Genomic DNA, 215,893 nt, shown 5'->3' with positions numbered 1-215,893 from the left:
CATCTTCCTCCAGCCGCGCGATCGCCTCATCCGCCAGAGCGCGCAGCACATCGGCGTCGGGTCCCGAGAAGCGCGCGGCGATGCGCGCCTCGGCGCCCGGGCCGAAGACCAGGCGCTGCACGCGCACCTGCGCGTCGGGATGGGTGGCGGCGATGCGACGCGCCAGGTCGCCCTCCATGCGCGTGATGGCCTCCAGGCTCTCGGCGCGGATGATGAACTGGCCATAGCCCGGATTTGTCCGCTGCCCCTGGTAGGTGAGCATGAAGCGCGAGGCCCCCTGCCCCACGAAGCGCGCGACGGAGACCACGCCCTCCGTCTCCAGGATCATGCGGTCAATCGGCGCCATGGCCGCGTCGGTGGCGCGGATGTCGGTGCCCTGGGGCAGCTGGAAATCCACCAGGAAGATGGGCGTGTTGGAATCCGGGAAGAAGCCCTGGCGCACCATGCCGAAGGCCCAGAGCGAGGCGCCCGTCAGCGCCACCAGCACCGCCATGGTCAGCCAGCGCAGGCGCAGCGTCGTCACCAGCAGGCCGCGATAGGCACGATAGGTGCGGCCGGCATAGGGGTCCGTCGCGTCCTCCTTGCCTGCCTTCAGCAGGTAGTGGCCGAAGAGCGGCGTCACGGTCACGGCCAGCAGCCAGCTCAACAGCAGCGACATGGCGATGACGGCGAAGAGGGAGAACAGGAATTCTCCTGTCTGGTCCGGCGAAAGCCCGATGCCGGCGAAGGCCAGGATGCCGATGACGGTGGCGCCCAGCAGCGGCAGCTGCGTGCGGCCGGCGGCCTCGGCCGCCGCCTCGCGCGCCGGGCGGCCACGCTGCATGTTGATCAGCATGCCCTCGGCCACCACCACGGCGTTGTCCACCAGCATGCCCATGGCGATGATGAGGGCGCCCAGCGAGATGCGCTCCATCTCGAGGCCCATGATCCGCATGCCGAAGACCGTGCCCGCCACGGTCAGGAACAGGGTGCCGCCCACCACCAGCCCGACCCGCCAGCCCATGAAGAGGCAGAGCACCCCCACCACGATGGCGACCGAGACGGCCAGGTTCAGGATGCAGTCGTTGATCGCCTCGTCCACCACCTCGTGCTGCTGGTAGATCGGGTGCAGCTCGACATCGAGCGGGATGTAGGGCGCCATCGCCTCCAGCCGCGCGGCCACCGCCTGCCCCACATCCACGATGTTCGTGTCCGCGATGGCCGAGACGCCCAGGGTGAAGGCGGGCTGGCCGTTGAAGGCCACGATGCGGGGCGGGTGGCGCACCGGCTGGCGCGAGACGGTGGCAAGGTCCAGCAGCGCGATCTGCTCGGTGGTGCCGGCGCGCCCGATGCGGATGCGCTGCAAGGCCGCCACCGTGTCCAGGCTGGGGCGAAGGGCGAGGCGCAGGTCGCGCTCGCCCACCTGCGTCCGGCCCGCGGGGGCGACGGCATTCTCGTTCTGGATCGCCTGCACCACCGCTTCGAGCGGGATGCCGAGCCGCGCCAGGCGCTCCTGCGTCACCTCGACCAGGATCTCCTCGGCCACCAGCCCGGCCACCTCGACATCGGCGACGCCTGGCACCGTCAGCAATTCGCGCCGCATCAGCCGCGCGATCTCGCGCTGCTCGCCCTCGTTGAAGCCCGGCGCGGTGACCGCGTAGTAGAGGCCGAACACGTCCCCGAAATCATCATTCACCGAAGGCCGCCCCGCGCCCGAGGGCAGTTCCGCCTGGGCATCGGACACGCGGCTGCGCAGCTCGTTCCATGCCTGGGCGATGGCGGAGGAGGGCAGTGTAGAGCGCAGCTCCACATCAATCTCCGACACGCCCGGCCGCGACCGGGAGCGGACGATGTCGAGCTGCGGCATCTGCTGGATGGCGGATTCCAGTACCTCCGTCACCTCGCGTTCCACCTCCTCGGCGGTGGCGCCGGGATATTGCGTGACGACGACGGCGATGCGGATGGTGAAGGCGGGGTCCTCCAGCCGGCCGATGGTGGAAATGCCCCACCAGCCGCCCAGCAGGCAGGCCAGCACCAGCATCCAGGTGTGGATGGGGTTCTCGATGGCGCGGCGCGCGATGTCCATTCGCATGGGCTATGGCGCGTCCATGGGGCGGACGCGCATGCCCTCGCGCAGCCGCGCGGCGCCGGCGGCCACAATCACCTGACCGGTCTGCAGCCCCTCGGCCACCACCACGCGCTCACCCAGCACGGCGCCCAGCGCCACCTCCTGGCGGCGCACTTCGCCACCCTCCGGCTCCACCAGCCAGACATGCGGCGGCGTGCCGGGGACGATGGCAGCGATGGGCACCGTCAGTTCCGCGGCGGGGGCCGCGCGCCCGGTGTAGCGGGCGCGGACCGCGACGGTCATGCCCGGCAGCACCGCCACACCGTCCGGGTGCGGCATGCCGAAGCTGACCTGGTAGGTCTGCGCCACGGCATCGGGCTGGGTGCGGTGTTCGCGATAGGTCAGCGGAAAGCGCAAATCGGGGCGCGAGGGCAGGACGGCTTCCACCTGCAGCAGATCCTCCTGGCCCACCACGGCCACGAGGTCCTCCGGCACGGAGATGGCCACGCGCAGTTCCGTCACGTCCTGGACGCGCAGCACCGCCGTGCCGGCCGCCACCACGGTGAAGGGGTCCACCAGCCGCTGCGTCACCAGCGCGTCGAAGGGCGCGTGCAGGGTGGCGTGTTCGAGGTTGCGGCGTGCCTGGCGCAGGGCCACGTCGCGCAGGTTGAACTGGGCCTCGGCCTCGTCGATCACCGCACGCGCCACCGTGCCGGGGGAGAGGCCGCGGTTGCGCTGCCAGGTGCGCTCGGCGAGGCTGCGCTGCACCTCCGCCTCCTGCACCGCGAGGCGCAGGTCCTCGGGGTCGAGCGCGGCCAGCAGGCTGCCGCGCGGCAGGCGCTGGCCCTCGCGCACCGGCATCTCCGTGATCCGGCCGCCCACCTGGAAGGCCAGTTCCACCGTCCGCACCGCGCCCACGCGGCCCACGAATGAGCGCGTGCGGATACCGGCGGTGGGCTCCAGCCTTTCGAGCTTCACGGTCCGCACCGGCTCGGCCGCGGGCGCCGCCTCCTCGGCGTCGTCGCAGGCGGAAAGCGGCAGCAGCGCGCCGCCCAGCAGCAGCCCGCGGCGGGGTAGGACGAGGCGCCGGGTCATGCGCGGTCTCCCGGCACGGCGGCGCCAAGGGCCTTGTGCAACCCGACCACGGCCAGCGCCTCGGCCTCGCGCGCGCCGGTCAATTCGATGCGGACCTGCAGCAGGTCCTGCTCGGCCTGGAGCCGGTCGAGGAAGCCGACAAGCCCCTGGGCGTAGAGGCGCTCGGCGCCGCGCAGGGCGCGTAGCGCGGCCGCCTCCGCCGCCTCCAGCCTTTCGGTGCGGGCGCGCTGGGCGGTGAGGTTGGTCAGCATGCCCTCCACCTCCTCCACCGCGCCCAGCACGGCCTGGCGGTAGGCCAGCGTGGCCTCGGCCAGGGCGGCGCCCCGCGCCTCGATGTTGGCGCGCCGCACCCCCCAGTCGAAGAGCGGCATGGAGAGCGAAGGCCCGCCGGCCAGGAAGGTCAGCGGCCCGGCGGGGTTGAGGAAGGAGGCCCCGACCGCCGTCGCCGTCACCTGGAGCCCCCCGGTCAGCGTCAGGCGTGGCCACATCTCGGAACGGGCCACGCCCAGCTCGGCGGCGGCACGCAGCACGGCCAGCTCAGCGGCGCGCACATCGGGGCGCGCGCGCAGCAAATCCGCCGGCACGCCGGCCTCGACCAGGCCCCGCGCGGCGGGCTGGCGTGGCTCGGCGGTGCCGGGGTCCAGTGCCGGGTCGGGCTGCGGGTCGGCGGCCAGGGTGGCGAGGCGCCGCGCGGCCCGCGTGGCCGCCGCCCGCGCCTGGGGAATCTGCGCCTCCACCTGCCGCAGGGAGCTGGTGGAGCGGTCCACGTCGAGGTCGCTGGCCAGGCCCGCCCCACGGCGTTCGGTCGTCAGCCGGACCAGGCTGCGCTGGGCGCGGGCGGAAGCCTCCAGCAGCCAGGCGCGGCGCTGGGCGGCGCGGAGTTCAAGGTAGGTCTGCGCCACCTCGGCGGCGAGGGAGAGGCGGGCGGCCTCGGCCTGCTGTTCGGCGATGGCGGCGGCGGCGCGGGCCGCCTGGGTGGTGGCCGTGGCCCGGCCGAAGAGGCTGACCTCCCAGCTCGCATCCAGCCCGCCGCCCCAGGTGACGGTGCCGCGCGGCTGGGACAGGCCCGCGCCCAGATCGCCGCCGAGGCTGGGCAACTCGCCCGCGATGCGTCGCTCGCCCCGAACCTGCGCGCCAAGGCCGAGGCCGGGAAGGAACTGCGCCTCGGCGGGCACGAGCTGGGCGCGCGCCTGCGCCACGCGCTGCGCCGCCTGGGCGAGGTCCAGATTGTCCGAGAGCGCGCGCGCCACGGCGCGGTCCAGCAAGGGGTCGTCAAAGCGCGCCCACCAGGCGGCGGGGTCCACGCGGGGGCCGGGGCGGGTGGCCTCGACCTCGCCCACCCATGCCACCGGCAGGGGGCGGGCGGGGGCCAGGGAGGGAAGCTGGGGCATGGCGCAGGCGCTGACGGAAAGCCCGAGGCAGGCCACCGCGAGCCGCACGGAACGCGGGCGGGCAGGGCCGCGCGGCGGGGTCAGGGAGGGGTGCAACATGCGGGCCTTCGCTGTGCGCGCCCCCAGGGGATACCGGGGCGCCAGAAATTAGAATGATCATTCTAATTAACGATGGGGCGCCAAAACAGCAAGGCCCGCCACCGGAACGGTGACGGGCCTGCAAGGTTGTCGGAATTGCTAAGCTTCAGTTGGCCGGTGACGTGCCCGGCATCTCGCCCAGGTCGAACCACATGCCCGCGAAGGCGATCAGCCCCTCGCGCGCCGGGCCAGGCAGCAGGTGTTCATCCGGCCCGTGCTGCTGGCAGCCGCCATAGCTGTGCGGCACCCAGACCAGCGGCACGCCCAGATGGTCCACGAAGACATCCCCCGGCAGCCCGCCCGAGGAGTTCGGGATGATCTGCACGCGCTTGCCCAGCGACCGCTCCATGCTCTCCGCGGCCCAGCGCACCCAGGGGTGGTTGGGCGGCGTGCGGGAGGCGCGCATGCCCACCCCGGCATTCTCGATCTTCACCTCGGGGAAGCCCGCCGCGTCGAGATGGCGGCGGATGGCGGCCTCGAAGCTGTGCGGGTCGGTGTCCACGGTGTAGCGGATGTGCAGGGCGGCGCGCGCATCGGGCGCCACGGCATTGACCGGGTTCTCCGGCCGGCCGCTGACCATGGCCAGCACGATCAGGCTGTTCCAGCCATAGATCTTCTCGGCCGCCGTCAGGCCGGGCTCGCCCCAGTTGGCGTCAATGGTGGCGGCATCGCCGCCGGCCTCCACCTCGCAACCGTCGAGCACACCCTTCACCTCGGCCGGCACGCCGTTCCGGGGCAGCAGGTCGCGCACCAGGATCTTGCCGTGCCGGTCCACCATGCTGCCGATGGCGTGGGCCAGCACCACCGCGGGGTCGGTGGTCAGCCCGCCCCAATGGCCCGAATGCACGCCGCCCGCGCGCAGCTTCAAGGCGAGGTCGAAGCGGAAGATGCCGCGCGTGCCGGTCGCGATGGTCGGCACAGCCGGCGCCACGCGGGGCCCGTCGCTCGCGATCAGCGCATCGGCCGTCAGTTCCGCCGCATGCGCCGCCACGAATTCGCGCAGGCCGGCCGAGCCGCGCTCCTCCGCCATTTCCAGCACCAGCTTCACGTTGAAGCCGAGGCGGCCGGCGCGCGCCGCCAGCACCGCCTCCAGCGCCAGCAGGTTGATGAGGTGCTGGCCCTTGTTGTCGGCCGTGCCGCGGCCATACCAGCGGCCCTCGCGCTCGGTCAGGCGCCAGGGGGCGAGACCCTCGCTCCATTGCTCGTCGAGGCCGCGCACCGTGTCGCCATGCCCGTAGAGCAGGATGGTGGGCCGCGCCGCATCCTCGATGCGGGTCGCGATCATGATGGGGCCGAAGCCCTCCTGCGGGTTGGGATGGATGGCGCAGGTGAAGCCCATCCCCTCCAGCCAGGGCTGGATGCCCTGCTCCAGGTAGCGCGTCAGATGCGCCTCGAAGCCCGGCTCCTGCGCCGTGGAGGGAATTTCCACCAGGGCGCCGAGGCGCGCCTTCAGCGTCCCGTCATCGAACAGGGCGGCGGCGCGGGCCAGGGCCTCGCGGCGGCGATCGGGGGCGGTGTCCATGACGTATTCCTCGTGTTCAGCGGGGGGCTTCGGCGCGCCACCGCAGGAAGGGGGTGATGTCCGGCCGGCGATCCGGCACGCGGCTTTGCCCCAGGATGTCGAGCCCCGCGGCCGGCGCCCCCGTGGGGACAGGCAGTTCCAGCCGCAGCGCCAGCCCATCTTCGGCCAGGCCGAAATGGCCGCCAACCCCCAGATGGAGCCCGGCATCTCCGCGCAGCTCGCCATCCGTGATCCAGGCCGTGCCCTGGTCCACCCGCATGCGCAGCAGCCCGCGCTCGACCGGCGTGGTGCCGCCGCCCAGCGCCCGGCGCAGCGCGGCCTCGGCGGCGGCGACATCCTCCCAGCCCAGCGCCGCGACCGCGACGGGGGCGTCGAAGCCGCCCACCACGCCGTCGCGCAGCGTGATCTCGGCCGAGCCGGACAGGCTTCGCAGGGCGGCCGCGGAATCCATGCCCTCGGCGGCCAGGCGGAAGCTGCCGGCGAGCCGACCGGCGGTCACGTCCAGTGGCCGCCCGAAGACGGGGCCGCCCAGCGACAAGCCTTCGAACCCGCCATCGAGCCGCAGGCGGCGGGTGTCGCCGGCGGGTTCGATGCGGGCTTCCAGCTGCGCCTCGCCGGCCAGCAGGGTGGCGCGGCCATCGCCCAGGCGCAGGCCGGTCGCGTCCCCGCGCAGCGCGGCGGAGGCCTCGGTCAGCACGGGAAGCCCCGGCACCGCCACCTGCTCGGCCGTCAGGTCCAGCGCGAGGTCGAGCGCGCCGGCCGCGCCGAACCGCCAGCGCTCCGGCGCCGGCAGCGGCAGCCGTTCGAAGGCCAGGCGCCCCGTGACGGCGGCGCGGCCTTCGCGGCCGGGGGCGATGCCAAGCTGCCCACGCGCCCGCGCCCCGCCCGCCACGAATTCCAGGTTCTCGACATTCCATTGACCGGGCCGGTGGCCCAGGGCGGCAACGACAGAAAGCGACCCCTCGCCCAGCCAATCGAGCGCCGCGCCATCGGTGAACCGCCCCAGCAGCCGCGCGGCCCCGGGGTGGCGCAAGGTGAAGCTGCCCTGGCCAGTGCGGGCGCCGAAGTCGAGCGTGGTCTGCCATTCCAGCCGGGCCTCGGCCAGCTCGGCCTCGGCACGCAGGGCCAGCGCCTCCAGCGGCCCAGCCCCCGAGGCACGCAGCCGCAAGGGCTGCGCCGACAGCCCAGGGTGGTCGAGCCCCAGCAGCGCCAGCACCGGGCCGGCCGCGCCCTCGGCCTCCAGCGACATCTCATGGAGCCGCGCATCGTCCAGCGCACCCGTCAGGGTGAAGTCGAGGCCCAGATGCCGCGCCGTCATCCGCCGGAGCAGAAGGCGCCCGCCTTCCGCCGCGCCGTCCAGCGCCAGGCGCTCGAACACCGCATCGCCCAGGGCCAGCCGCCCGAAGCCCAGGCGCAGCTGCACATCGGTGCCGCGGCCGGCGGCGCGCAGGGCCTCCATCACCGCCGGCAGGGCCGGCCCGGATTCCAGCGCGTCGAAATCGAGGCCGAGCGCAAGGCGTGGCCGCGCGCCGGCGCGCCACACGAAGCCGCCCGTGACCGTGGCCGCCCCCCAGCGCGCCCGCAACTCCGAGACGGAATATTGCGGCCCCTCCACCGCGAGGCGGAAGCGGCCCTCCGCGCTGCCCGCCCCAGGATGGAGGGCGGAAGGCCAGCCGATGGCGCCGGCCAACGCCCCCGCCTGCTCCGAGCGGAAGGACAGGGCAAGGTCCAGCATCGGCCCCTGCCCGGCCCCGGCCAGCCGCACCTCGGTCCCGCCCGGCAATTCGGCCGCGACATCCGAGAGCGCCAGCCGCTCCCCCTCCAGCCGCGCGGAGGCGCGCAGCCTTCGCAGCGGCAGCGGGCCGAGGCGCGACTGCTCGGCCGCGATGTCCAGCACGACGGGGATGGCCGGCGGCGTGGTGCCGCGCAGCGCGGCGAGCCAGGGCTCCACATCGAGGCTGGGCGCCGCCAGCGCCGCGCGGAACTCCGAACCGGGCCCGAGGGTGAGGGTGGCGGAACCGCGCACCCGCTGCTCCCCGAATTGCAGCGACATGTTGCGGGCCACGATGCGCTCGACCCCCGCCTCCAGCTCGGCCGTGGCGCGGAAGGCGCCGGGGGGCGCGGGCAGGAGGGCGGCGAGGCGCGGCCCCTCGGCCTCCAGCCGGCCTTCGAAGCCGCCCTCGGCCAGCAGGGCGCCGCGGGCGCGCAGGCTGGCCCCCTGAACCTCGCCCAGGAAATCGAGCGCCGCCACCCCGTCATCGGAGGCGGGGCGCAGCAGGGCCTGGAAGCGCATGGGGCGGCCACGCCAGGCGAGGCTGCCCTCGGCCGTCATCGCCTCATGGGGCGCGCCGGCGCGGAGCCGGGCGGTGACGCCCTCGACCACGGCGCCGCCCAGGATGACCTGGCTGTCCTCGATCTCAGCGTCGAAGCCGGCGGGAAAGGCAGGCTGGAAGACCCCCGGCAACGAGGTCAATGGCCAGGGCAGGTGGATGACGGCCCCCAGCAGCGCCATCTCCCGCACCTCGATGCGGCCGAGCAGCAAGGCCGGCAACGCGAGGCGCAGGCGGATGCCCCGCGCCGTCATGCGGATGTCGTCCTCCTCCCAGCCGATCAGCAGCCCCTGCGCCTCCATCCGCGGCTGGGGCAGCAGTTCGACCGAGATGGGCCCGGTGATGGCGACGGCGCGGCCCAGCCGTTCGGAAGCGATGGCGGCCAGTGTGCCGCGGTGGCGGTCCCAGTCCAGCGTGCGCGGGATGGCATAGATGGCGACCGCGCCCAGCGCGGCCGCGAGGGCGAGGATCAGCGCGAGGAGGCGCGCGCCCCTCACCTGCCCCAGCCGCCGCCGCCTGGCGTTTCCAGCACCAGCACGTCATCCACGCCGAGATCGGCCTTGCCGGCATTGCCGGGGATGGGCGTGGTGGTGCCGTCCGCGCGCTCCACCCATTGCCGGCCGGGCGCGCCATCGGCGCCGCCATGCAGCCCATGGGGCGCGATATTGCGGCGCGAGGCGACCACCACCGCCTGCATGGGCCGCAGGAAGCGGATGCGCCGGCGCGAGCCGTCGCCGCCGTGCCACTGCCCCGCGCCGCCCGAGCCGCGCCGGATGGAGAATTCCTCCAGCCGCACCGGGTAGCGCATCTCCAGGATCTCGGGGTCGGTCATGCGGGTGTTGGTCATGTGGGTCTGCACCGCGCTGGCGCCGTCAAAGCCAGGGCCCGCGCCCACCCCGCCGCAGACCGTCTCGTAATACTGGTATTGCGCGTCGCCGAAGAGGAGGTTGTTCATTGTGGCCTGCGCGCTGGCGCAGGCGTCGAGTGCGGCCAGCAGCGCGTTGCAGGTCATCTGGCTGACCTCGGTGTTGCCGGCCACCACGGCGCGGCCGGGCTCGGGGCTGAGGAAGCTGGCCGGCGGCACGATGATCTCGAGCGGCTTCAGGCAGCCATCATTGAGCGGGATGTCCTCGCCCACCAGGGTGCGGAAGCAGTAGAGCACTACGGCGCGGCAGACGGCGGGCGGCGCGTTGAAATTGTCCGGCCGCTGCGGGCCCGTGCCGGTGAAGTCAATGATGGCGCGACGATTGGCCTGGTCCACGCGGACCTCCACCACCAGCGGCGTGCCGTCATCGGTGCGCGTCTCGAAGCGGCCATCCTTCAGCTTCGCCAGCACGCGGCGGACGCTCTCCTCCGCATTGTCCATCACGTGGCGCATATAGGCGCGCACCGTCTCCAGGCCGAAATTGGCCACGGCGGCGCGGAGTTCCTGCACGCCGGTCTCGTTCGCCGCCACCTGCGCCTTGATGTCGGCGATGTTCACCTCCGGCGCGCGGGCGGGGTAGCGGGCGCCTTCCAGCAGGGCGCGGAACTCGGCCTCGCGGAAGCGGCCCTGCTCCACCAGCAGGAAGTCGTCAATGACGACGCCCTCCTCCTCCAGCGTGGCGGAGCCGGGGGGCGTGGAGCCCGGCGTCAGGCCGCCGATATCGGCGTGGTGACCACGGCTGCCCACGAAGAACAGGATCTCCGTGCCGGCTTCGTCGAAGACCGGCGTGATGACCGTCACGTCCGGCAGGTGCGTGCCGCCATTGTAGGGGTTGTTCAGCGCGACCACGTCGCCCGGGCGCAGCGTCTTGCCGCGCGAGGCGATCACGGTGCGGACACTCTCGCCCATGGCGCCCAGGTGCACGGGCACGTGGGGCGCATTGGCCACCAGCGCGCCGGTCGCGTCGAAGATGGCGCAGGAGAAATCCAGCCTCTCCTTGATGTTCACGCTCTGGCTGGTGTTCTGCAGCACCGTGCCGGTCTGCTCGGCGATGGCCATGAAGAGGTTGTTGAACAGCTCCAGCATCACCGGATCGGGGCGCGAGGCATCGGCCTCCCGCGCCGCCACCCGCGCCTCCACGCGGTGCAGCACCAGGTGGTTGAGCGGCGTGACGCGCGCCTCCCAGCCGGGTTCGACCACCGTGGTCGCGATGGCCTCGCGGATCAGAGCGGGGCCGCGGATGGCATCGCCCGCGCGCAGGGCATCGCGATCATGCACCGGCGCGTCGTGGTGCGCGCCCGCCATGAAGACCCGCACGCGGTCGAGAAGCGGGATAGCCTCCCCGGCCGGACGGGGGGCGAGCGGCGTCTCGGCCACCGCGTCGCCAGGCAGCGTCACCTCGACCACGGCGGCTTCGATGACCACGGGGCGTTCGGGGGTGGCGAAGCCGAAGCGGGCGCGGTGGGCGGCGGTGAAGCGCTCCAGCAATTCGGCGGCGTCGCCCATGGGGACGGGCAGGAAGCTGTCGGTACCGGCATAGCGCAGATGGACGCGGTGCTGGGCCGTGAGGGCCGTGGCGTCAGCCCCCTGGCGCGCCAGTTCCTCGCGGCCCGCCTCCTCCAGCGCCGCGAGGCGCTCGCGCAGCGGCGCGATGGCGGCCTCCTCCAACGGGGCCTCGATGGCGGCCTCGCGGATCACGGACTGGTCCGCCAGCCCCATGCCATAGGCGCTCAACACCCCCGCGAAGGGGTGCAGGAACACGGTCTCCATGCCGAGTTCATCGGCCACCAGGCAGGCATGCTGCCCGCCCGCGCCGCCGAAGCAGGCGAGCGTGAAGCGCGTCACGTCATGGCCGCGCTGGAGTGAGACCTGCCGGATGGCATGCGCCATGTTGGCGACGGCGATGCGGAGGAAACCCTCCGCCACCTCCTCCGGCGATTGGCCGATGCGGGCGGCAAGCTCGGCGAACTTCGCACGCACCGTCCCGGCATCCAGGGGCTGGTCGCCATCGGGGCCGAAGATGGCCGGGAAATGCGCGGGCTGGATCTTGCCCGTCATGACGTTGGCGTCGGTCACGGTCAGCGGGCCGCCGCGGCGATAGGCGGCGGGGCCTGGCACGGCGCCCGCGCTGTCCGGCCCCACGCGGAAGCGCGCGCCGTCATAATGCAGGATGGAGCCGCCGCCGGCCGCCACCGTGTTGATGGCCATCATGGGCGCGCGCATCCGCACGCCGGCCACCACGGTTTCGAAGGCGCGCTCATACTGGCCGGCATAGAGCGCCACATCGGTGCTGGTGCCGCCCATGTCGAAGCCGATGATGCGCTCGAACCCCGCCATGGCCGCCGTGCGCGCCGCGCCCACGATGCCGCCCGCGGGCCCGGAGAGGATGGCGTCCTTGCCCTGGAAGGCGCCGGCTTCCGCGAGCCCGCCGGAGGATTGCATGAAGAAGAGCCTGGGGCCGGCCCCAAGCTCTTCCGCCACCTGCGCCACATACCGCCGCAGGATCGGCGAGAGATAGGCGTCCACCACCGCCGTATCCCCGCGCGGCACGATGCGCGGCAGCGGGCTCGCCTGATGCGAGAGGCTGATCTGGGTGAAGCCCTCTTCCGACGCGATCTCACCGAGGCGGGTTTCATGCGCCGGGTGCGCCCAGGCGTGCATCAGCACGATGGCGACGGCGCGTATGCCCTCCGCATGGGCGGCGCGCAGCGCCGCGCGGGCGACGCCCTCGTCCAGCTTCGTGATCTCGGTGCCGTCCACCGCCACACGGCCCGGGATTTCGGCCACGCGCGCGTGCAGCAGCTCGGGCAGCTTCACATGCAGGTCGAAGAGCCGCGGCCGCGCCTGGTTGCCGATGCGCGCCATGTCGGCGAAGCCCTGGTTCACCAGCAGCAGCACGGCCTCGCCCTTGCGCTCCAGCAGGGCGTTGGTGGCCACCGTGGTGCCCATCTTCACCGCCTCGACGGCGCCCTCGGGCAGGGGGGCGCCGGGGGCCACGCCCAGGATCTGTCGGATGCCCGCCACGGCGGCATCCCGGTAGCGTTCAGGGTTTTCGGACAGCAGCTTGGCGGTGGAGAGCGTCCCGTCCGGGTGCCGGGCCACGATGTCGGTGAAGGTGCCGCCCCGATCCACCCAGAATTGCCAGCGCCCAGCCGCCATTCACCCGCCCCCTGCCTGCCTTTCCGGTTTGAAGGCAGCGGGCGCGGCGCGCAAGGGGGAAGCGCGCCGCGATCACATCCGGTTCAGCTGCTCATGCGGATGCCGGTCAGCTCGGCCATGTCGCGCCAGCGCTGCACCTCGCTCAGATGGAAGGCGGTGAACTCCAGCGGCGTCAGCGGCGCGCTGTTCAGCCCTGCCCGAACCGCGCGCTCGGCCACCGAGGGTTCACCCAGGGCGGCGATGAAGGCGGCGCCCAGCTGGGCCACCCGGGCCTCGGCCGTGCCGCGCGGCGCGAAGAGGCCGAACCAGGCATCCACCGCCATGAAGGGCACGCCGGCTTCCTCGGTCGTGGGCACGTTCGGGAATTCCGGCAGGCGCATCGGCGCGCCGATGGAGAGCGCCCGCACCCGGCCATCCCGCACGAAGGTCACGATCTGCGGCCAGGTCGAGACGAAGAAATCCACCACGCCCGCGATGGTGTCCGTCACCGCCGGCGCGCCGCCGCGATAGGGCACATGCGTCGCCTCCATCTGCATCCGCCGCACGAAGGTCTCGGCGATGACATGGCTCGCGCTGCCCGCCTGGGAGGAGGCGTAGTTCACCCGCCCGCCATTGCGGCCCATCGCCACCAGCCCCGCCATGTCCTGCGCGCGGGAATTGGCGGGCACCACGGTGGCATGGTGGACGGTGGCGAGCCGCGCCACGGGCACGAAGCTTTCCACGACGTGATAGGGCAGGCTGGGCGCCATCCACTGGTTGGAGGCATGGGTCTGGTTGTGGCCCAGCACCAGGGTGTTGCCATCCGGGGCCGCGCGGGCCGCCGCCTCGGTGCCGATGATGCCGCCCGCGCCACCGCGGTTGTCCACCACCACGGGCTGGTTCAGCAATTGCCCCGCGCGCTCCCCCACGACGCGGGCGAGGATGTCGGTGGAGCCGCCGGCCGGGGCGGGCACGATGAGGCGCAGCGGCGCCCCTTGGGCGCGCGCCAGGCGCGGGGCCGCCAAGGCGGCCATGGTGGCGCCAAGGCTGGCGCGGCGGGTCAGCATGGAAAAACCTCCCTCGGGGGTCCGGCCGGGTTCAGCCCGGCAGGGTGTTGATGAAGTCGAGCAGCAGTCGCGTCGTGGCTTCGGGCTGTTCCTGCTGCACCCAATGGCCGGCACCGTCCACCAGGTGCACGCCGCGCATGTCGGTGCAGGCGGTGCCGTTCATCCGCGCCAGCGCGCCGGGCGATTGGTGGATGCCCCAATCCGAGGCGCCGGCGATGAACAGGCTGGGCACGTCAATGGTGCGGCCGGTGAAGGCCTCCATGTCCGCGTCGAACCGCCTGGAGGTGCGGATGCGGTACCAGTTCAGCCCGCCCTGGAAGCCGGTGCGGGCGTATTCCCCGGCGTAGAAGGCCACGTCCTCCTCGGTCAGCCAGGGGCTGTGGTGCGGGGGCGTGTGGGGGGCCACCGTCTGCGCCATGTCCTCGTGCAGGTTCATGACGTAGTAGGTCGGCAGCTTCGCCAGTTCCGCCGCACTCCAGGCCGTGAGGGGAACGGGTATGTTCTCCGCCCAGTCGGCGCTCTTGTGGTGGTAGTAGCCGCGGATGAAGGCGGGCAGGCCTTGCGGCGCGCCCGTCATGTCGCCGTTGGCCTCGGGCGTCGAGTAATACCAGTGGTAATGCTTGCGCCCGATGGCCGCGAGCTCGGCCACGATGTCCTGCGCGGGCGGCGGGGTGCCGTCGCGCAGGGCCGGCGGGCCGCTGAAGGGCGCGCTCATCAGTGCCACGGCCGGGAAGATGTCGGGCCGCACCAGCGTGGCATGTGCCGCGACGGGCGAGCCGAAGTCATGCCCCACCAGGGCATGCACGCGCTTGTGGCCCAGCGCGTGGACCAGCCCCACCACGTCGCGCGTCAAGTTCATCTGGCGGAACTGCGCGAGGTCCCCGTCATAGCGCGTGTCGGCGCCCGTGGTGCGGCCATAGCCACGCAGGTCGGGGGCCACCACATGGAAGCCCGAAGCCGCCAGCGGCCGCATCACATGGCGCCAGGAATAGGCCAGTTCCGGGAAGCCGTGCAGCAGCAACAGCAGCGGGCGGCCCGGCGTCTCATGGCCCGCTTCCAGCACATGCATGGCCAGGCCGTTCACATGCTGCACCATGCGGCTCTGGATGCCATGCGGCAGCGGGATGGGCGAAAGGGTCATGGTCGGCGCTCCAGCAGGACGAGGCCATCCACCTTCGGCGTTCCCCCCCAGTCGAAAATCTCATGCGCGATGCAGGGCATGTCCAGACGGTCCGCCACATGGCGCACCACGTCCACGCTGCCGAAATTCCGCCAGCGGTCGTTCTGCTGATAGTAGCCGCCCGGGTTCTGCATGTTGTTGGACACGTGCAGCAAGGCGAGGCCGCCCGGCACCAGCACGCGGTGCATCTCGCGCAGGTAGTCGATCACGTCCAGCAGCTCGAAATGCACCATGGCGTCATAGCAGTAGAGCGAGGTGTGGGCGCCCGTGTCGCAATCCGCCAGATCGTGCCCGTTGTTGACCACGTAGCGCACCCGCGCATCGCCGGCGAAGCGCTGGCGGCAATGCGCGATGTTGCTCTCGTTCACGTCCACCAGCGTAATCTCGCCCACGCGGTCCAGGCATTGCGCCGCGTGGCGGCCATGGCCGCAGGCCAGCTCGATGGTGCGCGAGAGATCCAGCCGATTGAAGTATTTCAGCACGGGCTTATCGGGAGACCAGAAGAAGCCCAGCCAATTCTCCGCCTGGGCGTAATAGCGCGCGCCGTCCCAATCGCGGTTGATGCGCGCGCGAATGCTGTCCTGCCGCTTCACGCCGCCTCCAGCGATTCGCTGAGTTCCAGCCATTCCTCCTCCAGCGCCGCCACCTCCTTGGCGATGGCGGCGCGGCGGGCGGTGGCGCGGGCGATCAGGTCAGGCTTGTTGCGGTCATAGAGGCGCGGGTCGGCCAGCGCGTCGTCAATGACGCGCGCCTCGGCGTTCAGCTTCTCCATGGCGGCCTCGACCTCGCGCAGGCGCTGGCGCAGGGGGGCCAGGTTCTGGCGCTGCTCGGCGCGGCCGCGGCGTTCGTCGCGGCGGACGGGGGGCGCCTCGCTGGGCTTGGCGCCGCCACGGGCGCGCTGCGCCAGATGCGCCCGGTAGTCGTCCAGGTCGCCCTCGAAGGGCGTGACCGCGCCATCGGCCACCAGCCAGAGACGGTCCGCCACCAACTCCACCAGGTGCGGGTCGTGGCTGATGAGCAGCACCGCACCCTGGTAGTCGGCCAGCGCGCGCACCAGGGCTTCCCGCGCATCGATGTCGAGGTGGTTGGTCGGTTCGTCGAGGATGAGCATGTGCGGCGCCTCGCGCGTCGTCAGCGCCAGCAGCAGCCGGGCCTTCTCGCCGCCGGAAAGGGCCGTCACGCGGGTCTCCGCGCGGTCGGCATCCAGCCCGAAGCGCGCGAGCTGGGACCGGCATTGCGCTGGGGTGGCGCGCGGCAAGGCCTCCTGCATATGGGAGAGCGGCGTGCCGTCCGGGTTCAGCTCATCGGCCTGGTGCTGGGCGAAATAGCCCACGCGGATGCGCCGGTCCCGGTGCATCTCCCCGCCCATGAGGCCGAGACGCCCGGCCAGCAGCTTGGCCAGGGTGGACTTGCCGTTGCCGTTCGCGCCCAGCAGCGCGATGCGGTCCTCCTGGTCGATGCGGATGTCGAGGCCGCGCAGCACCGCGCGCTCGCCATAGCCCACCACGCCGCGCGCCACGCTGAGGATGGGGGGCGAAAGCTGCTCCGGTTCGGGGAAGGCGAAATGGGTTTCGCTGTCCTCCACGATGGCCTTGATGGGCGGCAGGCGTTCCAGCGCCTTGAGGCGGGATTGCGCCTGGCGCGCCTTGGTGGCCTGGGCGCGGAAGCGGTTCACGAAGGCCTGCATATGCGCCCGCTGCGCCGCGATGCGGGCATTCTGCGCCGCCTGCTGGGCCGCGCGCTCGGTGCGGATGCGCACGAAGCTCTCGAAATTGCCGGGGTAGAGGGTGATCCGGCGCTGATCCAGGTGCGCGATGGAATCCACGCAGCGATCCAGCATGCCGCGGTCATGGCTGATGACGATGGCGGCACCCGAGAAGCGCTGCAGCCAGCCTTCCAGCCAGAGCGCCGCCTCCAGGTCCAGGTGGTTGGTCGGCTCGTCCAGCAGCAGCAGGTCGGGCTCGAGGAAGAGGGCGCGGGCCAGGCTCACGCGCATCCGCCAGCCGCCCGAGAACTCCGAGGAGGGCCGCGCCTGCGCCGCCGCGTCGAAGCCCAGCCCCGCCAGGATGGTAGCCGCACGCGACGGCGCGCTGTCGGCCTGGATGGCGATGAGGCGTTCCTGGATCTCGGCCGCGCGAATGGGCTCGGGGCCGGCCTCGGCCTCGGCCAGCAGGGCGGCGCGCTCGGTGTCGGCGGAGAGGACAATGTCCAGCAGGCTCTCCGTCCCCGCCGGCGCCTCCTGCGCCACATGGCCCATGCGCGCGCGCGCGGCGAGGCGGATCTCCCCGCCATCCAGCCCCACCTCGCCCAGGATGGCACGGATCAGGGTGGACTTGCCGGCGCCGTTGCGGCCCACCAGGCCGATCTTGCGGCCGGTGTCCACTTGCAGCGAGGCGCCCTCCAGCAGCGGGCGGCCGGCCATGCGCAGGGTCAGGTCGCGGAGGGTCAGGACGGTCATGCGCGTGGTTATAGCGCGGGGCGACACCCGCCGTCAGCGCGTCCGCGCGGGGAATCAAGGGCCGAGGGCTTGCGCCCGGGGCGGTGGACGCCTATCCGCCCGGCCAGCGCCACATCCCAACGGCAGGAATATCCCCATGGCCATCGAACGCACCTTCAGCATCCTCAAGCCCGACGCCACGCGGCGCAACCTCACCGGCAAGATCAACGCCGTGTTCGAGGAGAACGGCCTGCGCATCGTGGCGCAGAAGCGCATCCACATGACCGAGACGCAGGCCAAGAAGTTCTACGAAGTCCACGCCGCCCGCCCCTTCTATGGCGAGCTGGTGTCCTTCATGACCTCGGGCCCCGTGGTGGTGCAGGTGCTGGAAGGCGAGAACGCCGTGGCCAAGAACCGCGAGCTGATGGGCGCCACCAACCCGGCCAACGCCGCCGAGGGCACCATCCGCAAGATGTTCGCCGAGAGCATCGAGGCCAACAGCGTGCACGGCAGCGACAGCGCCGAGAACGCGGCCATCGAGATCGCCTATTTCTTCGCCGGCAGCGAAATCGTCGGCTGAACGATGTCGGGGGGGGGGCGGGCGACCGCCCCCCTTTACGCCGCGGGGCTCAGCCCCAGATCAGGTAGATCAGCACCAGGAGCACCGCGGTCGCGCCCACGGCCCAGGGAATGGACGCCATGAAGGCGTCGTAGAGGCCCTGGCGCTCGGACATGATGTCCTCGGCCTTCACTTCGACGAACTCGATATCGTGGTGCTGCTCGGCCATCTCAGGGCTCTCCTCAATCCTTGGCGCGATGTGTAGGAAGCGGCGCGTATCCGGGCAAGGGGTTCACCAGCGCGCCCGTCGCGGTCCGCAGCGTTCCCACCACGCGCCCGCCCTCCAGCCGCACCCGCCCTGAAGCCAGCCAGGCCAGCGCCGCCGGGTAGAGGCGGTGCTCCTCGGTCAGGACCCGCGCGGCCAGGGCCGCCTCCGTGTCGTCGGGCAGGACGGGCACCGCGGCCTGGGCGATGATGGGGCCCTCATCCACCCCGGGCGTGACCAGATGCACGGTGCAACCATGCAGCCGGACACCCGCGGCCAGCGCGCGGGCATGGGTGTCCAGCCCCGGGAAGGCGGGCAGGAGCGAGGGGTGGATATTCACCATCCGCCCTTCCCAGGCGCGGACGAAGCCCTCGGTCAGCACCCGCATGAAGCCCGCCAGCGCGACCAGGGTGATGCCATGCGCGGCCAGCTCGGCCTGCAGCGCGGCCTCGAACGCCTCGCGGGTCCGGCCGCGGCTCTCGACCACCGCCGTGGGCACGCCCCGCCCGGCGGCATGGGCGAGACCCGCCGCATCGGCGCGGTTGGACAGGACCAGGGCGATCTCGGCTGGGTAGTCGGGCTGGGCGGCCGCCTCCAACAGCGCCGCCATGTTCGACCCGCGGCCCGAAATCAGGACCGCGACCTTGGGCCGCGTCATGAAAACAGGCGGCCCCGCATCACCACCTCGGCCTCCTCGCCGCCGCCGGCCTCGATCGTGCCGATGCGCTGGGCGGTCTCGCCGGCCGCGTTGAGCCGGGCCACCGCCTCCTCCGCATGTTCAGCCGCGACCACGGCCACCATGCCGATCCCGCAGTTGAACACGCGCAGCATCTCGGCCTCGGCCACGCCGCCGGCGCGGGCCAGCCAGGGGAAGACGGGGGGCGGCGTCCAGGCGCCGGCCTCCACCACGGCATGCACGCCCTCGGGCAGCACACGCGGCAGATTGCCCGGCAGGCCCCCGCCCGTGATGTGGGCGGCGGCCTTCAGCATGCCCGCCCGGTGCAGCGCCAGCAGCGGCTTCACATAGATGCGGGTGGGGGCCAGCAGCGCCTCGGCCAGCGTCTTGCCGGGGGCGAAGGGCGCCTCGGCCTCCAGCCGCGCGCCGCTCGCCTCCAGGATGCGCCGGACCAGCGAGAAGCCGTTGGAATGCACGCCCGAGCTGGACAGGCCGACCAGCACATCGCCCGGCCCCACCCCGCGCGGCAGCAGGGCGCCGCGCTCGGCCGCGCCCACGGCGAAGCCGGCCAGGTCATAGTCGCCGCCATGATACATGCCGGGCATCTCGGCCGTTTCGCCGCCCACCAGAGCGCAGCCGGCCTGGCGGCAGCCCTCGGCGATGCCTGAGACGACCTCGGCCGCGTGCGCCACATCCAGCTTGCCGGTGGCGAAATAGTCCAGGAAGAACAGCGGCTCGGCGCCCTGCACCACCAGGTCGTTCACGCACATGGCGACGAGGTCCACCCCCACCTCGCCATGCCGCCCGGCCTCGATGGCGAGCCGCAGCTTGGTGCCCACGCCATCGGTGGCGCTGACCAGCACGGGGTCGATGAAGCCCGCGGCCTTCAGGTCGAACAGCGCGCCGAAGCCGCCCAGGCCCCCCATGGTTCCCGCACGGTCGGTGGAACGCGCGAGGGGTTTGATGCGTTCCACCAACGCGTCGCCGGCTTCGATATCCACGCCGGCCTGCGCATAGGTCAGCCCATTGGGGGTCGGGTCTTTGTCGTGCGAACTGTTCAGGGTCGCCTCCGATGGGCTAAGTCAAACGGTGCGATGCACCCCGGTCAGGAGGACAGCCGCCTTGGATGCAGGATACAGGACGACCGCGCGGGCCGCGACCACGCCCGCCCGGCTGATGGCGGCGCTGCGGCGCGGCCTGCTCGGCCTCATGCTCACGGCCGTCTTTTGCCTCCCCCTGGCGGCGCAGGACAACCCCCTGGTGCAACGTGGCGTGCCGGCCGAGGCCAGCGCGGCCAATGCGGTCGCGGCGCGGGAGCTGGCGCATGCCTCCGCCACCCGCATCGCCTTCCAGCGCATGGCCGAGGCGCTGGGCGAATCGCGCTCGGCGCCCCCGGCCTCGCAGCTGGACTCCATGGTGGCCGCCATCATCATCGAGGAGGAGCGCACCACGGCCACCCGCTATATCGGCCGCGTGACGGTGCAGTTCTCGCCGGGGGCCGTCAGCGCCGCGCTTGGCCGGTCCGTGGGCGGCGGCATGGCCGGTGGCCCCGCGCCCGGGACAGGCGGCCTCGCGCTCAATGTCCCGATGGCCGCGACCTCCACCATCGAGGCCGAGGCCGTGCTGGGTTCGCTCCCCGCCTGGCTCGAACTGCGGCGGCGCATGATGCAGTCCGGCAGCGTGGTCAGCGTCGAGGTGCTGGCCATGAACATGGACAGCGCGCGGGTGCGCCTCGGGCTGCGGAGCCTGCCGGCCGAGGCCGCTTCCAGCCTCTCGGCCATGGGCCTTTTCGTGGACAGCGCCGGGCCGGTCTGGCAGGTGGGCCTTGGCGGCAGGTGAGCCCGGACCCGGCACACCGCCACCCGGCGCGCCCGCGCCGGGCCCCTCGCCCGCGCATGACCTGCTGACCCTTCCTAATATCATCACCTTCGCGCGGCTGCTGGCCGTGCCGGCCACCATCTGGCTGATCCTGCAGAAGCGGCTGGACCTGGCCTTCCTCGTCTTCGTCGCGGCCGGGCTGTCCGACGCGCTGGATGGCTGGCTGGCGCGGGTGATGAACGCGCGCTCGCAGATCGGCGCGCTGCTCGACCCGGTGGCGGACAAGGCGCTGCTGGTCTCGGTCTATGTGACGCTGGCGGCCATCCAGGTGCTGCCCGACTGGCTGGCCATCCTGGTCGTGTTCCGCGACGTGCTGATTGTGGGCGGGCTGCTGCTGCTCTGGATGGTGGGGCAGCGCCCTGTCATCCAGCCCATCCTCGTCTCGAAGGTGAACACCGCGCTGCAGATCGGGCTCGCCGCGCTGGCGCTGTTCACGGCGGGCTTGGGCCCCGCCATGCCGCTGGCGCTGGAGACGCTGGTCTGGCTGGTGGCGGCAACCACCCTGGCCTCCGGCATCGCCTATGTGGCGGGGGCCGCGCGGCGCCTGAAGGGCCTCGACTGATGCCGCCCGACATGGTGGCGCGCCTGCCCTCCCTGCCCGCCCCGCCTCCTGGGCGCGGACGCGTGCCCCCCACGGGCCCGAGCCGCCGTCAGCGCCTGGCGCTGCTGGTGGGAGTGGGTATCGCGCTGCTGCTCGGGCTCTGGATGTTCTCGGCCATCCTGACGCCCTTCGTGCTGGCCGCCTGCATCGCCTATTTCCTCGACCCGCTGGCCAGCCGCATGGCGCGCCTGGGCATGCCGCGCTGGCTTTCGGCCATCCTGCTGGTCACGATGCTGCTGCTGCTGGGGCTGCTGGCGGTGCTGCTGCTCTACCCGCTGATCCTGGCGCAGATCGGTGTGCTGCTGACGCGGCTGCCCGGCTACATCGCCACCATCAACGCGGCCCTGCGCGACTTCCTGCTGGCGCTGGAGGAAGCCGCCGGGCCCGAGATGGTGGATGCGCGGCTGCGCGAACTCATCATCAGCCAGGCGGGGACCATGGTGGGCTGGCTCGGCACCTCGGCCACACGGCTGCTGGGCCAGGGCATGGCGCTGTTCCACGTCTTCACCCTGGCGGTGGTGACCCCCGTGGTCAGCTTCTACCTGCTGCGCGACTGGCCGGGCATCATGGGCCGGCTGGAGCGCTGGCTGCCCCGGCGCTCCGCCCCCACCGTGCTGCAACTGGCGCGCGACGTGGACCGGGTGCTCTCCGCCTGGCTGCGCGGACAGCTGCTGTGCTGCCTGGCGCTGGGGGCCTTCTACGCCATCACCCTCTCGGCCGTGGGGCTGGAGCTGGGGCTGATGGTGGGCCTGGTGTCCGGGCTGCTCTCCTTCATTCCCTATGTGGGGTCGCTGACGGGATTCGCGCTGTCGGTGCTGCTCGCCATCGGGCAATGGGGCGACTGGAATGGCGTGATCCTGGTGGTGGGCATCTTCGTGCTGGGCCAGGTGCTGGAAGGCTATGTCATCTACCCACGCCTGCTGGGCGACCGCGTGGAGCTGCACGCCGTCTGGGTCATCTTCGCCCTCTTCGCCGGCGGCGTGGCCTTCGGCTTCCTCGGTGTGCTGCTGGCCGTGCCCATCGCGGCGGCGGTGGGCGTGCTGGCGCGCTACTGGCTGCGCCGCTACCTGGACAGCCCCGTCTATCTCGACCCGCCGCGGCCGGGGGATGGGCCGTGATCCAGCTCGCCCTGCCCCTGGAACTCGCCCCCTCCTTCGCCGCGGCCGACTTCATCGCCGACGCCAGCAACGAGGAGGCGCTGCGCTGGCTGTCCGAGCCTGACCGCTGGCCGCATGGGCGCCTGCTGCTGGCCGGCCCCCCCGGCACGGGCAAGACGCACCTGCTGCACATGATGGCGGCGGCCCACGGCTGGGAGCTGCGCGAAGGGCCCGCCCTGCGCGGCCTGCCCGAGGCCCCCACCCGCGGCATCGCGCTGGATATGGCCGATGCCCCGGGCGAGGAGGCGGCGTTGTTCCACCTGATCAACGCCTGCGCCGAGGCCGGCCTGCCGCTGCTGATGGCCGGGCGTGCCGCCCCCTCCCGCTGGACGGTGGCGCTGCCGGATCTGCGCTCCCGCCTCGCCGCCACGGCGGTGGCCATGACCAACGAGCCCTCCGACGCGCTTCTGGACGCGCTCTTCGCCAAGCACCTGGCGGACCGGCAGCTGTCGCTGGACCCGGGCCTGGGCGCGCGGCTGCGGCTGCACCTGCCGCGCAGCGCGGCCGCGATGGCCGAAGCCGTGGCCCGGCTGGATCGTGCCACGCTCGGCACCCATGCGCGGCCCACCCTTCGGTCCGCCCTGGCCGCCCTGGCGCCCCTGCTCGATCATGATGGTTTCGAGACAGCGGCGCCGGACCTCCTGCGCGAACACGCCAGGTTGCTGTAGCGTGCCCGCCATGCCCAGCGCCGTGACCCTGCCCCAGATCGCCCCGCCCGCCCCCGAACCCGCGCAGGAGCCCGGCCGCTTCTTCAACCGCGAGCTGTCCTGGCTCGACTTCAACACCCGCGTGCTGGAGGAGGCGGCGAACCCCCAGCACCCGCTGCTGGAGCGGCTGCGCTTCGTGGCCATCTCGGGCTCCAACCTGGACGAATTCTATTCGGTGCGCGTGGCCGGGCTGGTGGGGCAGGAGCGCGAGAACGTCACCACCCTCTCGCCGGACGGGCTCTCGCCCACGCAGCAATTGCAGGCCATCCACCAGCGGGCGCTGAAGCTGATCGAGGGGCAGCAGACGGCCTGGACCACGCTGCACAAGCAGCTGCGCGCCGCCGGCGTGACGCTGCTGGACGCCGATGCGCTGGGCGAGCCGGACATCGCCTGGCTGGAGGCCTTCTTCCAGGACCGCGTCTTCCCCGTGCTGACGCCGCTGGCGGTGGACCCGGCACACCCCTTCCCCTTCATCTCCAACCTCGCGCTCTGCATGGTGCTGAAGCTGGTGCGCGAGGAGGATGGCGGAACCATGCGCGCGCTGATCCCGCTGCCGCCGCAGGTGGACCGCTTCATCCGCCTGCCCCCCGGCGAGGAGGGCATCCGCTTCGCCCTGCTGGAGGATGTGGTGGCGCTGAACCTGCACCACCTCTTCCCTGGCTTCATCGTGGCCGAGCGCGGGCTGTTCCGCCTGATCCGCGACACCGATGTGGAGTTCGAGGAGGAGGCCGAGGACCTCGTCCGCTCCTACGAGACGGCGCTGAAGCGGCGCCGCCGCGGCCGCGCCATCCGCCTGGCCGTGGATGCGCGCATGCCGTCCGACATGATCGAGTTCGTGGCGGAAGAGCTGGACGCCTCGCCCGACGGCATCTTCACGGTGAACGGCCTGCTCGGTGTGGCGGACCTTTCGCAGATGATCGTGGATGACCGGCCGGACCTGCTGTTCACGCCCTACACGCCCCGCTTCCCCGAGCGCATCCTGGATTTCGGCGGCGACTGCTTCGCGGCGATCCGCGCCAAGGACATCGTGGTCCACCACCCCTATGAGAGCTTCGACGTGGTGGTGCAGTTCCTGCGGCAGGCGGCGCGGGACCCCTCGGTGGTGTCCATCAAGCAGACGCTCTACCGCACCAGCCGCGACAGCCCCATCGCCCGCGCCCTGATCGAGGCCGCCGAGGCCGGCAAGTCCGTCACCGCCATGGTGGAGCTGAAGGCGCGTTTCGACGAGGAGCGCAACATCTCCATCGCGCGCGAACTGGAAGCGGCCGGCGTGCAGGTCGTCTTCGGCTTCGTGGAGCTGAAGACCCACGCGAAGGTCTCACTCGTGGTGCGGCGCGAGGGCGGCGGGCTTCGCAGCTACGCCCATTTCGGCACGGGCAACTACCACCCCATCACGGCGCGCATCTACACCGACCTCAGCTACTTCACGGCCGAGCCCACGCTGACGCGCGACGCCGCCAAGCTGTTCAACTACATGACCGGCTACGCCCGCCCCGAGGACATGGAAAAGCTGGCCTTCGCGCCGCTGACCATCCGCCCCACCCTCATGGGCCTGATCGAGCAGGAGGTCGCCTTCGCGCGCGAAGGCAAGCCGGCCACCATCTGGCTCAAGATGAACAGCCTGGTGGACCGGGACCTCATTGACGCGCTCTATCGCGCCTCGATGGCCGGGGTGCATGTGGAATGCGTGGTGCGTGGCATCTGTTGCCTGCGTCCGGGCGTTCCTGGCCTGTCGGACAACATCCGGGTGAAGTCCATCGTGGGCCGTTTTCTCGAGCACAGCCGCGTCTATGCCTTCGGCAACGGGCACCGCATGCCCTCGCGCCGCGCGCGGGTCTATATCTCCAGCGCCGACTGGATGGCGCGCAACATGGACTGGCGCGTCGAGACCATGGTGCCGGTCGAGAACGCCACCGTCCACGCCCAGGTGCTGGACCAGATCATGGTGGTGAACCTGCGCGACGCCGCGCAAAGCTGGGACCTGGAGCCCGACGGCACCTGGCGCCGCCGCGCGCCGGACCCGCGGCAATTCTCGGCGCACGAATACTTCATGACCAACCCCTCGCTCTCCGGCCGCGGCAGCGCGCTGTCACGGCCCGTGCGCTCGGCCACCTCCCGCCGCGCCCGCCAAGACCGATTGCATCAGGACTGACTGTATGGATTCGAACATCACCACCCGCATCCGCACCGGCGTGGTGGACCTGGGTTCCAACTCGGTGCGGCTGGTGGTCTATGAGGGGCTCGGCCGCAACCCGCATGTCATCTTCAACGAGAAGGCGGTGCTGGGGCTGGGCCGCGGTCTGCACACCACCGGCGAACTGAACGAGGCCGCCGCCAGCCAGGCCCTGACCGTGCTCGGCCGCTACCACGCCCTGGCGCGCGGCATGGGCGCCGAGCCGCTGGAGGTGATGGCCACCGCCGCCGTGCGCGACGCCAGCAACGGCGCGCAATTCCTGGAGGCGATGGCCCGCGTCATGCCCGGCGCGCGGCTCAACGTCCTGACCGGCGAGGAGGAGGCGCGGCTTTCGGCCGAGGGCCTGCTGCTGGGCGTGCCCATGGCCGATGGGGTGCTGGGCGACCTGGGCGGCGGTTCGCTCGAACTGGTGCGGCTTTCGCAGGGGCGCATCACCGACACGGCCTCCCTGCCCATCGGCACCATCCGCCTGGGCGAGCGGGCGGAGGGCGATGCGACCCGCGCCCGCGCCATCGCGGAGGCCGAATTGAAATCCGTGCCCTGGCTGGGCGCCACGCCGCTGAAGGATTTGTTCCTGGTGGGCGGCACCTTCCGGGCGCTGGCGCGCATCCACATCGTGCAGACGGGCTATCCCCTCAACATCGTCCACCACTACGCCATCCGGCGGGAGGAGGCGCGGGACCTCGCCGGCGTCATCATGAACGCCCCGCGCAAGTCACTGGAGCGGATGCCCGCCGCCCCCACCAAGCGCCTGGCCGACCTGCCCTTCGCCGCGGTGGTGATGCGCCGGCTGCTGCGCGCCTCGGGCGCCGCCCGCGTGGTGTTCTCGGCCAATGGGCTGCGCGAGGGCTGGTATGCCCAGCGCCTGCCCCCCCGCGAACGCGAGGAGGACCCCCTGCTGGCCGCCGCGCGGGAGATCGCGCAGCGCAATGGCCGCGACATGGGGCTGCCGCCCGCCCTGCTGCGCTGGCTGGAACCCCTGGCCGAGGAGGCCGAGGCCGACAGCGCCCTGCGGGCCGCCGCCTGCTGGATCAGCGACAGCGGCAGCCGCGACCACCCCGAATACCGCGCCGAACAGGCCTTCCTGCGCCTGCTGCGGCTGCACGGGGTGGGGCTGGACCACCACGCCCGCGCCTATCTCGCGCTGGTGGCGGCGCTGCGCTACGAGGCCGACCCGCTGGCGCCCTTCCTGGCCCCGGCGCGGCTGCTGCTCTCGGCCGCCACCACGCGGCGGGCCGAGACACTGGGGGCCGCGTTGCGGCTGGGCTTCACGCTCTCGGGCGGCGTGCCCTCGCTGCTGGAGGCCACGCGGCTGGAGCGGCGCGGCCAGCGGCTGGTGCTGCGCCTCGCGCAGGGCGCCGGCGTCTTCGCGGGGGAGAGCGTATTGCGCCGTCTGGACGCGCTGGCGGTGGCGCTGGGGCTGGAGGCGTCGCTGGAGGTGGAGTGACGCCTACCCCGCCCGGAACAAGGTCAACAGCGCCGACAGCGTGACCACCGACAGCACCGTCGAGATCAGCACCGCCGCCCCCGAGCCATCCGCGCCTGAGGCGTAGCGCCGGGCCATCAGGAAGGCGTTGGCGCCGGTGGGCAGGGCGGCGGTGACCACGGCGACCGAGGTTTCGAACCCGCTCACCCCCAGCAGGCGGCAAAAACCCCAGACCAGCAGCGGCAGGGCGGCCAGCTTCAGCACCACCATGGCCCCCGTCTGCGCCCAGAGCCCCGCGGCGGCGAAGCCCGTCAGGCTCGCGCCCAGGCAGAACAGCGCGAGTGGCGAGGTCGCAGCCCCCAGCATCTCGAGCGTGGTGCGCGCCGCCGCCGGCACGGGCAAGCCCAGGCTGCTCCAGAGCAAAGCCAGCAGCACCGCCATCACCACCGGGTTGCGCGCCACCCCCATAAGCGTGTTCCGCAGGAGGGCGAGCGGCCGCGCGCCGCTGTTCTGCGCGATTTCCGCCACCACTGTCGCCGTCCCGAGCAGCAGCATGGCGTGCAGCGCCAGGATGGTCAGGAGAACCGACAGACCCGCCTGGCCGAAGGCCGCGGCCACCAGCGGGATGCCCATCATCACCGTGTTGCCGAAGGTGACGTTCAACCCCAGCGTCCCCGCGGCGGCGAGGGGGATTCCCGCGCGCCGCGCACCCCAGAGGGTGGCGGCATAGAGCACGCCGCAGCCCAGGAAGAAGGCCAGCGCGGCCAAGCCACCCCCCTGGTGCCCCGCCGTGCCGGCGGCGAAGAGGAGCGCGGGCGCGGCCAGGCTGAAGGCGAAGGCATTCATGCCGGCAAAGCCCGCCTCATTGATCCAGCGGCGGCGGGCGGCCAGGTAGCCCATCAGGATGATGGAGAAGATGGGCGCCACCACCTCCAGCACCACCAGGGCCGCCTCATGCACCGAGCAGGGTCTCCATGAAGGCGACCATCCCCGGCAGCCGCGCGCGCTCGGTGCGGGCGGCGTGCAGGATGGCGCGCACGTCACTCACCGTGCGGTCGAAATCCTCATTGACCAGGATGTGGTCGAATTCGTGCCAGTGCGCCATCTCATGCCGCGCGGCCTCCATGCGGCGGGCGATCTCCTCCGGCGTGTCCTGGGCGCGGGCGTTCAGGCGCCGTTCCAGCTCGGCCAGCGAGGGCGGGAGCAGGAAGACCCCCACCACATCCTGCGGCAGCTTCGCACGGAGCTGGCGGTGGCCCTGCCACTCGATGTCGAACAGCACATCACGCCCCGCCGCCAGCGCCGCCTCGACCGGCGCGCGCGGCGTGCCATAGGCGCGGCCCAGGAAGCGGGCATGTTCCAGCAGCTCGCCGGCTTCGGCCATGGCGTCGAATTGCTCGGGACTGCGGAAGAAGTAGTGGACCCCCTCCTGCTCGCCGGGACGGGGGGCGCGGGTGGTGGCGCTGATGGAGAGTTCCAGCTCCGGTTCGGTCGCCAGCAGGGCGCGGGAGACGCTGGTCTTACCCGCGCCGGGGGCGGCCGCCAGCACGAGGCAAACGCCGCGCCGGCTGGGTTTGGGGGCTTCACTCGACATTCGCCGCCTGCTCCCGCAGCCGCTCGATGGCCGCCTTGAGGTCAAGACCCGTGCGCGTCAACGCGACACTGGCCGATTTGCTGCACAGGGTGTTGGCCTCGCGCACGAACTCCTGCACGAGGAAATCCAGCTTGCGGCCCGCCCCCTCGCCCGCCGCCACCAGGGCGCGGGCGGCGGCGATATGGGCGGCCAGGCGATCCAGTTCTTCCCGCACATCGGATTTCGTGGCGAGCAGCGCGACTTCCTGCGCCAGCCGCTCCTCCGGAATGCGGGCGCGGGCCTTGTCGTCGAGCAGGGCGGCGAGGCTTTCCAGCCAGCGGTCGCGCTGCTGGGCGGGCTGGGTCGCGGCTTCGGCGGCTGCGGCGGCGCAGAGGGCCTCGATCTCGTCCAGCAGCGCGGCGAGGATGGCGGCGAGCCGCGCGCCCTCCGCGCCGCGCGCGGCGACGAGGCCATCCAGCGCCCGCTCGAACCCCACGAGCAGGGCCGCCCGACGGCTGGATTCCGCGGCCTCGTCGGGTTCGGCGGTCTCGGTGCGCATGACGCCCGGCAGGGCGAGCAGCGCCTCGGCGCGCGGGGGCGGCGCGCCCAGGCGCTGGGCCAGTTCCTGTGCCAGCCGCACCGCCTGGTCGAGCGCCACGGGGTCGGGCGCGAGGGCGGGGCGCAGCTCGGCGCGCAGCGACAGCCCCACCTGCACGTTGCCCCGCTTCAACCGCCGCGCCGCCGCCTCGCGCAAGGCGGGCTCCAGCGCATCCAGGCCATTCGGCAGGCGCAGCCGCAGGTCGAGGCCGCGCCCATTCACGCTTTTCAGCTCCCAGGCATAGGCGGCGCCGTCCGGCAGGGTTCCGGCTTCCCGCGCGAAGCCCGTCATGCTTTGCAGGGATGTTGTCATGTCGCGGCTTGTCCCGCGCCGCGCCCCGGGAGTCCAGCGATGCCCTTCGACCATGTGCTGATCACCGGTGCTTCCTCCGGGCTGGGGGCGGCGCTGGCGCGCGCCGTCTCGCGGCCGGGTGCCACGCTGCACCTGGGCGCCCGCCGCGCCGACGTGCTGGAGGCCGTGGCGGAATCCTGCCGCGCCCTGGGCGCCGAGGTCCATACGCGCTGCGTGGATGTGCGCGACGGCGCGGCCATGGACGACTGGATCCTGGGGGCGGGGCGGCTTGACCTCGTCATCGCCAATGCGGGCGTCAGCGCCGGCACGGGTCACGCGACCGAGGCCGCGACCGCCGCGCGCGACATCTTCGAGACGAATATCCTGGGGGCCATGAACACCACCCTGCCCGCCCTGCAGGTGATGGCGGAGCAGGCGCCCGGCGCGGATGGCTGGCGCGGCCATGTGGCGGTGGTGGCCTCGCTGGCCGCCTTCGTGGCTGGCCCCTCGGCGCCCGCCTACAGCGCCAGCAAGGCCACGGTGCAGCGCTGGACCGAGGCGCGCGACGCCACCGAGCGCGCGCGGGGCATCCGGCTGCACGCGGTCTGCCCGGGCTTCGTCCGCACCGCGATGACCGAGCGCAACGCCTTTCCCATGCCCTGGCTCATGACGGCCGAGCAGGCGGCCGCCCGCACGCTGAAGGGGATTGAGCGGGGGAAGCTGCGAATCGTCTATCCGCGCCGCCTGTATCTCATCTCGCGGATCGTGGGCGCCTTGCCGCCGGGGCTCAGGAACCGGCTGATGTCGCTGGTGCCGCCGAAGGCGATCTGAGCCAGTCCAGCGCCCCCTGCCCCGCCGCCTGGCCGGTGGCGAAGCAGCCTTGCAGCAGGTAGCCGCCGGTGGGCGCCTCCCAATCCAGCATTTCGCCGGCGCAGAAGATGCCGGGGCGGTCGCGCAGCATGAGACGCGGGTCAAGCTGCTCCCAGCGCAGCCCGCCCGCCGTCGAGATCGCGCGGGCCAGGCCCATGGGCGCCTCCAACCTGACGGGCAGCGCCTTCAACAGGCCCGCGACGTCCTCGCGCGGGGCGCCGGCGCGCAACGCCTCCTGCACCAGCCCGGCGGCGACGGGAGCGAGCCCCGCGCGGCGTAGCCGGTTGGCCAGGGATTGCGCGCCGCCGCCCAGCCGGGCGCGCAGCGCGGCGAGGTCAAGGTCAGGCCGGAGGTCGAGCATGACGGTGACGGGCACCGCCCCGCGCAGGGCGGCCGCCGCGGCGTAGATGATCCCGCCCTCGATGCCGCGCGCGGAGATCATGGCCTCGCCGCGCCAGGATTGATCGCCGAGCCGCAGCACCACGCGCTTCAGCGGCGCGCCGGCGAAGCGCGTGGCGAAGGGGACGGACCAGCCGACATGGAAGCCCATGTTGGCGGGCTCCAGCGGCGCGACGGCCTCTTCGGGGAAAGCCTGGGCCCAGGCGCCGTCGCTGCCGAGTTGCGGCCAGGAGGCGCCGCCACATGCCAGGATGGCGGCATCGGGCGTGACCCCGCCCTGGTCGAAGCGCAGTGTGCGGCCCGGGCCGAAACCCTGCCAGCGCCAGCCGGCGCGGAAGGTGACGCCCAGCGCCTCCAGCCGCCGCAGCCAAGCCCGCAGCAGCGGCGAGGCCTTCATCGCCACCGGGAAGACGCGGCCGGAACTGCCGGTGAAGACGGGCTGGCCCAGCGCCTCGCACCAAGCAATGAGCGCCTGGGGAGGGAAGGCTTCGATGAAGGGCCGCATCGGTGCCGGGTAGCGAGCGAGGAAGCGGTCCAGCGGCTCGCTGTGGGTCAGGTTCAGCCCGCCCCGGCCGGCCAGCAGGAATTTGCGCCCCGGCCGGGCCATGGCGTCATGGACGGTGACACGCGCGCCGCCCTGCGCCAGCACCTCCGCGGCCGCGAGGCCCGCGGGGCCGGCGCCCACCACGGCGACGGAGGGAGAGGAGGTCATCAGGCGGGGCACATGAAAAAGGCGAGGGATGACCCCTCGCCCCTTTCGTTCCAGGCTGCGGGAGTGGCTTTACGCCGCCTCCTGCGCCTCTTCCTTCTCGGCCACGGGGCCGCTGTCCTGGCCCTTGGCGGCGGGGTCGCGATCCACCAGCTCGATCACGGCCATGGGGGCGGCGTCACCATAGCGGAAGCCGGCCTTCAGCACGCGGGTGTAGCCACCCTGGCGCGCCTTGTAACGCTCCGCGATGGTAGTGAAGAGCTTGTCCACCACCTTCTCATCCATGATCACCGCATAGGCCTGGCGGCGGGCGTGCAGGTCGCCGCGCTTGCCCAGCGTGATGATGCGCTCCACGTAGGGGCGCAGCTCCTTCGCCTTGGGCAGCGTGGTCTTGATCTGCTCGTGCTTGATCAGGCTCGTCGCCATGTTGCGGAACATGGCGGCGCGGTGCGTCGAGGTGACGCCCAGCTTCCGATTGGCCATACCGTGACGCATCACACCACTCCATCAGCGCCCATCGGGGCGAACAGTTCGTATCACACCAGCGGCCCAGCCGGGCCACCACTTATTGACTATCCGGCTACAGGGTGGCCGGCGCCGCCCAACTGCCCTCCCCGCCCACGCACCGGTGGCGCGGCGGAAGCCCAGCGCGCGAAGCGCGCGCCGGCGTCTAAGGCAATCAGAACGGCTCTTCGACCTTCTTCGCCAGATCCTCGACGTTCTCGGGCGGCCAGCCGGTGATGGGCATGCCGAGCGCGAGGCCCATCGAGGCCAGCACTTCCTTGATTTCGTTCAGCGACTTGCGGCCGAAGTTCGGCGTGCGGAGCATTTCCTGCTCGGTCTTCTGAACGAGATCACCGATGTAGACGATGTTGTCGTTCTTCAGGCAGTTCGCGCTGCGGACCGACAGTTCCAGCTCATCCACCTTGCGGAGCAGGTTGCGGTTGAAGGGCAGGTCGTCATGCACCTCCTCGCGCGCCTTCTCGCGGGGCTCCTCGAAGGTGACGAAGAGGGCCAGCTGGTCCTGCAGGATGCGGGCGGCGAGGGCCACCGCATCCTCGGGCACCAGCGTGCCATTCGTCTCCACCGAGATCACCAGGCGGTCATAGTCGGTCACCTGGCCCACGCGGGTGGGCTCCACCCGGTAGGACACCTTGCGGACCGGCGAGTAGATGGCATCCACCGGGATCATCCCGATGGGCGCATCCTCGGCGCGGTTCATGGCGGCGGGGACATAGCCGCGGCCGGTGCCGACCATCAGCTCCATGGAGAGCTTGGCGCCATCGTCCAGCGTGCAGATGACCAGTTCCGGGTTCGCGATCTCGATGTCACCCGTCGTCTGGATCTGGCCCGCAGTGACCTCGCCAGGACCCGTCGCCGTGAGCATCAGGCGCCTGGTGCCCTCGCCCTGGTAGCGGATGGCGAGCTGCTTGAGATTGAGGATGATGTCCGTCACATCCTCGCGCGCGCCGGTGAGGCTGCTGAATTCATGCAGCACACCGTCGATCTTCACGCCCGTGACGGCCGCCCCCTGCAGCGAGGACAGCAGCACGCGGCGCAGCGCGTTGCCGAGCGTCATGCCGAAGCCGCGCTCCAGCGGCTCCGCCACCAGGGTGGCCTGGCGGAGATCGGCAGAGCCGGACTCGACGAGGAGCTTTTCCGGCTTGATCAGCGATTGCCAGTTGCGTTCGAGCAAAGGGGCAGGCTCCTTGGCGTCAGACCCGCCGACGCTTGCGCGGGCGGCAGCCATTGTGCGGGATGGGCGTCACGTCGCGGATGGCGGTGACGTGGAAGCCCACGGATTGCAGGGCGCGCAGCGCCGACTCGCGGCCCGAGCCAGGGCCCGACACCTCGACCTCGACGGTCTCCATGCCGTGCTCGCGCGCCTTCATGCCGGCATCCTCGGCGGCCATCTGGGCGGCGTAGGGCGTGCTCTTGCGGCTGCCCTTGAAGCCCTTGGACCCGGAGGAGGACCACGCGATGGCGTTGCCCTGCGCGTCCGTGATGGTCACGATGGTGTTGTTGAAGGTGGCAAGCACATGCGCCACGCCGGAGCTGATGTTCTTGCGCTCCTTCTTGCGGGGGCGCGAGCTGGGCTGACGAGCCATCTTACTTGGTCACCTTCTTCTTGCCGGCCACGGGCACGGCCTTGCCCTTGCGGGTGCGGGCATTGGTGTGCGTGCGCTGGCCGCGCACCGGCAGGCCACGGCGGTGCCGCAGGCCGCGATAGCAGGCCATGTCCATGAGGCGCTTGATGTTCATGGCGTTCTCGCGGCGGAGGTCACCCTCCACGCGGAAGTCGCGGTCGATCACCTCGCGCAGCTTCATGATCTCGTCATCGGTGAGCTGGTTCACGCGGCGCTCATCCGGAATGCCGACGGTCGCGCAGATCTGCTTCGCGTTCTGCGGGCCGATGCCATAAATGTAGCGCAGCGAGATCACCACGCGCTTGTTCGGGGGAATGTTCACGCCAGCGATGCGCGCCACGTTGCAGCTCCTGCAGCCCCGTCGGGGACCGTCCCTTGATGCGCCCGCCCCGTGGGAGATGACCCAAGGGAGAGCAATTCCTTCGTCCACAAATGCCGAGCGCGGCCGAAGGCTGCCGAACACGACACGCCCCGCCCGCAAGAGCGGAGGCAATAGAGCGAGCCCTGTGCGCCGTCAAGCGCCCGGGGCGAGAATCTTCGACAGCGCCGCCGTCACATCGGCCATCTCGGCCATGCCGTCCACGCTGCTCAGCTTGCCCTGCGCCGCGTAGTAGGGCAGCAGCGGGGCGGTTTGCTTGTGATAGGCGGCGAGCCTGGCGCCCACCGTCTCCGCGCGGTCGTCCGCGCGGCGCGTGAATTCCGTACCGCCACAGACGTCGCAGACGCCGGCCACCTTCGGCTGCTTGAAGCTGTCGTGGTAGCCTTCGCCGCAGGAGGCACAGGTGAACCGACCGGAGATGCGCTCGACAAGCGCAGCGTCATCCACCCGCAGCTCGATCACATGGTCGAGCGTCAGGCCATTCTCCCGCAGCACCTCGTCCAGCGCACCGGCCTGGGGCACGGTGCGCGGGAAGCCGTCCAGGATGAACCCCTTCTGGGCGTCCGGACGCTGCACCCGGGCCACGATCATGGCCGTGATGAGCTTGTCGGGCACCAGTTCGCCGCGCTCCATGATCTCCTTGGCCTGGCGGCCGATCTCGGAGCCCGCCTTCACCTCGGCACGCAGCATGTCACCCGTCGAGATCTGGACGACGCCGAAGCGTTCCTCCAGCCGCTTGGCCTGGGTGCCCTTGCCGGCCCCAGGGGGGCCCAGGAGAATCAGGTTCATCACGTCCTCCTCACCGCGGCCTCGGGCCGCGTCCGCCCAGCCGGGCCTTCTTGATCAGGCCCTCATATTGATGGGCGAAGAGATGAGATTGAACCTGCGCGACCGTGTCCATCGTCACCGTCACGATGATGAGCAGCGAGGTGCCACCAAAGTAGAAAGGCACGCCATAATTTGAGATCAGTATCTCGGGGATCAGGCAGACAATGACCAGGTAGATGGCGCCCACCACCGTCAACCGCGTCAGCGTGCGATCCAGATAGTCGGCCGTGTGCTGGCCTGGCCGGATACCGGGCACGAAGCCACCATATTTTTTCAGGTTGTCGGCCGTCTCGGTCGGGTTGAACACCACCGCGGTATAGAAGAAGGCAAAGAACACGATCAGCGCCATGTAGAGGCCCATATACATGGGCTGCCCATGGGCCAGCAGGTTCGTGATCCAGTTCAGCCAGCCCTCGGCCCCGGGCTCGGCGCTGAAGCCGGCCACGGTGGCGGGCAGCAGCAGCAGCGAAGAGGCGAAGATGGGCGGGATGACGCCCGCGGTGTTCAGCTTCAGGGGCAAGTGGGTCGCCTCGCCACCGAACATGCGGTTGCCCACCTGGCGCTTCGGATACTGCACCGGGATGCGCCGCTGGGCGCGCTCCACATAGACCACGCCGAAGATGACCGCGAGCGCCGCCAGCAGGAAGAAGATGATGAAGAAGGTGGAGAGTGCACCCGTCCGCCCCAGTTCCAGCGTGGAGATCAACGCCGAGGGGAGGTTGGCCACGATACCGGCGAAGATGATGAGGCTGATGCCATTGCCCACGCCCCGGGCCGTGATCTGCTCACCCAGCCACATCAGGAACATGGTCCCGCCCGTGAGGGTGATGACGCAGGAGATGCGGAAGAACATCCCGGGATCGGCCACCGCCGGGCCGGATGCGCCCCGCATGGCCTCCAGCCCCACCGAGATCCCGTAGGCCTGGATGATGGCGATGAAAAGCGTCAGGTAGCGCGTGTACTGGTTGAGCTTCTTTCGCCCCGCCTCGCCTTCCTTCTTGAGCTGCTCCCAGGAAGGAATGGCCGCCGTCATCAGCTGCACGATGATCGAGGCGGAAATATAGGGCATGATGTTCAGGGCGAACACGGTCATGCGCCCCAGCGCACCGCCCGAGAACATGTCGAACATGCCCAGGATGCCACCGCCATGCTGGCGCAGCATCTCGCCCATGACGGCCGCGTCCACACCCGGCACCGGCACATAGGTGCCGATTCGGTAGACGATCAGCGCGCCCAGCGTGAACCAGATGCGTTTCTTGAGTTCCGTCGCCTTGGCCAGCACACCGAAGTTGAGGCTGGAGGCAAGCTGATCGGTGGCCGAAGCCATGCGTGACATCCCCCGCTGGTCAGACCGGACGCCGGGCGCACATGGCCCGGGCGTCCGCCCATATCAATCGCGCCGCCCCCGCGCGGATCACGCGTGGCGCCGCGCCGCCGATCACTCGGCCGCGGCAGCTTCGGGGAGAATCACCTTGCCGCCCGCCGCTTCCATGGCGGCCAGCGCCGTGGCCGAGGCGCCGGAGACGCTGATCTCGACCGCACGGGTGATCTCGCCGCGACCCAGCAGGCGCACGCCCGCATACTTGCCGCTGCGCGCCACAATGCCGGCTTCGCGCAGCATGTCCTCGGTGATCACGCCCGAACCAGGCAGCTTGCCGGCCTCGATCGCCGCGTCCAGCACGCCGATGTTCAAGGGCGCATAATCCTTGCGGAAGATGTTCTTGAAGCCGCGCTTGGGCATACGCCGGTAGATCGGGAGCTGACCGCCCTCGAACCCGTTCAGCGACACGCCCGTACGCGCCTTCTGGCCCTTCACGCCGCGGCCGCCGGTCTTGCCCTTGCCGGACCCGATCCCGCGCCCGATGCGCTTGAACTTGGGCCGCGCGCCCTCGTTGTCGCGCAATTCGTTGAGCTTCATGACACTCTCCAATGACCGGCCGGGTGGGCCTCCGCGCCCTCGCGCCCCGGCCGCCGTTCGGATGATATACCCTGGGGAGGGCTGACCGTGGTCAGCCTTCCACCTTCACCAGATGCGCGACCTTGCGGATCATGCCGCGCACCGCGGGCGTGTCCTCCAGCTCGCGCGAGCGGTTGATCTTGTTCAGGCCGAGACCCTTCAGCGTGTCCTGCTGGCCGGGCTTGCGCCCATTGCCGGACGCGACCTGGGTCACGCGCACCGTCTTCTTCGCATCAGACATTGGCCGCCTCCTGGACCTCGGCGCCATCCTTGCGGGGGCCCAGCAGGTCCGACACCTTCTTGCCGCGGCGCGTCGCCACGCTGCGCGGGCTGGTCGCCCGGGTCAGCGCCGCGAAGGTCGCCTTCACCATGTTGTGCGGGTTCGTCGTGCCGGTGCACTTCGCCACCACGTCGCCCATGCCCAGCGTCTCGAAGACGGCGCGCATGGGGCCACCCGCGATGATGCCCGTGCCGGCCGGGGCCGCGCGCAGGATCACGCGGCCGGCGCCGAACTCGCCGATCACGTCATGGTGCAGGGTGCGGCCCTCGCGCATCGGCACGCGGACCATGCCGCGCTTCGCACGCTCGGTCGCCTTGCGGATGGCCTCGGGCACCTCGCGCGCCTTGCCGGAACCCCAGCCCACACGGCCCTTCTGGTCACCCACGACCACCAGGGCGGCGAAGCTGAAGCGACGACCGCCCTTCACCACCTTGGCGACGCGGTTGATGGTGACCAGCTTCTCCTGCAGCTCGTCGCCCTGCTCGCGCTCGGGCTGGTTGCGGTTCTGGTCGCGGTCGCGGCCACGGCCGCGCCCCCGGTTCTCGCCTTCGCCGCCGCTTCGCGGTTCACGTGCCATATGCTCTCTCCCCGCGCGTCAGAAGGACAGACCGCCCTCACGGGCGGCGTCCGCCAGCGCTTTCACGCGGCCATGATACAGATAAGGGCCGCGGTCGAAGACCACGGCGGAAACGCCGGCCGCGAGCGCACGCTCGGCCACCAGCTTGCCGACCGTCACCGCCGCGTCCTTGTCCGCGCCGGTCTTGAGGCTGTCGCGCAGCGTCTTCTCGAGCGAGGAGGCGGCCGCAACCGTGCGGCCCGCCGCGTCGTCGATCACCTGCGCGTAAATGTGCCGGCCGGAGCGGAAGACGGACAGGCGCGCACGCCCGCCGCCCTTGACCTTGAGCTGGTAGCGGAGCCGCGCGCGGCGCCGTTCCTGCAGAGCAAGCTTCTTGGGCATTACTTCTTCTTCCCCTCCTTCCGGAGGATGGTCTCGTTGTCGTACTTGATGCCCTTGCCCTTGTAGGGCTCGGGACCACGATAGCCGCGGATTTCCGCCGCCACCTGGCCGACCTTCTGCTTGTCGATCCCTTCCACCTTCACGGCGGTCGGACGCTCGCAAGTGATCTTGATGCCGGCCGGGGCGGGATAGCGGATTTCGTGGCTGTAGCCCAGGTTCAGCACCAGGTCATTGCCCTGCATCGCGGCCTTGTAGCCGGTGCCGGTGATCTCCATGGACTTGGTGTAGCCCACGGACACGCCCTTCACCATGCCCTCGACCAAGCTGCGCGTCGTGCCCCAGAGGGTGCGCGCGCGCCGGTCCTCGCCGCGGGGGGAGACGGCCACCTGATCGGGGCCGATCTCCACATCCACGAACTCGGTCAGCTCGAGCGAGAGTTCGCCCAGCTTGCCCTTGGCCTTCAGCGTCCGGCCGGCCAGCGTCACCTGGACGCCGGCGGGAACGGGAACGGGATATTTACCAACGCGAGACATGCCGCACCCCCATCAGAACACGCGGCAGAGGACTTCGCCGCCGACATTGGCGGCGCGGGCCTCGGTGTCGCTCATCACGCCGCGGGGCGTGGACAGGATCTGGATGCCGAGGCCGTTGTAGAACTTCGGCAGCTCCTTGATCTTCGAATAGACGCGCCGGCCGGGCTTCGAGACGCGGCTGATCTCCTTGATGGCGGGCTCGCCCTCAGAATACTTCAGCTCGATCTCGATCTGGCGGATGCCGGGGCGCAGCTCTTCCACGCGCCAGGCGCGGATATAGCCTTCGCGCTTCAGCACGTCGAGCACATCGGTCTTCAGCCGGCTGGCCGGCGCCAGGCACTTGGTCTGGCGCGCGCCATGCGCGTTGCGAATGCGGGTGAGCAGGTCGCCCAACGGGTCGGACATGGACATGGGCCGCTCCTTACCAGCTGGCCTTGACCACACCGGGGAGCTGGCCCTTGTTGGCCAGATCCCGCAGCTGGTTGCGGCAGAGCTTGAACTTCCGATAATTGCCGCGCGGACGCCCGGTCACCTCGCAGCGCAGGCGGATGCGCACCTTGGCCGCGTTGCGCGGCATCTGCGCGAGGCGCAGCGTCGCGTCGAAGCGGTCCTCGATGGGCGCGTCACGGTCCATCACGATAGCCTTCAGGGCGGCGCGCTTCTTGGCGTGCTGCCCCGCGAGCTTCTCGCGGCGCTTGTTCTTCTCGACGGAAGAGGTCTTGGCCATAGGGTCTGTGGTCCTTTGGAACCTGCGGGCTTTCGCCCGCGGTTTTCCCGGTTGATCAGTTGGTGAAGGGGAGGTCGAAAGCCTTCAGCAGAGCTTTGGCTTCCTTGTCCGTCTTCGCCGTCGTGACGAACACGATGTCCATGCCGCGCACCGCGTCCACCTTGTCGTAGTTGATTTCGGGGAACACGATCTGCTCCTTCAGGCCCAGGGCATAATTGCCGCGGCCGTCGAAGCCCTTGTTGCCCGGCAGCCCGCGGAAGTCACGCACGCGCGGCAGCGCGATGGTGACCAGGCGGTCCAGGAACTCGTACATGCGGGCCTTGCGCAGCGTGACCTTGCAGCCGATCGCCTGGCCTTCGCGGATCTTGAAGCCCGCGATCGCCTTCTTCGCATGGGTGCGAACCGGCTTCTGGCCCGAGATCAGCGTGAGGTCGGCCACCGCCGCGTCCAGCTTCTTCTGGTCCGCCGCGGCCTCGCCCACGCCCATGTTGATCACGATCTTCTCGAGCTTGGGCACCTGCATCGGGTTCTCGTAGGAGAACTCCTTCTGCATGGCCGGGCGCACGACATCGGCATAAAGCTTCTGCAGCCGCGCCATCTCGGGCGGAATCGCGACCGCGGGCCCGGGGGCCGCCGGCACCATGTCGCCACGGCGCGAGGAGCCCTCGGCCGCATCGGGCTTCTTGCCCTGGGCCGGCGCCTTGCCGCCCGCCTTGTTCTTCGTCCCGCTCATGCGTCGAGCACCTCACCAGAGCCCTTGGCGACGCGCACCTTCTTCCCATCCTCCAGGATGCGAAAGCCGACGCGCGTGGGCTTGTCCGTCTTCGGGTCAATCAGCGCCAGGTTGGAGAGCTGGATCGGCGCCTCCTTGGAGACGATGCCGCCAGTCTCACCCACCCGGGTCTGCTTGGTATGCTTCTTCACCAGGTTCACGCCCTGCACCAGCGCGCGGCCCTCGGTCGGCGTCACGCGCAGCACTTCGCCGCGCTTGCCCTTGTCGCGCCCGGTCAGCACCTGCACCCGGTCGCCCTTCTTGATCTTCGCGGCCATGGTTACAACACCTCCGGCGCCAGCGAGATGATCTTCATGAACTTGCGCGCACGCAGTTCACGCACCACCGGCCCAAAGATGCGCGTGCCGATCGGCTCGCCCGCCTTGTTGATCAGCACGGCCGCGTTGCGGTCGAAGCGGATCGCGGAGCCATCGGGGCGGCGCACCGGGTAGGCCGTGCGCACGATGACCGCGCGCTCGACAGAACCCTTCTTCACCTTGCCGCGGGGAATGGCTTCCTGCACGGCGACCACGATGATGTCGCCCACCGAGGCGGTGCGGCGCTTGGAGCCGCCCAGCACCTTGATGCACTGCACCCGACGCGCGCCCGAGTTGTCGGCGACGTCCAGGTTGCTCTCGACGGAGATCATGCCTGCGCTCCCTCAGCCACGGCTTCGCCGTTGCGGGCCACGACCGTCCAGCTCTTGCGCTTGGACAGCGGAGGGCATTCCTGGATGGACACCAGGTCGCCTTCCTTGCACAGGTTTTCCTCGTCATGCGCCGCATACTTCTTCGAGCGGCGGATGAACTTCTTGTAGAGCGGATGCATCACGCGACGCTCGACCAAGACGGTGATCGTCTTGTCCATCTTGTCGCTGACGACCCGGCCCGTGAGGACTCGCTTCGGCATTGCCGTGGTCTCCTCTTAAGCCTTGTTGGAGGAAGCCGCGCGCGAACGCTCGGCCATGATGGTCTTCACGCGCGCGATGTCGCGGCGGACGGCCTTGATGCGGCCCAGCGCCTCGAGCTGGCCAGTGGCCCGCTGGAAGCGCAGGTTGAACTGCTCCTTGCGGAGGTCCAGCAGCATCCCGTTCAGCTCGTCGCCGGACTTCGCGCGGATATCCACGATCTTCGTCATCGCCCTCAGGCCTCCGCCGCCGCGCCGAGGCGCGTCACCATCTTGGTCCGGATGGGCAGCTTCGCCGCGCCGAGGTCGAGCGCTTCGCGCGCCACCTCGGCGGGCACGCCGTCGATCTCGAACATGATGCGGCCGGGCTTCACCCGGGCCACCCAGTATTCGGGCGCGCCCTTGCCCGAGCCCATGCGGACTTCCGCGGGCTTGGTCGAGACGGGCACGTCCGGGAAGATGCGGATCCACACGCGGCCCTGGCGCTTCATGGCACGCGTGATCGCGCGGCGGGCCGCTTCGATCTGGCGGGCCGTCACACGCTCGGGCTCCAGCGCCTTCAGGCCGTAGCCGCCGAAGGTCAGGGTGAAGCCGCCCTTGGCATCGCCCTTGATCCGGCCCTTGTGGGCCTTCCGGAATTTGGTTCGCTTAGGCTGCAGCATTGCTCACAATCCTTACCGCTGCGGCGCTTGTTCTTGCGCCCGGCGGTCCTGCGCCATCGGGTCATGGGCCATGATCTCGCCCTTGAAGATCCAGACCTTCACACCGCAGGTGCCATAGGTCGTCTTCGCGGTCGCGATCCCGTAGTCGATGTCCGCGCGCAGCGTGTGCAGGGGCACGCGGCCCTCGCGGTACCACTCCATGCGCGCGATCTCGGCGCCGCCCAGACGGCCGGAGCAGTTGATCCGGATGCCCAGCGCGCCCAGGCGCATGGCGGATTGCACGGCGCGCTTCATGGCGCGGCGGAAGGCCACGCGACGCTCGAGCTGCTGCGCGATGCTCTCGGCCACCAGGGTGGCGTCCAGCTCGGGCTTGCGGATCTCGAGGATGTTCAGCGACACCTCGGCGCCGGCACGCACGCTCAGTTCCTTGCGGAGCTGATCGATGTCCGCGCCCTTCTTGCCGATGACCACGCCAGGCCGCGCGGCATGGATGGTCACGCGCGGCTTCTTCGCCGGGCGCTCCACCACCACCTTCGACACGCCGGCGGACTTCAGGCGGTCCTTCAGCGTCTCGCGCAGCTTGATGTCGTCATGCAGCAGGCGCGCATAGTCGCGGCCGGCGAACCAGCGGCTGTCCCAGGTGCGGTTGATACCGAGCCGGAGGCCGATCGGATTGACTTTATGACCCATATTACGCGGCCTCCGCTTCGCTCTTCGCCTTCGTGACCTGCTGCTCCGCCACCACGATCTTGAGGTGGCTGAACCACTTCTCGATGCGGGAGGACTTGCCGCGGCCACGGGCGTGGAAGCGCTTCATGACGATGGCCCGACCCACCTCGGCGTGGCTCACGACCAGGCGGTCCACGTCGAGCTGGTGGTTGTTCTCGGCATTGGCGATGGCGCTCTCGAGCGTCTTCTTCACCGTCTGCGCGATGCGGCGCTTGCTGAAGGTCAGCGTCGCGACGGCGTCCTGCGCCTTCGCGCCACGGATCATCGCGGCCACTTCGTTCAGCTTGCGCGGGCTCACGCGGATGTTCCGCGTGACCGCCTGCGCCTCGGAATCCGTGAGACCACGGGGATGTTGGGGCTTGCTCATCGGCTCAGTTCCGCTTCGCCTTCTTGTCGGCCGAGTGGCCGCCGAAGGTCCGCGTCGGCGAGAATTCGCCGAGCTTGTGCCCCACCATGTTCTCCGTCACCTGCACCGGCAGGAACTTCCGGCCATTGTAGACCCCAAAGGTGAGGCCCACGAATTGCGGCAGGATCGTGCTGCGGCGCGACCAGGTCTTGATGACCTCGTTGCGCGTCGAAGCACGGGCCGCATCGGCCTTCGCCAGGAGGTACCCGTCCACGAACGGGCCTTTCCAAACGCTGCGCGGCATCGGTTCAGCCCTTCGTCGCGTTGCGGCGGCGCACGATATTGCGATCCGTCCGCTTGTTGTTGCGGGTCTTGGCACCCTTGGTGGGCTTGCCCCAGGGCGTGACCGGATGACGGCCGCCCGAGGTGCGGCCCTCGCCACCACCATGCGGGTGGTCGACCGGGTTCATGGTCACACCGCGGTTGTGCGGCTTGCGGCCCAGCCAGCGCGAACGGCCGGCCTTGCCCAGGTGCTGGTTGCTATTGTCCGGGTTGGACACGGCGCCGATGCTCGCGATGCACTCGCTGCGCACGGTCCGCACTTCGCCCGACATCAGCTTGATCTGCGCCAGGCCCGCATCCTTGCCCACGAGCTGGGCGAAGGTGCCGGCGGAACGCGCGATCTTGGCACCGGCGCCCGGCTTGATCTCGATGTTGTGGATCACGGTGCCCACGGGGATCGAGGCCAGCGGCATGGCGTTGCCCGGCTTGATGTCCGCGCGCTCGGCCGCGATCACGGCGTCGCCCACCTTCAGGCGCTGCGGCGCGATGATGTAGGCGAGCTCGCCATCCTCATACTTCAGCAGCGCGATGAAGGCCGTGCGGTTCGGATCATACTCGATCCGCTCCACCACCGCGGGCACGCCGAACTTGGCGCGGCGCTTGAAGTCCACCACGCGGTAGGACTGCTTGTGTCCGCCGCCCCGGAACCGGACGGTGATGTGGCCGTGGTTGTTGCGGCCGCCGGAATGCGACTTGCCCTCGGTCAAGCCCTTCACGGGCTTGCCCTTCCACAGGCTGCTGCGGTCGATCAGGACCGTGCCGCGAAGGCTCGGCGTGACCGGGTTGAAGTTCTTCAGCGCCATGGCGTTACGAAAGCCCCGTCGTGAGGTCGATGCTCTGGCCTTCGGCCAGGCGCACCACCGCCTTCTTCCAGTCCGAGCGCTGGCCAGGACGGCCCTTGAAGCGCTTGGTCTTGCCCTTCATCACGAGGGTGTTCACCGCCACCACGCTGACACCGAACAGGCCTTCGACGGCCTGCTTGATCTCGGGCTTGGAGGCATCGATCGCCACGCGGAAGACGTACTGGCCCTGCTCGCTCAGCCCCGTCGCCTTCTCGGTGACGAGAGGAGAGAGGATGGCCTGGTACATCCGCTCGCCCGAAATCTTGGGCGCAGCCTTGGGCTTGCTGATGGACGCGCTCATGCCAGCCGCTCCTTCAGGGCTTCGACGCCGGCGCGGGTGACCACGAGCACGTCGTGCTTCAGGATGTCGTACACATTCGCGCCCGCCGTCGGCAGCGCGTCCATGCCCGGAATGTTGCGCAGCGTGCGCGCGAAGATCTCGTCCACCTGCGCGTCCACCACCAGGGCCGAGCTCCAGCCCAGCGCCTTCACGCGCTTGGCCATGACGCTCGTCTTGGCATCGGCCTCGCCCGTCGCGGCGTCGAGGACGACGAGCTTGCCGTCCTTCGCCTTCTGGCTCAGCGCCGAGATGAGGCCCAGGCGCCGCACCTTCTTGTTCAGCGAATAGCCATGGTCACGGACCACCGGCCCGTGCACCACGCCACCCGTGCGGAACTGCGGCGCGCGCAGCGAGCCCTGGCGGGCGCTGCCCGTGCCCTTCTGGCGGTAGGGCTTCTTGGTGGTCCCGGAGACCTCGCCCATGCCCTTCGCCTTGTGCGTGCCGGCCCGGCGCTTCGCGAGCTGCCAGTGCACGACGCGCGCCATGATGTCCGCGCGGGGCGCGGCGCCGAACAGCTCTTCCGGCAGCTCGGTGGAGCCGGCCGGCGCGTTGTCCAGCGTGATGACGTTGACCTGCATTGTCCTCGATCCTCAGACCGTCGCCGCGGGGAAAGGCGCGTCGGCGGGGCGCGCGCGCTTCACCGCGTCGCGCACCATGACGTAGCTGCCAGCGGAACCAGGCACCGCGCCCTTCACCAGCAGCAGGCCCCGCTCCAGGTCATGCCCGGCGATCTCGAGGTTCTGGGTGGTGATGCGCTCGACACCGAGATGGCCGGCCATCTTCTTGTTCTTGAAGGTCTTGCCCGGATCCTGGCGGTTGCCGGTGGAGCCGTGCGAGCGGTGGCTGATGGACACGCCGTGCGAGGCCTCGAGGCCCGCGAAGTTCCAGCGCTTCATCGCGCCCGCGAACCCCTTGCCCTTCGAGGTGCCCGTCACGTCCACCTTCTGGCCGGGCACGAAATGCGCGGCGGACAGCACGGTGCCGGCGGGCAGCATCGCCTCGGGCGCCACGCGGAATTCGACGACCTTCATCGGCGCCTCGACGCCCGCCTTGGCGAAATGGCCGCGGTTGGGCTTCGACACGTTCTTGGGCTTGGCAGTGCCGAGGCCGACCTGCACGGCGGTGTAGCCGTCCGTCTCCTCGGTCCGCTGCGCCACGACGCGCACGGCATCCACATGCAGCACCGTCACCGGCGTGCTCGATCCGTCTTCGTTGAACAGACGGGTCATGCCGAGCTTGCGCGCGAGCAGACCAGTCCGGGTCTGGGTGGCCATGACCGGATCCTCAGATCTTGATCTCGACGTCCACGCCGGAGGCGAGGTCGAGCTTCATCAGCGCGTCCACGGTCTGCGGAGTGGGGTCGACGATGTCGAGAAGGCGACGATGCGTGCGGATTTCGAACTGCTCGCGGCTCTTCTTGTCCACGTGGGGCGAGCGGTTCACCGTGAAACGCTCGATCTGCGTCGGCAGCGGGATCGGACCCCGCACGCGCGCGCCCGTCCGCTTCGCGGTGTTCACGATCTCCCGCGTGCTGCCATCCAGCACGCGGTGATCGAACGCCTTGAGGCGGATGCGGATGTTCTGGCTGTCCATGGAAGTGACGCCTGCCTTACTTCGAAATGCTGGCGACGACGCCCGCACCCACGGTGCGGCCACCCTCGCGGATCGCGAAACGAAGCCCCTCATCCATCGCGATCGGCGCGATCAGCTCCACGTCCATCGAGACGTTGTCGCCGGGCATCACCATCTCGACGCCCTCGGGCAGCTGCACCACGCCCGTCACGTCCGTCGTGCGGAAGTAGAACTGCGGACGATAGTTCGTGAAGAACGGCGTGTGGCGGCCGCCCTCCTCCTTCGTCAGGATGTACGCCTCCGCCTTGAACTTCGAGTGCGGCTTGATCGAACCGGGCGCCGCCAGAACCTGCCCGCGCTCCACATCCTCGCGCTTCGTGCCGCGCAGCAGCGCGCCGATGTTGTCGCCCGCCTGGCCCTGGTCCAGCAGCTTGCGGAACATCTCAACGCCCGTGACGACCGTCTTCACCGTGTCCTTCAGGCCCACGATCTCGACTTCCTCACCGACCTTGATCACGCCACGCTCCACGCGGCCCGTCACCACCGTGCCGCGACCCGAGATCGAGAACACGTCCTCGACCGGCATCAGGAACGGACGGTCAATCGCGCGCTCCGGCTGCGGAATGTAGCTGTCCACCGCCGCCATCAGCTCCAGCACCGCCTGCTCGCCGATCTCAGGCTGCTTGTCCTCCAGCGCGCACAGCGCAGAGCCCTTGATGATGGGGATGTCGTCGCCAGGGAACTGGTAGGAGGACAGCAGCTCGCGCACCTCCATCTCCACCAGCTCGACCAGGTCGGGGTCCGCCATGTCCATCTTGTTCAGGAACACCACCAGCGCGGGAACGCCCACCTGGCGCGCCAGCAGGATGTGCTCGCGCGTCTGCGGCATCGGGCCATCCGCCGCCGACACCACCAGGATCGCGCCGTCCATCTGCGCGGCACCCGTGATCATGTTCTTCACGTAGTCCGCGTGGCCAGGGCAGTCCACATGCGCGTAGTGGCGGTTCTGCGTCTCGTATTCCACATGCGCCGTCGAGATCGTGATCCCGCGCGCACGCTCCTCAGGCGCCTTGTCGATCTGGTCGTACGCCGTGAACGTCGCACCACCCGTCTTCGCCAGCGTCTTCGTGATAGCCGCCGTCAACGACGTCTTGCCATGGTCCACATGGCCGATCGTCCCAATGTTGCAGTGCGGCTTGTTCCGCTCAAACTTCGCCTTGGCCATCGTCGTGCATCCAATCCGAAAGGGGTCTCAAGGGCGCCTTTGGCGCCAATTACCAGCGGTAGTGGCTGAAGGCCTTGTTGGCCTCGGCCATGCGGTGCGTGTCTTCGCGCTTCTTCACGGCGGTGCCGCGGTTGTTCACCGCATCCATCAGCTCGCCGAAAAGGCGCTCTTCCATCGTGCTCTCGCCCCGCTTGCGCGCGGCGTCGATCAGCCAACGGATGGCCAGCGCCTGGCGCCGCTCGGGACGGACCTCGACGGGCACCTGGTAGGTGGCGCCGCCGACGCGGCGCGAACGCACCTCGACAGCCGGCTTCACATTGTCCAGCGCCTCGTGGAACAGCCGCAGCGGGTCGCTGTTGGGGCCGCCCTTGCGCTTCAGCGTGTCCATGGCGGCATACACGATGCCCTCGGCCACGCTCTTCTTGCCGTCATACATCAGCACGTTCATGAAACGGCTGAGGACGACATCGCCGAACTTCGGGTCCGGCAGGACTTCGCGCTTCTCTGCGCTGTGACGACGCGACATCTCTCAGACCCTCACTTCGGCCGCTTGGCGCCGTAGAGCGAACGCCGCTTGCGCCGCTTCGGCAGGCCCTGCGTATCCAGAACACCGCGCAGGATGTGGTAGCGCACGCCCGGAAGGTCCTTCACGCGCCCGCCACGGATCAGCACCACCGAGTGCTCCTGCAGGTTGTGGCCTTCACCGGGGATGTAGCTCACCACCTCGAAACCATTGGTCAGGCGCACCTTCGCGACCTTACGAAGCGCCGAGTTCGGCTTCTTCGGCGTGGTCGTGTAGACGCGCGTGCAGACGCCGCGCTTCTGCGGGCAACCCTGCAGGGCCGGAACCTTGTTCTGGCTCCTCCGCGGCTCGCGCCCCTGCGCGATGAGCTGGTTGATCGTCGGCATGACGCCCCTTCGTAACCTTAATCGTTTCCCAGGTCGCGCACCAAACGACACGCGGCCCGGCGGGCGCGCTTGCGCTCCGACCGGGCCACCGCGTCAACTCCGGGCCTAGGCCCTCCGAAAAGGGCGGCGTCCGAAGCAAGGCGTTTGAACCAACACACCCAAAGGAAGCCGAAACCACCCTCAAGCAAGGCGGGTGTGATACGCACCCACCCCGGCGGAGTCAAGTGAACCCCGCCGGTAAAACCCGGGGCGAAGGTCGTTAACCCCCGCCCCTGGGACAGAGCCCTATTCCGCCGCCGCGGGGCGGCCGTCGGGCTCCGGCAGGGCGGGCGCCGCCGCCGGCAGGCGCCCACTGTCACGCTGCGCCGCGATGGCTCGCAGGCGGTTCATCACCGAGCCCGTGCCCGCGGGGATCAGGCGCCCCACGATCACGTTCTCCTTGAGGCCGCCCAGGTTATCCACCTTGCCGGCCGTGGCCGCTTCGGTGAGCACGCGGGTCGTCTCCTGGAAGGAGGCGGCCGAGATGAAGCTCTGCGTCTGCAGGCTGGCCTTGGTGATGCCCTGCAGCACGGGCTCGGCCCGCGCGGGGCGTTCGCCGAGTCGCAGCCGCTTCTCGTTCTCCGCGTCGAACTCGAAGCGGTCCACCTGCTCGCCGATCAGGAAGGTGGTCTCGCCGGGCTCCAGGATTTCGACCTTCTGCAGCATCTGGCGAACGATCACCTCGATGTGCTTGTCGTTGATCTTCACGCCCTGCAGGCGATAGACGTCCTGGATCTCGTTCACGAGGTAGTTGGCCAGCGCCTCCACGCCCAGCACGCGCAGGATGTCGTGCGGCACGCGGGGCCCGTCCACCAGCGGGTCGCCGGCCTTCACATAGTCGCCTTCCTGCACCGAGACGTGCTTGCCCTTCGGCACCAGGTACTCGCGCTCGATCGGCGGCTCGTCGCCCAGCGGCTCGCTCTTCACGATGATGCGGCGCTTGGCCTTGTAGTCCTTGCCGAACTCCACCCGCCCGTCGATGTCGCTGATGATGGCGGCATCCTTCGGACGGCGGGCTTCGAACAATTCGGCCACGCGAGGCAGACCACCCGTGATGTCGCGCGTCTTGGACGATTCGCGCGGCATGCGGGCCACCACGTCACCGGCCTCCACCGTGGCCCCATTGTCCACGCTGAGCACGGTGTCGGGGCTGAGGAAGTAGCGCGCCTCCGCCCCGTTGGGCAGCTTCAGCACCTCGCCGCGCTCGTCCTTCATGACGATTCGGGGCCGCAGGTCCACGCCCTTCGCCGCGGACTTGTAGTCCACCACGACCTTCGAGCTGAGGCCCGTCACCTCGTCCTGCCGCTCGACCAGGGTGATGCCCTCGATCAGGTCGGCGTATTCGACGCGGCCCGCGCGCTCGGTCAGGATGGGCAGCGTGAACGGGTCCCATTCGGCCAGCTTCTGGCCGCGGGTCACCACATCGCCATCCTGGATGAGCAGCTTGGCACCGTAGGGGATGCGGAAGCGCGCGCGCTCGCGGCCATTCGCATCCATCAGCAGCACCTCGCAATTGCGGCTCATCACGATCGGCGCGCCGGTCGAGTTGGTCACCAGGCTGAGGTTCAGCAGCTTCGCCGTGGCCTCCGTTGTGGCCTCCACCGCCGACTGCTCGGCGCCACGCTGCGCCGCACCGCCGATGTGGAAGGTGCGCATGGTCAGCTGCGTGCCCGGTTCGCCGATGGACTGCGCGGCGATGACGCCCACCGCCTCGCCCATGTTCACCGGCGTGCCGCGCGCCAGGTCGCGGCCATAGCACTTGCCGCAGACGCCCTGCTTCGATTCGCAGGTCAGCACCGAGCGGATCATCACCGCCTCGACACCCGCCTGCTCCACGCGCTCAGCCGCGGCTTCCTCGATCAGCGCGTTGCGCGGAACGATGACCTCGCCCGTCGCGGGGTCGAGGATGTCTTCCTGCGCCGTGCGACCCAGGATTCGCTCGCTGATGGAGGAGACGACGTCACCGCCATCCATCACCGCGCGCACGTTCAGGCCGCGCTCCGTCCCGCAATCATCTTCCATGATGATGCAGTCCTGCGCGACATCCACGAGACGGCGCGTCAGATAGCCCGAGTTCGCGGTCTTCAGCGCCGTGTCGGCCAGGCCCTTGCGGGCACCGTGGGTGGAGTTGAAGTACTCCAGCACGGTCAGGCCTTCCTTGAAGTTCGAGATGATCGGCTGCTCGATGATCTCGCCCGACGGCTTGGCCATCAGGCCGCGCATGCCGGCCAGCTGGCGCATCTGCGCCGGCGAACCACGCGCACCGGAATGCGACATCATCCAGACGGAGTTGGTCGGGCGGCCGATCTCCTGCTTCTGAATCTCCTTCATCATCGCGCCCGCCACCGCATCGGTGCAGCGCGACCAGGCGTCCACCACCTTGTTGTAGCGCTCGCCCGAGGTGATGAGGCCGTCGAGGTACTGCTGCTCGAACTCCTTCACCTCGGCCTTGGTGGTCGCGATGAGCCCTTCCTTTTCGGCCGGGATCATCATGTCGTTCTTGCCGAAGGAGATGCCGGCCTTCGCCGCGTGACGGAAGCCGAGGCCCATCAGGCGGTCGGCGAAGATCACGCTCTCCTTCTGGCCGCAATGACGGTACACCGCGTCAATCACGTCGGAGATGGTCTTCTTCGTCAGCAGCCGGTTCAGCAGGCTGAACGGCAGCGCCGGGTGCTTGGGCAGCAGCGCAGCCATCAGCATGCGGCCCGCCGTGGTCACCACGCGCTCCATCACCAGCTGGCCATCCGCGTTCATCGTCTCGCGACGGGTGCGGATCTTCTGGTGCAACGTGATGGCACCCACCGAAAGCGCATGCTCGATCTCGGCCAGCTCACCCAGCAGCGGCGCGTCCTTCTCCTCGGTGGCGAGGAATTCGGGGGTCTCCAGGCTGAGGTAGTAGATACCGAGCACGATGTCCTGGCTCGGGACGATGATGGGCTTGCCGTTCGCAGGGCTGAGGATGTTGTTGGTGGACATCATCAGCACGCGCGCCTCGAGCTGCGCTTCCAGCGACAGCGGCACGTGCACCGCCATCTGGTCGCCGTCGAAGTCGGCGTTGAAGGCGGTGCAGACCAGCGGGTGCAGCTGGATGGCCTTGCCCTCGACCAGCACCGGCTCGAAGGCCTGGATGCCCAGGCGGTGCAGGGTGGGGGCGCGGTTCAGCAGCACCGGGTGCTCGCGGATCACCTCTTCCAGGATGTCCCACACTTCGGGACGCTCCTTTTCCACCATCCGCTTGGCCTGCTTGATGGTGGAGGCGTGGCCGTACTTCTCGAGCTTCGAGTAGATGAAGGGCTTGAACAGCTCCAGCGCCATCTTCTTCGGCAGGCCGCACTGGTGCAGCTTCAGCTCAGGGCCGACGACGATGACCGACCGGCCCGAATAGTCCACGCGCTTGCCCAGCAGGTTCTGCCGGAAGCGGCCCTGCTTGCCCTTCAGCATGTCGGAGAGCGACTTCAGCGGGCGCTTGTTCGTGCCCGTGATGGCGCGGCCGCGGCGACCATTGTCGAACAGCGCGTCCACCGCCTCCTGCAGCATGCGCTTCTCGTTGCGCACGATGATGTCGGGCGCGCGCAGCTCGATCAGACGCTTGAGGCGGTTGTTGCGGTTGATGACGCGACGATACAGGTCGTTCAGGTCGGAGGTCGCGAAGCGGCCACCATCCAGCGGCACCAGCGGACGCAGCTCGGGCGGGATCACCGGCACCACGTCCAGGATCATCCACTCCGGACGCGCGCCGGATTCGCTGAAGGCCTCAATCAGCTTCAGGCGCTTCACCAGCTTCTTGCGCTTGGCCTCGCTGGTGGTCTCCTTCAGCTCCGCGCGCAGGCGCGTGCCTTCCTTGCCCATGTCGAGGCCGGCCAGGATCTCCTTCACCGCCTCGGCGCCGATGCCGACGCGGAAGGCGTCCTCACCGAACTCCTCCTGCTTCTGGTAGAGCTGGTCCTCGTTCACGAGCGAGTGCAGCTTCAGGTCCGTCAGGCCCGGCTCCAACACCACATAGCTCTCGAAGTAGAGGACCTTCTCCAGCTCCTTCAGCGACATGTCCACCATCAGCCCGACGCGGCTGGGCAGGGACTTCAGGAACCAGATGTGGGCCACGGGCGCCGACAGCTCGATATGGCCCATGCGCTCGCGCCGGACCTTGGCGAGCGTCACTTCCACGCCGCACTTCTCGCAGACGATGCCGCGGAACTTCATCCGCTTGTACTTGCCGCACAGGCACTCGTAGTCCTTGATCGGCCCGAAGATGCGGGCGCAGAACAGCCCGTCCCGCTCCGGCTTGAAGGTGCGGTAGTTGATCGTCTCGGGCTTCTTGATCTCGCCATAGGACCAGGAGCGGATCTGCTCCGGCGAGGCCATGGAGATCTTGATCTGGTCGAAGGTCATTGCCTGGCCGGTCTGGCCCAGGATCTTCATCAGCTCGTTCATGCCGCCTCGCTCTTTGCCCGGCGCGCGCGCGGGGCCTTGAAGGGGGTGTGGCGGGGCGCGTCAGGGCGCCCCGCAAAGTGCGAAATCAGGGGCCGCGGTTCTCGAGGTCCACGTTCAGGCCGAGCGACTTCAACTCCTTCACCAGGACGTTGAAGCTCTCGGGGATGCCGGCCTCGAAGCTGTCCTGGTCGCGGACGATCGCCTCATAGACCTTGGTGCGGCCGGACACGTCGTCCGACTTCACCGTCAGCATCTCCTGCAGCGTGTAGGCGGCGCCATAGGCTTCCAGCGCCCAGACCTCCATCTCACCGAAGCGCTGGCCACCGAACTGGGCCTTGCCGCCCAGCGGCTGCTGGGTGACGAGGCTGTAGGGGCCGATGGAACGCGCGTGGATCTTGTCATCCACCAAGTGGTGCAGCTTCAGCATGTAGATGTAGCCGACCGTGACCTTGCGCTCGAAGCGCTCGCCCGAGCGGCCATCGTGCAGCCAGACTTGGCCCGAGGTGTCGAGGCCCGCGCGCTCCAGCATGCCCTCGATGTCGCCCATGCGCGCGCCGTCGAAGACGGGCGTCGCGATGGGGATGCCCTTCTTCAGGTTGTCGCACAGCTCGATCAGCTGGTCCTCGTCCATGGGGGCGATGTCACGCTCGAACACCTCCTCGCCATAGACCTCGCGCAGCTTCGCGTGCAGTTCGTCGCGCACGGCGGAGGAGCGGCGGAAATCTTCCACCAGCTCACCCACCTGGCGGCCGAGATTGGCGCAGGCCCAGCCCAGATGCGTCTCCAGGATCTGACCGACATTCATGCGCGAGGGCACGCCAAGCGGGTTCAGCACCAGGTCCACGCTCGTCCCGTCTTCCAGGAAGGGCATGTCCTCGATGGGCACCACGCGGGAGACAACGCCCTTGTTGCCGTGGCGGCCGGCCATCTTGTCACCGGGCTGCAGCTTGCGCTTCACGGCCACGAAGACCTTGACCATCTTCATCACGCCGGGCGGCAGTTCGTCGCCGCGCTGCAGCTTCTCGACCTTGCTGTCGAAGCGCTTCTGCAGCCGCTCCACCGCCGCGTCGAACTCGCGCTTCAGCGCCTCGATCTCGGCCATGGCGGCATCGTCCGCCACCGCGATCTGGCGCCAGGTCGCCTTCGCGAACTGCTCCAGCACCTCGTCGGTGATGACGGTGCCGGCCTTGACGCCCTTGAAGCCGCCGCTGGCCTTGCGGTTCAGCAGCCGCTCGCGCAGACGGCCGTAGAAGCTGCGCTCCTGGATGGCCTTCTCGTCGTCGCGGTCCTTGGCCAGGCGCTCGATCTCGGCGCGCTCGATCGCCATGGCGCGCTCATCCTTGTCCACGCCGCGGCGGCTGAACACGCGCACATCCACGATGGTGCCGGACACGCCGGGCGGCAGGCGCAGCGAGGTGTCGCGCACGTCGCTCGCCTTCTCGCCGAAGATGGCGCGGAGCAGCTTCTCCTCCGGCGTCATCGGGCTTTCGCCCTTCGGCGTGACCTTGCCGACGAGAATGTCACCAGGGTGCACCTCGGCGCCGACATAGACGATGCCCGCCTCGTCGAGGTTCCGCAGCGCTTCCTCACCGACATTCGGGATGTCGCGGCTGATCTCCTCCTGGCCCAGCTTCGTGTCACGCGCCATCACCTCGAATTCCTCGATGTGGATGGAGGTGAACACGTCATCGCGCGCGATGCGCTCGCTGATGAGGATGCTGTCCTCGAAGTTGTAGCCGTTCCAGGGCATGAAGGCGCAGAGCACGTTGCGGCCCAGCGCCAGCTCGCCCAGTTCCGTGGACGGACCGTCGGCGATGATCTCGCCCGCGCTCACCTTGTCGCCCACCTTCACCAGCGGGCGCTGGTTGATGCAGGTGCTCTGGTTGGAGCGCTGGAACTTCCGCAGGCGATAGATGTCCACGCCCACCGTCTGCCCGTCATTGCCGGTTGCGCGCACCACGATGCGCGCGCCGTCGATCTGGTCCACCACGCCGTCGCGCCGGGCGGAGATGGCGGCACCCGAATCCCGGGCCACCGCGGCTTCCATGCCCGTGCCCACCAGCGGCGCGTCGCTCTTGATGAGCGGCACGGCCTGGCGCTGCATGTTGGAGCCCATCAGCGCGCGGTTGGCGTCGTCGTTCTCCAGGAACGGGATCAGCGCGGCCGCGACCGAGACAAGCTGCTTGGGCGAGACGTCGATCGCCGTCACCTCCTCGGGCTTCACCAGACGGAAGTCACCGCCCTGGCGCACGCTCACCAGTTCGGAGCGGAACTCGCCCGTCTCGGCATCCACCTCGGCATCGGCCTGGGCAACGACCAGCTTCTCCTCCTCCATGGCGGAGAGGTAGCGCGGGTCGCCCACGATCTTGCCTTCCTTCACGAGGCGATAGGGCGTCTCGATGAAGCCGTACTTGTTCACCCGCGCGAAGGTGGCGAGGGAGTTGATCAGGCCGATGTTCGGCCCTTCCGGCGTCTCGATGGGGCAGATGCGGCCGTAATGCGTCGGGTGAACGTCACGCACCTCGAAGCCCGCGCGCTCACGCGTCAGACCGCCCGGGCCGAGCGCCGAAAGGCGGCGCTTGTGCGTCACCTCGGAGAGCGGGTTGGTCTGGTCCATGAACTGGGACAGCTGCGAGGAACCGAAGAACTCCCGCACCGCCGCCGCCGCCGGCTTCGCATTGATCAGGTCATGCGGCATCACGGTGTCGATATCCACCGACCCCATGCGCTCCTTGATCGCGCGGTCCATGCGCAGCAGGCCGACGCGGTACTGGTTCTCCATGAGCTCGCCCACCGAGCGCACGCGCCGGTTGCCGAGGTTGTCGATGTCGTCGATGGAGCCGCGGCCATCCTTCAGGTCCATCAGCACGCGCATGGTGCTGACGATGTCCTGCTTGCGCAGCGTACGCAGGTAGTCGGGCGCCTCCTCCAGCGAGAAACCCAGCCGCATGTTCATCTTCACGCGGCCCACCGCCGAGAGGTCATAGCGGTCGGCGTCGAAGAAGAGGCCCTTGAACAGCGTCTCCGCGGTTTCCGGCGTCGGCGGCTCGCCCGGGCGCATGACCCGGTAGATGTCCATCAGCGCCTCTTCGCGGTTGCTGTTCTTGTCCACCACAAGGGTGTTTCGCATCCAGGGCCCGACCGACTGGTCGATCGCCAGCGTGGGCAGGCGGTCCAGCCCGGCATCCTCGATGGCGGCGAGCTTGGCCTCGGTCAGCTCCTCGCCGGCCTCGGCCCAGATTTCGCCCGTCTCGTAGTTGACGAGGTCCTCGGCCATGAAGCGGCCCAGCAGGTCGGCGCGGCCGACCAGAACCTCGGTGGTCCCGGCTTCCGCGATCTTGCGGGCGGCGCGGGGCGTCATCTTGGTGTCCTTCTCGGCCACCACGGCGCCGGTGCGCGCATCCACCAGCGGCTCCAGCAGCTTGATGCCCTTGAAGCTGTCCGGATCGAAGGCGCGCGACCAGCCCTTGGGCGAGCGGGTGAACACCACCTGGCCATAAAAGGCGGACAAGATTTCCTCGGCGTCCATGCCGCGGATTTCGGCCGGGTCCATCTCCAGCCCCTGGGCGGCGCGGTCCACGCGCTTCGCCTCGGTGGCGGCGCTGTCCAGCGCCATCAGCAGGGTGGAGGCCGGCAGCTTGCGCTTGCGGTCGATGCGGACGTAGCAGATGTCCTTGGCGTCGAACTCGAAGTCGAGCCAGGAACCGCGATAGGGAATGACGCGCGCGGCGAACAGGTACTTGCCGCTGCTGTGCGTCTTGCCGCGGTCATGGTCGAAGAACACGCCAGGCGAGCGGTGCATCTGGCTGACGATGACGCGCTCGGTGCCATTGATGATGAAGGTGCCGTTGTCCGTCATGAGCGGCATGTCGCCCATGTAGACGTCCTGCTCCTTGATGTCGCGGACGGAACGCGCGCCGGTGTCCTCGTCCAGGTCCCAGACGATCAGGCGCAGCTTCACCTTCAGCGGCGCGGCGAAGGTCAGGCCGCGCTGGATGCATTCCTCGACGTCGTACTTCGGCTCCTCCAGCTCGTACTGGACGAATTCCAGACGGCCACGGCCCGCGAAGTCATTGATGGGGAAGACGGACTTGAACACCTCCTGCAGGCCGGTATTGGTCCGGCTGTCAGGATGCGTCTCCATCTGCAGGAAATTGGCGTAGGAGGCGCGCTGCACGTCAATCAGGTTCGGCATCGGCGCGATCTCGGGTAGCCGCCCGAAGCTCTTGCGGATCCGCTTGCGTGCCGTGAACGACTTGCTGATGGCGTTCATGCCTGTTCCGCTTTCCTATCAAGGCTTGATGCGCGGACCCATCGCCCGGCATCGGTAGTTTGGGCTCCAGCGGGCACCCTGCCCCCCGGAACAGCCAGAGGGGCGGCAATCAGACCCTGATTGCCACCCGCCCCAACCTGGTAGAAACCGTGGCGCCGAAGGTGGCGCCGCGGGATTACTTGACTTCGACCTTGGCGCCGTTTTCTTCCAGCACCTTCTTGATCTTGTCCGCCTCTTCCTTCGACACGTTTTCCTTCACGGTCTTCGGAGCGCCTTCGACCAGGTCCTTGGCTTCCTTCAGGCCCAGGCCGGTGATGGTGCGGATTTCCTTGATCACGTTGATCTTCTTGTCGCCACCGGAGGCAAGGATCACGGTGAACTCGGTCTGCGCCTCAGCGGCGGGCGCGGCGGCGCCACCGGCGGCCGGAGCGGCGGCAACCGCCACCGGCGCGGCGGCGGAGACGCCCCACTTCTCTTCCAGCATCTTGGAGAGCTCGGCGGCCTCCAGGACGGTCAGGGCGGACAGCTCATCAACGAGCTTAGCGAGATCGGCCATATGCGTATTCCTTCGATTTAATAGCTTGACTGTGGCTTGACAACCCCACCGCGCCACGCGGCAGGGCCAGAGTGTTCGGTGGCAGCCTCGGCCCCCTGTGCGGGGAGAGGACGCGCGACCCGGTGCCGGGGCGAAGCCCGGCCAGGGTCACGCGGCGTCCTTCTCCGCATAGGCCTTCAGCACCCGCGCCATCTGCCCGCCAGGTGCTTGCAGCACCCCGGCGATCCGCGTGGCCGGGGTCTGGATCAGACCCACAAGCCCCGCGCGCAGCGTCTCCAGCGACGGCAGCTCGGCCAGCGCCTTGACCCCTTCCGGGGCCAGGTTCTGGGTGCCGAGTGCGCCGCCCAGGATCACGAACTTGTCGTTCGTCTTGGCGAACTCCACGGCGGTCTTCGCCACCGCCACAGGGTCCGTCGACCACGCAAGCGCGGTCGGACCCTTCAGCAGCGGCGCGATGCCCTGGAAGCGGGTGCCGTCGAGGGCGCGAGTGGCCAGCCGGTTCTTCGCGACCTTGTACGTCGCGCCCGCGGCCCGCATCTTCCGGCGCAGATCATCCACCGCCGCGACCGTCAGACCCTTGTTCTGGGCGACGAGGACGAAGGAGGTCTCACCGAAGACGCCGACCAGGGACTCGACGAACGCGCGCTTTTCCGTGCGGTCCAATTCACGTCTCCGTCGGTGGCCGGAACCTTTTGGAAGGGCGCCGGCCGGTTCACACGGGGGTGGCGGGACCATTCCCCCCACCCCGTTCGCCTGTCGTTGCCGGAAAGCCAAGCCATCATCGCCCAGGCGCTCGCGCCCAGGGATGGCATCTCGGTTCCCCGTCTCATGCGGGCGGGGCGGACCCCTTCAAGCTGCCCGTTGCCGGGCGGCACCTGCAATCTCCGACAGGATCGGCGGGGGCGAACCCCCGCCTGCGCGGCCAGGCCCCGGAGGGCCGGGCCGAATTCCGTTCAGCCCGCGCCGATGGTGGACACGTCCACCTTCACGCCCGGACCCATGGTGGAGGACACGGCCACCTTCTTCACATAGGTGCCCTTGGCGCCCGTGGGGCGCGACTTCTGGATGGCGTCCACGAAGGCGCGGGCGTTGTCCAGCAGCTTGTCGGCGTCGAAGCTCGCCTTGCCGATGCCGGCGTGGACAATGCCAGCCTTCTCCGCGCGGAACTCCACCTGGCCAGCCTTGGCGGCGGTCACGGCACCCTTTACGTCCATGGTGACGGTGCCGAGCTTCGGGTTGGGCATCAGGCCGCGCGGGCCCAGCACCTTACCGAGGCGACCGACGAGCGCCATCATATCCGGCGTCGCGATGCAGCGGTCGAAGTCGATCTTGCCTTCCTGCACGGCGGCGGCGAGGTCATCGGCGCCCACCACGTCGGCGCCGGCGGCCAGCGCCTCCTCGGCCTTCGGGCCGCGGGCGAAGACGCCCACGCGGACCGACTTGCCGGTGCCATTGGGCAGGCCCACCACGCCGCGGACCATCTGGTCGGCATGGCGCGGGTCAATGCCGAGGTTCATCGAGATCTCGATGCTCTCGTCGAACTTGGCCTTCGCATTGGCCTTGGCCAGGGCGATGGCTTCCTCGAGCGGGTAGAGCTTGGCGCCATCCACCTGGGCGGACAGGGCCTTCATGCGCTTGGTCATCTTGGCCATGGCTCAGCCCTCCACCACGGTCATGCCCATGGAACGGGCGGAACCGGCCAGCATGCGAACCGCGGCTTCCTCGTCCACGCAGTTCATGTCCTTCATCTTGACCTTGGCGATCTCGAGCAGCTGCGACTTCGTCACGCGGCCCACCATCGCGCCCTTGCCGGGGGTAGTGCTGCCCTTCTCGATCTTCGCCGCCTTCAGCAGGAAGTAGGTGTTGGGCGGGGTCTTCGTGATGAAGGAGAAGGTGCGGTCCGTGTACGCGGTGATGACGACGGGCGTCGGCGTGCCCGGCTCCATCTGCTGCGTCGCCGCGTTGAATTCCTTCACGAACTGCATGATGTTCAGCCCGCGCTGACCCAGCGCCGGGCCCACCGGCGGCGACGGGTTCGCCTTGCCGGCCGGGATCTGCAGCTTGATGTAGCCTGCGATCTTCTTTGCCATGAACCTGTTCAGTCCTCTCGCGTTGTGAGAGACCCGCGGTGCCAGCGGCCCCCCGCCAAGTGGGGCGAGGACAACCTCCCGCGTTTCTCCACCCCGGCGGCGTGGCCTCCGGGGTTGAAGCGGGGCGCGTAGCGCGGAATCCCAAGGGTGTCCATCCCCGCCCGGGGCACGGAATGCGTGCCCCTCGTCCAGCGCATGGGTCGCATCCCGCCCCCCTGCCCTGGACGCGGCCCGCGACCCGGCCCCATCCTGCGGCGGTGAGTAGCATCGCCCCCCCGTCCCGCATTCTCGTCGGCATCCTTTTCATGGTCACCGCGGGGTTGCTGTTTCCCGTCATGGGGGGCTTCGCGAAGCTGCTGGGGCAGGACTATTCCTCCCTGCAGATCTCCTGGGCGCGGGCCTTCGGGCATATCCTGTTCCTCTCCGCCCTCTTCATGCCGCGCATGGGGTTGGCGCTGTTCCGCACCAAGCGGCCGGGGCTGCAGTTGGCGCGGTCCTCCATGCTGTTCACGTCCAACCTTTGCTTCTTCTATGCCATCGCGTTCATTCCGCTGGCCAAGGCGGCCGCCATCTCGCTGGCGGCACCACTGATCGTGGCGCTGCTGGCCTGGCCCATCCTGAAGGAGCGAACCACTTGGGGCCGCGTCATCGCGCTGCTGATCGGCTTCGTCGGCGTGCTGGTGGTGATCCGGCCCGGAACGGCGCTGTTCCACTGGGCCTCGCTCTTCATCCTGACCAGCGCCACCGCCTATGGCGTCTACCAGATCCTGACGCGGCTGATCGCGAGTTCGGACTCGCCTGAGACCTCCGCCCTCTATTCCGCCTTCGTGGGCGGCTTCGGCATGCTGGTGGTGCTGCCGTTCGTCTGGCTGACGCCCGCGAGCCTGTTGGATGTGGGGCTGTTCATCGGGGTGGGGGTGCTGGGGGCGCTCGGCCACTACTGCGTGGCGCGGGCCTTCGGCTATGCGCCGGCCAACATCATCTCGCCCTTCCAGTATTTCCAGCTGCTGGGATCGGTGGCGGTGGGCTGGCTGCTGTTCACCGAGTTCCCGGACAGCATGACCTGGCTGGGGGCGGCCATCATCTGCGGGGCGGGGCTGTATATCGGCTGGAGCCAGACGCGGCGGCGGCCCGCGTAAAGCGGGCGCCGCCGAAGACGGCGCCCGGCAAGGGGTGTCGGAGAGGCCTAAAGCTTCTCGACCTGCCCGTATTCCAGTTCCACCGGGGTGGAGCGGCCGAAGATGGACACGCTGACCTTCACCCGGCCCTTCTCCTCGTCCACCTCTTCCACCGTGCCGTTGAAGCTGGTGAAGGGGCCGTCGGAGACGCGCACCTGCTCGCCCACCTCGAACAGCACCGCGGGGCGGCGGGGCTTCTCGGCCCCCTCCTGCACGGCGTTGACGATGCGCATCGCCTCGGCCTCGGTGATGGGCTGGGGCTTGTTGCGCGCGCCGAGGAAGCCCGTGACCTTGGGCGTGTCGCGCACCAGGTGCCAGGTGTCGTCGGTCATTTCCATCTTCACCAGGACATAGCCCGGGAAGAACTTGCGCTCGGCGTCCACCTTCTGGCCGCGGCGCACCTCGGTCACCTGCTCGGTCGGCACCAGGATGTCGTCGATCCGGTCCGCCAGGCCGGATTTGGCCGCCTGCGCGCGAATCTGCTCGGCGATCTTCTTTTCGAAGCCCGAATAGACATGCACCACATACCAACGCTTGTCGGCCATCGGCCTGAACCCCGCTTGCGCTGTCACAGACCGAACACCCAGCCCATCAGGAGCTGGATGATCTGGTCCACGATCAGGAAAAATACCGCCGCGAGCGCCGACAGGGCCAGCACCAGGCCGGTGGTGATGAGCGTCTCCTTGCGTGTCGGCCAGGTGACCTTGGAGGTCTCCTGCCGCACTTCCCGGACGAATTGGACGGGGTCGGGTCTGGCCAAGGTGCTGTGTCCTGAAACGTCGCCGCAATATGCGGCCTCTGAAAGCATGACGGCGGCCGTTGTGCAACGTGCCGCCGCCAAGCCTGTCAAATCTGGCAGGGGTGGAGGGTCTCGAACCCCCAACCTCCGGTTTTGGAGACCGGCGCTCTAGCCAATTGAGCTACACCCCTCCGCGGCAACCGCGCCGGGGGTTATCCCCCCTGCGCGGCCGCGCCGCAAGCGGGCCTTACTTCGAAATGCTGGCGACGACGCCCGCACCCACGGTGCGGCCACCCTCGCGGATCGCGAAACGAAGCCCCTCATCCATCGCGATCGGCGCGATCAGCTCCACGTCCATCGAGACGTTGTCGCCGGGCATCACCATCTCGACGCCCTCGGGCAGCTGCACCACGCCCGTCACGTCCGTCGTGCGGAAGTAGAACTGCGGACGATAGTTCGTGAAGAACGGCGTGTGGCGGCCGCCCTCCTCCTTCGTCAGGATGTACGCCTCCGCCTTGAACTTCGAGTGCGGCTTGATCGAACCGGGCGCCGCCAGAACCTGCCCGCGCTCCACATCCTCGCGCTTCGTGCCGCGCAGCAGCGCGCCGATGTTGTCGCCCGCCTGGCCCTGGTCCAGCAGCTTGCGGAACATCTCAACGCCCGTGACGACCGTCTTCACCGTGTCCTTCAGGCCCACGATCTCGACTTCCTCACCGACCTTGATCACGCCACGCTCCACGCGGCCCGTCACCACCGTGCCGCGACCCGAGATCGAGAACACGTCCTCGACCGGCATCAGGAACGGACGGTCAATCGCGCGCTCCGGCTGCGGAATGTAGCTGTCCACCGCCGCCATCAGCTCCAGCACCGCCTGCTCGCCGATCTCAGGCTGCTTGTCCTCCAGCGCGCACAGCGCAGAGCCCTTGATGATGGGGATGTCGTCGCCAGGGAACTGGTAGGAGGACAGCAGCTCGCGCACCTCCATCTCCACCAGCTCGACCAGGTCGGGGTCCGCCATGTCCATCTTGTTCAGGAACACCACCAGCGCGGGAACGCCCACCTGGCGCGCCAGCAGGATGTGCTCGCGCGTCTGCGGCATCGGGCCATCCGCCGCCGACACCACCAGGATCGCGCCGTCCATCTGCGCGGCACCCGTGATCATGTTCTTCACGTAGTCCGCGTGGCCAGGGCAGTCCACATGCGCGTAGTGGCGGTTCTGCGTCTCGTATTCCACATGCGCCGTCGAGATCGTGATCCCGCGCGCACGCTCCTCAGGCGCCTTGTCGATCTGGTCGTACGCCGTGAACGTCGCACCACCCGTCTTCGCCAGCGTCTTCGTGATAGCCGCCGTCAACGACGTCTTGCCATGGTCCACATGGCCGATCGTCCCAATGTTGCAGTGCGGCTTGTTCCGCTCAAACTTCGCCTTGGCCATCTGTGGTCCCGCTCCGCGAATGATCGTTCCTGAAACCGCATCCGCGCGAGCGCGACCCAGCGGGAGCACCACCCTGGAGCGGGTGAGGGGAATCGAACCCCCGTAGCCAGCTTGGAAGGCTGGTGCTCTACCATTGAGCTACACCCGCGCCGAGGCGGACGCCTGCATCACGCCAGGAGCGCCACCCCATATCGGGACGGCACCCGCTGCTCGCGCCGGGAATATGGAGGGGGCTGGATTCGAACCAGCGTAGGCGCAAGCCAACGGATTTACAGTCCGTCCCCTTTAGCCACTCGGGCACCCCTCCGCACGCGGGCGAGAGCGGACGCCTTCAAGCGGTTTCGCCGCCCCCTGTCAATGCGGGCTGCCGCGCCGTCAACGCGCCAAGGCGATGGGCGAGACCGTTCTCCTCCAGGAAGGCACGGTAGATGGAGAAATTGCGCGCATAGGCCGCCTCGAAGGGCGCGAAATCCGCGCCCTCCAGCATCGCCTCCAGATCCATGGCGCCGGCGAGCTGCATCTCGATCGCGGGGAGATCGAAGACATCCGCCATCTCGCGCGTGCGGGTGTCATAGACGATGGGAATGGCGGGTATGCCCTGCTGCAGGGCCATCACGTTTCCGTGCAGGCGCAGCCCCAGCACCACATCCACATGGGCGGCCAAGTCCTCGGCCCAGCTCTCGATGTCGATATGGGCCGCCATGTGCCGCCCGAGCAGCTGCGCCACCTGCGCGTCACCCGAGAGGCCATACAGGCCCAGCACCTCCCGCAGCCGCCCGGCACGCAGCGTGGGCGCGCCAAGGGCCAGCAACATCTCCTCCCGCTCGCCCTGCGCGTAGAGACGGCTGCCGGGACGCCGCGCCACCTCCGCCAGCAGGCGCCGCTGCGCAATCTGGGAGAGGCCGTGGCTCGGCGTGTACTCGCCCTGCAGATGCCGGTTCAGCGTCAGGCCCAGGCGCCCGGTCCGGGCCTGCACGGGACGGATGGGGCGTGTGGGCGCGCCGGAGCGGTAGAAGCTCGGGCAGCCGATGATGCGCGTGTTGCGGATGCCGAGCGCCGCCAGCACCTCGGCCGAGTACACGCCCCGCACACCGAGGCTCTCGGATTTCTCCGCCACCAGGCGCCAGAAGGCCACCGAGCCCTCCGGCAGGCTCAGGCGGCGGTAGGAGGCGGCCTGCGCGCCCACCCCCAGCGCCACCACTGGCCCGGTCAGGTGCCGCAGCAGGGGCACCACATGGCCGAAGTCCAACCCCTCCATGAGGTAGTTGGAGCCGCGGATGATCGTGATGTCCGGCTGTTCCTGTGGCCAGTGCTTCCGCTCGCCGGCGGCGGCGAAGCCCAGCTGCGTGACCTTGGTCGCGTCAAGGTGCCGCAGTGTCGCGTCATAGACCAGCAAGTCGCCGGTGTTGATGCCGCGCGCGCCGAAGAAGGCCTCGGGGTCGGGAATGCGAAGTTCCGCCCCCGCCAGGCCGGTCCGCACGGAGGCACCGGCATTGAGGACGAAGACATGCATCCAGGGGGACCCCCTCGGGCAGCAATGGTGCGGTCAAGAAGATTCGAACTTCCACGGGGTTGCCCCCACTAGCACCTCAAGCTAGCGCGTCTACCATTCCGCCATGACCGCGACGCGGTGGGGGCTGTAGCGCATGATCCCGCCCGGTTCAACTGACCCGATGACGAATCTCTCCTGGACCATCTCCGAGGGGCTGACCCCCTACCCTGATGCGCTGGCCGCCATGGAGGCCCGCGTGGCCGCCATCCGCGCCGGAACCGCACCGGAATGCGTCTGGCTGGTCGAGCACCCGCCCAGCTACACCGCCGGCACCAGCGCCAAGCCCGAGGAGCTGGTGGAGACCCGTTTCCCGGCTTTCGCGGCCGGCCGCGGTGGGCAATGGACCTACCACGGACCTGGCCAGCGCACCGCCTATGTCATGCTGGACCTGACGCAGGCGCATGGCACGGTGAAGCCGCGCGACGTGCGCGCCTATGTGCATGGCCTAGAGGAATGGATGATCCGCGCGCTGGACCGCTTCAACATCCGCGGCGAGCGGCGCGAGGGCCGGGTGGGCATCTGGGTGGTGAAGCCGGGCGGTGTGGAATGCAAGATCGGCGCGATCGGCGTGCGGGTCACCCGCTGGGTGTCGTGGCACGGCATCGCGCTGAACCTGGAGCCGGACCTCAGCCATTTCGGCGGCATCATCCCCTGCGGCATCCGCGAGCATGGGGTGACCAGCCTGCATGACCTCGGCGTGCTGGCCAGCATGGAGGAGCTGGACAGCGCGCTGAAATCCGCCTGGGGAGAGGTGTTCGGCGAGCCCGAGAGCGCTCAGTAGCCCAGCTTCGGGTCCACCGCCTGGGACAGCGGCTCGCCCGCCAGCAGGCGGCGCGCATTCTCGGCGAAAAGGGCCGCCACCACCTTGTCGCGCTCCGGGTGCAGCCCGCCGATATGGGGCAGCACCACGCAGTTGGGGGTGGTCCAGAAGGGGTGGCTCTGGGGCAATGGCTCCTCGCGGAACACGTCCAGCACCGCGCCCGCGATCACGCCGTCCTTCAGGGCCTGGACAAGTTCCTCGTCCACGATGGCGGAACCGCGGCCGAAATTGATCAGCCAAGCGTCGCGCTTCATCCGCCCGATTCGCGCGGCGTTCATCAGGTTGTCGGTCTCGGGCGTGGCGGGCAGCAGCAGCAGCACGAAGTCCGACTGCGCCAGCACCGCGTCGGTCTCGTCCGGGCCGAACACCTGCTCCACATGCGGCACGGCGCCGGGGCTGCGGCGGGTGCCGATGACGCGCATCTCCAGCGCGGCCGCCTTGCGCGCCAGCTCCACGCCGATGGCACCCAGGCCCAATATACCCAGCGTCTTTCCCGCCAGGGTGGCCGCCACACGCCGTGTCCAGCGCGATTCCCGCTGGTCCATGGCGGCGGCGTGATAGGGCTTCGTGATGTGGAAAAGCGCGCCCAGGATGTTCTCGGGCATCTGCACGCGGTGGGTCCCGCGCGCGCAGCACAGCGTGACGTCGGAACGGAGGTCCGCCCGGCCGATCCAGTTCTCCACGCCGGCCGTCAGCGCCTGCACCCAGCGCAGCTTGGGCATCTGCGCCAACAGGCCCGGCGGGGCGCCCCAGGCCAGCAGCCCCTCGGCCTCGGCCAGCAGGGCAGCGTCAGGCGTCTCGGCCCGTTTCAGCTCCTGGATGCGGAAACGCCCCGCCACGCCGGCCTCTTCCAAGGCGCGGCGATACGGGGCGGTGTTGTCGTGCCAGAGAAGCAGAAGCGGGGCCATGACGTCTCCTGGGTTTTGCCCAGGCTAGCGCCATCAGCCCCGTGCGGTCACCTCAGGGTCCGCGCGCGAGAAAACCGCGCTGCTGCGGCGCGCCCGGGCGGCGACGCCCCTCGCTGCCCGCAGGCTTCACGAAGCTGCGCGGGGCGGAGCTGCGCTCCTCCCGGTGGTCGCCGCGCGGCGCGGGCTTGGCCGGGCGCTGCGGCCCGGGCCGGCCGCGCTGCGGGCGGGCGGGGGTGGCGCGGTCATCCAGCGGGCGCGAACGGTCGGTGCGGATGTCCGAGGTCTCGATCTTCTGGCGCGTGGTGCGCTCGATCGCGCGCAGCAGTCCGATCTCGTCCGGGGCCACCAGCGCGATGGCCTGGCCCGAGGCGCCGGCACGCGCGGTGCGGCCGATGCGGTGGACATAGGTCTCGGGCACTTCCGGCAGCTCGTGCTGGATGACATGCGTCACGTCCGGCACATCAATGCCGCGCGCCGCGATGTCGGTCGCCACCAGGATGGGCGCGCGGCCGGACTTGAACTCGGCCAGGGCGCGCTCACGCTGGGACTGGCCCTTGTTGCCATGGATGGCGTTGGCGCTGAGCCCGTCCTGCTCCAGCGACTTCACGATCTTGTCGGCGCCATGCTTGGTGCGGGCGAAGACCAGCACGCGGCCCACGCCATCCTCCTTGAGCAGCTTGGCGAGCGTCGCGCGCTTCTGCCCGCCTTCCAGGATGATGCAGCGCTGGTTCACGCGCTCGGCCGTGGTGGCGACGGGCGTCACCTCGATCCGCACGGGTTCACGCAGCATGTCGGCCGCGAGCTTCGCGATGTCGGGCGGCATGGTGGCCGAGAAGAACAGCGTGGTGCGGTCCGTCGGCACCGCGCGGACCACCTGCCGGATGGCGGGCAGGAAGCCGCGGTCCAGCATCTGGTCGGCCTCGTCCAGCACCAGGATCTGGGTGTGATCCAGGCGCGCGGCGCGGCTGTTCATGTGGTCCAGCAGGCGGCCGGGGGTGGCCACCACCACGTCCACGCCGCGGGCCAGCGCCCGCTGCTGCGGTGCATGGCCCACGCCGCCGAAGATGGTGGCGACGGAGAAGCCCATGTGCTTGCCATAGGCCTTGAAGCTGTCGGCGATCTGGCTGGCCAGCTCGCGCGTCGGGCTCAGCACCAGCACGCGACAGCCGCCCTTGGGCGGGCGGCCGGGCGTCTCGGCCAGGCGGTGCAGGATGGGCAGGGCGAAGGCGGCGGTCTTCCCGGTGCCGGTCTGGGCGATGCCCAGCACGTCACGGCCCGACAGCACGGTCGGGATGGCCTTGGTCTGGATGGGGGTGGGGGCGGTGTAACCGGCCTCTTCCAGCGCGCGCAGCAGCAGCGGGTTGAGGTTCATTTCAGCGAAAGTGGTCATGATAAATCCAGCAGCGCGGCGCCGCGTCACGGGCCGCGAAGTTCAGGGTGGACACCCCGCGTGGCTGGGCTGATCCGGGAGAGAGCATCGGGAATCCGGCAGTTCGGCTGCCTGGTGCGCCACGATAAGGGCCGTGGCACGGCGCCGCTCACGCGGCCGGATCCGGGCGGGGTGCTTCCCCGCTGACGCCGGACACATGATGCATCGCAGCAAAAAAAGCAAGGGGTCTCGAGGTTAAAGTGTCGGAAGGCGTTGGAATCCTGGCTCGCCGGGGGGTTCGGCGAAGCTCTCCTCGATGGCGGTCACACGCGCCAGCGGCGGCCCCAGCCGGCAGGCCGAGACCACCGCCTGCACCGCCGGCGTCTCGCCCGCCAGCAAGGCCTCGACCGTGCCGTCGGCACGGTTGCGGACCCAGCCGGATAGCCCGTGCCGCTCCGCCTCCGCCAGCAGCCAGTCGCGGAAGCCCACCCCCTGCACGCGGCCCGTGATGCGCAGCCGCAGGGCGGTCACGGCGCCAGTTCCAGCAGCCGCACGGCGAGGCGCAGGTCGGTCGCCACCTTCTCCCGCCGTTCCTCGGCCATCCAGTCGAGGCCCCATTGCTCCTCCTGGAACAGCTCATCCAGGATGGAAAGGCGATGCGCCTCCTCCACGGCCAGGGCGCCGCGCTGCACGGCCAGGCCCAGCACCAGGCTGCCCAGCGCCGGCACCAGCACGCCCAGGGCGGACAGCCGCAGCGCGTCAAGCCGCGCCACCGCGCGGGCCAGGGCGGCCAGGGCCACGGGTTCCTGCGCCACGGGCATCAGCCCATCCGTCACCGCCAGCCGCGCGCCCAGCACCTCGGCCGACCAGTCGAGCCAGGGTTGCCAGCCCGCATGCTGGCGGGCGGCCAGCACCGGATCCTCGGCGCGGTAGCAGAGCAGGTCGGTCTCGCCATACTTGGCGATGGCCAGCATGGTGGCCTCCGGCGCGGGCGCGATGCGCTCCGCCGCGGTGCCGATGAGGCGCGAGAGCGGCACGTCCTCCCAGCTCATCTCGCCATCGCGGGCGCCGCCGGCGGCCTGCCATTCGGCGGCCAGCGCCTCGGCCAGCGCGCGGGTCTGCACGGCCAGCGTCCCGCCACCCGGCAGACGCACCGGCTTGCCGTCGAGATGCACGGCGAAACCCTCCGCCGCGGGCACGACCGAGGCATGGTCCCAGAAACGCTTCATGCGCTCATCCTAGCGTCTGATCCGCGGAGGCGGAATCGCCGGAGCGGTGAATCAGTCGCTGAAACAAAGCGAGGCCGTGATCCATCCAGGTGGATCACGGCCTAACGCCGCAGGAAACCGCGCAAAAGCTCGTTCACCGCCGGGGGCGCACCCGGGATGGCGCCCTCGGCCGGCGCGGTCTCGGTGGTGGCGGGCGTGGGGTTGGCGGGCACCGGCCCATCCCGCCCGCCACGCGCGATGCGCAGCGTGGTGGCGCAATCGGGCAGCGAGGGCATGCCGCCACCGCCCAGGGCGCCGGCGATGAGGCCCGCCCCCTCCAGCCGGGGCGCCATCAGCCGCCCGGTCAGCGGCACAGGGGCACGGACGCGCAGCCCGGCCACGCGCAGGTCAGTCAGCAGGCGCATGGCCAGCACCTCGTCGGAGAGACGAATCGTCCCCTCCCCCGCCACGCGCCCCGCCGCGCCGTCAAGGAACAGCGTCGTCACCCGCGCCAGCCCCTGCTCCACATCGGTGCGGAAGGCGAGGCAGGCCAGCGGCGCGCCGGGGGCCAGCAGCGGCGTGAGCTGCTGCAAGGTCTGGCCCAGCCCGCCGCCCAGCCGGGCGTCAATGACGGCCACGCCCAGATGCCCCGTCAGCGTTGCCGCCAGGGCGCGCAGCTCGGCCCCCTGCCCGCGCAGATCCATCTCGAGATCGGCCCGCCCGCCCGTGGGCGCCTGGGTGCCGATGGAAGCGAGCAGCGCCGCGAGGTCGAGTCCCTGCCCGCCCCCGGACACCTGCACCAGCGGCACCTGCCCGCGCGCATCGGCCGCCACCCTCAGCGTGAGCCGCCCGCCGGGCACATTCGCGGCGAAGGGGTTCAGCCGCGCCTCGCCCGCCGCGTTCACGAAGCGGCCCTCGACGGCGGTGGCGGCCAGGCCGGGCTGCACCAGCTCGGCCAGGGTGAAGCGCAGGTCGGCGTCGAAACCCCGCAGGAAGGCGAGGTCGAGCGGCGTGGCCGGGATCAGCCGCGCCGGCTCCGCCGGGGTGGGGGCCGGCGCGGCGGGCGCGGGCACACCCGCACCCGCCGGGGCGGCCGGCAGCCGCAATGCCCCCAGGTCGAGCCGCCGCGATTGGACCTGCCCCCGCATGCGCGGCCGGTCGGCCCAGCCCAACTGTAGCGAGCCTGCCAGGTCACCCGCCGAGGATTCGGCGGTGAACTGGCTGATGGACACGCCCTCCTGCCCGCGCACCGTCAGGTCCGCCCGGAGCGCGAGGCCGGTCACCGGCGGCAGCGGCCGACCCGCCAGCGGCGACAGGGCGGCGAGCTCCGGCACATCCGCCTCCAACCGCAGCGCCTGGGGCCAATTGCCGGCCACCGTCATCACCGCCTGGCCGGAGGCCACTCGCGCCGTGACCTCGGCGGGGCCACCAGCCATGAGGGCGGCGGGCGGGGCACGCAGCGCGACCTCCAGCGGCGCGCCGCGCCAAGCGAGGCGGGCATTGCCTTCCAGCGGCGCGTCCGGCGCGGGCAGGCGCAGCTCCAGCGCGGCGAGGGTGACGCCCATGACCTCGCCCCCCGTGGCGCGGAGCTCGAGGTTGCTGAAGCGGGGCGGCCCCTCCCCCAGCCCGCCCTCGGCGCGCAGGGAGACACCGGTCAGCGCCGGCAGCGGCTGCCCGACCAGCGGCGAGAGGGCGGCCAGGGCCGGAACTTCTCCCGCAATACGCCCCTGAACCACGGCACCACGGCGCTGGCCTTCGACGGAAAGCCGCGCCCCGGCGGCGGTGAGGTTCAGCGCGAAGGGGGCCTCGCCCGCGCCCATCCAGGCCTGGGGCGGGGCCACCTCCCCTTCCAGGACCAGCGGCGTGGCCCGCCATTCACCGCGCGCGGCCAGGGCCAGCGGCGCGCCGGCCGAGGGGCTGGTGAGGGTCGCCTCGGCCAGGGTGAAGGTCTCGCCGCCATGGGTCACCCGCCAATCCGCGAGGCGGGCGGCGCGCAGGTCGAGCGTCATGGGCTCCCGTGCTTCGCCGGGCGCCGGCGCGGGCACGGCGGCCTCGGGCGCGGCGGCACGCGCCCAGGCATTGGCATCCAGGCGCAGCACGCCGCCCGTCAGTTCCAGCCGGTCCACTTCCACATGGCCACGGCTCAGCGGCAGGATGGCGAGGCGCAGCGTGGCATCCTCGATGGACAGGATGGGCGCGCCATCGGCCCCCGTGGCCGTGATGCGGCTGGCGCCCAGGCTGGGCGTCAGGGCCGGGCGCAGCGTCAGCGGCCCCTCGATGCGGACCGGATGGCCCAGCGCCTGGCTCGCCGCGCGTTCGGCGCGCGGGCGGAAGGCATCGGCGTCGAAGAACAGCATGAAGCCCGCCACCGCCAGCAGCGGCAGCGCGACGACCACGGCCAGCAGGCCGATCAGAAATTTCTTCATGCGAGGCGCCGGGGGGGCTTGGGGGCGGGGTTGTCGAAGCCCAGGAAGCGCATGGTTTCCTCCATGTGCGGCGGGGGCGCGGCCATGGCCTCGAGCACCCCGCCATCAGGGTGCGGCACCCGCAAGGCGCGGGCGTGCAGGTGCAAACTGCCTGACAGCCCCTCGAGATGCGCGGCCGCACCGCCATATTTTCCATCGCCCAGGATGGGCGTGCTGAGGGCGGTGGCGCAGTGGACGCGCAGCTGGTGGGTGCGGCCGGTGTGCGGCTTCATCTCCAGCAGGGCGGCGCGGCGCTTGGCCACGTCCAGCAGGCGGTATTCGGTGGTGGAGCGAACCACGTCCGGGCCCCGCGCGCCCGGGGGGGCGGCCACCACGCGCTCCCGCCCGCCACCGCCTTCCTTCATCAGCGGCATCTCGATCGTGCCGGCGTGGTGCAGGGGTTCGCCGACCACCACGGCCCAGTAAGTCTTCTCCACATCGCGGCCGCGGAAGGCCTTGGCGAGGAAGGCCGCCGCCTGGACCGTCCGGGCCAGCAGCAGCACGCCCGAGGTGTCACGGTCCAGCCGGTGCACCAGGCGCGGGCGCTCGCCGTCGAAGGCCAGCGCGTCCAGCATGCCGTCCAGATGCTTCGTGATGCCGGGCCCGCCCTGCACGGCCAGGCCCGGCGGCTTGTCCAGCACGATCACGCTGGCGTCCCGATACAGCACGCGCGCCTGGAGTTCGCGCGCGGCGGCCTCCGGGATGGGGCGCGGCTCGGCCTTCGGCGCGGGCGTGTCGGGCATGGGGGGCAGGCGCACCTCCTGCCCGGCGGCGAGGCGCGTATTGGCCTCGGCGCGCTTGCCATCCACCCGGATCTGCCCGGTGCGGAGCATCTTTTGCAGCGCGCCCTGGGTAAGGGCCGGGTAGCGGCGGCGGAGCCAGCGGTCGAGGCGGGTGTCCGCCTCGGCGGGCGGGACGGTCAGGGTGGCGAAGGACATGGGGTGGGGTTTAGCGTCTGATCGCCTTCGGCGGTATCGCCGAAGGCGTGAATCAGCCGCGCGCCAGGGCGAAAGCCCTTTCCCCCGCCGCCATCACTCCCGCACGAACTCCCACTTGAACCCGCGCTCGGCGCCCTTCAGCCGCCCCACCGTCGGGTGCGCGAAATGGATGGGCAGCATCAGCGTGGGCGTGTCCGCGACCTCCTCGAAGACCCGCCGGCGCGAGGCCTCGGCCTGCTTCGGGTCCCAGCAGAAAATGGTGGACAGCGAGGGGTCCGTGCACTGCAACTGGTGGTGCATCATGTCGCCCGCGATGATGGCGCGCTGTCCCCGGCTCTCGATCTTCACGCAGCAATGGCAGGGGGTGTGGCCGGGCGTCAGGATCAGGCTGAGGCAGTCATCCAGCGTGTAGCTCTCATCCACCAGCAGCGCCTGGCCGGCCTCGACGATGGGCAGGCAGTTCATGCGCCACACGCCGCCCGCGCCGCCGGCCTTCTCGACGCCCTGGGCGTCCAGCGCCTCCCAGGCGGCATATTCGCCCTTGTGGAAGATGTATTTGGCGTTGGGGAAGGTCGGCACCCAGCGGCCATCCACCAGCTTGGTGTTCCAGCCGCTGTGGTCAATGTGCAGGTGCGTGCAGAAGACGTAGTCCACATCCTCGGGCGTCAGGCCCTCGGCGGTCAGCGCGTCCATCCAGGGCTGCTTGGGGAAGTCCATGGGCGGCGGGTAGCCCTTGTGCTCACCGGTGCAGGTGTCCACCAGGATCACATGCTTCGGCGTGCGGACCACGAAGGTCTGGTAGGTGATGACCATCTTGCCGCTGGCGCGGTCGAAGACCTCGGGCTCCAGCCCCGCCATGTTGTCGGCCTGGGCCTCGGCGTTCCAGCCCAGGAAGAATTCCTGCGGGGTGCGCCAGGGGCCGTCTCGCTCGATCAGGCTCGTGATGGTCACATCGCCCAGTTGCAGCCGCTTCATGGCGTCATTCCCCCGTTGTTTCAGGGGGTAGCTTGGCCTGCCTCTTCGCCGCGCGCCAGCCATGCGCGTGCCAGCGCGTCGAAGGCGGAAACGGGCAGTTCCTCCGCCCGGCGCTCGGGCGCGATGCCGCAGGCAGCCAGCAGCGCCTCCGCCTGGCCGAGCGGCTTGAGGGCGCCGCGCAGCATCTTGCGCCGCTGCCCGAAGGCGGCGGCGGTGATGCGCTCCATGGCGCGGAAGAGTTCCGGCGGTGGCTGCTCGGCATGGGGTGTCAGCACCACCACGGCCGAATGCACCTTGGGCGGCGGGCGGAAGGCACCCGGCGGCAGGCGCAGCCCAATGGCGCAGGACGCCACCCATTGCGACAGCACCGCGAGCCGCCCGTAATGCTCCGTCCCCGGGGCGGCGGTGATGCGGAAGGCCACCTCCTCCTGGAACATCAGCGTCAGGCGCTCCCAGGCGGCGGCCTCGCGCAGCCAGCCGATCAGCAGGGGCGTGCCGACATTGTAGGGCAGGTTCGCCACCACCTGGCGGGGGGCGGGGAGCTCCGTGGCGCCATGGAAGTGCCGCGCGTCCTGCCGCAGCACGGTCAGCCGGCCCGGATGCGCGGCCTCCACCTCGGCCAGGGCGGCCAGCGCGCGCTCATCCAGTTCCACGGCGGTGAGATGCGCCAGCGGATGCGCCAGCAGCGCGCGGGTCAGCCCGCCCGGCCCTGGCCCCACCTCCAGCACGTGCCGGCCGGCCAGGTCGCCGGGCAGCAGGGCAATGCGGCGGCACACGGCCTCATCCAGCAGGAAATGCTGGCCCAGCGCCTTCCGCGCATCGAGGCCGAAACGGCGAACGACCTCGCCAAGCGGGGTCAGCGCCCCCGCGGCGTCAGACGCGCTGGTCAATGATGGCGCGGCGCCGCAGCTCCCGCTGCAATTGCCGCGCGACCAGCTCCACGCGGTCGCGCAGGATGGTCTGGCGCGCGATCTCGGGGGTGAACTGCTCCTCCTCCTGCCGCTCGCGGCCGCAGACCATCAGCAGCAGGATGCCATCGGGGGCGATCAGGGGCTCGCTGAAACGGCCGATGGGCAGGGAGGCCAGCACCTGGCGCAGGGGCGGCGGGTTCACGCCTTCGAGGCGAATGGCGCCCGGGTCCAGCGGACGGTCGCTGGTGCGGGGCAACGCCTCGGCCGCCGTGCAGCCGCGGGTCGCGCCCTGCAGGCGCTGCGCGCGCTCCAGGGTGGCGCGCTGCTGGTCGGTGGGGTTGTTCGGGTCCAGCCGCTCGGTGAAGGGCAGGAAGATCTGTCGCAGCGACACCATGGTCGAGACCTGGGCCGCCTGCCCCGCCTCGCGCCGGGCCCGCAGCGTCACGATCTGGAAGCCGCCGGCCACGCGCACCGGATTGCTGATGGCGCCGGGGGGCATCTGGGTGACGATCTCGGCCACCTCGGGGTCCAGCCGCTCGGGCACCACCCAGCCCAGGTCGCCGCCCTGCAGGGCCGATTGCGCCTGGCTGAACTGCGTGGCGACAACCGGAAAGGGAGAGCCGCGGCGGAGCTGGTTGATGATCTCCTGCACGAAGCGCTGGGTCTCGGCCTCGACATCCGGGTTTTCGACCGGGATGAAGATCTCGGCGACCAGGTATTCGGGCGTCCCGGCGCGGGCGCGGCGGGCGGCGATGGCCTCGGCCACCTCGGCGTCGGAAACCTGGGCCTGGTCGCCCAGGCCCTGGCGCAGCAGGCGCCCCCACCCGATCTGCACGCGGATCTGGTCGTAGAGCACGCGCGGCTGCACGCCCATGCGCTGAAGCTGTGCGACCAGCGCGCCCGCGGGAAGGTTGTTGCGGCGCTCGATGTCGGTGATGGATTCCAGGATGTCCTGGTCGCTGACCGGGATGCCGCGGCGCTGCACCTCCTGCATGCGCAGGCGCTCATCAATCAGCAGGCGGAGCATCTGCGGCTCCAGCCGGCTGATGGCCTCCTGCCCACCGGCCATGCCGATGTTGAGCGCGAAGAGGCGCGCGCGCGAGGCGACCTCCATCTGCGTCACCACATCGCCGTTCACCACGGCCAGGATGCGGTTCATGTTGCCGGGCGCGGCCTGGGCGGCAGGCGCGCGCTGGGCGGCGGCGGGGCTGGCCACCACCCCCAGGGCCAGGGCGGCACCCAGGCCGAGGGCGGCCATCCGGGCGGGGCCCCAGCGGAGGAGATTGGGGCGGGGTGTCGGTGTGCGGCGCATGTCGGCTGCCGTCATAGAGCGGTTTCGCCTCCGGTGGAAAGCACCGCGCGCCCCGGTCACAGCGCGCGCAGGCTGAAGTCACCCACGGTCTTGAAGGCGATGCGGAACAGCAGCGCGGTGTTGCCGCGATACGGGTCGTTGGTGATGGGGTTGAAGCCCAAGCGGCGCTGGAACTGCGCCTGGATGATGCAGCATTCATCCTCATAGCCCGCGGTGCCCAGAAGCCAGGCGGGGCGCTCGGTCCGCAGGTCGAGCTGCATGGAACCGCTGGCCCGCCACACGCCGCCCGCGCGGGTGCGGTACTCCGCGCCAAGCCCCATGCCCACCTCCCGCCGCCCGGGGTCGTCCGCGAAGAAGGCCTGGCGCGGCTGGTCGAGGTAGCTGGCGGTCAGGACCACATTGTCCAGCACCCCGATGCGGCCGAGCGAGGTGGCCAGCACCGCGTCGCTGGCGCGGTGGTTGCCGGAACGGCCGTCGAGGCGCGTCCGCCCCATCACCTCGAACCAGGGCACGGGGGCGAAGGCGGCCCGGCCCACCCAGTCGGATTCGCGGCGCTCCAGCCCGGAATTGGCGGGGAAGATGTTGCTGTCCTGGAAGCGGAAGGAACGGCCGGCGAGGCCCTCCACCCGGCCGCCATTGGGGAAGAGCCAGGAGGCGCGCAACGCCGCATCCACGCGCGTGCCCCCCTCCTGCCGGTCCCGGCCGGTGAAGCGGTTCAGCTGGAAGAGGTTAGCGTCGGTGAATTCGAAATCCACGCTGTCCTCATTGGGAAAGCGCAGCTGCCGCCCGGTGGCGGGGCCGGTGACGACCTGCACCCGCGGCTCCAGCAGCTGCTGGCCCCAGATGCCGACGGGACGCACCAGCGGCATGCGCCAATCAAGCGCCAGGCGGAGGTTCGCGTCGCCACGCGTGCCATTGGCGTCGGGCAGCAGGCCCGGGGCGTTCTGCTGGCCATCGGCGTGGTAGGCGCGCAGGTCGGTCTGGGCGCGGATGGTCCAGATATCGCCCTGCGGCCCGAGCATCGGGCGCTCCCAGGCCAGGCGGCTGGCCAGGCGCTGGGTGGCGCTGCCCACCGGCCGCGTGAGCGAGAGCGCGCCCATGTCGAACGTGAGGTGCCCGCCCAGCACCGTCTGGCGCGGTGCGTATTCATAGAAGGCGTTGGGCGCCACCACCGGCAGCAGGCGCGTATCCTCCAGCGTCCGCAGGCCCTGGTAGGCGCGGGCATCGATGCGCGCGTAGTGCTCCGTGCGCCAGAACCCCTCGGCATAGACCTGGCTGACCAGCACCCGCTGCAGCCCCAGGCGATAGGTGCGGAGATAACCTTCGCTGCTGGCGCGGTTGATGTCGAAGCCCACGCGCCAGTTCTCGGTCAGGTGGAAGCGCCCCCGGGCCGCGACATGGCCCGCCACCTGCTCATCCTGTGTCTGACCGAAGTCGCTCAGCCGCCGCAGCGTGTCGCGCCGCAGGTAGCCGATGGAACCCTGGAGGTTCACCTCGCCATTGTTGAAGCGGCGGCGATAGGTCAGGTCGAGGTTGGGCAGGACCTCGCTGCCCTGGGTCAGGGTGGCGGTGAGGTCCTGCTGCCCGTCAATCGCCCAGAAATAGGGCACGGAGGCGAAGGCGCCCAGGAAACGGGTGTAGCCGAAGGCGGGAAAGAGAAAGCCCGAGGAGCGCGGCGTCTGCGGGTCCGGATGCGAGAAGAAGGGCGTGTAGAGCACCGGTACGCCGCCCACCTCCACCACCGCGTCGCGGTAGGAGATGCGCTCGGTGCGCCGGTCCTGCGTGGCGAGGCGGGCCCGCAGCTGCCACAGCGGCGGGCGCGTCGGGTCCGTCTCGCAGAGGTTGCAGGCGGAATAGACCACCCGCGCCAGATCCGTGACCTCGCCGCCGCTGCGCCGCGCGCCCGTCGCGGCCACCCGGGCATTCTGGACCAGCCGCGCGCGGATCTCGCGCAGCACGCCGTCGCGGAACTGGTCGGCCAGCTCGGCTTCCTCGGCGTAGAAGACCTGCCCATCGGCCTCCAGCAGCTGGACATTGCCGCGCAGGATGGTCACGCCGGTGTTGCGGTCATGGATGAAGGTGTCGGCGCGGACGAAACGCTCGCCCTGCCAGGCCTCGACGCGGCCGCGCGCGGTGACGACGCCGGTCTGCTGGTTGAACTCCACCTCGTCGGCGGTGAACACGACGGGCGCGTCCTGGTCCACCCGCAGGCCGGGAATGCCGGCAGTGGGTGCCTGGGTGACGGCCGCGGGCGTGGTGGCCGCGGGCGGCGATGCGCCTTGCTGCGCCTGGCCCGTGGTGGCCAGCATGGCGAAGAGCGCGAGCGCCAGCGTCCCCCCTGCCCGGCGCAGCGCCTGGCGCCAGGCGCCACGGGCCCGCCGCCGGTCCCGGCGGGAGGCGAAGCGCGGCAGATGGCTGCTCACCCGCGGTGGTTGTGCCATGTCAGCCTTCCTCCAGGTGCAGAAGCAGCGCCAGCGCCAACAGAAGGCCGGTCGCGGTGGGGGCCCAGGCGGCCAGCCAGACGGGCAGCGACCCCGCCTCGCCGAATTCCCCGGTCACGCGGTCAAGGACATAAAGGGCGAAACCCGCCGCGACCCCGGTCGCGATCGCGGCCGCCGCCCCGCCCTGGCGCGAATGCCGCATGGAGAAGCCGGCGGCCAGCAGCGCCATGGCCACCGCCAGGAAGGGCGTGCTCAGCATCGAATGCAGCTGCAGCCGGTGCCGCAGCGCCGAGAAGCCCGATTGCTCCAGCAGCTCAATAAAGCCCGGCAGCGCCCAGAAGGAGAGCGTGTCGGGCGAGGCCACGCTGTCCTCGATGCGGTCCGGCGTCAGGATGGTGGGCAGGGTGATGCTCGGGTGCTGGCTGGGCAGGGGGCGTCCCGTCTGGAACATGGTGACGTCTTCCAGCAGCCAGTTTCCGCCCGTCAGGCGTGCCCTTGGCGCCTCCAGGCGCTGCAAGGGCTGATCCTGGCGGGAAAGGCGCCAGACGGTCACCTCGGTCATCACAAAATCGGCCCGGTCGGTGCCGAGCAGCCGGGCGGGCCGGCCGGTCAGGATGGCGAGGCCCCCGGGCTCGATCCCCGCATCGGCCTGCCGCAGCCACAGTCGGCCGCCGGCGAGCGCGGTCACCCCGCCGCCCGCCCGCAGGAAGGACGCATCCAGCCGCTCCGCCCGCGCCAGCATGGCCGAGGAGAGCGGCGAGATGGCGGTGATGGCCGTGATGCCGGTCAGCAGCGCGACGGCCGTGGGCCCGGCCAGGAAGGCGAAGGCCGAGATGCCAGCGGCCCGTGCCACGATCAGTTCCGAACCGCGGGCCAGCCGCCAGAAGGCCAGCATGCCCCCGAGCAGGATGGCGAAGGGCAGCAACTGCATGGCGATGAAGGGCATGCGAAGGGCGGCGATGGTGGCCACGATGCCGAAATTGGCCTCGGGCCGCCCGGCCGCGCGGCGCAGCAGCTCCACAAAGTCGAACAGCGAGACCAGCAGCGTCAGCGCCACCAGCAGGATCAGCGCCGAACCCAGGAAGCGCCGCGCGATATAAAGGGTGAAGGTGATGGCCGGCGTCATGCCACGCCCCCGTTCAGCGCGCCCATGAACGCAGCCTCCCGCCCAGGCCCGGCAACCCCGCGATGATCCAGACCGAGACCAGCCCGGGGACGATGGCATGCAGCCAGACCAGCGGAAGTAGCGAATTCTGCCGCGCCGCCGCGCTGCCCAGCGTCAACCCCAGCGCCAGCAGCGCCACCATCACCCCGCATCCCACGAAAAGCCGGAACCCGCCGCCGAAACGCCGGAACTCCCCCGTCAGCGCCACGGCCAGTGCCAGCAGCGCGAGGCCGATGGCCGTCAGCGGGTTGGCCAGGCGCTGGTGCGCCTCGGCGCGGTAGCGGCGGCGGTCGCGGTCGGACACGTCGTCATCGGGGTCCAGCAATTCCATCAGGCTGCGTTCATGGGCGTTGCGGAAACGGTCGCCCTCCACGCGGCTGGTGCGGGCGAGGTCGAGGCTGTTCTCGGCGAAGGAGAGGGTGGTCAGGCGCGGGCGGGTGACGCCATCGGCACCCCGGACCATCTCCACCTGCTGGCGCTGCCCGTTGATGAGGGTGACGCGCGGCCCCTGGGGGGTGGAGGTCAGCCGCCCCGTCTCCGCGATGATGGTGACGGGCACCCCCTGCTCGCGCGTGTCGTGCACGAGGATGCCGAAGAGATTGTTGGCCCCGTCCCGGGCGCGGGCATAGACCATCAGCTCCCCGCCCAGCTGGCTGAACACGCCATCCTGGAGCAGCAGCCCGGCCATCTGGTTGCGGATTTCGAACTGCCATTCCCGGAAGGCGTGCTGGGCGAGCGGCGTGAGCCAGAGATTCAGCAAATAGCACAGCAGCATGGCCCCCGTGGCCACCGCCATGGCGGGCCGGGAGAGCTGCCAGTTGGACAGGCCGGCGGCGCGCATCACCACCAGCTCGCGGTCGCCCGCCAGGCGCACATAGGTGAAAAGCACCACCACGAAGGTGGTGATGGGCAGGATCAGCCCGAAGAAGCCCGGCAGCAGCAGGCCCGTCAGTTCCAGGAAGACCCAGAAGGACAGGCCGCGATCCAGCACCAACTCGATGAATCGCAATGACTGCGTGAGCCACACCAGCGCGGCGAGGCCCACGGTCACGGCGAACAGGGTCAGCGCCAGTTGGCGGACGATGTAGCGGTCAATGCGCCTCATGCCCGGATGGTCTACCAGCGGACGGCGCCGCGGTCATCCGCCGGGAAGGACCTTCCCCGGATTCATGAGGCCCCGGGGGTCGAGCGCCGCCTTGATGGCGCGCATGGCGGCGAGTTCCGCCCCGCCCCGCCATTCCTCCATCATGTCGGTCTTGAGCCGGCCCACCCCGTGCTCGGCCGAGAAACTGCCGCCCAGGTCGCGCACGATGGCGTTCACGCAGTCCATGATGTCATGCGAACGGTCCAGGAAGGCCGCGGGGTCCATGCCCTCGGGCTGGACCAGGTTCATGTGGATGTTGCCATCGCCCAGATGCCCGAAGGGCACGGGGCGGCTGCCTGGGATCATCTCGCGCAGGGCGTCGGAACAGCGGCGGATCATCTCCGGCACCTTCGAGACGGGCACGGAGACATCATTCTTCACATTGGCGCCGGTGCGCTTCTGGGCCTCGGGGTGCTCCTCGCGCAGGCGCCAGAGGCTGGCGCGCTGGGCCTCGGATTCGGCGAGGATGGCGTCCTCGATCTCGCCCTCGATGAGGGCCGCCTCCAGCACCTGCTCCGCCAGGGCCCGCAGCCCCGCCCCTTCCCGGCTGGCCGTCAGGTCCACCAGCACATAGTGGTTCACGGGGTTGGACAGCGGCAGGGCCGTGCCCTCGATGGTCTTGAACACCATCTCCATGCCCGTGCCCGACATGTATTCGAAGGCCCGCACCGCGCCCTCATCGGCCGCGCGGAAGCGGCGGAAGAGGGAGAGGGCCGCATCCTCGCTCGGCACGGCGCAGAGGGCGGTCACGGTCTCGCGCGGGGCCGGAAACAGCCGCAGCACGGCGGCCGTGATGATGCCCAGCGTGCCCTCGGCGCCCACGAAGAGGTGGCGCAGCGCGTAGCCGGTGTTGTCCTTCCTCAGGCGCCGCAGGCCATGGATGATGCCGCCATCGGGCAGCACCACCTCCAGCCCCAGCATCAATTCCCGCGCATTGCCGTAGCGGACCGTGGTGTTGCCGCCCGCATTGGTGGAGAGCAGCCCGCCGATCATGGCCGAACCCTCCGCCCCCAGGCTGAGCGGAAACAGGCAGCCATGCTCCGCCGCCACCTCCTGCGCGCGGGTCAGGACCAGCCCGGCCTCGACCGTCATGGTCATGTCGAGCGCGTCCACCTCCCGCACCCGGTTCATCCGGGCGAGGCTGAGAATGACCTGCCCCGGCCGCGATTCCGGGGTGGCGCCGCCCACCATGGAGGTGTTGCCGCCCTGCGGAATGATGGCGATGCCATGCTTCGCGCAGAGCGCCACGCAGGCCGAGACCTCTTCCGTGCTGGCCGGACGCAGCAGCGCCATGGCTTCGCCGGTGTAGAGGCCGCGCCAGTCGGACAGGTAGGGGGCGAGGTCCTCCGGCGCCGTCAGCAGGCCGGCGGGGCCCAGAATGGCGCGCAGCGCGTCGAGCGGGGGCAGGGCGTGCAGGTCGTCGGGCATGGTGTCAGCGCGCCGGGGCCAGTTCGGCCGAGCGGTCCCAGAGGTTCGGCACCACCGCATTGGTGTAGCCCGAGATGAAGGGCTTCTGCGCGCTGGTCTCGGCGTCGAAGGTGTGGCGGGCGATGGCGCCGATGTTGCCGCCATAGACATGGATGGAGATGGAGGCGCGGTCGGTCAGCGCGTTGGTCACCCAATGCGCGTCATCCTCGCCGCTGCCCACGCCGACCACCTCGCCCGGGGCGAGATGGTCCACCTGGCCCGCCCGCATGGGCCGGCCGGGCTCGGGGTGCATGGTGGTGCTGACCTCAGCGCCGCGCAGCATGCCGACGAGCCCCCAGACCTTGTGGTTGTGGATGGGCGTGCGCTGGCCAATGCCCCAGACGAAGCTGACCACGGAAAAGCGCTCCAGCGGGTCGCAATGCAGCAGGTACTGGCGGTAGGTGGGGCCGGGCTCGGCCAGGGCCTCGGGCAGCCAGTCATCCTGGGCAATCAGGCCCTTGAGCAGGGCGCCGCCCTCCTCCAGCCATTCGGCCTCGGAGGGCGAGCGGTCGGCCAGCCGGGTCATGGACTGGATGAAGTCTCGCAGGCGGGAGATATCGGGCATGGGCGTCAGCCCTCCGTGAGCGCGCGCTTGGCCACGGTCGCCAGGTAGTTGGCGACGGTGGGGATGATGGCGTCGTTGAAGTCATAGGCGGGGTGGTGCAGCTCCCGGCCATTGTCGGCCGGGCCATTGCCGATCCAGACGAAGGCGCCGGGCACCTCCTTCAGGAACCAGGCGAAATCCTCGCCGGTCATGGCGGGGGCCATGTCGCGGCGGATGGCGGTGACGCTGGCGGCGGCCGCGGCGGCCGTCTCGGCCTCGGCCGCGTGGTTGATGGTGACGGGCACGCCGCGTCGGAACATCACCTCGCAGGACAGGCCATAGGTGGCGGCGATGCCCTGGCCGATCTCGCGCATGCGGGCCTCGATCAGGTCGCCCACCGCCTCGTCCAGCCAGCGGGCGGTGCCGCGGATCAGGGCGCGGGCGGGCACCTGGTTGGTGGCGGTGCCGCCCTCGGCCACGGTGATGCTGACCACGCCGGACTTCACCGGGTCCACCGCGCGCGAGACGATGGATTGCAAGGCCACGATGGCATGCCCCATGCCCAGCACCGGGTCACGCGTCATGTGCGGCAGCGCCGCATGGCCGGCATGGCCGTCGAAGACCAGCTCGAACCGCGCGCCGGCGGCCATGACGGGCCCCGGATGGATGGCGACGGTGCCCGCCTCCAGCCCCGGCCAGTTGTGCCAGCCGAAGATGCGCTCCATCGGGAAGCGCCGGAACAGCCCGTCCTGGATCATGGAGCGCGCGCCCCCGCCCCCTTCCTCGGCCGGCTGGAAGACGAGGCGGATGGTGCCGCTCCAGCCCGTGTCCTGGTGCAGCAGGGCCGCGGTGGCGAGCAGCGAGGCCGTGTGGCCGTCATGGCCGCAGGCATGCATCACACCGGGCTTGCGGCTGCGCCAGGGCAGCGTCTCGTCCAGTTCCTGGATGGGCAGGGCGTCCATGTCCGCCCGCAGCCCGACCGAGCGGTTGCCGCCGGCCCGGCGCAGGGTGGCGACCACGCCATGCCCGCCCACCCCCGTCTCGATCTCCGCCACGCCGATGGCGCGGAGCTGTTCCACGACGAAGGCGGCGGTCTCGCCCTCGTCGAGCGTCAGCCCCGGATTGGCGTGGAGATGCCGCCGCCAGGCCGTGGCGGCTTCGTGCAGGGAACCGTTCATGACACAAAGCTTAGAGCAGATCGCCGGCTGCTGAAATCGGCCCTGGCGGCAAAGGCGGCGGCCAGCGCGACCCATACCATTTTTGAGGCAGGCTTGCTGAAACGGCATTCTCTCTCGCCGGCTTCGATGTTATCTTAAAAGGATTACCGACCCTGGGTTGAAAAATGGCGCGCCTCGACGCCCATGGATGTCCGGATCGGGGAGTTTCGGGACGGTCTTGCCCCTCCGGACGGGCACGCCGCCGGATAGCAGTCAGGACGAGGCACAGGCGGGAATGAAGTTCGCGGACATCGGACAGCAGTTGCGGGCCTACCGCATGGAATCCGGCATGCGCGCCGAGGAGATCGCGGCGCGCCTCGGTGTCTCCCGTGCGGCGCTCTATCGCTATGAGAAGGGCGAGGTCATCAAGCTGGAGACCATCCGCCGGCTGGCGGAACTGCTGAAGGTCTCGCCCCTGTCGCTGCTCGGCATCGGCATCGAGTATTTCGCCCGTCCCGGCGCCTTCCAGGAGCGGCTGCGCGGCCTGGAGGAACAGGCTGACCAGATGTTGCTGGTGGGCGAGGCCTACAGCCTCCCCATCACGGGCGAGGCCTTCGACGGCGCGCTGGCCGAGGCCTGGACCCAGGCCATCGCCGCCGGCGCGGACCGCCTGGTGCAGATCGCGGCGGTGGAGCAGTCACTGGCCACGCTGGCGGCCCGCAAGCGGGCCTATGCCCAGAAGCGGCCCAACCTGACGGCGGTGCTGAGCGAATCGGCGCTGCTGCGCTTCCTGGAAGAGGGCGTGGCCCCCGGCCTGCAGGTGCCCGAGGCGACGCGCACCCGCTGCCGCGAGGCCGCCCGGCATGAGGCCGAGAACCTCGCCCGCCTGATGGAGAACGTGCCCATCGGCCTGCAGATCGGCCTGGCCACCGGGCCCCAGCCCAGCGGGTCCTTCATGGTGTTGCGCGGCCGGGACCGCGCCCATGTCGTCACGGCGCCCATCGCCGCCGATACCCCGCCCGCGGCCATCCCCGGCGTGGCCGGCATCACCGCGGCGGAGGAGGGCGTGGCCGTGCACCAGCGCGTGGCGGAGGCCATGTGGCGCGACGCCATGAAGGGGGCCGCGGCCGCGGAGCGCGTGCGGGAATTGCTGGCGCGCAGCCGAGCCTAGCGCGGGATGCGTTGAGGTGGAATCACCGAAGACGTTGAATCCCGCTCTCAAGGAAGGCTGGAGCAGGCTGCGTGAACGCATGTGAACGCAGCATGCTCTAGGCTTCCCTACCCCTCCAGATGCCGGCGCGGCCACCACCGCGCCGCCAGCCCCTCCACGGGGCCGAACACCAGCGACACCGCCCAGAGCGCGGCCGCCGCCAGCACGATGGCCGGCCCGCTGGGCACGTCGGCGTGGAAGGAGAGCAGCAGCCCCGAGAGGGTCGCGGCCAGCGCCACCGCGACCGAAACCAGCACCATGGCCCCCACGCCCCGCGCCCAGTGCCGGGCCGCGATGGCGGGCAGCATCATCAGCCCCACCGCCATCAGCGTGCCCACCGCGTGGAAGGCCGCGACCAGGCTGACCACCACCAGCGCCATCAGCCCCAGATGCCAGGCACTTCCGCGCACGCCCACCGCGCGGGCGAAAGAGGGGTCGAAGCATTCCAGCACCAGCGGCCGCCAGGCCACGGCCAGGAAGAGCAAGGTGGCGGAGGCCGCGCCCCCCATCATCAGCAGCGCCAGGTCATCCACCCCCAGCACCGAGCCGAAGAGGATATGCGTGAGTTCCACCGAGGAACCGCGCCAGGAAATCATCACCACCCCCACCGCCAGCGCGGCCAGGTAGAGCGCGGCCAGCGCCGCATCCTCCCGTCCGCCCGTCGCGCGGGAGATGGCACCCGCCCCGATGGCGATGCCCAGGCCCGCCACCAGCCCCCCCACCGCCATGGCCGGCACCGACAGCCCCGCCACCAGGAAGCCCAGCGCCACGCCCGGCAGGATTCCATGGGCCAGCACATCGCCCGTCAGGCTCATCCGCCGCAGCATGAGGAAGACGCCGAGCGGCGGGGCCGAGAGCGAGAGGGCCAAGCACCCCACCAGCGCGCGCCGCAGGAAGCCGAATTCGACGAAGGGGCCGACGAGGCCCTCCCAAATAGGGCCCTCCCCGATCATGGACTCAGGCGGCGCGGACGCAGGGGGCGGCGTCATCCGCCCAGGCCTCGGCCATCATCCGCGCGCGCAGGCGGTTCTGCGCGGAGAGAACTTCGTCGGTCGGGCCGCAGGCCACCACCTCCCGCGCCAGGAGCAGGGTGGTGGGGAATTCACGGCGGACGAGGTCGAGGTCGTGCAGTACGGCCAGGATGCTGCGGCCCTCGCCGTGCCAGCGGCGCACCACCTCCAGCAGGTCGGCCGCGGTGCGGGCGTCCAGCGCGTTGAAGGGTTCGTCCAGCAGGATCACGGGCGCGTCCTGCAACAGCAGCCGCGCGAAGAGCACGCGCTGGAACTGCCCGGCCGAAAGGCTGCCCACCGGCCGCTTCTCGAAGCCCGACAGCCCCACGGCCGCCAGCGCATCGGACACACGGCCGGGGTTGGCGATGGCGCGGAAGACCCCGGCCTCGTTCCACAGGCCCAGCAGCACGGCATCGCGGCAGGAGAGCGGGAAGCTGCGGTCCAGCGCCGAGGCCTGGGGCAGCAGGGCCACCTGGCCCGCGCCCTCGATGCCGCCCTCGGCCGGGGCGTGCAGCCCGGCGACCGCGTGCAGCAAAGAGGATTTCCCTGCGCCGTTGGGCCCGACCAGCGCCATCTTCTGCCCCGGGGTGAGCCGGAAGCTGACATGGTGCACGGCCGGGTGGCGGCCATGCGTCACCGTGAGGTTCCGCACCGCCAGTTCCTGGACGGCCCTCATGTCCGCATCGCCCAGAAGATCGCCGCCCACAGCAGGGCCAGCAGCGCACCCACCCAGATCAGGCGGGGGGCGATGCCGGTGGCGAGGTCGAGCGGGTTGGGGGGCAAGCGCATCACGTTATCTCATAACAGCGTGGGGCCCCGTCGCCAATGCGCCCCGCGCCGGACTATCCTGCGCCCATGGCATCCCCTGACGATGAACTGCGCCGCGCCCTTGCCCGGCATCGGGCTTTCGCGACCCTGCTGCTGGTCCTGATGGCCGTGCTGATGGTGCTGGCCTACCAGTTCCCGGCCGGCTTCTGGCCGGATCTGCTGGCGGCCTCGGCCAAGGCCGGCGTGGTGGGGGGGCTGGCCGACTGGTTCGCCGTGACGGCGCTGTTCCGCCGTCCCATGGGGCTGCCCATTCCGCACACCGCCATCATCCCGCGCCAGAAGGACAGGCTGGGGCGGTCGCTCGGCGGCTTCGTGGCGAACCACGTCTTCACCGAGGCGGAGGTGAAGCGGCTGATCGGCCAGCTGGACCTGGCGGGCATTGTCGGCGCCTTCCTGGCCAACCCGGCCCATACCCGCCCCGCAGCCCAGGCCCTGGCCGAGGCCCTGCCCCGGCTTCTGGACACGCTGGAAGACGGCCGCGCGCGACGGCTGCTCATGCGGCTGGTGCCGCGCGTGGCGGGCGGCCCGGGCGGGGCCGCGCTGGTGGCCCGCGCGCTGCGGGCGCTGATCGCGGGCGGGCAGCACCAGGCGGTGTTCGACCTGGCGCTGGGCCAGATGAAGGTGCTGCTGGAAGCCAAGCATGACGACCTGCGCGAGGCCATCAAGCGCCGCGTGCGCGACCAGGGCGGCGCCGTGGTGGGCTGGGCCGCCGGCGCCTATGTGGCCGACCGCGTGTTGGCCGCCGTGAACGCCGAACTCCAGCGCATCGAGCCCGGCGATTCCGACCTCCGCGCAGCTTTCGAGGCCTGGCTGGAGGCCGAGATCACGCGCCTGGAAACCGAGCCCGAGCGCGCCGCTGCCCTGGGCGCCGCCATCCGCCGCGGCCTCGCGCACCCGACCGTCACGGAATGGCTGGCCGATGTCTGGCGCCGCCTGCGCGAGGCGCTGGTGGCCGATGCCCGCAACCCCAGCGGCCGGACGGTGGCGCTGATCGAGGCCTCCTTCGCCAATGCCGGAAATTTCCTGGCCGAAGACGCGGTGGCGCGCGCCCGGCTGAATGCCGCCATCGAAACCACCTTCGCGAGCCTTGTGCCCACCGCCCAGGACCGGCTGGCCGCCTTCATCGCCCAGGTCGTGGCCGGCTGGGACAGCCGCGAGGTCAGCGACAAGATCGAACTGCGCGTGGGCAAGGACCTGCAATACATTCGCATCAATGGCACGCTGGTGGGCTTCCTGGTGGGCGCCGCCCTCTACCTGCTGATCCACTGGCTGAACGAGGGGAGGGTCGCGCATTGAACACGCCGCTGAACTCATTCGATGAATTGTCGCCCGGCCAGCGCTTTGACTATGGCAGCTTCCGCCTGAGCGAGGCCGAGATCATCGCCTATGCGCGCGACTTCGACCCGCAGCCCTTCCACATGGACCCGGAAGCGGCGCGCGCGGCACCGCTGTTCGGCGGACTGGTGGCGTCCGGCCTGCACACCATGGGCATGTGCTTCGGCATGATCATGCGCAGCGGCATCTGGACGCGGATCAGCCTCGGCGGCTCGGGCATTGATACCAAGTGGCCCGCGCCGCTCCGCCCCGATGAGGAAGTGGCGGTAGCGTCCGTGGTGGAGAGCGTGAAGCCATCACGCTCGCGCCCCGAGATGGGCGTGGCCATGGTCCGGCACCTCGGCACCCGCGTGGCGGATGGCGTGGTGGTCATTGACATGCTGGCCACGCATTTCCTGAAGCGCTGAAACGCGGAAAGGGCCGGAGGTTTCCCCCCGGCCCCTTCCTATTCAGGCGTTGCCTGCTGGTGTCAGCCGGCGGCCTTCATGATCTCGTCCGCCACGTTGCGCGGCACGGGGTCGTAGTGGTGGAACTGCATGGAGAAGGACGCACGGCCCTTCGTCATGCCACGCAGGTTGGAGATGTAGCCGAACATCTCCTTCAGCGGCACATGCGCGCGCACGATGACCGAGGTGCCGGCCATGTCCTGCGACTGGATCACGCCGCGGCGGCGGTTCAGGTCGCCCACCACGTCGCCCACATGGTCCTGCGGGGTGGTGACCTCCACGTCCATGATCGGCTCCAGGATCACCGGGCCGGCCTTCTTCATGCCCTCGCGGAAGCAGGCCTTGGCGGCGATCTCGAAGGCCAGTGCCGACGAGTCCACGTCATGGTACTTGCCGTCCGAGAGGGTGAACTTGAAGTCCACCGTCGGGAAGCCGGCGAGCACGCCCGTGTCGGCCTGCACCTTGATGCCCTTGTCCACGGCCGGGATGTATTCCTTCGGCACCGCGCCGCCGACCACGGCGTTGACGAACTCGATGCCCGTGTTCCGCTCCAGCGGCTCGAAGGTGATCTTCACCTCGGCGTACTGGCCCGAACCGCCCGACTGCTTCTTGTGGGTGTAGACCTCGGTGTGCGGCTTGGTGATGGTCTCGCGATAGGCCACCTGCGGCGCACCGATGTCGCACTCCACGCCGTATTCGCGGCGCAGGCGGTCCACGATGATCTCGAGGTGCAGCTCGCCCATGCCGGAGAGGATGGTCTGGCCCGTCTCCTGGTCGGTCTTGAGGCGCAGGCTCGGGTCCTCGCCGGCCAGCTTCTGCAGGCCGAGCGTCATCTTCTCGACCGCTTCCTTCGTCTTGGGCTCAACCGAGATGTCGATCACGGGCACGGGGAAGGCCATGCGCTCCAGCACCACCGGGTCCTCGGCGGAGGCCAGGGTGTCACCGGTGCCGGTGTCCTTCAGACCCACGAAGGCCGCGATGTCGCCGGCGATCACTTCCTTGATTTCCTCGCGCTTGTCGGCGTGCATCTGGAACATGCGGCCGATGCGCTCGCGGTGGCCCTTGGTCGTGTTCATGACCATGTCGCCCTGGCGCAACACGCCCGAATAGACGCGCACGAAGGTCAGGTTGCCGTACTTGTCGTTGATGATCTTGAAGGCGAGGCCGGCGAAGGGGCCGTCTTCCTTCACAGGGATGATGCGGCGCTCGGCCGTCTCGTCCTGGCCTTCCTCGGGGGCGACCTTGATGCCCTCGACGTCCACCGGGCTTGGCAGGTAGTCGATCACGGCGTCGAGCAGGGGCTGCACGCCCTTGTTCTTGAAGGCAGAGCCGCACAGCACGGGGCGGAATTCGCCGCTCACGGTGCCGCGCTTGATGCAGCGCTTCAGCGTCTCGACCGACACGTCGCCCTTGTCGAAGTACTCTTCCATCGCCGTCTCATCGATGCCGACGGCGGTGTCGAGCAGCTTCTGGCGGTACTCGGCCACCTTGTCGGCCATGTCGGCGGGGATCGGGGCCTCGTGGTACTTGGCGCCGAGCTCGTCGCCTTCCCAGATCAGCGCCTTCATCTCGACGAGGTCCACCACGCCCTTCAGCGTGTCCTCGATGCCGATGGGCAGCTGCAGCGCGACCCAGTTGATGCCGAGCTTCTCGGTCAGCGTCGCGGCGGCCTTGTAGAAATCGGCGCCGGTGCGGTCGAGCTTGTTGATGAAGATGATGCGCGGCACGTTGTAGCGGTCCGCCAGGCGCCAGTTCGTCTCGGACTGCGGCTGCACGCCGGCCACGCCCTCGATGATGAAGATGGCGCCGTCGAGCACGCGCAGCGAACGGTTCACCTCGATGTTGAAATCGATGTGGCCGGGGGTGTCGATGATGTTGATGCGGTGGTCATTCCACACCGCCGTCACGGCCGCCGAGGTGATCGTGATGCCGCGCTCACGCTCCTGCGCCATGTAGTCGGTGGTGGTGTTGCCGTCATGGACCTCACCGATCTTGTGGCTCTTTCCCGTGTAGTACAGGATGCGCTCGGTCGTGGTCGTCTTGCCGGCGTCAATATGCGCCGTGATCCCGATGTTCCGGATCTTTTCGAGAGCGGTGTGTGCCACTGCGGGCCTCCATGCGGCAAAAGCAGGACAACGCCCGTCGAGGGGCGCCGCCTGCTCTTCTGAATCGTGGGCAGAGATCTATACGAGGCGGGACATGCACCTTCCCGCCGTTTTTTGCAACCCTTGCCGGCTACAGGGCGAGGCGCAGGATGGCGGCGACATCCCCCGCGCCCGTCACTGGCCGGGGATTGGTCGCAATGGGCGGGTCGCCGAGCCAGCGCCCGGCCAGGTCCGGGATATCGGCCTCCGTGATGCCAACCTCACCCAGCGTCACCGGCAGCCCCAGGCCCCGGATGAAGCCGCGCAGCGCCGCATGGCAGGGCCCGCCGCCGAACAGCGCCGCCAGTTCCGCCTGGCGCACGCCATTCACCGCCTCGTTCCACTGCATCACGGCCGGCAGCATGAGGCAGGAGGTGACGCCATGCGGCACGCCGCGCGCCCCGCCCAGGATGTAGCCGATGCCGTGGCTCGCCCCCACGGGCACCCCGGCCCAGCCGCCCATCACCGACATCCAGGCCGCCTGCTGGCAAAGGGCGCGCGCCGCGCGGTCGTTCGGATCACGCGCCACGGCGGGCAACCCCTGGGCCAGCATCCGCAATGCCTGCCACGAGACGGCGTCCGAGAAGGGCTGCGGCGCGGACGAACACCAGCGCTCCGCCCCATGGTCCACCGCGCGGATGCCGGAGGAGAGGAAGAGCTCCGCCGGCGTCTCCATCACCGCCTCGGGGTCCAGGATGACGCTGCGCGGCACCATCCAGGCCTCCAGCAGCCGGTATTTCCGGCCCGCCACCGTGTCGGTGACGCCCGCATGGGGGGCGAACTCGGCCGCCGAGAGCGTGGTGGGCACGGCCACGATGCGCGGGCTGGGGGGTGCGCCCTCCCAGGCGCCGGGATGGGCGGCGCGGCCAGCGGCCGCCCCGGTCACATCGGCCACGGCGCGAAAGCCGCGCCACACCCCCTGGCAGGCCACCTTGCTGCCATCCACCACCGAACCGCCGCCGACGGCCACCACCAGGTCGGCCTCGGTCTCGACCAGCAGGGCGGTCAGCGCCAGCACATCCTCGATGGCGCTGTGGGCGCGCATCCGGGCGAAGGTCCCGGCCAGCGCAGGGCCAATGGCGCGGCGGGCCTCGGCCACGATGCGGCTCTCGGCCAGGGAGCGCGTGGTGACCAGCACGACCCGCCGCGCGCCCGCGATCTCGGGGGGAAGCGCCTCCGCGACGGGGCTGCCATGACGCACGCGTTCCTGCGCGGGCCAGCGATGGATGCCAGGCGTCATGCCGCTCAATCCACCCGCGCGCCAGCGGCGCGGACCACATCGGCCCAGAAGGGGATCTCCTCGGCGATGAAGGCGTCGAAGGCGGCGGGCGATTCCGAGGGCAGGCCCTGCAGCCCCTCGCGCGCCAGGCGTTCCCGCACGCCGGGGTCGGCGGTGATGCGCCGCGCGGCCTCGAAGACGCGCTGGCGAATGGGCTCGGGCAGGCCCGCCGGCGCCCAGAGCCCCCACCAGCCGCCGATGTTCAGCCCGGGCAGCCCAGCCGTGCCGGTGCCGGGAATGCCCTCGATGACGGGCGAGGCCTCGCGCGTGGTCAGCGACAGCGCCCGCAGCTGCCCGCCGCGCACAGGCGGCAAGGCCACGGGCGGCGTGCCGATCAGCAGCTCAACATCGCCCGAGAGCACGGCCTGGAGCGAGGGGGCGCCGCCGCGGAAGGGCACGTGCGTCAGCTCGATGCCCGCGGTCCGCGCCAGCATGACACCCGCCAAGTGCGAAGGCGTGCCATTGCCGGGCGTCGCGTAGTTCCACCGCCCAGGCTCGGCCCGCACGCGTTCGATGAGCTGCGCAAGCGTCGTGATGCCGAGCTGCGGGCGCACCGCCAGGATGGTCGGCAGGTCCGTCAGCCGCGTGATGGCGGTGAAGTCCCGCACCGGATGGAAGGGGATGCGCGCATACAGGGCCGGGTTCACCGCATGGCTGAAATTGCCCCCCAGCAGCAGGGTGTGGCCATCGGGCTCGGCCCGCGCCACGGCTTCCGAGGCGATGTTGGAACCCGCACCCGGCCGATTGTCCACCACCACGGCCTGGCCCAGCGCCTCGCGCAGCGGCTCGCTCAAGGTGCGGGCGATGAAGTCGCCCGAGCCGCCGGGCGGGAAGCCCACCACGAGGCGAACGGGCCGCGTGGGGGACCAGGATTGGGCGCGGGCCAGGTTCGGGGCGGCAAGCAGCACGGCGCCGGCAGCGCCGAGGGCGCGGCGGGAGATGGGCATGGGCGTTCCTCCGAGGGGCGTCTTGGCCGGGGCGGTGCCGCCCCGGCATGGGAAGCTTCGGCCAGGGGCCCTGCCCGCGCAACCCGCGCGAGGAATGGGATGCGGCGGCATGTCCCGCCGCATCGCCCGTCAGGAGAGGCTTACTTCAGCCCCTTGCAGAAGCGCTGAATGCGCGTGCAGGCCTCGACCAGCGTCGCGTCATCGGTGGCGTAGCTGATGCGGAAATGGCCGGGGAACATGAAGGCCGAACCGTGCACGGCGGCCACCCCTTCCTCCTCCAGCAGCGCCTCGACGAAATCGGCATCGGTCTCGAGCTTGCGCCCACCGGCCGAGGTCTTGCCCAGGCAGCCATGCAGCGAGGGGAAGACGTAGAAGGCACCCTCGGGCTTGGCGCAACGCAGGCCGGGGGCCTGGTTCAGCATGTCCACCACCAGGTTGCGGCGGCGCTGGAACACCTCGCCCATCGCGGCGACACTCTCCTGCGGGCCGTCGAGCGCCTCGATGGCCGCGGCCTGGCTGACGCTGCTGGTGTTCGACGTGCTCTGCCCCTGCAGCTTGTCCATGGCCTTGATGAGCGCGACCGGCGCGCCCGCGAAGCCGATGCGCCAGCCCGTCATGGCATAGCCCTTGGAGCAGCCATTCATGGTGATGGTGCGGTCGCGCAGGCGGGGTTCCACCTGCACGATGGTGGCGGGCTTGAAGCCGTCGAAGGCGAGCTTCTCGTAGATGTCGTCGGTGAAGATCCACACATCGGGGTGGCGCAGCAGCACGTCGGTGAGCTTCTTCAGCTCCTCCGCGCTGTAGGCCGCGCCCGTGGGGTTGCAGGGGTTGTTGATGATCAGCCACTTGGTCTTGGGCGTGATCGCCGCTTCCAGCTGCTCGGCCGACATCTTGAAGCCCGAGTTCTGCCCGCAGGGCACGAAGACGGGCGTGCCCTCGGCCAGCGCCACGATGTCCGGATAGCTCACCCAGCAGGGGGTAGGGATGATGGCCTCGTCGCCCGGGTTGATGGTGGCCAGCAGCGCGTTGAAGATCACCTGCTTGCCGCCGGTGGTGACGATGATCTCCTCCGGCGCGTAGTCGATCCCGCTGTCGCGCTTGAACTTGCGCGCCACCGCCTGCCGCAGCGCCATGGTGCCGGCCACGTCGGTGTATTTCGTCTCGCCGCGCTCGATGGCCGCGATGGCCGCGTCCTTGATGTTGCGAGGCGTGTCGAAATCGGGCTCGCCCACCGAGAGGCTGATCACATCCTTGCCGGCCGCCTTCAGCGCGCGGGCCTTGCCGGTGATGGTGATGGTCTGAGAGGGCGAGATGCGGTCGAGCCGATCGGCGGTGAGGTTCATGTCCGTCCAGGTCCTGGCGTGGAGCTGATTCACGCCTTTGGCGTGCCCGCCAAAGCCGATCAGGCTCCAGGACGCGGACCCTATTCCCGTGACGGAGGGGTTTCAACCCGCGCCCGCCACCTTGCTGCCAAGGCATAGACGAGCAGCAATGTCGCCGCCGCCCCCAGCAGCAGGGTGGCCAGCGCATTGGCCTCGGGCGTCAGCCCCAGCCGCAGCGCGGAGAAGAGATAGACCGGCAGGGTGGTGGCACCAGGGCCGGAGACGAAGCTCGCCAGCACCACGTCATCCAGCGAGAGGGTGAAGGCCAGCCCCCAGCCCGCCAGCAGCGAGGGCATGATCAGCGGCAGGGTGATGGTGCGGAACACGATGAAGGGCGAGGCGCCGAGGTCCGCCGCAGCCTCCTCCAGCCGCGGGTCCAGCGCGGCCAGCCGCGCCTGCACCAGCACCGCCACGAAGGCCATGCCCAGCGCCGAATGCGCGAGCCACACGGTCATGGCCCCGCGCTGCGCCGGCCAGCCCGTCAGCCCCTGCAGCCCCACGATGAGCAGCAGGAAGGAAAGGCCCATCACCACCTCGGGCAGCACCAGCGGCGCACCCGCCAGGGCACCGAACAGCGGGCGCCCACGGAATGGCCCATGCCGCGCCAGCACCCAGCCGAGCACCAGGCCCAGCAGCGTGGCGAGCGTGGCGGCGGCGGCCGCGATCCGCAGGGACAGCCAGGCGGCCTCCAGCAGCCGCTCGTTGGCCGCCAGGGCATGGAACCAGCGGAAGGAAAAGCCGCCCCAGATGTAGGGCGTGCGACCATCCGAAAAGGCGTAGGCCACCATCAGCGCGATGGGCGCCCAGAGGAAGAACAGCCCCGCATAGAGCGCCCAGCGCCTCATCGCGCGGCCAGCCGCTGGAAGGCGGCCACGGGCAGCAGCAGCAGGGCCAGCAGCGCGGTGGCCAGCGCGGCCGCCGCCGGCCAGTCGAGGGTCTGGAAAAACTCCTGCCAGATGGCGCGGCCCACCAGCAGCGCCTCCGGCCCGCCCAGCAATTCGGGGATCACCACCTCGCCGGCGGCGGGGATGAACACCAGCAGGAAGGCCGCGGCCAGGGCGGGTGCGGCCAGCGGCAGGGTGATGGTGAAAAGCACCCGCCACCGCCCGGCGCCGAGGTCGGCCGCCGCCTCCTCCAGCGTCAGGTCCCGCCGGGCGAGGCTGGCATAGAGGGGCAGCACGGCGAAGGGCAGATAGGCATGGACCATGCCGAGGATCATCGCGCCCTCGGTGTGGAGCATCCGCAACGGCGTCTCGATCAGCCCGGCCTGCATCAGCATGGTGTTCACCCAGCCGGAATCCCGCAGCAGCCCCACCCAGGCCGAGACCCTAAGCAGGAAGCCCGTCCAGAAGGGCAGCAGCACCAGGGCCAGCCAGATGAATTGCCGCGCGGGCGGCGCGGCCGCGATGCCCAGCGCCATGCCGAAACCCAGCACCAGGCACAGCGCGCCCGTGATGAAGGCGAGCCGCAGCGATTGCCACAGCGCGTCACGGTAGAAAGAGTCGGACAGCACCAGCCCCCAGGCCTCCAGGCTGCCCTGCCAGCCCCCGGCTCCCCAGGGCGGAATGACGGGCGGCACGCCGGAGGTGGCGGTGCCGAAGCCCATGGCCAGCACGATCAGCAGGGGCGCGGCCACCAGCACCCCCAGCGCCAGCCAGCCCGCCGCGCGCATCATGCGGAGAGCGGCGCCAGGGCGGACGCCTCCCAGCCCAGCGCCACGCGCTGGCCAGGTTCGGGCGCGGCCTGGCCGGCCACCAGCACCACGCGCAGCGAGAGCCCGCCTGGCGCGCGCGCCAGCAGCAGCGTGTCGGCGCCGCGGAAGGCGACCTCCTCCACCACGGCCTCGGTGCCGTTGCGGGCGGGGGCAGTGGGACGCAGGGCGATGCGCTCGGGCCGCAGCGCATAGGCGGGCGCGCGTGTCGCGGCGTCGAGCGGCACGGGGCCCCCCGCCTCCAGGATGTTCGCGGCGCCGAGGAAGCGCGCCACCGCCCGCGTGGCCGGGCGTTCATACAGCGCGCGCGGCGTGTCGAACTGCGCGATGCGCCCGGCCTCCAGCAGCGCCACGCGGTCGGCCAGGGCCAGTGCCTCGGCCTGGTCATGGGTCACCATCACGAAGCTGGCGCCGGTGCGGCGTTGCAGCGCGCGCAGTTCCAGCCCCGTACGCTCCCGCAGCCCGGCGTCCAGCGCGGCCAGGGGTTCGTCCAGCAGCACCAAGGCGGGGCGACGGGCCAGGGCGCGGGCCAGCGCCACGCGCTGCTGCTGCCCGCCCGAGAGCTGGGACGGCCGGCGGCGCTGCAGCCCCTCCAGCCGCAGCAGCGCCACCAGTTCGGCCACGCGCGCGGCGATCTCGCGCGCCCCCATGCCGGCGCGGCGCAGCCCGTAGGCGATGTTCGTCGCCACATCCATGTGCGGGAACAGCGCATAGGACTGGAACATCATCGCGACATCGCGCGCCTGCGGCGGCAGGGCGGTGATGTCCTTGCCCTCCAGGTGGATGCGCCCCGCATCGGGCCGGTCGAAGCCCGCGACCAGCCGCAGCAGCGTGGACTTGCCGGAACCCGAACCGCCCAGCAGCGCCACGAACTCGCCCGCCCCTACGTCAAGGCTGAGCGCATCCAGCGCCACCGCCGCGCCGAAGCGGCGGGTCACGTCCTCCAGGCGCAGCAGGGCGTCAGCGCCCGGCGCGGAAGCGCGCCCAGACGCGGGCGCGGGCGCGCTCGCCCGCCGCGGCCGGGGTGCCAGCCACGAAGCTGTCGGCCAATGTCGCGGCATCCGGATAGACGGAGCGGTCCTCGCGGATCTCGGCCGCCAGCAGGGGCAGGCTGCCTGGCACCGCGTTGGGGTAGCCCACTTGGGTGGTGATGGCGGCCATCACGTCCGGCTGCAGCAGGAAGTTGATGAAGGCGTGGGCGGCGTCCGGGTTGGGCGCGTCGGCCGGAATGGCCATCACGTCGAACCAGAGCTGCGCGCCCTGGCGGGGGGCGACATAGGTGATGGTGTGGCCACGATTGGCCTCCGCCGCGCGGCCCGCAGCCTGGATCACGTCGCCCGAGAAGGCGAAGGCCAGGCAGATCTCACCCGCCGCCAGCGCCTCCAGCAGGGCGGGCGGCGAGGGGATCGAGCGCAGATAGGGCCGGATGGCGAGAAGTGCGCGCTGCGCGGCCTCCAGCTCGGCCGGCACCACGCTGTCGGGGCTGAAGCCCAGGTGGCGCAGCACGCTGGGCAGCACGTCGGTCGCGCTGTCCATCACGGCAATGCCGCAAGGGGCGAGGCGCCGCGCATGCCGCGGGTCCAGCAGCAGGGACAGGCTGTCCAGCGGCGCGTCGGGGGCCAGCGCCCGGATGCGCTCCGCGTTCATGCCAAGCCCGACGCTGCCCCAGAGGTAGATCAGCCCATGGCGGTTGCCAGGGTCCACATTCGCCACGCGGGCCATCAGCGCCGGGTCGAGGTTCGCCGCATTGGGGATGCGCGCCATGTCGAGCGGCCGCAACGCGCCCGCGCGCAGCAGGCGGGCGAAGGTGGGTTCGGCGGTGGGGACGATGACGTCATAGCCGGAGCGGCCCGCGGACAACTTTCCTTCCAACGCTTCCAGCGTGTCGAAGACGTCGTAGCGGACGCGGATGCCCGTCTCGGCGGTGAAACGCTCGATCACGGCGGGGTCGATGTAGTCGGTCCAGTTGTAGACGTTCACCACCTGCTGCTGGGCGGGGGCCTGCGCGCCGGGAAGCGCGGCGAGGGCCAGGGCGGCGACGGCGGCAAGGAGGATGCGGCGCATGGACCATGTCTCCGGCGGTGGCAGCCTCGCTCATGCAACAAGGGATGGGCGGCGTCCATACCTGAATATATTCCTTGACTGCGGCAGGAATTCATTCTATTTCGGCCAGGCCAAGGGGCGAACTGCGCCCGCATGGCATCCCCCATTCCCCGCCCGACGCCCCAGCACCGCGCCCCCCGCGCGGGAGGAGATGCACGCCCATGCCCTTCGCGCCCACCGCCCTCACCCCCGTCTTCCAGTCGCAGAGCTTCAGCCTGTGGCACTACCGCAGCACCGACACGCGCGACCAGATCACGACCGTGGGCTACTTCGCCCCGGCCCGCACGCAGCTGCGCGTGGGCGACGTGATCATCGCCCAGGCCTCGGACGCGCTCTCCATCCTGCCGGTCCGCAGCAACGCCACCATCGGCACGGGCGTGAACCTCGACGGGGCGATCGCGCCCATCGCGCTGACGCGCACCGTCGCCAAGTCCTTCCAGTTCGTGCAGCAGGCGAGCGCGGTGGTCACCACCATCATCCTGGCACCCCTGCTGGCGGGGCTGATCGCGGGCACCTCCATTCCCGTGTCGGCGCAGGTGCTGGGCCCCATCAGCCAGGTGGTCGTCTCGATCCGCGACGCCCAGGGGCAGCTCGTGCCGCCCGCGCAGATCGTGGACGTCTCGCAGGGCTACGTCACCACCACCCTGCCCACGCCGCCCGTCGGCACCGGCTATCGGCTGCGTGTGGAGGACGCGGGCGACAGCGGCGTGGCCGCCATCTCCTCCAGCTTCAACATCCTGCCCGACCTGCGGCTGATCCTCACCGAGGCCGGCGTGAAGCTGCTCCAGGAGGACGGATCGGCCATCGCCCAGGGCTGAGCCACCGCCTCCGCCCTCCCCCCAGCGCCCCAGCCCGGACGGAGCCCCATGCCCGACCTCAAGATCAGTGAGCTGCCCGCAGCCACGACACTCAGCGACGCGGACATCACCGCGCTCGTCCAGCCCAGCCCCAACACCACCCGCCGCGTCAGCATGGCGCAGCTTCGCCGACAACTGCTGACCGACCGCGGCGTGGACGTGCGCGACTTCGGCGCGGTGGGCAACGGCGTCGCGAACGACGCGCCGGCCATCCAGGCCGCCATCAACGCGCTCGGCAGCGCGGGCGGCGTGGTGAACCTCGGCGCCCGCACCTATCGCCTCGCCTCCGCCATCGTCGTGAACAACGGCGCCATCCGCCTGGTGGGCCAGGGCTTCAATGAGGGCGGCAGCCCCGGCGCGGGCACCTGGCTCACGGTGGACCAGACGAACTTCACGCCCTTCACCTTCAGCGCGACCGCCGCGCGCGGCTCGGCCGTCATGAACCTCGCCGTGCGCCAGACGCACAGCGCGACGCAGGACGCTTCCTGGGCCCCCACCGCCTATGACTGGTTCTTCCGCGTGGAAAACTGCCTGGGCGGCGTGGACTTCGACAACATCCTGCTCTCGGGCATCAACCGCGGCATCTTCATCCGCAATTCCGGCCGCGCCGACCTCAGGCGCATCCGGGGCCAGGTCTTCACCGCCGGCATCGAGATCGACGAATCCTTCGACACCGCGCGGCTGATGAATATCCATTTCTGGCCCTTCTGGTCGGCGAACACCAACGTGGTGCGCTGGCAGCAGGTCAATGGCGACGCGATGATCTTCCGCCGCGTGGATGGTATCTTCGTGGACCAGTCCTTCGTCCTCGGCTACCGGACGATGTTCCGCTTCTCCAGCTCCGCCGCGGGTTTCACGCAGAAATTCTCGATCGGCCAGGCCTATGCGGACTTCGTGCGCCACGGCGTGCTGGTCGAGGCCGCCGGCACCGACGGCCAGATCGACAGCATGACCGTGCAGTGCGAGCTGTTCAACGCGAGCGGCGCGCCGCTGCCCGGTTCGGTCGGCATCATGATCAATGCCAATTCGAGCCGCATCCAGGTCGCGAACCTGCGGGTGGATGACGCGGAGGACAACGCGATCCGGCTGGAGCAGCACTCCAACCGCCTCGACATCGGCGCGCTGCGCGTCGTGAACTTCAACCTGCGCGCCAATGGCGCCTCCGCCATCCACCTGGTGAACGCCACGACCGGCGTGCCCAACCGCGTGAACCTCGGCAGCAACCCGCTGCTGGAGACGGCCGTAATGGGCCCGCTGTTCAACGCCGGCAGCAATGGCTCGGTGGGCGTGCTCGGCCCCGCGGGCGAGGCCGCGCGGCCGGGCCTCTCGGTGGGCGAGGCCGGCACGGGCCTCGCGCGGCCCGCGGCCGGCGTGCTCTCGGCCAGCGCGGCCGGGACGGAGGTGCTGCGGGCCACGGCCGGCTCCGTGACGCTGGGTGCCGCGCCAGGCACGCATGGCCTGGAGGTGAGCACACCCGCCGGCAGCCTCAACCGCATCCAGGCGCTGGGCGGCGTCACAGGCACCCCTGGCCGCGTCGGCTGGCAGGCGGCGGGCGCGGATGCGAACATCGACGCGGTGGTCGGCCAGCCGCGCGGCGCCGGGGCGCTGCTGGCGCAGTTCCCGGATGCGGCAGCCACGGGCGGCGCGGCGCGCGGCGCGGGCGCGGTGGACCTCCAGCTCAGCCGCAACGCGGCATCGCAGGTGGCGTCCGGGCAGAACAGCATCATCGTGGGCGGCGACCGCAACACGGCGAGCGGCACGCGCGCCGCGATCCTGGGCGGCTTCAACAACGCCGCGGTCGGCGTCAACAGCATCGTGGCCGGCGGCGCCAACAACAGCGCGAGCGGCAGCGGCGCCTGGGTGCCGGGCGGTGACAGCGCCAGCACCCGCAACCAGCAGATGGGGGCCTGGGCCTTCGGCGCCTTCGCCAGCGCGGGGGACGCCCAGGCCGGCGAACGCGTCCTGCGCCGCCAGACCACCGACGCCACGCCGCTGCGGCTGAGTTCCAGCGGCGCGGACCCGGCGGGCGCCACCAACCTCAACATCCCCTCGAACAGCGGCATCGCCGCGCGCCTCCTGGTGGTGGCGCAGCAGACCGGGGGCAGCGCCGGCACGGTCGGCGATTCCGCGTGCTGGGAGGTGACGGTGATGCTGCGCCGCCTCGTGGGGGTGGCCACCACCACCTACCTCGGCGGGACGGTGATGACGTCAGGCCCGGCCCTGGCCGCGGCCACGGCCGGCAGCGCGCTGGCGCCGAGCCTCGCCAGCGCCGGCGCCACCGCCTGGCGCCTCACCCTGGACGCCGACACGGTGCTGGGTGGCCTCGCCGTCACCGCCACCGGCGAGGCGAACAAGACCATCCGCTGGGTGGCACGGATCCTGAGCACCGAGGTCGCGGCCTGACGGCCCACCGCCAGCCTTCCCCCCCACAGGAGATTCCCATGGCCCTGATCATTCCGCTCGAGCTGCCCCAGACAGGCGTCACCGCCACCTACTGGCGCATCACCCATGTCCAGGTGGACTGCAACGCCCGCATCATCCAGGCCCAGCTGCACGGCTACCTCGACGAGGCGGCGCGTCGCGCGGGCCGTGCGCCGCTGCATCACATCCCCTACCGCTTCGCCGCCGGGGACCTGCCCGACCCCTTCACGGTCTCGGTGGCCGACATCTACCGCGCCGTCCGCGAGGCGCCCGAGGGTGAGGACGCCGCCGGCGCCCCCCTGCCCTCGCGGTTCCGCGACGCCGCCGACGCCTGACCCCGCGCCCCGACCATCCGAAAGAGGATACGAAGAGAATGAGCTCCCTGACCGACCACGGCCGCAACATCCTCGCCCGCGCCCTCTGCGGCCGCCTGCCCGTCCTGCCCAACCAGGTGTTCCTGGCGCTGGGCAGCGGCGGCAGCGTGGCCGCCGGCCTGGCGGGTGAGCCGGTGGGCAATGGCTATGCCCGCCAGCGCGTCACCTTCACCGGCACCGGCAACCAGCAGAATGCCGAGCTGGTGCGCTTCACCTTCACCGGCGCGGCCGGCACCTTCACCCATGTGGGGCTGTTCGACGCCTCCTCGGGCGGCAATGCGCTGACCTGGTCACCGCTGGCGCAGAGCGTGACGGTGGGTGGGCCGGGCACGGTCACCATCAACCCGGGCGGCCTGACCATGACCGGCACCTGACCCCATGGAAGGGGGCGCCGCCCGGCTTTTCCGGGGCCGGCCGGCGCCTCAGCCATGCCAATTTCCGTTGACAGCCCGCGCATTCGTCCAGGTTGAAACTCAGGTAAGCTTTGGCTTATGCTCCCCCGTGGTGAGGGAGGCTGTGTTTCGTGAATCCATTGGACTCAGCGCGCTGGCCGGGAAGCGACCCTCGCACCCAGGACCCCTGCCTCGGCTGCGCCGGCAAGCGGTTCGGCATTTGCCATCCGCTTGACGCCTCGGCGCTGGATGAGATCTCCCACGACAGCGACCGTCACTGCCTTCCCGCCAAGAGCGTGCTGTTCCGCGAGGGCGACGCCGCCGCGCGCGCCTTCAGCGTGCTGGAAGGCACAGTGAAGCTCAGCCGTCTGCTGCCCGACGGGCGTCAGCAGGTGGTGGGCTTCCGCTTCCGCGGCGACCTGGTGGGCTACACCGCCGGCCCCACCTATCCCTTCGACGCGGAGCTGCTGACCCCTGGCCAGTTCTGCCGCATCGAACGCGGGCGGCTCGACACGCTGCTGCGCCGCTACCCGCTGATGGAACGCCGTGTGCTCGACCTGTGCCTGGGCGAGCTGGCGGCCACCCAGGAACATCTGGTCACGTTGGCGCGCCGTTCGGCGGAATCGCGCGTGGCGGCCTTCCTGCTGGGGCTGTCGGACGCGCATCGGCGCCGCGGCCTCGCCCAGCCCGAGCTGCCCATGCCCATGACCCGGGGCGACATCGGCGATTTCCTCGGCCTGACACTCGAGACTGTCAGCCGCACTTTCACCGCCTTCAAGCGCTCCGGCTGGATCGCCGAGCCGGGCGGGCAGAAGCTCCGCATCCTGGACATGGGCATGCTGCAGTCGCTGGCGGCGGGGGAAATGGCGGACATCTGACGCCGCCCCTTTCCTTGGTGTCCTTCCGTTGACCCCCATCCCTTGACCCCCATCCCTTGACCCTCTGGCCCCGCCCGCGCGAAGAACCGCGCGCGGGGGGCATGCCAGCATGGCCAGCCGCCATGATGCGACGATTGGGCGGAGGACAGGCTTTCATGCACGACCCATCGGCGGGCCAAGGCGCCAGGGCCACGCGGCCATGAACGGGCTCAAGCCCGTGCTGGCGCGACTGGCCGAAGGTGCGCGCCTCGCGGAATCCGAGGCCGAGGCCGCCTTCGGCGTCATCATGGCCGGCGAGGCCACGCCCGCGCAGATCGCGGGCATGCTCATGGCCATGCGCGTGCGCGGCGAGACGGTGGCGGAACTGACCGGCGCCGTGCGCGCCATGCGCGCCCACATGATCCCCGTCGAGGTCCCGCCGGATGCCATGGACGTGGTGGGCACGGGCGGCGATGCCTCGGGCAGCCTGAACATCTCCACCGCCAGCGCCATCGTGGTTGCCGGTTGCGGCGTGCCGGTGGCCAAGCATGGCAACCGGGCGCTCTCCTCCAAATCGGGCGCGGCGGATGCGCTGGCGGCACTGGGCGTGAACCTGGACGTGCCGCTGCCGCGCCTGCCCGCCGTGCTGGCCCAGGCCGGCATCTGCTTCCTGCTGGCCCCCCGCCACCATGCGGCACTTCGTCATGCCGGCGGCGCGCGGGCGGAGCTGGGCACGCGCACCATCTTCAACCTGCTGGGGCCGCTCGCCAATCCGGGCCGGGTGAAGCGCCAGATGACGGGCGCCTTCAGCACCACCTGGCTGCGCCCCATGGCCGAGGCGCTGGCGCGGCTGGGCACCGAGCGCGCCTGGGTGGTGCATGGCCAAGGTCTGGACGAGATCGCGCTCTCCGGCCCCACCCAGGTGGTCGAGCTGGACCAGGGCCATTTCCGCGAATTCACCGTGAGCCCGGCCGATGCCGGCCTGGACGAGGCGCCCCCCGAGGCCCTGCGCGGCGGCGACCCGTCCGAGAACGCGGCCGCACTCCGCGCCGTGCTGGAAGGCGCCCCCGGCGCCTATCGCGACGTGGTGCGCCTCAATGCGGGTGCGGCCCTTGTCGTGGCGGGCCGGGCGGCCGATCTGCGGGAGGGGGCGGCCATGGCCGCCGCCTGCCTGGACGAAGGCCGCGCGCGTGCGACACTGGACCGCCTCATCCGCGCCACCGCCCCCACGGAACCCGAACTGGCCTGAGCATCATGGACACGCATTCCACGCCCGACGTCCTCATCCGCATCCTGGCCGACAAGGCGGAGGAGGTGGCCGCGCGCATGGCCGACACCCCCATGGCCGAGATGGAACGCGCCGCCCGCCACGCGGAGCCCCCGCGCGACTTCGTGGGCGCGCTGTGCAGCGCGGTGGCCGAGGGCCGCACCGGGCTGATCGCGGAGATCAAGCGCGCCTCGCCCTCGGGCGGGCTGATCCGCGACCCCTTCGAGCCCGCCGAACTGGCGAAGGCCTATGCCGCGGGCGGTGCCTCCTGCCTGTCCGTCCTGACGGATGGGCCGCATTTCCAGGGCAGCCCCGCCCATCTCAAGGCCGCCCGCGCCGCCTGCACCCTGCCGGTGCTGCGGAAGGACTTCATGATCCATCCCTTCCAGGTGCATGAGGCGCGCGCCATGGGCGCGGATGCCATCCTGCTCATCATGGCGGCCCTTACCGACGAGATGGCCGTGGAGCTGGAGGCCATCGCCCATTCGCTGGACATGGCCGTACTGGTCGAGGTGCATGACGCGCCGGAGCTGGAACGCGCGCTGGGCCTGCGCACACGCCTGATCGGGGTGAACAACCGCAACCTGCGGACCCTGGTGACCGACCTCGGCACCAGCGAGACGCTGATTCCGATGATCCCGCCCGACCGCATTCCCGTGGCGGAATCCGGCATCCGCACCGCCGCCGATGTGAAGCGCATGGCGGCCGCCGGCGCCAACTGCATCCTGGTGGGCGAGCACCTCATGCGCCAGCCCGACGTCACGGCCGCCACGCGCGCCCTGATCGGCCCCTGAGGGAGCGCGCATGAGCGGCCTCACCCATTTCGACGCGGCGGGCCAGGCCGCCATGGTGGATGTCTCGGCCAAGGCCGAGACGGCGCGGGTGGCGCGCGCCCGGGCCCGCATCGTGATGCGGCCGGAGACCCTGGCGCTGATCCAGGATGGCCGCGCCGGCAAGGGCGATGTGCTGGGGGTGGCGCGCGTGGCCGGCATCATGGCCGCCAAGCGCACCCATGAGCTGATCCCGCTCTGCCACCCGCTGCTGATCAGCAAGGTCGCGGTAGAATTCGACATCCAGCCGCCGGATGCCATCGAGGTGGAGGCCATGGTCTCCCTTACCGGCCGCACCGGCGTCGAGATGGAGGCACTGACGGCCGCCTCCATCGCGGCGCTGACCATCTACGACATGGTCAAGGCGGTGGATCGCGGCATGCGCATCGAGGCGCTGCGCGTGGTCCACAAGGAGGGCGGCAAGTCCGGCACCTTCTCGGAACCCCCCGCATGATTTCGGTGGCCGAGGCAAGGGCACGCATCCTGGCGGGTGTGACCCCCGTCGCGGCCGAGACGGTGGCGCTGACCGATTCCTGGGGCCGCGTGCTGGCCGCGCCCGTCCCCTCGCGCGTGACCCAGCCGCCGGCCGATCTCTCGGCCATGGATGGCTATGCCGTGCGCGCCGCCGAGGCCAATGCCGGCCAGGCGCTGCGGGTGGTGGGCCAGGCCCCCGCCGGCCAGCCCTACGACGCCGTGCTGAACCCTGGCGAGGCCGTCCGCATCTTCACCGGCGCCTACATTCCTGAGGGCGCGGACGGCATCCTGCTGCAAGAGGATGCGCGCGCCGAGGCAGGCGAGGTCACCGCCACCGACCATGTCACCCCCGGCCGCTGGGTGCGCCTGCGCGGCCTCGACTTCGCCGAGGGCGACACGCTGCTCCCTGCGGGCCACCGACTGACGGCGCGCGATGTCGGGCTGGCGGCGGCCGGCAACCATGCCTTCCTGACCGTCCGCCGCCGCCCGCGCATCGGCATCCTCGCCACCGGCGACGAGATCATGCTGCCCGGCGAGCCGCCGCGCCCGGCCAGCATCTATTCCTCCAACAGCTTCGCCATCGCCGCCATGGTGCGGGCGGCGGGCGGCGAGCCCTCCATCCTGCCCGTCGCACCCGATGACCGCGCGGCCATCGCTTCCCTGGTGGAAAGTGCCGCGGGCCTCGATGTGCTGGTCACCAGCGGCGGCGCCAGCGTGGGCGAGCACGACCTGGTGCGCGAGGTGCTGGAGGGCGCGGGCTTCTCGCTCGACTTCTGGCGGATCGCCATGCGGCCGGGCAAGCCGCTGTTTCATGGGCGGCGCGCGGGCGGGCCGGCGGTGCTGGGGCTGCCGGGCAACCCGGTCTCGGCCTTCGTCTGCGGGGTGCTCTTCCTGCTGCCGCTGCTGGCCGCGCTGCAAGGGCGCGTGGGCTTCGCCCTGCCCGTGCAGCGCTACCGCCTGGGCGTGGAACTGCCGGAGAACGACCAGCGCGAGGACTACCTGCGCGCCGAACTGCGCCCCGGCGCCGATGGCGCGCCCGAGGCCCACCCCGCCGCGCGCCAGGACAGTTCCATGCTGCGGGTGCTGGCCGGCGCGCAGGCGCTCGTCATCCGCGCGCCCCATGCCCCCGCCCTGGCGCGGGGTGCCGAGGTGGAGGCGATCCCGCTCGACGCGCTCGGGCTGTGAGGTGGGCGCTGGCGCTGGCCCTGCTGCTGGCCGCCACCCCCGCCGAGGCCCAGCGCCGCCAGCCGAGTGCCGCCGCGCTGGAAGCCGCGCGCGCCTTCCTCTGCCCCAATGGCGGCACGCCCCAGCGCGGCGGCCGCTGCCGCCCCGGCCAGGATGCCCGCGGTTGGGACCGCGGCCTGCCCGCGCCCACCCGCGCCCAGCAACCCTGCCCGCCCGGCACGCGCCCGCAGACGGCGCGCGCCCAGACCGATGTCACCCGCTGCGTGCCGGAGTGAGCCACTCCCGCAGGGCCTGACCCGCGGCCTCCGGAACTTCCATGGTGGGCAGGTGGCCGGAGCCCGCGAAACGCACCAGCCTGGCCCCCGGGATCATCGCCGCCATCTCGTCATGCAGTTCAGGCGGCGTCAGCGCATCCTCCGCGCCGCAGGCGACTAGGGTGGGCACCTGAATGCTCGCCAGGTCCGGCCGTGAATCCGGCCGATGCATGATGGCATTCTGCTGGCGCAGGAAGGCCTCGCTGCCCACGCGCTCGGCCATGTCCATCACCTCCTGCGCGAGCGGGGTGCCCTGGCGGGAGGGGTGGATCAGCATCGGCAGCAGGCGCGGCGTCACCCCCCGGAACTGCCCCTGCCGGCTGAGGCTGAGAAGACCACGCCGGCGTTCCGTCTGCTCGGGCGTGTCCGGGCGGGCGGAGGTATCGAGCAGCGCCAGCTGCGTCACGCGCGCCGGCGCCTGGCGCAAGATCTCCAGCGCCACATAGCCGCCCATGGAGAGCCCCGCGACGGCGAAGCGTGGCGCGTCGTTCACCAGCGCCAGCGCATCCCGCGCCATGCCGGCCAGGGTGTCGGAGCGGGTGAGGTCCGCGATGCGCGGTTCCACCATGTCCGCGAGGGGGGGCAGCGCGTCGCGCCATAGCCGCGCATCGCAGAGCAATCCGGGCAGGAGAAGCAGGGGAAGGGCCATGGAAGGGGCATAAATCCGTGGCCCGGCACACGCAATCCACGGGTTTGCGGTTGCGTTCCGCCCCATCCGGGCGCATATGCACGGCGTTGCAGCAGAGGGCGGTTCCCGCCCGGACCGCGGCGCGCGCCCGCCCCTTGGCCGGATAACCCGACGCTCGGGGGTGCGCCGCGCGGTTTACGTGGCGCAGGATGCCAGAGACTTGAACGAACCGACCCCGCGCGCGGCCGACACGGCCGCCGAGACGGACCAGAACAACGCCCCGACCCAGGACGCCGTGACGGCCGTGGAGGCGCAAGCCGCCCCCGAGCCCGAAGCGCCGGCGCCCCAGGACAGCGCGCCCATGGAGGTTGCGGCCGAAGCCGCCCCGCCTGAGCCCGCACCGCCCGAGGCGGCCCCCGCCGAGGTTACCCCAACCGAGGTTGCCCCTGCGGAGCCGGCCATGGCCGAAGCCCCGCCCGCGCTGGCCCCGCTGCTCACCACCGCGGGCGAGCAGGCCGTGGCCGAGGAGGCGTCCGCCCCCGAGGAACCCACCGCCCCACGCACGACCTTCGCGGATATCGGCCTGTCGGAATCCATCCTCCGGGCCGTCAGTGAGGCCGGCTACATCCACCCCACGCCCATCCAGGAACAGGCCATCCCCATCGTCCTGATGGGCCGTGACGTGCTGGGCTGCGCCCAGACGGGCACCGGCAAGACGGCCAGCTTCACCCTGCCGATGATGGACATCCTCGCCGGCAGCCGGGCCAAGGCGCGCATGCCGCGCAGCTTGATCCTGGAGCCCACGCGCGAACTGGCACTCCAGGTGGCCGAGCAGTTCGTCAAATACGGCAAGTACCTGAACCTGAACCATGCGCTGCTGATCGGCGGCGAGAGCATGAACGACCAGCGCGACGTGCTCGACAAGGGCGTGGACGTGCTGATCGCGACCCCCGGCCGCCTGCTGGACCTGTTCGACCGCGGCCGCATCCTGATGGCCGACTGCAAGCTGCTGGTCATCGACGAGGCCGACCGCATGCTGGACATGGGGTTCATCCCCGATGTCGAGCGCATCGTGCAGATCATCCCGCGCCTCCGTCAGACGCTGTTCTTCTCCGCCACCATGGCGCCCGAGATCCGGCGCCTCGCCGATGCCTTCCTCTCCAACCCGAAGGAGATCACGGTCAGCCGGCCCGCCACGGTCGCGACCACGATCACCACGGGCATCGTCTATGTGCAGCCGCGCGACAAGCGCGAGGCGCTGCGCCGGCTGATCCGGCGCGAGCAGGTGCAGAACGCGCTGATCTTCTGCAACCGCAAGATCGACGTGGACATCCTCTACAAATCGCTGAAGCGGCACGGCTTCTCGGTCGGCGCCCTGCATGGCGACATGGACCAGTCCGCCCGCTTCGCCACACTCTCCGCCTTCAAGGCCAATGAGATCCGGCTGCTGGTCTGTTCGGACGTGGCGGCGCGTGGCCTCGACATCGGCGGGCTGTCGCATGTGTTCAACTTCGACGTGCCCTTCCACTCCGAGGACTATGTCCATCGCATCGGCCGCACCGGCCGCGCGGGGCGCGAGGGCCATGCCTACAGCATCGCCACCGCCGATGACGCCAAGCTCGTCGCCGCGATCGAGAAGCTGACGGGCGCGCCCATTCCGCGCCTGGAGGTCGAGGGCCTCGACCCCGTCACCGATGAGGAACTGGCCGAGGCGGCGACGCGCAAGCGCGGCCGGCCGGGGTCGTCCTCGTCCTCTTCGCGCTCCGACAGCCGGGGTGGCGACCGTGGCCGTGGTTCCCGCGACCGTGGCCCCCGGCGCGACTCCGCCCCCCGCCCCGCGCGCGAGGAAGCCCCGGCGCGCGACGAAGGCGCCCGCCCGCCCCGCCGCGCGGAAGGCGATCGCGGGCGGCGTGACGACAGCCCCCGCCCGCCGCGCGAGGAAGCGCCCCGGATGCGCGACGAGCGCCCCCGCCGCGACGACCGCGGCGACCGTGGGCGTGACCGCGACGACATGGGCCCCGCCGTGCGTGGCTTCGGCGACAGCGTTCCGGCGTTCATGCTCATCCCCATCCCGCGCCCCAAGCGCGAGACGGCCGAGCGCGACGCCGACGCCGCCGCCTGAGCGAGGCGCGCGGCTTCAGCCGATCCTGGCGGTCACCGCCGCCAGCACCGCGCGCAGCCGCGCCACCACGGCCTGCATGGTGGGCGGCACCGTCTCCGGGCCGCCGCTCCAGTTGAGCGCGAAGCCGAAGCTGACCGCCACGCCGCGCACGCGCATCTGGGCGCCGATCGCCAGCGCGTTCTCGTCATTCCAGATGATGCTGCCGCCCTTGCCATAGCTGGCCGTATGCGGCGGCACCACCATGGGCAGGATCGTGGCCATGGCGGAGATCCGCTGGAATTCGTCCAAGCTTTCCTGCCGCGCGAAGAGCCCACCCGACAGCACGAGACGATACCAGGCGGCCAGCGCCTCCGGCGAGGCGATCATGCTTTCGTGCTCCTTCATCACGGGGCGGGGCGGTTGCGGCAAGGGCCCCGCCATGGCGGCCTGCACGCCCGCCCAGCCCAGATCCTCGCCCGGCGCCGCGCCCGCGAGATACGAGACCATGCGCCGCGTGGAGCTTGCCACCCGCACATCGCGCAGCCCCGCGCGCGCGATCACGTCGCGCACCGCGTCCACGCCCACGCGCTTCATGGCCATGTCGGTCGCGGTGTTGTCGCTGTGGCTGATCATCGCCTCCAGCACGAAGCGCGCCGCCATGGTGCCGCGCAGCCCTTCCAGGATGGCGCTGCTGGGGGACCGCACCGCGTCCTCGACCTCCCATTGTTCCGTGAGGCTCGCCTCGCCCCGCTCCACGGCCAGCAGGTAGGCCGCGAGGATGAAGCTCTTGGTGGCGCTGCCGACGAAGAGGGGCCGCGCCTCCTCATGCGCCAGGTGCCAGGCTCCGGCGGGCGCATCCACCGTCACCCGCAGGCCCAGCTTGCCCCCAAGCGGCCGCGCGAGCCCTATCAGCGCCTCCAGCGCCGCGCGCGGGGCCGCATCCGTCTCCTGGGCGCGTGCTGCGATGGGCATCAGGGCGGGCGCGGCCAGCCAGGCGCGACGGCGTGGGAGTTGCGGCATACGGCGTTCCTCCTGCTTTGGCATCACCTTGGCGGCAAAGCCTTCCCCACGCAAAGCGCGGAATATGCCCCCATGCGTCGCTTCACCCTGCACAAGCGCGCCCCGGGCGTGGTAAGCCCTGGGCACCGCGCGGGCCATCCATCGCCCGGCCGCTGAAGGAAGAAGCCATGAACGTCGTCACCTCGCCCGGCAAGAGCAAGACCGCCCCCTTCACCTGGGAGGACGCCTTCCTCCTCGAGGAGCAGCTGACGGAAGACGAGCGCATGATCCGCGACGCGGCGCGCGCCTTCTGCCAGGACCGGCTGATGCCCGGCGTGCTGATGGCCAACCGGCACGAGACCTTCGACCGCTCCATCATGAACGCCTTCGGCGAGCAGGGCTTCCTCGGCGCGACGCTGGAGGGCTATGGCTGCGCCGGCGTCTCCTACGTCGCCTATGGCCTGATGGCGCGCGAGGTCGAGCGCGTGGACAGCGGCTATCGCAGCGCCTTCTCCGTGCAGTCCTCGCTCGTGATGTTTCCCATCCACGCCTATGGCAGCGAGGCGCAGAAGCAGAAGTTCCTGCCCAAGCTGCGCACCGGCGAATGGGTGGGCTGCTTCGGCCTGACCGAGCCGGACGCGGGCTCCGACCCCAACTCCATGCGGACGCGCGCGAAGCGCGTGGATGGCGGCTGGCTGGTCTCGGGCTCCAAGACCTGGATCACCAACTCGCCCATCTCCGATGTCTGCCTGGTCTGGGCCAAGGATGACGAGGGCACGCTGGGCGGCTTCCTGCTGGAACGCGGCATGAAGGGCCTGACCACGCCCAAGATCGAGGGCAAGTTCTCGCTGCGCCCCAGCATCACCGGCATGATCATGATGGACGAGGTCTTCGTCCCCGATGAGAACCGCCTGCCGCTGGCCCGTTCCTTCGCCGCGCCCTTCTCCTGCCTCAACCGCGCACGCTATGGCATCGCCTGGGGCGTGCTGGGGGCCGCCGAATTCTGCATGCACGCCGCGCGCGACTACACGCTGAACCGCAAGATGTTCGGCCGCCCGCTGGCCCAGACGCAGTTGATCCAGAAGAAGCTGGCGGACATGGAGACCGAGATCACCCTCGGCCTGCAGGCCTGCCTGCGCGTCGGCCGCCTCTTCGACGAGGGCAAGGCGGCGCCGGAGATGATCAGCCTGATCAAGCGCAACAATTGCGGCAAGGCGCTCGACATCGCGCGCATGTCCCGCGACATGCATGGCGGCAACGGGATCGTGGACGAGTACCACGTGATCCGCCACGTCATGAACCTGGAGACGGTGAACACCTATGAGGGCACGCATGACGTGCACGCCCTCATCCTCGGGCGCGCCATCACGGGGCTGAACGCCTTCGGCTGATCTGATCCCCATCACGTCGCTTCGCGCCGTGCCGGGGGCCCCTCACCACCCCAACACGTCGCTGCGCGCCGTGCCGGGGGCCCCTTACCACCCCAACACGTCGCTGCGCGCCGTGCCGGGGGCCCCGGCTTGGCGCTTTGTCCTGGTGGCGGGGTTCCGCCTGGCGAGGCAAAGCCTCGCCAGGGCACCGGGTGGGGCGGATGAGATCGCGGGCGTCCCTTGCGCCCGCCGCTTCGACCTGCCCTTTGGGCTTTTTCGCCCGGAGGGCGCCGTGACCGAGCTTTCCATCACCACCATGGGCGCCCAGGGCGACGGCATCGCGCCGCTGCCCACCGGTGGCCATGCCTTCATTCCCTACACCCTGCCCGGCGAAAGGGTGGAGGCGCATCTCGGCGCGGCGCGGCAGGGAGTGGTGCCGGGGTCGGCTCTCTCCATCCTGGACGCCAGTCCGGAGCGCGTCGCGGCCCCCTGCTCCCATTTCGGTCGCTGCGGCAGCTGCGCCCTGCAGCATTGGGCCGATGCGCCCTATGCGGCCTGGAAGCGCGGACGCCTCGTCGCCGCGCTGGAATCCGCGGGCTTTGCCACGCCCCTGGTGCATGACCTCGCCCGCACGCCCCCGGGCGCCCGCCGCCGCGCCGATCTGGGGTTGGAGCGGCTAGCGGATGGCCGCGTCACCATCGGCTTCCACGCCCGTGGCAGCCATGACCTGATCCCGCTGGCCGAATGCCCCGTGCTGCAACCCGCCCTGGTGGCATTGCTGCCACAACTGGCGGAGACGCTGCGCAGCCTCTCGGCCCTGAAGCGGCTGGGGGCCGTGGTGGTGAACATGCTGGACAGCGGGCCGGACCTGCTGCTGCGCACCGACGGGCCGCTCACCATGCCCGACCGGCAGCGCCTGGCCGCCTTCGCCGCCACGCACCGCATTCCGCGTATCGCCTGGTCCACCAAGGGCGCGAACGAGGTGGCGGCGCAGCATGATCCGGTGCGGCACCACCTCTCGGGCGTGGCCGTCGCGCCCCCGGCCGGGGCCTTCCTGCAGGCCAGCCGCGAGGGCGAGGCCGCCATCATCGCCGCCGTCCTGGCCGGGCTGCCGGCCAAGCTGTCCAAGCGGGCGCGGCTGCTGGATCTCTATGCCGGCATCGGCACGCTCTCTCTGCCGCTGGCCGCGCATGGGGTGGTGCAGGCCTATGAGGGCGATGGCGCGGCCGTCACGACGCTGGCCGGCGCGCATCCGCGCATCACCGCCACCCGGCGCGACCTGGCGCGGCAGCCCCTGTTGCCGGCCGAGCTGAAATCCTATGCCGTGGTGGTGCTGGACCCGCCCTTCAACGGCGCGCCCGAGCAGGTGGCGCAGATCGCGCGCAGCGCGGTGCCGCATGTGATCTACGTCTCCTGCAACCCCGCGGCACTGGCGCGCGACGCGGCGACCCTGCGCAGCGCGGGCTTCGCGCTGCGCGAGGCGACGCCGGTGGACCAGTTCCTCTGGTCGCCGCACCTCGAGAGTGTGGCCGTCTTCGCGCGGTAGCTTGCCAGGGACCGCCGGCGGCGGGATGTTGCGCCCATGCCCCGCATCCTCACGCTCGCCGGCGCGCAGACCGGCCCCATCCAGCGCGCCGACAGCCGGCGCCATACGCTGGACCGCCTCATCGCCCTGCTGGAGGACGCCGCCCGGCAGGGCGCGCAAATGGTCGTCTTCCCGGAACTGGCGCTGACCACCTTCTTCCCGCGCTGGTTCATCCCGAACACGCAGGAGCTCGACACCTGGTTCGAGCGCGCCATGCCCAACCCCAACTGCCAGGCGCTGTTCGACCGCGCGCGCGAACTGCGGGTGGGCTTCTACCTGGGTTACGCAGAGCTGACCGAGGACGGCCACCGCTTCAACACCGCCATCACCGTCGGCCCGGATGGCGAGATCCTGGGCAAGTACCGCAAGGTGCATCTGCCTGGCAGCGTGGAACCGCGCGAGGGCAGCCGCTTCCAGCAGCTGGAGAAGCGCTATTTCGAATACGGCGACATGGGCTTCCCCGCCTTCCGCGGCCCGGCCGAGTGGCACCGCCCCGTCATGGGCATGCTGATCTGCAATGACCGCCGCTGGCCCGAGGCGTGGCGCTGCTATGGCCTCCAGGGCGTGGAGCTGATGGTGATGGGCTACAACTCCGCGGCCTATGACCCTAATGGCGGCAGCACCGAGAATGAGGACATCCGCACCTTCCACTCGACCCTGGCCGCGCAGTCCAACGCCTACATGAACGCGACCTGGGCCGTGAGTGTGGCGAAGGCCGGCAATGAGGATGGCTCGGGGCTGATCGGCGGCTCGGTCATCGTGAACCCGGACGGTGTGGTGGTGGCCCAGGCGAAGACCCTGGGCGACGAGGTCGTCATGGCCGAATGCGACCTCGACGCCTGCCTCCAGGGCAAGGAGAAGATGTTCAACTTCGCCGCCCATCGCCGCCCGGAGCACTACAGGCGCATCGTCGAGCAGGTTGGCGCCGAACCCCCGGCCTGAAACGGCCCTCGGCGCCGCGTGGGTCAATCCCGCGCGACGCCGAATTCCAGGTCCCGGTGGACCCAGACACTGAGCAACAATCCGAAGCCCAGCATGGTGGTCATCATGGCACTCCCGCCATGGCTGATCAGCGGCAGCGGCACACCGCCCACCGGAATGCCGCCCGTCACCATGGCCACGTTCACGAAGACGTAGAGGAACCAGTTGGCGCCCAGCCCCAGCGCCAGCAGCCGGCCGAACTGGTGCTTGCAGCGCAGCGCCACCAGCAGGCAGAAGGCCACCACCCCCAACAGCAGGGCCAGCGTCACCAGGGCGCCCACCAGGCCGAATTCCTCGGCGATCATGGTGAAGATGAAGTCCGTTTCCTTCTCGGGCAGGAAGTTCAGGTGGCCCTGCGTGCCTTGCAGAAAGCCCTTGCCCCAGATGCCGCCCGAGCCCAGCGCGATCTTGGATTGGATGATGTTGTAACCCGCCCCCAGCGGGTCGCTCTCCGGGTCGAGGAAGGTGGTGATGCGCGCGCGCTGGTAGTCGCGCAGGTTGGCGTAGAGGATGGGTGCGGCGGCCGCCATCAGCCCCAACACGCCGGCGAATTTCCACCACCGCACGCCCGCCGCCCAGAACATCACGCCGCCCAGCGCCAGCACGATCAGCGAGGTGCCGAGGTTGGGCTGCTTGAAGATCAGCCCCACCGGGACCAGCACCAGCAGCAAGGGCGGCAGCAGGAAGAAGGGGTTGCCCATGCGCTCCCAGCTCGCCCGGTGGAAATAGGCGGCCAGCATCAGCACCAGCATGATCTTCATCAGCTCGGAGGGCTGCAATTGCAGCGGGCCGATCGCGATCCAGCGCTGCGCGCCGCCGCCCACCTGGCCGTGCAGCGCCACCAGCACCAGCAGCCCCAGCGCCGCCGCATAGCCAAGCCAGGCCAGCCGCGCGAAGAGCCGGACATCCACCAGCGCCAGGCACAGCACCATCACCAGGCAGAAGCCGAAGCGCAGCCCGTGACGGTTGGCGTAGAGGTCCGGGTTGCCGCCGCCCGCCGAATACAGCGCCACATACCCCACCCCCGCCACGGCACAGAGCAGCAGGACGAAGAGCCAGGGGATTTGCCAAAGCTTCTGGAACACGCCCACGCCCCGGTCGCGCGTCAGAAGCCGGCGCTCGAGCAGCGCGCTCATGGCTCGCGCCTCTGAGCCACGCGGGGCGGGATGGGCTGGCGGAAGCGGTTGAAGGTTTCGACCAGCACGTCGCGCGCCAGGGGGGCCGCGGTGCCGGAGCCCGAGGTGCCGTGCTCCACCACCACGCTCACGGCATAGCGCGGGTTGTCATGCGGCGCGTAGCCGACGAAGAGCGCGTGCGGGCGCCATTCGCGCGGCACGTTCTGCACGTTGAAGCCACGCTCCCGCTGCTCGCGCGTGACGCGACGGACCTGGGTGGTGCCGGTCTTGCCCGACATCTGGCCGAAGCCCTGCATGTTGCGCGAGGCATAGGCGGTGCCGCCCTGTTCGTTCATCACGGACCACATGGCGTCGCGCATCAGGCGCAGGTTGCGCTCCTGGATGCCAAGGCTGGGCCAGTCCTCCGGACGCCGGCCCGGGATGGGCCGCCCGCCCACGGCGCGGGTCAGGTGCGGCTGGATGGCGCGGCCGGAAGCGAGCCGCGCCGTCATCACGGCCAGCGACAGCGGCGTCAATTGATAAAAGCCCTGGCCGATGCCGTGCACCACCGTGTCGCCCACGGACCAGGCGCGGCCGCGCGCCTCCTGCCAGGCGCGGCTGGGCACGACGCCCGGGCGTGCGCCCGGCAGCTCGATGTCGAGGTCCACCCCCATGCCGAACCGCCGCGCCATGGCGGCGATGCGGTCCATGCCGATGCGCCGCGCGATCTCATAATAGTAGACGTCGCAGGAGACCTTCAGCGAGGTCCGCAAATCCACGCCGCCATGCCCGTTGCGGTTCCAGCAGTGGAAGCGGTTGTTGCCGAAGTCGAGATGGCCCGGGCAATGGATGCGCTCGCCCGGCGTCACCAGCCGCGCCTCGAGGGCCGCCAGCGCCACCATCATCTTGAAGGTGGAGCCCGGCGCGTAGAGCCCGTTCGTGGTCTTGTTGATCAGCGGCGTGGAACGGCCCGACGTCCATTGCCGCCACTGGGAAGCCGAGACGCCGGAGTTGAAGATGTTGGGGTCGAAGGAGGGCTGGCTTGCCATGGCCAGCACCTCGCCATTGGTGGCGTCCAGCACGACGACCGAGGTGCCCTCCTCGATCTTGCCGCGCACGGCCTTCTGGAGCTCGACGTCAATGGTCAGCTCCACGTCGGAACCGGGCACGCCCTCGCGCCGGTCCATCTCGCGGATGATGCGGCCGACGGCGTTGACCTCGAGCTGCACGGCGCCGGCGCGGCCGCGCAGGGTGGTGTCATGGAAGCGCTCCACGCCCGCGCGGCCCACGCGGATGCCGGGCAGTTGCAGCAGCGGGTCGCCGTCCAGGTCGGCCTCGCTGGGGGGAGCCACGTAGCCCACCACATGGGCCAGGTGCTCGGCCTCGGGGTAGATGCGGGTGGTGCCGACATCAATCAGGATGCCGGGCAGGTCGGGCGCGTTCACCTCGATGCGCGCCATCTCCTCCCATTCCAGGAATTCGCGCACCATCACGGGCACGAAGCGGCGGCGGCGGCGCACGTCGCGGGTGATGCGCGCCCGATCGGCCTCGGTCAGCGGGACGATGCGGCTGAAGGTTTCGAGCGTCGCGGCGACGTCGGTGGTGTGCTCGGCCACCAGAAGGGCACGCCAATTCAGCCGGTTACCGGCCACCACCTCGCCGTTGCGGTCAAAGATGCGGCCGCGGGGCGGCGAGAGCAGCCGGGCGGAGCGTCGGTTTTCCTCGGCCAGGGTGGCGAAGCGCTCGCCCTGGTCCACCTGCAGCGTGTGCAGCCGCCAGCCCAGGAAGCCGAAGGCGCCGAGCTGCGCGCCCCCCAGCAGCAGGGCGCGGCGGGTGAAGACGGTGCGGCGCAGTTCCTCCTCGCGCTTCACGCCGCGCATGGAGAAGTTGGCGATGCCGCCCTTCTCGCGCCGTCGCAGGATGCGGGGCCACTTCATCGCAGCGCATCCTCCGCCCGCTGCATGGCCATGTGCATGCGCGACAGCACGAAGGCCAGCGCCGGATAGCCGCCCGCCATGATGCCGAGGAGCGTCAGCCCCGGCACGAAGGGCGGCCTTTGCCAGCCCAGCAGCGCCTGGAACAGCCAGCCCAGCAGCACCGCGCCCGCCGCCACGGCGCAGAAGGCGAGCCAGCCCCACAGGAAGGAGGCCCGCGCCAGCCAGGTGCGCCCGCGCAGCGCCACCCCATGCATCAGCAGCAGGATCAGCCCGCCGCTGCCCAGCGGGGTGAAGCCCAGCAGGTCCTGCAACAGGCCCAGCGCGAAGACGATGGGCGGCGGCATGGCGCCGGGGCGGAACACCGTCCAGAAGAAGACGCTGGGCACGGCCACCGCCACCACGAGGCCCGGCACCCCCACCGGCACCGCCGCCATCACAAGCAGGAACACGGTGAAGGCCGCGGGAAACACCGCCCGCGCGCCGGCATCGAGCTGCCGCATAAGCCCCATGGGTGGCGCGGGGCGCCCCTTCCTGGCCATGGGCCTCAGCGCCGACCGCGCGGCTCGGGCCGGGCCACGGCCTCAGGGGGGAGGATGCCGGCCAGGCCGAAATCGAAGAGGCGCAGCACGTCCAGCCGTTCGAGCTGGGCGAAGAGCTCCACCTCCGCCGCCCCGCCCTCGGTGCGGCGCACCACGCCGACCGGAAGGCCCGCCGGGAAGGCGCCGGCCTCGGCCGAGGTCACCACCCGGTCACCATCGCGGGGCTGGACGCCCTCGGGCCAGTGCTGCAGGCGCGGGCGGGCGGTGTTGCCGCCCACCATCATGGCGCGTGCGCGGGAGCCCTCGATGATGACCGGCACACGGCTGTTGATGTCGGTGGCCAACAGCACCCGGGCGGAGCGGGAGCCCACCTCGGTCACGCGGCCCACGAAGCCGCGCTCGTCCAGCGCCACCTGGCCCTTGCGGATGTCATGCTGCGGGCCGGTGGCCAGCAGCACGGCGCGGGCATAGGTCCCGCCGCCATCGGCCACCACGCGGGCGGTGCGGAATTGCGGCGTAGGGTCGGGAATCCAGGAAAGCTGGCGGCGCAGCAGGGCATTCTCGGCCTCCAGCGCCAGGGCCGCGGCCTGCCAGCGGCGCAGCCGGTCATTTTCCTCGGTGAGGCGGGCGTTCTCGCTGCGGAGATACCAGAGTGACTGGACCTCCTCGATGCCCTGGCGCACCGCCGTCACGGGCTCCTGCACCGCGGCCCAGATGGGGGTCAGGGCATCGGCCAGCACCATGCGGGCGCGTTCCACCAGCAGCGCGTCCGCGCGGCCGAGCAGCATGGTGCCGAAGGCGACGGCGATCAGCACCGGCAGGGAGAGCCGGGCCAAGGCCTGCCGCAAAGGGATGCTCAGACGGATCAAGTCCCCCCCGGGTTCCGCGAGTCACTCCACCTCAATACATCGAACTCAGCACCTGGCGAAGCCGCTTCAGCTCCTCCAGGGCGCGGCCCGTCCCGAGCGCCACGCAGGAGAGCGGCTCCTCTGCCACCACGACGGGCAGGCCTGTCGCGTCGCGCAGCACTTCGTCCAGGCGATAGAGCAGCGCGCCACCCCCGGTGAGCACGATGCCCTTGTCCACGATATCGGCGGCGAGTTCGGGCGGCGTGTTCTCCAGCGCGACCTTCACCGCGTCCACGATCTGGGTCACCGGCTCGTTCAGCGCGTAGGCGATCTCGCGCTGGGTCACGACCACCTCGCGCGGGACGCCGTTCATCAGGTCGCGGCCCTTCACCTCGGTCATGGGGCCGTCCTCGCCGTCCAGGGGCGGGGCGGCGGCGCCGATCTCCATCTTGATCCGCTCGGCCGAGCTTTCGCCCACCAGCAGGTTGAAGGTGCGGCGGATGTAGCTGATGACGGCCTCATCCATCTTGTCGCCGCCCACACGGACGCTGCGGGCATAGACGATGCCGCCGAGCGAGATGACCGCCACCTCCGTCGTGCCGCCGCCGATGTCCACCACCATGGAGCCCGAAGGCTCGGTCACCGGCAGGCCGGCGCCGATGGCCGCCGCCATGGGTTCCTCGATCAGCAGCACCTTGCGGGCACCGGCGCTCTCGGCGCTTTCCTGGATGGCGCGGCGCTCGACGGCGGTGGAGCCGGAGGGCACGCAGACGATGATCATGGGCGAGGTGAAGCTGCGCCGGTTGTGCACCTTGCGGATGAAATGCTTGATCATTTCCTCCGCCACCTCGAAATCGGCGATGACGCCGTCGCGGAGTGGGCGGATGGCCGCGATGTTCCCCGGGGTGCGGCCCAGCATCTGCTTGGCCTCCTCGCCCACGGCCAGCACCTGCTTGCGGCCGCGATGGTCGGAGATGGCCACCACCGAAGGTTCATTCAGCACGATGCCCCGGCCCTTCACGTAGACGAGCGTATTGGCCGTGCCGAGGTCGATGGCCATGTCGGCGGAGAGGAAGCCGAACAGGCGTGCAAACATGGGGTGCGACCTTCCTGGGGGAAACCGGGGGGGAGGCGCGATGCCTAGCGGCTTGGCCCCGGCAGGGCAAGACGGGCCCAAGAGGCAGGGTGCGCCCGCACCGTCAAGGCCGCGCCCGCAATCCCATCCGCCCCCCGGTGCCCTTGCGAGGCTTTGCCTCGCAAGGCGGAGCCAAGCTGGCAGGACGGGCGCCGAACCGCCCCTCCCGGCACGACGCGAAGCGACGTGCCGGGGAATGTCGGGGCCCCCGCGAAAGCGCCGGAGGCGATTTCGTGGGGAGCGGGCTACGCCCGCAAAACCGCCGGCGGCTCCGTCCGCTCCCGCTTCACCAGCAGCTTGTTCAGCGCATGCACATAGGCGCGCGCGGAGGCGACGATGGTGCAGGTGTCCGCCCCCTGCCCGTCCACCAGCTTGCCCTTTTCCTCAAAGCGCACGGTCACGCGCGCCTGGGCATCGGTGCCGCCGGTGACGGACTGCACCGCATAGAGCTTCAGGTTGACCTCATGCGGGTAGGCCTGCCGCAGCGCGTTGAAGGTGGCGTCCACCGCCCCGTCGCCGATGGCCATGCCGTCGCGCCGCTCGCCATCCACCTCGAGCGTGATGGTGGCCATGGGCTTGGTGCCCATGCCGGTGGAAACATTGAGGCCCGTCAGGCGGATGGTCTCGTTGGTGCGGCCCACCTCGTCATCCACCAGGGCGGCGATGTCCTCGTCGTAGACGACCTTCTTGCGGTCGGCCAAGTCCTTGAATCGCTTGAAGGCGTCGTTGAGCTGGTTGTCACCGATCTCATAGCCCAGGGACTTCAGCCGGTCGCGGAAGGCGGCGCGGCCGGAATGCTTGCCGAGCACCAGGGAGTTGGTGGTCCAGCCCACCGAATCGGGCGTCATGATCTCGTAGGTCGAGGCATCCTTCAGCACGCCATCCTGGTGGATGCCGCTCTCATGCGCGAAGGCATTGCGGCCCACGATGGCCTTGTTGGGCTGCACGTCGAAGCCCGTGGTGGCGGCCAGCAGCTTGGAGACCTTCAGCAGCTTGGTGGTCGTGATGTTGTTGGTGGTGGGAATGGCGTCATGCCGCGTGCGCAGCGCCATCACCGCCTCCTCCAGGGAGGCATTGCCGGCACGCTCGCCGATGCCGTTGATGGTGCATTCCACCTGCCGCGCGCCGGCGCGGATGGCGGCCAGCGTGTTGGCAACGGCCAGGCCCAGGTCGTTGTGGTTGTGGGTGGAGAAGATCACCCCATCCGCGCCGGGAACCTTCTCTCGCAACATGTTGAAGATGTGGAACATGTCCTCCGGCACGGCGTAGCCCACCGTGTCGGGGATATTGATAGTGGTCGCACCCGCCTTGATGGCGGCCTCCACGCAGCGGCACAGGAAGTCATGCTCGGTGCGGGTGCCGTCCTCGGCGGACCATTCCACGTCATCCGTGTGCTGACGGGCGAGCGAGACGCTGGCCGTGACCAGTTCCAGCACCGCCTCGGGCTCCATTCGCAGCTTCACCCGCATGTGCAGGGGCGATGTGGAGACGAAGGTGTGGATGCGGCGCCGCGCGGCGGGCTTGATGGCCTCGGCCGCGCGCAGGATGTCGGCCGAGGAAGTGCGGGCCAGGCCACAGACCACCGGGCCATCCTTGGCGAAACGCTTGGCGATGGCCTCCACGCTTTCGAAATCGCCGATGGAGGCGATGGGGAAGCCCGCTTCCATGACGTCCACGCCCAGATCGGCCAGGGCCTCGGCCATGCGCAGCTTCTCGTCCAGGTTCATGGAGAAGCCGGGCGATTGCTCGCCATCGCGCAGCGTCGTGTCGAAGATGATGATGCGGTCTTCGGCCAGGGTGCCAAAGGAGGGGTGGTTGATGGCCATGTGACGTCTCGCTTCGTTTCGTTCCGACATGCGGCATCTTCGCCGCCGGGGCTACCCCCTGAGCGACACCGGCACGCAGCCGGGCATCACGCTCAGGGGCGCGTAAGTCGAAGGAGAAGGAGCGAAAGGGCGCGCGACGAAGCGCCGGCCTGGGGCCGGATGGAAGGCTTCGCGAAGGGCGTCGCACCGCGCATGTCTCAAGGCTAGCCCGGGCCGGCGCAGGAAATCAAGCGCCGCGTCTTTCGCCGCGATGGCAACACCGGACGCTGGCTTGCCAGGCGCCAAGCCCAGGCTCGGTCAGTTCGGGATGCGAAGCGGTCCCTCAGCCCGCGACGCTGTTGGTCGTCACGTCGCGCACGCCATAGCTCTTGACGACGAAGCCCACCGCACCCGGCGTCAGCTTGTAGGAGATGTAGGCGAACCGCCACATGCCGCCCTCCCGGTAGGCGAAGGTGGTCGCCTGCTTGTCATCGCTGCGGTAGTGCTCCGGCTCGAACAGCCGGCCGCGACGTCCGATGATGGGCGCCGCGGCGATGCGCTGGGCCCTGGTGTTGGCGTCCTGGGAACCCTGGCCCACCGCGTTGGAATGCGTGACGATGCAGGCCGAACCCGGGCCGCGCTGTGAGCCGATGCCGAGCGTGCACCCATTCATGTTGGCGGTGAAGGCCAGTCCCGCCCCGGTGCCCAGCACGGTGCGGGGCGCCCCGCCCGCCTCGAATTCGATAAGGTAGGCGGGGAAGACCACGCTGTCGTCCGGGACCGCCATGCGGAGGATGAGGTAGGGGATGTCGCGCAGGATGGTATCCGACCCGTAGCTCTCCTGGCGGAAGGCCCGCATGTAGCGGCAGTCATCGAAGGTCAGCAGATCAGGGTGCCCCCGCAGGCTGGGGGTGGAGCAGCTCTGCGACACCATGCAGGCGATGCCGTCCATGAAGCCGCGCGGGTCTCGGATCAGGCGGTCACGGTCGTCGGCGGTGAAGGGCATGGGCCTCTCCTGGCGAGAGTGTGCTGGCTCCGCCTATTACAACCCCAGGCTGCCGATGCCGCGCAAAGGAAATCACCCGGCCGGCGGGTGCGTGGCCCACCAGTGGCGCGCGATGTCCTCGCGGCGCGCGACCCAGACATCGCCGCAGGCCACAACGTGATCGAGAAAGCGCGCCAGCGCCGCGGCGCGGCCCGGCCGCCCCACCAGGCGGCAATGCAGCCCCACGCTCATCATCCGCCCGCCCTCGGCGCGCAGCATGTCGCAGGCATCGCGCAGGTGGCGCTCGAACCCGTCCGGGTCGCCGAAGCCGGGGGGGACGGCGAACTTCATGTCGTTGTTGTCCAACGTGTAGGGCAGGACGAGGTGCGGCTTGCCCGCCACCTGCACGTAATGCGGCAGGTCGTCGTCATAGGCGTCGCTGTCGTAGAGGAAGCCGCCATGCTCGGCCACCAGGCGGCGCGTGTTGGGCGACATGCGGCCCGTGTACCAGCCCACGGGGCGACGGCCGGTCAGACGCTCGATCGTCTCGACGCAGCGGGCGATGTCGGCGCGTTCCTCGGCCTCGGGCATGTTGTGGTAGTCGATCCAGCGATAGGCGTGGCTGGCCACCTCATGGCCCTGGTCCGCGAAGGCGCGGGCGGCGGTGGGGTTGAGCTCCAGGGCGCGGCCCACGCCATAGACGGTCAGCTTCAAGCCGCGCGCGGCGAAGAGCCGCAGGATGCGCCAGACGCCGGCGCGCGCGCCGTAGTCGAACTGGCTCTCCACGCTTCGGTTGCGGGCGCCCATGGTCGGCGCCCCACCCGGGACTTCGTGCAAGTAGGCCTCGCTGCCGGCATCGCCGTTCAGCACCGTGTTCTCGCCCCCCTCCTCGTAGTTCAGCACGAAGGAGAGGGCGAGGCGCGCACCTCCCGGCCATTTCGGGTCGGGCGGATTCGGGCCATAGCCCAGGAAGTCGCGCGGGGAGCCGGTGCCGTCGTCGAGGATCTGCGTCATGGCGCCAAGGATTTCCGGCAGCCATGGGCGCGGTCAAGCGGAATGGGCGCCGTGACAGCGCCCCCCGAAGCCGGCAAGACTGCGCGCCACCCTGTCCAGGAGAGATTCGATGGCCCATCTGAGGTTCGCCGGCACCGCCGCCCTGCTCGGCCTGCTGGTCGCCTGCGCCGAGCCGTCCAGCAACACGCGCTTCCCCGCGCCCACGCTGTCGGGCCAGGCCGCGCCCGCCGCGGCGGCCCCCCCCGCGGCTAGCTTGGCCCCTACGCCCGCCGCGACGCCGGCGCCCAACGCGCCGCATGGCAGCGAACGCGCCTTCGTCGTCTTCTTCGAGGAATGGTCCGCGGCGCTCTCCGAACCCGCGCAGGCGGGGCTGAACCGGGTGGCCCAGATGGCCCTGGCCGAGCCGCGCGTGGGCGTGCTGGTGCTGGGCTACACCGGCCCGCGCGGCAGCGAGGAAGCGAACGCCCTGCTGGCCCGGCTGCGCGCCCGCCAGGTGGCGGATGCGCTGATCGAGAAGGGCATCGCCTCCTCGCGCATCCGCATCCTCTCGCGCGGGCCCACCCCGGGCTTCGAGAGCCTGGAGAGCCGGCGCGTGGAGGTGCGGATCGACGACGGGCGGCGGTAAGCGGCCGGATTTTTTGCGCGGCCGATTCACGCCGCCGGCTGACGCCGGCGACGATCGGACGCGGTCAGTACCCCGCCGAGAAATCCACGAGGTTGATCAGCGGGCGCCCCTCACGCGCGCGCTGCAAATTCTCCACCACCTGCGGCGCGGCGCTGGAGGGGATGGTGATGCTGGCCGCGTGCGGCCAGACCAGCACCTTGGGGTGGGCCCAGAAGCGGTGATCGGCCGGCAGGGGCTCGGGTTCGAAGACGTCCAGCGCGGCGCCGGCGATGTGGCCGGAATCCAGCGCGGCCAGCAAGTCATCGGCCACCACATGCCCGCCGCGCGCGGCGTTGATGACGAAGGCGCCGCGCGGGAGCAGGCCCAGCGTACGCGCGTTGATCACGCCGCGCGTGTCCGGCGTCAGCGGCAGCAGGCAGACCAGGATGTCGGTCTTGGCCAGCATGGCGTCTAGGCCCGCCGCGCCATGGAAGGTTTCCACGCCGTCCAGGCTGCGAGGGTTGCGCGTCCAGCCCATCACAGGGAATTCGAGCAGGCGCAGCAGGCGCGCCGACGCCCCGCCCAGCTCGCCCAGGCCCAGGATGCCCACGCGGCGCTTGTGCGTGTCGGGCGCGGGCAGCTCGTTCCACACGCGGGCGGCCTGCTGTTCGCGGTATTCGAGGTCCTGCCGGTGGAAGCGCAGCACGTTCAGCAGCACCCACTCGGCCATGCCCTGGGTAAGGCGCGCATCCTTCAGCCGCGCCACGGGAACACCCGGCGGCGGGCCGGGCGGGCGCAGCAGGTGGTCCACGCCCGCGCCCATGGAGACGATGAGCTTCAGGTTCGGATAGCGGCGCAGCTCCGCCATGTCGTGCTGCGTCCAGCACACCGCGGCCTCGATGCCGGCGGGGTCGCCCACATCGGGGAAGAGGCGGATGTCGAGGCTGGGGTCCACGGCCAGCAGCGCGTCGCGCCAATCCTCCATGGTCGCGGCTTTGGTGGAGAGCAGGATGGCCATTCAGGACCCCTCATGGAAAGAGCGCACATAACCCCGCCAGTCGTCACGCTTGCGGGCGAGGCGCTCTGTGCCATCGGGCATGCGCGCGAACAAGGTGATGGTGCCGCGCGCCCATTGCGCGTCGAAGTTGCGTGGGTCCGCCAGGACATGCGCGGTGGTGCGGTCCATCACCGCGTCGCGGATGGTGGGCCGCACGCGGAACCACCACCAGGCGCAGCCTGCCAGCAGCAGCGCGCCGCCCAGCCAGCGATGGATCACCACCGCCGCCGCGAAGGAGGTCAGCAGGATGGCCGCCGCCGGCAGGATGTTTTCCGAATGCGAATACACGGGTGTGCCGGGCGTGTTCATCTTGCGGATGAGCACGCCGAGCGTGATCTTCTTCTCGTCGAGAAGCCGGCGGAGTTCCTGGAGTTCCCGCCCCTCCCAGGGGTGCGGGTCAGCCGCGGACATCGGCGGTGGCCTCGGCGCGGAGTTCGAAGGCGGCGGCCATCAGCGCGCGGGTGTAGGGCTGCTGCGGGTTTTGGGTCAGCGCCTCGGCCTCGCCCGTCTCCACGATCTTGCCATTGCGCATCACGATGATGCGATGCGCCATGGCGCGCACCACGCGCAAATCATGGCTGATGAACAGGTAGGCCAGGCGGTGCTTCGCCTGCAGCCCGCGCAGCAGGTCCACCACCTGCGCCTGCACGCTGACGTCGAGCGCGCTGGTCGGTTCGTCCAGCACCAGCAGGCGCGGCTTCAGCACCAGCGCGCGCGCGATGGCAATGCGCTGGCGCTGGCCGCCGCTGAATTCGTGCGGGTAGCGTTCGGCGCTGGCGGGGTCGAGGCCCACCTCCTCCAGCGCCGCGGCGACGCGCGAGGCACGCTCGGCCGCCGTCATGCCGGGTTCATGGACGGACAACCCCTCGCCCACGATCTCGGCGGCACTCATGCGCGGCGAGAGCGAGCCATAGGGGTCCTGGAAGACGATCTGCATGCGCGCGCGCAGTGACCGCAGCTCCCCGCGCGAGAGGTGCTGGATCTCCTGCCCCTGGAAACGGATCACGCCCTGGCTTGCTTCCAGCCGCAGCAGCGCGAGGCCAAGCGTGGTCTTGCCCGAACCGCTCTCGCCCACCAGGCCCAGCGTCTCGCCCTCGCGCACGGCCACGTCCACGCCGTCCACCGCCTTCACATGCGCGACGGTGCGGCGGAGCAGGCCGCGCCTGATGGGGAAATGCACGCGAATATCGTCGCCGCGCAGCACCTCCGTCGCGTCGGGGGAAACGGGGGCAGGGCGGCCCTTCGGCTCGGTCGCCAGCAGCATCCGGGTGTAGGGGTGCTGCGGGTTGGCGAAGACCTCGGCCACGGCGCCTTGCTCCACCACCCGGCCATCCTTCATGACCACCACGCGGTCCGCGTGGCGCTTCACGATGGTGAGGTCATGCGTGATGAGCAGCAGCGCCATCCGCATCTCGCGCTTCAGCTGCGCGAGGAGTTCCAGGATCTGCGCCTGGATGGTGACGTCGAGCGCGGTGGTGGGTTCGTCGGCGATCAGCAACCGCGGATCGTTGGCCAGCGCCGCCGCGATCATCACGCGCTGGCGCTGCCCGCCCGAGAGCTGGTGCGGATAGGCGGCTAGGCGTTCCTCCACCTGCGGCAGCCCGGCGCGCTGGAGCTTCGCGATGATTTCCGCGCGCAGGGCGTCGCCGCGCAGGGGGCGGTGGAGCGTGATGGCCTCGCTCACTTGCCGGCCGATGCTGTGCAGCGGGTTGAGCGAGGTCATGGGCTCCTGGAAGACCATGCCGGCCACGCCGCCGCGCAGCCGCTGCATCTCGCTCTCGGTGGCTGTTGTGACCTCGGTGCCATCCAGCGTGATGCGGCCCTCGGGGTTGGAGCCCGTGGCGGCCAGCAGGCGCAGGATGGAGAGCGCCGTGACGGACTTGCCGCTGCCGGACTCGCCGACGATGGCCAGCGTCTCGCCCGCATGCAGGGTGAAGGAGACGCCCTCCACCACCCGCTTGCCGCGAAAGGCGACGGAGAGGTTCTCGACGGAGAGGAGAGGGGCTTCAGCCACCGGACACGCCTTCCAAGAATCCGGCCGCAAGGCGGTCGGCGCCGCCCGACCGACTTTGCGGCTGGCGCGGCAGTCGCGCGACGAAAGCCCAGCGCGCGGAGCGCGCGCCCGGCGCCGGGTCCCATCGCGGCACGCCGCAATGGGTGCCCGTCTGAGCGCAAGCAAACATCATCTTCCACCACCCGGCAGCTTGCGCGGATCGAAGGCGTCGCGCACCGCCTCGCCGATGAAGATCAGCAGCGTCAGCACGCCGCCCAGCACGAAGAAGCCCGTGAAGGCGAGCCATGGCGCCTGCAGATTGTTCTTCCCCTGCTGCAGCAATTCGCCCAGCGAGGGCGAGCCGGGCGGCAGGCCGAAGCCCAGGAAGTCCAGGCTCGCCAGCACCGTGACGCTGCCGGAGAGGATGAAGGGGAGGAAGGTCAGCGTCGCCACCATCGCATTGGGCAGGATGTGCTGGAACATCAGCCGCCCGTCGGAAACCCCCAGCGCCCGGGCCGCCCGCACATAGTCGAGGTTGCGGCCGCGCAGGAATTCCGCGCGCACCACGCCCACCAGCCCCATCCAGGAAAACAGCAGCAGGAAGATCAGCAGCGACCAGAAGGATGGCTCGATCACCGCGGCCAGGATGATGAGCAGGAACAATTGCGGCATGCCCGACCAGATCTCGATGAAGCGCTGGAAGAGCAGGTCCGTCCAGCCGCCGTAATAGCCCTGCACCGCGCCGGCCGCGATGCCGATGATGGAGGCCGCGATGGTCAGCGTGAAGCCGAACAGCACCGAAATGCGGAAGCCGTAGATCACCCGCGCCATCACGTCCCGCGCCTGGTCGTCGGTGCCGAGCCAGTTGGACGCGCTGGGCGGCGAGGGCGCCGGCGTGGGCAGGTTCCGCACCAGCGTCGCGTGGCTGTAGGGGATCGGCGGCCAGATCACCCAGCCGCCACGCTCGCGGATTTCGTCGGTCAGCACCGGGTCCTGCCAGTCGGCCGCGGTGGGGAAGCCGTCGGGGATGATGTCGCTCTCGGCGTATTCGACCAGGACGGGGAAGAAGTTGTTGCCCTCCATCCGCACGAAGAGCGGACGATCATTGGCAATGACCTCGGCGAAGAGCGTCACGATGAAGAGGATGCCGAAGATCCACAGCGAGATCATGCCGCGCCGGTTCGCGCGGAAATTGGCCAGGCGGCGACGGGTGATGGGCGTCATGCGGCAGGGGTGAGGCGGAAGGAGAGTGCCACGCGCGGCGCCGAAGCCAGCCCCGCCTGCATGGCGGCCGCATTGGCGAAGCGGCTGGGAAGGCGGCGGGCCTCGGTGGTCAGCGTGATCTCGGTGGGCTTGAGGGGCCAGGGGTCGAGCGTGGCGGTGAAGGGGCCGGTGCGGGTCATCTGCACGCCCGCGCAGTCGAAGCGTTCCTGCCCCCAGCAGAGGCCCAGCGCCACCGCATCGGCGAAGGCCACCTTCTGTTGCTGCGGCCGCACCTGTTCCTCGGTGACGCCCAGCTCCGCCATGATCTGCGCGGCCCAGGCCGGCGTGCGGGCCACATAGCCCTCCATGGCCGCGAGGCCGGCGGGCGTGGGCGCCATGCGGTTGTGCAGGATGTTCATGCCGTAGATGTGCCGCCCGTGCAGCAGCACCAGCAGCCCCACCCAGCCGCCCCAGTTGGCGAGTGCGGCGCGCACGCCCGCCTCCCACATCGGCACATGCTCGTCGCCCGCCAGGGCGTTGAACTGGCGCGGCAGGCCGGTCGCCTCGTCGAATTCGGGCGCGGCCTCCCAGGGCATCCAGGGGCAGTCATGCTGGGCGGCGGCCAGGCACACCGCCTCGAAGGGCTCGGGCGGTTCGGCCAGCGCCCGCGCCAACTGTCCGGAGAGCAGCGCATGGGCGGGCTGCGGCGTGGCGATCACGCTGCCATCGGGCTGGGTCCAGAGGATCACGCGCTATCTCCTTGCCTCGAAGTCGATGCGCGGGTCCACCAGGGTGTAGGTGAAATCGCTCACGATCTGCAGGATCAGCCCCAGCAGGGTGAAGATGTAGAGGGTGCCGAACATCACGGGATAATCCCGCCGCAGCGCCGCCTCGAAGCCCAGCAGCCCGAGCCCGTCCAGCGAGAAGATGATCTCCACCAGCAGCGCCCCCGTGAACAGGATGCCGATGAAGGCCGCGGGGAAGCCCGCGATGATGATGAGCATGGCGTTGCGGAACACATGCCCGTAGAGCACGCGGCTTTCCTCCGCCCCCTTGGCGCGCGCGGTCAGCACGTATTGCTTGTTGATCTCCTCCAGGAAGGAGTTCTTGGTCAGCATGGTCAGCCCCGCGAAGCCGCCGATCACCAGCGTCAGCGTGGGCAGGAAGATGTGCCAGCCATAGTCGAGCGCCCGCTGCCAGAAGGGCCAGTCGCCGGCGCCCGGCGAGGCCAGGCCACGCAGTGGGAACCACTGGAAGAAGCTGCCGCCCGCGAAGAGCACCACCAGCATGACGGCAAACAGGAAGCCCGGGATGGCATAGCCCACCAGCACCACGCCCGAGGTCCAGAGGTCGAAGCGCGTCCCGTCGCGCACCGCCTTTCGGATGCCGAGCGGGATGGACACCAGGTAGATGATGAGCGTGGACCACAGGCCGAGCGAGATGGAGACCGGCAGCTTCTCGATCACCAGATCCCACACCGCGCGGTCCTGGAAGAGCGACCGCCCGAGATCGAAGCGCAGGTATCCCGCCAGCATGTTGAAGAAGCGCTCATGCGCCGGCTTGTCGAAGCCGAAGGCGCGCTCGATCTCGGCGACCACCGCGGGGTCGAGGCCGCGGGCGCCGCGATAGGTGCCGACCGGGCCGCCCTCGCCGCCGCCGCCCGTGCCGAAGGCGCTGGGCTGGGCGGTGCGGACCTCGCCGCCGCCCTCGCCCGTCAGCCGGCCAAGCGTCTGCCCCTCGCCGCGCAGCTCGGCCAGCATCTGCTCCACGGGGCCGCCCGGCGCGAACTGCACCACGGCGAAGTTGATGAGGATGATGCCGAACAGCGTCGGCACCACCAGCAACAGGCGGCGAAGGAGATAGGCGCCCAACTCAGCCCCGCCGCGCGGCGGTGAGGGCTGCGTCGCGCGCCGGGTCGATCCACCAGCTGTCGAAGCCGAGGCCGTAGCGCGGGTTGCGCTCCGGCCGGCCGAAGCGGTCCCAGAAGGCCACCCAGAAGCGGCGGTTGTGCCATTGCGGAATGACGAAGTGGTGGTGCAGCAGCACGCGGTCCAGCGCGCGGGTGCGGTGGATCAGTTCCTCGCGGTCGGGTGCGTTGATCAGCAGCTCGACCAGCTCGTCCACCACGGGGTCGCAGATGCCGGCCACGTTCTGGCTGCCATTCTCGCGCGCCTTCTCGCAGGTCCAGTAGTCGCGCTGCTCATTGCCGGGGCTGAGGCTCTGGCCCATCACGTCCACGGTCATGTCGAAGTCGAAGGCGTCGGTGCGGACCTGGTATTGCGCGGGGTCCACGGTGCGGACCCGCGCCTCGATGCCCAGGCGTTGCAACCACTGCACATAGGGAAGAGCGATGCGTTCGAAGGTGGCGCCGTTCAGCAGGATCTCGAAGCTGAAGGGCTGGCCCTGGGGGTTCACCATGCGGCGGTTCCGCACCTCCCACCCGGCCTCGCGCATCAGGGTCAGCGCGCGGCGCAGCCCCTCGCGGTTGTTGCCGCTGCCATCGGTGACGGGCAAGCGGAACTCCGTGGTGAAGACGCTCTCGGGCACGCGGCCGCGGTAGCGTTCCAGGATTTCCAGCTCCCGCCCCTCGGGCAGGCCGGAGGAGGCGAGTTCGGAATTGGAGAAGAAGCTGGTGGTGCGCGCGTAGAGCCCGTTGAAGATGTTGGCGTTCAGCCATTCATAGTCGAAGACGGTCATCAGTGCCTCGCGCACCCGCGCATCCTGGAAGAGCGGGCGGCGGAGGTTCATCACGAAGGCCTGCATGCCCGTGGGCAGCTCGTGCCGGATTTCATCGCGGATCACGAGGCCGCGGCGCATGGCCGGGAAGTCATAGCCCGTGGCCCAGTTGCGGGCGATGTTCTCGGTGCGGAAATCGATCTGCCCGGCCTTGAACGCCTCGAAGGCCACGGTGGCGTCGCGGAAGTATTCATAGCGCATCACGTCGAAATTCTCGGTGCCGCGCTTGGTGTTGAGGTTGGCGGACCACGCATCGGGCACGCGCGCATAGGTGATGCTGCGGCCGGAATCAAAGCTTTCCACCCGATAGCTGCCGGAGCCCAGCGGCGCCTCCTGCAAGGGCCGCGCGAAGTCCCGCCCCTCCCAGAAATGCTTCGGCAGCACGTAGAGCTGGCCCAGAATGAGCGCCAGCTCCCGGTTCTCATTGCTGCGGAAGCGGAAGGTAACGCGGCGCGGGCTTTCGGCCACCGCCTCCGCCACATCGCCCCAATAGGAGCGGAAGAAGGGGCGGCCCTGGGCGCGCAGCGTCTGGAAGCTGAACACGACGTCCTCGGCCGTGATGGGGCGGCCGTCATGCCAACGCGCGCCCTCGCGCAGCTCGAAGGAGACGCCCATGCGGTCGGCCGGGATTTCGATGGTCTCGGCCAGGTGCGCGTACTCGGTGCTGGCCTCGTCCGAGGAGGTGGCCAGGAGCTGGTCGTAGAGGTTGATCAGCCCCACCGCCGGCGTGCCGCGCAGGATGAAGGGGTTCAGGCTGTCGAAGCTGCCCAGCGCCGTCAGCGTCACCTGCCCGCCCTTGGGCGCGTCCGGGTTCACCCAGGGCCAATGCGGGAAATCCGCCGGCAGGGCGGGCTCCCCCAGCAGCGAGAGGGCATGGGTGCGGATGGGCCCCTGCTGGGCCATCGCCCGCCCGGAGAAGGCGACGAGGCCAAAGCCGGCGGCGAAGAGGTCACGGCGCTTCATGCCCACAGGATGGGGGCGCGGGCCGCGCAGAACAACCGCCCGTTCGCACCCCGGATACCGGTGCCTTCCGATCTGCGGTAAACCGGCGCCATGCTGGCACTCACCATGGGCGAACCGGCCGGGATCGGCCCCGAGATCACCGCCCGCGCCTGGGCGGCGCTGCGGGAGGGCGGGCCGGAATTCTTCTTCCTGGGCGATGCGGAGCTGATCCAGGGCGTGCCCGTGGCGCGGGTGGACGGTCCCGAATCGGCGCGCGCCGCCTTCCGCCAGGCGCTGCCCGTGCTGCACCGGCCCCTGCCCGTCCCCGCCACGCCGGGCCACCCGCAGGCCGCGACCGCGCCCGCCGTGCTGGCCGCGATCGAGGAGGCGGTGGCGCTGGCCCGCGCCGGCAGCGTCGGCGGCGTGGTCACCAACCCCATTCAGAAATCGGTGCTGACGGCGGCCGGCTTCCCACATCCCGGCCACACCGAATTCCTGGGCGAATTGGCCGGCACCGGCGTGCCCCCCGTCATGATGCTGGCCTGCCCGGAACTGCGCGTGGTGCCGGTGACGGTGCACGAGCCCCTCGCGCGGGCCATCGCGCGCCTCACGCCCGAACTCATCGTGGAACACGCCCGCATCGCCCATGCCGGGCTGCGGCGGGATTTCGGGATCGCATCCCCGCGCCTCGCCGTGGCGGGGCTCAACCCCCATGCGGGCGAGGCCGGCACACTCGGCCATGAGGACGAGGCCATCGTGGCGCCGGCCGTGGCCATGCTGCGCGCCGAGGGCATCGAGGCCACCGGCCCCCACCCGCCCGACACCCTGTTCACCGCCAAGTCCCGCCCCCTCTATGACGCGGCGATCTGCCTCTACCACGACCAGGCACTGATACCGATCAAGACGCTGGACATGGATGGAGGGGTGAATGTGACGCTCGGGCTTTCCATCATCCGCACCAGCCCGGACCATGGCACGGCGCTCGACATCGCGGGGCGCGGCATCGCCAGCCCGGACAGCCTGGTCGCCGCCCTTCGCCTCGCTTCGCAGCTCGCCCACCACCGCAGGACGCATCCCGCATGAGGCTTTCCGTCAATATCGACCATGTGGCCACGCTGCGGAACGCGCGCGGCGGGCACCTCCCCTGCCCGGTCGCCGCCGCGCAGCTCTGCGTGGCCGCCGGCGCCGATGGCATCACCTTTCACATGCGCGAGGACCGGCGCCACATCCGCGACGGAGATGTCCGACGCCTGCACGCCGAAGTCACCACGCGGCTGAACTTCGAGATGGCCGCGACGCCTGAGATGGTCGCGCTGGCCGAGGAGTTGGCCGCCACCGGCCAGGGCCTGGCCGCCTGCTGCTTCGTGCCCGAGAAGCGCGAGGAGCTGACCACCGAGGGCGGGCTCGACGTCACCCGCGCCGGCCCCTTCCTGGGCGAGGCCATCACGCGCCTGGCCGCGCGGGGGGTGGAGGTGTCGCTCTTCGTGGAGCCCGACCCGGTGCAGGTCGAGGCCGCGCGCCGCCTCGGTGCCCAGGCGGTGGAGTTGCACACCGGAACCTATGCCGATGCCGCCCCCGAGGCCCGCCCGGCCCTGGCCGCGCGGCTGGCGGAAGGCGCGCGCGCCGCGGCCTCGCTCGGGCTGCATTGCCATGCGGGGCATGGGCTCTCCTTCGAGACGATCAGCCCCATCGCCGCCATCCCCGAGATCAGCGAGGTCTCGATCGGGCACTTCCTCATCGGCGCGGCGGTATTCGAGGGGCTGCCATCGGCCATCGCGCGCATGCGCGGGCTGATGCGGGCCGCCCGGAGAGCCTGACCCGCATCGCACGCAAGCCGCCTCGCAAAATGCGAGGCCTCGCGCTTGGCAAGCCAGAAAGCTCTGGCGTGACGCTGAGGAACCGGCTTCTCCCCGCCGCGGCCCCGGCCCCGGCGGCCTGCGCTTAAGCCCCTATTAACATTCAGATGTCTTATTCCACCCCGCAGGCCGGCGGTTGGAATGCTTCTGCTGGCACAGGCCTTGCTGATCTGACGGGCAGATCGAAGCGATCCCTGGAGACCGAAAATGGCCAATCCGAACAGCGACCTCGCCACCACCTATGTCCGTAAGAACCAGGAGGCGCCCCTGTCGCTCCGCAGCTATATCCTGCAGGGCGCCGTGTGGCTGACGGTGATGCTCGGCCTGTTCTTCACCGCCGGGCTGCGTTTCTGAAACGCTGTCGTAAATTCCTGGGGGCGCCAAGGGCCCAAGGCCCATGGCGCCTTGACCGGACCTTCAGGCCTTGCGGGTGAGGGTCGGGATTTCCTCGCGCAGGCGGAAGCGCAGCGCGGACCAGATGTGATCGAGGGCCACCTGCGTCACCGGCAGCAGCCCGGCCTGGGTCAGCGGCTCCCAGCCATGGTCACGGTCGAGGTCGGAACGCACCGGCCCCGTCTTCTTGGGATAGGCGAACCACAGACGCCCGCCCACCCCGTAGAGGTCCAGCGCCCGCGCCGCGACCCGTGCCAGCGTGGCACGGTCGCTCGCGAAGGCGAGGATCAACTCGGGCTCGGACGCATTCGTGGCCGGCAGGCCGTGCTTGAAGCCGGCGGGCGGGTCAATGACGGCGCAGACCATCCCGGGCTTGAATCCGAGCTTCCGAGGGATCGGAGCTTCTAGGGCAGTGTCAATCAACGTCACCCCGGCGGCCAGGCCACCGGCCCCAATAAAAAACGTCGCGCGGATGATGGCCGGAGTTCCGGACGACCCTGGACCCAGGGTGCGATGACGGAATCACGCGGCCTCTCGACCTCCGAAGGCGCACGCGCCGCCGCGGGGGTCGCCGCCACTTCATGCCGGCTGGGCGGGTGGGTCGCGGGGAAGCCGGGGCCAGAGCCCTCTCTCCACCCTTTCTCCCCCCAAGGGCCTTCCAGGCCCGCCGCCCACTGCCGCGCCAAGCACAGGCGGATGGGCCAGCCAAACCGAAGGCCATCGAGCGCCGATGGCAAACAAGTGACAGCCGTTGGGACATAGCCCCGTATGGGTGTCCGGATCAATTCTGGAACTGCACGACTGCCACCCGCTCCACGCAGGTGACGGTTGCGCCACACGACGGGGAGACGGCGCAGGGCGACCGAGCTGGGCGCGATACAAACCATGTCCGATTCTGACGTTACGTCGAATCGCCCGGACGGCGGAAATCCAAGCCTCGCACGCCCGCCCTTAACCGTTGCTTATTCGTATCTTCCGCGTTGGAGGGGTCCAGTTGGATTGACGCCGCAACGCCTGGACGCCTACAAGACCGGCCGAGGACGCAAAGCTGGAGCGAAGGCGATGACGCCGCGCAAGAACACAGGCCGCATCCCTGCGATGTCGGCCCTCAACCGGGAATTGGCGGCATGAAGGACCCCCGCGAGGCCGGCATGGTCGGCCGGCGCACCGACGGCACGCTCATCCGCCGTCCGCTGTCGCCGCATCTGCAAGCCTACGACATGATGCAGATGACGAGCGCGCTTTCCATCATGCACCGCATCACGGGCACGGCCTGGTCGGTCGGCACGGTGCTGCTGGTGTGGTGGCTGCTGGCCGCCGCCGCCGGCCCCGAGGCCTTCGCCCGGGTGCAGTGGTTCCTCTCTTCCATCCTGGGGCTGCTGGTGCTGTTCGGCCTGACGGTCGCGGCCTGGTACCACACGCTGGCCGGCATCCGGCACCTGGCCTGGGATGCGGGGCATGGCTTCGAGCTGGCCCAGGCCTATCGCAGCGGGCGGCTGGTGCTGGTCGGCACCGCCGTGCTGACGGTGCTGACCTGGGTTCTCGTCTTCGTGGTTTGGGGTTGAAGATGGCCGTCAAGGATAGCGTGACCCAGAGCGCGCTTCGCACCCCCCTCGGCCGCGTGCGTGGCCTGGGCTCGGCCAGGGGCGGGACGCATCACTGGTGGATGCAGCGCGTCACCTCCATCGCCCTGCTGCCGCTGACCATCTGGTTCGTGTTCAGCGCGGTGGGGCTGGCCGGCGCCGGCTATGCCGAGACGCGCGCCTTCATCGGCGCGCCGCTCAACGCCGTGCTGCTGCTGGCGCTGATCGGCCTGACCTTCCACCACATGGCCGCGGGCCTTCAGGTGGTGGTCGAGGACTACATGCGCGGCGAATTCGCGCGGATGGCCACCATCCTCGCCATCAAGGGCATGGCGGTGCTGATGGCGCTGGCCTCGGCGCTGGCGGTGCTGCGGATCGCCCTCGGCTCGTAGCGTCCGCGTAACGGAATTGGCGACCCCTTCCGGGCCGCCCAAAACAGGTTGGGGCGGCGGCGCGGCGTCTCGCGCCCCGCAAAGGATGGATCGGGAACGATGAACGCGATCAGCAAGCCGTCTTCTGGGGCCTATCGTGTGGTGGACCACACCTATGACGTGGTGGTGGTCGGCGCCGGCGGCGCGGGGTTGCGCGCCACCTTCGGCATGGGCGCGGCGGGCCTCAAGACGGCCTGCATCACCAAGGTCTTCCCGACGCGCAGCCACACCGTGGCCGCGCAGGGCGGCGTCGGCGCCGCGCTGGGCAACATGGGCGAGGATGACTGGCGCTGGCACATGTACGACACCGTGAAGGGGTCGGACTGGCTGGGTGACCAGGACGCCATCGAGTACATGTGCCGCGAGGCCGTGCCCGCCATCATCGAACTCGAACACTATGGCGTGCCCTTCAGCCGCACCGAGGATGGCCGCATCTACCAGCGCCCCTTCGGCGGCCACATGAAGGATTACGGCAAGGAGCCCGCGATGCGCGCCTGCGCCGCGGCCGACCGCACGGGCCATGCCATCCTGCACACGCTCTACCAGCAGTCGCTCAAGCATGGCTGCGAGTTCTTCGTGGAGTACTTCGCCCTCGACCTCATCATGGATGATGAGGGCGTGTGCCGCGGCGTGATCGCCTGGAACCTCGAAGACGGCTCCATGCACCGCTTCCGGGCGCAGAAGGTGGTGCTGGCGACCGGCGGCTATGGTCGCGCCTGGTTCTCCTGCACCTCCGCCCATACCTGCACCGGTGATGGCGGCGGCATGGTGCTGCGCGCCGGCCTGCCCCTGCAGGACCAGGAATTCGTGCAGTTCCACCCGACCGGCATCTATGGCGCGGGCTGCCTCGTCACCGAGGGCGCGCGCGGCGAGGGCGGCTACCTCACCAACTCGGAGGGCGAGCGCTTCATGGAGCGCTACGCGCCGACCGCGAAGGACCTCGCCTCGCGCGACGTCGTCTCGCGCGCCATGTCCATGGAAATCCGCGAGGGGCGCGGCTGTGGCCCGATGAAGGACCACATCATGCTCCACCTGGAGCATCTGGGCGCCGACATCCTGCATGAGCGCCTGCCCGGCATTTCCGAGACGGCGCGCATCTTCGCCGGCGTGGACGTGACGAAGGAGCCCATCCCGATGCTCCCGACCGTCCACTACAACATGGGCGGCATTCCCACGAACATCCACACCGAGGTGCTGCGCCCCACCCGCGAGGACGAGGATGCCATCGTCCCCGGCCTGATGGCGGTGGGCGAGGCCGCCTGCGTCTCGGTGCATGGCGCGAACCGCCTGGGCACCAACTCGCTGCTCGACCTCGTGGTGTTCGGCCGCGCCGCCGCCCACCGCGCCGCCGAGACGGTGAAGCCCGGCGCCAGCCAGCCGCCCCTGCCGCCCCGCGCCGGCGAGGCGAGCCTCGACCGCTTCGACCGCATCCGCAACGCCAAGGGCAACACCGGCACGGCCGAGATCCGGCTCGAGATGCAGCGTACCATGCAGGCCCATGCGGCCGTCTTCCGCACCTCGGAACTGCTGAGCGAGGGCGTGGACAAGATGAAGAAGGTGCATGGCGGCCTGTCCGACCTGCGCGTCAGCGACCGCAGCCTGGTGTGGAACACCGACCTGGTCGAGGCGCTGGAGCTGGACAACCTGGTGGGCAACGCGATGACCACCATCGTCTCCGCCGAGGCCCGCAAGGAAAGCCGCGGCGCCCACGCCCAGGAAGATTTCCCGGACCGCGACGACGACAACTGGATGAAGCACACCCTCGCCTCGATGAACGAGAAGGGCGAGGTGAGCCTCGACTACCGCGGCGTGAAGATGCGTACCCTCACCAACGAGGTGCAGGTGTTCCCCCCCAAGGCCCGGGTCTACTAAGGACCCCTGATCATGGCCACCTTCACCCTGCCCAAGAACTCGACCATCCAGGGGGGCAAGACCTTCAAGGCCGAGCCTGGCGCGACCAACGTCAAGGCCTTCAAGATCTACCGCTGGGATCCGGATGACGGGGCGAAACCCCGCACCGACACCTATGAGCTCGATCTCGACAAGTGCGGGCCGATGGTCCTGGACGCGCTCATCAAGATCAAGAACGAGGTGGACAGCACGCTGACCTTCCGGCGTTCCTGCCGCGAAGGCATCTGCGGCTCCTGCTCGATGAACATCGACGGGCTGAACACGCTGGCCTGCCTCAAGCCCATTGACGAGGTGAAGGGGGATGTCCGCATCACCCCCCTGCCCCACCTCCCGGTGGTCAAGGACCTGGTGCCGGACCTGACGCAGCTCTACGCGCAGTATCGCAGCGTCGAGCCCTGGCTGAAGGCCGCGACCCCGCCCCCGCCGGATGAGGAGCGCCGCCAGTCCAAGGAGGAGCGCGCCAAGATGGATGGGATGTGGGAGTGCATCCTGTGCTTCTGCTGCTCCACCGCCTGCCCCTCCTACTGGTGGAATGGCGACCGCTTCCTCGGGCCCGCCATCCTGCTCGCCGCCTATCGCTGGATCAGCGACAGCCGCGACGAAGCCACGGGTGAGCGCCTGGACAACCTGGAAGACCCGTTCCGCCTCTACCGCTGCCACACCATCATGAACTGCACCCGGACCTGCCCGAAGGGGCTGAACCCGGCCGAGGCGATCGGCAAGATCAAGCAGTTGATGGTGGAGCGCCAGGGCTGACGGCTTCATCTGCCGGTCGGGTTCGCGCCCCGGGCTGATACCAGCCCTCCGCGATCCGACCGGATGGCCTTGCCCGACTCCGCGGCAAAGCCACATTCAGGAGGAATGGTGCACCTCCTGAAGCTCTCGGTCGGCGTGCGGGACGTGGCGCATCTGCGCGCCATCCAGGCCCTGCGCGCCACCGCCGCCCCACCGCTGCGCCACCAGACGCGCATGGCGCCCAAGCGCCGCGGCGAGCTCCTCGACGGCGGCAGCATCTATTGGGTCATCGGCGGTTATATCCAGGTGCGGCAGCGCCTTCTCGACATCATCGAGGACCGGTGGGATGATGGGACGGCCTGCGCCGGACTGGTGCTGCATCCGGAGCTTGTGCCGGTCGCCGCGCGACCCATGAAGCCCTTCCAGGGCTGGCGCTACCTGGACGCCGAGGCGGCGCCGGAGGACATCACCGAAGCCGGAGCCATCAGCGACGAACTGCCGCCCGCGCTGAAGGCGGCGCTGCGTGAGGCCTGCCTGATCTGAATCGGCTGTAACCCGCACCGCGCCCGGCGCGTTGCCCCCCGGACAGGCCGGGAGGGGCGCATGCGAGATGCTGGCTGAGTTTCCAATCGAGGATGTCATCCTCCAGTTCGCCGTGGTCATCACCGCGGCGCTGATCGTCCAGCTGATCTTCGAGCGGACGCGGGTGCCGGGGCTGATCGGGCTGATCCTCCTTGGCATGGCCATCGGCCCGGGCGGCGCGGGGGTGCTGCCCGAGGGGCCGGTGGTGGAGCTCTTCGGCTCCATCGGCCTGCTCTACATCATGTTCCTGGCCGGGGTGGAGATGGACCTCGACCTGGTGCGGGAGCGGAAGCGGGAGGCACTGGGGTTCGGCATCTTCGCCTTCGTCCTGTCCTTCGTGCCCGCCTTCGCCGTGGGCCTGGCCTTCGGGCTGGGGCTGCCCGGGGCGCTGCTGCTGGGCGCGGCGCTGGCGTCGCACACCCTCGTCGCCTACCCCATGATCAGCCGGATGGGGCTGGTGGGGCGCCGGCCCATCGTGGCCGCCACGGGGGGCACCCTGCTGACGGACACGCTCTCCCTTCTGGTGCTGGTCGCCGTCCTCCGCATCGCCGGTGGGGAGGGTGGCTGGTCCTCGCTTGTCCCGGTGCTGGCGCTGGCCGGCCTGTCGGCCGCGGCGCTGCTGGTGGTGCCGCGCCTGGCCCGGCTGGTGCTGTCGGCGGAGGGGCACACGCCGGCGGAGAAGGCGCTGTTCCTGCTCGCGGTCCTGCTGCTGCTGGCGGTGGCGGCCGAGGCGATCGGCACCGAGGACATCCTGGGCGCCTTCCTCGCCGGCCTCTGCCTGAACCGGGCCCTGCACCGGCGGGAAGAACTGAAGGAAAACCTCGAATTCGTGGGGCGCATGCTCTTCGTCCCCTTCTTCTTCGTGGAGACGGGCATGCGGCTGCGGCTGGACGCATTGGAATCCGCGACGACCTGGCTCTTCGCCCTGGCGCTGGTCGCGGTGATCGTGCTGTCGAAATCCCTGGCGGCCGCGATCTCGGCGCGGCTGTTCGGCTACTCGCGGACCGAAGGCCTGGCCATGGCTAGCCTCTCCTTTCCGCAGGCGGCCGCCACCCTCGCCGTGGTGGTCATCGGGATGGAAATGGACATGATCGACGCCGTCACCGCCGACGCCATCATCATCGTGATCTTCCTGACCTGCCTGGCAGGCCCGCTGCTGACCCGCTACGCGGCGCGCAAGATGGCGGGGTGAGAGCGGCGGGCCGCCCTCCCCCCCTCACATCACGCCGGGACGGGCAGCTTCATCCGCTCGGCGATCTGCACAGCGTTCAGCGCCGCGCCCTTCAGCAGCTGGTCGCCGCACAGGAACAGGTCGAGGCCCCGGTCGCCGAACACGTCATTGGCGCGGATTCGGCCGGCCTCCACGTCATCGGCGCCGGTGGCGGTCAGCGGCATGGGGTAAAGCTTGGCCCCCACATCATCCATCAGCCGCACGCCGGGCGCGCGGGCCAGCACGGCACGGGCGGCCTCGGGCGTCACGGGCCGCTCGGTCTCGATGGTGACCGCCTCGGCGTGGACGCGCATGGTCGGGATGCGGACGGCGGTGCAGGAGATCAGCAGCTCCGGCATGGCCATGATCTTCCGGCTTTCCCAGGCCACCTTCATCTCCTCCCGCGTGTAGCCATTGGGCTGGAAGGTGTCGATGTGCGGGATGACGTTGAAGGCCAGCGGGTGGGCGAAGACCTCCGCCTGGGCGGGCTGCCCGTCCACCAGCACGCGGCGGGTTTCACGCTCCAGCTCCACCATGCCCTCCGCGCCCGCGCCGGATGCGGCCTGGTAGGTGGAGACGATGACCCGCTTCAGGCCGAAGGCCTGCCGCAGCGGCTCCAGCGCCACCACCAGGATGGCCGTTGTGCAGTTGGGGTTGGCGATCAGGCGGTGATCGCCGATGGCATGGCCGTTCACCTCCGGCACCACCAGCGGCACATCGGCTTCGAGGCGCAGCGCGGAGGAATTGTCCACCACGGCCACACCCTCGGCCGCCAGGGCACGCGCATGCGCCTTGGCGAAATCGCCGGAAACGGCCAGCAGCGCCAGATCCAGCTTGCGGGCGCGCTCCATCGAGAATTCCTCGATGGTCACGTCACCGAAGGGCGTTTTCTGCGTGGTGCCGGCGCTGCGCGCCGAGGCGAAGAGGCTGAGCTGCGTCACCGGAAAGCGGCGACGGGCCAGCACATCCACCAATTCCTTGCCGACGGCGCCGGTCGCGCCAATCACACCCACACGCATTGGTCAGGCTCCCTTCGAGGCCTGACCCGTTACCGCGCGAACCCAGCCCCAACAAGGCCGGATTCGCGAAAGCAGCCCCGCGCCGTCAGAATTCCCGGCGGGGCGGCCGGCGGTCGCGGGGGGGCGGCGCCGGGGCGGCGAGTTCAGCCTCCAGCTCCTTGATCTTCGCCTTCACGCTGTCCCGCAGGGCGGGGGTGGCGTGGGGCTTCATGCCGGCCAGCACCTCGCGCAGCTCACGCAGCTGCTTCTCCTTCTCGGGGCGCGAGCGGGAGATGGGGCGATTGTCGCTGAGCTGGCCTTCGCGCGAGCGCATGGTCAGACGCCCAGCATCAGGCGGCGCGGGTCCTCGATGGCCTCCTTCACGCGGACCAGGAAGCTCACCGCCTCCTTCCCGTCCACGATCCGGTGGTCATAGGACAGGGCCAGGTACATCATGGGCCGCACCTCGACCTTCCCGCCGACCACCATGGGCCGGTCCTGGATCTTGTGCATGCCCAGGATGCCGGACTGCGGCGGGTTCAGGATGGGCGTGGACATCAGCGAGCCATAGATGCCGCCATTGGTGATGGTGAAGCTGCCGCCCGCCATCTCCTCCAGCTTGAGCTGGCCGTCGCGCACGCGCTTGCCGAAATCCGCGATGGTCTTCTCGATCTTGGCGAAGTCCATCTCATCGGCGTTGCGCAGCACGGGGACCACGAGGCCCGAGGGCCCGCCCACCGCGATGCCCATATGCACGAAGTTCTTGTAGATGACCTCGTCGCCCTCGATCTCGGCGTTGACGGCCGGGAATTCCTTCAGCGCGGCCACGCAGGCCTTCACGAAGAAGGACATGAAGCCGAGCTTCACGCCGTGACGCTTCTCGAAATTGTCCTTGTACTCGGCGCGCAGGCCCATCACCGCGCCCATGTCCACCTCGTTGAAGGTGGTCAGCATGGCGGCGGTGTTCTGCGCCTCCTTCAGGCGACGGGCGATGGTGGCGCGCAGGCGCGTCATCTTCACCCGCTCCTCGCCGCCTTCCAGCTTGCGGGCGGGCTTCGCCGCAGCGGCGGCGGGCGCGCTGGCGCCGGCCGGGCGGCTCAGGAAGTCGAGCACATCGCCCTTGGCGATGCGGCCGTCCTTCGCGGAACCCTGGCCGATCTGCGCCTGCGTCACGTTGTTCTCGGCCATCAGCTTGGCGGCCGCGGGGAGCGGCGCATGGCCGCCCGGGGCGGTCCCGTGCGCCTCGGCCTGCTTGACCGAACCACCGCCCGTGCCGACGGGCTTGGCGGCCGCGGTCGGCGCGGCGGCAGGGGCCGCGGCGGGCTTGGCCGCGGCACCGGTGCCGACGGCGATGGAACCCAGCACGGCGCCGGGCTCGACCTCGGCGCCCTCCTGGGCGGTGATGGCCTCCAGCACGCCGGCGGCGGGGGCGTTCACCTCCACCGTGACCTTGTCGGTCTCCAGTTCCACCAGCGGCTCATCCGCCGCCACGGCCTCTCCGGCCTGCTTCATCCAGCGCGCCACGGTGGCCGTGCTCACGCTTTCGCCCAGGGTGGGCACAACGATGTCCGTCGCCATTGGTCTCTGCCTTCTTTGCCCCTGATGTAGGGCATCGGGGGGCCGGGTGTCATCCGGCCCCTTGCTTCACTGTGTCGAAAAGCGCGGTGTCAGACCGCCAATGCCGTGCGAACGAGCGTCTCCTGCTCGGCCGCGTGCACCTTCGCCAGGCCGGTGGCCGGGCTCGCCGCCCCGGTCCGGCCCACGAAGCGGGGGCGCTTCGCGGCGATGTCGAGCCCGGCCAGCACGCCCTCGATGCGGCGGTCCACGAAGGACCAGGCGCCCATGTTCTCGGGCTCCTCCTGGCACCACACCACCTCGGCATTGCGATAGGCGCCGATGGCGGAGGCCAGGCTGCGCTCCGGGAAGGGATAGACCTGCTCCAGCCGCACCAGGGCCACGTCGTCGCGGCCCTGTTCGCGCCGGGCTTCCAGCAGGTCGTAGTAGACCTTGCCGGTGCAGAGCACGACGCGCTTCACCTTCTCCTCGGGCGCGATCGCCTCGGTCTCGGGAATGACGTAGCGGAAGGCGCTGCCGGGGCCGAACTCGGCCAGGCTGCTGACGGCCAGCTTGTGGCGCAGGAGCGACTTCGGCGTCATCACCACCAGCGGCTTGCGGTAGTTGGCCTTGAGCTGGCGCCGCAGCGCGTGGAAGTAGTTGGCGGGCGTGGTGAAGTTGCACACCCGCATGTTCCGCTCGGCGCAGAGCTGGAGGTAACGCTCCAGGCGGGCCGAGGAGTGTTCCGGCCCCTGCCCCTCATAGCCATGCGGCAGCAGCATCACGAGGCCCGACATGCGCAGCCACTTCGTCTCACCGGACGCGATGAACTGGTCAATGATGACCTGCGCGCCATTGGCGAAATCGCCGAACTGGGCCTCCCAGAGAACCAGCGTGCGCGGGTCCGCCAGCGAATAGCCATAGTCGAAGCCCAGCACGCCCGCCTCGGACAGCAGGGAGTTGAAGGCCTCGAACTTGGGCTGCCCCTCGCGGATATGGTTCAGCGGCGCGTATTCCTGCTGGTTCGCCTGGTCCACCAGCACGCAATGGCGGTGGCTGAAGGTGCCGCGCTGCACATCCTCGCCCGAGAGGCGGACGCGGTGGCCCTCCAGCAGCAGGGTGCCGAAGGCCAGCGCCTCGCCGGTCGCCCAGTCGAGGCCCTCGCCGCTCTCGATGGCCTGCTTCTTGGCTTCGAGCTGGCGGGCGATCTTGGGGTTGAGGTTGAAGTCCCCCGGCACGCGGCAGAGCGCGCCGCCCACCTCGCGCAGCATGTCGAGGCCCACGGAGGTCTCGTGCAGCTGCTCGGTCTCGGCACCCGACGCCACCGGCTTGAGGCCGGCCCAGTGGCCCTCCAGCCAATCCGCCTTGTTGGGCTTGAAGCTGGCGGCGGCTTCGAAGGCCTTCTCCAGCTCGGCGTTGAAGGCGTCCTGGATGGACTTCGCCTCCTCGGCCGGGACGCTGCCTTCGGTCGCCAGGCGCTCGGCATAGAGCGTCCGCGTCGTCTTCATCTCGCGGATGCGCTTGTACATGCTGGGCTGCGTGAAGGCGGGCTCGTCGCTCTCATTGTGGCCGTGGCGGCGGTAGCAGACGATGTCGAGCACGATGTCCGACTGGAAGCGCATGCGGAATTCGGCGCACATCTGCGCGCACCACACCACGGCCTCCGGGTCATCCCCATTCACATGCAGGATGGGCGCCTGGATCGCCTTGGCCACGTCGGTGCAGTAGAGGCCCGAATAGGCATGGGCCGGCACGGTGGTGAAGCCGATCTGGTTGTTGGTCACGATATGGACCGTGCCGCCTGTGCGGTAGCCGATGAGCTGGCTCATCGCCAGCGTCTCATACACGAGGCCCTGGCCCGCGAAGGCCGCGTCACCATGCAGCAGGATGCCCATGACCGAGGTGCGGGTCTTCACATCGCCCGCCATGTCCTGCCGCGCCCGCACCTTGCCGGCGACGACGGGGTTCACGGCTTCCAGATGCGACGGGTTGGGCTGGAGCGAGAGATGCACCATCCGCCCGTTGATCTCGATGTCGGTCGAGGTACCGAGGTGGTACTTCACGTCGCCCGAGCCCTGCACGTCATCGGGCTTGAAGCTAGAGCCTTTGAACTCGGCGAAGACCTGCGTGTAGGGCTTCTTCACCACGTTCACGAGCATGTTCAGCCGGCCGCGATGCGCCATGCCGATGGCGATCTCGTTGCAGCCCTGGCCCGCCGCGGTCTCGATCACGGCCTGCACGGCGGGGATGGTGCTCTCGCCGCCCTCCAGGCCGAAGCGCTTGGTGCCGACATACTTCTTGGCGCAGAAGGCCTCGAAGCCCTCGGCCTCGGTCAGCTGCTTCAGGATCTTGCGCTTCGCGGCCGCGTCGAAGCCCTTCACCCAGGGCGCGCCCTCGACGCGCTGCTGGATCCAGGACTTCTGGTCCGGATCCTGGATGTGCATGAACTCGACGCCGATGGGGCCGCAATAGGTGGCCCGCACCCGCTCCATGATTTCGCGGATGGTCGCCGTTTCAAGGCCCAGCACGCGGTCAATGAAGATGCGCCGGTCCAGGTCGGCGTCGGTGAAGCCCCAGAAGGCGGGCGAGAGTTCGGGGTGGGCGGGCGGCGTCTGCAGGCCCAGCGGGTCGAGCTTGGCTTCCAGATGCCCGCGCACCCGGTAGGAGCGGATGAGCATCAGCGCGCGGATGCTGTCCAGCACGGCGCGGCGCGTCTCTTCGGGGTCCGTCGCGCGGGCGGCGGGGGCGGCGCCCTTCTTCGCGGGTGCCGCCTCTTCGGCCGGCGCGAAGCCGCCACGCGGCCGCGGGGCCCAGGAGGCGCCCTGCGCGTCGCCCAGCACCGCCCGCGCGTCATCATTCAGCGTGGCGAAGAGCTCGGCGAAGGAGGGGTCCACGCTGGCGGGGTTCTCGACCCAGCGGGCATAGAGATCAGCGAGGAAGGCGGCATTCGCCCCATTCATCGCGCTGGCGAGGATGTCCACACCGGCCATTCTTGTTTCACGAACGCACCTTCCGGCGGTCCGCCCTTCCTGAATTTCTGCGGCTGCGCCGCTGGAAACTCATCCTGCGGCGCGTGGTGTTAACATACCGATGATGGCGCCATTGCGGCACCCCCCCTCGACAGGCCAGATGGCGGAAAACCGCCATGCTGCGCCGCAAAACATGGCAGGCGTGGCGCCCCTTGCCCGCCCGCGCTATGCTCGGTTGATGGACGACACGGATGACGCGCTGGAACGCCGCCTCCTGGCCGCGGCGGTGGCCGAGGCCGAGGCGGCGCCGATCAGCGCCGATACCCCGCAGGCCGCACTCCGCGCGCGGCTGATTCTGCTCCGCGACCGGCTGCAGGCACGGCTAGGCCGCCCGGGGGCGCCATGAGCGGCGAACTGCCCGTCCATTGGTCCCCCGCCGCCCTGCGTGACCTGGACGGGGTGCTGGAATACCTCACCGCCCATAACCCGCTGGCCGCCGAGCGCCTGGTGGAGGAAATCCTGGAGGCCAGCGACAGCCTCGCCACCCTCGCCCATCGGGGCAAGCCGGGCCGGGTGCCCGGAACGCGCGAGATGCTGACGGACCGGCCCTATGTTCTGGTCTACCGCGTGGAGGAGGGCCAGGGCGTGCGGCTGCTGCGCCTCTGGCACGCCGCCATCATTCGCTGAGAAGGCCTAGTCCAGCGACTGGGTGGAATGGCCGCGCATGGTCAAGGCCTGCGCCCCCGGCTCCGGCGTGGCGGTGGTGAGGCTGGCATAGCCATGCCGCAGCACCAGGCCGGTCGCGACATCCAGCGCGAAGCGTCCGGCGGCCGCGATTTCCATGGGGCGGCCCGGCCGCAATTCGCCCGTGGCGCGCAGGGTGCAGGCCGCCTGCACCACCGGGCGGCCGGCAATGGTGCCGGTGCCCTCGGCCTGGCAGGCGAAGCCGCCTCCCTCCACCTGCAGCCCGTCCATCACGTCACCAAGCGGCAGGTCCATCACAAAGCCCTCGCCCGGCGCAATACGGAGGGCTTCCAGCGCATGCGCGCGCACCATGGCGCGGAACAGGGCGCGCAGCCGGCCCACCATCTCGGGTGGCGGGGCGGGCAGGCCCTCCGGCACGGTGAATTCCGCGGGGCCGACCTGGCCCGCGGCATCCCGCGTCAGGGTGAAGGTGACGCCGATGCCATTCTGCAGTGGGCCGGTCGAGAGCGTCAGGTGCCAGACCCCGGCTTGCTCACGCGCCTCCGTCACCTGGAGGCAGGAGGGATCATTGGCCGGAAATTCGCGCCCATCGGGCGCCACCATCATTCGGCGCACGCAAAGCCGCGTGAAAGGCCCCCAGCCCGCGCCCCCCACCGCCACAGGGGCGGTGAGCGGGGCGAGCGCGCCGTCCAGCGAGACGGCCGGCGCGCGCGCCATGAGTTCGGCGGGGCTTTCGGCCCGCGCCGGTGTGCCCGCCGCCAGGACCAGCGCCGCCAGCAGCGGCCACCAGCGCGGGCGGCGGAGCGGGCTCAGCGGCCCAGCGCCTTGACCATGGTGGAGCCGAGCGAGGCCGGGCTGTCGGCGATGTGGATGCCCACCGCCGCCATGGCCTCCATCTTCGCCGCCGCCGTGTCCTTGCCGCCCGAGATCACGGCGCCCGCATGGCCCATGCGCCGGCCCGGAGGGGCCGTGGCGCCGGCGATGAAGCCCACCACCGGCTTGTTGGGCTTGCCGGGGCCGAAATTCTCGCGCGCCAGGAATTCGGCGGCCTGGATTTCGGACTGCCCGCCGATCTCGCCGATCATGATGATGGACTTCGTCTCGTCGTCCTTCAGGAACAGTTCCAGGACGTCAATGAAGTCCATGCCCTTCACCGGGTCGCCGCCGATGCCCACGCAGGAGGACTGGCCGAGCCCGGCCGCCGTGGTCTGCGCCACCGCCTCATAGGTCAGCGTGCCCGAGCGGGAGACGATGCCCACCGAGCCGCGGCGGTGGATGTGGCCGGGCATGATGCCGATCTTGCAGGCGTCGGGGGTGATGACGCCGGGGCAGTTCGGGCCCACCAGCAGCGACTTGCTGCTTTGCAGCGCGCGCTTGACCTTCACCATGTCCAGCACCGGGATGCCCTCGGTGATGCAGATCACCAGCGGGATCTCGGCGTCCAGCGCCTCCAGGATGGAGTCCGCCGCGAAGGGCGCGGGCACGTAGATCACGCTGGCGGTGGCGCCGGTCGCTTCCTTGCACTCGGCCACGGTGTTGAACACCGGCAGGTTCAGCGTGGGGTGCATGGTGCCGCCCTTGCCGGGGGTGACGCCGCCCACATAGGTGCTGCCATAGGCGATGCCCTGGCTGGCGTGGAAGGTGCCCTGCGCGCCGGTGAAGCCCTGCGTCATCACGCGCGTGTTCTTGTCAACGAGAATGGCCATGGTTCAGGCGCCCTTCACGGCAGCGACGGCCTTCTGGGCGGCGTCGGCGAGGTTGTCGGCGGCGATGATCGCAAGCCCGCTCTCGGCCAGGATCTTCTTGCCCAGTTCGACGTTGGTGCCCTCCAGCCGCACCACCAGCGGCACCGAGAGCTTGAGGTTCTTCGACGCCTCGACGATGCCCGTCGCGATCATGTCGCACTTGGCGATGCCGCCGAAGATATTGACCAGGATGGCCTTCACATTCGCGTCGGAGGTGATGATGCGGAAGGCCTGCGTCACCCGCGCGCTGTCGGCCGTGCCGCCCACGTCGAGGAAGTTGGCGGGCGAGGAACCATACAGCTTGATGATGTCCATCGTCGCCATGGCCAGGCCCGCGCCATTCACCATGCAGCCGATCTCGCCATCGAGCGCCACGTAGTTCAGGTCGTTCTGGACCGCGTCGAGTTCCTTCGGGTCCATCTCCGTGTCGTCGCGCAGCGCCTCGAGGTCCTTGTGGCGATACAGCGCGCTGTCGTCGAAGCTGACCTTGGCGTCCAGCGCCACCACGTCGCCGGCCTTGGTCACCACCAGCGGGTTGATCTCGACGATGGCGCAGTCGAGCTCGACGAAGGCCTTGTACATGGCCTCCACGAACTTCACGAAGCTGCCGACCTGTTTGCCCTCGAGGCCCAGGCCGAAGGCCAGCTTGCGGCCATGCCAGCCGGACACGCCCGTCGCCGGGTCCACATCCACCTTCAGGATCTTCTCGGGGTTGTGGGCCGCCACTTCCTCGATCTCGATGCCGCCCTCGGTGCTCGCCATGATGACGATGCGCGAGCAGTCGCGGTCCACCAGCAGCGAGAGATAGAGCTCGCGCGCGATGTCGCAGCCCGCCTCGACATAGACGCGGCTGACCAGCTTGCCCTCGGGCCCGGTCTGCTTCGTGACCAGCGTGGAGCCGATCATGGCCGCCGCCGCCGCCTTCACCTCGGCCGCCGACTTGGCCAGGCGCACGCCGCCCTTGCCATCGGGGTCGTTGGTGAAGCGGCCGGCGCCGCGGCCACCCGCATGGATCTGGCTCTTCACCACATAGATGGGGCCGGGCAGCTTGCCGGCGGCGGCCTCGGCCTCCTCCGGCGTCCAGGCCACATGGCCGTCCAGGACCGCGACGCCGTAGCGGCGGAGCAGTTCCTTCGCCTGGTATTCGTGGATGTTCATCTGCTTTGTTCCAACCTCAGCTCAGATTGCCATGGGTCAGGGCCTGGGCCCGATCGTCGCGGCCATGGCGCGCGGCTTCCGCCGCCGCCGCGTGCCAGTCATAGGGGATGGCGTGGAATTCCACCCGCCATTCTCCGCGCGCCTGCTCCAGCAGGGCGAAGCGGGCGTGGGGGCTGCCGGCCTCCATGCGGTGCGGATAGGGCGCGGTGTCGGTGTAGCCCGGCTGACCCACGCTGCCCGGGTTCACCACCAGCCGCCCATCAGGCAGCGTGAGCATCCGAGCGCGGTGGGTGTGGGCGGTCAGCACCAGCGTCTCGCCCGCGGGCGGGGGCAGCAGGGCGGCCACGCCGGCGGTCGCGCGTTCGCGCACGCCCTGGGGCGTCACCTCGTGCAGCAGGTAGGTCAGGTCGTCCTCAGGCAGTGCGTGCATGGCGAGGATGCCGCCATCGCGCCACACCATCGGCCGCGCCACCAGTGCCGCCCGCTGCCCCGCCGAAAGCCGCGCCCAGGCGAAGGCATCGGTGGCGCCCATGCCATCGGGCGTTTCGGCGGCCACCCAGCGGTCATGGTTGCCGCGCAGCGCCACGGCATCGAGGCCCGCCAGCATGTCGAAACACTCGGCGGGCCAGAGCGGGCCGCTGACGGCGTCGCCCAGCTCGATCACCAGGTCCGGCGCGGCCGCCGCGATCGCTTCCAGCACGGCCGCCAGGGCGAGGCGGTTTCCGTGCACATCGGCGATGACGGCGAGCCGCATCCGTCCCCCTCAGACGCCGAGCTTCTTGAAGTCCTCGATCAGCTTCTTCACCGCATCGCAGGACTTTTCGAAGGCCGCCTTCTCCTCGGGGGTGAACTGCACCTCCACGATCTTCTCGACGCCATTGCCGCCGATCACGACGGGCACGCCGACATAGAAGTCGTTCTGGCCATACTCGCCGTTCAGCAGAACGGCGCAGGGCAGCACGCGCTTCTTGTCGAGCAGGTAGCTCTCGGCCATCGCGATGGCGGAAGCGGCGGGCGCGTAGAAGGCCGAGCCGCGCTCCAGCAGCTTCACGATCTCGCCGCCGCCATTGGCCGTGCGGGTCACGATCGCGTCGATCTTCTCCTGCGTGGTCCAGCCCATCTTCACGAGGTCCGGCACGGGAATGCCGGCGACCGTGGAGTAGCGCGTCAGCGGCACCATGGTGTCGCCATGGCCGCCCAGCACGAAGGCCGTCACGTCCTCGACCGAGACGTTGAACTCCTGCGCCAGGAACAGGCGGAAGCGCGCGCTGTCCAGCACGCCCGCCATGCCCACCACCTTCTCGGGCGGCAGGCCGGAGCGCTGCTGCAGCACCCACACCATGACATCGAGCGGGTTGGTGATGCAGATGACGAAGGCGTTGGGCGCGTACTGCTTGATGCCCTCGGCCACCTGGCCGATCACGCCGGCATTCTTCGTCAGCAGGTCGTCGCGGGTCATGCCCGGCATGCGGGGGAAGCCCGCGGTGACGATGATGACGTCAGCGCCCTCGATGGCGCTGTAGTCGCCCGTGCCGACCATGTGGCTGTCGAAGCCGTCCACCGGGCCCGACTGCATGATGTCCAGCGCCTTGCCGGCGGCGACGCCGGGGAAGACGTCGAACATCACCACATCGCCAAGCTGCTTCAGCCCGATGAGATGGGCGAGCGTGCCGCCGATGTTGCCGGCGCCGATGAGGGCGATTTTCTTGCGGGCCATGGATTTCCCTTTGGCTTGCCTTCCAGAGGGACGCAGAGTTACTCCGCCGCCCGCGCTGCGGCAACCCGCGCCGCGGGCCGCAAGCCGCGCGTCAGAGCGGGACGCAGCGGGTGATGTCGCTGTGGCCGATGGCGTTGGTGGCCATGGTGCCCTCGGGGCAGGCGCGCTGGTTCATGGCCGCCGGGGCCAGGCCGCCGGTCCAGCGATAGGAGGCGTTGGCGGTCTGGGTGCAGACGCGGCGGCCGTTGCGGGTGGTGCAGTGCCGCGCGGCCGTCTGCCGGCCGGAGGCGGCCGGGCGGGCGGCATTGCGAGGAGCGCTGTAGGGAACGGCGGCGGCGGGGCGCTGCGTGGCGCGCTGGCCGGAAGCCGGGCGCTGGGCGGGCCGCGCGGAGGCAGGGCGCGCCGCGGCGGGGCGGCTTGCCGTACGGGTGGCCGGCCGTGCGGCGGCGGGACGGTTCGCCGCGGTGCGGTTCGCGGCTGCCGGGCGGGCGCTGGCGGGGCGCGTGGCGGCAGGACGGGCGGCGGCGCGGTTGGCGGGCGGGCGGTTGGCGGCGGTGGCGGCGGGTCGCTGGTTCTGGGCCCCGGTGCGGGTCTGGCCCTGTGCCTCCGGCACCACCGGCGTGAAGGTCAGCATGAACGCGCCCAGAAGGCCCACCATAAGAAGCCGCATAAAACCCCCGATCCCCGGAATTATCCCTGGGCGAAGGCGTAGGCCACTCAAGGCAGGTGTGGCAAGGCCAAATACTCGGGGCTCTGCATCTCCATCAGGCGCGACGCGGTGCGCTCGAACATTGCCGCATTTTCGCCTTTTTCATAGAGCTGGTCCGGCCCCGCCGCCGCCGATGCCAGAAGCTTGCAGCGGTGTTCATACAGCGCGTCGATCAGCGTGATGAAGCGCCGCGCCCGGTCGAAATTGTCGGGGCCGAGCCGGGGCACCTCGTCCAGCACCAGGGTGTGGAAATGCCGCGCGAGGCAGAGGTAGTCCGCCGGCCCCAGCGGCTTGCCGCACAGCGCCTCGAAGCCCGCGCGTGCCACGCCGCCCGCGGCCTCCGGCACCTCCAGCGTGTGGCCCAGCACCGTCAGCGTCAGCGGCGCGCCGTGCGCCTGGCCCGTCAGGTCGCGGAAGGCGGTGTCCAGCGCGCGCTCGGCCCGGCCATCGGCGGGGTGGTGCCAGGAGGGCAGGCCGCGCATCCGCTCGCGCCGGTAGTCCTGGAGCGATTCGAGTTCCAGCACCTCCACCCGCTGCTCGATCAGGGCGATGAAGGGCAGGAAAGCGTCGCGCCCCGGCTTGCCCTTGAACAGGTCCTTGGGCGCGGTGTTGGAGGTGGCGACCACCACCACGCCGCGGGCGAACAGCGCCTCGAACAGCCGGCCCAGGATCATGGCGTCGGTCACGTCATGCACCTGGAATTCGTCGAAGCAGAGCAGCGCGGCCTCGGCGGCGATGCTGTCGGCCAGGGGCGGGATGGGGTCGTCGCCCGAGGGGTTGGCGCGCTTCCAGGCATGGATGCGCTGGTGCGCCTGCTGCATGAAGTCGTGGAAATGGATGCGCCGCTTGCGCGGCACCTGGGCCGTCTCGAAGAAGAGGTCCATCAGCATGGACTTCCCGCGCCCCACCTGGCCGACCAGGTAGAGCCCCTCCGGCGTGCCGGACGGCGCCGCCAGGTCGCCCGAGCCCTTCCGCGCGCCGAACAGCTTGCCCAGCAGGCCGCGCGGCGCGGCGCGGGGCACGGCGGGCGCGGGGTCATAGCCGCGCATGCGCTGCCAGAGCCCTTGCAGCACCTCGGCCGCATGGGCCTGCGCCGGATCAGGGCGGAGCACGCCTTCGGCCACGCGGGCGCGGTAGGCGGGCAAGGGACCTTCGTTCAACCTTGTGACACCATCCATTTGGGTTGGTCCCTAGCGTCTGATCGGCTTCGGTGGAATCGCCGAAGCCGTGAAGCAGCCGCGCAGCAAAGGCAAAGCGTGAGCAACGACAGTTGCTCACGCTGTAGACCCGGATGCGCCATCGCTCAACGTGGCCCGGGCGTGTATGCAACGTCCGGCAGCTTAAAGAAGAGGCACGGCATGGCATTCCGGGTGGCGGTGGCGGGGGCGAACACGCTGGCGGGGCGCGAGGCGCTGCGGGCGCTGGCGGCGAGCGACTTCCCCGTGGCGGAGGTGACCGGCCTGGGCACCGGGCGCAGCGCCGGCCAGGAAGTGAGCTTCGGCCAGGACCGGGTGCTGCGCCTGCGCGCCCTGGAGGGCTTCGATTTCGCGGGCCAGGACCTCGTGATCCTGGCGCTGGGCGAGGCCGAATCCCGCACCCATGCCCCGCGCGCCACCGCCGCCGGCGCCTGGGTGGTGGACCTCAGCCCCGCCTTCCGGCTGGAGCCGGGCGTGGCGCTGGTGGTGCCGGAGGTGAATGCCGCGGCCCTGGAGCGGAACAAGCGCAAACGGATCGTGGCCTGCCCCTCGCCCTCCGCCACCTTCGCGGCCCTGGCCGCCGCGCCCCTGGCCGCGCTGGCGCCGCTGCTGCGGGTGAATGTGGTGAGCCTGCAGCCCGCCTCCGGCGCGGGGAAGGAAGGCATGGACGAGCTGTTCGCCCAGACGCGGGCCAGCTTCGTGAATGATATCCCCGCCCCCCAGCACTTCCCCAAGCCCATCGCCTTCAACCTGCTGCCCCAGACCAGCGCCTTCGCGGAAGACGGCGCCACGCGCGACGAGGCCCTGCTGCCGCTGGAATTGCGGAAGATCCTGGGGCCGGACCTCAAGGCCATGGCCACCTGCCTGCGCGCGCCCGTCTTCGTGGGCGAGGCGCTGGTGCTGCAACTGGAATTCGCCGAGGCGGTGGCGCTGGCCGAGGCCCGGGCCGCGCTGCGCAACGCGCCCGGCCTCTCCTTTTTCGACACGCGCGAGGAGGGGGGCTACCCGACGCCCCTCGATGTCGCGGGCGAGGAGGAGGTCAGCGTCTCGCGGCTGCGGCGGGACGGGTCGGTGCCGCATGGGCTGTCGCTGTTCGTGGTGGGCGACAATCTCCGCAAGGGTGGCGGGCTGGGCGCGGCGCAGGTGGCGGAGGCCTTGTGGCGGAAGGGCATGCTCGCCAAGCGACTGACATCGCAGGAATAGGATAAATTTCCTTGTAATCAGGAGTTAATTCTGGCACATCGGGCGCTCCAGCAGGAGGTCCCCCCGTGCCGCCCTTCCTCGCCACCCCCCTCACCCTTCTCCTCGGCGCCCTCGCCCTCCTGCTGCCCCTGCTGCTGGCCCGGGCGGCCGGGCTGCGGCTGGAGGGCGCGCTGGCCGCGCCGGCCAACCTCGTCGCGCTGCTGGTCTTCGCGGTGGGCATCGGCTTCGCCGCCTTCCTCTGGTGGCTCGCCGCCCGCTCCTTCGCCCTGCTCCGCGACCCCGCCACCACCCCCGCCCAGATCGCCGCCCTGCGTGACCTGCCCATGGGCCTGCCGGAGGGCACGGTGCGGGCGCTGCTCGCGCTGATCGTGGGCATCATCGGGCTGCCGCTGCTGCTGTTCAGCCAGGCGCTGGCGCTGAACGACGCGGTGGCGGGCTATGTGAACGGCATCATCGCGGGCGTCTTCGGCTATTATTTCGGCGCCCGCTCCACCACGCCCGACACCCAGGTCACCCGCCGCCTGACCGAAGCCCTGGCGACGGAACAGCGCCAGAACCAGGCCCTGCGCGAGGCGCCGGACCCTGCGCGGGTCGAGGGCCTGGCCGCGCAGCTCGAACGCCAGCTGGGCGTGGCGCGCACCATCCTCACGCAGCTTGGACCGGCACTTCCCCCCGGCACCATCCCGCCCCAGGCGGCCACGCTGGTCGAGGCCGCCGAGCGCGCGCTGGGCGCCGCCCGCACAACAGGGAACGCGACCGAGGCAGGGCTCCAGGCCGCGCTCGGCGCGCTGACCGGCTCGGGCGGGCCCTTCGCCGCCCTGCTGCGCGCCGCCGCCCCGGCCCTGCCGCTGGCCGCCGGTGGCCCCCTCGGCGCCGCGGCGCTTGTGCTGGGCGTGGGCTGGAACCTGGGCGCCGGCGCCTGGCGCCGTTTCCGTGCCCGGCTGCTGGAGGCGCCCCTCGACCCCGCGCTGTTCGAACCGGGCGCCATCACCCCTGCCTCGGCCGAGCTGCGCCTGGCCCAGGCGCCCATCTTCGCGCGCCTCTTCACGCCCTGGCTGGAGGAGCCAGGCTTCCTCGCCACCCTGCTCGACCACTGCCTGCGCCCCGACGCGGCGGCCCTGCTCTGGGCGCGCTACCCTGGCTTCACCAACCCGGAGGAGGCCGCCCAGGGCCTCGCGGAGTTCCGCGCCGCCCTGCTGGACGAGGCGGTGGCGCGGGACGTGACGCCCGAGACCCTCGCCCAAACCGCCGCCCGCCTGGCCAAGGCCGCCCCCGCCCTGCGCGCCGCCCCCGACGCCACGCTGCTGGCGCCCGTCGCGGCCCCGCCCGAGGCGCGCGCGGCGCTGGAAGGGCTGACGCTGCTGCTCGCGCAACTGCGCGAGACCGACACCGACCCCCTGCCCCTGCTCGCGGAGATCACCCCATGAGCCGACTTCTTCCCCTGCTGGCGCTGCTGGCCGGCTGCGCCCCCTTGGCCACGGCGCTGGACCCGCCGCTCGGCCAGCTCGCCCGCTGGGACGGGGCCTCCGATGCGACCATCGCCGCCGAGCCCGTCGCCTGCCCGCCCGGCCATGCCGCTTGCGCCCGGCTGCACGCCCGCCGCGCCGAGGCCTGCATGCGCCTTGCCATGGAGGGCCGCGCGCCCGGCGCCGCCTGCCCGGGATCCGTCGCGCATCTGGACTGCGCGGCCCAGGGCTATGCCGCCGCCCGCGCGCTGGCGCCCCACCCGGCGCTGGCCCAGGGCGAGGCCCAGGCGCGGCTTTGCCACGCGGCCTTCCTGCCCCGCGCGCAGGCCGCCACCGAGGCCGCCCGCGCGCGCGATGCCGCCTCCGCCGCGCCCGTCGAATCCCGCGGATGGCTGCGCGCCCGCGCCGCGCTGGTCTTGTCGCATCCCGCGATAGGAAATTTGTCCGCAAACTGTGCCGCCGCCCGCGCGGGCCTGGCCGAGGCCCCGCCCGGCGGGCCGGAGGCGCGCGACCTCGCCACCCGAATCGCCACCCTGCCCGGCTGCGGAGATGCGCCATGAACGTCATGCTGACCCAGCCGCTCGTCTTCACCCTGCCCATGATGCGCGGCGAGGTGGTGCGCGAGGTACAGCTCGCCCTGCTGCGGACCGGACTGAATCCGGGCGAGCCCGATGGCATCTATGGCCCCATGACGGCCGAGGCGGTGCGCCGCTTCCAACGCCGCGAGGGGCTGCCGGTGGATGGCGTGCTGTCCGGCCCCGCCTGGGCACGGCTGATGCAGGCCCCCGCGCTGCGGCGCGAGCACCCCTGGCAGGCTGCGCTGCGCCCCTTCCTACCGGCGCTCACCACCTTTCACGGTCCACCGGCGGGCGCGGGGCAACGGCGCTGGCGGCTGGTCCGCGGTGGCGTGCAGGTGGAAGGCGAGCCGAGCCCGCGCCGCAACGCCAACCCCCGCGCCGCCGCCACCGCCTGGGCGCGGCACCGGGCCGCGCTGGAGGCCGCCGCCCGGCGCACCGGCGCGCCGGTGGACCTGTTGCTGGCGACCGCGCTGGTCGAATCGGGCGGCCGGGGCGAGGCGGTGCGGGAGGAGCCGGGCTTCGTCTCGGACGCCGCCACGCCGCACCGCGTTTCGCCCGGGCTGATGCAGACGCTGATCTCGACGGCGCGCGAGGCCCTGGCCGACCCCACGCTGGACCGCGCGCGCCTGCTGGACCCCGCCACCTCGGCCCTTGCGGGGGCGGCCTACATCCAGCGCCAGGCGACGCGCGGGCGGCTGGCCACCGGCTATGACCCGCCGCTGGTCGCCATCGCCTACAATGCCGGCAGCCTGCGGCCGGCCTCCTCGGACCCGCACTGGGGCCTCGTGCAGACGCGCCGGGGGGATGGCTGGCATGCGGATGCCTTCTGCGCCTTCCTGGGCGACGTCCACGCGGTCTTCGACGCCGGGGACGCGCCGGGCGCCGAGACGCCCAGCCTCTGGGCGCTGCTGGGCGCCGAGGCGCCCGCTGCCTGAGGCCCAGGCCGGATTGCCGTGGGGGCGCCCCAGCCCCCCGGCCGTCGCGCCCCTGTCACATCTCCCGTTGGGGTTCACCAAACCTTACATGGAGGGCTCTCACACGGGCCGGCACCTCTCGCGCCGCCCTCGGACCGATGGAACATCATGCTGGAATGGGATGACCTGCGGACTTTCCTGGCGGTGGCCCGCCACGGCAGCCTCTCCGCCGCCGCGCGGGCGCTGAAGGTGACGCAGACGACCATGGGCCGGCGCCTCGAAGGCCTGCATGAGCGGTCGGGCGCCCGGCTGCTGCAACGCACGCCGCAGGGCTTCATCCTGACCCCGGCGGGCGAGGAGGTGATGGGCGCGGTCGAACGCATGGAGGAGGAGGCGCTGCGCGTGGAGCGGCGCATCACCGGCCAGGACAGCCGCCTGGAAGGGCTGGTGCGGGTGACGGCGGTGGAGGCGCTGGGCAGCCGCGTCCTCACCCCCATCCTGGCGCAGCTTCATGTCCGCCACCCCGAGATCCTGGTGGAGCTGAGCGCGCAAAGCCGACCCGTCAGCCTGGCGCGGCGGGAGACCGACATCGCGGTCCGCATCGGCGCCTTCACGGAGCCCGATGTGGTGGCGCGCCGCGCGGGCGAGATTGAACTGCGCGCCTATGCTGCGACCTCCTACCTGGAAGCGCGCGGCCTGCCCGATTTCGCCACCGGCGCGCCGGGACACGCCCGGCTGGTCTTCGCCCCTCCCGAGGATGCGCGGCCCGATGTGGCGCGCCCCTCCCAGGATTGGCTCGCGGGTCTGATGCACGCCGCGGCGGTGGGCTTCACCTCCAACTCGCACGAGGCGCTGTTGCAGGCGGCGCTGGGGGGCATGGGTGTCGCGGCCCTGCCGCGCGGCATGGGCGATGGTGCCATGGCACGGAGCGAGGCCCAGCTGGGGCCAACCCTGGTGCGGCTGGAGACACCCTCCGCCGCGCCGCGCCTGGGCATCTGGATCGGCCTGCACGAGGACACCCGTCACACGCCGCGCATCCGCGTGGTGGCGGATGCGCTGCATGAAGGGTTGCAGGCGGCGGGGGCGCAGCTGGCGGGGGCTTGAGCACCCCCGCCGCCGAGGGCCTCAGTTCCGGCGCAGCAGGCCGGCCATGCGCGGCGCCGGGGCCGCTTCAGGCGCCACGAAGGTGATGGTGCGGGTCTCGCCCTGGTCCACCATCACGGGCACCAGGCCATCGGCGCGCCGCTGCACATTGGCGTCATCCATGTAGCGGATGCTGGGCGTCGTGCCGCCGATGGCGACCACGGCCTGGCCGCCACCGACCACATTGCCCTGCGGGCCGGGGCCGTATTCGACGGTCATGTCCTCGCCGCTGCCCACGAGGCGCGGATAGTCGGAGGCCTGGGCCAGGGCGGGCGCGCCGAGCAGCAGGGCGGCGGCGAACAGGCTGCGGGTGGTGTAGGTCATCTTCAATTCCTTCCGATCTGTGCGGCGGCGATGGCCTCCGCTGATGGAAGGAAAATGCGCCCGCCCCCCGGCCCGGCCCATTCCAAGCCTTCGTGCAGGGGGTATGCGGAAACGAGGGGGTGTTCAGGCGTTGGCTTCGACCAGCGCGACCAGGCCTTCCAGCAGTTCCGTCGGGCTGGGCGGGCAGCCGGGGATGATGAGGTCGGGCATCAGCGCCGCCTCGACGCCGCCCAGCACGGCATAGCTGCCCTTGAAGACACCGCCATCCACCGCGCAATCGCCGGCCGCCACGATCCACACCGGCTCGGGCGTCGCGGCACGGGCGCGCAGCAGCGCCTCGGCCATGTTGCGCGTGAGCGGGCCGGTCACCAGCAGCACATCGGCATGGCGGGGCGAGGCCACGAAGCGCAGCCCGAAGCGCTCCAGGTCATGCGCCACATTCTGGAGCGCGTTGATCTCCAGCTCGCAGCCATTGCAGCTGCCCGCATCCACCTGGCGGATGGCGAGCGAGCGGCCGAGCCGCCGCATGGAGGCCGCCTCCATGCGCTCCCGCAGCGCCGACACCACCTCGGGCAACGGCACCACGGGCGCGTCGGTGGCGGGCGGGCGGAGCAGGTTGCGGGCAAGCCTGGGCCAGAGCATTCAGCCGTCCTCCGCCACGGGTTCGGTGAAGACCAGGCGGTTGCCGAAGGGGTCCGTCACCGAGAGGTCGCGCCAGCCCCAGGGACGTTCCTCGATGCCCGGCCGGGCATTGCGGTAGCGGCGGGCGGAGAGTTCGGCATGCATCGCATCCAGCCCGCGCATGCGGAGCATGACGAGGCTGCCCGGCGTGCCATCGCCATGATGCTCGCTGAGGAAGAGCAGCAGCCCCGCGCGCGACACCTGGGCGAAGATTGGCAGGTCAGGCTCGAACCGGTGCTCCCAGTCCCAGGTGAAGCCCAGTAAGTCGCAATAGAATTCCCGCGCCTTCGCCGGGTCGAAGACACGCAGCACGGGGATCGCCACATCCAGGCTGATCGCGCTCACAGGTCCACCCCGCTGTAGCTCGCGTTGAAGCTTTTGTTGATGAGGGGGAAGTCGGCCACGATGTTGCCGATGACGGCCGCCTCCAGCAGCGGCCAATGCAGCCAGGAGGGGTCACGCAGGAAGGCCGCGCGGATCAGCCCGCCCTCGTCCAGAGAAAGCCAGGCCAGGCATTCGCCGCGGAAGCCCTCGACCAGCGCCACCCCTTCGCGCGCCTCGCCGTGGCCCAGCGAGACGGTCAGCGGGCCGGGCGGCAGGCCGGCCAGCAGGGTCCGCACCCGCGCGATGGCGGCCAGGGCCTCTTCATGGCGCTGGCGCCAGCGGGCATCCACGTCGCCGCCGGGCTGGGTGGCGCAATCGGCCATCTCGCCCGTCAGCATCCGCGCGTCAAAGGCGCGGCCGGCGGCGCGGCCCACCACGCCGCCGGGCGCGAAGGCGGCAAGCAGCGCTGGCGGGATGATGCCGGTCGCCAGCACGCGGTCCTGGAGGCTGGCGTGGCTCTCATACATCCGCAGCAGGCGCGGCAGGCCGGTGGCGGCGGCGGTGAGCGCGCCCTCGATGGCGGCCTGGCCCTCGGGCGAAAGGTCCATGGCGGCGCCGCCCGGCACCACGCGGTCCATCATCAGCCGGTGGCCGAAGGCTTGGTGCTGGGCGCGCAGCAGGGCCTCGCGCAACAGCCCGGCCTCGGCGTGCAGCGGCGCGAAGGCGGCGTCATTGGCGATGAAGCCCATGTCGTTCAGGTGGTTGTGCAGCCGCTCCAGCTCCAGCATCACGGCGCGCAGGGCCGTGGCACGGGGTGGGGCCTCGGCGCCGGCGGCGGCCTCCGCGGCACGGGCGAAAGCCAGCGAATGCGCCACCGTGCTGTCGCCCGAAAGCCGGGCCGCGAACCGCGCCGCCACGCGCGGTGACTTGCCCTGCAGCAGCGACAGCGTGCCCTTGTGCGTCCAGCCCAGCCGCGCCTCCAGCCGGACGATGGTCTCGCCCTGGACGTGAAAGCGGAAATGCCCCGGCTCGATGATGCCGGCGTGGATGGGGCCGACGGGAATCTGGTGCACACCCGCGCCCTCGACGGGCAGGAATTCCATGGGGTCGGCGGCGGGGCTGTGGCTGAGCGGCCGCGGCGACAGCGGCGCGCGGACCGGCCAGCGCCCATGGTCGAGCCAGGGGCGGGCATCCACCGCGCCCTCGGCCGTGATGCCCCAGAGGTCATGCAGGGCGCGCTCGAACAGCGCGGCCCCGGACCGCACGGGCGAGAGGGCGGGCACGCGGCCGCCCTCCACCGCCGTGCTGGCCAGCCACAGGCGCGGGGCCGCGATATCGAGGAAGGCGGCATGCACGAAGCCCGGCTCGCCCCAGAGCGCCAGCAGGTCGAGGCTGGGGTCGGTCGCCAGCGCCTCGCGCAGGCGCAGCCAGCCGGCCGCGTCCAGCACCGTGCGCGGCCAGGGCATGCAGGGGGCGATGACGCCCGATTCCAGCACCTTGGCGGCCCTCATCCCAGCACCTGTGCGGCGTCGCGCAGCAGGGCGCGCAGGGGCGCCGGCAGGGCGATGGCGAGGATCACGGCCAAGGCCAGGTTGCACCAGATGGGCGCGAGCGTGGCCCAGCCTGCGGGGCCTGGCGCCGCATCCGGCGTGGGCGGGCCGAGGCACAGCCGCTGCATGGCATGCAGCAAGGCCAGGGCCGCCACCAGCAGCCCCGCCACATAGGGCAGCAGCAGCCAGGGCGCCTCGCGCCCCAGGGCCACCGCCAGCATCCATTCCGAGGCGAAGAGGCTCGCCGGCGGCAGCCCCGCCAGCCCCACCATCACCAGCACCAGCCCCCAGCCCAGCGCCGGATGGCTGCGCGCCAGCCCGCCGATCTGGTCCATGCGCTGCCCGCCCTTCAGCCGCGCCGCGCGGCCGATCGCGAAGAAGGCCGCCGATTTCAGCAGGGAATGGCCCCAGAGGTGCAGGATGCCCGCCATGTTCCCCAAGGGCCCGCCCAGGCCGAAGGCGATGGCCGCGATGCCCATATGCTCGATGCTGCTCCAGCCGAAGAGGCGCTTCGCATCCCGCCGCCGCCACAAGGTCACGCCCGCCAGCAGCAGCGAGGCCACCCCCATGCCGATCAGGAACCCGCCCGGTGCCCAGGAGCCGGGATTCGCGGCCACAATGGCCTCGCCGCGCAGGATGCCCAGCATGGCGCTGTTCAGAAGCAGTCCCGAGAGCACGGCGGCGATGGGGGTGGGGCCCTCGGCATGGGCGTCGGGCAGCCAGGAATGCAGGGGCACGAGGCCCGCCTTGGTGCCGAAGCCCACCAGCAGGAAGACGAAGGCGAGGTTGAGCAGGCCAGGTTCGGCCGCCGGCGCAATCTCGCGAAGGGCCGCGGCCGAAAGCCGCAGGTCGCCATGCGGCAGATGCGGGGCGGCGGCCAGCGCCAGTACGATGATGCCGAACAAGGCAAGCGCGATGCCGAAGCCGCAGAGGATGAAGAATTTCCACGCGGCCTCGATGGCGGCGGGCGTCCGGTGCAGCCCCACCATCAGCACGCAGGCCAGCGTGCCGGCCTCGATCGCCACCCACATGATGCCGAGGTTGTCGGACAGCAGCGCCAGGAAATGCGTCGCCATGAAGCCCTGGAAGGCGGCGTGGTAGAAGCGGGTGCGCGCGGTGTCGAAGCCCTCGCCCTGGATGTCCTGCCAGGAGAAGATGGCGGTGCCGAGCCCCACGATGCCGGCCAGCACCACCAGCGAGACGGAGAGCGCATCGGCCCGCAGCCAGCCCTCGCCGTAGGGGAGCGGCCCGGCCAGCAGCAGCAGCGCCAGCACGAGGCAGGCGGCGGAGATGGCGATGTTCAGCAGCGGCGCCACGCGCGGCAGCGCGGCCAGCAGCGCGGCGCCCAGCAGCGGCAAGAGGATGAGGGCGGTGGCGAGGCTCATCGTCCCTCCCCCCGGTGGCGGTCGAGCACACCCGGATCGAGGCTGGCGAAGCGTTCGCGCATCTGCCGCGCGAAGACGCCCGCGATCAACGCCACGACCAGCACGAGGCCTCCCGCCGAAAGCTCCACCACCAGCGGCATGCCGGCCACCCCCACCGCGGCCAGAATCAACCCGTTCTCGATGGTCAGAAGCCCCGCCACATGGGCGAGCGCGCTGCGCCGCGTCACCATCATCAGCGCCCCCAGCAGCAGGATGGACAGCGCCATGGAGAGGTCCACCCGCGCGAGCGCCCCCGCCCCCGTGGTGGCCGGCACGACCACCAGCATGGCCAGGCCCACCAGCCCCACCCCGAGCACCAGCCCCGCGCCCATCCGGCCCGGCGCCTCGGTGCGGAGCGGGGGCGGCAGCTCACCCGCCAGGCGGTGCAGCACCAGTGGGATGGCGATGCCCTTGGCCAGCAGCGCGATCAGCCCCGTCAGATAGAGTTGCGGCGCCGCCTGGACATGCCCCTGCCAGAAGGCCGCCAAGGCCAGCAGCACGCCCTGCGCGGCGAGTGCGGCGATCAATGCGCCGATGCGCCGCTGCCCCAGCATGACGAAGCCCACCAGCAGCATGGCCCCGCCCAGCAGATGCGCCACGTCATAGGCGATGTCCCCGGGGCCGGTCATGCGAGGCCTGTCGTGATAAAGACAAGGGCCGCCGCCAGCAGCGCGAGCAGCAGCGCGGCCCCCAGGAATTCCGGCACGCGGAAGACGCGCATCTTGGCGATGGACGTCTCGAACACCGCCAGCGCCACGGCCAGCAGCGCCATCTTCGCGGCCCAGAGCACCGCGCCCACCACCCAGGCGATCGGCCCCGCCCCGACCGGGGCCGCGCCGAAGGGCAGGAAGATCGCCGCCAGCAGCGCCAGCCAGACCGTCAGCTTCAGCGCCGCCTGCGCCTCCCACAGGGCGAGGTGGCGACCCGAGGCGTCCAGCAGCATCGCCTCGTGCACCATGGTCAGTTCCAGGTGGGTGGCGGGGTTGTCCACCGGCACGCGGGCATTCTCGGCCAGGGCCACCGCCATCAGCGCCAGCAGCACGAAGAGCAGCGAGACGCGGATGCCCAGGCTGCCCTCGCGGAACAAAGCGGCGATGGCGTCCAGGTTGGAGCTGCCCGCCAGCACCGCCAGCACCAGCACGGAGGCCAGCAGGGCGGGCTCCGCGAAGGCGGCGAAGGTCATCTCGCGCGCCGCGCCCAGCCCGCCGAAGGCGGTGCCCGCGTCATGGCCGGCCAGCGCCAGCGCCATCCGCGCCAGCGCCAGCAGCCCCGCGATGAGGATGAGGTCCGCGACCGGCGCCAGCGCCATGCCCTGCGCGAAGCCTGGCACCAGCAGCGCCGCCAGCAGCGTCGCGGCCAGGGCCACATAGGGCGTGGCGCGGGTGACGACGCTCGACCCATCGGCCAGCACCGGCCGCTTGCGCAGCAGTTTCAGCAGGTCGCGCAGGGGCTGGAGCGGGTGCGGGCCGCGCCGGCCCAGCAGCCGCGCCTTCACCCAGCGCACCCCGCCTACCACCAGCGGAGCCGCGGCCAGGATCAGCGCCGCGTGCAGGATTTGCGTCAGCAGCGCGAGGAAGGTGGCCATCATGCCACCGCCCCCCAGGCCAGCAGCGCCAGCAACAGCACCAGCGTGCCCAGCGCCAGCGCCAGATAGGCCGAGAGCGGCAGGCCGCGCAGCCGCTCCGCCTGGTGCCCGGCCAGGCGCCGCAGCCGGCCCAGCGGCCAGAGCAGCGCCACGAAGCCGTGGTCCCGCGCCTCGACGCGCAGCCGCGCGGGGGTGGCGCTGCCGGGGGCGGCGGGGTGGTGCGCCTCGCGCTGCGCCAGCGCCAGCCCGCCCAGGGCACGGCGGATGGGCTGGGCGGCGCCGGCCGCACTCGGCTGGGTCAGCGGGTCGCCGAAGGGCAGGTCGGGCGGCGGGGGCAGGAAGCCGCAATCCCAGGCGGGGCTTCGGCGGGGTTCGGGCGCGCCCTTGCGGTGCAGCCCATACCACAGCGCCAGCGCCAGCCCCGCCAGCAGCGCCGTGACGGCCCAGGGGGCGTAGCGGGCACCCGCCTCGCCCAGCATGAGGTCGAGCCCGGCGATGGGCGGCGCCGCGCCCTCGCCCAGCAGCCCGGTCACGATGCCACCCGCGAGGCCCAGCGCCGGGGCGGCCAGCAGCGCCAGCGCGGCACAGACCGCCCCGGCCACCACCAGCGCCGCGCGCATCAGCCCCGTGACGTCCAGCGCCCCCGCCGCGCGCGGGGTGCGCGGGCGGCCCAGGAACACCAGCCCCACGAAGCGCAGCATGGCCGCCGCCGCCAGGGCCAGCGCCATCCCCGCCGTGACCAGCGCCGCCGCCGAGAGGAGTTGCACCGGCAGTTCCGCCACGCGCCAGCTCTGGATCAGCGCCTGCAACACCAGCCATTCGCTGGCGAAGCCCGAGAAGGGCGGCAGCGCGGCGGCCGAGGCCGCGCCCAGCATGGCCAGCCCCGCCACCCAGGGCATGCGGTGGATCAGCCCGCCCAGCCGGTCGGGGTCGCGGCTGCCCGCCTGCTCGGCCACCGCACCCGCCACGAGGAAGAGCAAGCCCTTGAATCCCGCATGCACCAGCGCGTGCAGCAGCGCGGCGGACAGCGCCAGCGCGGCCAGTGGCGCCAGGTCCGCGCCCCGGAACACCAGGGCAAGCCCGAGCGCCAGCGTGATGAGGCCCACATTTTCGAGGGTGGAGCAGGCCAGGATGGCCTTGATGTCGGTCTCGACATTGGCGCGGATGGCACCCCACAGCGCCGTGGCCGCCCCCAGCACCACCAGCGGCGCCCCCCACCAGCCCGGCTGGGCCGCGCCCGCCAGGTCGAACAGGGCCCGCACCAGCACATAGAGGGCGATCTTCACCATGGCCCCCGACATCAGCGCCGAGACAGGGGTGGCGGCCGCCGGATGGGCCAGCGGCAGCCAGAGGTGGAAGGGCAGCAGCCCCGCCTTGGACCCCGCCCCCAGCAGGATCAGCACCAGGGCCAGCGTGCCGCGCCAGCCCTCTGGCGGGGCCGCGCGCATCTCGGAAAACCCCATGCCGGGCGCCGAGAGCAAAGCGAAGCCCGCGATGAGGCAGAGGCCCGAGAAGGCCGCGAAGCCGAAATAGAGTCGCGCCGCCCGCCGCCCGCGCCCGGACGGGTGCCGCGCCGCGACCAAGGCCCAGGAGGCGAGTGACATGGCCTCGAAGCCCAGCAGCAGGGTGAAGGCATCGGCCGCCAGCAGCACCAGCACCATGGCGGCGAGGAAAAGCGGGAAGGCCGCGGCCTCCGCCCGGCTGGAGGGGCCTGTCGCCGCGGCGAAGAGGGCGGCCGGCAGCGCCACCACCGCCAACACCAGTAGGAACCAGGCCGAGAGCGCATCCAGCGCCACCAGCGCGGGGCCCCAGGGCGGCCCGAGGGCGAGAGCCGCCTCCTCGACCGGCCCCAGCGCCAGCGTGGCCATTGCCACGGCGCCCAGCACGGCCGCGACAGCCGCCGCGCCCAGCGGCACCAGCCGCCGTCCCAGCCCCGCGGCCCCCAGCCCCGCCAGCACCGCCAGCGCGAGCAAGCCGAGGCCGAGAAGCGTCAGCACGCCCCCTCAGCCCCCGCCGATTGCCCGAGTCGCCCCATCATTCCCGCATTGTATCCGCCCCGGCGCCCAAGGCGAGGCTGGACAAGCCGCCTCTTTTGTTTAACGCGCTGCTGTCCGCGCGGAGGGTACAGGTCATGTGGGTGCTGCTCGGCTTCAGCCGGGGGGTGGATTGGGTGAATGAGCGCTGCGGCAGGGTGGCCGACTGGTGCATCCTGCTGGCTTGCGCCATCAGCGCCACCAATGCCGTGCTGCGCTACGGCTTCAACTTCTCCCACAATGGCTGGCTGGAGGTGCAGTGGTATCTCTTCGCCGGCGTCGTGATGCTGGGCGCCAGCTACACGCTGCAGCGCAACCAGCATGTCCGGGTGGACATCCTCTACGCCCTCCTGGGCGAGCGGGGGCGGCTGTGGGTGGATGTCTTCGGCCTGCTCTTCTTCATGCTGCCCGCCATCTTCCTCCTGGCCTGGATGACCTGGCCCTTCTTTCTGGAAAGCTGGGTGCGGCACGAGATCTCGCCCGCCCCCGGGGGCCTGGTGCGCTGGCCGGTGAAGCTGCTGATGCCGCTGGGCTTCGCCCTGCTGGCCATCCAGGGCCTGTCGGAACTCATCAAGCGCATCGCCCTGCTGCGCGGCGACATCCGCCCCGCCGAGGTCGCCACCGGCTACGAACGCCCCGAGCAGTGAGGCCCCGCCCCCAATGAGCGTCGAGATCATGCCGCCCCTGATGTTCGTGGGGCTGGTCGTCTTTCTTCTGCTGGGCTTCCCGGTGGCCTTCAGCCTCTGCGCGGTGGGGCTGGGCTTCGGCCTGTTCTTCATCGAGCTGGGCTTCTTCACGCCGGCCTATCTGGGCAACCTGCCACCGCGGGTCTTCGGCATCCTGTCCAACGACCTGCTGCTGGCCATTCCCTTCTTCACCCTGATGGGCGCCATCCTGGAACGCTGCGGCCTGGCCGAGGAACTACTGGAAAGCACGGCGCAGCTCTTCGGCAAGATCCCGGGCGGCATCGCCTTCGCGGTGGTGCTGGTGGGCGCCCTGCTGGGCGCGGTCACGGGCACGGTGGCGGCCAGCGTGCTGGCCATGGGCGTCATCGCCCTGCCCATCATGCTGCGCCATGGCTATGACCAGCGGCTGGCGACGGGCGTAGTCGCGGCCTCGGGCACCATCACGCAGCTCATCCCGCCGTCGCTGGTGCTGATCGTGCTCAGTGACCAGCTGGGGCGTTCGGTGGGTGACATGTATGCGGGTGCCATCGGGCCCGCCCTGCTGCAGATCCTGCTCTTCCTGGCCTTCGTGGCCGGGGTGGCGCTCGTCGCCCCCCACCGCGTGCCGGCCCTGCCGCCCGAGGCGCTGATGGCGCGTGGCTGGCCCCTCTATTTCCGGGTGCTGCGCGGCATGGTGCCGCCGCTGCTGCTGCTGTTCCTGGTGCTGGGCACGATCCTGATGGGGCTGGCCACGCCGACCGAAGCCGGCGCCATGGGCACGGTGGGGGCGGTGGCGCTCGCCATCCTGAATGGCCGCTTCAGCTGGAAACTGATGCGCGAGGCCATGGGCAACGCCATGCGCATCACCGCCATGGTGATCTACATCCTGATCGGCGCCACGGTGTTCAGCCTGGTGTTCCAGGGCGTGGACGGCTCGCATTGGGTGGAGGGGCTGCTGGCCAACCTGCCGGGCGGGCAGATCGGCTTCCTGCTCTTCGTCAACGCCTTCATCTTCGTGCTGGGCTTCTTCCTCGACTTCTTCGAGATCGCCTTCATCGTGGTGCCGCTGCTGGCGCCCGTGGCCACCACGCTCGACATTGATCTCGTGTGGTTCGGCGTGCTGCTGTGCATCAATCTGCAGAGCAGCTTCATGACGCCGCCCTTCGGCTTCGCGCTGTTCTACATCCGCTCCATCGCGCCGAAATTCGTCTCCACCCAGGCGATCTACCGCGGCGCCATTCCCTGGATCTGCCTGCAATTGCTGCTGGTGGCCATCGTGATGATCTGGCCGGAGGCCGTCACCTTCCTGATCCAGGGCGGCACGGGCGTGGACCCGGCGACCGTCACCATTGACGTGCCGCCGCCCGCGCCACCCTCCGATGACGACGCGATGCCGATCTTCCGGTAGTCGGGCGGCGGCCGCGCGCCCTTGGCGATCCCACCAAGGGCGACCGGACGCTACAGCATCGCCAGCTCCTGCTTGCGGCGCGGGGGCGGGAAGGCCGCGTCCAGCGCGGCCAGTTCCTCGGGGGTCAGCACAATTTCCCCCGCCGCCGCATTCTCCCGCACATGGGCAAGGCTGCTGGCCTTGGGGATGCTGACCACGCCCGGAAGCGACAGCGTCCAGGCCAGCGCCACCTGGCCGGGCGTCGCCCCTCGCGCGGCGGCCAGCTTCACCAGTGCGGGGTGGCGCAGCAGCGCACCCCCCTGCCCCACCGGCGAATAGGCCATCACCGGCATCTCCTGCGTGGCGCAGAAGGGCAGCAGGTCGAATTCCGGGCCGCGATGCTCCAGGTTCAGCAGCACCTGGTCGGTGGCGCAATCGGGCAGCGCGGCCTCCAGCTCCAGCAAATCCTCCACATCCAGGTTCGACACGCCCCAGCGCGCGATCTTGCCGGCCTCCCGCGCGCGCTCCATCGCCTCCACCGTCTCGTCGAGCGGCACCGCGCCGCGCCAGTGCAGCAGATAGAGGTCCAGCCGCTCCACCTTGAGGCGCTTCAGGCTGCGGTCCAGCGCTTGCGGCAACCCACGGCGGGAGGCGTTGTGCGGATAGACCTTGGAGACGAGGAACACCTCCTCCCGCCGGCCGGCGATGGCCTCGGCCACGACCTTTTCGGCCCCGCCCTCGCCGTACATCTCGGCGGTGTCTATGAGGGTGAGGCCGAGGTCGAGGCCGGCCCGCAGCGCCGCCACCTCCTCCTTGCGGCGCGTGCCGTCCTCGCCCATGCGCCAGGTGCCCTGGCCGAGCCGGGGAAACGCGGTTCCATCCCGCAGCCGCAATGGGGTCATGCCATCGCCCTCCTTGTCTGTGATACAATGCCACGATGCGCTTCCGGTTTCTCCCCCTGCTGCCCCTGCTCCTCGCCGCCCCCCCCGCCTGGGGACAACCCGTGGCCGAGGAGGTGGGGTCATGGCGCCTGGGCTGCGTCACCGACCGCATGACGGACCGCACCACCTGCATCCTGCGCCATGCCGAGCCGGTGGAGCGTTCGGCGGTGGGCCCGGGCCTCGCGCTCGAGATCATGGACCGGCAGGGCATGCTGGTGCCGGCCGTGACCGCGCGGGACCTCTCCTTCGACAGCGCCATGCGCGGCGTGCTCGCCTTCACCGGCACCGCCCAGCTGCGCTTCGACAGCCACACCATGCTGGAACTGCCCTGCGGGCTGGAGGGGCGGAACCTCATCTGCACCCCCCGCCGCGGCGAGGCCGAGCGCGCAGCGGCCGAGTTGCTGACCGCCCGCCGCGCCCTGGTGCGGATGTCCGGCCTCGGCAGCAACACCAGCGCCGGCACGGAGCCCGCCGAACTGCCCCTCGCCCGCACGCGCGAGGCCACCGAGGCGCTGCGTCGCCGGCAGCCCGCCGGCACCGCGCCCCCGCCCGAGCCGCCGGGCTTCGACCTGCGCGACTGGCTGGGCCGCCTGCAGCGCCTCATTCCGTGAGCGAGGCCCTGCTGGCGCGCGTCGCGCGCGGGGACCGCGCCGCGCTGCGCGCCCTCTACGAGGCCCATTCGGTGCGGCTGTTCGGCATCGCCATGGCCATCCTGCGCGACCGCGACGCGGCAGCCGATGCGCTGCATGACGCCTTCCTCAACATCGCCCGGCGCGCGGCGCAGTTCGACCCCACGCGCGGCGCGCCCGAGCATTGGCTGGGCGCGGTGGTGCGCCACGCCGCGCTGGACATCGCCCGCCGCCGCGGCCGCGAATTGCCGAGCGAGGACGCGCTGCTGGGCGACGCCCCCGTGCCGCCCGAACAATATGAGGCGCTGGCCGCCTCGGCCGAGGGGGCGCGGCTGCGTGCCTGCCTGGACGGGCTGGAACCCAAGAACCGCGACGGCATCCTGCTGGCCTTTGTCCATGGCCTCTCCCACCCGCAGATCTCGGCACGGCTGGGCACGCCGCTCGGCACGGTGAAGGCCTGGATCCGGCGCGGGCTGCTGGCGCTCAGGGAGTGCCTGGCATGACCCCGGAGGAACGCGACGCCCTCGCCGGCGAATACGTCCTGGGCACGCTCGATGCGCGCGAGGCCGCCCACCTGCGCGCGCTGATGGAGACCGACCGTGACCTCGCCGCCGCCGTGGCGGCATGGGAGACGCGACTCGCCCCCCTGCAATCCCTGGCCGCGCCCGAGGCGCCGCCGCCCGGCCTCTGGGCGCGCATCGCGGAAAGCCTGGACCCCGCGCCCGCCACGCGCCGCTGGCGCTTCCCCTGGCCCGCCTTCGGCGTCGGCGCCAGCGCGGTCGCGGCCGGGCTGGCGGCGGTTCTGCTGCTACGGCCCGCCCCCGAGCCCGCGCTGATGACGGTGCTGCTGACCAGCCAGGACCAGCCGGCCTGGCTGGTCGAATCGGCGCGCGGCGAGCTGCGCCTGGCGGCGCTGAACCTGCCCCCCGTGGCGCCGGACCGGGTGATGGAGCTCTGGGCCCTGCCGCAGGGGGCGACGGCGCCCACCTCGCTCGGCCTGGTGCCGGAGGGCGGGCGCATGGTGGTCACACCCCGCACCATCAGGCCCGAGCCTGGCATGCTAATCGAGATCACGCTGGAACCGCCAGGGGGTTCGCCCATCGGCCGGCCCACCGGGCCCATCCTGTTCATCGGGCGCCTCCAGGCGGCGGCCGGGAGCTGAGCCGAAAAAAATCGCGCGGCGCTGCATCTGGCCGCGCGGCCGCTCCGTAACGCGGGCAGTGGGGCGCTTCCCGTCCCACCTGCAAGACGGAGCCTATGCATGAAGACCTCCCGCCTTCGCCTCGCTTTGCTGGCCGGTGCCGCGCTGTTCGGCGCGAACCTGGCCGGCGCCGCCAGCGCCCAGACCCTGGTCGCGCTGACCGCCGAGAACCAGCTGGTCCGCATCGATGCCGAGACGCGCCGCGCCAGCGCCCCCGTGCGCGTCACGGGCGCCGACGGCGCGCTCGTCGGCATTGACCAGCGGCCCGCCAATGGCATGCTCTATGGCCTGACCGCGGGCGGGCAGATCGTGACGCTGGACCCCGCCACGGGCCGCGCCACGCCCGTCGCGCAGCTGTCCGTGCCCTTCGAGAGCGGCGGTCGCGCGGTGGTGGACTTCAACCCGGTGCCGGACCGGCTGCGCGTGCTGGGCGTCAACGGCACCAGCCTGCGCATCAACGTGGAGACGGGCGCCACCATCGTGGATGGCTCGCTGAAGTACACGCGCCCCGACCTGGCCGGCACCATGCCGCGCGTGACGGCGGGCGCCTACACCAACAGCGTGGCCGGCGCGACGACCACGGAGCTGCTGACGCTCGACACGCTGCTGGGCCAGCTGAACCTGCAAAGCCCGCCCAATGATGGCGTGCAGGCCCCGCGCGCGGCGCTGTCCACCAGCCTGCCGCCCACCGCGGGCTTCGACATCCTGGCCGATGGCCAGGGCGGGAATCGCGGCTTCGTCGTCGCTGAGGGCGCGCTGCACGAGCTGAACCTGACGAGTGGCGCGGTCACGACGCTCGGGCCCATCGCCAACCTGGGCGGCGCCGTGCTGATCGACGTGGCCGCGATGCGGTAGCGCGTGATCGCCGAAGGGCGGAACGCCCGGAAGCGTGAATCACACGCCAAGCCGAAGCGCGTGATCGCCGAAGGGCAAACGCCCGGAGGCGTGAATCACGCGCCAAGCCGAAGCGCGTGATCGCCGAAGGGCAAAACGCCCGGAGGCGTGAATCACGCGCCAAGCCAACGGCCTGAACGCGCGCCCCTGCGCCGCCCTGCCCGCTTCCCTCCTGGTGGCGGGCGGCGCGGGGGAAAGCGCCACCGCCCCTTCCCGGCGAGGGGCGGTGGTTGCCCTTCTCAGAAGGCGACGCGATCGCCGCCCTTCAGCTTCAGCATCTGCCGCGCCTCCTCCGGCGAGGCGATCTCCATGCCCACATCCTCCAGGATGCGGCGGATCTTCGCCACCTGCTCGGCGTTGGACGTGGCCTGCTTGCCGGGCCCGATCCACAGCGAATCCTCCAGCCCCACGCGCACATTGCCGCCCAGGATGCCGGCCATGGTGGTGAAGCCCATCTGGTGCCGCCCGGCCGCCAGCACCGACCACACATACTGGTCGCCGAACAGGCGGTCGGCCGTCTCGCGCATGAACATCAGGTTCCGGTGCTCGGCGCCGATGCCGCCCAGGATGCCGAAGATGGTCTGGACGAAGAGCGGCCCCTCGACCACGCCACGGTCGAGCATGTGCGCCAGGTTGTAGAGGTGGCCCACATCATAGCACTCGAACTCGAAGCGCGTGCCGTGGCCCTTGCCCAGGCGTTCCACGATCTGCTCGATGTCGCGGAAGGTGTTGCGGAAGATGAAGTCCGTCGTGCCCTCCAGGTAGGGGCGTTCCCATTCATGCTTGAAGGACTTCACCCGCGCCGCGCTGGGCGCGATGTTGAAGTTCATCGAGCCCATGTTGAGGCTGCACATCTCGGGGCTGGCCAGCAGGGGTGCGGCCAGCCGCTCGTCAATGGTCATGCCCAGGCCGCCGCCGGTCGTGATGTTGATCACGGCATCGGTAGACTGCTTGATGACGGGCAGGAACTGCATGAACAGCTTGGGGTCCGGCGAGGGCCGGCCGTCATTGGGGTCGCGCGCGTGCAGATGGATGATGGAGGCGCCGGCCTCCGCCGCCGCGATGGAATGCGCGGCGATCTCGGCGGGCGTGATGGGCAAATGCGGCGACATGGAGGGGGTGTGGATGGCCCCCGTGACGGCGCAGGTGATGATGACTTTCTTGGCCATGGCTGATCCTCCGGAGGCGGCCATGGTGCCGCCCCCGGACGCCGATGTCACTCCGCCCGAAGTGCCGCGATCGGGTCGAGCTGCGCCGCGCGCCGCGCCGGCCAATAGCCGAAGAACAGCCCCGTCAGCCCCGAGACGGCGACGGCCAGCGCCACCGCATCCCATTGCACCAGCACGGGCCACCCCGCGAGCCCGCCCAGCAGATGCGCCAGGGCGAAGCCCGCGGCCACACCCGCCGCGCCGCCGATCAGCGCCAGCAGCACCGCCTCCAGCAGAAACTGCTTCAGGATGTCGGCCGGCCTGGCACCCACGGCCAGGCGCAACCCGATCTCCTTCGTGCGTTCGGTCACACTCACCAGCATGATGTTCATCACGCCGATACCGCCCACCAGCAGCGACACCGCGGCCACCGAGGCCAGCAGCAGCGACAAGGTGCGCGCCGAGGCGTCGCGCGTCGCCGCGATCTCGCTGAGGTTCCTGATCTGCACCGTGTCGGGCTCGTTCGCCGCCACGCGGTGGCGCTGGCGGAACAGGGCGCGAAGCTCCTCCTCCACCAGGGCCATGTCCTCGCCCTCATGCACCTTCACGCTGATGGTGCTGACGGCGCGGGCGAAGGCGCGCGAGGACCCCATCACGCTGCGCCGCGCGGTCCAATAGGGCATGACCACGGCGTCGTCCTGGTCCTGGCCCTGCGGGTTCTGGCCCTTGCGGCCCAGCACGCCGATCACCTCGAAGGGTGTCGCGCCGATGCGGACCTCGCGGCCCACGGGGTTTTCCTCGCCGAACAGCGCCTCGGCCACGGTGGCACCCAGCAGCACGACCTTGCGGCCGGCCATATTCTCCTCGACGGTGAAGAAGCGGCCTTCGGCGAGGGTCCAGTCATGCGCCACGAACCAGTCGGGGTCGGTGGCCGTCACCGTCGTGGCCCAGTTCTGGTTGCCGGCCACGATCTGCTGCTGCTGGCGGATGGTGCCGGCGGCGACCTGCACGGCGTAGATCTCGCGCGGGATGGCCTGGGCGTCGTCCCAGCTGATGTTCGCGCGCTGCCCGGCACCGAGCGAGACGCCGCCCATCCGCACATTGCCGCCCCAGACCAGCAGCAGGTTGGCGCCGAGCGACTGGATCTGCGCCAGCACCTGCTGCCTGGCACCCGCCCCCACCGCCACCGTCACCATCACGGCGGCCACGCCGATGAAGATGCCCAGTGCCGTCAGCGCCGCGCGGAGCTTGTTCGCGTTCAGCGCACCCAGCGCGGCCCAGAGCGCCTCGGGGAAGGACAGCCCGCCCCGGCCACGCGGCAGGGGCGACAGGGCGCTGACCGCGGGCGGTGCCACGGGAGCCAAGTGCGGCGCGTTCATGCGACATCCCTCAGCAAGGCGGCCGCATCCACCGGCGTGTGGCGCCTGTCCTCGACCATCTTGCCATCCTTGAAGCGCAGGGTGCGCGCCGCATAGGCCGCGACACTCGCGTCATGGGTCACGCACAGCACCGCGACGCCGGCCGCGTTCAGCGCCTGGAACAGCGCCATGATCTCGATGCCCGTGCGGCTGTCGAGCGCGCCCGTGGGCTCATCCGCCAGCAGCAGTTCGGGGCCGTTCACCAGGGCGCGCGCGATGGCGACGCGCTGCTGCTGCCCGCCTGAGAGCTGGTTGGGCCGGTGGCGCATCCGTCCCGCGAGGCCCACCCGCGCCAGCGCCTCGGCGGCGCGCTTCTCCCGCACCGCGCGCGGCACGCCGCGATAGAGCATGGGCATCGCCACATTGGACAGCGCGTCGAGCCGCGGCAGCAGGTGGAAGGACTGGAAGACGAAGCCGATACGCTCGCCCCGCAGGGCGGCGAGTGCCTCGGTCGAGAGATGCGCCACATCCTCGCCGGCCAGGCGGTAGGTTCCGCGCGTGGGCGTGTCCAGGCAGCCGATCAGGTTCAGGAAGGTGGACTTGCCCGAGCCCGAAGGGCCCATCGCCGCCACGAACTCGCCGGGCTGGATGGTGACGTTCACGCCGTCCAGCGCCGCCACCACGCCCTCGCCGGAGGGGTAGTGGCGCGCGAGGTCCCGCGTTTCGATGAGCGGCGCGTTCAAAACAGCCCCCGCCCGGTTGGCGCGCGGGCGGCGCCGGCGCGCTCCGTGCCGACCACCACCTGCATCCCCTCCTCCAGCGCGCCGGAGAGCACCTCCGTCACCTGGCCATCGGTCAGGCCGGTCCGGACGGAGATGGCGCGCGTGGTGCCATTCGCCTCCAGCACATGGACCGTGCCCATGGCGGCACCGCGCTGGCCCCGCGCGGCGGCAAGGCGGGCGCGCTGGTCGGGCGTCAGGCTGGAGGTCAGGGCCGCCTGCAGGCGCTGGCGGGCGGCCTGGGCGCCACGGCGACGGGCCTCGGCATCGGCGGGCAGAGCCTCCATCGCGGCGCGAAACTCGGCCTGCGCGGCCTCGATGGCCTGGCGTTGGGCGGGGGTCACGTCCTCCATCTCGCGCAGGGCGGCTTCCATGGGGTTGGCGGGCGCGGCGGCGGTGCCAGTTCCGGCCGGGCGCCAGCGCAGCGCGGCATTGGGCACGCGCAGCGCCTCGGGGCGTGCGTCGGTCACGATGCGAAGGGTGGCCGTCATCCCGGGCAGCATGCGGCCCTCGCGGTTCGCCGCCGTCACCACCACCGTGTAGGTGACCACGTTGTTCACCGTGGTGGGGCTGAGGCGGATGTCCTTCACCCGCCCGATCAAGTTCGTTTGCGGATGGGCGGCGACGGTGAAGGTCACGGACTGGCCCGGCTGGATGCGGCCGATATCGGCCTCGTCCACCGTCGCCCAGACCTCCATCTCATCCAGGTTGGCCGCGATGTTGAAGAGCGTCGGCGCCTGCAGGGAGGCCGCCACCGTCTGCCCCAGATCCACGCTGCGCGAGACGATGATGCCATCAATGGGGCTGCGGATCACGGCGAAGGAGAGGCTCACATCCACCTGGCGCAGCTGCGCCGTGCGCTGCGCCAGCGTGGCGCGGGCGGCGGCCACCTGCGCATGGGCGGTGCGCGCCGCGGCCTGCGCGGCGGCAAGCTGCGCCTCGGCCTGGGTCGCCTCGGCCTCGGTGGCGGCGAGTTGCGCGCGCGCACCCTCCACGGTGAAGCCCGCGCGCGTGGCGTCGCGCACCGCGCCCACGCCGCTGCGGCGAAGTTCCTCCGTGCGGCGGGCCTCGAATTCGGCATCCTGGGTCTGCGCGGCCACGCGGGTGATGTTGGCGCGGGCCGTGGCGAGCTGTGCCGCCGCGCGCAACGCCTCGGCATCGGCGCGCTGGGCGGAGGCGTCGGCGACGGCGACGGCCGCTTCGGCGGAGCTCAGCTCGGCCGCCGCGGCGGCGCGCGAGGCCTCCAGCTGCTGCGTGTCGAGCCTTGCCAGAAGCTGCCCCGCGGTGACGCGCTGGTTGAAGTCGCCCGCCACCTCGCGCACCTGACCAGAAAGCTGGCTGCCCACGATGACCGAGACCACGGGGTTCACCGTTCCGGTGGCCGAGACGATGGCGGTGATGGGCCCGCGGTCCACGGGGGCGGCGCGCAGGCGCGGCCCGGCGGACTCGCCCGTGCCCCAGCCGAGGGTGGCCAGCGCCTGGCCTCCATAGAGATAGCCACCCCCGGTGAGGGCGGCGGCGAGGATCAGCAGGGGGAGGGCTTTGCGCATGGCTCCCGTAACATGGCATGCGGGTGTAACGCCGATGTTGCGGCAGATCAGGGGAAAAAGACCATGCGGTTGCTCGTGCTCGGGGCCGGCGCGCTGGGGGGTTATTTCGGGGGGCGGCTGGCGGAGGCCGGCGGCGACGTCACCTTCCTGGTGCGCCCGCGCCGCGCGGCGCAGCTCGCCACGCAAGGGCTGCGGATCGAAAGCCCCTTCGGCGAGGCCCGGCTACAGGTGAAGACCGTGACGGCCGAGGCGCTAGGGCCAGGCTGGGACGTGATCCTGCTGGCCTGCAAGGCCTATGACCTGGACGAGGCCATGGCCGTCCTGCGCCCCGCCGTGGATGGGCGCACCGCCATCCTGCCCGTGCTCAATGGTTTGTCGCATGTGGAGACACTTGGTCACGCCTTTGGCCCGGAACGGGTGCTGGGCGGCCTGTGCAAGATCCAGGCGACGCTCTCGCCCGAGGGCGTGGTGCGGCACCTGAACGACTGGCGCTGGCTGACTTTTGGCGAACAGGACGGCACGATGTCGCCACGCGTGCGCGACATCGCGGCCGCCTTCACACCCGCCAAGGGCATGGTCGCCCAGGCCGTGGCCGATATCGGCCAGCGCATGTGGGAGAAGCTGGTGCATCTGGGCAGCGCGGCCATCGGCACCGTCCTGATGCGCGCCAATGTGGGCGAGGTGGTGCGCGCGGGCGGCGCGCCCTTCCTGGCCGAGGTGCTGGCGCGCAACGCCGCCATCGCCGCGCATCACGGCCACCCCATGCCGGCGGCCTTCATGGCCGAATACGGCCAGCTCTTCGCGGACCCCGGCAGCGCCTACGCCACTTCCCTGCTGCGCGACATCGAGGGTGGCCACCGCACCGAGGGCGAGCACATCCTGGGCTTCCTGCTGGAGGCCGCGCATCGCGCCGGTGTGGAGGCCCATTGGCACGCCGCGGCGGCACTGCATGCCCGCGCCTATGAGCAGCGGCGGGCCGCCCAACGTCTGCCCTGAGCGAACCTTCCCACAAGGTATGCGTAGTTCCCCGCAATTGCGTGCCCATGAATATACTTGTCAGTGTGCGGCATGAACATCATCCGGAATCAGGATCACTCCATGGACGGGCGCACCAATTCGCGATTCGTTGACGATTACCTGCTGTATCTGCTGGCCCGTGCCTCGCACACTCTTTCGGCGGAGTTCCATGCCACGTTGCGCCGCGCCGGCGTCTCGGTGCCGGTGTGGCGCGTGCTGGCCACGCTCTCGGGCAGCACGCCCGAGACGGTGACGGGCCTGGCCGAGGCCTGCCTGCTGCAACAGCCCACCATGACCAAGCTGCTCGACCGGATGGTGCGCGATGGGCTGGTCCAGCGCCTGCCCGATGCGCGGGACCGTCGCGTGGTCCGCATCGAGGCCACGGAGCGCGGCCAGGCCCTGGTGCAGGACCTGCTGGTGGCGGCGCGCCATCACGAGGCGCAGGTGCTGGCCCGCTTCCCCGACATGGACCCCGCGGCCTTCAAGCAGCTGCTGCGCGCCATGATGACCCGTCCCGGCCGCGGGCGCCGCGCCGTCGCGGCGTGACGCCCCGGCGGTGAAGATCCCCGATCCGCACCAGCTCGCCCCCTATGTCATCGCGGCGATGGTCCTGGCCGCGCTGGTGCAGATCATGCTCCTGGTGGTCGGGTAGGGTGCGCTGGGCGGCCGGGCACGCTATCTGAAGGGCGTGACCCAGCCCAAGCCCGACTTCCTCGACCATGACCGCCCCCCCGTGCCCGACCTCGTGGTGCCGCGGGGCGTCGTGCCCTTCCACCTGGCACAGAAGCCCGTGCGCGGCCGCCTGCTGCGCCTCGGCCCGCTCGCCGAGGCCCTGCTCTCCCGCCATGACCACCCCGAGGCCGTGGCCCGGCTGATGGGTGAGGCCATGGCGCTGACGGCCGGCCTCGCCTCCGCGCTGAAATACAAGGGCTCCTTCTCCGTCCAGGCCAAGGGCGACGGCCCCATCCCCATGCTGGTGACGGACTGCACCGACATGGGTGGCCTGCGCGGCTATGCCCGCGTGGATGCGGAGAAGCTGGCCCGCTATGGCCGCAACCCCTCGGCCCGGGCGCTGCTGGGCAAGGGCTACCTGGCCTTCACCTGCGACCAGGGCCCGGACATGGAGCGCTACCAGGGCATCGTCGCCATCGAGGGTGCCAGCCTCTCGGAGATGACGGCCAACTACTTCGCCACCTCCGAGCAGCTGCGCAGCTTCGTCCGCCTCGCCTGCGCCCGCACCGAGGCGGGCTGGCGCGCGGCCGCCTTCATCATGGAGCGCGTGGCGGTGGAGGGCGGCATCGCCGACAGCGCCGGTGATGACGATGCCTGGGACACGGCGCTGGCCCTGGCCCACACGCTGACCGAGGCCGAGATGCTGGATGACGCCCTGCCGGCCGAGCGCCTGCTGCACCGGCTGTTCCACCAGGAGGGGCTGATGCTCGACCAGCCCCGGGCGCTGGCCTATGGCTGCCGGTGTTCGCGCTCGCGCCTCGCGGGCGTGCTGGAGGGCTTCCCGGTCGAGGACCTCGACCACATGGCGAAGGACGGGACCATCACCATGACCTGCGAATTCTGCAACGTGGATTTCCGCTTCGCGCGGGACAGCCTGCGGGGGGCCAGCGCATGATCGGCCGCCGCGCGCTGCTCGCCCTGCCCGCGGGCCTCGCCGCCTGCGCGGCCCCCGCCATCCCGCGGGTGGAGGGCCCGCCCATCGGCTACCGGCACCTCACGCCGCTGCGCCTGGATGTCGCCACCATTGCCATCGAGGAGGAGCTGGCCTTCGCCGGCCCCAACGACCTGGGCCGCGAATTGCGCCCCAGCGCGGCCGAGGCGGTGCGGACCATGGGCCAGGACCGCCTCTTCGCCTTCGGCACCCAGAACAGCGCGCGCTTCGTCGTGACCCGCGCGCAGATTTTGCGCGAACCCGGCCCGCCCGGGCAGGGCCTCTTCGCCCAGCCACAGGAACGGCTGGACCTGCGCCTGACCTGCCGCCTGGAAATCCGCAACCCCACGGGGCTGCGCCTGGGCTTCGCTGAAGCGAGCGCTACCCGCATGCAGACGCTCGACAGCGACCCGGTGGGCCGCATGGCCGTGGCCGAGACCATGCTGCGCCAAGCCATGTTCGACCTCAACACCGAGTTCGAGTTCCAGCTGCGCCGCGCCCTACGCGCCTACCTGGTGGAGGGCGAGCGCGCCGCCCCGCCGCCGCCCGTCGCGCGCGAGGAGCTGCCCCGGACATGAGCCTGACCTTCAGCAACCCGGACGGCGTGCGCGCGCCCGCCTCGCGCTATTCCCTGGCCTGCCTGGTGCAGGGGCCGGGGCGGCGCCTCGTCATCTCGGGACAGGTGGGCGTGGCGCCGGATGGCAGCGTGCCAGCCGATGGCCCCGCGCAGATCCGCCAGAGCCTCGCCAACCTCACCGCCATCCTGGCCGCGCATGGCATGGGGCCGCGCGACATCGTGAAGGTGACGGTGTTCCTGACGGACCCCGCGCTGATCCAGCCCTGGCGCGACCTGCGCGACGCCGCACTTGAGGGCCATGCCCCCACCTCCACCCTGCTGATCGTGGCGGGCCTCGCGGACCCGCGCTTCCTGGTGGAAGTGGAGGCGGAGGCGTTCACTCCCGGCTGAACCGCCATTCGCGGACGAGCAGCGCCAGCAGCAGCACGAGGCCCAGCGTGGCCATGATGTAGAGCGCGGCGTGCGGGCCCAGACGTTCCGCCAGCGCGCCCACCAGCAGCACGCCGGCGGGCCCCGCGCCGATGCAGGTCGTGACCAGGCCCAGCACGCGCGAGCGGATTTCGGGCGGCGCATGGGTCATGACCAGCGAGGTCTGCATCGCCGCGAAACGCGCCGTTCCGAGCCCCCCCAGCACCAGCAGCACCCAGGCCAGGATGTAGGAGGGGCTGGACACCACCAGCAGCAGGCAGGCGAAGAAGAGCAGGCTGCCCGCCACGAAGGGAAACAGCCCCGGCGGCGCGCGCCGGCGCAGGGCCATCCACAGCCCGCCCAGCAGCGCGCCGAAGGGCTCGGCCGCCGCCAGCAGGCCGATCGCGGCGCCGGACGCGCCAAAGGCCGCCGCGCCGAAGGCCGGCAGGATGCCCGCATAGCAGAAGGCGAAGACGTTCATGATGAGCGTCACCCCCAGCACCATGCGAAGCCGGGGTTCGGAGAGGGCGAATCGGGCCGCCTCCACGATGCCCGACAGCGCCGATTGCGGCGCCCGAACCACGGGCCGCGGCGGCGTCACCCGCCAGGCGAGGAACAGCGCCAGCAGGTGGAAGCCGCAGGCGATGGCCGCGGCGGGGGCGAGGCCGGTCAGCTGGAACAGCGCGCCGCCCAGCAGCGGGCCCAGGGCGCGGGTGGTGCTGCCTGTCGTGGTGTCCAGCGCCACCGCCTGCACCAGGTCGTCCGGGGGGGCGGCGTCGGCGGCCATGCGGCGGCGCATGGCCATCTCGCCGGCCCAGGCGAGGCCCGCCAGCAGCCCCTGCGCCATCAGGTGCCAGGGCGCGATCCAGCCCAATGCGGCCAGCAGCGCCACCAGCCCCGCGCCCCCGGCCGAACTGGCCTGCAGCGCGATCAGCAGCCGCCGCCGGTCCAGTCGTTCGGCCAGCGCGCCGGCCACGGCGCCCAGCAGCAGCATGGGCAGGGCGCGCATCATGGCGACGGCGGCGACCATGAAGGCGGAGCCCGTGGCCTCATAGGTCCAGAGCGTGGCGGCCAGCAGTTCCAGCCAGCGCATGGTGTTGGCGATGCCACCCAGCAGCCAGATGCGCCGGAAATCAGGTGTGGCGAAGAGACGCCGGATGGCGCCCCGCCCGCCGGGCTCGGCCGCGCTCATGCGTCTTGTTGTCGTCCGCGGACAGCGCTGGCCATCAAGTCTCTCCCCTGGGCGAGGCTACAGCGCGACGGTGGGGCGGCAACCGGGCAAGCATGAAAAAAGCCGGCCACCCGAAGGTGGCCGGCCTGGTCTCCCCGCGAAGGGGGGGGCGGGTCAGTCGTCGATCTTCGGGTTGATCTTGCCCTTGATCGCCGCATAGATCGCCCAGAGCAGCAGGGCCGTCGTCACGAAGATGAAGGCCGCGCTGATCGGGCGCGTCACGAACACCGTGGCGTCCCCGCGCGAGAGCAGCATGGCCCGGCGCAGATGCTCTTCCATCAGTGGGCCCAGGATGTAGCCCAGCAGCAGCGGCGCCGGTTCGAAGCGCAGCAGCATCAGGAAGTAGCCGAACACCCCGAAGATCAGCACCATGAAGATGTCGAAGGTGTTGTTGTTCACGCTGAACACGCCGATCGCGATGAACATCAGGATCGAGGGGAACAGGAAGCGGTAGGGGATCTGCAGCAGCTTCACCCACATGCCGATGAGCGGCAGGTTGAGGATGACCAGCAGCACGTTGCCGATCCAGAAGCTGGCCACCAGGCCCCAGAAGATTTCCGGATGCTCGGTGATCAGGCGCGGGCCAGGCTGCACGCCGGCGATGATCATGGCACCCAGCATCAGCGCCATCACCGCGTCACCCGGGATGCCCAGGGTGAGCGTGGGGATGAAGGCCGTCTGCGAGGCGGCGTTGTTCGCGGCCTCGGGCGAGACCACGCCCTCCACCGCGCCCTTGCCGAAGCGCTCGGGCGTCTTGGAGATCTTCTTCTCGACCGCATAGGCCATGAAGGCCGAGATGGTCGTGCCCGTGCCCGGCAGCGCGCCGAAGAAGGAGCCGACGCCCGTGCCGCGGAGCATGGGCCACCAGAAGCGGCTCCAGTCGTCCCGCGTGGGCACCATGGAGCGGAAGGTGATCTTCTGGCGCTGGTCGGCCTTCTGGTCGCGGATTTTGTTGACGCTGGCGATCACCTCGCCCACGCCGAACAGGCCCATCGCGATGGCGACCAGGTTGAAGCCGTCCGACAGTTCCGGAATGCCGAAGGTGTAGCGCTGCTGGCCCGTCTGCACGTCCGTGCCGACCATGCCCAGGCACAGCCCCGCCAGCACCATGGCGATGCCCTTCACGGGCGATCCCTGGGAGAGGGTGGAGGCCGCGACCAAGCCCAGCAGCATCATGGCGAAGTATTCCGCCGGGCCGAAGGCCAGCGCCACCTCGGCCAGCGAGGGCGAGAACAGCGTCAGGATGACGATGCCGATGCTGCCGCCGATGAAGGAGGCCAGGGTGGTCACGAAGAGTGCCACGCCCGCGCGCCCGCTGTTGGACATCGGGTAGCCGTCGAGGCAGGTGACGGCCGAGGAGGGGGTGCCCGGCAGGTTCATCAGGATCGAGGCCGTCGAGCCGCCATACTGCGTGCCGTAGTAGATGCCGGCCAGCATGATGAGCGCTGTGGTCGGCGGCACGTAGAAGGTCAGCGGCAGCAGCATCGAGATCGTGGCCAGCGCGCCGATGCCCGGCAGCACGCCCACGAAGGTCCCGAGGAACACGCCGATGAAGCAGTACATCAGGTTCTGCAGCGAAAACGCCGTCTGGAACCCGAAGAGGAGATCGCCGAAAACTTCCATCAGATGTTCCACCGGAAGGCTTGGATGGGGATGCCAAGGCCCCAGATGAACACGGCGACCGCCGAGATGGCGAGGAAGACGCTGAGGGCGAGGTTCTCGATCAGATTGGGGCCGGGCTTTGCGAAGGCCGCACAGAACACCAGCGCGAAGATGGCGGGGACCATGCCCAGCCGCTCGAGCACGAAGGCGAAGACGCCGATCGAGATGCAGACCATGAGGAACGGCCGTCCCTCGAAGCCCAGCGGGTCACCTTCGCGGAAAAAGGCCGGCAGTGCGATCAGCACGCCGAACACCGCGATCAGCCCGCCCAGCACCGCCGGGAAGAAACCCGGGCCCATGCGGCGCAGCGTGCCGATCGAATACGATTCCATTGCATGATTCATGAACCATAGGCCGACCGCGATCATCACGGCGCCTCCTATGATGTCCACATAATCCCTCTTGGTTTTCACCCGGAAGCACTCCCCATCATTATCGCAAGGCGCGCGACACTACGAAGGCGCCAAGCCTGGGCGCAAGGGGCGCGCGCCCCAGGTGACTCATTTAATAAGCGTAACGCGGCATAGCTTTTCGAATATTGCGCGCGCGTAAGGCGGCCGGGCAGGCGCCCCTGCCTCAAAACGACGTGGAACCATTGGTTTATCGGCGGCCCGCCGGCGGAACCGCCCGGGGGGCTGCCAAGCCATCGCTTTCCATGGATCATTCCCGCCATGACCCATCTCTTCTCTCCCTGGACGCTTCGCGGCGTCACCTTCCGCAACCGCATCGGCGTGTCGCCCATGTGCCAGTATTGCTGCGCCGAGGACGGGCTGCCCACGCAGTGGCACTTGGCCCACCTCGTCTCGCGCGCGGTGGCGGGGCCGGGCATGGTGATGACCGAGGCGGCCGCGGTCACCCCGGAAGGGCGGATCAGCCCCGGCGACCTGGGCATCTGGAGCGACGCGCACCTGCCGGGCCACGCGAAGCTCGCCGCCGCCATCGCCGCCGCGGGCTCCGTGCCCGCCATCCAACTGGCGCATTCGGGCCGCAAGGGCAGCCGCCTGCCCGCCTGGGATTCGGGGCCGGCCGTGCCGGGATGGGAGGCGCTGGGCCCCTCCGCCACTCCCTTCGGCAACTACGCGACGCCCCGCGCCATGACCGAGACGGAGATCCTGGCCACGCGCGACGCCTTCGTGGCCGCCGCCCGCCGGGCCGTGTCGGCCGGCTACCGGTTGGTCGAGATCCATGCGGCGCATGGCTACCTGCTGCACAACTTCCTCTCGCCCCTGTCGAACCGGCGCAATGATGGCTGGGGCGGGGATTTCGAGGGCCGCACGCGGCTGCTGCGGGACATCGCGGCCGCCACGCGCGCCGCCATCCCCGAGGAGGTGGTGCTGGGCGTCCGCATCTCCCACACCGATTGGGTGGAGGGCGGCTGGAGCACGGAGGAGAGCGTGGAACTCGCCCGCCACCTCAAGGCGCTGGGGGTGGATGTGGTGGACGTCAGCTCCGGCGGGCTGGATGCCGGGCAGCAGATCCCGCTCGGGCCCGGCTACCAGGTGCCGGGTGCGGATGCGGTGCGGCGCGGCGCGGGCATCCCGGTCATGGCCGTCGGGCTGCTGACGGAGGCAGCCCAGGCCGAAGCGGTGCTCGCCGAGGGCAAGGCCGACATGATCCTGCTGGCCCGCGCCTTCCTGCGCGACCCCTATTGGGTGCTGAACGCGGCCGTGGCGCTGGGCGCCACCGAGGCCCTGTCCGTTCCGCCGCAATATGAGCGCGGCTGGGGCGGAATGGGCCCGATGCGGATCAACCGTGCGGTCGGCGCGCCGATGCCGCTGCTTTGAGAGAAACGGCCCGGCCGGCCTTCATGCCGGCCGGGCGAACCCTGGATTGCCGTTCATCTTTCCGCGGGCAGGCGGTTCACGGCTGCGCATGTTGGCGGGCTGTCATGTGCCGCGTTGTAAAGCCCAGGGGGTCAATTCACTTCCGCGTGTAAAATTTACGCTCCATCAGCCGAAATTTCGTTAAAAACAAAATCCTGGCGATCGAACTTTTGTCATTATGCACGTTCTAGTTGTGCAACCGCTGGGCATCTGGCAGGTTGATCTCATGTTGCTTGGCGGTGGTTCAGAGTGTTCCACCTCATCCGCACCATCATGTCGGATGCACCGTCAAGTTCCTTGAACAGGAGTGAGACGACCATGGCCGATCCTATCTCTGCAGGCGCCTCGTCCGCGGTTGGCTCGCGCAACACCGCGCCCGCCCCGCGGAATGCCGCCGGGCCGGGCCGGGTGCAGCGGGCCCGCCGCCCCGCCGCGGAAGCAACCCGCGGGGCGCGACGCGCCGATGAGACCGATATCGAACTGGGCCAGCGCCTCTGGCAGCTTCGGCTGCACCGCGGCGTTACCCGGCGTGAGGCCGCCGAACGCCTCGGCGTCACCGCGCAACAGGTCCAGAAGTACGAGCTGGGCCAGGACCGCCTGTCCATCGGCCGGCTCGTCCGCCTGGCCGCGCTGCTCGAGACCCCGCTTCCCGTCCTGATCGACGGCTTGGGCGAGCAGGACGGCGCGGCGGAGCCGGCGCTCGAGCGCGCCCAGCGCCACGCCGAGAGCTGCGCCCTCATGCAGAGCTTCGCGCTGATCGAGCGCGGTGAGCTCCGCGAAATGGTGCTGAATCTGGCGGACCGCCTGGCCCGCCTCCCCGCCGGCGAATCCGGCAGCATGCCGGCCTCCACGCCGCGTCGCTGAACGCGGTGACCTTTCCCGCGGCGTGATCCACCGATCACGCCGCGGTCGTTTGCCCGAAGTCAGGCTTCCGGCCTGAAACCCGAGGCCTCCACCACCGGACCCCACTTCTCCGTCTCCTCGCGAATCCGCGCCGTGAAGCGCGCCATGTCCTCATGGGCCGGCGTGAATTCACGCTGCTCGAGGGCCGCGCGGAAGCCGGCATGGCCATTGGCGGTGCGCAACGCCTCGCTCAGCGCCGTCGCCACGGCCTGCGGCGCGCGCGCGGGCAGGAACGCCCCGAACCATTCATCCGCCGTCAGCGCCGGGAAGCCCTGTTCCGCGAAGGTCTGGAAGTCGGGGAAGCGGGGAATCCGCCGCGCGGCGGTGGTCGCGATGACACGCAGCCGCCCGCCTTCCATCTGCGGCACGATGTCGCCGATCACGTTGATCGAGGCCGGCACCTGGCCGCCCAGCAGGTCGGTGATGGCGGGTGCCGCGCCGCGATAGGGAATGTGGTTCAGGTCCACTCCCGCCGCCCGCGCCAGCATCACCCCCGTGAAATGCGGCACCGATCCGGCGGCCGGCGAGGCATAGGCCAGGCTCCCGCGCTGCCGCGCCAGTGCCAGGAAGTCCGCGAGGTTCGTCACCCCCGGCGCGCCCGGCCCCACCGCCATGGCGAAGGGGTAGACCACCACGGGCGAGATCGGGCTCAGGTCCCGCAGCGGGCTGTAGCGCAACCGCTCGCCATAGAGGTGCGGGTAGATCGTGATCATGCTGGCCGGGGTCAGCAGGATGGTGGCGCCGTCGGGCTCGGCGCGCATGGCCTCCTCGATGGCGAGCCGGCCCGTGGCGCCCGCCCGGTTCTCGACGACGACCTGGGGCGCCCAGACGCCGCGCAGCCTCTCGGCCAGTTGGCGGGCGGTGAAGTCCACCGTGCCGCCCGCGGGGAAGCCCACCAGGATGCGCGCCGGGCGGTTGAGCGTGGCCGTCTGCGCGCGAAGGATGCCGGGCGCGGCCAGAAGCGGCACCGCCAGGGCGGGGGCGCGAAGAATATCGCGCCGCGAAAATTGTAACATTCTGTCTCCTCCTCCGTGTCTGTTTCAAGCCTGGAACAGAGCGCGCGGAAGGGGTGCTGCATCCTCCCCGCCGGCCTCTGCGGGCCATGCTGGATGCATCATGCCTCAGCATGGCAGCCGAACACCATGGCGCGCCATGGACGCGCCCCATCGGCGGGGCCAACATGACTGCATGAGTTTTCGCCCCGCCTGCCGCGAGGCCCTGGGCGTGCCCGCCCTGGCCATGGCCGCCACCTTCCTGGCCTTCGGCGCGGCGGTGCAGGCGGCGGGGTTCGGGCCCGGCTGGGCCATTGCCGCGTCATTGCTGGTCTATGGGATGCCGGGGCAGCTTGTGCTGCTGGCCGCACTCGGCACGCCGGGTGGGGCGCTGCCGGCCGTGGCGGGCGCCGTCGCGGCGAATGCGCGCTTCGTGCCGATGGCGGTGGCGCTGGCCCCCTGGCTGGGCGGTGGGCCGCGGCGCTTCCTCGCCTTGCCCTTCATCGCCGTCACGCCCTGGGCCATGGCCATGCGCCGCCTGCCCGCCGTGCCGGTGGAACGGCGGCTTTCCTGGTTCCTGGGCTTCGGCCTCACCTCCTGGACGGTGGCGGGGCTGTCCACGCTGGTCGGGCATCTGGTGGCGCCATTGCTCGACATCTGGTTCCTGGCGGCGCTGCTCTTCGTGAACCCCCTGTATTTCGGCCTGATCCTGGCGAGCGACCTTGGCCAGCCCTTCGTCCGCCGCGCTGCCATCCTGGGTGTCGCGGCGGCCCCCCTCGCCTTCGTGCTGCCCGCCGCCTGGGCGCTGCTGGGGGCGGGGCTGGTCGGCGGCACGCTGGCCTTCCTCTGGAGCCGCCATGTCGGGCGATGACCTGGCCTTGGCGCTGCTGGTGGCGGCCTGCGCCGCCATGCGCGGGGCGGGGCTTTTCGTGGCGGGGCGGCTCGGGGCCGACCACCCCTTCGTGCGCTGGGCGGCCAGCGTCGCGATGGCCACGCTGGCGGCCTTCGTGACGCTGGCGGTGGTGGCGCCCACCGGCTCGCTCACCCTCATTCCCTGGCAGGGGCGGGCGGCGGGCTTCTGCGCGGCCATGGGCGTGCTGGCCTGGCGGGGCGGGCTCTTCGCACCCCTGATGGCCGGGCTGGCGGCCACGCTTCTGGTGGCGATGCTGGTATAACGTCTGATCCGGGGCGGCTGCTCATCGGCCGCGCACTCAGGCGCCCTTCAGCATCGGGCGCAGCGCCGCATGGATGGCCTCCACATCGGCGCGGCGCGCATGGGCGGTGCCCTCGGCCGCCACCGTGGCGCCGCCGGCCGCGCTGCCCCAGAGGAAGGCTTCCTCCACGCTCTCGCCACGGGCCAGGGCCAGGGTCATGGCCGCCACGAAGCTGTCGCCCGCGCCGGAGGCGCCGCGCACCATCACGTCGGGCGCGGGCAGGCGCCAGCAATGCCCTTCGGCGCTGACCAGGATGGCACCGCGGCTGCCCAGCGTCACCGCCACCAGCCGCGCGGCGCCCGAAGCCGCCAGTTCCTTCGCCGCCGCAACCAGGGCGGGCGTTTCGCGCAGTTCGCGGCCCACCAGCGCCTCGAATTCACCGAGGCTGGGCTTCACCAGATGCACGCCCCCCACGTCCAGCGCCGCCTTCAGCGCGGGGCCGGAGGTGTCCAGCACCACCCGCCGCCCCGCCACCTTGGCCTGGCGCAGGGCACGGCCGAAGAAATCAGCCGGCACGCCGCGCGCCAGGCTGCCGCTCAGGACCACCCAGCCGCCTTCCTCGCCGTTCAGCGCGTCCAGCGCGGCCTGCCATTCGGCCTCGGCCAACAGCGGGCCCTCGGGGATGAAGCGGTATTCGAGGCCGCTCGAAATCTCATGGATCACCTGGGCGATGCGCGTGCGGCCGGCGATGGGGAGCGCCCGGTAGGGTGTCTGGCCCTCCACCAGCAACTCCTCCAGGAAGCGCCCCGCCACGCCGCCCGACGTGACGAGCGCCAGCGTGTCCCCGCCCAGTTCCCGCACCACGCGCGAGACATTCACCCCGCCGCCGCCCGGATCATAGCGTTCGTGGAAGGTGCGGGTCTTGCGGACGGCGCGCACGGTTTCCGCCTCGGCGGACAGATCCACCGAGGGGTTGAGCGTGAGGGTCAGGATGCGTTCGGCCTGGGTCATGCCAGGCATTCTAGCCCGAGCCGCCCCTTGTCGCGGAACCCGCGCGGCTCGATCTCTTCCGCATGCCAGACACGCTCAGCGACATCCGCTTCGGCTTCGACCATTCCTATGCCCGCCTGCCGGAGCGATTTTTCGCGCGCGTGGCGCCCACGCCCGTGGCCGGCCCGCGCCTGCTGCGGCTGAATGCCCCGCTGGCGGCCGAGTTGGGGCTGGACGCGCAGGCCCTGGCCGGGCCCGCCGGTGCCGCCATCTTCGCCGGCAGCGCCCTGCCCGCCGATGCCGAGCCCATTGCCATGGTCTATGCCGGCCACCAGTTCGGCGGCTTCACGCCGCAGCTGGGCGATGGCCGCGCCATCCTGCTGGGCGAGGTGCTGGACCGCGAGGGACGCCGCCGCGACATCCAGCTGAAGGGCTCGGGCCCCACGCCCTTCTCGCGCCGCGCCGATGGCCGCGCCGCCCTCGGCCCCGTGCTGCGCGAATACCTCATCAGCGAGGCGATGACGGCGCTGGGCGTGCCCAGCACGCGCACGCTGGCGGCCGCCCTGACGGGCGAGATGGTGCTGCGCGAACCTGGCCCCCTGCCCGGCGCGGTGCTGACGCGCGTCGCCGCCAGCCACATCCGCGTGGGCAGTTTCCAGTTCTTCGCCGCGCGCGGCGATGCGGAGGGGCTGCGCCTGCTGGCCGACCACGCCATCGCCCGCCACGACCCGGACGCCGCGCAGGCCGAACACCCCTACCGCGCACTCTACGAAGGCGTGCTGGAACGCCAGGCCGCGCTCGTTTCGCGCTGGATGCTGCTGGGCTTCATCCATGGCGTGATGAACACCGACAACACCACCATCTCGGGCGAGACGATAGACTACGGCCCCTGCGCCTTCATGGACGCCTATGACCCGGAGACGGTGTTCAGCTCCATCGACCATGGCGGCCGCTACGCCTATGGCAACCAGCCGCGGGTGATGCAGTGGAACCTGGCCCGGCTGGCCGAGGCCATGCTGCCCCTCTTCGACGCGAACGAGGACGCGGCGCTGGACTGGGCGAAATCCGCCATCGGCACCTTCGGCCCGCGCTTCGAGGGCCATTACCGGGCGGGGCTGCTGGCCAAGCTCGGCATCGGCACGCCACGCGAGGGCGATGACGCGCTGGCCATCGGCCTGCTCGACGCCATGAAGGCAGGCCGGGCCGACTTCACGAACAGCTTCCGCGCGCTGGCCGAGGCCGCCACCGGCGATGACGCCCCGCTCGCCGCGCAATTCACCGGCACCGACGCCATCCTGCCCTGGGCCAAGGATTGGCGGGCGCGCATCGCCACCGAACCCGGCGTGGCCGAACGCCTGGCCGCCGCCAACCCACAGGTGATCCCGCGCAACCATCTGGTGGAGGAGGCGCTGGAGGCGGCCACCCGCGACCTTGACCTCGGCCCCTTCGACGCGCTGCTGGCCGTGCTGCTGCGCCCCTTCGAGGCGCCGCCCGCCCGCTACGCCCTGCCGCCCGAGCCGAGCGACCGGGTCTATCAGACCTTCTGCGGCACCTGAGGCGCGGCGCGCTCAGGCCGCGCCGCGCGTCTCGCTCTGACTTGGCTCCTGTCCGGGCGCATCGGCGGCCAGGGCCAGCGCGGTCGCCACCGTCTGCAGGCGGTCAATGGTGGACTGGATGCTGCCCAGCACCTCGCCCACCCGGTCCGAGACGGGGGCGGGCCAGGCCTCGCCCGGGCGCTGCACGGCCTGCTCGGCCAGGCTCTCGGCCTCGCCGAGCAGTTCCGCGACCTCGGCCTCCACCTGCCCCACCCGGCGCAGCGCGCCCGAGAGCGGCGCGTGCCGGGGGGTGAGCTCGGCCACCAGGGAGGCGGCGATGGACCCGCGCGGCTCCGGCAGGCTGGGCGCGCGACGGGGTGCCAGGGGTTCGGCCCGCGCCGGCAATGCGGCCTGGATCTCGGCGATGATCGGGCCGAGCGCGGCGCGCGCATCGGGCATGGCGCGGGCGGAGGTCTCCAGCGCCGCCCCGGCCTCGCGCACCGCGGCCGCGGCGCCCGCCAGTTCCTGCGCGGTCTCGCCCAGCCGGGCGCCGCCCTCCACCAGGGCCTCCAGCCGCGTGACGTGGTTGGCCAGGCTCTCCAGCGGCAGGGCCTCGCCCAAATGCTGGGCGCCCTCCTCCAGCGCGACGGCGACGGCCTCCACCCGCGCCACCTGGGCGTCCAGCGCCGCGAGCGGCAGGGCATGCGCCATCTGCCGCGCCCCCTGCTCCAGCGCCGCGACGCCGCCCGTGACCTGGGAGAGCTGCGCGGCGACGACGGTGGTCAGCCGGTCCAGCTCGCCCGCCATCTCGGCGACGGGGATCTTGCCCGCGGCCTGCTCCACCGCCCCGGCCGCGGCGTCCATGCGCGCGATCTGGGTGGTCAACTCCAGCACGGGAAGCCCGCTTTCCAGCCGTTCGGCCGCGCTCTGCACATGGATCGCGGCGGCGGTGACGCGGTCCACCTGCGCGGCGAGGTCGGCCACCGGGATGACCGAGCCCAGCCCCTGGGCCACGCGATCCATCTCGGCCGCCAGGGCCGCGACGCGGGCCACCTCGGCCGGCAGGCCGGCCAGGGGCTGCGCCGTGGCCGCACCCTCCTCCAGGCGGGCGGCCAGGGCCTCCAGCCGTTCCAGCGGCAGGGCGGGCGGCTCGGCGGGAGTCAGGGCCGACACCCGCTCCACCGCAGCCGCCAGGGCGGATTGCGCCTCGGCCAGGGCTTCCTGACCGGCGGTGGAGACGCGCTCCGCCGCCACGCCGATCCGCACCACGGCCTCATCGGTCACGCGCGTCATCGCCTGCTGCGCCAGCGAGGCAAGCTCCCCCAGCAGGGGGGCGGTGGCGCGGCACTCGGCGGCGGCAGTCTCGAAGGCGGGCAGCAGCGCGGCGAAGGGCGCGGGATCGGCCGACGCAACCGGCGCGGCATGCAAATTGTCCACCGCCACTTCCAGCCGCTCCAGCCCCCGCGCCTCACGCTCCAGCGCCGCCTCGGCGCGCCCGGCCAGCTGTCCGAGCGTGGCGCCCAGCGTCTCCACGCGGTCCAGCAGGGAGGCGAGGCGCGGATCGGCCTCGCCGCTCGGCAGGTTTTCCAGGCGTTCGGAGAGAAGCCGCACGCGATGCGCCAGGCGGTCCTGCTGGTCGCCGGCGCGGGCCGTGGCGCGCGCCACCTCCTCCTGCGCCTGGCGGGCAGAACCCAACGCCGCCTGCACCTCCTCCCGCAGGCTCTCGCTCCAGGCAGGCGGGCCGGCCTCGGCGGGCGGGCGGCGGCGCGCGGCCAGCAGCAGGGCCAGCAGCCCGAGCGCACCCATGCCCAGCGCCGCCAATGGCAGGGCCGCCTCCAGCGGGGCGGTTGGCGTGCCGGCGGGCAGCGTGGCCAGCGTGCCCTCGATGCGGCCGGCGAGGCCCTGCAGCATGGCCTCCACCCGCAGCGGTTCGCCCGCGCGGTCCTGCAACTCCGCCAGGGCCAGCAGGCGACGGCGGAGTTCGGGCAAGGCCGCGGCCTCGCCGGACTGAGCGCGGTCGAGCTGCGCCAGCGCAGCCTCCCATTCGGGCTGCAGCGGCGCGGGCGCGGGCAGCGGCATCACGGGGCGCGTGCCGAGCCAGAGCGCGGCACCCGCCGCCAGCAGCGCCGCGACGGCCAGGGCCATGAGGGCCGTGAACTGGTTCCGGGACATCATGTCCTCCTTTCCGCGCGGGCGCGGATCACATGAGCCGGCCGAGCGGGCCGAGATCGAGGTTGAGGGTTTCCGGCGCGATGCCGAGCTTGCCGCAGAGGCTCACCACCGCCTCGCGCGCGCGCATCAGGCCGAGGCCCAGGCGCTCCGCCTCATCGGCGTCCAGCCCGCCGCCTTCCATGCGCCGCACCGCCTGCGCCTCCAGCAGCCGCCGGAGGAATTCCACCAGCGTCAGCACGAGGCGCGAGAGGTCCTGCTCCATGTTCTCGGGGGCGAGGGCGAGCCGCATGGCCACGGGGGCCGCGGCGGCGGCCAGGGCGTGCTGGGCGTCATCGGCCATGGCGATCATGGCCGGGTGTCCGGCCGAGACTGGGCCAGGCGCGCGGCGGTCTCGACCGAGGCCAGCAGCGCCCGCAGCCCGAGATGGACCAGGTCCACACCCGCCACGGAAATGACGAGCTGCCCGTCCAGCACCACGCCGGTGTCCAGCAGCCGGTCCAGCACATCCACGAGCGCCTGCGGCTGGGGCGTCAGCCCGCGCGGTTCAGCCATGGGCATGGGCCAGCGCCTCCCGCGCGAAGGCATAGGGGGGCCAGGGGCCGCTGAGAGTGAGGGAGACACCCGTCGCGTCCAGCTCGCCCGCCATGTTCTCCAGTGCCGGGGGCGGGGCGCCGGGCAGGAGCACATTGACGCCCAGCATCCCGGCGCGGGTGCGGGCGGGGATGAGGGCGCGGGCGTGCGCGGCCAGCTCTGCCTGGAGGCGCGTCGCGGCCGCGTCGAGGTGGCGGGCACGCGCCTCCTCCCGCGCGCGTTCCAGCCGGCGCTCCAGCAGGAAACGCGTGCCGGGCCCGGCCGCCGCGGCCGCGCCGCTCAGCCGCGCGAGTTCGGCGTCGTGCGCGGCGAGCCAGGCCTCCAGCCGCGGCGCATCCTCGCGCAGCAGCAGCGTCCATTCCGCGCAGCCCTGCGCGCGGGCCAGCGAGGCGGCGAGCGGGCCCGCGCGCTCGGCCAGCCAGAGCCGCAGCGGCGCCTCGGCGGAAAACACCGCGCCGAAGGCAAGCGGCAGCGCCATGCCCGCCAGCGCGCCGCAGACCGCGTGATGCCGCAGCGCCTGGCGGGAGACCCATTCCGGGTCGCTGGACAGCCCGCCCTCGGCGAACCAGGCGGCGGGCACCGGGCTGACCAGGGCGGCCACGGCGCCTTCCGTGACCAGGGCAAGCGGCCCCGCCCCCTCCAGCCCCGGCTGTTCGGGCGCGGCCGCCCCGCTGGGCAGGGCGGCATAGGCGTAGAGGGCGAGGCTCATGCAGCGAGCTCCGGCAGGATGATGCGCCGCCCGGCGCGGGTGGCGAGATCCTGCTGCGCAAGGCCCTGCCCATCCGCCGGCAAGGCGCCGCGCAGCAGCCGATGGGCCTCGCTGGCCGCGGCGAAGCCGGTGGCACTCCCGCCGGCACGGTCGGGATGCAGCGTGCCCGCCACCTCCCGCCAGCGCCGCGCGAGCGCGCTTCCATCGGCGCGGGCGGGCAGGCCCAGCAAGCGCCAGGCGCCGTCCAGCCGGCCGGCCTCCTCCTCCACCACGCGGAAGGCACTGAAGGAGAGCGGCGGCAGCGGGCCGGTCAGGTCACAGGACATGCCCTGCGTCAGCGCGGGCGGCATGGCGCCGAGCCCGGCCTCGATGGCGGCCTCGCCCCCCGCGGGGACGAGGATGGTCAGCGAGGTCTCGCCCTCGCCCCCCGAGACATCCTCGGGCGAGAGGGCGACCACCAGGGGCAGCAGCGCGGCGCGCAGGGCCGCGGCGCGCTCCGCCCGCGCCTCGGCCAGGATGGCGGCCACGGCATCGGCCACATCCTTCGGGCGTTCACTGGCGGCGAGGCGGCGCACCGCGTCCCGCCGCGCCGTCAGGATGGCCTCCGGCGCCCAGCGCAGCGTGACCTGCCACTGGTGGCGCCCGCCCTCGCGCGCCAGCGCGGCGCCGAGGGCCCGTGCGGCGGCCTCGATCAACGTCGCGAATTCACCGGCCGGGCATTGGGCCGCGGCGGGGTCCGCCGGCGGGAAGGGTCCCACCTGGCAGGCAACCTCCAGCCGCCGCTGCACGGCGTGCAGGCGCCTGAACATCGCGGCGCGACCGGCCGGGAAGGCGGTGCCCGCCGCGACCTGCGCCACGCCCAGCAGCCCGCCCACCCGGCACAGTCGCAAGGCCGGGCCCGGCTCGGCGGCCAGGGCGGCTTCCAGCGCGGGGGCCCTGGCCGCCTCGGCCACGCCGAGCAGTGTCAGTTGCCGGGTCATGGCGCGCCCTCCGCCAGGGCGGCGCGGATGGCGCGCAGTTCCACGAGCAGCTCGGCCTCGGCCACGTCGTATTCCTCCTCGGTGATCTCGCCGGCATCGAGCCGCTTTTCGAGCTTTCGCAGCCCCGCCTCGATGCGCGCGGGGTCCAGCGCCTCGGCCAGCACCGCCTCGCGCAGCTTGCCCGCGATCCAGGAAACGCCGCCCAGCGGGCCCATCACGGGCAGGCCAAGCAGGGTGCCGAGCATGCTCATGCCGCCTCGCTCAGCCAGTCGGCGCGCAGGGTCACGAAATTGTAGGGGGGCACGGGGCCGACATACTTGAACGTGACACGCTCGCCGAAGCGCTGGGCCAGCGCCTCCATGCCCGCGTCGAACTGGGACTCGGCCTCGCGCCGCACCAGGAAGGCGCGGCTGAGGATCATGTCCTCCTCCACGCTGCGAAGCTCCATCTCGCGCTCGGCCAGCGGGGCGAGGGTGGCGGCGATGGCCGCGCCATCCGCCTCGCGCCGACGGGCGAGCGCCGCCTCCACGCGGCGACCGAGTTCGATGCGCTCGTAATAGGTTTCCTGCGCGGGGCGGGTCTTGAGCCGGTCACGCAGGGCGCGGAGTTCGGCATCGCCCTCCACGATCTCGCGCCAGATCAGCCCCTCATGCCACTGCGCCTTCACACCAAGCTCGACATGCCCCGCGATGCCCCCCAGCGCCTCCCGGAAGGCGGGCGCATGGGCGGCAAGACAGCGATGCAGCGCGGCCTCGTCCGGGGCCACGGTGCCGAAGCGCATGGGCAGGATGTCGGTCGCGCGCATGGCGCGTTCCAGCACGGCGGTATGGGCCAGCATGAAGCGGCGCGTGGCCTCGATGGGCGCGGGCGGGGCCGCGCCCACCAGCGCGGTGAACCCCGCGGCCTGCAGCGCCGTCACCTCGCCGCCGCCAAGGCCCGGGCCCAGCCCCTCGGCCGGGAGCGCGCCCGGCGCGATGCCGTAGATGTAGAGGCCCGTGCTCATGCCTCGGCCTCATCGAGCGGCAGGCGGATTTCCAGCGTGGCGTCGTGGCGCTGCTCCGACCCATCACCCAGGCCCACGCGAACCGAATAGCCGATGACCACGTTGGGCCGGGCGTCGCCGTCCACCTGCGGCCGGTCCTGCGCGGGTTCCTTCCGGATGACGCCACGGGCGCGCTCACTGAGCCGGCGCGAGAGCGAGACGGGCCGCCTCATGGCCGCGCGCCCTCCGGCAGCAGCGCCGCTTCCAGGCGCGCCAGCCGCTCGGTCAGCGCCGCGTTCTCCGCGCGCAGCTTCGCGGCATCCTGCGACAAGGCCGCATCGGCCTCCCACCAGCGGATGCCCATTTCCAGCGCCCGGTCCACCGAGGCGATGACGAGGCGCAGCCGCACCGTCAGCAGCTCCACGCCCACCAGGCTGACCAAGATGTCGCCCGCCACCACGATGCCCTTGTCCAGGATGCGCTCCAGGATGTCGGCCAGGCCCGAGCCGGCCACGGAATGCTGCATCGCCATGGCCTATCCCTCCCCGCCCTGGGCGCGGTGGAAGCGGCCCGTGCGGCGCCAGCGCTGGATCTTGCCGTCATGGCCGAGCAGCACCTCGAAGCTCGCGATCAGGTCCTGGGTGCGGGGGATGGATTTGTGCTCGATCATGTCGATGCCGATGGTCCAGCCATGCTCGCCCGGATCGAGGCGGCTGACCGTGTCGGGCGGCAGCCCCGTGATGGCCGCCATGTCGCGCTTGGTGCGCTCGATGATCTCGGTGAGGTCCATGGGCGTGCTCCGGGTCAGTATTCGAGGATGATGCGGGGGCGCTGCGGGGGCGCGGGCGCAACGGCAGCCGGCGCCTCCTCCGCGCCGCGCATGCGCCGCTGCAGGACGACCATGCGGGCCTCCACCTGCGCGAGGCTGCTCATGGCCCCCGCGCGCTGGCGTTCCAGCAATTCGATCTGGCGGGTCAGCCGCGCGCGGCGCTGCGCGTTCAGCGCGAATTCCGCGGCCACCGCCTCCAGCCGGAATTCATGCGTGTCATGGCGGGCGAGGCGCGTGCCGCGCCTTGCGTTCACGCGCAGCGGGCGGGGCCTCATGCCACACCCCCGAAGCGCGCATCGCGCCGCGTCGTCGCGGGCGGGCAGAAATGCTCGATGAGCTTGATGAGCATCTGCCGGTGGCGCGGATCGGGCTGGCCACCCACCCCGGGCTTAAGCCGGCTGCCCAGCAGGTCGAGGCAGAGCTGCACAAAGTCCGGGTCATCCGCGCTGACGACGAGGCCCTGCACCGCCGTCATCCGCGCGATCATCAGGCTCGCGCGCAGCGTGGGGCGCTGCGTGTATTCGCGGGAGCGGCGGAAGTCGCGCACCATGTCCACGATGGCCGCCGCCTCGGGCAGCGGCAGGCCGGAGCGGGCGGCGGTGACCGCCACCTCGGTCGCGCGGTCGAAGCCGTCGAGGTCGAGCGTCACCATGCGGTCGAGCAGGGCGTTCTGCGCCTCGTGCGCGCCCACATGGTCCACGGGGTTGGAGGTGAAGATGGCGCGGAACTCGGGATGCACGCGCGTGTAGGTCTCGCCGCGGCCGGCCTTGGGCAGCACCAGCATGCGCTCTTCCAGCACCGTCAGCAACACGTTGTTGGCGGCGGGCGGCGCGCGGTTGAACTCGTCATAGACCAGCGTGCAGCCCTCGGTGCAGGCGACGGTCAGCGCGCGGTCGAGCCACATGGGCTCGCTCTCCACCTTGGTCACGCTGGTGATGTACCGGTCCACGACGCGGCGCGAGCGCGTGCCGCTTTCGCCGCCCACCAGGCGGCGCGTGTCGAAGCTGTCATCGCCCACCAGCAGCACGACGGGGCGTTCCAGCCGTTCGGCGAGGTGCAGCGAGAGCGTGGTCTTGCCGCTGCCGGCCGGCCCTCGGAAATGCACGGGATAGCCGCCTTCGAGGTAGCGCAGGCTGCGCTGCACCAGCGCCTCGGTGGCGTCGGTGCTGACGAATTCCGCGCCCGCGCGCAGTTGCAGCGTGGTCTCGCTCTCATTTTCGAGCGCATCACGCGGCGGCGGTGGGGCCATGACGGCGCGCGGCCGGACGAGCGGGGAAGGACGCAGGGACATGGCGCTCAGGCTCCGCCGAGTTCGAGGGTGACGCCGCGGCGCCAGGCGGCGCGCGACCGGGCCAGCAGGGCGGGCTCCGCCGTCCATTGCCGGTGAGTGTCGGTGATGCGGGCGAAGCCCGGCGCCAGCGCGGCCCAGAGGGCCGGGGCCCAGGCATCCTCGCCCGCCTCGTTGAAGGCGAGGCCGGGTGCGGCCCCCAGCAGAGCGCCGGCGATGTCGCATTCCTGCTGTTCGATGGCGCGCGTGACCTGGCCCGTGGCGGCGAAGGCCAGGGCCGCGCCGAAGCCATAGGCCTGGGCCGCCGCGACACCCAGCGGCGACGCGAGCCGCGCGCCGAGGGCCCGCAGCAGCCGCGCCAGGATCACCGGCGAATGCGGCGCGGCGCCGGAAAGCACCTGCGCGTCGGACCAGGCGATCCCGGGGCGCAAGGGGGCCTCCGGCGCATCCTCGCAGGGGGCGAAGAGGGCGAAGACGAAATCCGCTGCGGGGAAGGGAGGCGGCGCCACCAGCCCCGTGGCCTGCGCGAGCGCGGCCCAGAGACGCTCCAGCGCGGCATGCGCGGCCTGGATCTCGGGTTGCAGCACGATCTCGGGCCGCAGCCCGTCGCGCAGCCGCACGCGCAGCGGCACGCCCACCAATTCCCGGAACCGGGTCGGGAGGGTCACCTCCACGCTGCCGGTGCCATGTCCGGCGGATCTGATTCGGCGGGTGCCAAGCTCCATGGCGGAACGTCCTGTCCTGCTAGCAGAAGACCTAGCAGCGCGCTCCTTAACGGCCGGTGAAGCCGAAGCCCGGCCACAAAAAAGGGCACCGGCGAACCGGTGCCCCCAGGCGCGCGGCGATGCGGACCGCGTCAGCCGTTCAGCTCGTGCAGGAAGGCCGAGAGCACGGCCTTGTACTGGTTCACCGTCTCGTTGATCTCGTATTTCAGCCTGGCGGCGTGGACGATCAGCTCGGCCGGCGAAAGGTCGGCATCGTCCAGCGAGAAGCCGGCCGTCAGGTCCATGCGCGGGTCATAGCCCTCGAAGAAGGCCAGCGCCTCGTCCAGGCTGTCCACCACGGCCACATGGAACTGGTCGCGCGCGCCCTCGCCCTTCTGGAAGACGCGGATATCGGCGACGAAGCGTCCATCCTCGGTCTGGTAGAGGTTCAGCTCGTGCCAGAGCGGCGTGCCCATGCGGTAGTTGCTCTGGAAGCCGAGCTGCCGGCCGGAGAAGGAGATGGGCCGCGCGCCCGACTTTTGCAGGGTGAACATGGTCCCGCCCGAGACACGGGCCGAGAGCCGCGGATCGGCGGCGATGGGCATGCTGGGGCGTTCGCCCACGGGCTCATAGACGTTCATGACGTTCACGGGTGGTCTCCTCGGTCAGGGCCGGGCGCGGTGCCGGCGGGGGTGTGGTGCGGATGGGGCGCGGGGCCGAGCACGGCCTCCAGCAGGGCGTGCCAGAGGCGACGCTGGGCGGCGGCGGCCTCCAGCAGCGCGGCCGCGTTGTGCCCCGCATTGGGCGCGTCGGTCAGCGCGTCCAGCGGCAGGGGCGGCAGGGGGTCGTGCGCGGCGAAGGCGGCGCGCGCCTCCTCCGGGGTTTCGCAGGGGAAGGCCCAGCTGCGCTCGGCCAGGCCATCGAGGCGGGCGCCCTGGCGGATGGCGGCGACCAGCCCGCCATCCTCCCGCTCATAGACCGCCACCTCGTGCCAGCAGCGCGGCGCCGTGCCGCGGTTGCCGGCGCTGAACAGCAGGCGCCCGGCGAAGCCCAGCGGCCGCTGGCCGTGCCGCGGCAGCAGCATGTGCAGGAAGCCGCTGGGCTCGGGCGGTGGCGCGGGCGGCTCCGGCGTCAGCCGGACGGCGATGCGGTCCTGGAGCATGGCGGTCAGAGGCGCTTGATGAAGATCCAGACGCCCTCGTCGATCGAGGTGGACTTCATGTGCACGCGCACCTTGGAGGGCTGCATCTTGTAGTCGAAGGCGTATTCGAACATCGCGTTGATCGAGCCTTGCGCCACGCCCTGCTGGAAGCGGCCCTGGAAGAGGTGGCCCTTGGTGCAGGGCGCCACGTCGTTGAAGAAATTCTTGCCCACCACCTCGCCCGAGGTGCGGCCGGTCAGGCCCGCCTGCATGTTGTTTTACTTCAGCACCCGCCCCGTGCGGTCCACCAGGATGGCGCCGAAGGGCAGCCGGTCGAGGCGCGCGGGGTCCTGCGAGACGAGGTTGTCCACATGGTCATTGCCGAACTTGATGAGTTCCATGGTCCTGGGTTCCTTGGATGGGTGGTGTTCAAGCGCCCTGGTCGAGGTGCAGCAGCATCTCGCCCAGCAGCGACTGGTACTGGCGGATGATGTCGTCCGCCCGCTGGCGCAGCGTGGCCGCACGGAGCGTGATCATGGCGGTGCTGAGCGTGCGGTCCGCGCAGTCGAGGTCCACCTGCAGGTCCGCCGTCGGGTCGAAGGCGATGAGCCAGGCCATGGCCTCCTCCAGGTTGGGGAAGAGCTCGGCGCGGTGGATGTCGGTGCTGCCCTCGGCCTTGCGGAAGGTTCGCAGCGCGACCGCCACCTCCTCCTGGTCGTGGCGATAAAGGGCGATCTCGTGCCAGGCCTCGGTGCCCGGGGCCCAGCTGTTGCCCTCGGCCAGCAACTCCCCGCGCAGGCGCAGCGGACGGCCGCCACTGACCTGCAGCGTGACCGATTGCGGCTTGCGCTTCAGCCCGCGCGTCGGGGCGGGATCGGGCGCGTCATGCGGCACGGCGTGGGCGGCACTCATGATGGAGGGTCTCCGTGTTTTGGCACCGCGCGGGGCGCCAGGGCCGCCCACCTCGTCGCATGGCCGCCGTGAAGATGCGGTTAAGCCCGCGCGCACCCCCGCCTTAACCGCGCGTCAACGCGCAGGCCGCCAAGGTCGTGGGCAGGAGGATCCCGTTATGGACAGCATGGCCGCGCCGCTTCCCCTGCCCGCGCTGGAACGCCTGGAGGCGGGCGATGGTCAGGTTCATGGCGCCGCGTGTGCGCGCCTCCAGCTGCTGGATCACCGCCTTCTGATTCGCCTCCGTGGCGCGCCAGGTCAGGGCGGCAGCGACGCCCACCAGAACCACGGTGCTCCCGAGTACCACGCGCAACGTGAGGCTCAGATGGTTCGCGAATGAGGCGATGCGGCGCAGCATGGGGTCTTCCTCGGTCTCTCGATGCAGTATCCGATGCCGAGTTGAAGATTTGATGAGCGGCGCCGCGCCGCGTCAGCCGGGCCGAAATACGCCACGGGCGGCAAGGTCACGGTTGGCCGCCAGCTCCGCGCGCAGCGCCGTCATCAGCGCGTCGGGGCCGGAGGCCAGCACGTCAACATCGGTCTCGCGCAGGCGCCGCGCCGTCTCGGGATGCGCGAGGGCCTGCGCCAGCGCGTGGCGAAGTTGCTCCACCAGCGGCGCCGGCGTGCTGCGTGGCGCCAGCACGGCCCACCATTCCGCAGCCGCGAAGCCCGGGGCGATGGTCGCCGACAGGGTGGGCAGGTCGCGAAAGGCCGGCGACTGCTCCGGCGAAGAAATCGCCAGCGCCCGCAGCATGGGATTGGCGGCATGCGGCCGCCACGTGCTGGTAGGCATGAACATCGCGTCCACTGTGCCGCTCGCGAGGTCCGCCAACGCCGGCCCGGAGCCGCGATAGGGAATGTGCAGCATCTCGACTCCGAGCTGGGCCGAAAGCCGCTCCATCGCCAGATGTTGGACAGAGCCGAGCCCGGATGAGGCGTAGCTCAGCGGCGTGCCGCGCGTGCCCAGCAGCGCCGCGAAGGCGGCCGCGTCTGCGGCGGGAAGCCTCGCCGGCACGACCAGCACCATCGGCGTCCGTGCGGCCAGCATCACCGGCGCGAAATCGGCGATCGGATCGTAGGGCAGCGTCGGCACGAGGAAGGGTGTGGCGACATGGCCGGAGATCACCAGGCCGAAGGCATGGCCATCCGGCGCGGCGCGGGCGATCGCCTCGGTTCCAGGGACACCGCCGGCGCCCCCGCGATTCTCGACCGTGACCGGCTGTCCGAATGTCTCGGACAACCGTGGGGCGAGCAGGCGCGCCAGGATGTCCGTCGTGCCACCCGGCGCGAAGGGAACGATGAAGCGCAGCGGCCGGCTCGGCCAGGCCTGCGCCGAGGCCGGACCTGCGAGCGGGGCCAGGACAAGACCCAGCAGCGAGCGCCTTGCGAGCGGGCTCATTCCGCACGGATCCCGGCGGTGCGGATGATGTTGCCGAGGGTCTGCACCTGCGCGCGGACGAAATCCCCGAAGGCGGCCGGGGTGGAGGTCAGCACCTCGATCCCCGCTTCCTCCAGCCGCCGCGCCACGTCGGGGTCGCGCATGGCGGCGGTCAGCGCCGCGTTGAGCCGGCCGACGACATCGGGCGGCGTCGCGGCCGGCCCCATGATGCCGATCCATTCGCTGACGTCGAAGCCCGGGAAGCCCGATTCCGCCACCGTGGGCACCTCGGCCAGAAGCGGCGCCCGGACCGGCCCGGTGACGGCCAGGGCCCGCAGTCGCCCCGCCCGCACCTGCGGCGCTGTCGAGGCCAGCGCGGTGACGACCATCGGCACATGGCCGGCGACGCCATCGTTCAGCGCGGGGCCGGCACCGCGATAGGGAATATGGGTGATGTCGACGCCGGCGCGTATCTTCAAAAGCTCGCCGGCCAAATGTTGCGACAGGCCGATCCCCGGCGACCCGTAGGAGATGCTGCCCGGCCGCGCCTTTGCCGCCGCCACCAACTCGGCGAGCGTCCGCCACGGTGTCGAGGGATGCACGGAGATCACATTCGGCCAGCGGGCCAGAAGGTTCACCGGTGCGATGTCGGCGACGGGATCGAAGGGCAGGCCCTGCATCAGCGTGGCATTGGCCGCATGGCTGCTGCCAATCAGGCCGAAGCTGTAACCGTCACTCGACCGGATGACGGCGTCGGCGGCCGGCACACCGCCGCCGCCGCCACGATTCTCAACCACGACCGGCTGGCCGAGCAGGCGGGAGAGCGGTTCCTGAATCATCCGGACCGTTGCGTCGAAGGCACCCCCGGGAGGGACGGGGAGGATGATCCGCACCGGCCGGCTGGGCCAAGTGCCTTGGGCGAATGCGTGCCCGCCTAGCGCCGCGGCGGCTGCCGCAGCCACGAGATACCGACGATGGATCATTCGCATTCCTCCCTTGGTGGCCCGTGATCGGGCCTTCCTCGGGTTATGGCAGCAAGGTGCGTGCCAGCCTCCGGCAGGGTGGTTCAGCGCACCCCCATCGCCTCGAGCTTCCGATAGAGATGGGAGCGCGAAATGCCAAGATCGGCCGCCGCGCGCTTCTTATTGCCGCCGGCCTGCGCCAGGGCGCGGCGGATCAGCGCCTCCTCCATGCGGGACGTCGCCTCGGGCAGGCGCTCGGCGCCGCTGGCCGCCAGGGTGGTGGCGGTCGCGGTGACCAGCGTAGACGAGGGCTCGATCGTATCGAAATCACCGGGGCGCAGCGTGCTGCCCTCGGCGAAGATCAGCGCGCGTTCCAGTGTGTGCCGTAGCTGGCGGACATTGCCGGGCCAGGAGCGGGCCATCAGCATCGCCTCAGCCTCCGGCGATATCTCGGGTGGCCGGCGGCCGTGCAGCTCCGCCAGTTCCCCGAGGAAGTGCCGCACCAGCTCTGGAATGTCCTCCGCATGGTCGGCCAGCCGCGGCACCTCCAGCGACACGGTGGCGATCCGGTAGTAGAGGTCGAGCCGGAACTGGCCTGCATCCACCATGGCCTTGAGGTCGCGGTTGGTGGCAGCGACCAGGCGGAAATCGACCGGGACGGGACGATCGCCGCCCACCGGCTCGACCACTCTTTCCTGCAGCACCCGCAGCAGCTTGGCCTGAACCTCGAGAGGCATATCGCCGATCTCGTCGAGGAACACGGTGCCGCCATCGGCCTGCTCGAAGCGGCCCTTACGGCCTCGCCGCTCGGCGCCGGTGAAGGCACCAGGCGCATAGCCGAACAGCTCGCTCTCCACCAGGCTGGCCGGTAAGGCCGCGGCATTGACCGCCACCAGCGGGCCAGCGCGGCGCGGCCCCTCGCGATGCAGGGCGCGGGCGACGAGTTCCTTGCCGGTCCCGCTTTCCCCCAGGATCAGCACCGCGACATCGAGCGGCGCGACCTTCGCGATGCGAACGCGCAGCCGCTCGATCGCGGCGCTCCGACCGACGATCGCCGAAGCAACCCCGCCGCGGCCACGCAGCGCATCGGCCTCGCGGCGATAGAACGCCACTTCGCGCTCCAGCACGTTGACGCGCTTCGCCAGGGCCTCGACCTGTTCGGGTCCCTTGAACATGACCCGCCCGATGGCGCCGACCACGACACCTTCGCGCCGTATGGGAACGCGCGACACCACCCGGTCCATCCCGCGCATACGCTGAATCTCGCCGACTTCCGGCTTGCCCGACCGCAGCACCTGAGGAAGGCGGGTATTCTCGATCACCTCGGTCACGGGCCGGCCGATCGCCGAGCCGGACTCTAGGCCGAAGAAGCGCTCATGCACCGGCGAGAGGTACGCGACGCGTCCCGCGCCATCCACGATTGTCATTGCGTCATGCGGGTCGGTAACGAGGTGATGCAGGACATCCCAGGCGAAATCGACGGCGAACAGGAAGGTGAGCAGCGCCTCGCCCGGCGGATTGCTGACCAGCACGGCTTCGCCGGCGGCGCCAAGCGGAACCAGGATGGCCAGTAACTTGCGGTCCCGCTCGGGCTGCAAGGGCGTTATCCGGCGCTGGCGGAGCCCGAGACGCCATTCACCATCGCTCAGCAGCATCCGAAGGCGGGGCTCCGCCGCGCTGCCGAGTGCCGTCAGCAGACGCCCGGCTGCGTCGAACAGCGCGATGCCACTGACCCGTCCTGGAATGGATGCCTCTGCGGCCATGCGTGTCCTCCCTTGGGACACATAGTAACAGAGATGTCCGCCGGCGAACACGGGTGGGACACACATGTCCGCGCGGCCCGCCCGCAAAGCGCCGGCGCTCCCACAGGCAGGGGCTGGCACGCAAATTGATGGGATGCGGGCTAGAGGAGCCATCCACGTGTCCGCCAGAGCCCGAGAAGAAACCCTGCCGATGGACGGCCTGCCGGTGGTCACACCCGGCCGTGGATTCGCCTTGCTGGATGGCATCCGGGTGCTCGACCTCACCGGCTCCATCGCCGGGCCCTACGCGGCGATGCTGCTAGGGGACTTTGGTGCCGATGTCGTGAAGGTGGAACGGCCGGACAGCCCGGATGACGCCCGCGGCTGGGGCCCGCCCTTCCTGGTGGAGGAGAGCCTGTGGTTCCTGGCGGTCAACCGCAACAAGCGGGCGATGGCGCTGGCCAGCGATGACACGGCGACCCAGCATGCGCTGATCGCCGCGGCCGATGTGGTCCTGGTCAGCCAGCCGCCCCGCGTGCTGGAGAAGCGCGGGCTGTCCGCCCGGCAGATCCACGCCATCCGCCCGGATGCGATCCATGTGGCGATCACCGGCTTCGGCCTCACCGGGCCGCGCGCCGACTGGACCTGCTACGACCTGATCGCGGAAGGCCATGCCGGCATCATGGACCTGACCGGCGCGCCGGACGGCCCGCCCCAGAAGGTCGGCGCGCCGGCGGCCGACCTGCTCGCCGGGCAGGACGCCGCCATGGCGACCCTTGCCGCGCTGCTCGACCGCGCCCGCAGCGGGCGCGGCCATGCCATCGACGTGTCGCTGGTCGAGAGCATGACGCGCTTCCTGGCCTGCCGCATCGTGCCCTATCTCGGCTCCGGCGAGGTGCCGCGACGCTCGGGCGGCACCGACAGCGTGATCGCCATCTACCAGGCTTTCGAGACGGCGGATCATCCGATGACGCTCGGGCTCGGCAGCGACGCCATCTGGCAGCGCTTCTGGGATGCGGTGGGCGACCCCGCGGCCGGGGCTGCCGAGGCGCATGCGACGAACGCCCTGCGCCGGGCCGACCGCCCCGCCATCGTCGCTGCGATCCAGGCGGTGCTGCGCACACGGCCGCGCGCGCATTGGCTGCGCATCCTCGCCGCCGCGCGCATTCCGGCCGGGCCGATCAACCGCGTGGATGAGGTGGCGGCCGATCCGCTGCTGGCCGAGCGCGGCCTGTTCTTCGCGCTGCGCGATGGCGCGCGGCTGGTGCCGCAGGTCGGCACGGGGTTCCATCTGGACGGCGCGGCGAATGTGCCGCGCCGCGCCCCGCCGCGGCATGGCGAACACACACAAGAGGTCCTGCGGGACTGGCTTGGGAGGAATTGAGTGCGCTTCACCACCATCATCTATGCCGAGGACGGCCCGGTCGGGATCATCACCCTGAACCGGCCGGAGGACGGCAACATGTTCACCGCCGCCACCTGCCACGAGCTGCGCGACTGCATCGAGGCGGCGCGGCGGGAAACCCGCACCCGCGTGCTGGTGCTGACCGGCGCCGGCGAACGCTTCTTCTGCATCGGCGGCCGCAAGGACGGCATGGAGGACACCACGCTCTATGCCGGCACGCTGCCGACGCTCGAGATGTATGAGGCGATCGAGAAGTGCCAGAAGCCAATCATCGCCAGCGTCAACGGCTTCGCGGTGGGCGGCGGCAATGTGCTGCAGATGGTCTGCGACGTGACCATCGCCAAGGAAAGCGCGGTGTTCCGCCAGGTCGGCCCGATGATGGGCAGCTTCGATGCCGGCTACGGCACCTGGTATCTCGAAGACCTGGTGGGCAAGAAGCGCGCGAAGGAGATCTGGTTCGCCAATCCGAAGATTCCGGCGCGCGAGGCGCTGGCGATGGGGCTGATCAACAAGGTCGTCCCGGATGCCGAGCTGCGCGAGGCGACGCTTGCCTGGGCGCGCGAGATCGCCGAGCGCGGCGCCTTCGCGCTGGCCAGCGTCAAGGCCGCCTTCCATGCGCGGTCCGGCGGCGTCGCCGGGCTGTCGCGCATGGCGCATGACCTGCTGCTGCGCGCCTATCTCGACAGCGAGGAAAGCGCCGAGCTGCGCGAGGCCTTCGCGGCCAAGCGCAGCCCCGACCCCACGAAGTTCGGCCGCTGACGCATGGTCGCGCGCTTTCTTACCCTGCATCATCCGGCTGCCGCCCGACGCTTCCACGACAGCGGGCTGTGGCGCGCGGAGACGCTCTATGGCCGCGTGCTGGCACAGGCGACGGCGCGGCCCGGGGCGCCCGCGGCGCGCGACGGCCGCCACGCCCTGAGCTGGGGGGCGCTGCTGGCCTGGGTGGACGGGGTTGCCGCCGCCTTCCGCACGCTCGGCCTCGCGCCGGGCGATCGCGTGTCGCTGTGGATGCCGAACCGGCTGGAGGCTGTGGTGGCCTTCCTCGCCTGCTCGCGTGAGGGGCTGGCCTGCAATCCCTCGCTGCACCGGACCTACACGGCCGATGAGGTGGCGTCGTTGCTCGGCCTGCTCGAAGCCCGGGTGCTGGTCACCGATGCGGAGCGGAGTCCTGATCCGGTGGCGCGCTTCGGCGGGCTGCCGGGGATGCGCGCGGTCTGGACGGCCGAGACCTTCCCGCAACCCGGCGAGGCGCCGGAAGCGCCGCCGCCGGATCCCGATGGCGTGTCCTACCTCGCCTTCACCTCGGGCACGACCGGGGCACCGAAATGCGTCATGCATTCGGACAACACGCTGCTGGCCAATGCGCGCGACCTGGTGCGCGACTGGAGCCATGGCCCCGCCGCCATCCTGCTGACGCTCTCGCCGCTTTCGCACCACATCGCCTGGGTCGCGGTGGCGCAATGGCTCGTCGCCGGCTGCACCCTGGTGCTGGACGACCCGCCGCCGGGGCAGGGGCGGCTCGACTGGCTGCTGGAAAGCGGCGCCAGCTATGTGATGGGCGTGCCCACCCACGCCATGGACATCCTGGCGGAGCAGCGGGAACGTGCGCTGCCGCGGCTGGGGGCCGTGCGCACCTTCTACATGGCCGGCTCGCCAATTCCGCCGGCGCTGGCGGAGGCTTTCGTCGCGCAGGGCATCCGCCCGCAGAACGTCTACGGCATGACGGAGAATTCCTCGCACCAATACACCCACCCCGATGACCCGACCGAGGTTATCGTCGCCACCTGCGGCCGCGGCGGGCGCGCCTATGAGGCGGCGGTGTTCGACCCCAATGACCGCGACCGCCCCCTGCCGCCCGGCGAGGTCGGGGAGATCGGCGGCCGGGGCGCAGCGCTGATGCTGGGCTATCTCGGCAATCAATCCGCCACCGAAGCCTCCTTCAACCGTGCCGGCTGGTTCATGTCGGGCGATCTCGGCGTGATGGATGCGGATGGCAACCTGGCCGTCGTCGGGCGGCTCAAGGACCTCATCATCCGCGGCGGCCACAACATCCACCCTGCGCGCATCGAGGCGCTGGCCATCCGTCATCCCGGCGTGGCGCGGGCCGCGGCGTTTCCGGTCGCCGATGAAAGGCTGGGGGAACGCGTCTGCCTCGCCATCATGGGCGATGCCGATCCGCGCGCGCTGCTGGATCACCTCGCGGCGCAGGGGCTGTCGGTCTACGACATGCCGGAACGCTTCGTCCGCCTGGATGCCTTCCCGCTGACGGCGAGCGGCAAGATCCTGAAGCGCGAGCTGGCGGCGATGGCCGCACGCGGCGACATCACGCCGCAGCCGGTCCGCCATGTCCGCAAGGAGGTCGCATGACAGCCGAGGCGGTGGTGCGGCTGGAACGCCGCGGCGATTGCGCGGTGCTGACGCTGGACCGGCCGGCGGCGCTCAATGCGCTGTCCTTCACGATCCTGCGCGAGCTTGCGGCGCGGCTCGACGCCATCGCCGTGTCCGATGTGCGGGCGCTGATCGTGACCGGCGCCGGCGCCCGCGCCTTCTGCGCCGGCGCCGACATCCCCGAACTCCGCGGCCGTGACCTGATGGCGCAGAAGCGCGGCGCGGAGCTTGGCCAGGCGGTGTTCGCGCGGCTGGATGCGCTGCCCATGCCCTCCATCGCCGTGATCAACGGCTTCGCCTTCGGCGGCGGGCTGGAACTGGCGCTGGCGTGCTCCATCCGGCTCTGCACCGCGAATGCGAAGATGGGCCTGCCGGAAGTCAAGCTCGGCCTGATCCCCGGCTATGGCGGCACGCAGCGCCTGCCGCGCGTCATTGGCCCGGCGCGCGCGTTGGAGATGATCCTGACCGGCCGCAGCATCGGCGCCGAGGAGGCGCTGCGCTTCGGCCTCGTGACCGAGATTGTCGAAGGCGATCCGGTGGAGGCCGGGCTGGCCTGCGCCGCCCGCTTCACCGGGCACAGCCTGCCGGTGATGGCACTGGCGCGTGCTGCCGTTGCGCGCGCCGCCACGCTGCCGCTGGCCGAGGGGCTGGCGGCGGAGGCGGAGCTCTCCACCCTCGCCTACCGGCTAGAAGACGCCGAGGAGGGCATGGCGGCCTTTGTGGAGAAGCGCCGTCCGGCCTTCGCCGACCGATGAGCGGCACCGTAATCGTGACCGGCGCGAGCCGGGGCATCGGCGCCGCCGTGGCCGCGGCGCTGCTGGGGCAAGGCTTCGACGTGGTGGGCCTGTCGCGCAGCGGTACCGCCCTGGCCGGGCGCGGCATCGCCTGCGACGTGACGGACGAGGCCGCGCTGCGCGGCGCCATCGCCGAGGCCGCGCGGGGCCGGCGCCTGGTGGGCCTGGTGAACAATGCCGGCGCGCACCGCGCCCATCCCAGCGCCAGCCTGCCGACGCCCGAGTTCGAAGCCGTGCTTCGCCTGGACACCGTTTCGGTAATGATGGCCTGCCGCGAGGCGCATCCGCATCTGGTCGCGGCCGGCGGCGGCACCATCGTCAATATCGGCTCCTTCTTCGACCGGCTCGGCGTGCCCGGCAACCTTGCCTATTGCGCGGCCAAGGCCGCCGTTGCGGCGATGACGCGCGTGCTGGCGGTGGAATGGGCGGCCGAGCGCATCCGCGTACTGAACGTGGCGCCGGGCTACATCGAGACGGACCTCAACCGCGACTTCCTCGCGCAGCCCAAGACACAGGCCTGGATCGCGCGGCGCGTCCCGCTGGGCCGGCCGGGCAAGCCGGAGGAGGTGGCCCGGCTCGTCGCCCTGCTGTTCGACCCGGGCCTCGGTTTCCTGACGGGAGAAACGATCACGATGGATGGCGGCCAGGGGATGAATCACTGATGGGGGTTTTCGAAAGACTGGCCGCACGGCGCCGCTTCACCGAGGACGAGGCGATGGTGCTCGACCAGGTCCGGCGCCTCTGCACCGATCAGATCGCCCCGCGCGCCGCGGCGCTCGACCTCTCGGGCGAGTTTCCGTGGGAGGGAATGGCAGCGCTCAACGCGCTCGGCCTGAACGGGCTCTTCGTGCCGGAGGAATATGGCGGCGCCCCGATGTCCTATCGTCTCTACCTTGAGGTGGTGGCGGAAATCTCGGCGGCCTGCGCCTCGACCGGCATCGTCTATGCCACGACCTTCCACGGCATGAAGCCGCTGATCGACCTCGGCACGCCCGAGCAGAAGGCGCGACTGCTGCCGCGCATCGCGGAGGGCGGGCTCGGCGCGCTGGCCATCACCGAACCCTCCGCGGGCTCCGATGCCACGGGAATGAAGACGCGATTCACGCCCGATGGCGACGACATCGTAGTGGAGGGCGGGAAAATCTTCATCTCCAACGGCGATGTCGCGGACCTGCTGCTGGTCTTCGGCAAATGGGCGGGCATCGAGGAGGCGAAGGCCGCGATCTCCGTCTTGGTCATGGAGAAGGGCAGCCCTGGCCTCTCCGTCGTGCGGCTGGAGGACAAGATGGGCCATCGCGCCGCCTCCACCGCCACGCTCGCCTTCGACCGCGTGCGCGTGAAGCGCGCCAATCTGATCGGCGCCCCGGGCGAGGGGCTGGCCATCCTGCTGGCCTCGCTCAACAAGTCGCGCCCTTCGGTCGCGGCGCATGCCCTGGGCATCGCGCGTGCCGCCTTCGCCGACATGGTGGGATACATGAATGACCGACGGCAATCCGGCCGCCGCATCATCGACTTCCAGGGCAACCAGTTCACACTCGCCGACCTCGCGACTGAGCTCGCGATGATCGAGGCCTGGATGGACCATGTGGCCGCCCTGGTGGAGGACGGCGAGACCGATTTCGGGATGGAGGCGAGCATGCTGAAGCTGCGCGCGACCGACCTGGCCATGAAGATGACGACGGAGGCGGTGCAGATGTTCGGCGGCTACGGCTATTGCCGCGACTACCGCGTGGAGCGGCTGATGCGCGATGCGAAGATCACCCAGATCTGGGAGGGCACGAACCAGGTGCACCGCCAATTGATCGGCCGGAGCTTCGCGGCGCGATGAGCAGCATCCAGAAAGTGGGCGTCTGCGGCGCTGGTGGCACCATGGGCGCGGGCATCGCCATCGTTGCCGCCCGCGCCGGCTTTGAGGTCGTCCGCCAGGACCTCAGCGCAGCAGCGCTGGAACGCTCGATGCGGGACACCGCGGGCTTCTTCAGCAAGTCGGTCGAGCGCGGCAAGATGACGGCGGAGGCACGCGACGCAGTTCTCGCCCGCATCACCGACACGACGGCGCTCGACGGTCTCGCCGGCTGCGACCTGGTGATCGAGGCGGTGTTCGAGGAGCTGTCGGTGAAGCAGGCGCTGCTGCGCGCACTGCACCCGCTGCTGCCCGAACATGCCATCATCGCCTCCAACACCTCGACGTTGTCGATCACAGAGATTGCCTCGGGCTGCGGTCGCGAGGATCGGGTGGTCGGCATGCATTTCTGCCTGCCTGCGCAGATCATGAAGCTGATCGAAATGTCGCCCGGCGTGAACACCGCGCCCGAGGTGTTCCAGGCCGCCTGGGATTGGACGCTGGCCGCCGGGCAGCAGCCGGTGCGCACACAGGACAAGCCGGGCTTCATCCTGAACGCCCTGCTCGTGCCCTTCAACAACGACGCGATCCGGCTGGTGGAAGCCGGCGTGGCCGCGCCCCCGGATATCGACGCCGCGATCAAGACGGGGCTCGGCTACAGGATGGGCCCGCTCGAATTGATCGACCTGATCGGCCTCGACACGCAGATCCGCCTGTCCGAGGCCTTCTACCCGGTTACGCTCGATCCGCGCGCGGCGGCGCCGCCGCTGCTGCGGCGGATGGTGGCGGCGGGGCGGCTCGGCCGCAAATCGGGCAGAGGCTTCTTCGATTACGGCAAGCCCGGGATGTACGGCGCATGAACCACATGATCCTTGGCGGGCCCTCCCGCAGCTTTCCGAAGGACGATACCTTCCTGGCCGCCGCAGTGCCGGAGGCCGATGTTCTGGTGCTGCTGCGGCGGGCCCTGCACAGCGATGCGCGCGGCCGCGTCGCCACGCTCGTCGAGCTCGACCAGGACAGCCTGGGCGAGCACACCGGCGAGCAGGATGGCGAGGAGGGTGGGACGGTGCTCGGCTTCGCGCGCTGGCGCAATGGCGATGACCCGCCGTCAGCGCTCATTGAACTTGTGGTGCAGAAGAACAGCGCGCCGGAGGCGATCGCCGCCGCCCGCGCGGTGTTCGAGGGCGCGGGGCTCACCGTGGCACTCTGCACAGACCAGCCCGGCCGCATTCTCGACCGGCTGCTGCGCCCGAAATACAACGCCGCACTTCGCTTCCTGGACGAAGGGCTGGCGACACAGGCCGACCTGGACCTGACCTGCCGCCTCGGCCTTGGCTATCCGGATGGGCCGATCGAGCGGCTGCTGCGCGGCGGGCTGCACCATCACCATGCTGCCTCCGCGGCGCTGTTCGAGGCCTTCGGCACGCCGGGCTACGCCCCGGCGCGGCGCGCCGTCGTGGCCGCCCGCCGCCGAGCGCGCGGCGGATGAAGGGCGCGCTGGATGGCGTCCTGGTGCTGGACTTCTCCACGCTGCTGCCCGGGCCGCTCGCTACGCTGATCCTGGCCGAGGCCGGTGCCGAGGTGATCAAGGTGGAACGCCCAGGCCGCGGCGACGAGATGCGCAGCTACACGCCGCGCTGGGGCGCGGACAGCGTGAACTTCGCCCTGCTCAACCGCGGCAAGCGCAGCCTGGCGCTCGACCTGAAGGATCCCTCATCGCGCGCCGTGCTCGACCCGCTGATCGCGCGCGCCGATGTGGTGGTCGAACAGTTCCGCCCCGGAGTGATGGAGCGGCTCGGCCTCGGCCACGCCGCGCTCGCCGCGATCAACCCGCGGCTGATCACCTGCTCCATCACCGGCTATGGCCAGGACGGGCCGAAGCGGGACGTGGCGGGGCACGACCTGAACTACCTCGGCGATGCCGGGATGATCGCGCTGTCGCATGGCGATGGAGCGCTGCCGGTGGTGCCGCCGGCACTGGTCGCCGACATCGGCGGCGGCGCCTATCCGGCGGTGATGAACATCCTGCTGGCGCTGCGCCGGCGCGACGCCACCGGCCAGGGCTGCCACCTGGACATCGCCATGGCCGAGAACGTGCTGCCCTTCCTCTATTGGGCGATCGGCGCGGGCCTCGCCACCGGGCAGTGGCCCGGCAACGGCACCGACCTCGTCACCGGCGGCACGCCGCGCTACCGGCTCTACCCCACGGCGGATGGGCGGCTGGTCTGCGCCGCGCCGATCGAGCAGAAATTCTGGGAGGCCTTCCTGGCCACGCTGGGGCTCGGCGCGGCCGAGGTGGATGACGCGGGAGATCCCGCCGGCAGCGTGGCGCGCATCGCCGCGCTGATCGCCGCGCGGCCGGCCGCGCATTGGCGCGCCGTCTTCGCCGCCGCCGATTGCTGCTGTTCCGTCGCCGCGACGGTCGAGGAGGCGATGCAGGACGCGCATTTCCGCGCACGCGGCGTCTTCGCCCGGCGCCTGCGCGGGGCGGATGGCGCCATCCTGCCGGCGCTGCCCGTGCCTGTCGCGCCCGCGCTGCGCGCCGGAGCGGAGGAGGCGGCAGCACCGATCCTGGCATGAGCGGCGCCTTGCCAAGGGAAACCCCCGTTGCCGTCCTCGGCGCCGGCACGATGGGGGCGGGCATCGCCCAGGTTGCCGCGGCGGCAGGGCATGAGGTGCTGCTGTTCGACCAGCGGCAGGGCGCGGCCGAGTCCGCGCAGCGTGGCATCGCCGAAACCTTCGCGCGGCTCGAGGCGCGCGGCGCCCTGGCCGGCGCGGCGGCCGCGGCGCAACGCCTGCGACCCGTCCCGGATCTGGCCGGGATCGGCGCCGCGGGGCTGGTGATCGAGGCGATCATCGAGGACCTTGGCGCCAAGCGCGCGCTGCTCCGCGCGGCCGAGGCGGCGGTCGGACCGGCCGCGATCCTGGCGACCAACACCTCCTCCCTCGCCGTCGCGGCGATCGGCGCGGCGCTGGCCCGGCCGGGCCGCTTCGCCGGGCTGCACTTCTTCAACCCGGCCCCGGTCATGCGCCTGGTCGAGATCGTGCGCGGCGCCGCGACGGAGGACGAGGTGGCCCAGATCCTGACGGCGACCGCGCGCGGCTGGGGCAAGGTCGCCGTCGCCGCGCGCGATACGCCGGGCTTTATCGTGAACCGCGTGGCGCGCCCCTTCTACGGGGAAGCGCTGATGCTGCTGGAGGAAGCGGCGCTGTCGCCCGAGGCGCTGGATGCGGCGATGACCGGCGCCGGCGGCTTCCGCATGGGCCCCTGCGCGCTGATGGACCTGATCGGCCATGACGTGAACTTCGCGGTGACCCACAGTGTCTGGGAGGCGACCTTCTACGATCCGCGCTACCGGCCGAGCGGCGTGCAACGCGCGCTGGTCGATGCCGGCTGGCTCGGCCGGAAGGCAGGGCGCGGCTTCTTCCGCCATGAGGCGGCTGCTGCGCCGATGCCGAAGCCACCGGCGGGAAGGAAGCTGCCGGACGTTCTGCCCCTGCCCGGCGGGGGGGTGCTCCTGGAATCCGATGGCCGCAGCGCCGCCTGCCGCGCGGCGGCGTTCGGTGCGCCTGTGGTGCTGCGCGACGGGATCCTTGGGGCAGGCGGCGGTATCGCGATCGCCGGGCCGGAGGCGCTACTGCCCGCGGCGCGCGAGAGCCTCGCGGCGGAGGGTTGGATTGCATTGCCCATGCCGGACCTGCCGGGACTCGTCGTGCTGCGCACCGCGGCGATGCTGGCGAATGAGGCGCGCGAGGCCGAACGCCTGCGGATCGCCAGCCGCGACGATGTGGATCTGGCGTTGGTCCAGGGGCTCAACCACCCGGTCGGTGGATCGGGATGGATCGCGGCCTTCGGCGCCGCGCGGCTCCGAACCACTCTCGAAGCCCTGCGCGACCATTATGGCGGCGACACGCGGTACCGCGTGTCGCCGCTGCTCGAACAGCCATGAGGGCCGCCACTGTCACCGCCTTCGGCCCGCCGAAGGGCATCGTGCTGCAGGACTGGCCCGAGCCGGTGCCCGGTGCCGGCCAGGCGCTGATCGAGGTCGAGGTGGCGGAGGTGAACTACCCTGATCTGCTCGTGGTCGCTGGCCGTTACCAGGTACTGCCGCCACTGCCTTTCATTCCCGGCAAGACGGCCGTCGGCCGTGTGCTTGCGCTAG

The 215,893-nt window shown here is 70.9% G+C and carries 222 protein-coding genes and 4 tRNA genes; 71 read left to right on the top strand and 155 right to left on the bottom strand.

Translation table 11 applies throughout. The features are described from left to right. The 10 genes from JTN19_RS19105 to JTN19_RS19060 all read right to left on the bottom strand — a co-directional run. Positions 1-2,065 (bottom strand): efflux RND transporter permease subunit (locus tag JTN19_RS19105; protein ID WP_206935896.1); only part of this gene is annotated, 2,065 nt, incomplete at its 3' end. Between the two features lie 9 nt (positions 2,066-2,074). Continuing rightward, positions 2,075-3,142, bottom strand: a complete 1,068-nt coding sequence (locus tag JTN19_RS19100) for an efflux RND transporter periplasmic adaptor subunit (protein ID WP_206935894.1) — start codon at positions 3,140-3,142, stop codon at positions 2,075-2,077. Beyond that, a complete protein-coding gene (locus JTN19_RS19095; protein ID WP_206935892.1) occupies positions 3,139-4,632 on the bottom strand; it encodes an efflux transporter outer membrane subunit in 1,494 nt (497 codons plus the stop codon). Before JTN19_RS19095 ends, JTN19_RS19100 begins: the two co-directional genes overlap by 4 nt. Positions 4,633-4,777: 145 nt before the next feature. Then, complete coding sequence (locus JTN19_RS19090; protein ID WP_206935890.1) at positions 4,778-6,193, bottom strand: M20/M25/M40 family metallo-hydrolase; 1,416 nt, start codon at positions 6,191-6,193, stop codon at positions 4,778-4,780. 16 nt (positions 6,194-6,209) lie between these two features. Then, a complete protein-coding gene (locus tag JTN19_RS19085) occupies positions 6,210-9,020 on the bottom strand; it encodes an AsmA family protein (protein ID WP_206935888.1) in 2,811 nt (936 codons plus the stop codon). Then, complete coding sequence (locus tag JTN19_RS19080; RefSeq protein ID WP_206935885.1) at positions 9,017-12,607, bottom strand: hydantoinase B/oxoprolinase family protein; 3,591 nt, start codon at positions 12,605-12,607, stop codon at positions 9,017-9,019. The genes JTN19_RS19085 and JTN19_RS19080 overlap by 4 nt, the downstream gene beginning before the upstream one ends. Before the next feature lie 83 nt (positions 12,608-12,690). Beyond that, complete coding sequence (locus JTN19_RS19075; RefSeq protein WP_206935883.1) at positions 12,691-13,653, bottom strand: Bug family tripartite tricarboxylate transporter substrate binding protein; 963 nt, start codon at positions 13,651-13,653, stop codon at positions 12,691-12,693. Between the two features lie 31 nt (positions 13,654-13,684). Then, entirely contained in the window at positions 13,685-14,794 is a 1,110-nt protein-coding gene (locus JTN19_RS19070) for an alpha/beta hydrolase (RefSeq protein ID WP_206935881.1), read from the bottom strand. Further along, positions 14,791-15,426 (bottom strand): methyltransferase domain-containing protein, encoded by a 636-nt coding sequence (locus JTN19_RS19065; RefSeq protein ID WP_206935879.1) that lies wholly within the window; start codon positions 15,424-15,426, stop codon positions 14,791-14,793. The genes JTN19_RS19070 and JTN19_RS19065 overlap by 4 nt, the downstream gene beginning before the upstream one ends. Then, the gene (locus tag JTN19_RS19060; protein WP_206935877.1) at positions 15,423-17,291 is read right to left on the bottom strand and encodes an ABC-F family ATP-binding cassette domain-containing protein; all 1,869 of its coding nucleotides are present in this window, start codon (positions 17,289-17,291) and stop codon (positions 15,423-15,425) included. Before JTN19_RS19060 ends, JTN19_RS19065 begins: the two co-directional genes overlap by 4 nt. Positions 17,292-17,427: 136 nt before the next feature. On the opposite strand from JTN19_RS19060, the gene ndk reads away from it, so the two are divergent. Continuing rightward, on the top strand, positions 17,428-17,850 hold the full coding sequence (ndk, locus tag JTN19_RS19055; RefSeq protein WP_206935875.1) for a nucleoside-diphosphate kinase: 423 nt from the start codon (positions 17,428-17,430) through the stop codon (positions 17,848-17,850). A 49-nt stretch (positions 17,851-17,899) separates the two neighbouring features. On the opposite strand, the gene JTN19_RS19050 is transcribed toward ndk, so the two are convergent. Genes JTN19_RS19050 through purM form a run of 3 tightly spaced genes read right to left on the bottom strand, consistent with a single transcriptional unit; the run spans position 17,900 to position 19,831 of the window. Further along, on the bottom strand, positions 17,900-18,058 hold the full coding sequence (locus JTN19_RS19050; protein ID WP_206935873.1) for a preprotein translocase subunit SecE: 159 nt from the start codon (positions 18,056-18,058) through the stop codon (positions 17,900-17,902). 13 nt (positions 18,059-18,071) lie between these two features. Then, on the bottom strand, positions 18,072-18,752 hold the full coding sequence (gene purN / locus JTN19_RS19045; protein WP_206935871.1) for a phosphoribosylglycinamide formyltransferase: 681 nt from the start codon (positions 18,750-18,752) through the stop codon (positions 18,072-18,074). Continuing rightward, complete coding sequence (gene purM, locus JTN19_RS19040; RefSeq protein ID WP_278008900.1) at positions 18,749-19,831, bottom strand: phosphoribosylformylglycinamidine cyclo-ligase; 1,083 nt, start codon at positions 19,829-19,831, stop codon at positions 18,749-18,751. The genes purN and purM overlap by 4 nt, the downstream gene beginning before the upstream one ends. A gap of 61 nt (positions 19,832-19,892) precedes the next feature. On the opposite strand from purM, the gene JTN19_RS19035 reads away from it, so the two are divergent. Genes JTN19_RS19035 through JTN19_RS19010 form a run of 6 tightly spaced genes read left to right on the top strand, consistent with a single transcriptional unit; the run spans position 19,893 to position 26,754 of the window. Further along, positions 19,893-20,609, top strand: coding sequence for a hypothetical protein (locus JTN19_RS19035; RefSeq protein ID WP_206935869.1), 717 nt, complete (start codon positions 19,893-19,895; stop codon positions 20,607-20,609). Next, positions 20,596-21,210 (top strand): CDP-alcohol phosphatidyltransferase family protein, encoded by a 615-nt coding sequence (locus JTN19_RS19030; RefSeq protein WP_242531286.1) that lies wholly within the window; start codon positions 20,596-20,598, stop codon positions 21,208-21,210. Before JTN19_RS19035 ends, JTN19_RS19030 begins: the two co-directional genes overlap by 14 nt. Next, positions 21,210-22,367: an AI-2E family transporter gene (locus tag JTN19_RS19025; protein WP_242531285.1), complete on the top strand. Its 1,158-nt coding sequence runs from the start codon at positions 21,210-21,212 to the stop codon at positions 22,365-22,367. The genes JTN19_RS19030 and JTN19_RS19025 overlap by 1 nt, the downstream gene beginning before the upstream one ends. After that, positions 22,364-23,074, top strand: a complete 711-nt coding sequence (locus tag JTN19_RS19020) for a P-loop NTPase family protein (protein WP_206935867.1) — start codon at positions 22,364-22,366, stop codon at positions 23,072-23,074. The genes JTN19_RS19025 and JTN19_RS19020 overlap by 4 nt, the downstream gene beginning before the upstream one ends. A 10-nt stretch (positions 23,075-23,084) precedes the next feature. Continuing rightward, positions 23,085-25,265, top strand: a complete 2,181-nt coding sequence (locus JTN19_RS19015) for an RNA degradosome polyphosphate kinase (protein ID WP_242531284.1) — start codon at positions 23,085-23,087, stop codon at positions 25,263-25,265. 4 nt (positions 25,266-25,269) lie between these two features. Beyond that, positions 25,270-26,754, top strand: coding sequence for a Ppx/GppA phosphatase family protein (locus JTN19_RS19010; RefSeq protein ID WP_206935862.1), 1,485 nt, complete (start codon positions 25,270-25,272; stop codon positions 26,752-26,754). A 3-nt stretch (positions 26,755-26,757) separates the two neighbouring features. Here the strand turns inward: JTN19_RS19010 and JTN19_RS19005 are convergent, their stop codons facing one another. The 3 genes from JTN19_RS19005 to JTN19_RS18995 are packed head-to-tail and all read right to left on the bottom strand — an operon-like array spanning position 26,758 to position 29,216. After that, positions 26,758-27,693: an AEC family transporter gene (locus tag JTN19_RS19005; protein ID WP_340643372.1), complete on the bottom strand. Its 936-nt coding sequence runs from the start codon at positions 27,691-27,693 to the stop codon at positions 26,758-26,760. Continuing rightward, on the bottom strand, positions 27,686-28,327 hold the full coding sequence (gene gmk / locus JTN19_RS19000) for a guanylate kinase (RefSeq protein WP_206935860.1): 642 nt from the start codon (positions 28,325-28,327) through the stop codon (positions 27,686-27,688). The genes JTN19_RS19005 and gmk overlap by 8 nt, the downstream gene beginning before the upstream one ends. Continuing rightward, positions 28,317-29,216, bottom strand: coding sequence for a YicC/YloC family endoribonuclease (locus tag JTN19_RS18995; RefSeq protein WP_206935858.1), 900 nt, complete (start codon positions 29,214-29,216; stop codon positions 28,317-28,319). Before JTN19_RS18995 ends, gmk begins: the two co-directional genes overlap by 11 nt. Before the next feature lie 39 nt (positions 29,217-29,255). Between JTN19_RS18995 and JTN19_RS18990 the strand changes: the two genes are divergently transcribed. After that, entirely contained in the window at positions 29,256-30,026 is a 771-nt protein-coding gene (locus JTN19_RS18990) for an SDR family NAD(P)-dependent oxidoreductase (RefSeq protein ID WP_206935855.1), read from the top strand. Here JTN19_RS18990 and JTN19_RS18985 read toward each other — a convergent pair. The 37 genes from JTN19_RS18985 to rplK all read right to left on the bottom strand — a co-directional run bounded on the left by JTN19_RS18985 (position 29,983) and on the right by rplK (position 59,016). Next, positions 29,983-31,176, bottom strand: a complete 1,194-nt coding sequence (locus JTN19_RS18985) for a TIGR03862 family flavoprotein (RefSeq protein WP_206935852.1) — start codon at positions 31,174-31,176, stop codon at positions 29,983-29,985. The two genes, JTN19_RS18990 and JTN19_RS18985, sit on opposite strands and share 44 nt — an antisense overlap. Before the next feature lie 69 nt (positions 31,177-31,245). Next, positions 31,246-31,668: a 50S ribosomal protein L17 gene (gene rplQ / locus JTN19_RS18980; RefSeq protein WP_206935850.1), complete on the bottom strand. Its 423-nt coding sequence runs from the start codon at positions 31,666-31,668 to the stop codon at positions 31,246-31,248. A 184-nt stretch (positions 31,669-31,852) separates the two neighbouring features. Then, positions 31,853-32,923, bottom strand: coding sequence for a DNA-directed RNA polymerase subunit alpha (locus JTN19_RS18975; RefSeq protein WP_206935847.1), 1,071 nt, complete (start codon positions 32,921-32,923; stop codon positions 31,853-31,855). Next, positions 32,889-33,281, bottom strand: a complete 393-nt coding sequence (gene rpsK, locus JTN19_RS18970) for a 30S ribosomal protein S11 (protein ID WP_184385343.1) — start codon at positions 33,279-33,281, stop codon at positions 32,889-32,891. Before rpsK ends, JTN19_RS18975 begins: the two co-directional genes overlap by 35 nt. A 1-nt stretch (position 33,282) precedes the next feature. After that, positions 33,283-33,660, bottom strand: a complete 378-nt coding sequence (gene rpsM / locus JTN19_RS18965) for a 30S ribosomal protein S13 (protein ID WP_206935845.1) — start codon at positions 33,658-33,660, stop codon at positions 33,283-33,285. Positions 33,661-33,834: 174 nt separating this feature from the next. Next, positions 33,835-34,488: an adenylate kinase gene (locus JTN19_RS18960; RefSeq protein WP_206935844.1), complete on the bottom strand. Its 654-nt coding sequence runs from the start codon at positions 34,486-34,488 to the stop codon at positions 33,835-33,837. 10 nt (positions 34,489-34,498) lie between these two features. Then, entirely contained in the window at positions 34,499-35,854 is a 1,356-nt protein-coding gene (gene secY, locus JTN19_RS18955; protein WP_184385337.1) for a preprotein translocase subunit SecY, read from the bottom strand. A gap of 111 nt (positions 35,855-35,965) precedes the next feature. Next, a complete protein-coding gene (gene rplO / locus JTN19_RS18950; protein WP_206935842.1) occupies positions 35,966-36,445 on the bottom strand; it encodes a 50S ribosomal protein L15 in 480 nt (159 codons plus the stop codon). A 91-nt stretch (positions 36,446-36,536) separates the two neighbouring features. Then, positions 36,537-36,725 carry a 50S ribosomal protein L30 gene (rpmD, locus tag JTN19_RS18945; RefSeq protein WP_184385333.1) on the bottom strand — a complete coding sequence of 63 codons (189 nt, stop codon included), beginning with the start codon at positions 36,723-36,725 and terminating at the stop codon, positions 36,537-36,539. Next, positions 36,718-37,341 (bottom strand): 30S ribosomal protein S5, encoded by a 624-nt coding sequence (rpsE, locus tag JTN19_RS18940; RefSeq protein WP_206935840.1) that lies wholly within the window; start codon positions 37,339-37,341, stop codon positions 36,718-36,720. Before rpsE ends, rpmD begins: the two co-directional genes overlap by 8 nt. Before the next feature lie 18 nt (positions 37,342-37,359). Beyond that, positions 37,360-37,722, bottom strand: a complete 363-nt coding sequence (gene rplR / locus JTN19_RS18935) for a 50S ribosomal protein L18 (RefSeq protein WP_184385330.1) — start codon at positions 37,720-37,722, stop codon at positions 37,360-37,362. Beyond that, positions 37,722-38,255, bottom strand: a complete 534-nt coding sequence (rplF, locus tag JTN19_RS18930; protein WP_206935838.1) for a 50S ribosomal protein L6 — start codon at positions 38,253-38,255, stop codon at positions 37,722-37,724. Before rplF ends, rplR begins: the two co-directional genes overlap by 1 nt. A gap of 12 nt (positions 38,256-38,267) precedes the next feature. Beyond that, positions 38,268-38,666 (bottom strand): 30S ribosomal protein S8, encoded by a 399-nt coding sequence (rpsH, locus tag JTN19_RS18925; RefSeq protein ID WP_206935836.1) that lies wholly within the window; start codon positions 38,664-38,666, stop codon positions 38,268-38,270. A 10-nt stretch (positions 38,667-38,676) separates the two neighbouring features. Next, on the bottom strand, positions 38,677-38,982 hold the full coding sequence (gene rpsN / locus JTN19_RS18920) for a 30S ribosomal protein S14 (protein WP_206935834.1): 306 nt from the start codon (positions 38,980-38,982) through the stop codon (positions 38,677-38,679). A 55-nt stretch (positions 38,983-39,037) separates the two neighbouring features. Further along, positions 39,038-39,580: a 50S ribosomal protein L5 gene (gene rplE / locus JTN19_RS18915; protein ID WP_206935933.1), complete on the bottom strand. Its 543-nt coding sequence runs from the start codon at positions 39,578-39,580 to the stop codon at positions 39,038-39,040. Between the two features lie 131 nt (positions 39,581-39,711). After that, on the bottom strand, positions 39,712-40,032 hold the full coding sequence (gene rplX / locus JTN19_RS18910) for a 50S ribosomal protein L24 (RefSeq protein ID WP_191083933.1): 321 nt from the start codon (positions 40,030-40,032) through the stop codon (positions 39,712-39,714). A gap of 2 nt (positions 40,033-40,034) precedes the next feature. Continuing rightward, positions 40,035-40,403, bottom strand: coding sequence for a 50S ribosomal protein L14 (gene rplN / locus JTN19_RS18905; RefSeq protein ID WP_184385320.1), 369 nt, complete (start codon positions 40,401-40,403; stop codon positions 40,035-40,037). Beyond that, the gene (gene rpsQ, locus JTN19_RS18900) at positions 40,400-40,663 is read right to left on the bottom strand and encodes a 30S ribosomal protein S17 (RefSeq protein WP_184385317.1); all 264 of its coding nucleotides are present in this window, start codon (positions 40,661-40,663) and stop codon (positions 40,400-40,402) included. Before rpsQ ends, rplN begins: the two co-directional genes overlap by 4 nt. A 15-nt stretch (positions 40,664-40,678) precedes the next feature. Beyond that, positions 40,679-40,891, bottom strand: coding sequence for a 50S ribosomal protein L29 (gene rpmC / locus JTN19_RS18895; protein WP_184385315.1), 213 nt, complete (start codon positions 40,889-40,891; stop codon positions 40,679-40,681). 5 nt (positions 40,892-40,896) lie between these two features. After that, entirely contained in the window at positions 40,897-41,322 is a 426-nt protein-coding gene (gene rplP / locus JTN19_RS18890; RefSeq protein WP_206935832.1) for a 50S ribosomal protein L16, read from the bottom strand. Between the two features lie 12 nt (positions 41,323-41,334). Beyond that, a complete protein-coding gene (gene rpsC / locus JTN19_RS18885) occupies positions 41,335-42,012 on the bottom strand; it encodes a 30S ribosomal protein S3 (RefSeq protein WP_206935829.1) in 678 nt (225 codons plus the stop codon). 1 nt (position 42,013) lies between these two features. Beyond that, positions 42,014-42,418 (bottom strand): 50S ribosomal protein L22, encoded by a 405-nt coding sequence (rplV, locus tag JTN19_RS18880; protein WP_206935827.1) that lies wholly within the window; start codon positions 42,416-42,418, stop codon positions 42,014-42,016. A 4-nt stretch (positions 42,419-42,422) separates the two neighbouring features. Beyond that, entirely contained in the window at positions 42,423-42,701 is a 279-nt protein-coding gene (gene rpsS / locus JTN19_RS18875; RefSeq protein WP_184385307.1) for a 30S ribosomal protein S19, read from the bottom strand. A 4-nt stretch (positions 42,702-42,705) separates the two neighbouring features. Further along, a complete protein-coding gene (rplB, locus tag JTN19_RS18870) occupies positions 42,706-43,542 on the bottom strand; it encodes a 50S ribosomal protein L2 (RefSeq protein WP_184385305.1) in 837 nt (278 codons plus the stop codon). Positions 43,543-43,546: 4 nt separating this feature from the next. Further along, positions 43,547-43,843 carry a 50S ribosomal protein L23 gene (locus tag JTN19_RS18865; protein ID WP_206935930.1) on the bottom strand — a complete coding sequence of 99 codons (297 nt, stop codon included), beginning with the start codon at positions 43,841-43,843 and terminating at the stop codon, positions 43,547-43,549. 35 nt (positions 43,844-43,878) lie between these two features. Continuing rightward, the gene (gene rplD, locus JTN19_RS18860; RefSeq protein ID WP_206935825.1) at positions 43,879-44,499 is read right to left on the bottom strand and encodes a 50S ribosomal protein L4; all 621 of its coding nucleotides are present in this window, start codon (positions 44,497-44,499) and stop codon (positions 43,879-43,881) included. A 12-nt stretch (positions 44,500-44,511) separates the two neighbouring features. Next, positions 44,512-45,195: a 50S ribosomal protein L3 gene (gene rplC / locus JTN19_RS18855; protein ID WP_191083929.1), complete on the bottom strand. Its 684-nt coding sequence runs from the start codon at positions 45,193-45,195 to the stop codon at positions 44,512-44,514. A gap of 10 nt (positions 45,196-45,205) precedes the next feature. Continuing rightward, on the bottom strand, positions 45,206-45,514 hold the full coding sequence (rpsJ, locus tag JTN19_RS18850) for a 30S ribosomal protein S10 (RefSeq protein ID WP_027285682.1): 309 nt from the start codon (positions 45,512-45,514) through the stop codon (positions 45,206-45,208). A 16-nt stretch (positions 45,515-45,530) separates the two neighbouring features. Further along, positions 45,531-46,718, bottom strand: a complete 1,188-nt coding sequence (tuf, locus tag JTN19_RS18845) for an elongation factor Tu (protein ID WP_206935809.1) — start codon at positions 46,716-46,718, stop codon at positions 45,531-45,533. Between the two features lie 49 nt (positions 46,719-46,767). Beyond that, positions 46,768-47,244: a 30S ribosomal protein S7 gene (gene rpsG, locus JTN19_RS18840; RefSeq protein WP_206935824.1), complete on the bottom strand. Its 477-nt coding sequence runs from the start codon at positions 47,242-47,244 to the stop codon at positions 46,768-46,770. Positions 47,245-47,255: 11 nt separating this feature from the next. After that, positions 47,256-47,627 carry a 30S ribosomal protein S12 gene (rpsL, locus tag JTN19_RS18835; protein WP_184385297.1) on the bottom strand — a complete coding sequence of 124 codons (372 nt, stop codon included), beginning with the start codon at positions 47,625-47,627 and terminating at the stop codon, positions 47,256-47,258. Between the two features lie 285 nt (positions 47,628-47,912). Further along, the gene (gene rpoC / locus JTN19_RS18830; protein WP_206935822.1) at positions 47,913-52,097 is read right to left on the bottom strand and encodes a DNA-directed RNA polymerase subunit beta'; all 4,185 of its coding nucleotides are present in this window, start codon (positions 52,095-52,097) and stop codon (positions 47,913-47,915) included. An 85-nt stretch (positions 52,098-52,182) separates the two neighbouring features. Then, the gene (gene rpoB, locus JTN19_RS18825) at positions 52,183-56,370 is read right to left on the bottom strand and encodes a DNA-directed RNA polymerase subunit beta (protein WP_206935821.1); all 4,188 of its coding nucleotides are present in this window, start codon (positions 56,368-56,370) and stop codon (positions 52,183-52,185) included. Between the two features lie 175 nt (positions 56,371-56,545). Then, complete coding sequence (rplL, locus tag JTN19_RS18820) at positions 56,546-56,926, bottom strand: 50S ribosomal protein L7/L12 (protein ID WP_206935820.1); 381 nt, start codon at positions 56,924-56,926, stop codon at positions 56,546-56,548. A gap of 147 nt (positions 56,927-57,073) precedes the next feature. Continuing rightward, entirely contained in the window at positions 57,074-57,589 is a 516-nt protein-coding gene (rplJ, locus tag JTN19_RS18815; protein WP_184385289.1) for a 50S ribosomal protein L10, read from the bottom strand. 290 nt (positions 57,590-57,879) lie between these two features. Further along, entirely contained in the window at positions 57,880-58,578 is a 699-nt protein-coding gene (rplA, locus tag JTN19_RS18810; protein ID WP_206935819.1) for a 50S ribosomal protein L1, read from the bottom strand. Between the two features lie 3 nt (positions 58,579-58,581). Further along, positions 58,582-59,016: a 50S ribosomal protein L11 gene (gene rplK / locus JTN19_RS18805; protein WP_206935816.1), complete on the bottom strand. Its 435-nt coding sequence runs from the start codon at positions 59,014-59,016 to the stop codon at positions 58,582-58,584. Positions 59,017-59,273: 257 nt separating this feature from the next. On the opposite strand from rplK, the gene JTN19_RS18800 reads away from it, so the two are divergent. Further along, on the top strand, positions 59,274-60,155 hold the full coding sequence (locus JTN19_RS18800; RefSeq protein WP_206935813.1) for an EamA family transporter: 882 nt from the start codon (positions 59,274-59,276) through the stop codon (positions 60,153-60,155). Between the two features lie 47 nt (positions 60,156-60,202). Here JTN19_RS18800 and nusG read toward each other — a convergent pair whose 3' ends face one another. From nusG to JTN19_RS18760, 8 genes are all read right to left on the bottom strand, one after another. Then, the gene (gene nusG / locus JTN19_RS18795) at positions 60,203-60,739 is read right to left on the bottom strand and encodes a transcription termination/antitermination protein NusG (protein WP_184385283.1); all 537 of its coding nucleotides are present in this window, start codon (positions 60,737-60,739) and stop codon (positions 60,203-60,205) included. A 23-nt stretch (positions 60,740-60,762) separates the two neighbouring features. Continuing rightward, positions 60,763-60,954 (bottom strand): preprotein translocase subunit SecE, encoded by a 192-nt coding sequence (secE, locus tag JTN19_RS18790; protein WP_206935811.1) that lies wholly within the window; start codon positions 60,952-60,954, stop codon positions 60,763-60,765. A 93-nt stretch (positions 60,955-61,047) separates the two neighbouring features. Continuing rightward, positions 61,048-61,124, bottom strand: a tRNA-Trp gene (locus tag JTN19_RS18785). A 56-nt stretch (positions 61,125-61,180) separates the two neighbouring features. Next, positions 61,181-62,368: an elongation factor Tu gene (gene tuf, locus JTN19_RS18780; RefSeq protein WP_206935809.1), complete on the bottom strand. Its 1,188-nt coding sequence runs from the start codon at positions 62,366-62,368 to the stop codon at positions 61,181-61,183. A gap of 74 nt (positions 62,369-62,442) precedes the next feature. Next, positions 62,443-62,516, bottom strand: a tRNA-Gly gene (locus tag JTN19_RS18775). A 76-nt stretch (positions 62,517-62,592) separates the two neighbouring features. Then, positions 62,593-62,675 (bottom strand) — tRNA-Tyr (locus JTN19_RS18770). Positions 62,676-62,699: 24 nt separating this feature from the next. Beyond that, positions 62,700-63,881: a polysaccharide pyruvyl transferase family protein gene (locus JTN19_RS18765; RefSeq protein WP_206935805.1), complete on the bottom strand. Its 1,182-nt coding sequence runs from the start codon at positions 63,879-63,881 to the stop codon at positions 62,700-62,702. A gap of 25 nt (positions 63,882-63,906) precedes the next feature. Next, positions 63,907-63,992: transfer RNA gene (locus tag JTN19_RS18760), tRNA-Leu, on the bottom strand. Positions 63,993-64,041: 49 nt separating this feature from the next. Here JTN19_RS18760 and lipB point away from each other — a divergent pair. Then, positions 64,042-64,701, top strand: a complete 660-nt coding sequence (gene lipB / locus JTN19_RS18755) for a lipoyl(octanoyl) transferase LipB (protein WP_206935802.1) — start codon at positions 64,042-64,044, stop codon at positions 64,699-64,701. Here lipB and JTN19_RS18750 read toward each other — a convergent pair. The 15 genes from JTN19_RS18750 to JTN19_RS18680 all read right to left on the bottom strand — a co-directional run bounded on the left by JTN19_RS18750 (position 64,695) and on the right by JTN19_RS18680 (position 82,765). After that, a complete protein-coding gene (locus tag JTN19_RS18750; protein WP_206935799.1) occupies positions 64,695-65,648 on the bottom strand; it encodes a D-2-hydroxyacid dehydrogenase in 954 nt (317 codons plus the stop codon). The genes lipB and JTN19_RS18750 overlap by 7 nt on opposite strands. Before the next feature lie 52 nt (positions 65,649-65,700). Beyond that, the gene (locus tag JTN19_RS18745; RefSeq protein ID WP_206935796.1) at positions 65,701-67,038 is read right to left on the bottom strand and encodes a DEAD/DEAH box helicase; all 1,338 of its coding nucleotides are present in this window, start codon (positions 67,036-67,038) and stop codon (positions 65,701-65,703) included. A 234-nt stretch (positions 67,039-67,272) separates the two neighbouring features. Further along, positions 67,273-67,548, bottom strand: a complete 276-nt coding sequence (locus JTN19_RS18740) for an acylphosphatase (RefSeq protein ID WP_206935794.1) — start codon at positions 67,546-67,548, stop codon at positions 67,273-67,275. Next, the gene (locus JTN19_RS18735) at positions 67,545-68,246 is read right to left on the bottom strand and encodes an ATP12 family chaperone protein (RefSeq protein ID WP_206935791.1); all 702 of its coding nucleotides are present in this window, start codon (positions 68,244-68,246) and stop codon (positions 67,545-67,547) included. Before JTN19_RS18735 ends, JTN19_RS18740 begins: the two co-directional genes overlap by 4 nt. Before the next feature lie 101 nt (positions 68,247-68,347). Then, the gene (locus JTN19_RS18730) at positions 68,348-70,651 is read right to left on the bottom strand and encodes an AsmA family protein (protein WP_206935789.1); all 2,304 of its coding nucleotides are present in this window, start codon (positions 70,649-70,651) and stop codon (positions 68,348-68,350) included. Continuing rightward, a complete protein-coding gene (locus JTN19_RS18725) occupies positions 70,648-71,628 on the bottom strand; it encodes an RluA family pseudouridine synthase (RefSeq protein WP_206935787.1) in 981 nt (326 codons plus the stop codon). Before JTN19_RS18725 ends, JTN19_RS18730 begins: the two co-directional genes overlap by 4 nt. Positions 71,629-71,721: 93 nt before the next feature. Continuing rightward, positions 71,722-72,603: an MBL fold metallo-hydrolase gene (locus tag JTN19_RS18720; RefSeq protein ID WP_206935783.1), complete on the bottom strand. Its 882-nt coding sequence runs from the start codon at positions 72,601-72,603 to the stop codon at positions 71,722-71,724. A gap of 20 nt (positions 72,604-72,623) precedes the next feature. Further along, entirely contained in the window at positions 72,624-73,493 is an 870-nt protein-coding gene (rsmA, locus tag JTN19_RS18715) for a 16S rRNA (adenine(1518)-N(6)/adenine(1519)-N(6))-dimethyltransferase RsmA (RefSeq protein ID WP_206935781.1), read from the bottom strand. Further along, complete coding sequence (locus JTN19_RS18710) at positions 73,477-74,826, bottom strand: peptidylprolyl isomerase (RefSeq protein WP_206935779.1); 1,350 nt, start codon at positions 74,824-74,826, stop codon at positions 73,477-73,479. The genes rsmA and JTN19_RS18710 overlap by 17 nt, the downstream gene beginning before the upstream one ends. A gap of 56 nt (positions 74,827-74,882) precedes the next feature. Beyond that, positions 74,883-77,267: an LPS-assembly protein LptD gene (locus JTN19_RS18705; RefSeq protein WP_242531282.1), complete on the bottom strand. Its 2,385-nt coding sequence runs from the start codon at positions 77,265-77,267 to the stop codon at positions 74,883-74,885. Position 77,268: 1 nt separating this feature from the next. After that, complete coding sequence (gene lptG / locus JTN19_RS18700) at positions 77,269-78,393, bottom strand: LPS export ABC transporter permease LptG (RefSeq protein WP_206935778.1); 1,125 nt, start codon at positions 78,391-78,393, stop codon at positions 77,269-77,271. 13 nt (positions 78,394-78,406) lie between these two features. Then, positions 78,407-79,537 (bottom strand): LPS export ABC transporter permease LptF, encoded by a 1,131-nt coding sequence (gene lptF / locus JTN19_RS18695; RefSeq protein ID WP_206935777.1) that lies wholly within the window; start codon positions 79,535-79,537, stop codon positions 78,407-78,409. 33 nt (positions 79,538-79,570) lie between these two features. After that, positions 79,571-81,004 (bottom strand): FAD-binding oxidoreductase, encoded by a 1,434-nt coding sequence (locus JTN19_RS18690; RefSeq protein ID WP_206935776.1) that lies wholly within the window; start codon positions 81,002-81,004, stop codon positions 79,571-79,573. Between the two features lie 4 nt (positions 81,005-81,008). Further along, positions 81,009-81,608, bottom strand: a complete 600-nt coding sequence (locus JTN19_RS18685) for a cysteine dioxygenase family protein (protein ID WP_242531281.1) — start codon at positions 81,606-81,608, stop codon at positions 81,009-81,011. Between the two features lie 5 nt (positions 81,609-81,613). Beyond that, positions 81,614-82,765, bottom strand: a complete 1,152-nt coding sequence (locus JTN19_RS18680; RefSeq protein WP_206935775.1) for an amidohydrolase — start codon at positions 82,763-82,765, stop codon at positions 81,614-81,616. Positions 82,766-83,039: 274 nt separating this feature from the next. Between JTN19_RS18680 and JTN19_RS18675 the strand changes: the two genes are divergently transcribed. After that, positions 83,040-83,915, top strand: a complete 876-nt coding sequence (locus tag JTN19_RS18675; RefSeq protein ID WP_206935773.1) for a helix-turn-helix domain-containing protein — start codon at positions 83,040-83,042, stop codon at positions 83,913-83,915. Between the two features lie 107 nt (positions 83,916-84,022). Here JTN19_RS18675 and JTN19_RS18670 read toward each other — a convergent pair whose 3' ends face one another. Together JTN19_RS18670 and JTN19_RS18665 are read right to left on the bottom strand one after the other, a co-directional pair. After that, on the bottom strand, positions 84,023-84,907 hold the full coding sequence (locus tag JTN19_RS18670) for a metal ABC transporter permease (RefSeq protein ID WP_206935771.1): 885 nt from the start codon (positions 84,905-84,907) through the stop codon (positions 84,023-84,025). A gap of 4 nt (positions 84,908-84,911) precedes the next feature. Next, on the bottom strand, positions 84,912-85,640 hold the full coding sequence (locus JTN19_RS18665; RefSeq protein WP_206935768.1) for a metal ABC transporter ATP-binding protein: 729 nt from the start codon (positions 85,638-85,640) through the stop codon (positions 84,912-84,914). Between the two features lie 179 nt (positions 85,641-85,819). On the opposite strand from JTN19_RS18665, the gene JTN19_RS18660 reads away from it, so the two are divergent. Together JTN19_RS18660 and JTN19_RS18655 are read left to right on the top strand one after the other, a co-directional pair. Then, entirely contained in the window at positions 85,820-87,088 is a 1,269-nt protein-coding gene (locus tag JTN19_RS18660) for a DUF445 domain-containing protein (protein WP_242531280.1), read from the top strand. Continuing rightward, positions 87,085-87,534 (top strand): MaoC/PaaZ C-terminal domain-containing protein, encoded by a 450-nt coding sequence (locus tag JTN19_RS18655; RefSeq protein ID WP_206935763.1) that lies wholly within the window; start codon positions 87,085-87,087, stop codon positions 87,532-87,534. Before JTN19_RS18660 ends, JTN19_RS18655 begins: the two co-directional genes overlap by 4 nt. A gap of 62 nt (positions 87,535-87,596) precedes the next feature. On the opposite strand, the gene fusA is transcribed toward JTN19_RS18655, so the two are convergent. The 8 genes from fusA to JTN19_RS18615 all read right to left on the bottom strand — a co-directional run bounded on the left by fusA (position 87,597) and on the right by JTN19_RS18615 (position 97,100). Then, a complete protein-coding gene (gene fusA, locus JTN19_RS18650; RefSeq protein WP_206935760.1) occupies positions 87,597-89,678 on the bottom strand; it encodes an elongation factor G in 2,082 nt (693 codons plus the stop codon). A 130-nt stretch (positions 89,679-89,808) separates the two neighbouring features. Next, a complete protein-coding gene (locus JTN19_RS18645) occupies positions 89,809-90,957 on the bottom strand; it encodes an iron-containing alcohol dehydrogenase (protein WP_206935757.1) in 1,149 nt (382 codons plus the stop codon). 5 nt (positions 90,958-90,962) lie between these two features. Then, a complete protein-coding gene (locus JTN19_RS18640) occupies positions 90,963-91,943 on the bottom strand; it encodes a Bug family tripartite tricarboxylate transporter substrate binding protein (protein ID WP_206935755.1) in 981 nt (326 codons plus the stop codon). Positions 91,944-92,083: 140 nt separating this feature from the next. Continuing rightward, complete coding sequence (locus JTN19_RS18635) at positions 92,084-93,286, bottom strand: pyridoxal phosphate-dependent aminotransferase (protein WP_206935925.1); 1,203 nt, start codon at positions 93,284-93,286, stop codon at positions 92,084-92,086. An 80-nt stretch (positions 93,287-93,366) separates the two neighbouring features. Then, entirely contained in the window at positions 93,367-94,170 is an 804-nt protein-coding gene (locus tag JTN19_RS18630) for an ABC transporter permease subunit (RefSeq protein WP_206935752.1), read from the bottom strand. After that, entirely contained in the window at positions 94,167-95,000 is an 834-nt protein-coding gene (locus JTN19_RS18625; protein WP_242531279.1) for an ABC transporter permease, read from the bottom strand. Before JTN19_RS18625 ends, JTN19_RS18630 begins: the two co-directional genes overlap by 4 nt. Further along, the gene (locus tag JTN19_RS18620) at positions 94,997-95,974 is read right to left on the bottom strand and encodes an ABC transporter ATP-binding protein (RefSeq protein WP_340643371.1); all 978 of its coding nucleotides are present in this window, start codon (positions 95,972-95,974) and stop codon (positions 94,997-94,999) included. Before JTN19_RS18620 ends, JTN19_RS18625 begins: the two co-directional genes overlap by 4 nt. Positions 95,975-95,996: 22 nt before the next feature. After that, a complete protein-coding gene (locus JTN19_RS18615; RefSeq protein WP_206935747.1) occupies positions 95,997-97,100 on the bottom strand; it encodes an extracellular solute-binding protein in 1,104 nt (367 codons plus the stop codon). 200 nt (positions 97,101-97,300) lie between these two features. Between JTN19_RS18615 and JTN19_RS18610 the strand changes: the two genes are divergently transcribed. The 10 genes from JTN19_RS18610 to JTN19_RS18565 all read left to right on the top strand — a co-directional run bounded on the left by JTN19_RS18610 (position 97,301) and on the right by JTN19_RS18565 (position 106,071). Further along, complete coding sequence (locus JTN19_RS18610) at positions 97,301-97,957, top strand: hypothetical protein (RefSeq protein WP_206935745.1); 657 nt, start codon at positions 97,301-97,303, stop codon at positions 97,955-97,957. A gap of 48 nt (positions 97,958-98,005) precedes the next feature. Next, entirely contained in the window at positions 98,006-100,399 is a 2,394-nt protein-coding gene (locus tag JTN19_RS18605) for a glycosyl hydrolase family 28-related protein (RefSeq protein WP_206935742.1), read from the top strand. 38 nt (positions 100,400-100,437) lie between these two features. Next, complete coding sequence (locus tag JTN19_RS18600; protein WP_206935740.1) at positions 100,438-100,752, top strand: hypothetical protein; 315 nt, start codon at positions 100,438-100,440, stop codon at positions 100,750-100,752. A gap of 38 nt (positions 100,753-100,790) precedes the next feature. Further along, positions 100,791-101,165 (top strand): phage tail fiber protein, encoded by a 375-nt coding sequence (locus JTN19_RS18595; RefSeq protein ID WP_206935738.1) that lies wholly within the window; start codon positions 100,791-100,793, stop codon positions 101,163-101,165. Positions 101,166-101,314: 149 nt separating this feature from the next. Beyond that, a complete protein-coding gene (locus JTN19_RS18590) occupies positions 101,315-102,061 on the top strand; it encodes a helix-turn-helix domain-containing protein (protein ID WP_206935736.1) in 747 nt (248 codons plus the stop codon). Positions 102,062-102,260: 199 nt separating this feature from the next. Further along, the gene (trpD, locus tag JTN19_RS18585) at positions 102,261-103,289 is read left to right on the top strand and encodes an anthranilate phosphoribosyltransferase (RefSeq protein WP_206935734.1); all 1,029 of its coding nucleotides are present in this window, start codon (positions 102,261-102,263) and stop codon (positions 103,287-103,289) included. Between the two features lie 5 nt (positions 103,290-103,294). After that, complete coding sequence (gene trpC / locus JTN19_RS18580) at positions 103,295-104,101, top strand: indole-3-glycerol phosphate synthase TrpC (RefSeq protein WP_206935732.1); 807 nt, start codon at positions 103,295-103,297, stop codon at positions 104,099-104,101. Positions 104,102-104,111: 10 nt separating this feature from the next. Beyond that, entirely contained in the window at positions 104,112-104,591 is a 480-nt protein-coding gene (gene moaC / locus JTN19_RS18575) for a cyclic pyranopterin monophosphate synthase MoaC (protein ID WP_206935730.1), read from the top strand. Continuing rightward, positions 104,588-105,796, top strand: coding sequence for a molybdopterin molybdotransferase MoeA (locus tag JTN19_RS18570; RefSeq protein ID WP_206935728.1), 1,209 nt, complete (start codon positions 104,588-104,590; stop codon positions 105,794-105,796). The genes moaC and JTN19_RS18570 overlap by 4 nt, the downstream gene beginning before the upstream one ends. Next, positions 105,793-106,071, top strand: coding sequence for a hypothetical protein (locus JTN19_RS18565; protein WP_206935726.1), 279 nt, complete (start codon positions 105,793-105,795; stop codon positions 106,069-106,071). Before JTN19_RS18570 ends, JTN19_RS18565 begins: the two co-directional genes overlap by 4 nt. Here the strand turns inward: JTN19_RS18565 and JTN19_RS18560 are convergent. Further along, a complete protein-coding gene (locus JTN19_RS18560; protein WP_206935724.1) occupies positions 106,049-106,759 on the bottom strand; it encodes an alpha/beta fold hydrolase in 711 nt (236 codons plus the stop codon). The genes JTN19_RS18565 and JTN19_RS18560 overlap by 23 nt on opposite strands. A 199-nt stretch (positions 106,760-106,958) precedes the next feature. Between JTN19_RS18560 and JTN19_RS18555 the strand changes: the two genes are divergently transcribed. Next, on the top strand, positions 106,959-108,860 hold the full coding sequence (locus tag JTN19_RS18555; RefSeq protein WP_408901890.1) for a DEAD/DEAH box helicase: 1,902 nt from the start codon (positions 106,959-106,961) through the stop codon (positions 108,858-108,860). Positions 108,861-108,875: 15 nt separating this feature from the next. Here the strand turns inward: JTN19_RS18555 and JTN19_RS18550 are convergent, their stop codons facing one another. Next, positions 108,876-109,859 (bottom strand): serine hydrolase, encoded by a 984-nt coding sequence (locus tag JTN19_RS18550; protein ID WP_206935718.1) that lies wholly within the window; start codon positions 109,857-109,859, stop codon positions 108,876-108,878. A 167-nt stretch (positions 109,860-110,026) separates the two neighbouring features. Between JTN19_RS18550 and JTN19_RS18545 the strand changes: the two genes are divergently transcribed. The 3 genes from JTN19_RS18545 (at position 110,027) to JTN19_RS18535 (ending at position 113,735) form a co-directional block, all read left to right on the top strand. Then, a complete protein-coding gene (locus tag JTN19_RS18545; protein WP_206935715.1) occupies positions 110,027-111,229 on the top strand; it encodes an acyl-CoA dehydrogenase in 1,203 nt (400 codons plus the stop codon). 271 nt (positions 111,230-111,500) lie between these two features. Beyond that, on the top strand, positions 111,501-112,754 hold the full coding sequence (locus JTN19_RS18540; RefSeq protein WP_340643370.1) for a class I SAM-dependent RNA methyltransferase: 1,254 nt from the start codon (positions 111,501-111,503) through the stop codon (positions 112,752-112,754). Between the two features lie 36 nt (positions 112,755-112,790). Continuing rightward, positions 112,791-113,735 (top strand): N-carbamoyl-D-amino-acid hydrolase, encoded by a 945-nt coding sequence (locus JTN19_RS18535; protein WP_206935712.1) that lies wholly within the window; start codon positions 112,791-112,793, stop codon positions 113,733-113,735. A gap of 23 nt (positions 113,736-113,758) precedes the next feature. On the opposite strand, the gene rodA is transcribed toward JTN19_RS18535, so the two are convergent. The 8 genes from rodA to puuE form a co-directional block, all read right to left on the bottom strand. Further along, the gene (gene rodA / locus JTN19_RS18530) at positions 113,759-114,910 is read right to left on the bottom strand and encodes a rod shape-determining protein RodA (protein WP_206935710.1); all 1,152 of its coding nucleotides are present in this window, start codon (positions 114,908-114,910) and stop codon (positions 113,759-113,761) included. Beyond that, complete coding sequence (gene mrdA / locus JTN19_RS18525) at positions 114,907-116,826, bottom strand: penicillin-binding protein 2 (protein WP_242531278.1); 1,920 nt, start codon at positions 116,824-116,826, stop codon at positions 114,907-114,909. The genes rodA and mrdA overlap by 4 nt, the downstream gene beginning before the upstream one ends. Beyond that, positions 116,823-117,326, bottom strand: coding sequence for a rod shape-determining protein MreD (locus tag JTN19_RS18520; RefSeq protein ID WP_242531277.1), 504 nt, complete (start codon positions 117,324-117,326; stop codon positions 116,823-116,825). Before JTN19_RS18520 ends, mrdA begins: the two co-directional genes overlap by 4 nt. Positions 117,327-117,370: 44 nt before the next feature. Beyond that, positions 117,371-118,234: a rod shape-determining protein MreC gene (gene mreC / locus JTN19_RS18515; protein WP_206935706.1), complete on the bottom strand. Its 864-nt coding sequence runs from the start codon at positions 118,232-118,234 to the stop codon at positions 117,371-117,373. 31 nt (positions 118,235-118,265) lie between these two features. Next, positions 118,266-119,309: a rod shape-determining protein gene (locus JTN19_RS18510; protein WP_206935703.1), complete on the bottom strand. Its 1,044-nt coding sequence runs from the start codon at positions 119,307-119,309 to the stop codon at positions 118,266-118,268. Between the two features lie 284 nt (positions 119,310-119,593). Then, complete coding sequence (locus JTN19_RS18505; protein WP_206935701.1) at positions 119,594-121,174, bottom strand: 2-isopropylmalate synthase; 1,581 nt, start codon at positions 121,172-121,174, stop codon at positions 119,594-119,596. A 322-nt stretch (positions 121,175-121,496) separates the two neighbouring features. Next, on the bottom strand, positions 121,497-122,159 hold the full coding sequence (locus JTN19_RS18500; RefSeq protein WP_206935699.1) for a hypothetical protein: 663 nt from the start codon (positions 122,157-122,159) through the stop codon (positions 121,497-121,499). Between the two features lie 72 nt (positions 122,160-122,231). Continuing rightward, positions 122,232-123,152, bottom strand: coding sequence for an allantoinase PuuE (gene puuE, locus JTN19_RS18495; protein ID WP_206935696.1), 921 nt, complete (start codon positions 123,150-123,152; stop codon positions 122,232-122,234). 109 nt (positions 123,153-123,261) lie between these two features. Here puuE and JTN19_RS18490 point away from each other — a divergent pair, with 109 nt between their 5' ends. Further along, complete coding sequence (locus JTN19_RS18490; RefSeq protein ID WP_206935693.1) at positions 123,262-123,777, top strand: OmpA family protein; 516 nt, start codon at positions 123,262-123,264, stop codon at positions 123,775-123,777. A 64-nt stretch (positions 123,778-123,841) separates the two neighbouring features. Here the strand turns inward: JTN19_RS18490 and JTN19_RS18485 are convergent, their stop codons facing one another. The 7 genes from JTN19_RS18485 to JTN19_RS18455 form a co-directional block, all read right to left on the bottom strand. Further along, positions 123,842-124,774, bottom strand: a complete 933-nt coding sequence (locus JTN19_RS18485) for a 2-hydroxyacid dehydrogenase (protein ID WP_206935690.1) — start codon at positions 124,772-124,774, stop codon at positions 123,842-123,844. After that, a complete protein-coding gene (locus JTN19_RS18480; RefSeq protein WP_206935688.1) occupies positions 124,775-125,224 on the bottom strand; it encodes a hypothetical protein in 450 nt (149 codons plus the stop codon). Continuing rightward, positions 125,211-126,827: a dipeptide ABC transporter ATP-binding protein gene (locus JTN19_RS18475; protein WP_206935685.1), complete on the bottom strand. Its 1,617-nt coding sequence runs from the start codon at positions 126,825-126,827 to the stop codon at positions 125,211-125,213. The genes JTN19_RS18480 and JTN19_RS18475 overlap by 14 nt, the downstream gene beginning before the upstream one ends. A gap of 168 nt (positions 126,828-126,995) precedes the next feature. Further along, positions 126,996-128,030 (bottom strand): ABC transporter permease, encoded by a 1,035-nt coding sequence (locus JTN19_RS18470; protein WP_206935683.1) that lies wholly within the window; start codon positions 128,028-128,030, stop codon positions 126,996-126,998. Beyond that, the gene (locus tag JTN19_RS18465; protein WP_206935679.1) at positions 128,027-128,758 is read right to left on the bottom strand and encodes a DUF3891 family protein; all 732 of its coding nucleotides are present in this window, start codon (positions 128,756-128,758) and stop codon (positions 128,027-128,029) included. Before JTN19_RS18465 ends, JTN19_RS18470 begins: the two co-directional genes overlap by 4 nt. A gap of 3 nt (positions 128,759-128,761) precedes the next feature. After that, a complete protein-coding gene (locus tag JTN19_RS18460; protein ID WP_206935676.1) occupies positions 128,762-129,880 on the bottom strand; it encodes a microcin C ABC transporter permease YejB in 1,119 nt (372 codons plus the stop codon). 1 nt (position 129,881) lies between these two features. Then, complete coding sequence (locus JTN19_RS18455; RefSeq protein ID WP_206935674.1) at positions 129,882-131,708, bottom strand: extracellular solute-binding protein; 1,827 nt, start codon at positions 131,706-131,708, stop codon at positions 129,882-129,884. Positions 131,709-131,798: 90 nt separating this feature from the next. Between JTN19_RS18455 and pdxA the strand changes: the two genes are divergently transcribed. The 3 genes from pdxA to JTN19_RS18440 all read left to right on the top strand — a co-directional run bounded on the left by pdxA (position 131,799) and on the right by JTN19_RS18440 (position 133,897). Further along, complete coding sequence (gene pdxA / locus JTN19_RS18450; protein WP_206935672.1) at positions 131,799-132,770, top strand: 4-hydroxythreonine-4-phosphate dehydrogenase PdxA; 972 nt, start codon at positions 131,799-131,801, stop codon at positions 132,768-132,770. Further along, on the top strand, positions 132,767-133,504 hold the full coding sequence (locus JTN19_RS18445; RefSeq protein WP_206935670.1) for a pyridoxine 5'-phosphate synthase: 738 nt from the start codon (positions 132,767-132,769) through the stop codon (positions 133,502-133,504). Before pdxA ends, JTN19_RS18445 begins: the two co-directional genes overlap by 4 nt. A gap of 246 nt (positions 133,505-133,750) precedes the next feature. Next, positions 133,751-133,897: a hypothetical protein gene (locus JTN19_RS18440; protein WP_206935668.1), complete on the top strand. Its 147-nt coding sequence runs from the start codon at positions 133,751-133,753 to the stop codon at positions 133,895-133,897. 63 nt (positions 133,898-133,960) lie between these two features. Here JTN19_RS18440 and JTN19_RS18435 read toward each other — a convergent pair whose 3' ends face one another. After that, positions 133,961-134,302, bottom strand: coding sequence for a hypothetical protein (locus JTN19_RS18435; RefSeq protein ID WP_184385153.1), 342 nt, complete (start codon positions 134,300-134,302; stop codon positions 133,961-133,963). A 761-nt stretch (positions 134,303-135,063) separates the two neighbouring features. Here JTN19_RS18435 and sdhC point away from each other — a divergent pair. The 6 genes from sdhC to JTN19_RS18405 all read left to right on the top strand — a co-directional run bounded on the left by sdhC (position 135,064) and on the right by JTN19_RS18405 (position 140,370). Then, positions 135,064-135,501 (top strand): succinate dehydrogenase, cytochrome b556 subunit, encoded by a 438-nt coding sequence (gene sdhC / locus JTN19_RS18430; protein ID WP_206935667.1) that lies wholly within the window; start codon positions 135,064-135,066, stop codon positions 135,499-135,501. Positions 135,502-135,521: 20 nt separating this feature from the next. Further along, entirely contained in the window at positions 135,522-135,911 is a 390-nt protein-coding gene (gene sdhD, locus JTN19_RS18425; RefSeq protein ID WP_340643369.1) for a succinate dehydrogenase, hydrophobic membrane anchor protein, read from the top strand. Between the two features lie 99 nt (positions 135,912-136,010). After that, the gene (gene sdhA, locus JTN19_RS18420) at positions 136,011-137,822 is read left to right on the top strand and encodes a succinate dehydrogenase flavoprotein subunit (RefSeq protein WP_206935664.1); all 1,812 of its coding nucleotides are present in this window, start codon (positions 136,011-136,013) and stop codon (positions 137,820-137,822) included. A 12-nt stretch (positions 137,823-137,834) separates the two neighbouring features. Further along, complete coding sequence (locus JTN19_RS18415) at positions 137,835-138,617, top strand: succinate dehydrogenase iron-sulfur subunit (RefSeq protein WP_206935662.1); 783 nt, start codon at positions 137,835-137,837, stop codon at positions 138,615-138,617. Positions 138,618-138,722: 105 nt separating this feature from the next. Continuing rightward, positions 138,723-139,139: a DUF1489 family protein gene (locus JTN19_RS18410; protein ID WP_206935659.1), complete on the top strand. Its 417-nt coding sequence runs from the start codon at positions 138,723-138,725 to the stop codon at positions 139,137-139,139. 67 nt (positions 139,140-139,206) lie between these two features. Further along, a complete protein-coding gene (locus JTN19_RS18405; protein ID WP_206935657.1) occupies positions 139,207-140,370 on the top strand; it encodes a cation:proton antiporter in 1,164 nt (387 codons plus the stop codon). A gap of 29 nt (positions 140,371-140,399) precedes the next feature. On the opposite strand, the gene JTN19_RS18400 is transcribed toward JTN19_RS18405, so the two are convergent. From JTN19_RS18400 to JTN19_RS18385, 4 genes are all read right to left on the bottom strand, one after another. Further along, complete coding sequence (locus tag JTN19_RS18400) at positions 140,400-141,407, bottom strand: aspartate-semialdehyde dehydrogenase (protein ID WP_206935654.1); 1,008 nt, start codon at positions 141,405-141,407, stop codon at positions 140,400-140,402. An 85-nt stretch (positions 141,408-141,492) separates the two neighbouring features. Further along, positions 141,493-141,720, bottom strand: a complete 228-nt coding sequence (locus JTN19_RS18395; protein WP_206935652.1) for a hypothetical protein — start codon at positions 141,718-141,720, stop codon at positions 141,493-141,495. A gap of 2 nt (positions 141,721-141,722) precedes the next feature. Continuing rightward, positions 141,723-142,964, bottom strand: a complete 1,242-nt coding sequence (gene odhB, locus JTN19_RS18390) for a 2-oxoglutarate dehydrogenase complex dihydrolipoyllysine-residue succinyltransferase (RefSeq protein WP_206935650.1) — start codon at positions 142,962-142,964, stop codon at positions 141,723-141,725. An 89-nt stretch (positions 142,965-143,053) separates the two neighbouring features. After that, a complete protein-coding gene (locus tag JTN19_RS18385; RefSeq protein ID WP_206935647.1) occupies positions 143,054-145,930 on the bottom strand; it encodes a 2-oxoglutarate dehydrogenase E1 component in 2,877 nt (958 codons plus the stop codon). A 217-nt stretch (positions 145,931-146,147) separates the two neighbouring features. Here JTN19_RS18385 and JTN19_RS18380 point away from each other — a divergent pair, with 217 nt between their 5' ends. Continuing rightward, on the top strand, positions 146,148-146,315 hold the full coding sequence (locus tag JTN19_RS18380; RefSeq protein ID WP_206935646.1) for a hypothetical protein: 168 nt from the start codon (positions 146,148-146,150) through the stop codon (positions 146,313-146,315). Beyond that, positions 146,312-146,596: a type II toxin-antitoxin system RelE/ParE family toxin gene (locus tag JTN19_RS18375; protein ID WP_206935644.1), complete on the top strand. Its 285-nt coding sequence runs from the start codon at positions 146,312-146,314 to the stop codon at positions 146,594-146,596. Before JTN19_RS18380 ends, JTN19_RS18375 begins: the two co-directional genes overlap by 4 nt. Positions 146,597-146,602: 6 nt before the next feature. On the opposite strand, the gene JTN19_RS18370 is transcribed toward JTN19_RS18375, so the two are convergent. The 7 genes from JTN19_RS18370 to zapE all read right to left on the bottom strand — a co-directional run bounded on the left by JTN19_RS18370 (position 146,603) and on the right by zapE (position 153,121). After that, the gene (locus JTN19_RS18370; RefSeq protein ID WP_206935642.1) at positions 146,603-147,331 is read right to left on the bottom strand and encodes a hypothetical protein; all 729 of its coding nucleotides are present in this window, start codon (positions 147,329-147,331) and stop codon (positions 146,603-146,605) included. A 92-nt stretch (positions 147,332-147,423) separates the two neighbouring features. After that, complete coding sequence (sucD, locus tag JTN19_RS18365; RefSeq protein ID WP_206935640.1) at positions 147,424-148,320, bottom strand: succinate--CoA ligase subunit alpha; 897 nt, start codon at positions 148,318-148,320, stop codon at positions 147,424-147,426. Between the two features lie 3 nt (positions 148,321-148,323). Continuing rightward, the gene (sucC, locus tag JTN19_RS18360) at positions 148,324-149,517 is read right to left on the bottom strand and encodes an ADP-forming succinate--CoA ligase subunit beta (RefSeq protein ID WP_206935638.1); all 1,194 of its coding nucleotides are present in this window, start codon (positions 149,515-149,517) and stop codon (positions 148,324-148,326) included. A 16-nt stretch (positions 149,518-149,533) separates the two neighbouring features. After that, the gene (locus JTN19_RS18355; RefSeq protein ID WP_206935636.1) at positions 149,534-150,271 is read right to left on the bottom strand and encodes a metallophosphoesterase family protein; all 738 of its coding nucleotides are present in this window, start codon (positions 150,269-150,271) and stop codon (positions 149,534-149,536) included. A gap of 9 nt (positions 150,272-150,280) precedes the next feature. Then, positions 150,281-151,234 (bottom strand): malate dehydrogenase, encoded by a 954-nt coding sequence (gene mdh / locus JTN19_RS18350; RefSeq protein ID WP_206935635.1) that lies wholly within the window; start codon positions 151,232-151,234, stop codon positions 150,281-150,283. Between the two features lie 91 nt (positions 151,235-151,325). Then, a complete protein-coding gene (locus JTN19_RS18345; RefSeq protein WP_206935632.1) occupies positions 151,326-151,904 on the bottom strand; it encodes a hypothetical protein in 579 nt (192 codons plus the stop codon). 47 nt (positions 151,905-151,951) lie between these two features. Next, the gene (gene zapE / locus JTN19_RS18340) at positions 151,952-153,121 is read right to left on the bottom strand and encodes a cell division protein ZapE (protein WP_206935631.1); all 1,170 of its coding nucleotides are present in this window, start codon (positions 153,119-153,121) and stop codon (positions 151,952-151,954) included. A gap of 180 nt (positions 153,122-153,301) precedes the next feature. On the opposite strand from zapE, the gene JTN19_RS18335 reads away from it, so the two are divergent. From JTN19_RS18335 to JTN19_RS18315, 5 genes are all read left to right on the top strand, one after another. Next, positions 153,302-154,342, top strand: a complete 1,041-nt coding sequence (locus tag JTN19_RS18335) for an aspartate-semialdehyde dehydrogenase (protein WP_206935629.1) — start codon at positions 153,302-153,304, stop codon at positions 154,340-154,342. Positions 154,343-154,407: 65 nt separating this feature from the next. Continuing rightward, on the top strand, positions 154,408-155,769 hold the full coding sequence (locus tag JTN19_RS18330; RefSeq protein WP_206935627.1) for a hypothetical protein: 1,362 nt from the start codon (positions 154,408-154,410) through the stop codon (positions 155,767-155,769). Further along, positions 155,766-156,368, top strand: a complete 603-nt coding sequence (locus JTN19_RS18325) for a hypothetical protein (RefSeq protein ID WP_206935625.1) — start codon at positions 155,766-155,768, stop codon at positions 156,366-156,368. The genes JTN19_RS18330 and JTN19_RS18325 overlap by 4 nt, the downstream gene beginning before the upstream one ends. Then, the gene (locus JTN19_RS18320) at positions 156,365-157,321 is read left to right on the top strand and encodes a peptidoglycan-binding protein (RefSeq protein ID WP_206935623.1); all 957 of its coding nucleotides are present in this window, start codon (positions 156,365-156,367) and stop codon (positions 157,319-157,321) included. Before JTN19_RS18325 ends, JTN19_RS18320 begins: the two co-directional genes overlap by 4 nt. Before the next feature lie 147 nt (positions 157,322-157,468). Further along, complete coding sequence (locus tag JTN19_RS18315; RefSeq protein WP_206935621.1) at positions 157,469-158,404, top strand: LysR family transcriptional regulator; 936 nt, start codon at positions 157,469-157,471, stop codon at positions 158,402-158,404. Positions 158,405-158,425: 21 nt separating this feature from the next. Here the strand turns inward: JTN19_RS18315 and JTN19_RS18310 are convergent, their stop codons facing one another. From JTN19_RS18310 to JTN19_RS20465, 8 genes are all read right to left on the bottom strand, one after another. Beyond that, entirely contained in the window at positions 158,426-158,767 is a 342-nt protein-coding gene (locus JTN19_RS18310) for a hypothetical protein (protein WP_206935620.1), read from the bottom strand. Between the two features lie 123 nt (positions 158,768-158,890). Beyond that, positions 158,891-159,409, bottom strand: a complete 519-nt coding sequence (locus JTN19_RS18305; protein WP_206935618.1) for an NADH-quinone oxidoreductase subunit B family protein — start codon at positions 159,407-159,409, stop codon at positions 158,891-158,893. Further along, a complete protein-coding gene (locus tag JTN19_RS18300) occupies positions 159,410-159,793 on the bottom strand; it encodes a glyoxalase superfamily protein (RefSeq protein WP_340643368.1) in 384 nt (127 codons plus the stop codon). After that, a complete protein-coding gene (locus tag JTN19_RS18295; RefSeq protein WP_242531274.1) occupies positions 159,790-161,283 on the bottom strand; it encodes a hydrogenase large subunit in 1,494 nt (497 codons plus the stop codon). Before JTN19_RS18295 ends, JTN19_RS18300 begins: the two co-directional genes overlap by 4 nt. Further along, positions 161,280-162,707 (bottom strand): hydrogenase 4 subunit F, encoded by a 1,428-nt coding sequence (locus tag JTN19_RS18290; RefSeq protein ID WP_206935616.1) that lies wholly within the window; start codon positions 162,705-162,707, stop codon positions 161,280-161,282. Before JTN19_RS18290 ends, JTN19_RS18295 begins: the two co-directional genes overlap by 4 nt. Further along, positions 162,704-163,375 carry a hydrogenase-4 component E gene (locus JTN19_RS18285; protein ID WP_184385096.1) on the bottom strand — a complete coding sequence of 224 codons (672 nt, stop codon included), beginning with the start codon at positions 163,373-163,375 and terminating at the stop codon, positions 162,704-162,706. Before JTN19_RS18285 ends, JTN19_RS18290 begins: the two co-directional genes overlap by 4 nt. After that, positions 163,372-164,334 (bottom strand): respiratory chain complex I subunit 1 family protein, encoded by a 963-nt coding sequence (locus tag JTN19_RS18280; RefSeq protein ID WP_340643367.1) that lies wholly within the window; start codon positions 164,332-164,334, stop codon positions 163,372-163,374. Before JTN19_RS18280 ends, JTN19_RS18285 begins: the two co-directional genes overlap by 4 nt. Beyond that, a complete protein-coding gene (locus JTN19_RS20465; RefSeq protein ID WP_206935614.1) occupies positions 164,331-166,328 on the bottom strand; it encodes a proton-conducting transporter transmembrane domain-containing protein in 1,998 nt (665 codons plus the stop codon). The genes JTN19_RS18280 and JTN19_RS20465 overlap by 4 nt, the downstream gene beginning before the upstream one ends. 134 nt (positions 166,329-166,462) lie before the next feature. Here JTN19_RS20465 and JTN19_RS18270 point away from each other — a divergent pair, with 134 nt between their 5' ends. Next, complete coding sequence (locus JTN19_RS18270) at positions 166,463-167,011, top strand: TRAP transporter small permease subunit (protein ID WP_206935611.1); 549 nt, start codon at positions 166,463-166,465, stop codon at positions 167,009-167,011. Positions 167,012-167,024: 13 nt separating this feature from the next. Next, on the top strand, positions 167,025-168,437 hold the full coding sequence (locus tag JTN19_RS18265; protein WP_206935609.1) for a TRAP transporter large permease: 1,413 nt from the start codon (positions 167,025-167,027) through the stop codon (positions 168,435-168,437). Between the two features lie 50 nt (positions 168,438-168,487). Here the strand turns inward: JTN19_RS18265 and JTN19_RS18260 are convergent, their stop codons facing one another. Next, complete coding sequence (locus JTN19_RS18260) at positions 168,488-169,318, bottom strand: aldo/keto reductase (RefSeq protein WP_206935607.1); 831 nt, start codon at positions 169,316-169,318, stop codon at positions 168,488-168,490. Positions 169,319-169,353: 35 nt separating this feature from the next. Between JTN19_RS18260 and JTN19_RS20275 the strand changes: the two genes are divergently transcribed. The 4 genes from JTN19_RS20275 to JTN19_RS18245 all read left to right on the top strand — a co-directional run bounded on the left by JTN19_RS20275 (position 169,354) and on the right by JTN19_RS18245 (position 172,042). Next, positions 169,354-169,968, top strand: a complete 615-nt coding sequence (locus tag JTN19_RS20275; protein WP_242531273.1) for a hypothetical protein — start codon at positions 169,354-169,356, stop codon at positions 169,966-169,968. Then, positions 169,965-170,489, top strand: a complete 525-nt coding sequence (locus tag JTN19_RS20270; protein WP_340643366.1) for a sigma-70 family RNA polymerase sigma factor — start codon at positions 169,965-169,967, stop codon at positions 170,487-170,489. The genes JTN19_RS20275 and JTN19_RS20270 overlap by 4 nt, the downstream gene beginning before the upstream one ends. Further along, on the top strand, positions 170,486-171,148 hold the full coding sequence (locus tag JTN19_RS18250; RefSeq protein ID WP_206935605.1) for an anti-sigma factor: 663 nt from the start codon (positions 170,486-170,488) through the stop codon (positions 171,146-171,148). The genes JTN19_RS20270 and JTN19_RS18250 overlap by 4 nt, the downstream gene beginning before the upstream one ends. Positions 171,149-171,247: 99 nt before the next feature. Beyond that, positions 171,248-172,042, top strand: coding sequence for a DUF4394 domain-containing protein (locus JTN19_RS18245; protein ID WP_206935603.1), 795 nt, complete (start codon positions 171,248-171,250; stop codon positions 172,040-172,042). A 278-nt stretch (positions 172,043-172,320) separates the two neighbouring features. Here JTN19_RS18245 and JTN19_RS18240 read toward each other — a convergent pair whose 3' ends face one another. From JTN19_RS18240 to JTN19_RS18225, 4 genes are read right to left on the bottom strand one after another with little or no spacing between them, the layout of a single operon-like run. Beyond that, entirely contained in the window at positions 172,321-173,250 is a 930-nt protein-coding gene (locus JTN19_RS18240) for a BKACE family enzyme (RefSeq protein ID WP_242531272.1), read from the bottom strand. A 47-nt stretch (positions 173,251-173,297) separates the two neighbouring features. Beyond that, positions 173,298-174,608: an ABC transporter permease gene (locus tag JTN19_RS18235; protein ID WP_242531271.1), complete on the bottom strand. Its 1,311-nt coding sequence runs from the start codon at positions 174,606-174,608 to the stop codon at positions 173,298-173,300. Next, entirely contained in the window at positions 174,605-175,330 is a 726-nt protein-coding gene (locus tag JTN19_RS18230) for an ABC transporter ATP-binding protein (RefSeq protein WP_206935599.1), read from the bottom strand. The genes JTN19_RS18235 and JTN19_RS18230 overlap by 4 nt, the downstream gene beginning before the upstream one ends. Beyond that, positions 175,327-176,916, bottom strand: coding sequence for an efflux RND transporter periplasmic adaptor subunit (locus JTN19_RS18225; protein WP_206935596.1), 1,590 nt, complete (start codon positions 176,914-176,916; stop codon positions 175,327-175,329). Before JTN19_RS18225 ends, JTN19_RS18230 begins: the two co-directional genes overlap by 4 nt. 63 nt (positions 176,917-176,979) lie before the next feature. Between JTN19_RS18225 and JTN19_RS18220 the strand changes: the two genes are divergently transcribed. The 5 genes from JTN19_RS18220 to JTN19_RS18200 all read left to right on the top strand — a co-directional run bounded on the left by JTN19_RS18220 (position 176,980) and on the right by JTN19_RS18200 (position 180,563). Beyond that, positions 176,980-177,912, top strand: a complete 933-nt coding sequence (locus JTN19_RS18220; protein WP_206935593.1) for a ketopantoate reductase family protein — start codon at positions 176,980-176,982, stop codon at positions 177,910-177,912. 102 nt (positions 177,913-178,014) lie between these two features. Next, complete coding sequence (locus JTN19_RS18215) at positions 178,015-178,479, top strand: MarR family winged helix-turn-helix transcriptional regulator (RefSeq protein WP_206935590.1); 465 nt, start codon at positions 178,015-178,017, stop codon at positions 178,477-178,479. A 133-nt stretch (positions 178,480-178,612) separates the two neighbouring features. Beyond that, complete coding sequence (gene hslO / locus JTN19_RS18210; RefSeq protein ID WP_206935908.1) at positions 178,613-179,560, top strand: Hsp33 family molecular chaperone HslO; 948 nt, start codon at positions 178,613-178,615, stop codon at positions 179,558-179,560. Further along, positions 179,557-180,174: a hypothetical protein gene (locus tag JTN19_RS18205; RefSeq protein WP_206935587.1), complete on the top strand. Its 618-nt coding sequence runs from the start codon at positions 179,557-179,559 to the stop codon at positions 180,172-180,174. Before hslO ends, JTN19_RS18205 begins: the two co-directional genes overlap by 4 nt. Then, entirely contained in the window at positions 180,171-180,563 is a 393-nt protein-coding gene (locus JTN19_RS18200; protein WP_206935584.1) for a RidA family protein, read from the top strand. Before JTN19_RS18205 ends, JTN19_RS18200 begins: the two co-directional genes overlap by 4 nt. On the opposite strand, the gene JTN19_RS18195 is transcribed toward JTN19_RS18200, so the two are convergent. The 3 genes from JTN19_RS18195 to JTN19_RS18185 form a co-directional block, all read right to left on the bottom strand. After that, positions 180,550-181,773: an MFS transporter gene (locus JTN19_RS18195; RefSeq protein ID WP_206935582.1), complete on the bottom strand. Its 1,224-nt coding sequence runs from the start codon at positions 181,771-181,773 to the stop codon at positions 180,550-180,552. The genes JTN19_RS18200 and JTN19_RS18195 overlap by 14 nt on opposite strands. Before the next feature lie 153 nt (positions 181,774-181,926). After that, positions 181,927-183,435, bottom strand: coding sequence for a tripartite tricarboxylate transporter permease (locus JTN19_RS18190; protein WP_206935579.1), 1,509 nt, complete (start codon positions 183,433-183,435; stop codon positions 181,927-181,929). Continuing rightward, the gene (locus JTN19_RS18185) at positions 183,435-183,845 is read right to left on the bottom strand and encodes a tripartite tricarboxylate transporter TctB family protein (protein ID WP_340643365.1); all 411 of its coding nucleotides are present in this window, start codon (positions 183,843-183,845) and stop codon (positions 183,435-183,437) included. The genes JTN19_RS18190 and JTN19_RS18185 overlap by 1 nt, the downstream gene beginning before the upstream one ends. Positions 183,846-184,145: 300 nt before the next feature. Between JTN19_RS18185 and JTN19_RS18180 the strand changes: the two genes are divergently transcribed. Next, the gene (locus JTN19_RS18180) at positions 184,146-185,258 is read left to right on the top strand and encodes an NADH:flavin oxidoreductase/NADH oxidase (protein ID WP_206935574.1); all 1,113 of its coding nucleotides are present in this window, start codon (positions 184,146-184,148) and stop codon (positions 185,256-185,258) included. A 357-nt stretch (positions 185,259-185,615) separates the two neighbouring features. Then, a complete protein-coding gene (locus JTN19_RS18175; protein WP_206935572.1) occupies positions 185,616-186,161 on the top strand; it encodes a helix-turn-helix domain-containing protein in 546 nt (181 codons plus the stop codon). A gap of 59 nt (positions 186,162-186,220) precedes the next feature. Here the strand turns inward: JTN19_RS18175 and JTN19_RS18170 are convergent, their stop codons facing one another. After that, positions 186,221-187,216 (bottom strand): Bug family tripartite tricarboxylate transporter substrate binding protein, encoded by a 996-nt coding sequence (locus JTN19_RS18170; RefSeq protein WP_206935570.1) that lies wholly within the window; start codon positions 187,214-187,216, stop codon positions 186,221-186,223. 172 nt (positions 187,217-187,388) lie between these two features. On the opposite strand from JTN19_RS18170, the gene JTN19_RS18165 reads away from it, so the two are divergent. Together JTN19_RS18165 and JTN19_RS18160 are read left to right on the top strand one after the other, a co-directional pair. After that, entirely contained in the window at positions 187,389-188,063 is a 675-nt protein-coding gene (locus JTN19_RS18165) for an AzlC family ABC transporter permease (RefSeq protein ID WP_206935567.1), read from the top strand. Then, on the top strand, positions 188,050-188,367 hold the full coding sequence (locus tag JTN19_RS18160; RefSeq protein ID WP_206935565.1) for a hypothetical protein: 318 nt from the start codon (positions 188,050-188,052) through the stop codon (positions 188,365-188,367). The genes JTN19_RS18165 and JTN19_RS18160 overlap by 14 nt, the downstream gene beginning before the upstream one ends. A 36-nt stretch (positions 188,368-188,403) precedes the next feature. Here the strand turns inward: JTN19_RS18160 and JTN19_RS18155 are convergent, their stop codons facing one another. After that, a complete protein-coding gene (locus tag JTN19_RS18155; RefSeq protein ID WP_206935563.1) occupies positions 188,404-189,357 on the bottom strand; it encodes a 1-phosphofructokinase family hexose kinase in 954 nt (317 codons plus the stop codon). 62 nt (positions 189,358-189,419) lie between these two features. Between JTN19_RS18155 and JTN19_RS18150 the strand changes: the two genes are divergently transcribed. Continuing rightward, positions 189,420-190,892, top strand: a complete 1,473-nt coding sequence (locus JTN19_RS18150) for a protein adenylyltransferase SelO (protein WP_206935560.1) — start codon at positions 189,420-189,422, stop codon at positions 190,890-190,892. A gap of 12 nt (positions 190,893-190,904) precedes the next feature. On the opposite strand, the gene JTN19_RS18145 is transcribed toward JTN19_RS18150, so the two are convergent. The 22 genes from JTN19_RS18145 to JTN19_RS18045 all read right to left on the bottom strand — a co-directional run bounded on the left by JTN19_RS18145 (position 190,905) and on the right by JTN19_RS18045 (position 205,321). After that, positions 190,905-193,043 carry a hypothetical protein gene (locus JTN19_RS18145; protein WP_206935558.1) on the bottom strand — a complete coding sequence of 713 codons (2,139 nt, stop codon included), beginning with the start codon at positions 193,041-193,043 and terminating at the stop codon, positions 190,905-190,907. A gap of 28 nt (positions 193,044-193,071) precedes the next feature. Further along, on the bottom strand, positions 193,072-193,392 hold the full coding sequence (locus JTN19_RS18140; RefSeq protein ID WP_242531269.1) for a gas vesicle protein K: 321 nt from the start codon (positions 193,390-193,392) through the stop codon (positions 193,072-193,074). Beyond that, entirely contained in the window at positions 193,389-193,601 is a 213-nt protein-coding gene (locus JTN19_RS18135; protein WP_206935556.1) for a gas vesicle protein, read from the bottom strand. The genes JTN19_RS18140 and JTN19_RS18135 overlap by 4 nt, the downstream gene beginning before the upstream one ends. Beyond that, complete coding sequence (locus tag JTN19_RS18130; RefSeq protein WP_206935554.1) at positions 193,588-194,343, bottom strand: GvpL/GvpF family gas vesicle protein; 756 nt, start codon at positions 194,341-194,343, stop codon at positions 193,588-193,590. Before JTN19_RS18130 ends, JTN19_RS18135 begins: the two co-directional genes overlap by 14 nt. Beyond that, the gene (locus JTN19_RS18125) at positions 194,340-195,323 is read right to left on the bottom strand and encodes a GvpL/GvpF family gas vesicle protein (protein WP_206935551.1); all 984 of its coding nucleotides are present in this window, start codon (positions 195,321-195,323) and stop codon (positions 194,340-194,342) included. The genes JTN19_RS18130 and JTN19_RS18125 overlap by 4 nt, the downstream gene beginning before the upstream one ends. After that, complete coding sequence (locus tag JTN19_RS18120; protein ID WP_242531268.1) at positions 195,320-195,574, bottom strand: gas vesicle protein GvpG; 255 nt, start codon at positions 195,572-195,574, stop codon at positions 195,320-195,322. The genes JTN19_RS18125 and JTN19_RS18120 overlap by 4 nt, the downstream gene beginning before the upstream one ends. Next, the gene (locus JTN19_RS18115; protein WP_206935549.1) at positions 195,571-196,326 is read right to left on the bottom strand and encodes a GvpL/GvpF family gas vesicle protein; all 756 of its coding nucleotides are present in this window, start codon (positions 196,324-196,326) and stop codon (positions 195,571-195,573) included. The genes JTN19_RS18120 and JTN19_RS18115 overlap by 4 nt, the downstream gene beginning before the upstream one ends. After that, a complete protein-coding gene (locus JTN19_RS18110; protein ID WP_206935547.1) occupies positions 196,323-196,538 on the bottom strand; it encodes a hypothetical protein in 216 nt (71 codons plus the stop codon). Before JTN19_RS18110 ends, JTN19_RS18115 begins: the two co-directional genes overlap by 4 nt. Further along, positions 196,535-196,837 (bottom strand): gas vesicle protein GvpJ, encoded by a 303-nt coding sequence (gvpJ, locus tag JTN19_RS20610; protein WP_206935545.1) that lies wholly within the window; start codon positions 196,835-196,837, stop codon positions 196,535-196,537. The genes JTN19_RS18110 and gvpJ overlap by 4 nt, the downstream gene beginning before the upstream one ends. A gap of 3 nt (positions 196,838-196,840) precedes the next feature. Continuing rightward, entirely contained in the window at positions 196,841-197,095 is a 255-nt protein-coding gene (gene gvpO / locus JTN19_RS18100; protein WP_206935543.1) for a gas vesicle protein GvpO, read from the bottom strand. A gap of 14 nt (positions 197,096-197,109) precedes the next feature. Next, positions 197,110-197,409 (bottom strand): hypothetical protein, encoded by a 300-nt coding sequence (locus JTN19_RS18095; RefSeq protein WP_206935541.1) that lies wholly within the window; start codon positions 197,407-197,409, stop codon positions 197,110-197,112. Beyond that, positions 197,406-198,425 (bottom strand): gas vesicle protein GvpN, encoded by a 1,020-nt coding sequence (gvpN, locus tag JTN19_RS18090; protein WP_242531267.1) that lies wholly within the window; start codon positions 198,423-198,425, stop codon positions 197,406-197,408. Before gvpN ends, JTN19_RS18095 begins: the two co-directional genes overlap by 4 nt. A gap of 5 nt (positions 198,426-198,430) precedes the next feature. Next, positions 198,431-199,090: a hypothetical protein gene (locus JTN19_RS18085; RefSeq protein ID WP_206935539.1), complete on the bottom strand. Its 660-nt coding sequence runs from the start codon at positions 199,088-199,090 to the stop codon at positions 198,431-198,433. A gap of 188 nt (positions 199,091-199,278) precedes the next feature. Further along, positions 199,279-199,776, bottom strand: a complete 498-nt coding sequence (locus JTN19_RS18080; RefSeq protein WP_206935537.1) for a hypothetical protein — start codon at positions 199,774-199,776, stop codon at positions 199,279-199,281. After that, positions 199,773-200,288 carry a hypothetical protein gene (locus JTN19_RS18075; RefSeq protein ID WP_206935535.1) on the bottom strand — a complete coding sequence of 172 codons (516 nt, stop codon included), beginning with the start codon at positions 200,286-200,288 and terminating at the stop codon, positions 199,773-199,775. Before JTN19_RS18075 ends, JTN19_RS18080 begins: the two co-directional genes overlap by 4 nt. Before the next feature lie 5 nt (positions 200,289-200,293). After that, complete coding sequence (locus JTN19_RS18070) at positions 200,294-200,539, bottom strand: PAS domain-containing protein (RefSeq protein WP_206935532.1); 246 nt, start codon at positions 200,537-200,539, stop codon at positions 200,294-200,296. A gap of 6 nt (positions 200,540-200,545) precedes the next feature. After that, on the bottom strand, positions 200,546-200,668 hold the full coding sequence (locus tag JTN19_RS20460) for a hypothetical protein (protein WP_278008843.1): 123 nt from the start codon (positions 200,666-200,668) through the stop codon (positions 200,546-200,548). 28 nt (positions 200,669-200,696) lie between these two features. Then, on the bottom strand, positions 200,697-201,179 hold the full coding sequence (locus JTN19_RS18065; RefSeq protein WP_206935530.1) for a hypothetical protein: 483 nt from the start codon (positions 201,177-201,179) through the stop codon (positions 200,697-200,699). Positions 201,180-201,282: 103 nt separating this feature from the next. Beyond that, on the bottom strand, positions 201,283-201,576 hold the full coding sequence (locus JTN19_RS18060; protein WP_206935528.1) for a hypothetical protein: 294 nt from the start codon (positions 201,574-201,576) through the stop codon (positions 201,283-201,285). Between the two features lie 72 nt (positions 201,577-201,648). Continuing rightward, positions 201,649-202,617 carry a Bug family tripartite tricarboxylate transporter substrate binding protein gene (locus JTN19_RS18055; protein ID WP_206935526.1) on the bottom strand — a complete coding sequence of 323 codons (969 nt, stop codon included), beginning with the start codon at positions 202,615-202,617 and terminating at the stop codon, positions 201,649-201,651. Next, positions 202,614-203,579 (bottom strand): tripartite tricarboxylate transporter substrate binding protein, encoded by a 966-nt coding sequence (locus tag JTN19_RS18050; RefSeq protein WP_206935524.1) that lies wholly within the window; start codon positions 203,577-203,579, stop codon positions 202,614-202,616. Before JTN19_RS18050 ends, JTN19_RS18055 begins: the two co-directional genes overlap by 4 nt. An 83-nt stretch (positions 203,580-203,662) precedes the next feature. Beyond that, positions 203,663-205,321, bottom strand: a complete 1,659-nt coding sequence (locus JTN19_RS18045) for a sigma-54 interaction domain-containing protein (protein ID WP_206935522.1) — start codon at positions 205,319-205,321, stop codon at positions 203,663-203,665. 157 nt (positions 205,322-205,478) lie between these two features. Between JTN19_RS18045 and JTN19_RS18040 the strand changes: the two genes are divergently transcribed. From JTN19_RS18040 to JTN19_RS17990, 11 genes are all read left to right on the top strand, one after another. Continuing rightward, the gene (locus tag JTN19_RS18040) at positions 205,479-206,684 is read left to right on the top strand and encodes a CaiB/BaiF CoA transferase family protein (protein ID WP_340643364.1); all 1,206 of its coding nucleotides are present in this window, start codon (positions 205,479-205,481) and stop codon (positions 206,682-206,684) included. Next, positions 206,685-207,464 (top strand): enoyl-CoA hydratase-related protein, encoded by a 780-nt coding sequence (locus JTN19_RS18035; RefSeq protein ID WP_206935520.1) that lies wholly within the window; start codon positions 206,685-206,687, stop codon positions 207,462-207,464. A gap of 3 nt (positions 207,465-207,467) precedes the next feature. Further along, the gene (locus tag JTN19_RS18030) at positions 207,468-209,072 is read left to right on the top strand and encodes a class I adenylate-forming enzyme family protein (RefSeq protein WP_206935518.1); all 1,605 of its coding nucleotides are present in this window, start codon (positions 207,468-207,470) and stop codon (positions 209,070-209,072) included. Beyond that, positions 209,069-209,848 (top strand): enoyl-CoA hydratase/isomerase family protein, encoded by a 780-nt coding sequence (locus JTN19_RS18025; protein ID WP_206935516.1) that lies wholly within the window; start codon positions 209,069-209,071, stop codon positions 209,846-209,848. The genes JTN19_RS18030 and JTN19_RS18025 overlap by 4 nt, the downstream gene beginning before the upstream one ends. Beyond that, positions 209,845-210,549, top strand: coding sequence for an SDR family NAD(P)-dependent oxidoreductase (locus tag JTN19_RS18020; protein ID WP_206935514.1), 705 nt, complete (start codon positions 209,845-209,847; stop codon positions 210,547-210,549). Before JTN19_RS18025 ends, JTN19_RS18020 begins: the two co-directional genes overlap by 4 nt. Next, entirely contained in the window at positions 210,549-211,715 is a 1,167-nt protein-coding gene (locus tag JTN19_RS18015) for an acyl-CoA dehydrogenase family protein (RefSeq protein ID WP_206935511.1), read from the top strand. Before JTN19_RS18020 ends, JTN19_RS18015 begins: the two co-directional genes overlap by 1 nt. After that, on the top strand, positions 211,712-212,590 hold the full coding sequence (locus JTN19_RS18010) for a 3-hydroxyacyl-CoA dehydrogenase family protein (RefSeq protein ID WP_206935508.1): 879 nt from the start codon (positions 211,712-211,714) through the stop codon (positions 212,588-212,590). The genes JTN19_RS18015 and JTN19_RS18010 overlap by 4 nt, the downstream gene beginning before the upstream one ends. Next, positions 212,587-213,219: a 3-hydroxyacyl-CoA dehydrogenase family protein gene (locus tag JTN19_RS18005; protein WP_206935506.1), complete on the top strand. Its 633-nt coding sequence runs from the start codon at positions 212,587-212,589 to the stop codon at positions 213,217-213,219. The genes JTN19_RS18010 and JTN19_RS18005 overlap by 4 nt, the downstream gene beginning before the upstream one ends. Next, positions 213,216-214,310, top strand: coding sequence for a CaiB/BaiF CoA transferase family protein (locus JTN19_RS18000; protein WP_206935504.1), 1,095 nt, complete (start codon positions 213,216-213,218; stop codon positions 214,308-214,310). Before JTN19_RS18005 ends, JTN19_RS18000 begins: the two co-directional genes overlap by 4 nt. After that, complete coding sequence (locus JTN19_RS17995) at positions 214,307-215,680, top strand: 3-hydroxyacyl-CoA dehydrogenase NAD-binding domain-containing protein (RefSeq protein WP_206935503.1); 1,374 nt, start codon at positions 214,307-214,309, stop codon at positions 215,678-215,680. Before JTN19_RS18000 ends, JTN19_RS17995 begins: the two co-directional genes overlap by 4 nt. Further along, on the top strand, positions 215,677-215,893 hold a 217-nt coding region (locus tag JTN19_RS17990; RefSeq protein ID WP_408901889.1), incomplete at its 3' end, for an alcohol dehydrogenase catalytic domain-containing protein. The genes JTN19_RS17995 and JTN19_RS17990, both read left to right, overlap by 4 nt.

Origin of the sequence: Roseococcus thiosulfatophilus, from assembly GCF_017311575.1 — a bacterium.
GTDB lineage: Bacteria > Pseudomonadota > Alphaproteobacteria > Acetobacterales > Acetobacteraceae > Roseococcus > Roseococcus thiosulfatophilus.
Note: the sequence above shows the minus strand (reverse complement) of the source record. Positions and strands in the feature narration are given on the sequence as shown.

Coding starts and splice junctions, on each gene's coding strand:
- JTN19_RS19100 (WP_206935894.1), bottom strand. CDS start 3,142: ATGACCCGGCGCCTCGTCCTACCCCGCCGCGGGCTGCTGCTGGGCGGC.
- JTN19_RS19095 (WP_206935892.1), bottom strand. CDS start 4,632: ATGTTGCACCCCTCCCTGACCCCGCCGCGCGGCCCTGCCCGCCCGCGT.
- JTN19_RS19090 (WP_206935890.1), bottom strand. CDS start 6,193: ATGGACACCGCCCCCGATCGCCGCCGCGAGGCCCTGGCCCGCGCCGCC.
- JTN19_RS19080 (WP_206935885.1), bottom strand. CDS start 12,607: ATGGCGGCTGGGCGCTGGCAATTCTGGGTGGATCGGGGCGGCACCTTC.
- JTN19_RS19075 (WP_206935883.1), bottom strand. CDS start 13,653: ATGCTGACCCGCCGCGCCAGCCTTGGCGCCACCATGGCCGCCTTGGCG.
- JTN19_RS19070 (WP_206935881.1), bottom strand. CDS start 14,794: ATGACCCTTTCGCCCATCCCGCTGCCGCATGGCATCCAGAGCCGCATG.
- JTN19_RS19060 (WP_206935877.1), bottom strand. CDS start 17,291: ATGACCGTCCTGACCCTCCGCGACCTGACCCTGCGCATGGCCGGCCGC.
- ndk (WP_206935875.1), top strand. CDS start 17,428: ATGGCCATCGAACGCACCTTCAGCATCCTCAAGCCCGACGCCACGCGG.
- JTN19_RS19050 (WP_206935873.1), bottom strand. CDS start 18,058: ATGGCCGAGCAGCACCACGATATCGAGTTCGTCGAAGTGAAGGCCGAG.
- purN (WP_206935871.1), bottom strand. CDS start 18,752: ATGACGCGGCCCAAGGTCGCGGTCCTGATTTCGGGCCGCGGGTCGAAC.
- JTN19_RS19025 (WP_242531285.1), top strand. CDS start 21,210: ATGCCGCCCGACATGGTGGCGCGCCTGCCCTCCCTGCCCGCCCCGCCT.
- JTN19_RS19015 (WP_242531284.1), top strand. CDS start 23,085: ATGCCCAGCGCCGTGACCCTGCCCCAGATCGCCCCGCCCGCCCCCGAA.
- JTN19_RS19010 (WP_206935862.1), top strand. CDS start 25,270: ATGGATTCGAACATCACCACCCGCATCCGCACCGGCGTGGTGGACCTG.
- gmk (WP_206935860.1), bottom strand. CDS start 28,327: ATGTCGAGTGAAGCCCCCAAACCCAGCCGGCGCGGCGTTTGCCTCGTG.
- JTN19_RS18995 (WP_206935858.1), bottom strand. CDS start 29,216: ATGACAACATCCCTGCAAAGCATGACGGGCTTCGCGCGGGAAGCCGGA.
- JTN19_RS18990 (WP_206935855.1), top strand. CDS start 29,256: ATGCCCTTCGACCATGTGCTGATCACCGGTGCTTCCTCCGGGCTGGGG.
- JTN19_RS18985 (WP_206935852.1), bottom strand. CDS start 31,176: ATGACCTCCTCTCCCTCCGTCGCCGTGGTGGGCGCCGGCCCCGCGGGC.
- rplQ (WP_206935850.1), bottom strand. CDS start 31,668: ATGCGTCACGGTATGGCCAATCGGAAGCTGGGCGTCACCTCGACGCAC.
- JTN19_RS18975 (WP_206935847.1), bottom strand. CDS start 32,923: ATGGCTGCCGCCCGCGCAAGCGTCGGCGGGTCTGACGCCAAGGAGCCT.
- rpsK (WP_184385343.1), bottom strand. CDS start 33,281: ATGGCTCGTCAGCCCAGCTCGCGCCCCCGCAAGAAGGAGCGCAAGAAC.
- JTN19_RS18960 (WP_206935844.1), bottom strand. CDS start 34,488: ATGAACCTGATTCTCCTGGGCCCCCCTGGGGCCGGCAAGGGCACCCAG.
- secY (WP_184385337.1), bottom strand. CDS start 35,854: ATGGCTTCGGCCACCGATCAGCTTGCCTCCAGCCTCAACTTCGGTGTG.
- rplO (WP_206935842.1), bottom strand. CDS start 36,445: ATGAAGCTCAACGAATTGCGCGACAACGAGGGCGCGCGGCCCAAGTTC.
- rpmD (WP_184385333.1), bottom strand. CDS start 36,725: ATGTCTGATGCGAAGAAGACGGTGCGCGTGACCCAGGTCGCGTCCGGC.
- rpsE (WP_206935840.1), bottom strand. CDS start 37,341: ATGGCACGTGAACCGCGAAGCGGCGGCGAAGGCGAGAACCGGGGGCGC.
- rplR (WP_184385330.1), bottom strand. CDS start 37,722: ATGCCCAAGAAGCTTGCTCTGCAGGAACGGCGCCGCGCGCGGCTCCGC.
- rplF (WP_206935838.1), bottom strand. CDS start 38,255: ATGTCTCGCGTTGGTAAATATCCCGTTCCCGTTCCCGCCGGCGTCCAG.
- rpsH (WP_206935836.1), bottom strand. CDS start 38,666: ATGTCCATGTCCGACCCGTTGGGCGACCTGCTCACCCGCATTCGCAAC.
- rpsN (WP_206935834.1), bottom strand. CDS start 38,982: ATGGCCAAGACCTCTTCCGTCGAGAAGAACAAGCGCCGCGAGAAGCTC.
- rplE (WP_206935933.1), bottom strand. CDS start 39,580: ATGGCGCGGCTGCAGAAGCTTTATGCCGATGTCGTGCGCCCGGCCATG.
- rplX (WP_191083933.1), bottom strand. CDS start 40,032: ATGGCCGCGAAGATCAAGAAGGGCGACCGGGTGCAGGTGCTGACCGGG.
- rplN (WP_184385320.1), bottom strand. CDS start 40,403: ATGATCTCCGTCGAGAGCAACCTGGACGTCGCCGACAACTCGGGCGCG.
- rpsQ (WP_184385317.1), bottom strand. CDS start 40,663: ATGCCGAAGCGAGTCCTCACGGGCCGGGTCGTCAGCGACAAGATGGAC.
- rpmC (WP_184385315.1), bottom strand. CDS start 40,891: ATGACGAAGATCGTGGATATCCGCGCGAAGTCCGGCGACGAGCTGAAC.
- rplP (WP_206935832.1), bottom strand. CDS start 41,322: ATGCTGCAGCCTAAGCGAACCAAATTCCGGAAGGCCCACAAGGGCCGG.
- rpsC (WP_206935829.1), bottom strand. CDS start 42,012: ATGGGTCATAAAGTCAATCCGATCGGCCTCCGGCTCGGTATCAACCGC.
- rplV (WP_206935827.1), bottom strand. CDS start 42,418: ATGAGCAAGCCCCAACATCCCCGTGGTCTCACGGATTCCGAGGCGCAG.
- rpsS (WP_184385307.1), bottom strand. CDS start 42,701: ATGCCGCGCAGCGTTTGGAAAGGCCCGTTCGTGGACGGGTACCTCCTG.
- rplB (WP_184385305.1), bottom strand. CDS start 43,542: ATGGCGCTGAAGAACTTCAACCCGGTCACGCCGAGCCTTCGCGGCACG.
- rplD (WP_206935825.1), bottom strand. CDS start 44,499: ATGCAGGTCAACGTCATCACGCTGGACAACGCGCCGGCCGGCTCCACC.
- rplC (WP_191083929.1), bottom strand. CDS start 45,195: ATGGCCACCCAGACCCGGACTGGTCTGCTCGCGCGCAAGCTCGGCATG.
- rpsJ (WP_027285682.1), bottom strand. CDS start 45,514: ATGGACAGCCAGAACATCCGCATCCGCCTCAAGGCGTTCGATCACCGC.
- tuf (WP_206935809.1), bottom strand. CDS start 46,718: ATGGCCAAGGCGAAGTTTGAGCGGAACAAGCCGCACTGCAACATTGGG.
- rpsG (WP_206935824.1), bottom strand. CDS start 47,244: ATGTCGCGTCGTCACAGCGCAGAGAAGCGCGAAGTCCTGCCGGACCCG.
- rpsL (WP_184385297.1), bottom strand. CDS start 47,627: ATGCCGACGATCAACCAGCTCATCGCGCAGGGGCGCGAGCCGCGGAGG.
- rpoC (WP_206935822.1), bottom strand. CDS start 52,097: ATGAACGAGCTGATGAAGATCCTGGGCCAGACCGGCCAGGCAATGACC.
- rpoB (WP_206935821.1), bottom strand. CDS start 56,370: ATGAACGCCATCAGCAAGTCGTTCACGGCACGCAAGCGGATCCGCAAG.
- rplL (WP_206935820.1), bottom strand. CDS start 56,926: ATGGCCGATCTCGCTAAGCTCGTTGATGAGCTGTCCGCCCTGACCGTC.
- rplA (WP_206935819.1), bottom strand. CDS start 58,578: ATGGCCAAGATGACCAAGCGCATGAAGGCCCTGTCCGCCCAGGTGGAT.
- rplK (WP_206935816.1), bottom strand. CDS start 59,016: ATGGCAAAGAAGATCGCAGGCTACATCAAGCTGCAGATCCCGGCCGGC.
- nusG (WP_184385283.1), bottom strand. CDS start 60,739: ATGGCCGACAAGCGTTGGTATGTGGTGCATGTCTATTCGGGCTTCGAA.
- tuf (WP_206935809.1), bottom strand. CDS start 62,368: ATGGCCAAGGCGAAGTTTGAGCGGAACAAGCCGCACTGCAACATTGGG.
- JTN19_RS18765 (WP_206935805.1), bottom strand. CDS start 63,881: ATGCATGTCTTCGTCCTCAATGCCGGTGCCTCCGTGCGGACCGGCCTG.
- lipB (WP_206935802.1), top strand. CDS start 64,042: ATGACGAATCTCTCCTGGACCATCTCCGAGGGGCTGACCCCCTACCCT.
- JTN19_RS18750 (WP_206935799.1), bottom strand. CDS start 65,648: ATGGCCCCGCTTCTGCTTCTCTGGCACGACAACACCGCCCCGTATCGC.
- JTN19_RS18745 (WP_206935796.1), bottom strand. CDS start 67,038: ATGACCACTTTCGCTGAAATGAACCTCAACCCGCTGCTGCTGCGCGCG.
- JTN19_RS18735 (WP_206935791.1), bottom strand. CDS start 68,246: ATGAAGCGTTTCTGGGACCATGCCTCGGTCGTGCCCGCGGCGGAGGGT.
- JTN19_RS18730 (WP_206935789.1), bottom strand. CDS start 70,651: ATGAAGAAATTTCTGATCGGCCTGCTGGCCGTGGTCGTCGCGCTGCCG.
- JTN19_RS18725 (WP_206935787.1), bottom strand. CDS start 71,628: ATGTCCTTCGCCACCCTGACCGTCCCGCCCGCCGAGGCGGACACCCGC.
- JTN19_RS18720 (WP_206935783.1), bottom strand. CDS start 72,603: ATGAAGCGGCTGCAACTGGGCGATGTGACCATCACGAGCCTGATCGAG.
- JTN19_RS18710 (WP_206935779.1), bottom strand. CDS start 74,826: ATGCGCCGCACACCGACACCCCGCCCCAATCTCCTCCGCTGGGGCCCC.
- JTN19_RS18705 (WP_242531282.1), bottom strand. CDS start 77,267: ATGGCACAACCACCGCGGGTGAGCAGCCATCTGCCGCGCTTCGCCTCC.
- lptG (WP_206935778.1), bottom strand. CDS start 78,393: ATGACGCCGGCCATCACCTTCACCCTTTATATCGCGCGGCGCTTCCTG.
- lptF (WP_206935777.1), bottom strand. CDS start 79,537: ATGAGGCGCATTGACCGCTACATCGTCCGCCAACTGGCGCTGACCCTG.
- JTN19_RS18690 (WP_206935776.1), bottom strand. CDS start 81,004: ATGCCCGACGACCTGCACGCCCTGCCCCCGCTCGACGCGCTGCGCGCC.
- JTN19_RS18685 (WP_242531281.1), bottom strand. CDS start 81,608: ATGCCCGATATCTCCCGCCTGCGAGACTTCATCCAGTCCATGACCCGG.
- JTN19_RS18680 (WP_206935775.1), bottom strand. CDS start 82,765: ATGAACGGTTCCCTGCACGAAGCCGCCACGGCCTGGCGGCGGCATCTC.
- JTN19_RS18675 (WP_206935773.1), top strand. CDS start 83,040: ATGAAGTTCGCGGACATCGGACAGCAGTTGCGGGCCTACCGCATGGAA.
- JTN19_RS18670 (WP_206935771.1), bottom strand. CDS start 84,907: ATGATCGGGGAGGGCCCTATTTGGGAGGGCCTCGTCGGCCCCTTCGTC.
- JTN19_RS18665 (WP_206935768.1), bottom strand. CDS start 85,640: ATGAGGGCCGTCCAGGAACTGGCGGTGCGGAACCTCACGGTGACGCAT.
- JTN19_RS18660 (WP_242531280.1), top strand. CDS start 85,820: ATGGCATCCCCTGACGATGAACTGCGCCGCGCCCTTGCCCGGCATCGG.
- JTN19_RS18645 (WP_206935757.1), bottom strand. CDS start 90,957: ATGACGCCTGGCATCCATCGCTGGCCCGCGCAGGAACGCGTGCGTCAT.
- JTN19_RS18640 (WP_206935755.1), bottom strand. CDS start 91,943: ATGCCCATCTCCCGCCGCGCCCTCGGCGCTGCCGGCGCCGTGCTGCTT.
- JTN19_RS18635 (WP_206935925.1), bottom strand. CDS start 93,286: ATGAACCTCACCGCCGATCGGCTCGACCGCATCTCGCCCTCTCAGACC.
- JTN19_RS18630 (WP_206935752.1), bottom strand. CDS start 94,170: ATGAGGCGCTGGGCGCTCTATGCGGGGCTGTTCTTCCTCTGGGCGCCC.
- JTN19_RS18625 (WP_242531279.1), bottom strand. CDS start 95,000: ATGATGCGCGCGGCGGGCTGGCTGGCGCTGGGGGTGCTGGTGGCCGCG.
- JTN19_RS18615 (WP_206935747.1), bottom strand. CDS start 97,100: ATGCGCCGCATCCTCCTTGCCGCCGTCGCCGCCCTGGCCCTCGCCGCG.
- JTN19_RS18610 (WP_206935745.1), top strand. CDS start 97,301: ATGCCCTTCGCGCCCACCGCCCTCACCCCCGTCTTCCAGTCGCAGAGC.
- JTN19_RS18605 (WP_206935742.1), top strand. CDS start 98,006: ATGCCCGACCTCAAGATCAGTGAGCTGCCCGCAGCCACGACACTCAGC.
- JTN19_RS18600 (WP_206935740.1), top strand. CDS start 100,438: ATGGCCCTGATCATTCCGCTCGAGCTGCCCCAGACAGGCGTCACCGCC.
- JTN19_RS18595 (WP_206935738.1), top strand. CDS start 100,791: ATGAGCTCCCTGACCGACCACGGCCGCAACATCCTCGCCCGCGCCCTC.
- trpD (WP_206935734.1), top strand. CDS start 102,261: ATGAACGGGCTCAAGCCCGTGCTGGCGCGACTGGCCGAAGGTGCGCGC.
- trpC (WP_206935732.1), top strand. CDS start 103,295: ATGGACACGCATTCCACGCCCGACGTCCTCATCCGCATCCTGGCCGAC.
- moaC (WP_206935730.1), top strand. CDS start 104,112: ATGAGCGGCCTCACCCATTTCGACGCGGCGGGCCAGGCCGCCATGGTG.
- JTN19_RS18570 (WP_206935728.1), top strand. CDS start 104,588: ATGATTTCGGTGGCCGAGGCAAGGGCACGCATCCTGGCGGGTGTGACC.
- JTN19_RS18560 (WP_206935724.1), bottom strand. CDS start 106,759: ATGGCCCTTCCCCTGCTTCTCCTGCCCGGATTGCTCTGCGATGCGCGG.
- JTN19_RS18550 (WP_206935718.1), bottom strand. CDS start 109,859: ATGCCGCAACTCCCACGCCGTCGCGCCTGGCTGGCCGCGCCCGCCCTG.
- JTN19_RS18545 (WP_206935715.1), top strand. CDS start 110,027: ATGAACGTCGTCACCTCGCCCGGCAAGAGCAAGACCGCCCCCTTCACC.
- JTN19_RS18535 (WP_206935712.1), top strand. CDS start 112,791: ATGCCCCGCATCCTCACGCTCGCCGGCGCGCAGACCGGCCCCATCCAG.
- rodA (WP_206935710.1), bottom strand. CDS start 114,910: ATGAGCGCGCTGCTCGAGCGCCGGCTTCTGACGCGCGACCGGGGCGTG.
- mrdA (WP_242531278.1), bottom strand. CDS start 116,826: ATGAAGTGGCCCCGCATCCTGCGACGGCGCGAGAAGGGCGGCATCGCC.
- JTN19_RS18520 (WP_242531277.1), bottom strand. CDS start 117,326: ATGCGGCAGCTCGATGCCGGCGCGCGGGCGGTGTTTCCCGCGGCCTTC.
- JTN19_RS18510 (WP_206935703.1), bottom strand. CDS start 119,309: ATGTTTGCACGCCTGTTCGGCTTCCTCTCCGCCGACATGGCCATCGAC.
- JTN19_RS18505 (WP_206935701.1), bottom strand. CDS start 121,174: ATGGCCATCAACCACCCCTCCTTTGGCACCCTGGCCGAAGACCGCATC.
- JTN19_RS18500 (WP_206935699.1), bottom strand. CDS start 122,159: ATGCCCTTCACCGCCGACGACCGTGACCGCCTGATCCGAGACCCGCGC.
- puuE (WP_206935696.1), bottom strand. CDS start 123,152: ATGACGCAGATCCTCGACGACGGCACCGGCTCCCCGCGCGACTTCCTG.
- JTN19_RS18490 (WP_206935693.1), top strand. CDS start 123,262: ATGGCCCATCTGAGGTTCGCCGGCACCGCCGCCCTGCTCGGCCTGCTG.
- JTN19_RS18485 (WP_206935690.1), bottom strand. CDS start 124,774: ATGGCCATCCTGCTCTCCACCAAAGCCGCGACCATGGAGGATTGGCGC.
- JTN19_RS18480 (WP_206935688.1), bottom strand. CDS start 125,224: ATGTCCGCGGCTGACCCGCACCCCTGGGAGGGGCGGGAACTCCAGGAA.
- JTN19_RS18470 (WP_206935683.1), bottom strand. CDS start 128,030: ATGACGCCCATCACCCGTCGCCGCCTGGCCAATTTCCGCGCGAACCGG.
- JTN19_RS18455 (WP_206935674.1), bottom strand. CDS start 131,708: ATGAAGCGCCGTGACCTCTTCGCCGCCGGCTTTGGCCTCGTCGCCTTC.
- pdxA (WP_206935672.1), top strand. CDS start 131,799: ATGCTGGCACTCACCATGGGCGAACCGGCCGGGATCGGCCCCGAGATC.
- JTN19_RS18445 (WP_206935670.1), top strand. CDS start 132,767: ATGAGGCTTTCCGTCAATATCGACCATGTGGCCACGCTGCGGAACGCG.
- JTN19_RS18440 (WP_206935668.1), top strand. CDS start 133,751: ATGGCCAATCCGAACAGCGACCTCGCCACCACCTATGTCCGTAAGAAC.
- JTN19_RS18435 (WP_184385153.1), bottom strand. CDS start 134,302: ATGGTCTGCGCCGTCATTGACCCGCCCGCCGGCTTCAAGCACGGCCTG.
- sdhC (WP_206935667.1), top strand. CDS start 135,064: ATGAAGGACCCCCGCGAGGCCGGCATGGTCGGCCGGCGCACCGACGGC.
- sdhA (WP_206935664.1), top strand. CDS start 136,011: ATGAACGCGATCAGCAAGCCGTCTTCTGGGGCCTATCGTGTGGTGGAC.
- JTN19_RS18415 (WP_206935662.1), top strand. CDS start 137,835: ATGGCCACCTTCACCCTGCCCAAGAACTCGACCATCCAGGGGGGCAAG.
- JTN19_RS18410 (WP_206935659.1), top strand. CDS start 138,723: ATGGTGCACCTCCTGAAGCTCTCGGTCGGCGTGCGGGACGTGGCGCAT.
- JTN19_RS18405 (WP_206935657.1), top strand. CDS start 139,207: ATGCTGGCTGAGTTTCCAATCGAGGATGTCATCCTCCAGTTCGCCGTG.
- JTN19_RS18400 (WP_206935654.1), bottom strand. CDS start 141,407: ATGCGTGTGGGTGTGATTGGCGCGACCGGCGCCGTCGGCAAGGAATTG.
- JTN19_RS18395 (WP_206935652.1), bottom strand. CDS start 141,720: ATGCGCTCGCGCGAAGGCCAGCTCAGCGACAATCGCCCCATCTCCCGC.
- odhB (WP_206935650.1), bottom strand. CDS start 142,964: ATGGCGACGGACATCGTTGTGCCCACCCTGGGCGAAAGCGTGAGCACG.
- JTN19_RS18385 (WP_206935647.1), bottom strand. CDS start 145,930: ATGGCCGGTGTGGACATCCTCGCCAGCGCGATGAATGGGGCGAATGCC.
- JTN19_RS18380 (WP_206935646.1), top strand. CDS start 146,148: ATGGACGACACGGATGACGCGCTGGAACGCCGCCTCCTGGCCGCGGCG.
- JTN19_RS18375 (WP_206935644.1), top strand. CDS start 146,312: ATGAGCGGCGAACTGCCCGTCCATTGGTCCCCCGCCGCCCTGCGTGAC.
- JTN19_RS18370 (WP_206935642.1), bottom strand. CDS start 147,331: ATGGCGCGCGCGCCGGCCGTCTCGCTGGACGGCGCGCTCGCCCCGCTC.
- sucD (WP_206935640.1), bottom strand. CDS start 148,320: ATGGCCATTCTCGTTGACAAGAACACGCGCGTGATGACGCAGGGCTTC.
- sucC (WP_206935638.1), bottom strand. CDS start 149,517: ATGAACATCCACGAATACCAGGCGAAGGAACTGCTCCGCCGCTACGGC.
- JTN19_RS18355 (WP_206935636.1), bottom strand. CDS start 150,271: ATGCGGCTCGCCGTCATCGCCGATGTGCACGGAAACCGCCTCGCCCTG.
- mdh (WP_206935635.1), bottom strand. CDS start 151,234: ATGGCCCGCAAGAAAATCGCCCTCATCGGCGCCGGCAACATCGGCGGC.
- JTN19_RS18345 (WP_206935632.1), bottom strand. CDS start 151,904: ATGCGGCTTCTTATGGTGGGCCTTCTGGGCGCGTTCATGCTGACCTTC.
- zapE (WP_206935631.1), bottom strand. CDS start 153,121: ATGGATGGTGTCACAAGGTTGAACGAAGGTCCCTTGCCCGCCTACCGC.
- JTN19_RS18335 (WP_206935629.1), top strand. CDS start 153,302: ATGGCATTCCGGGTGGCGGTGGCGGGGGCGAACACGCTGGCGGGGCGC.
- JTN19_RS18325 (WP_206935625.1), top strand. CDS start 155,766: ATGAGCCGACTTCTTCCCCTGCTGGCGCTGCTGGCCGGCTGCGCCCCC.
- JTN19_RS18320 (WP_206935623.1), top strand. CDS start 156,365: ATGAACGTCATGCTGACCCAGCCGCTCGTCTTCACCCTGCCCATGATG.
- JTN19_RS18315 (WP_206935621.1), top strand. CDS start 157,469: ATGCTGGAATGGGATGACCTGCGGACTTTCCTGGCGGTGGCCCGCCAC.
- JTN19_RS18310 (WP_206935620.1), bottom strand. CDS start 158,767: ATGACCTACACCACCCGCAGCCTGTTCGCCGCCGCCCTGCTGCTCGGC.
- JTN19_RS18305 (WP_206935618.1), bottom strand. CDS start 159,409: ATGCTCTGGCCCAGGCTTGCCCGCAACCTGCTCCGCCCGCCCGCCACC.
- JTN19_RS18295 (WP_242531274.1), bottom strand. CDS start 161,283: ATGAGGGCCGCCAAGGTGCTGGAATCGGGCGTCATCGCCCCCTGCATG.
- JTN19_RS18290 (WP_206935616.1), bottom strand. CDS start 162,707: ATGAGCCTCGCCACCGCCCTCATCCTCTTGCCGCTGCTGGGCGCCGCG.
- JTN19_RS18285 (WP_184385096.1), bottom strand. CDS start 163,375: ATGACCGGCCCCGGGGACATCGCCTATGACGTGGCGCATCTGCTGGGC.
- JTN19_RS18280 (WP_340643367.1), bottom strand. CDS start 164,334: ATGATGGCCACCTTCCTCGCGCTGCTGACGCAAATCCTGCACGCGGCG.
- JTN19_RS18270 (WP_206935611.1), top strand. CDS start 166,463: ATGTGGGTGCTGCTCGGCTTCAGCCGGGGGGTGGATTGGGTGAATGAG.
- JTN19_RS18265 (WP_206935609.1), top strand. CDS start 167,025: ATGAGCGTCGAGATCATGCCGCCCCTGATGTTCGTGGGGCTGGTCGTC.
- JTN19_RS18260 (WP_206935607.1), bottom strand. CDS start 169,318: ATGACCCCATTGCGGCTGCGGGATGGAACCGCGTTTCCCCGGCTCGGC.
- JTN19_RS20275 (WP_242531273.1), top strand. CDS start 169,354: ATGCGCTTCCGGTTTCTCCCCCTGCTGCCCCTGCTCCTCGCCGCCCCC.
- JTN19_RS18250 (WP_206935605.1), top strand. CDS start 170,486: ATGACCCCGGAGGAACGCGACGCCCTCGCCGGCGAATACGTCCTGGGC.
- JTN19_RS18245 (WP_206935603.1), top strand. CDS start 171,248: ATGAAGACCTCCCGCCTTCGCCTCGCTTTGCTGGCCGGTGCCGCGCTG.
- JTN19_RS18240 (WP_242531272.1), bottom strand. CDS start 173,250: ATGGCCAAGAAAGTCATCATCACCTGCGCCGTCACGGGGGCCATCCAC.
- JTN19_RS18235 (WP_242531271.1), bottom strand. CDS start 174,608: ATGAACGCGCCGCACTTGGCTCCCGTGGCACCGCCCGCGGTCAGCGCC.
- JTN19_RS18225 (WP_206935596.1), bottom strand. CDS start 176,916: ATGCGCAAAGCCCTCCCCCTGCTGATCCTCGCCGCCGCCCTCACCGGG.
- JTN19_RS18220 (WP_206935593.1), top strand. CDS start 176,980: ATGCGGTTGCTCGTGCTCGGGGCCGGCGCGCTGGGGGGTTATTTCGGG.
- JTN19_RS18215 (WP_206935590.1), top strand. CDS start 178,015: ATGGACGGGCGCACCAATTCGCGATTCGTTGACGATTACCTGCTGTAT.
- JTN19_RS18205 (WP_206935587.1), top strand. CDS start 179,557: ATGATCGGCCGCCGCGCGCTGCTCGCCCTGCCCGCGGGCCTCGCCGCC.
- JTN19_RS18200 (WP_206935584.1), top strand. CDS start 180,171: ATGAGCCTGACCTTCAGCAACCCGGACGGCGTGCGCGCGCCCGCCTCG.
- JTN19_RS18195 (WP_206935582.1), bottom strand. CDS start 181,773: ATGAGCGCGGCCGAGCCCGGCGGGCGGGGCGCCATCCGGCGTCTCTTC.
- JTN19_RS18190 (WP_206935579.1), bottom strand. CDS start 183,435: ATGGAAGTTTTCGGCGATCTCCTCTTCGGGTTCCAGACGGCGTTTTCG.
- JTN19_RS18180 (WP_206935574.1), top strand. CDS start 184,146: ATGACCCATCTCTTCTCTCCCTGGACGCTTCGCGGCGTCACCTTCCGC.
- JTN19_RS18175 (WP_206935572.1), top strand. CDS start 185,616: ATGGCCGATCCTATCTCTGCAGGCGCCTCGTCCGCGGTTGGCTCGCGC.
- JTN19_RS18170 (WP_206935570.1), bottom strand. CDS start 187,216: ATGTTACAATTTTCGCGGCGCGATATTCTTCGCGCCCCCGCCCTGGCG.
- JTN19_RS18165 (WP_206935567.1), top strand. CDS start 187,389: ATGAGTTTTCGCCCCGCCTGCCGCGAGGCCCTGGGCGTGCCCGCCCTG.
- JTN19_RS18160 (WP_206935565.1), top strand. CDS start 188,050: ATGTCGGGCGATGACCTGGCCTTGGCGCTGCTGGTGGCGGCCTGCGCC.
- JTN19_RS18155 (WP_206935563.1), bottom strand. CDS start 189,357: ATGACCCAGGCCGAACGCATCCTGACCCTCACGCTCAACCCCTCGGTG.
- JTN19_RS18150 (WP_206935560.1), top strand. CDS start 189,420: ATGCCAGACACGCTCAGCGACATCCGCTTCGGCTTCGACCATTCCTAT.
- JTN19_RS18145 (WP_206935558.1), bottom strand. CDS start 193,043: ATGTCCCGGAACCAGTTCACGGCCCTCATGGCCCTGGCCGTCGCGGCG.
- JTN19_RS18140 (WP_242531269.1), bottom strand. CDS start 193,392: ATGATCGCCATGGCCGATGACGCCCAGCACGCCCTGGCCGCCGCCGCG.
- JTN19_RS18135 (WP_206935556.1), bottom strand. CDS start 193,601: ATGCCCATGGCTGAACCGCGCGGGCTGACGCCCCAGCCGCAGGCGCTC.
- JTN19_RS18130 (WP_206935554.1), bottom strand. CDS start 194,343: ATGAGCCTCGCCCTCTACGCCTATGCCGCCCTGCCCAGCGGGGCGGCC.
- JTN19_RS18125 (WP_206935551.1), bottom strand. CDS start 195,323: ATGACCCGGCAACTGACACTGCTCGGCGTGGCCGAGGCGGCCAGGGCC.
- JTN19_RS18120 (WP_242531268.1), bottom strand. CDS start 195,574: ATGAGCATGCTCGGCACCCTGCTTGGCCTGCCCGTGATGGGCCCGCTG.
- JTN19_RS18115 (WP_206935549.1), bottom strand. CDS start 196,326: ATGAGCACGGGCCTCTACATCTACGGCATCGCGCCGGGCGCGCTCCCG.
- JTN19_RS18110 (WP_206935547.1), bottom strand. CDS start 196,538: ATGAGGCGGCCCGTCTCGCTCTCGCGCCGGCTCAGTGAGCGCGCCCGT.
- gvpJ (WP_206935545.1), bottom strand. CDS start 196,837: ATGGCGATGCAGCATTCCGTGGCCGGCTCGGGCCTGGCCGACATCCTG.
- gvpO (WP_206935543.1), bottom strand. CDS start 197,095: ATGGACCTCACCGAGATCATCGAGCGCACCAAGCGCGACATGGCGGCC.
- JTN19_RS18095 (WP_206935541.1), bottom strand. CDS start 197,409: ATGAGGCCCCGCCCGCTGCGCGTGAACGCAAGGCGCGGCACGCGCCTC.
- gvpN (WP_242531267.1), bottom strand. CDS start 198,425: ATGTCCCTGCGTCCTTCCCCGCTCGTCCGGCCGCGCGCCGTCATGGCC.
- JTN19_RS18075 (WP_206935535.1), bottom strand. CDS start 200,288: ATGCTCCAGGACCGCATCGCCGTCCGGCTGACGCCGGAGCCGCCCGCG.
- JTN19_RS18070 (WP_206935532.1), bottom strand. CDS start 200,539: ATGCAGGCGGGCCTGACCGGCCGCACCTCGGGCGAGGTGGTGGGCAAG.
- JTN19_RS20460 (WP_278008843.1), bottom strand. CDS start 200,668: ATGGAACTCATCAAGTTCGGCAATGACCATGTGGACAACCTCGTCTCG.
- JTN19_RS18065 (WP_206935530.1), bottom strand. CDS start 201,179: ATGAGTGCCGCCCACGCCGTGCCGCATGACGCGCCCGATCCCGCCCCG.
- JTN19_RS18060 (WP_206935528.1), bottom strand. CDS start 201,576: ATGCTGCGCCGCATCGCCTCATTCGCGAACCATCTGAGCCTCACGTTG.
- JTN19_RS18055 (WP_206935526.1), bottom strand. CDS start 202,617: ATGAGCCCGCTCGCAAGGCGCTCGCTGCTGGGTCTTGTCCTGGCCCCG.
- JTN19_RS18050 (WP_206935524.1), bottom strand. CDS start 203,579: ATGATCCATCGTCGGTATCTCGTGGCTGCGGCAGCCGCCGCGGCGCTA.
- JTN19_RS18045 (WP_206935522.1), bottom strand. CDS start 205,321: ATGGCCGCAGAGGCATCCATTCCAGGACGGGTCAGTGGCATCGCGCTG.
- JTN19_RS18030 (WP_206935518.1), top strand. CDS start 207,468: ATGGTCGCGCGCTTTCTTACCCTGCATCATCCGGCTGCCGCCCGACGC.
- JTN19_RS18025 (WP_206935516.1), top strand. CDS start 209,069: ATGACAGCCGAGGCGGTGGTGCGGCTGGAACGCCGCGGCGATTGCGCG.
- JTN19_RS18020 (WP_206935514.1), top strand. CDS start 209,845: ATGAGCGGCACCGTAATCGTGACCGGCGCGAGCCGGGGCATCGGCGCC.
- JTN19_RS18015 (WP_206935511.1), top strand. CDS start 210,549: ATGGGGGTTTTCGAAAGACTGGCCGCACGGCGCCGCTTCACCGAGGAC.
- JTN19_RS18010 (WP_206935508.1), top strand. CDS start 211,712: ATGAGCAGCATCCAGAAAGTGGGCGTCTGCGGCGCTGGTGGCACCATG.
- JTN19_RS18005 (WP_206935506.1), top strand. CDS start 212,587: ATGAACCACATGATCCTTGGCGGGCCCTCCCGCAGCTTTCCGAAGGAC.
- JTN19_RS18000 (WP_206935504.1), top strand. CDS start 213,216: ATGAAGGGCGCGCTGGATGGCGTCCTGGTGCTGGACTTCTCCACGCTG.
- JTN19_RS17995 (WP_206935503.1), top strand. CDS start 214,307: ATGAGCGGCGCCTTGCCAAGGGAAACCCCCGTTGCCGTCCTCGGCGCC.